General features: G+C 61.5%; 208 protein-coding genes, 5 tRNA genes, 3 pseudogenes and 1 other annotated feature (2 of these 217 running past the window's edge). Of the genes and pseudogenes, 106 read left to right on the top strand and 110 right to left on the bottom strand.

The window, feature by feature from the left end:
• A protein-coding gene (zipA, locus tag Aeroheme_RS05595) for a cell division protein ZipA (RefSeq protein WP_106886104.1) crosses the window boundary here: on the bottom strand, positions 1 to 499 show its 5' portion. 629 nt of this gene lie to the left of the window's left edge; only the first 499 of its 1128 coding nucleotides appear in the window; it begins with the start codon at positions 497 to 499; its stop codon lies off the left edge, out of view.
• 15 nt (positions 500 to 514) lie between these two features.
• A complete protein-coding gene (locus Aeroheme_RS05590; protein ID WP_411166840.1) occupies positions 515 to 3889 on the bottom strand; it encodes an AAA family ATPase in 3375 nt (1124 codons plus the stop codon).
• Positions 3890 to 3999: 110 nt separating this feature from the next.
• On the opposite strand from Aeroheme_RS05590, the gene cysZ reads away from it, so the two are divergent.
• Both cysZ and Aeroheme_RS05580 read left to right on the top strand, forming a co-directional pair.
• Entirely contained in the window at positions 4000 to 4764 is a 765-nt protein-coding gene (cysZ, locus tag Aeroheme_RS05585) for a sulfate transporter CysZ (protein ID WP_234676441.1), read from the top strand.
• Positions 4765 to 4898: 134 nt separating this feature from the next.
• Positions 4899 to 5513 (top strand): trimeric intracellular cation channel family protein, encoded by a 615-nt coding sequence (locus Aeroheme_RS05580; RefSeq protein ID WP_025327872.1) that lies wholly within the window; start codon positions 4899 to 4901, stop codon positions 5511 to 5513.
• A 93-nt stretch (positions 5514 to 5606) separates the two neighbouring features.
• Here Aeroheme_RS05580 and Aeroheme_RS05575 read toward each other — a convergent pair whose 3' ends face one another.
• From Aeroheme_RS05575 to Aeroheme_RS05560, 4 genes are all read right to left on the bottom strand, one after another.
• Positions 5607 to 5858 carry a DUF3862 domain-containing protein gene (locus Aeroheme_RS05575; protein WP_205641252.1) on the bottom strand — a complete coding sequence of 84 codons (252 nt, stop codon included), beginning with the start codon at positions 5856 to 5858 and terminating at the stop codon, positions 5607 to 5609.
• Positions 5859 to 5919: 61 nt separating this feature from the next.
• Complete coding sequence (locus Aeroheme_RS05570) at positions 5920 to 6465, bottom strand: YcbK family protein (protein ID WP_139746296.1); 546 nt, start codon at positions 6463 to 6465, stop codon at positions 5920 to 5922.
• A 148-nt stretch (positions 6466 to 6613) separates the two neighbouring features.
• Complete coding sequence (locus tag Aeroheme_RS05565) at positions 6614 to 8095, bottom strand: murein L,D-transpeptidase (protein WP_106886099.1); 1482 nt, start codon at positions 8093 to 8095, stop codon at positions 6614 to 6616.
• Between the two features lie 91 nt (positions 8096 to 8186).
• Positions 8187 to 8954 (bottom strand): substrate-binding periplasmic protein, encoded by a 768-nt coding sequence (locus tag Aeroheme_RS05560; RefSeq protein ID WP_408752559.1) that lies wholly within the window; start codon positions 8952 to 8954, stop codon positions 8187 to 8189.
• 310 nt (positions 8955 to 9264) lie between these two features.
• On the opposite strand from Aeroheme_RS05560, the gene Aeroheme_RS05555 reads away from it, so the two are divergent.
• The 5 genes from Aeroheme_RS05555 (at position 9265) to Aeroheme_RS05535 (ending at position 14761) form a co-directional block, all read left to right on the top strand.
• A complete protein-coding gene (locus tag Aeroheme_RS05555; protein WP_025327877.1) occupies positions 9265 to 9810 on the top strand; it encodes a hypothetical protein in 546 nt (181 codons plus the stop codon).
• Positions 9811 to 9863: 53 nt separating this feature from the next.
• Positions 9864 to 10901 carry a glycosyltransferase family 2 protein gene (locus Aeroheme_RS05550; RefSeq protein WP_411166839.1) on the top strand — a complete coding sequence of 346 codons (1038 nt, stop codon included), beginning with the start codon at positions 9864 to 9866 and terminating at the stop codon, positions 10899 to 10901.
• Positions 10898 to 11269 (top strand): GtrA family protein, encoded by a 372-nt coding sequence (locus Aeroheme_RS05545; protein ID WP_005324511.1) that lies wholly within the window; start codon positions 10898 to 10900, stop codon positions 11267 to 11269. The genes Aeroheme_RS05550 and Aeroheme_RS05545 overlap by 4 nt, the downstream gene beginning before the upstream one ends.
• On the top strand, positions 11269 to 12435 hold the full coding sequence (locus Aeroheme_RS05540; protein WP_025327879.1) for a membrane protein: 1167 nt from the start codon (positions 11269 to 11271) through the stop codon (positions 12433 to 12435). The genes Aeroheme_RS05545 and Aeroheme_RS05540 overlap by 1 nt, the downstream gene beginning before the upstream one ends.
• A gap of 202 nt (positions 12436 to 12637) precedes the next feature.
• Positions 12638 to 14761 (top strand): alpha-amylase, encoded by a 2124-nt coding sequence (locus tag Aeroheme_RS05535; RefSeq protein ID WP_411166838.1) that lies wholly within the window; start codon positions 12638 to 12640, stop codon positions 14759 to 14761.
• A 70-nt stretch (positions 14762 to 14831) separates the two neighbouring features.
• On the opposite strand, the gene Aeroheme_RS05530 is transcribed toward Aeroheme_RS05535, so the two are convergent.
• Positions 14832 to 15458 (bottom strand): glutathione S-transferase, encoded by a 627-nt coding sequence (locus Aeroheme_RS05530; protein ID WP_411166837.1) that lies wholly within the window; start codon positions 15456 to 15458, stop codon positions 14832 to 14834.
• A 159-nt stretch (positions 15459 to 15617) separates the two neighbouring features.
• Between Aeroheme_RS05530 and Aeroheme_RS05525 the strand changes: the two genes are divergently transcribed.
• The 4 genes from Aeroheme_RS05525 to Aeroheme_RS05510 all read left to right on the top strand — a co-directional run bounded on the left by Aeroheme_RS05525 (position 15618) and on the right by Aeroheme_RS05510 (position 19179).
• Complete coding sequence (locus Aeroheme_RS05525; RefSeq protein WP_411166836.1) at positions 15618 to 16262, top strand: response regulator; 645 nt, start codon at positions 15618 to 15620, stop codon at positions 16260 to 16262.
• Between the two features lie 138 nt (positions 16263 to 16400).
• The gene (locus Aeroheme_RS05520; protein WP_106886092.1) at positions 16401 to 16982 is read left to right on the top strand and encodes a TetR/AcrR family transcriptional regulator; all 582 of its coding nucleotides are present in this window, start codon (positions 16401 to 16403) and stop codon (positions 16980 to 16982) included.
• Positions 16983 to 17053: 71 nt separating this feature from the next.
• Positions 17054 to 17911 carry an alpha/beta hydrolase gene (locus tag Aeroheme_RS05515; protein WP_234570259.1) on the top strand — a complete coding sequence of 286 codons (858 nt, stop codon included), beginning with the start codon at positions 17054 to 17056 and terminating at the stop codon, positions 17909 to 17911.
• 122 nt (positions 17912 to 18033) lie between these two features.
• Positions 18034 to 19179: a patatin-like phospholipase family protein gene (locus Aeroheme_RS05510; protein ID WP_111909940.1), complete on the top strand. Its 1146-nt coding sequence runs from the start codon at positions 18034 to 18036 to the stop codon at positions 19177 to 19179.
• A gap of 66 nt (positions 19180 to 19245) precedes the next feature.
• Here the strand turns inward: Aeroheme_RS05510 and Aeroheme_RS05505 are convergent, their stop codons facing one another.
• Positions 19246 to 21198 (bottom strand): monovalent cation:proton antiporter family protein, encoded by a 1953-nt coding sequence (locus tag Aeroheme_RS05505; protein WP_290071677.1) that lies wholly within the window; start codon positions 21196 to 21198, stop codon positions 19246 to 19248.
• A 313-nt stretch (positions 21199 to 21511) separates the two neighbouring features.
• Here Aeroheme_RS05505 and Aeroheme_RS05500 point away from each other — a divergent pair, with 313 nt between their 5' ends.
• A complete protein-coding gene (locus tag Aeroheme_RS05500; protein WP_411167221.1) occupies positions 21512 to 22354 on the top strand; it encodes a GGDEF domain-containing protein in 843 nt (280 codons plus the stop codon).
• 30 nt (positions 22355 to 22384) lie between these two features.
• On the opposite strand, the gene tilS is transcribed toward Aeroheme_RS05500, so the two are convergent.
• Positions 22385 to 23722 carry a tRNA lysidine(34) synthetase TilS gene (tilS, locus tag Aeroheme_RS05495; RefSeq protein ID WP_411166835.1) on the bottom strand — a complete coding sequence of 446 codons (1338 nt, stop codon included), beginning with the start codon at positions 23720 to 23722 and terminating at the stop codon, positions 22385 to 22387.
• 127 nt (positions 23723 to 23849) lie between these two features.
• Between tilS and Aeroheme_RS05490 the strand changes: the two genes are divergently transcribed.
• The 4 genes from Aeroheme_RS05490 (at position 23850) to Aeroheme_RS05475 (ending at position 29153) form a co-directional block, all read left to right on the top strand.
• Entirely contained in the window at positions 23850 to 25880 is a 2031-nt protein-coding gene (locus Aeroheme_RS05490; RefSeq protein ID WP_411166834.1) for a M13 family metallopeptidase, read from the top strand.
• Between the two features lie 115 nt (positions 25881 to 25995).
• Complete coding sequence (locus tag Aeroheme_RS05485) at positions 25996 to 26433, top strand: PliI family lysozyme inhibitor of I-type lysozyme (RefSeq protein ID WP_289983765.1); 438 nt, start codon at positions 25996 to 25998, stop codon at positions 26431 to 26433.
• A gap of 366 nt (positions 26434 to 26799) precedes the next feature.
• Entirely contained in the window at positions 26800 to 28533 is a 1734-nt protein-coding gene (locus Aeroheme_RS05480; RefSeq protein WP_411166833.1) for an ABC-F family ATP-binding cassette domain-containing protein, read from the top strand.
• 83 nt (positions 28534 to 28616) lie between these two features.
• Complete coding sequence (locus Aeroheme_RS05475) at positions 28617 to 29153, top strand: GNAT family N-acetyltransferase (protein WP_411166832.1); 537 nt, start codon at positions 28617 to 28619, stop codon at positions 29151 to 29153.
• A 59-nt stretch (positions 29154 to 29212) separates the two neighbouring features.
• On the opposite strand, the gene yjeH is transcribed toward Aeroheme_RS05475, so the two are convergent.
• Together yjeH and Aeroheme_RS05465 are read right to left on the bottom strand one after the other, a co-directional pair.
• Entirely contained in the window at positions 29213 to 30493 is a 1281-nt protein-coding gene (gene yjeH, locus Aeroheme_RS05470) for an L-methionine/branched-chain amino acid transporter (protein WP_411166831.1), read from the bottom strand.
• A 136-nt stretch (positions 30494 to 30629) separates the two neighbouring features.
• Positions 30630 to 31922 (bottom strand): HAAAP family serine/threonine permease, encoded by a 1293-nt coding sequence (locus Aeroheme_RS05465; RefSeq protein WP_162520220.1) that lies wholly within the window; start codon positions 31920 to 31922, stop codon positions 30630 to 30632.
• A 496-nt stretch (positions 31923 to 32418) separates the two neighbouring features.
• On the opposite strand from Aeroheme_RS05465, the gene Aeroheme_RS05460 reads away from it, so the two are divergent.
• The 3 genes from Aeroheme_RS05460 (at position 32419) to Aeroheme_RS05450 (ending at position 43700) form a co-directional block, all read left to right on the top strand.
• Positions 32419 to 33327 (top strand): LysR family transcriptional regulator, encoded by a 909-nt coding sequence (locus Aeroheme_RS05460; protein WP_106887882.1) that lies wholly within the window; start codon positions 32419 to 32421, stop codon positions 33325 to 33327.
• 101 nt (positions 33328 to 33428) lie between these two features.
• Positions 33429 to 34859, top strand: coding sequence for an MATE family efflux transporter (locus Aeroheme_RS05455; RefSeq protein ID WP_411166830.1), 1431 nt, complete (start codon positions 33429 to 33431; stop codon positions 34857 to 34859).
• 333 nt (positions 34860 to 35192) lie between these two features.
• On the top strand, positions 35193 to 43700 hold the full coding sequence (locus Aeroheme_RS05450; protein WP_411166829.1) for a GH36-type glycosyl hydrolase domain-containing protein: 8508 nt from the start codon (positions 35193 to 35195) through the stop codon (positions 43698 to 43700).
• A 54-nt stretch (positions 43701 to 43754) separates the two neighbouring features.
• Here Aeroheme_RS05450 and Aeroheme_RS05445 read toward each other — a convergent pair whose 3' ends face one another.
• Entirely contained in the window at positions 43755 to 44480 is a 726-nt protein-coding gene (locus Aeroheme_RS05445; protein ID WP_106886082.1) for a Crp/Fnr family transcriptional regulator, read from the bottom strand.
• A gap of 377 nt (positions 44481 to 44857) precedes the next feature.
• Here Aeroheme_RS05445 and Aeroheme_RS05440 point away from each other — a divergent pair, with 377 nt between their 5' ends.
• Positions 44858 to 45190: a hypothetical protein gene (locus Aeroheme_RS05440; RefSeq protein ID WP_395949621.1), complete on the top strand. Its 333-nt coding sequence runs from the start codon at positions 44858 to 44860 to the stop codon at positions 45188 to 45190.
• A 168-nt stretch (positions 45191 to 45358) separates the two neighbouring features.
• Here the strand turns inward: Aeroheme_RS05440 and Aeroheme_RS05435 are convergent, their stop codons facing one another.
• The 18 genes from Aeroheme_RS05435 to rpsB form a co-directional block, all read right to left on the bottom strand.
• Positions 45359 to 45676: a BON domain-containing protein gene (locus Aeroheme_RS05435; RefSeq protein WP_139745759.1), complete on the bottom strand. Its 318-nt coding sequence runs from the start codon at positions 45674 to 45676 to the stop codon at positions 45359 to 45361.
• A gap of 384 nt (positions 45677 to 46060) precedes the next feature.
• Entirely contained in the window at positions 46061 to 47011 is a 951-nt protein-coding gene (gene accA / locus Aeroheme_RS05430) for an acetyl-CoA carboxylase carboxyl transferase subunit alpha (RefSeq protein ID WP_025327902.1), read from the bottom strand.
• A 16-nt stretch (positions 47012 to 47027) separates the two neighbouring features.
• Complete coding sequence (gene dnaE / locus Aeroheme_RS05425) at positions 47028 to 50507, bottom strand: DNA polymerase III subunit alpha (protein ID WP_139745758.1); 3480 nt, start codon at positions 50505 to 50507, stop codon at positions 47028 to 47030.
• Between the two features lie 2 nt (positions 50508 to 50509).
• Positions 50510 to 51100 (bottom strand): ribonuclease HII, encoded by a 591-nt coding sequence (gene rnhB / locus Aeroheme_RS05420; protein ID WP_111909931.1) that lies wholly within the window; start codon positions 51098 to 51100, stop codon positions 50510 to 50512.
• An 80-nt stretch (positions 51101 to 51180) separates the two neighbouring features.
• Complete coding sequence (gene lpxB, locus Aeroheme_RS05415; RefSeq protein ID WP_111909930.1) at positions 51181 to 52320, bottom strand: lipid-A-disaccharide synthase; 1140 nt, start codon at positions 52318 to 52320, stop codon at positions 51181 to 51183.
• Complete coding sequence (gene lpxA, locus Aeroheme_RS05410; protein WP_307764113.1) at positions 52313 to 53104, bottom strand: acyl-ACP--UDP-N-acetylglucosamine O-acyltransferase; 792 nt, start codon at positions 53102 to 53104, stop codon at positions 52313 to 52315. The genes lpxB and lpxA overlap by 8 nt, the downstream gene beginning before the upstream one ends.
• 2 nt (positions 53105 to 53106) lie before the next feature.
• On the bottom strand, positions 53107 to 53568 hold the full coding sequence (gene fabZ / locus Aeroheme_RS05405; RefSeq protein WP_010673414.1) for a 3-hydroxyacyl-ACP dehydratase FabZ: 462 nt from the start codon (positions 53566 to 53568) through the stop codon (positions 53107 to 53109).
• A gap of 24 nt (positions 53569 to 53592) precedes the next feature.
• A complete protein-coding gene (gene lpxD, locus Aeroheme_RS05400) occupies positions 53593 to 54612 on the bottom strand; it encodes a UDP-3-O-(3-hydroxymyristoyl)glucosamine N-acyltransferase (RefSeq protein ID WP_106887881.1) in 1020 nt (339 codons plus the stop codon).
• 3 nt (positions 54613 to 54615) lie between these two features.
• The gene (locus Aeroheme_RS05395) at positions 54616 to 55128 is read right to left on the bottom strand and encodes an OmpH family outer membrane protein (protein ID WP_025327908.1); all 513 of its coding nucleotides are present in this window, start codon (positions 55126 to 55128) and stop codon (positions 54616 to 54618) included.
• Positions 55129 to 55276: 148 nt separating this feature from the next.
• On the bottom strand, positions 55277 to 57700 hold the full coding sequence (bamA, locus tag Aeroheme_RS05390; protein ID WP_111909928.1) for an outer membrane protein assembly factor BamA: 2424 nt from the start codon (positions 57698 to 57700) through the stop codon (positions 55277 to 55279).
• A gap of 34 nt (positions 57701 to 57734) precedes the next feature.
• A complete protein-coding gene (gene rseP, locus Aeroheme_RS05385; RefSeq protein WP_411166828.1) occupies positions 57735 to 59087 on the bottom strand; it encodes a sigma E protease regulator RseP in 1353 nt (450 codons plus the stop codon).
• Between the two features lie 76 nt (positions 59088 to 59163).
• The gene (ispC, locus tag Aeroheme_RS05380; protein WP_111909926.1) at positions 59164 to 60360 is read right to left on the bottom strand and encodes a 1-deoxy-D-xylulose-5-phosphate reductoisomerase; all 1197 of its coding nucleotides are present in this window, start codon (positions 60358 to 60360) and stop codon (positions 59164 to 59166) included.
• Complete coding sequence (locus tag Aeroheme_RS05375) at positions 60360 to 61217, bottom strand: phosphatidate cytidylyltransferase (RefSeq protein WP_411166827.1); 858 nt, start codon at positions 61215 to 61217, stop codon at positions 60360 to 60362. Before Aeroheme_RS05375 ends, ispC begins: the two co-directional genes overlap by 1 nt.
• 27 nt (positions 61218 to 61244) lie before the next feature.
• The gene (gene uppS, locus Aeroheme_RS05370) at positions 61245 to 62021 is read right to left on the bottom strand and encodes a polyprenyl diphosphate synthase (protein WP_025327913.1); all 777 of its coding nucleotides are present in this window, start codon (positions 62019 to 62021) and stop codon (positions 61245 to 61247) included.
• Positions 62022 to 62093: 72 nt separating this feature from the next.
• Entirely contained in the window at positions 62094 to 62651 is a 558-nt protein-coding gene (gene frr / locus Aeroheme_RS05365) for a ribosome recycling factor (protein WP_106886072.1), read from the bottom strand.
• A 96-nt stretch (positions 62652 to 62747) separates the two neighbouring features.
• Positions 62748 to 63482: a UMP kinase gene (gene pyrH / locus Aeroheme_RS05360; RefSeq protein WP_025327915.1), complete on the bottom strand. Its 735-nt coding sequence runs from the start codon at positions 63480 to 63482 to the stop codon at positions 62748 to 62750.
• Between the two features lie 71 nt (positions 63483 to 63553).
• A complete protein-coding gene (gene tsf / locus Aeroheme_RS05355; protein WP_025327916.1) occupies positions 63554 to 64435 on the bottom strand; it encodes a translation elongation factor Ts in 882 nt (293 codons plus the stop codon).
• A 104-nt stretch (positions 64436 to 64539) separates the two neighbouring features.
• Positions 64540 to 65268, bottom strand: a complete 729-nt coding sequence (rpsB, locus tag Aeroheme_RS05350) for a 30S ribosomal protein S2 (protein WP_025327917.1) — start codon at positions 65266 to 65268, stop codon at positions 64540 to 64542.
• Positions 65269 to 65627: 359 nt separating this feature from the next.
• Here rpsB and map point away from each other — a divergent pair, with 359 nt between their 5' ends.
• The 4 genes from map to Aeroheme_RS05330 all read left to right on the top strand — a co-directional run bounded on the left by map (position 65628) and on the right by Aeroheme_RS05330 (position 70674).
• Positions 65628 to 66416 (top strand): type I methionyl aminopeptidase, encoded by a 789-nt coding sequence (gene map, locus Aeroheme_RS05345; protein ID WP_106886071.1) that lies wholly within the window; start codon positions 65628 to 65630, stop codon positions 66414 to 66416.
• Positions 66417 to 66501: 85 nt separating this feature from the next.
• Positions 66502 to 69159, top strand: coding sequence for a bifunctional uridylyltransferase/uridylyl-removing protein GlnD (gene glnD, locus Aeroheme_RS05340; protein ID WP_411166826.1), 2658 nt, complete (start codon positions 66502 to 66504; stop codon positions 69157 to 69159).
• A gap of 176 nt (positions 69160 to 69335) precedes the next feature.
• The gene (gene dapD / locus Aeroheme_RS05335; RefSeq protein ID WP_005330795.1) at positions 69336 to 70163 is read left to right on the top strand and encodes a 2,3,4,5-tetrahydropyridine-2,6-dicarboxylate N-succinyltransferase; all 828 of its coding nucleotides are present in this window, start codon (positions 69336 to 69338) and stop codon (positions 70161 to 70163) included.
• Positions 70164 to 70290: 127 nt separating this feature from the next.
• Positions 70291 to 70674, top strand: coding sequence for a DUF3461 family protein (locus tag Aeroheme_RS05330; protein WP_005330793.1), 384 nt, complete (start codon positions 70291 to 70293; stop codon positions 70672 to 70674).
• Between the two features lie 180 nt (positions 70675 to 70854).
• On the opposite strand, the gene ptsG is transcribed toward Aeroheme_RS05330, so the two are convergent.
• From ptsG to Aeroheme_RS05300, 6 genes are all read right to left on the bottom strand, one after another.
• Positions 70855 to 72285 carry a PTS glucose transporter subunit IIBC gene (gene ptsG / locus Aeroheme_RS05325; protein ID WP_411166825.1) on the bottom strand — a complete coding sequence of 477 codons (1431 nt, stop codon included), beginning with the start codon at positions 72283 to 72285 and terminating at the stop codon, positions 70855 to 70857.
• A gap of 429 nt (positions 72286 to 72714) precedes the next feature.
• Complete coding sequence (locus tag Aeroheme_RS05320; protein WP_234569129.1) at positions 72715 to 73698, bottom strand: MalM family protein; 984 nt, start codon at positions 73696 to 73698, stop codon at positions 72715 to 72717.
• A gap of 71 nt (positions 73699 to 73769) precedes the next feature.
• Positions 73770 to 75020: a maltoporin gene (locus Aeroheme_RS05315; RefSeq protein ID WP_234569131.1), complete on the bottom strand. Its 1251-nt coding sequence runs from the start codon at positions 75018 to 75020 to the stop codon at positions 73770 to 73772.
• 519 nt (positions 75021 to 75539) lie between these two features.
• Positions 75540 to 75980: a flavodoxin gene (locus Aeroheme_RS05310; RefSeq protein ID WP_411166824.1), complete on the bottom strand. Its 441-nt coding sequence runs from the start codon at positions 75978 to 75980 to the stop codon at positions 75540 to 75542.
• Positions 75981 to 76147: 167 nt separating this feature from the next.
• On the bottom strand, positions 76148 to 76894 hold the full coding sequence (truC, locus tag Aeroheme_RS05305) for a tRNA pseudouridine(65) synthase TruC (protein WP_139745750.1): 747 nt from the start codon (positions 76892 to 76894) through the stop codon (positions 76148 to 76150).
• A gap of 70 nt (positions 76895 to 76964) precedes the next feature.
• A complete protein-coding gene (locus tag Aeroheme_RS05300) occupies positions 76965 to 77300 on the bottom strand; it encodes a YqcC family protein (protein ID WP_411166823.1) in 336 nt (111 codons plus the stop codon).
• A gap of 212 nt (positions 77301 to 77512) precedes the next feature.
• On the opposite strand from Aeroheme_RS05300, the gene Aeroheme_RS05295 reads away from it, so the two are divergent.
• The 5 genes from Aeroheme_RS05295 (at position 77513) to Aeroheme_RS05275 (ending at position 80490) form a co-directional block, all read left to right on the top strand.
• Positions 77513 to 78541, top strand: a complete 1029-nt coding sequence (locus Aeroheme_RS05295) for a DUF3549 family protein (RefSeq protein ID WP_163147691.1) — start codon at positions 77513 to 77515, stop codon at positions 78539 to 78541.
• Between the two features lie 71 nt (positions 78542 to 78612).
• Positions 78613 to 78909: a DUF3301 domain-containing protein gene (locus tag Aeroheme_RS05290; protein WP_025327929.1), complete on the top strand. Its 297-nt coding sequence runs from the start codon at positions 78613 to 78615 to the stop codon at positions 78907 to 78909.
• Between the two features lie 65 nt (positions 78910 to 78974).
• Entirely contained in the window at positions 78975 to 79211 is a 237-nt protein-coding gene (locus Aeroheme_RS05285; protein ID WP_411166822.1) for a DUF2789 domain-containing protein, read from the top strand.
• Positions 79212 to 79404: 193 nt separating this feature from the next.
• Positions 79405 to 79695 carry a hypothetical protein gene (locus Aeroheme_RS05280; protein WP_411166821.1) on the top strand — a complete coding sequence of 97 codons (291 nt, stop codon included), beginning with the start codon at positions 79405 to 79407 and terminating at the stop codon, positions 79693 to 79695.
• A gap of 9 nt (positions 79696 to 79704) precedes the next feature.
• On the top strand, positions 79705 to 80490 hold the full coding sequence (locus Aeroheme_RS05275) for a Zn-ribbon-containing protein (RefSeq protein ID WP_111909919.1): 786 nt from the start codon (positions 79705 to 79707) through the stop codon (positions 80488 to 80490).
• 87 nt (positions 80491 to 80577) lie between these two features.
• Here the strand turns inward: Aeroheme_RS05275 and syd are convergent, their stop codons facing one another.
• Complete coding sequence (syd, locus tag Aeroheme_RS05270) at positions 80578 to 81126, bottom strand: SecY-interacting protein (RefSeq protein ID WP_411166820.1); 549 nt, start codon at positions 81124 to 81126, stop codon at positions 80578 to 80580.
• A gap of 105 nt (positions 81127 to 81231) precedes the next feature.
• Between syd and queF the strand changes: the two genes are divergently transcribed.
• The 7 genes from queF (at position 81232) to Aeroheme_RS05235 (ending at position 90315) form a co-directional block, all read left to right on the top strand.
• Entirely contained in the window at positions 81232 to 82080 is an 849-nt protein-coding gene (queF, locus tag Aeroheme_RS05265) for an NADPH-dependent 7-cyano-7-deazaguanine reductase QueF (RefSeq protein ID WP_411166819.1), read from the top strand.
• Positions 82081 to 82194: 114 nt separating this feature from the next.
• On the top strand, positions 82195 to 84465 hold the full coding sequence (locus tag Aeroheme_RS05260; protein ID WP_411166818.1) for a hypothetical protein: 2271 nt from the start codon (positions 82195 to 82197) through the stop codon (positions 84463 to 84465).
• An 85-nt stretch (positions 84466 to 84550) separates the two neighbouring features.
• Positions 84551 to 86146 carry a diguanylate cyclase gene (locus Aeroheme_RS05255; RefSeq protein WP_411166817.1) on the top strand — a complete coding sequence of 532 codons (1596 nt, stop codon included), beginning with the start codon at positions 84551 to 84553 and terminating at the stop codon, positions 86144 to 86146.
• 158 nt (positions 86147 to 86304) lie between these two features.
• Entirely contained in the window at positions 86305 to 87660 is a 1356-nt protein-coding gene (gene ppnN / locus Aeroheme_RS05250; protein WP_106886059.1) for a nucleotide 5'-monophosphate nucleosidase PpnN, read from the top strand.
• 132 nt (positions 87661 to 87792) lie between these two features.
• Entirely contained in the window at positions 87793 to 88602 is an 810-nt protein-coding gene (xni, locus tag Aeroheme_RS05245; RefSeq protein ID WP_411166816.1) for a flap endonuclease Xni, read from the top strand.
• 142 nt (positions 88603 to 88744) lie between these two features.
• Complete coding sequence (locus tag Aeroheme_RS05240) at positions 88745 to 89752, top strand: isocitrate dehydrogenase (RefSeq protein ID WP_025327939.1); 1008 nt, start codon at positions 88745 to 88747, stop codon at positions 89750 to 89752.
• 119 nt (positions 89753 to 89871) lie between these two features.
• Positions 89872 to 90315, top strand: coding sequence for a hypothetical protein (locus tag Aeroheme_RS05235; protein ID WP_005330733.1), 444 nt, complete (start codon positions 89872 to 89874; stop codon positions 90313 to 90315).
• An 82-nt stretch (positions 90316 to 90397) separates the two neighbouring features.
• Here Aeroheme_RS05235 and rlmM read toward each other — a convergent pair whose 3' ends face one another.
• Genes rlmM through Aeroheme_RS05215 form a run of 4 tightly spaced genes read right to left on the bottom strand, consistent with a single transcriptional unit; the run spans position 90398 to position 93469 of the window.
• On the bottom strand, positions 90398 to 91492 hold the full coding sequence (rlmM, locus tag Aeroheme_RS05230; protein WP_041206267.1) for a 23S rRNA (cytidine(2498)-2'-O)-methyltransferase RlmM: 1095 nt from the start codon (positions 91490 to 91492) through the stop codon (positions 90398 to 90400).
• Complete coding sequence (locus Aeroheme_RS05225) at positions 91485 to 91871, bottom strand: DUF423 domain-containing protein (RefSeq protein ID WP_043130931.1); 387 nt, start codon at positions 91869 to 91871, stop codon at positions 91485 to 91487. The genes rlmM and Aeroheme_RS05225 overlap by 8 nt, the downstream gene beginning before the upstream one ends.
• A gap of 34 nt (positions 91872 to 91905) precedes the next feature.
• The gene (locus Aeroheme_RS05220; protein ID WP_411166815.1) at positions 91906 to 92544 is read right to left on the bottom strand and encodes an alpha/beta family hydrolase; all 639 of its coding nucleotides are present in this window, start codon (positions 92542 to 92544) and stop codon (positions 91906 to 91908) included.
• A 4-nt stretch (positions 92545 to 92548) separates the two neighbouring features.
• The gene (locus Aeroheme_RS05215) at positions 92549 to 93469 is read right to left on the bottom strand and encodes a transcriptional regulator GcvA (RefSeq protein WP_025327944.1); all 921 of its coding nucleotides are present in this window, start codon (positions 93467 to 93469) and stop codon (positions 92549 to 92551) included.
• Positions 93470 to 93805: 336 nt separating this feature from the next.
• Here Aeroheme_RS05215 and Aeroheme_RS05210 point away from each other — a divergent pair.
• A protein-coding gene (locus tag Aeroheme_RS05210; RefSeq protein WP_411166122.1) for an IS3 family transposase occupies positions 93806 to 95025 on the top strand; the annotation gives its coding sequence in 2 pieces (ribosomal slippage) (positions 93806 to 94154 and positions 94154 to 95025; 1221 coding nt in all).
• 51 nt (positions 95026 to 95076) lie between these two features.
• Here Aeroheme_RS05210 and Aeroheme_RS05205 read toward each other — a convergent pair.
• Positions 95077 to 97212, bottom strand: coding sequence for a methyl-accepting chemotaxis protein (locus Aeroheme_RS05205; RefSeq protein WP_289983707.1), 2136 nt, complete (start codon positions 97210 to 97212; stop codon positions 95077 to 95079).
• Positions 97213 to 97279: 67 nt separating this feature from the next.
• Positions 97280 to 98332 carry a DNA polymerase IV gene (gene dinB / locus Aeroheme_RS05200; protein WP_106886056.1) on the bottom strand — a complete coding sequence of 351 codons (1053 nt, stop codon included), beginning with the start codon at positions 98330 to 98332 and terminating at the stop codon, positions 97280 to 97282.
• Positions 98333 to 98533: 201 nt separating this feature from the next.
• Here dinB and Aeroheme_RS05195 point away from each other — a divergent pair, with 201 nt between their 5' ends.
• Positions 98534 to 98746 (top strand): hypothetical protein, encoded by a 213-nt coding sequence (locus Aeroheme_RS05195; protein ID WP_005330720.1) that lies wholly within the window; start codon positions 98534 to 98536, stop codon positions 98744 to 98746.
• Positions 98747 to 98819: 73 nt separating this feature from the next.
• On the opposite strand, the gene nqrM is transcribed toward Aeroheme_RS05195, so the two are convergent.
• The 9 genes from nqrM to Aeroheme_RS05150 form a co-directional block, all read right to left on the bottom strand.
• Complete coding sequence (nqrM, locus tag Aeroheme_RS05190) at positions 98820 to 99044, bottom strand: (Na+)-NQR maturation NqrM (protein ID WP_005330718.1); 225 nt, start codon at positions 99042 to 99044, stop codon at positions 98820 to 98822.
• Positions 99045 to 99146: 102 nt separating this feature from the next.
• Positions 99147 to 100190, bottom strand: coding sequence for an FAD:protein FMN transferase (locus tag Aeroheme_RS05185; protein ID WP_106886055.1), 1044 nt, complete (start codon positions 100188 to 100190; stop codon positions 99147 to 99149).
• Positions 100191 to 100193: 3 nt separating this feature from the next.
• Positions 100194 to 101417, bottom strand: a complete 1224-nt coding sequence (nqrF, locus tag Aeroheme_RS05180) for an NADH:ubiquinone reductase (Na(+)-transporting) subunit F (protein ID WP_042654097.1) — start codon at positions 101415 to 101417, stop codon at positions 100194 to 100196.
• A 17-nt stretch (positions 101418 to 101434) separates the two neighbouring features.
• A complete protein-coding gene (gene nqrE, locus Aeroheme_RS05175) occupies positions 101435 to 102031 on the bottom strand; it encodes an NADH:ubiquinone reductase (Na(+)-transporting) subunit E (protein ID WP_005330713.1) in 597 nt (198 codons plus the stop codon).
• Between the two features lie 3 nt (positions 102032 to 102034).
• Entirely contained in the window at positions 102035 to 102667 is a 633-nt protein-coding gene (locus Aeroheme_RS05170) for an NADH:ubiquinone reductase (Na(+)-transporting) subunit D (protein WP_042654098.1), read from the bottom strand.
• On the bottom strand, positions 102660 to 103448 hold the full coding sequence (locus Aeroheme_RS05165; protein ID WP_106886054.1) for a Na(+)-translocating NADH-quinone reductase subunit C: 789 nt from the start codon (positions 103446 to 103448) through the stop codon (positions 102660 to 102662). Before Aeroheme_RS05165 ends, Aeroheme_RS05170 begins: the two co-directional genes overlap by 8 nt.
• Complete coding sequence (locus Aeroheme_RS05160; protein ID WP_042649549.1) at positions 103438 to 104667, bottom strand: NADH:ubiquinone reductase (Na(+)-transporting) subunit B; 1230 nt, start codon at positions 104665 to 104667, stop codon at positions 103438 to 103440. The genes Aeroheme_RS05165 and Aeroheme_RS05160 overlap by 11 nt, the downstream gene beginning before the upstream one ends.
• Positions 104668 to 104670: 3 nt before the next feature.
• Complete coding sequence (locus Aeroheme_RS05155; RefSeq protein WP_111909909.1) at positions 104671 to 106014, bottom strand: Na(+)-translocating NADH-quinone reductase subunit A; 1344 nt, start codon at positions 106012 to 106014, stop codon at positions 104671 to 104673.
• A 438-nt stretch (positions 106015 to 106452) separates the two neighbouring features.
• Positions 106453 to 106761 (bottom strand): BolA family protein, encoded by a 309-nt coding sequence (locus Aeroheme_RS05150; RefSeq protein ID WP_041204526.1) that lies wholly within the window; start codon positions 106759 to 106761, stop codon positions 106453 to 106455.
• 222 nt (positions 106762 to 106983) lie between these two features.
• Here Aeroheme_RS05150 and Aeroheme_RS05145 point away from each other — a divergent pair, with 222 nt between their 5' ends.
• The 6 genes from Aeroheme_RS05145 (at position 106984) to Aeroheme_RS05120 (ending at position 112177) form a co-directional block, all read left to right on the top strand.
• Complete coding sequence (locus Aeroheme_RS05145; protein ID WP_411166814.1) at positions 106984 to 108117, top strand: methyltransferase; 1134 nt, start codon at positions 106984 to 106986, stop codon at positions 108115 to 108117.
• Between the two features lie 24 nt (positions 108118 to 108141).
• Positions 108142 to 108714: a YajG family lipoprotein gene (locus Aeroheme_RS05140; RefSeq protein ID WP_411166813.1), complete on the top strand. Its 573-nt coding sequence runs from the start codon at positions 108142 to 108144 to the stop codon at positions 108712 to 108714.
• Positions 108715 to 108729: 15 nt separating this feature from the next.
• Positions 108730 to 109281, top strand: a complete 552-nt coding sequence (locus Aeroheme_RS05135) for a peptidylprolyl isomerase (RefSeq protein WP_106886050.1) — start codon at positions 108730 to 108732, stop codon at positions 109279 to 109281.
• 114 nt (positions 109282 to 109395) lie between these two features.
• Entirely contained in the window at positions 109396 to 109725 is a 330-nt protein-coding gene (locus Aeroheme_RS05130) for a hypothetical protein (RefSeq protein WP_163153598.1), read from the top strand.
• Positions 109726 to 109810: 85 nt separating this feature from the next.
• A complete protein-coding gene (locus Aeroheme_RS05125; protein WP_411166812.1) occupies positions 109811 to 111214 on the top strand; it encodes an AmpG family muropeptide MFS transporter in 1404 nt (467 codons plus the stop codon).
• Positions 111215 to 111370: 156 nt separating this feature from the next.
• Entirely contained in the window at positions 111371 to 112177 is an 807-nt protein-coding gene (locus Aeroheme_RS05120) for an outer membrane protein OmpK (RefSeq protein ID WP_025327958.1), read from the top strand.
• A gap of 101 nt (positions 112178 to 112278) precedes the next feature.
• Here the strand turns inward: Aeroheme_RS05120 and Aeroheme_RS05115 are convergent, their stop codons facing one another.
• The gene (locus Aeroheme_RS05115) at positions 112279 to 112761 is read right to left on the bottom strand and encodes a YajQ family cyclic di-GMP-binding protein (RefSeq protein WP_106886048.1); all 483 of its coding nucleotides are present in this window, start codon (positions 112759 to 112761) and stop codon (positions 112279 to 112281) included.
• Positions 112762 to 112975: 214 nt separating this feature from the next.
• Between Aeroheme_RS05115 and Aeroheme_RS05110 the strand changes: the two genes are divergently transcribed.
• The 4 genes from Aeroheme_RS05110 (at position 112976) to Aeroheme_RS05095 (ending at position 117228) form a co-directional block, all read left to right on the top strand.
• Positions 112976 to 113923: a ketopantoate reductase family protein gene (locus Aeroheme_RS05110; RefSeq protein WP_163136486.1), complete on the top strand. Its 948-nt coding sequence runs from the start codon at positions 112976 to 112978 to the stop codon at positions 113921 to 113923.
• 35 nt (positions 113924 to 113958) lie between these two features.
• A complete protein-coding gene (locus tag Aeroheme_RS05105) occupies positions 113959 to 114519 on the top strand; it encodes a DJ-1 family glyoxalase III (RefSeq protein ID WP_411166811.1) in 561 nt (186 codons plus the stop codon).
• A gap of 347 nt (positions 114520 to 114866) precedes the next feature.
• The gene (locus Aeroheme_RS05100) at positions 114867 to 116357 is read left to right on the top strand and encodes a SulP family inorganic anion transporter (RefSeq protein ID WP_411166810.1); all 1491 of its coding nucleotides are present in this window, start codon (positions 114867 to 114869) and stop codon (positions 116355 to 116357) included.
• 19 nt (positions 116358 to 116376) lie between these two features.
• Complete coding sequence (locus tag Aeroheme_RS05095; RefSeq protein WP_411166809.1) at positions 116377 to 117228, top strand: universal stress protein; 852 nt, start codon at positions 116377 to 116379, stop codon at positions 117226 to 117228.
• A gap of 54 nt (positions 117229 to 117282) precedes the next feature.
• Here Aeroheme_RS05095 and arsC read toward each other — a convergent pair whose 3' ends face one another.
• The 9 genes from arsC to Aeroheme_RS05050 all read right to left on the bottom strand — a co-directional run bounded on the left by arsC (position 117283) and on the right by Aeroheme_RS05050 (position 124738).
• A complete protein-coding gene (arsC, locus tag Aeroheme_RS05090; RefSeq protein WP_411166808.1) occupies positions 117283 to 117714 on the bottom strand; it encodes a glutaredoxin-dependent arsenate reductase in 432 nt (143 codons plus the stop codon).
• Positions 117711 to 118787: an ACR3 family arsenite efflux transporter gene (arsB, locus tag Aeroheme_RS05085; RefSeq protein WP_411166807.1), complete on the bottom strand. Its 1077-nt coding sequence runs from the start codon at positions 118785 to 118787 to the stop codon at positions 117711 to 117713. The genes arsC and arsB overlap by 4 nt, the downstream gene beginning before the upstream one ends.
• Positions 118787 to 120028, bottom strand: a complete 1242-nt coding sequence (gene arsJ, locus Aeroheme_RS05080; RefSeq protein ID WP_411166806.1) for an organoarsenical effux MFS transporter ArsJ — start codon at positions 120026 to 120028, stop codon at positions 118787 to 118789. Before arsJ ends, arsB begins: the two co-directional genes overlap by 1 nt.
• Before the next feature lie 7 nt (positions 120029 to 120035).
• Positions 120036 to 121052 (bottom strand): ArsJ-associated glyceraldehyde-3-phosphate dehydrogenase, encoded by a 1017-nt coding sequence (locus tag Aeroheme_RS05075; protein WP_411166805.1) that lies wholly within the window; start codon positions 121050 to 121052, stop codon positions 120036 to 120038.
• A 10-nt stretch (positions 121053 to 121062) separates the two neighbouring features.
• Positions 121063 to 121560 carry a protein phosphatase gene (locus Aeroheme_RS05070; RefSeq protein ID WP_411166804.1) on the bottom strand — a complete coding sequence of 166 codons (498 nt, stop codon included), beginning with the start codon at positions 121558 to 121560 and terminating at the stop codon, positions 121063 to 121065.
• A gap of 119 nt (positions 121561 to 121679) precedes the next feature.
• Positions 121680 to 123485 (bottom strand): arsenical pump-driving ATPase, encoded by a 1806-nt coding sequence (gene arsA / locus Aeroheme_RS05065; RefSeq protein ID WP_411166803.1) that lies wholly within the window; start codon positions 123483 to 123485, stop codon positions 121680 to 121682.
• A 68-nt stretch (positions 123486 to 123553) separates the two neighbouring features.
• On the bottom strand, positions 123554 to 123982 hold the full coding sequence (arsD, locus tag Aeroheme_RS05060) for an arsenite efflux transporter metallochaperone ArsD (protein ID WP_411166802.1): 429 nt from the start codon (positions 123980 to 123982) through the stop codon (positions 123554 to 123556).
• A gap of 3 nt (positions 123983 to 123985) precedes the next feature.
• Entirely contained in the window at positions 123986 to 124354 is a 369-nt protein-coding gene (locus Aeroheme_RS05055; RefSeq protein WP_408863846.1) for an ArsR/SmtB family transcription factor, read from the bottom strand.
• A gap of 87 nt (positions 124355 to 124441) precedes the next feature.
• Positions 124442 to 124738 (bottom strand): ArsR/SmtB family transcription factor, encoded by a 297-nt coding sequence (locus tag Aeroheme_RS05050; protein ID WP_025327982.1) that lies wholly within the window; start codon positions 124736 to 124738, stop codon positions 124442 to 124444.
• A gap of 107 nt (positions 124739 to 124845) precedes the next feature.
• On the opposite strand from Aeroheme_RS05050, the gene Aeroheme_RS05045 reads away from it, so the two are divergent.
• A complete protein-coding gene (locus tag Aeroheme_RS05045) occupies positions 124846 to 125928 on the top strand; it encodes a permease (protein WP_411166801.1) in 1083 nt (360 codons plus the stop codon).
• Positions 125929 to 126084: 156 nt separating this feature from the next.
• On the opposite strand, the gene Aeroheme_RS05040 is transcribed toward Aeroheme_RS05045, so the two are convergent.
• Both Aeroheme_RS05040 and Aeroheme_RS05035 read right to left on the bottom strand, forming a co-directional pair.
• Positions 126085 to 127206 (bottom strand): ATP-binding protein, encoded by a 1122-nt coding sequence (locus Aeroheme_RS05040; RefSeq protein WP_411166800.1) that lies wholly within the window; start codon positions 127204 to 127206, stop codon positions 126085 to 126087.
• A complete protein-coding gene (locus Aeroheme_RS05035; protein ID WP_411166799.1) occupies positions 127203 to 127931 on the bottom strand; it encodes a response regulator in 729 nt (242 codons plus the stop codon). Before Aeroheme_RS05035 ends, Aeroheme_RS05040 begins: the two co-directional genes overlap by 4 nt.
• 155 nt (positions 127932 to 128086) lie before the next feature.
• Between Aeroheme_RS05035 and Aeroheme_RS05030 the strand changes: the two genes are divergently transcribed.
• The 8 genes from Aeroheme_RS05030 to Aeroheme_RS04995 all read left to right on the top strand — a co-directional run bounded on the left by Aeroheme_RS05030 (position 128087) and on the right by Aeroheme_RS04995 (position 139900).
• Complete coding sequence (locus tag Aeroheme_RS05030) at positions 128087 to 129244, top strand: efflux RND transporter periplasmic adaptor subunit (protein WP_411166798.1); 1158 nt, start codon at positions 128087 to 128089, stop codon at positions 129242 to 129244.
• A 14-nt stretch (positions 129245 to 129258) separates the two neighbouring features.
• Positions 129259 to 132384, top strand: coding sequence for a multidrug efflux RND transporter permease subunit (locus Aeroheme_RS05025; protein ID WP_411166797.1), 3126 nt, complete (start codon positions 129259 to 129261; stop codon positions 132382 to 132384).
• 117 nt (positions 132385 to 132501) lie between these two features.
• Positions 132502 to 132960: an MFS transporter gene (locus Aeroheme_RS05020; RefSeq protein ID WP_204787269.1), complete on the top strand. Its 459-nt coding sequence runs from the start codon at positions 132502 to 132504 to the stop codon at positions 132958 to 132960.
• Between the two features lie 192 nt (positions 132961 to 133152).
• Positions 133153 to 134349, top strand: a complete 1197-nt coding sequence (locus Aeroheme_RS05015) for a tyrosine-type recombinase/integrase (RefSeq protein ID WP_125729693.1) — start codon at positions 133153 to 133155, stop codon at positions 134347 to 134349.
• A gap of 696 nt (positions 134350 to 135045) precedes the next feature.
• Positions 135046 to 136443, top strand: a complete 1398-nt coding sequence (locus Aeroheme_RS05010; RefSeq protein ID WP_404835958.1) for a putative glycoside hydrolase — start codon at positions 135046 to 135048, stop codon at positions 136441 to 136443.
• 60 nt (positions 136444 to 136503) lie between these two features.
• Positions 136504 to 137793, top strand: a complete 1290-nt coding sequence (locus Aeroheme_RS05005; protein WP_125729695.1) for a carbohydrate porin — start codon at positions 136504 to 136506, stop codon at positions 137791 to 137793.
• Between the two features lie 74 nt (positions 137794 to 137867).
• Complete coding sequence (locus Aeroheme_RS05000) at positions 137868 to 138737, top strand: MalM family protein (RefSeq protein ID WP_125729696.1); 870 nt, start codon at positions 137868 to 137870, stop codon at positions 138735 to 138737.
• A 140-nt stretch (positions 138738 to 138877) separates the two neighbouring features.
• A complete protein-coding gene (locus tag Aeroheme_RS04995; RefSeq protein ID WP_238156117.1) occupies positions 138878 to 139900 on the top strand; it encodes a LacI family DNA-binding transcriptional regulator in 1023 nt (340 codons plus the stop codon).
• Between the two features lie 368 nt (positions 139901 to 140268).
• Here the strand turns inward: Aeroheme_RS04995 and Aeroheme_RS04990 are convergent, their stop codons facing one another.
• The 3 genes from Aeroheme_RS04990 to Aeroheme_RS04980 form a co-directional block, all read right to left on the bottom strand.
• Entirely contained in the window at positions 140269 to 141600 is a 1332-nt protein-coding gene (locus Aeroheme_RS04990) for an ABC transporter substrate-binding protein (RefSeq protein ID WP_125729697.1), read from the bottom strand.
• Between the two features lie 10 nt (positions 141601 to 141610).
• The gene (locus Aeroheme_RS04985; RefSeq protein WP_125729698.1) at positions 141611 to 143584 is read right to left on the bottom strand and encodes a methyl-accepting chemotaxis protein; all 1974 of its coding nucleotides are present in this window, start codon (positions 143582 to 143584) and stop codon (positions 141611 to 141613) included.
• Between the two features lie 94 nt (positions 143585 to 143678).
• On the bottom strand, positions 143679 to 146399 hold the full coding sequence (locus tag Aeroheme_RS04980) for a glycoside hydrolase family 3 protein (protein WP_236091668.1): 2721 nt from the start codon (positions 146397 to 146399) through the stop codon (positions 143679 to 143681).
• A gap of 667 nt (positions 146400 to 147066) precedes the next feature.
• Here Aeroheme_RS04980 and Aeroheme_RS04975 point away from each other — a divergent pair.
• The 7 genes and pseudogenes from Aeroheme_RS04975 to Aeroheme_RS04945 form a co-directional block, all read left to right on the top strand.
• Entirely contained in the window at positions 147067 to 149418 is a 2352-nt protein-coding gene (locus tag Aeroheme_RS04975; protein ID WP_236091667.1) for a glycoside hydrolase family 9 protein, read from the top strand.
• A 1082-nt stretch (positions 149419 to 150500) separates the two neighbouring features.
• Positions 150501 to 150806 (top strand): PTS sugar transporter subunit IIB, encoded by a 306-nt coding sequence (locus tag Aeroheme_RS04970; protein WP_010673339.1) that lies wholly within the window; start codon positions 150501 to 150503, stop codon positions 150804 to 150806.
• A gap of 27 nt (positions 150807 to 150833) precedes the next feature.
• Positions 150834 to 152186, top strand: a complete 1353-nt coding sequence (locus Aeroheme_RS04965) for a PTS sugar transporter subunit IIC (protein WP_125729700.1) — start codon at positions 150834 to 150836, stop codon at positions 152184 to 152186.
• A gap of 58 nt (positions 152187 to 152244) precedes the next feature.
• Positions 152245 to 153624 (top strand): glycoside hydrolase family 1 protein, encoded by a 1380-nt coding sequence (locus Aeroheme_RS04960; protein ID WP_125729701.1) that lies wholly within the window; start codon positions 152245 to 152247, stop codon positions 153622 to 153624.
• A 10-nt stretch (positions 153625 to 153634) separates the two neighbouring features.
• Positions 153635 to 153946 (top strand): PTS lactose/cellobiose transporter subunit IIA, encoded by a 312-nt coding sequence (locus Aeroheme_RS04955; protein WP_201276436.1) that lies wholly within the window; start codon positions 153635 to 153637, stop codon positions 153944 to 153946.
• A 240-nt stretch (positions 153947 to 154186) separates the two neighbouring features.
• The gene (locus tag Aeroheme_RS04950) at positions 154187 to 154882 is read left to right on the top strand and encodes a family 16 glycosylhydrolase (protein ID WP_125729702.1); all 696 of its coding nucleotides are present in this window, start codon (positions 154187 to 154189) and stop codon (positions 154880 to 154882) included.
• Between the two features lie 834 nt (positions 154883 to 155716).
• A pseudogene (locus Aeroheme_RS04945) lies at positions 155717 to 155898 on the top strand (IS481 family transposase); the annotation flags it as partial.
• Positions 155899 to 156002: 104 nt separating this feature from the next.
• Here the strand turns inward: Aeroheme_RS04945 and Aeroheme_RS04940 are convergent.
• Entirely contained in the window at positions 156003 to 157067 is a 1065-nt protein-coding gene (locus Aeroheme_RS04940) for a hypothetical protein (protein WP_125729703.1), read from the bottom strand.
• A gap of 479 nt (positions 157068 to 157546) precedes the next feature.
• Here Aeroheme_RS04940 and Aeroheme_RS04935 point away from each other — a divergent pair, with 479 nt between their 5' ends.
• Both Aeroheme_RS04935 and Aeroheme_RS04930 read left to right on the top strand, forming a co-directional pair.
• The gene (locus tag Aeroheme_RS04935) at positions 157547 to 157759 is read left to right on the top strand and encodes a helix-turn-helix transcriptional regulator (protein WP_125729704.1); all 213 of its coding nucleotides are present in this window, start codon (positions 157547 to 157549) and stop codon (positions 157757 to 157759) included.
• Positions 157760 to 158017: 258 nt separating this feature from the next.
• The gene (locus Aeroheme_RS04930; protein WP_411166796.1) at positions 158018 to 158896 is read left to right on the top strand and encodes an inovirus-type Gp2 protein; all 879 of its coding nucleotides are present in this window, start codon (positions 158018 to 158020) and stop codon (positions 158894 to 158896) included.
• Between the two features lie 231 nt (positions 158897 to 159127).
• On the opposite strand, the gene Aeroheme_RS04925 is transcribed toward Aeroheme_RS04930, so the two are convergent.
• A protein-coding gene (locus Aeroheme_RS04925; protein WP_234678337.1) for an IS3 family transposase occupies positions 159128 to 160278 on the bottom strand; the annotation gives its coding sequence in 2 pieces (ribosomal slippage) (positions 159128 to 160041 and positions 160041 to 160278; 1152 coding nt in all).
• Between the two features lie 37 nt (positions 160279 to 160315).
• On the opposite strand from Aeroheme_RS04925, the gene Aeroheme_RS04920 reads away from it, so the two are divergent.
• The 9 genes from Aeroheme_RS04920 to Aeroheme_RS04880 all read left to right on the top strand — a co-directional run bounded on the left by Aeroheme_RS04920 (position 160316) and on the right by Aeroheme_RS04880 (position 164648).
• Positions 160316 to 160639 (top strand): hypothetical protein, encoded by a 324-nt coding sequence (locus tag Aeroheme_RS04920; RefSeq protein ID WP_411166795.1) that lies wholly within the window; start codon positions 160316 to 160318, stop codon positions 160637 to 160639.
• 110 nt (positions 160640 to 160749) lie between these two features.
• The gene (locus Aeroheme_RS04915; protein WP_125729719.1) at positions 160750 to 161175 is read left to right on the top strand and encodes a DUF2787 domain-containing protein; all 426 of its coding nucleotides are present in this window, start codon (positions 160750 to 160752) and stop codon (positions 161173 to 161175) included.
• A 10-nt stretch (positions 161176 to 161185) separates the two neighbouring features.
• The gene (locus Aeroheme_RS04910) at positions 161186 to 161596 is read left to right on the top strand and encodes a hypothetical protein (RefSeq protein WP_125729720.1); all 411 of its coding nucleotides are present in this window, start codon (positions 161186 to 161188) and stop codon (positions 161594 to 161596) included.
• Positions 161571 to 161873, top strand: coding sequence for a hypothetical protein (locus Aeroheme_RS04905; protein WP_125729721.1), 303 nt, complete (start codon positions 161571 to 161573; stop codon positions 161871 to 161873). Before Aeroheme_RS04910 ends, Aeroheme_RS04905 begins: the two co-directional genes overlap by 26 nt.
• 88 nt (positions 161874 to 161961) lie before the next feature.
• Entirely contained in the window at positions 161962 to 162459 is a 498-nt protein-coding gene (gene radC, locus Aeroheme_RS04900) for a RadC family protein (RefSeq protein WP_125729722.1), read from the top strand.
• Between the two features lie 2 nt (positions 162460 to 162461).
• The gene (locus Aeroheme_RS04895) at positions 162462 to 162800 is read left to right on the top strand and encodes a hypothetical protein (RefSeq protein WP_238156122.1); all 339 of its coding nucleotides are present in this window, start codon (positions 162462 to 162464) and stop codon (positions 162798 to 162800) included.
• A gap of 117 nt (positions 162801 to 162917) precedes the next feature.
• On the top strand, positions 162918 to 163412 hold the full coding sequence (locus Aeroheme_RS04890) for a hypothetical protein (protein ID WP_279983874.1): 495 nt from the start codon (positions 162918 to 162920) through the stop codon (positions 163410 to 163412).
• 227 nt (positions 163413 to 163639) lie between these two features.
• The gene (locus Aeroheme_RS04885) at positions 163640 to 164002 is read left to right on the top strand and encodes a hypothetical protein (RefSeq protein WP_125729724.1); all 363 of its coding nucleotides are present in this window, start codon (positions 163640 to 163642) and stop codon (positions 164000 to 164002) included.
• A 79-nt stretch (positions 164003 to 164081) separates the two neighbouring features.
• Positions 164082 to 164648 (top strand): hypothetical protein, encoded by a 567-nt coding sequence (locus Aeroheme_RS04880; RefSeq protein ID WP_125729725.1) that lies wholly within the window; start codon positions 164082 to 164084, stop codon positions 164646 to 164648.
• Positions 164649 to 165061: 413 nt separating this feature from the next.
• Here the strand turns inward: Aeroheme_RS04880 and Aeroheme_RS04875 are convergent, their stop codons facing one another.
• The 8 genes from Aeroheme_RS04875 to nosR form a co-directional block, all read right to left on the bottom strand.
• Positions 165062 to 165379 carry a c-type cytochrome gene (locus Aeroheme_RS04875; protein WP_041206196.1) on the bottom strand — a complete coding sequence of 106 codons (318 nt, stop codon included), beginning with the start codon at positions 165377 to 165379 and terminating at the stop codon, positions 165062 to 165064.
• Between the two features lie 136 nt (positions 165380 to 165515).
• On the bottom strand, positions 165516 to 165665 hold the full coding sequence (tatA, locus tag Aeroheme_RS04870; protein WP_041206197.1) for a twin-arginine translocase TatA/TatE family subunit: 150 nt from the start codon (positions 165663 to 165665) through the stop codon (positions 165516 to 165518).
• A 49-nt stretch (positions 165666 to 165714) separates the two neighbouring features.
• Positions 165715 to 166260 carry a nitrous oxide reductase accessory protein NosL gene (locus tag Aeroheme_RS04865; RefSeq protein WP_046400755.1) on the bottom strand — a complete coding sequence of 182 codons (546 nt, stop codon included), beginning with the start codon at positions 166258 to 166260 and terminating at the stop codon, positions 165715 to 165717.
• Positions 166261 to 166284: 24 nt separating this feature from the next.
• Positions 166285 to 167115, bottom strand: coding sequence for an ABC transporter permease (locus tag Aeroheme_RS04860; protein WP_005324386.1), 831 nt, complete (start codon positions 167113 to 167115; stop codon positions 166285 to 166287).
• Positions 167112 to 168038: an ABC transporter ATP-binding protein gene (locus Aeroheme_RS04855; protein ID WP_125729726.1), complete on the bottom strand. Its 927-nt coding sequence runs from the start codon at positions 168036 to 168038 to the stop codon at positions 167112 to 167114. Before Aeroheme_RS04855 ends, Aeroheme_RS04860 begins: the two co-directional genes overlap by 4 nt.
• Complete coding sequence (locus tag Aeroheme_RS04850) at positions 168035 to 169354, bottom strand: nitrous oxide reductase family maturation protein NosD (RefSeq protein WP_238156123.1); 1320 nt, start codon at positions 169352 to 169354, stop codon at positions 168035 to 168037. Before Aeroheme_RS04850 ends, Aeroheme_RS04855 begins: the two co-directional genes overlap by 4 nt.
• Positions 169355 to 169413: 59 nt before the next feature.
• The gene (gene nosZ, locus Aeroheme_RS04845; protein WP_125729727.1) at positions 169414 to 171321 is read right to left on the bottom strand and encodes a TAT-dependent nitrous-oxide reductase; all 1908 of its coding nucleotides are present in this window, start codon (positions 171319 to 171321) and stop codon (positions 169414 to 169416) included.
• A 64-nt stretch (positions 171322 to 171385) separates the two neighbouring features.
• Complete coding sequence (nosR, locus tag Aeroheme_RS04840; RefSeq protein ID WP_234925161.1) at positions 171386 to 173497, bottom strand: transcriptional regulator NosR; 2112 nt, start codon at positions 173495 to 173497, stop codon at positions 171386 to 171388.
• A gap of 327 nt (positions 173498 to 173824) precedes the next feature.
• On the opposite strand from nosR, the pseudogene Aeroheme_RS04835 reads away from it, so the two are divergent.
• Positions 173825 to 174033, top strand: a pseudogene (locus Aeroheme_RS04835) (transposase); the annotation flags it as partial.
• A 58-nt stretch (positions 174034 to 174091) separates the two neighbouring features.
• Positions 174092 to 174408, top strand: a pseudogene (locus Aeroheme_RS04830) (transposase); the annotation flags it as partial.
• Between the two features lie 220 nt (positions 174409 to 174628).
• On the opposite strand, the gene Aeroheme_RS04825 reads toward Aeroheme_RS04830, so the two are convergent.
• Positions 174629 to 174716 (bottom strand) — tRNA-Ser (locus Aeroheme_RS04825).
• A gap of 198 nt (positions 174717 to 174914) precedes the next feature.
• On the opposite strand from Aeroheme_RS04825, the gene Aeroheme_RS04820 reads away from it, so the two are divergent.
• Entirely contained in the window at positions 174915 to 175664 is a 750-nt protein-coding gene (locus Aeroheme_RS04820; RefSeq protein ID WP_106886032.1) for a DsbA family protein, read from the top strand.
• 180 nt (positions 175665 to 175844) lie between these two features.
• Here the strand turns inward: Aeroheme_RS04820 and galE are convergent, their stop codons facing one another.
• The 20 genes from galE to Aeroheme_RS04720 form a co-directional block, all read right to left on the bottom strand.
• Positions 175845 to 176870, bottom strand: coding sequence for a UDP-glucose 4-epimerase GalE (gene galE, locus Aeroheme_RS04815; RefSeq protein ID WP_411166794.1), 1026 nt, complete (start codon positions 176868 to 176870; stop codon positions 175845 to 175847).
• Between the two features lie 84 nt (positions 176871 to 176954).
• The gene (locus tag Aeroheme_RS04810; protein ID WP_411166793.1) at positions 176955 to 177986 is read right to left on the bottom strand and encodes an FAD-binding oxidoreductase; all 1032 of its coding nucleotides are present in this window, start codon (positions 177984 to 177986) and stop codon (positions 176955 to 176957) included.
• A 172-nt stretch (positions 177987 to 178158) separates the two neighbouring features.
• Positions 178159 to 179808, bottom strand: coding sequence for a hydroxylamine reductase (gene hcp, locus Aeroheme_RS04805; protein WP_411166792.1), 1650 nt, complete (start codon positions 179806 to 179808; stop codon positions 178159 to 178161).
• 244 nt (positions 179809 to 180052) lie between these two features.
• Entirely contained in the window at positions 180053 to 180520 is a 468-nt protein-coding gene (locus Aeroheme_RS04800) for a Dps family protein (protein WP_106886029.1), read from the bottom strand.
• 130 nt (positions 180521 to 180650) lie between these two features.
• Positions 180651 to 181193: a DUF3833 domain-containing protein gene (locus tag Aeroheme_RS04795; protein ID WP_368169520.1), complete on the bottom strand. Its 543-nt coding sequence runs from the start codon at positions 181191 to 181193 to the stop codon at positions 180651 to 180653.
• A 14-nt stretch (positions 181194 to 181207) separates the two neighbouring features.
• Complete coding sequence (locus Aeroheme_RS04790) at positions 181208 to 181750, bottom strand: chalcone isomerase family protein (protein WP_368169519.1); 543 nt, start codon at positions 181748 to 181750, stop codon at positions 181208 to 181210.
• On the bottom strand, positions 181707 to 181925 hold the full coding sequence (locus Aeroheme_RS04785) for a TIGR02450 family Trp-rich protein (RefSeq protein ID WP_025327995.1): 219 nt from the start codon (positions 181923 to 181925) through the stop codon (positions 181707 to 181709). The genes Aeroheme_RS04790 and Aeroheme_RS04785 overlap by 44 nt, the downstream gene beginning before the upstream one ends.
• Complete coding sequence (locus Aeroheme_RS04780) at positions 181922 to 182401, bottom strand: DUF2878 domain-containing protein (protein ID WP_411166791.1); 480 nt, start codon at positions 182399 to 182401, stop codon at positions 181922 to 181924. Before Aeroheme_RS04780 ends, Aeroheme_RS04785 begins: the two co-directional genes overlap by 4 nt.
• Before the next feature lie 2 nt (positions 182402 to 182403).
• Positions 182404 to 183660 carry a class I SAM-dependent methyltransferase gene (locus Aeroheme_RS04775; protein WP_411166790.1) on the bottom strand — a complete coding sequence of 419 codons (1257 nt, stop codon included), beginning with the start codon at positions 183658 to 183660 and terminating at the stop codon, positions 182404 to 182406.
• Positions 183660 to 184394 carry a DUF1365 domain-containing protein gene (locus tag Aeroheme_RS04770; protein ID WP_411167220.1) on the bottom strand — a complete coding sequence of 245 codons (735 nt, stop codon included), beginning with the start codon at positions 184392 to 184394 and terminating at the stop codon, positions 183660 to 183662. The genes Aeroheme_RS04775 and Aeroheme_RS04770 overlap by 1 nt, the downstream gene beginning before the upstream one ends.
• Before the next feature lie 17 nt (positions 184395 to 184411).
• Complete coding sequence (locus tag Aeroheme_RS04765) at positions 184412 to 185671, bottom strand: NAD(P)/FAD-dependent oxidoreductase (RefSeq protein WP_411166789.1); 1260 nt, start codon at positions 185669 to 185671, stop codon at positions 184412 to 184414.
• Positions 185668 to 186402, bottom strand: a complete 735-nt coding sequence (locus Aeroheme_RS04760; protein WP_411166788.1) for an SDR family NAD(P)-dependent oxidoreductase — start codon at positions 186400 to 186402, stop codon at positions 185668 to 185670. Before Aeroheme_RS04760 ends, Aeroheme_RS04765 begins: the two co-directional genes overlap by 4 nt.
• The gene (locus tag Aeroheme_RS04755) at positions 186399 to 186827 is read right to left on the bottom strand and encodes a nuclear transport factor 2 family protein (protein WP_111909883.1); all 429 of its coding nucleotides are present in this window, start codon (positions 186825 to 186827) and stop codon (positions 186399 to 186401) included. The genes Aeroheme_RS04760 and Aeroheme_RS04755 overlap by 4 nt, the downstream gene beginning before the upstream one ends.
• A gap of 1 nt (position 186828) precedes the next feature.
• Positions 186829 to 188265 (bottom strand): deoxyribodipyrimidine photo-lyase, encoded by a 1437-nt coding sequence (gene phrB, locus Aeroheme_RS04750; RefSeq protein WP_411166787.1) that lies wholly within the window; start codon positions 188263 to 188265, stop codon positions 186829 to 186831.
• Positions 188262 to 189149, bottom strand: coding sequence for a MerR family transcriptional regulator (locus Aeroheme_RS04745; RefSeq protein ID WP_411166786.1), 888 nt, complete (start codon positions 189147 to 189149; stop codon positions 188262 to 188264). The genes phrB and Aeroheme_RS04745 overlap by 4 nt, the downstream gene beginning before the upstream one ends.
• Before the next feature lie 133 nt (positions 189150 to 189282).
• Positions 189283 to 190227, bottom strand: coding sequence for a YbgA family protein (locus tag Aeroheme_RS04740; protein ID WP_411166785.1), 945 nt, complete (start codon positions 190225 to 190227; stop codon positions 189283 to 189285).
• A 173-nt stretch (positions 190228 to 190400) separates the two neighbouring features.
• Positions 190401 to 191030 (bottom strand): autotransporter, encoded by a 630-nt coding sequence (locus tag Aeroheme_RS04735; RefSeq protein ID WP_139745393.1) that lies wholly within the window; start codon positions 191028 to 191030, stop codon positions 190401 to 190403.
• A 182-nt stretch (positions 191031 to 191212) separates the two neighbouring features.
• Positions 191213 to 191767, bottom strand: coding sequence for a DUF3157 family protein (locus tag Aeroheme_RS04730; RefSeq protein WP_106886017.1), 555 nt, complete (start codon positions 191765 to 191767; stop codon positions 191213 to 191215).
• A 94-nt stretch (positions 191768 to 191861) separates the two neighbouring features.
• On the bottom strand, positions 191862 to 192692 hold the full coding sequence (locus Aeroheme_RS04725; protein WP_163137168.1) for a hypothetical protein: 831 nt from the start codon (positions 192690 to 192692) through the stop codon (positions 191862 to 191864).
• A 149-nt stretch (positions 192693 to 192841) separates the two neighbouring features.
• Complete coding sequence (locus Aeroheme_RS04720; protein ID WP_139745390.1) at positions 192842 to 193438, bottom strand: HAD family hydrolase; 597 nt, start codon at positions 193436 to 193438, stop codon at positions 192842 to 192844.
• Between the two features lie 164 nt (positions 193439 to 193602).
• Positions 193603 to 193725: a sequence feature (Phe leader region), on the top strand.
• Between the two features lie 38 nt (positions 193726 to 193763).
• Here Aeroheme_RS04720 and pheA point away from each other — a divergent pair.
• Positions 193764 to 194936 (top strand): prephenate dehydratase, encoded by a 1173-nt coding sequence (gene pheA / locus Aeroheme_RS04715; protein WP_111909878.1) that lies wholly within the window; start codon positions 193764 to 193766, stop codon positions 194934 to 194936.
• Between the two features lie 353 nt (positions 194937 to 195289).
• Here pheA and Aeroheme_RS04710 read toward each other — a convergent pair whose 3' ends face one another.
• Positions 195290 to 195715 (bottom strand): LPP20 family lipoprotein, encoded by a 426-nt coding sequence (locus Aeroheme_RS04710; RefSeq protein WP_411166784.1) that lies wholly within the window; start codon positions 195713 to 195715, stop codon positions 195290 to 195292.
• A gap of 20 nt (positions 195716 to 195735) precedes the next feature.
• A complete protein-coding gene (locus tag Aeroheme_RS04705; protein WP_106886012.1) occupies positions 195736 to 196356 on the bottom strand; it encodes a FlgO family outer membrane protein in 621 nt (206 codons plus the stop codon).
• A gap of 285 nt (positions 196357 to 196641) precedes the next feature.
• Here Aeroheme_RS04705 and Aeroheme_RS04700 point away from each other — a divergent pair, with 285 nt between their 5' ends.
• The 3 genes from Aeroheme_RS04700 to ppk2 all read left to right on the top strand — a co-directional run bounded on the left by Aeroheme_RS04700 (position 196642) and on the right by ppk2 (position 199020).
• Positions 196642 to 197796 (top strand): flagellar assembly protein FlgT, encoded by a 1155-nt coding sequence (locus tag Aeroheme_RS04700; protein WP_411166783.1) that lies wholly within the window; start codon positions 196642 to 196644, stop codon positions 197794 to 197796.
• 50 nt (positions 197797 to 197846) lie between these two features.
• Positions 197847 to 197923 (top strand) — tRNA-Arg (locus Aeroheme_RS04695).
• A gap of 272 nt (positions 197924 to 198195) precedes the next feature.
• A complete protein-coding gene (gene ppk2 / locus Aeroheme_RS04690; protein WP_106887873.1) occupies positions 198196 to 199020 on the top strand; it encodes a polyphosphate kinase 2 in 825 nt (274 codons plus the stop codon).
• Positions 199021 to 199155: 135 nt separating this feature from the next.
• On the opposite strand, the gene Aeroheme_RS04685 is transcribed toward ppk2, so the two are convergent.
• Positions 199156 to 200796, bottom strand: coding sequence for a SulP family inorganic anion transporter (locus Aeroheme_RS04685; protein WP_411166782.1), 1641 nt, complete (start codon positions 200794 to 200796; stop codon positions 199156 to 199158).
• A gap of 279 nt (positions 200797 to 201075) precedes the next feature.
• On the opposite strand from Aeroheme_RS04685, the gene Aeroheme_RS04680 reads away from it, so the two are divergent.
• Entirely contained in the window at positions 201076 to 202137 is a 1062-nt protein-coding gene (locus tag Aeroheme_RS04680; RefSeq protein ID WP_411166781.1) for a PQQ-dependent sugar dehydrogenase, read from the top strand.
• A gap of 42 nt (positions 202138 to 202179) precedes the next feature.
• The gene (locus Aeroheme_RS04675) at positions 202180 to 202335 is read left to right on the top strand and encodes an entericidin A/B family lipoprotein (protein ID WP_163148764.1); all 156 of its coding nucleotides are present in this window, start codon (positions 202180 to 202182) and stop codon (positions 202333 to 202335) included.
• A gap of 19 nt (positions 202336 to 202354) precedes the next feature.
• Here Aeroheme_RS04675 and Aeroheme_RS04670 read toward each other — a convergent pair whose 3' ends face one another.
• On the bottom strand, positions 202355 to 203143 hold the full coding sequence (locus Aeroheme_RS04670; protein WP_111909872.1) for a DeoR/GlpR family DNA-binding transcription regulator: 789 nt from the start codon (positions 203141 to 203143) through the stop codon (positions 202355 to 202357).
• A 255-nt stretch (positions 203144 to 203398) separates the two neighbouring features.
• Here Aeroheme_RS04670 and ltnD point away from each other — a divergent pair, with 255 nt between their 5' ends.
• From ltnD to Aeroheme_RS04620, 10 genes are all read left to right on the top strand, one after another.
• Positions 203399 to 204307, top strand: coding sequence for an L-threonate dehydrogenase (gene ltnD / locus Aeroheme_RS04665; RefSeq protein WP_411166780.1), 909 nt, complete (start codon positions 203399 to 203401; stop codon positions 204305 to 204307).
• A complete protein-coding gene (gene otnK, locus Aeroheme_RS04660; RefSeq protein WP_411166779.1) occupies positions 204304 to 205557 on the top strand; it encodes a 3-oxo-tetronate kinase in 1254 nt (417 codons plus the stop codon). Before ltnD ends, otnK begins: the two co-directional genes overlap by 4 nt.
• Complete coding sequence (locus Aeroheme_RS04655; protein ID WP_393936105.1) at positions 205550 to 206182, top strand: aldolase; 633 nt, start codon at positions 205550 to 205552, stop codon at positions 206180 to 206182. The genes otnK and Aeroheme_RS04655 overlap by 8 nt, the downstream gene beginning before the upstream one ends.
• Positions 206179 to 206952 (top strand): 2-oxo-tetronate isomerase, encoded by a 774-nt coding sequence (gene otnI, locus Aeroheme_RS04650; protein ID WP_411166778.1) that lies wholly within the window; start codon positions 206179 to 206181, stop codon positions 206950 to 206952. Before Aeroheme_RS04655 ends, otnI begins: the two co-directional genes overlap by 4 nt.
• A gap of 43 nt (positions 206953 to 206995) precedes the next feature.
• Positions 206996 to 207946, top strand: coding sequence for a D-erythronate dehydrogenase (denD, locus tag Aeroheme_RS04645; protein WP_411166777.1), 951 nt, complete (start codon positions 206996 to 206998; stop codon positions 207944 to 207946).
• The gene (locus tag Aeroheme_RS04640; protein WP_163156899.1) at positions 207943 to 209448 is read left to right on the top strand and encodes a GntP family permease; all 1506 of its coding nucleotides are present in this window, start codon (positions 207943 to 207945) and stop codon (positions 209446 to 209448) included. Before denD ends, Aeroheme_RS04640 begins: the two co-directional genes overlap by 4 nt.
• 83 nt (positions 209449 to 209531) lie before the next feature.
• Positions 209532 to 210422 (top strand): DMT family transporter, encoded by an 891-nt coding sequence (locus Aeroheme_RS04635; protein ID WP_111909866.1) that lies wholly within the window; start codon positions 209532 to 209534, stop codon positions 210420 to 210422.
• A 59-nt stretch (positions 210423 to 210481) separates the two neighbouring features.
• Positions 210482 to 212413: a methyl-accepting chemotaxis protein gene (locus Aeroheme_RS04630; protein WP_411166776.1), complete on the top strand. Its 1932-nt coding sequence runs from the start codon at positions 210482 to 210484 to the stop codon at positions 212411 to 212413.
• 624 nt (positions 212414 to 213037) lie between these two features.
• The gene (locus Aeroheme_RS04625; RefSeq protein WP_106885999.1) at positions 213038 to 214438 is read left to right on the top strand and encodes an OprD family outer membrane porin; all 1401 of its coding nucleotides are present in this window, start codon (positions 213038 to 213040) and stop codon (positions 214436 to 214438) included.
• A gap of 115 nt (positions 214439 to 214553) precedes the next feature.
• On the top strand, positions 214554 to 215384 hold the full coding sequence (locus Aeroheme_RS04620; protein WP_111909864.1) for an SDR family oxidoreductase: 831 nt from the start codon (positions 214554 to 214556) through the stop codon (positions 215382 to 215384).
• 123 nt (positions 215385 to 215507) lie between these two features.
• On the opposite strand, the gene Aeroheme_RS04615 is transcribed toward Aeroheme_RS04620, so the two are convergent.
• Complete coding sequence (locus Aeroheme_RS04615) at positions 215508 to 215840, bottom strand: DUF1904 family protein (RefSeq protein WP_411166775.1); 333 nt, start codon at positions 215838 to 215840, stop codon at positions 215508 to 215510.
• Between the two features lie 70 nt (positions 215841 to 215910).
• Between Aeroheme_RS04615 and Aeroheme_RS04610 the strand changes: the two genes are divergently transcribed.
• The 7 genes from Aeroheme_RS04610 to Aeroheme_RS04580 all read left to right on the top strand — a co-directional run bounded on the left by Aeroheme_RS04610 (position 215911) and on the right by Aeroheme_RS04580 (position 221791).
• Positions 215911 to 216792 (top strand): TraB/GumN family protein, encoded by an 882-nt coding sequence (locus Aeroheme_RS04610; protein WP_106885997.1) that lies wholly within the window; start codon positions 215911 to 215913, stop codon positions 216790 to 216792.
• Between the two features lie 167 nt (positions 216793 to 216959).
• Positions 216960 to 217109, top strand: coding sequence for a DUF3149 domain-containing protein (locus Aeroheme_RS04605; RefSeq protein ID WP_081805766.1), 150 nt, complete (start codon positions 216960 to 216962; stop codon positions 217107 to 217109).
• 109 nt (positions 217110 to 217218) lie between these two features.
• Positions 217219 to 217800: a DNA endonuclease SmrA gene (gene smrA / locus Aeroheme_RS04600; RefSeq protein ID WP_408818393.1), complete on the top strand. Its 582-nt coding sequence runs from the start codon at positions 217219 to 217221 to the stop codon at positions 217798 to 217800.
• Positions 217801 to 217906: 106 nt separating this feature from the next.
• Positions 217907 to 219385 (top strand): carboxypeptidase M32, encoded by a 1479-nt coding sequence (locus tag Aeroheme_RS04595; protein ID WP_411166774.1) that lies wholly within the window; start codon positions 217907 to 217909, stop codon positions 219383 to 219385.
• A 152-nt stretch (positions 219386 to 219537) separates the two neighbouring features.
• A complete protein-coding gene (locus tag Aeroheme_RS04590; RefSeq protein WP_411166773.1) occupies positions 219538 to 221058 on the top strand; it encodes a DNA-3-methyladenine glycosylase 2 family protein in 1521 nt (506 codons plus the stop codon).
• Positions 221055 to 221531 carry a methylated-DNA--[protein]-cysteine S-methyltransferase gene (locus Aeroheme_RS04585; RefSeq protein WP_408856671.1) on the top strand — a complete coding sequence of 159 codons (477 nt, stop codon included), beginning with the start codon at positions 221055 to 221057 and terminating at the stop codon, positions 221529 to 221531. Before Aeroheme_RS04590 ends, Aeroheme_RS04585 begins: the two co-directional genes overlap by 4 nt.
• A gap of 86 nt (positions 221532 to 221617) precedes the next feature.
• Entirely contained in the window at positions 221618 to 221791 is a 174-nt protein-coding gene (locus tag Aeroheme_RS04580) for a DUF2938 family protein (protein ID WP_411166772.1), read from the top strand.
• Between the two features lie 113 nt (positions 221792 to 221904).
• On the opposite strand, the gene Aeroheme_RS04575 is transcribed toward Aeroheme_RS04580, so the two are convergent.
• The 6 genes from Aeroheme_RS04575 to Aeroheme_RS04550 all read right to left on the bottom strand — a co-directional run bounded on the left by Aeroheme_RS04575 (position 221905) and on the right by Aeroheme_RS04550 (position 226780).
• Positions 221905 to 222162: a DUF1272 domain-containing protein gene (locus Aeroheme_RS04575; protein ID WP_408866544.1), complete on the bottom strand. Its 258-nt coding sequence runs from the start codon at positions 222160 to 222162 to the stop codon at positions 221905 to 221907.
• A gap of 44 nt (positions 222163 to 222206) precedes the next feature.
• Positions 222207 to 222536 carry a DHCW motif cupin fold protein gene (locus tag Aeroheme_RS04570; protein WP_411166771.1) on the bottom strand — a complete coding sequence of 110 codons (330 nt, stop codon included), beginning with the start codon at positions 222534 to 222536 and terminating at the stop codon, positions 222207 to 222209.
• Between the two features lie 124 nt (positions 222537 to 222660).
• On the bottom strand, positions 222661 to 224508 hold the full coding sequence (locus tag Aeroheme_RS04565; RefSeq protein ID WP_411166770.1) for a peptidase U32 family protein: 1848 nt from the start codon (positions 224506 to 224508) through the stop codon (positions 222661 to 222663).
• A gap of 247 nt (positions 224509 to 224755) precedes the next feature.
• Complete coding sequence (locus Aeroheme_RS04560) at positions 224756 to 224956, bottom strand: hypothetical protein (RefSeq protein ID WP_411166769.1); 201 nt, start codon at positions 224954 to 224956, stop codon at positions 224756 to 224758.
• 129 nt (positions 224957 to 225085) lie between these two features.
• Positions 225086 to 225697, bottom strand: coding sequence for a LysE family translocator (locus tag Aeroheme_RS04555; protein WP_303810087.1), 612 nt, complete (start codon positions 225695 to 225697; stop codon positions 225086 to 225088).
• A 123-nt stretch (positions 225698 to 225820) separates the two neighbouring features.
• A complete protein-coding gene (locus Aeroheme_RS04550) occupies positions 225821 to 226780 on the bottom strand; it encodes a LysR family transcriptional regulator (RefSeq protein WP_234678295.1) in 960 nt (319 codons plus the stop codon).
• Positions 226781 to 226982: 202 nt separating this feature from the next.
• On the opposite strand from Aeroheme_RS04550, the gene Aeroheme_RS04545 reads away from it, so the two are divergent.
• The 5 genes from Aeroheme_RS04545 (at position 226983) to Aeroheme_RS04525 (ending at position 229036) form a co-directional block, all read left to right on the top strand.
• Positions 226983 to 228071, top strand: a complete 1089-nt coding sequence (locus Aeroheme_RS04545; protein WP_411166768.1) for a ketoacyl-ACP synthase III — start codon at positions 226983 to 226985, stop codon at positions 228069 to 228071.
• A gap of 229 nt (positions 228072 to 228300) precedes the next feature.
• Positions 228301 to 228385, top strand: a tRNA-Tyr gene (locus Aeroheme_RS04540).
• A 32-nt stretch (positions 228386 to 228417) separates the two neighbouring features.
• Positions 228418 to 228502: transfer RNA gene (locus Aeroheme_RS04535), tRNA-Tyr, on the top strand.
• Between the two features lie 45 nt (positions 228503 to 228547).
• Positions 228548 to 228632: transfer RNA gene (locus Aeroheme_RS04530), tRNA-Tyr, on the top strand.
• Between the two features lie 137 nt (positions 228633 to 228769).
• Positions 228770 to 229036, top strand: coding sequence for a hypothetical protein (locus tag Aeroheme_RS04525; protein ID WP_262111469.1), 267 nt, complete (start codon positions 228770 to 228772; stop codon positions 229034 to 229036).
• A gap of 7 nt (positions 229037 to 229043) precedes the next feature.
• On the opposite strand, the gene Aeroheme_RS04520 is transcribed toward Aeroheme_RS04525, so the two are convergent.
• Positions 229044 to 230686, bottom strand: the 3' end of a protein-coding gene (locus Aeroheme_RS04520) for a transporter substrate-binding domain-containing protein (RefSeq protein ID WP_411166767.1). It continues 1807 nt past the right edge of the window; 1643 of the gene's 3450 nt are visible here — the last part of the coding sequence; the start codon falls outside the window, past its right edge; it ends in the stop codon at positions 229044 to 229046.

Genomic DNA, 230686 nt, shown 5'->3' with positions numbered 1-230686 from the left:
TCATGGGTTCGCGCTGGGGGCGGGAGCGGTGCACCGGGGTACGGCGGATCACCTGGGCAGGCTTGCGTACCGGCGCGGCAGGCACCTCTTCGACAGGCTCGGCGCTCGGCTCCTCATACTCGTCTTCTTCTTCATAGACGGGCGGCGGCGTCACCGGACGAGGGGCTGGCTTGCGAACCACGGGCGGCGGCAGCTCGTCATCCTCGTCGTCATCGAAGGCGGGCACTGTGGCGGCACGGCGGGGTTCCGGCTGATGGGCCTCGTCGCTGCGCAGCTTGGGCTCGGCACGACGGCCGCCGCTGACCACGCGCACCTGGCCAATGCCATCGCTGTCAAACGCATCGCTGTCACGATCCCGTGACTTGGATTCCATCCGACCCAGGGGTTTTTCCTTGATCGGTGCCTGACGGTTCTTTCTGTTGCTCCACAACCCGTGAATGAGCAATGCCGCAATGGCAATACCGCCCAGGGCAACCAAGATGTAACGCAATTCCTGCATTAGCTGCTTCTCTTTCTAGTTTTGCTCAGCCAAAGCGACGGCTTCACCGATGTCAACCGACACGATGCGAGAAACCCCGGGCTCTTGCATCGTGACGCCTATCAGCTGCTCGGCCATCTCCATGGAGACCTTATTATGACTGATGTAAACGAACTGTACTGTGCTCGACATCTCTTTGACAAGAGAACAGAAGCGACCCACGTTCACTTCATCGAGCGGTGCATCCACCTCATCCAGCAGACAGAAGGGTGCTGGATTGAGTCTGAAGATGGCAAAAACCAGCGCAAGGGCGGTTAGCGCCTTCTCCCCCCCGGAAAGCAGGGCAATGGTAGCATTCTTCTTGCCCGGAGGTCTTGCCATGATGCTCACTCCGGCTTCCAAAAGATCGTCCGAGGTCAGCTCAAGCCAGGCACTGCCCCCCCCGAACACTTTCGGGAACAGGGATTTTAAATCTTCGTTGACCTTATCGAAAGTGTCGCGGAAGCGTATTTGTGTTTCTTTATCAATTCTTTTAATGGCTTGGCTCAAGGTTTCCAGCGCCTGCTCCAGATCCTGGCACTGGTTTTCCAGGTAGCTTGCGCGGGTTTTCGCCTCTTCATACTCCTCCAGCGCCGCCAGGTTGATGGCGCCAAGTGCCTCCACCTGTGTCTCCAGGGTCTGGATCTCCTGGCGCAACTTGCCGCGATCGGCGGCGATCAGCACGGCCTGATCGAGATCCACCAGGCGCACTCCCAGCTCTTCGAACTGCTCGTGCAGCCCCTGTCGCCGAGTCAGGTTGCGCTCCCGCTCCAGTCTGAGCTGAGCCAGCTTCTCCTGCAGGGTCACCAGCTGCTTGTGGTCGGCGCTTCTGGCTTGCTCCAGCTCGGTCAGCTGACGCTCTAGCTCGGCGAGCCGCTGATGGCAGGCCAGCTGCTGCGCCTCCAGGTTGCGTTGCTCCGCCAGCAGGGGCGAGATGTCCTGCACCGCCTGGGCGTCCGGTCCCTTGAGCTCGGCCAGTTCCAGCCCGAGCCGGGCCAGCTCCTGCTCGCGCAGGGCGATGAACTGCGCCAGATTTTGCTGCGCCAGTTGCCAGCGCTGGCAGCTGGCCTGCTGCTGCTCCCGGCGCGCACGCGCCTCCTCCAGCGCCCGCTCGGCACCTGTGACCCCTTCCTGGGCCAGCAAGAGTGCCTCGGCAAGGGGCTCTCCTTGCTCCTGCAGCTCGGCAAGGTGCGCCTCTTCCAGCTCGAGCCGCTGCTGGGCCGCAGCCAGTCGCTCGGCCTCCTCGGCCTGCTCCTTGTCCAGCCGGATCAACTCTTCCCCAAGCTGGCCGAGGCGCAGCAGCCGCTCCTGACGCTGACCCTGCTGCAGGCTCCAGGCTTCCCGCAGTTGCTGCCATTGCTGCTCCTGCTCGCGCAGGGTGCGCTGGCTCGCCTCACAGGCGCTGTGCAAATGGGCACGATCGGCATCTGCTGCCTTCAACTGGGCATCCAGCCGAACCAGCGCCTGCTCCCCTGCGGTCAGTTCGGTGTGTAACCGCTCACGTTCACCGAGCAGCGCCAGGGTGCCGAGGGCGCCACCCTGGCCGAGATCGGCCCAGTTCGGGCCAAACCACTCCCCCGCCGGGGTCAGCACAGACTCACCGGCCAAGAGGGATGACTGGCGGGCCAAGGCAGCTTCCCTGTCATCGGCCAGCCAGATGACGTTGAGGAAGGCGGGGATGTGATCCCCCTCGAGCCGGGCCGCCAGGGTGCCGGGCACCGCAGGGTGTGCCGGGCCTATCCAGAGCCCGCCCTGCTCGAGGTTGCATTGGTCCCCCGGCTGGGCGGTGAGCCAGCGCCCGAGCACCTTGTCCAGCGCCTGGGCCCACTCGGGGGCGACCTGCAGCCGATCCGCCAGGGTGGCGCCCAGCATCTGCTCCCCCAGCATCTGATTAAGAGTGGTGAGGCGGGCGCCGAGCTCGCGCAGCAGGCCGCCCTGCCGATCCCGCTCTCCCTTGAGAGCCTCGTGGCTGGCCACGCTGGCCTGCCATTGCGCCTCCAGCTCCCCGTGGCGGGCCCGGGAGAGCGCCAGCTCGGCCGACAGGGCATCCAGCGCGGGTTGCAGACTCTCACCTTCCCCGCCGAGGGGGCCGGCCTGTTCATCCGCCAGCTTGAGTCGCGCCAGCCGGGTCTTGGCCTGCAGCTCCTGCAGGCCATTCACCTGGGTGCGGGTCTGGTTGAGCCTGCCCTGTGCCTGGCCGAGCTGCTGCTGCCACTGCTGCTGGCGTTGGCGGGCCAGCTCCAGCCGCTCGCCGGCCGCGAGGCGAACGGCCTGCTGATCGGCGAGTAACTGCTCACACTGCTCGAGGCGCGCCGACTCCACCTCTCCCTGGAGGACGCCCTCGGCCTGCTGCTCCTGCTGGCTGGCCAGCTGGGCCTTGATGCCGTCGATGCGCTCGCCGAGGGCCTGACGCCGCACCTGCCAGTCGCGACCGAGCTCGGTCTGGTGAAGCTGCTGTTGCTCGAGGCGGGCGATGGCCTGGCCGCCGAGGAAGATCTGCTGCTGGCGACTCGCCTGCTCGGCCTGGGCCTCCTGGCGGGCCACCGACAGGGTGACGTGGCGCCCCTCATCCTGGGTACGCTTGGCATCGAGCGCCGCCAGCGCCTGCTCGGCCTGGACCAGCTCGCTCTTGGCCTCGCCGAGGCGGGTCTCCAGCGCCCACAGCTCGGAGCCGATGAGTTCGGCCCTTGCGGCGCGCGAGCGGCCCTTGAGCTGCTTGTAGCGCTCGGCGGTTTCGGCCTGGGATTTGAGGTGCTCGAGGCGGGAGCCCAGCTCGCCACGAATGTCGCCGAGGCGCTCCAGGTTCTCCTGGGTGTGGCGGATGCGCTGCTCCGTCTCCCGGCGCCGCTCCTTGTAGCGGGAGACCCCCGCCGCCTCCTCCATGAAGAGCTTGAGGTCCGCCGGGCGCGACTCCACCAGCCGGCTGACGGTGCCCTGCTCTATGATGGCGTAGCTGCGCGGGCCCAGGCCGGTGCCGAGGAAGAGATCGGTCACGTCCTTGCGGCGGCACTTCTGGCCGTTGATCTGGTAGTGGTTGGAGCCGTCTCGCAACACCTCGCGGCGCACCGAGATCTCGGTATAACGGCCAAATTCACCGGGCATCCGGTTGTGGGGATTGTCGAACACCAGCTCCACCGAGGCACGGCCATGGGGACTGCGGTTGATGGAGCCGTTGAAGATGACGTCCGTCATGTTCTCGCCGCGCAGGTGGCGGGCCGAGCTCTCCCCCAGCACCCAGCGCACGGCGTCGATGACGTTGGATTTGCCACAGCCGTTGGGGCCCACCACGGCGGTCATGTCGGCCGACAGTTCGATGCGGGTCGGCTCGACGAACGACTTGAAGCCGGCGAGTTTGATCAGTTTCAGACGCATGGCGGCCTATGTGGGTAGCGAAATAAAGAGGAGGCGGGCAGGCGACTTTACCAAATTGGAGGCTTGTTTGTAATATGCTGGCACCCTACCCCTTCATTGATGGATCTCAGATGAGCCAATCTCCTCACATGGTCAAAGATTCGGTCAGCGGTGCAGACTACTTCCTGCGCGGCTTCTCCCTCATCCGCCAGCCGGGCATCCGCACCTTCGTGCTTATCCCCTTGCTGGTCAACTTCGTGCTGTTCGCCGGCGCCTTCTATGCCCTGTTGCTGCAACTCGACGGCCTGTTCGCCTGGCTGCACCAGCAGATCCCGGCCTGGCTCTCCTGGCTCGACTACCTGCTGTGGCCCATCGCCCTCATCACCATACTGGTGGTGTTCTCTTTCATCTTCAGCTCGGTGATCAACTGGATAGCGGCCCCCTTCAACGGCCTGCTGGCGGAGAAGGTGGAGCAGATCCTCACCGGCGAGGCGGTGAGCGACACCGGCATGCTGGATGTGGTCAAGGACGTGCCGCGCACCTTCAGCCGCGAATGGACCAAGCTGAAGTACTATCTGCCCAAGGCCATCGGCTGCCTGATCCTGTTCCTCATTCCGGTGGTGGGCCAGACCCTGGCTCCCGTGCTCTGGTTCCTGTTCAGCGCCTGGATGATGGCGATCCAGTATGTGGACTACCCGTTCGACAACCACAAGATCGACTTCATCACCATGCGCGATGCCTTGAAGCAGCGCCGCGGCAAGTGCCTGAGCTTCGGTGCCCTGGTCACCCTCTTCTCCGCCATTCCCGTGGTCAATCTGTTCGTGATGCCGGTGGCCATCTGTGGCGCCACCGCCATGTGGGTGGATCAGTATCGCAGCGAGCAGCTCCGCCGCTGAGCCACGCAGCCATAACCAAAAACGGGGGCACAGGCCCCCTTTTCATTACTTAATCTAATGCAAAGGTGAGAGTGCTTGTCGTGCCAGACCAGGCTTGTTAGGATGCGGGCCTTTCTCGCACCCTGGGATAACTCATGTTACATGCACTCTTCTTGCTCGGCCTGGTGGCCGAAGGGATGACTGGCGCGCTGGCGGCGGGCCGGCGGCGGATGGATCTGTTTGGTGTCGTCATCATCGCCTCGGCGACGGCCATAGGGGGAGGTACCATCCGGGATGTACTGCTGGGCCACTATCCCCTGCTCTGGGTGGAGCACCCCGAATACGTGGTGCTGGTAGCGGGGGCTGCCATGGTGGGGGTCATCTCTGCCCCGCTGATGCGCTATCTCGGCAAGCTGTTCCTGGCGCTCGATGCCCTGGGGTTGGTGGTCTTCTCCATCTTTGGCGCCGCCCGGGCGCTCGAGATGGGACACGGGGCCGGCATCGCCTGCATCATGGCGGTGGTGACAGGCGTCTTTGGCGGCGTGCTGCGGGATCTCCTGTGCCAGCGCATCCCGCTGGTGTTCAAGCGCGAGCTCTACGCCGCCGTCTCCCTGGTGACGGCCGCCCTCTACTGCTTCGCACTGGATCAGGGCCTGCCCAATGACTGGGCCGCCTTCGGGGCCATCGGCATCGGCTTCGTACTGCGGCTGCTGGCGGTGCGCTTCAAGTGGGGACTCCCCACCTTCAATTACCAGTACGCCACCCATTGAGCGCGCCAGTTTCTGGCCAGATTGGCTGGATTGCACGCAACAAAAAAGCGCCAGATGGCGCTTTTTTGTTGCTGATGACAGTGAAAAACTGACTCAGTTGATCCCTTCCGAACTGAAGAAGGTGGCCTTGTCGGCGATGAAACGGATCTTGATGTTCTTGCCGTCCCCGCCCCAGACACAACTGGTGGTGCCGAGCGCATCGTCGCAACGCTCCGCCTTGCCCAAGATGGCGCTCGCCTCGGCATAGCTGATCCCCATCTTCAGCTTGTCGTAGTTTTCCCGGTTCAGCTTGCTGCACCCGGTCAGCAGCAGGGCGATCAGCCCGCCAAGCAAAATATGCTTCATCTGTCTCTCCTCTGGATAGTGTCCAGAGCCTAGCAGCTCGGGGCCACCCTGTGCCAACCCGTTACCAGCTCCGTACCGGCCCGGTATCGAGGTGAACGAAGTTGTCGGAGGGGTAGTAACCCACGCCGCCGACCTTGAGGTTCAGGGCCGCCTTGCGCAGGTGCGCCAGCTGCACGCCGGGGATGCGCACATCCACCGCCTGCCCCAGGGTGTGGTAGCTGTGTTTGGCGACCCCACGGCTGCGCTGGCGCTTCTGGCGATTGGTGGCCGGGGAGCGATAGCCCGAGATGAGCTGAATTTCCCCCTTGCGGCCCAGCTTGTGCTGCAGCAGAAACAGTTGATCGAACAGCTTCCTGTCGATGTTGAACACTTCGTTGCGGCGATAGTCGCGGAAGATATGGTTGAGCTCCGCCAGGCCATCGTTCAGATAACGGCCATTCTCCCAATAGCTGGCGTTGACCCGCTCGCCGGTATTGAGGTTGAAGAAGCTGAGTTCACGCCCTGTCGTGCTGCGGCTAGCCGCGGCCGGGAACGACAGCAGGCTGGCCCCCATCAGGCAACCGGCCCCCAGCAGCAGACGGCGTCGGCTTATCTCTTGTTCCAGCATCCGTTGTCCGTCCATTCCAGAGTGAAGTAACAGTGGTGAATGAAAATGATACAGAGGCCGAAACTACCCGCCCGTAAAAGTCATGTCAAACCGCAAGCGCCCATGAAAAAGCCCGGCATGAGCCGGGCTCTTCACTCTGTGGCGGGGATCACAGCAAGCGGCTCTGGAAGCTCACTCGATCGAATCCGTAAATGTCATTGCGCAGTTGCTGGCGCCCCTCTTCGTCGATCCAGCTGCTCCAGTAGACGGTGAAGACAGGGATAGGGGTGGTCAACGGCAGCCACTTGGTCTGGGTCTCTTTCAATATGCTGGCGACCTTGTCCGGCTGATAGCGGGAGTCCGCGAGCAGCAGCTCGGCCAGATCGTCCGCGTGCTCGACCCGGATGCAGCCGGAGCTGAAGGCGCGCGCCCCCTGCTCGAACAGGGCCTTGCGCGGCGTCGAGTGCAGGTAGATGGCGTCGTTGTTCGGCAGATAGAACTTGTAGCGCCCCAGGGCATTGTGATCCCCCGGCTTTTGCCGCAACCGATAAGGGAAGCCGGACGCCAGCGCATGGTGCCAGCCATCCTCGCTGAACTGCACCGGGTTGCCCTCGCCGTCGATCACCTCGAACTGCTCGCGGTCCAGATAGGCGGGATCCCGACCCAGCTTGGGCAGAATGTCCTTGCTCAGGATGGAGCGCGGCACATGCCAGGCGGGGTTGAGCACTATGGAACGAATTTCGCTGGCGAGGATGGGGGTGGCCCGCTGCTCCTTGCCGACGATGACCCGACTGGTGAAGACCTCGCTGCCGGACTCCACCACGCTCAGGCGGTAATCCGGGATGTTGACCAGCACATAGCGACCGGCGAGGTGATCCACCAGATCCCGTCGCCACAGGTTGCGCAGCAGCAGGCTGGCACGCACTTGCGGCCCGGTATTGAGCCAGGAGCGGGTCTGGCGACCTATGATGCCGTCTGCGGTCAGGCCGTGGCGGCGCTGGAACTGCTTGATGGCCTGCTCGGTGTCCGCGTCGTAGAGGCTGTCCTGATGGGTGGGGGCACCATCCCCCAACTCGTTGAGGATGGAGCGGATCTGCCCCAGCTCGGTGGCGCTCTCCCCGGCTCGCAGGGTCGGCATGTCCAGGGTCGGCCAATGCTTGGCCATGGGCATGGCCAGCAGCTTGCGCACTTCGTCGCGCACGGCCTCGTATTCGGCGACCTGGGGCCTGAGCTGCTTGACCTGATCCAGCAGGTTGTCACCCAAGGGCTCGTGGGCCAGGGGCTTGGTCAGGTCCAGCTTGAGGGTCTGCATCTGCTCGCGGGCGACCAGGTCCATGGCGCGCCAGGCTTGCTGGAAACGCGCCAGCTTGCCGAAGGCTTCGTCATAGAGGGCACCACGCCTGTCGGCCGGGGTCTTCTGCAACTGCTGCCAGAGCCGGTAGAAATCCGGGTGCAGCTGGGCAAGCACCGCCTCCTGCAGCTGCAGTTCGAGCTCATGGCGCGCCTGCTCTGCGGTGCTGTTCTGATACCAGTCATGCTGGATGCTGGGACTGGCCACCACCATCTGTTCTGTGCTGGCGTGGACCATGCCCGCCGGCCAGCAGCCCAGCCAGATCAGGTTTGCCAATGCCAACCAATACTTCTTACCCATGCTTCTTACCACGCTTACCTCATATCGGTTCACTTCGGCCTGTCAGGCGCCACGGTCAGGTGCCCATGATGCGTGAATGCTGGCGACTTTGCTAGCGGGCGGGCAGGTAACGGCGCCAGATGAGCGCATGCTCCTCGCTCTTGCCAACGGCCTCGAGCGCCTGGTTGAAACGCCGCACAAACTCCCCCGACAAGGTCTTCTTGCTCAGCATGAAGAAGGTCGGCGTCTCATAGACCCCCATGATATGGGGGACGACCTCCTCTGCCAGCCCCTCTCTCTTCAGACCCCAGGGGGTGGCCAGAATATCCCCAAGAAATCCGTCTATCCGTCCCAGTTGCAGCTTGCGATAGTTTTGCACGTCATTGACCTCGCTCACCTGGGCGCGGTAGCGCTGCAGCAGACGGGCTATCTCGGGGCCATAGTTGTAGTCCCTGGTCACCCCCAGCCTGTTGCCCCTGGCCAGCCAGCTCGCCAGATCCTGCTCCCCCTTGTCACCGGACTTGCGCACCCAGAGTGCCGTGCGCCCCGGGTTGTAGGCGTTGGAGAACCAGGCATAGCGCGCCCTGTCTTCAACGAAATAGGCTTCCATGGCGATGTCCAGCCGGCCCTGCTCCAGATCGTGCAGCCCCCGCTTCCAGGGACGCTCCAGATAGACGAGACGACAGCCCAGCCTGGCCGAGACGGCGTTGAGATAGTCGACCGCGAAGCCGCGCAGCTCCCGGTGGCCGTTCTCCTGCTGGTAATAGTGATAAGGGGGCCAGTCGTCGAAACCGACGCGCAGGGGAGCAGTACAGAGCGGTTGGGCCAACAGCGAGTGGAGGGGCAAGCAGCAGAGCAGGCACAGAACGAGCAGTCTCATGAGTCATCCTTGACGGCGGGACGGCCCATCTTAATTCTGCCGAAGCGAAATGGCGACAGATCCTGCCACAGCAATGCGCAATATCAGCCATTTGCCTGATGAAGCCATGGGCAGGACAGGGCCCCAGGCCACGCTGCAAGCCCACCGCAAAGGCAGGATGCGCACGACCCCAAAGTCCCTTGGTCTGCAGGGGCATTGGGGGTTAATATGTGAGCAAATTTATTTTTGTGATCCACTATGCTTTTTTTGCAATTGGATTAGCATATGCGCGAATCCAGCCTACCTATCCGTCGGGCGTCGAGTGAGTAATATGACCTACAAAAAGTTCGGTTTTCTGGCTGCCATACTGGCATTGAGCGGTTTTTACCTTTACACCCTCTACCTGGCCGCTCACCCCAACGTGAGCCTGGCTTACAAGCTCTATTACCTGGAAGGCAAGACCCGCTTCTGGGAGCACAACTCCAGCATGACTTACCAGCCGGGCAACGAGCTCAACCTGACCAAACCGAGCCGCTTCCTCTCGAGCGAAGGCTGGGCCAAGAAGCCCAGTGCCGAAGGCACCCAGCTCAGTGGCAAGGGAGGCCTCTATTTCGTGCTGCCCAAGCAGCAGGCGCAACCTGAGCAGCTCACCATCCAGGCCAGGATCAACAGCCCGGAAGCAGGCACCCTGCTCAAGGTGGCCCTGGGTCATGATTTCACTACCACGGTCAAGCTGGCCAAGGCAGGCATCAACGAGATCCGGCTCAACCTGCCGGGCGACTCCCTGACGGCCGATCCCAAGCATCCCAACTTCCTGGCGCTCTCCGCTCCGACACCGCTCAACGTCCAGTCGGTACGTCTGACCGTCGCTCAGTGAAGCTGAAGATCCCAGCAGTCTTATAAAATAATTCTTTCAATAAGGAAGTTCCCATGTCCCGTGCCGATTTTCGACTCTCTCTGGTCGTGCCCGTTTACAACGAGGAAGAGAGCATAGACGCCTTCATCAGCGCGATAGATGCCGAACTGGCCCCCCTCAAAGACCGGCTTGAAATCGTGTTCGTCAACGACGGCAGCCGCGACCGTACCCGCGAAGTGGTCGAGCAGGCCATCGCCCGCGACCCGCGCGTGACCCTGGTCAACCTGGCCCGCAACTTCGGCAAGGAAGCGGCCATGACCGCAGGCCTGCATCAGGCCAAGGGCGATGCCATGGTCCCCATGGACGTGGATCTGCAAGATCCCCCCTCCCTCATCCTGGAGTTCGTCAAGCTGTGGCAGACAGGTGACTACGACACCGTCTACGGCATCCGGGTCGATCGCAGCGCCGACACCCCGATGAAGCGCCTCACCGCCGGCGGCTTCTACCGCTTCTTCAACGCCCTCTCCACCAGCACCAAGCTGCCGGAGAACGCCGGTGACTTCCGACTCATCGATCGCAAGGTGGTCGAGGCCCTCAAGCAACTGCCGGAGCGCAACCGCTTCATGAAGGGGCTCTTCGCCTGGGCCGGTTTCCGTGCTGTCGGTGTCCCCTACGAGCGTCCCGCCCGCCACGCTGGCGAGACCAAGTTCAACTACTGGAAGCTGTGGAACTTCGCCCTCGACGGCCTGATGAGCTTCTCCAGCTGGCCGCTGCGGGTCTGGAGCTACGTGGGGGTCGGTGTCTCCTTCATCGCCTTCCTCTATATCCTCAAGATCATCACCCAGGTGCTCTTCTTCGGCATCGACGTGCCGGGCTACGCCTCCCTGATGTCGGTGATGCTGTTCCTCGGCGGCATTCAGCTGCTGTCGCTGGGCATCATAGGCGAGTACATAGGTCGCATGTTCGTGGAAGTGAAGCAGCGCCCCGTCTACCTCATCGAGGGGATCTACGGCCAGTATGCCCAGCAGGACGCGGGCAAGCAGCCGGATGTGGCGGCAACCCAAAGTGAAGAGGCGCAGGATGCGGACAAGCAGGAGCCGGCGTCCCAATGATCTCCCGCGAGGAATTCTGGCGGCTGGTTCGCTTCGGTTTTGTCGGCGGGGGTGCCACCCTCGTCGATCTGGGCACCTCCATCGCCCTGTTCCACACCTGGCCCGCCATCTCGGAACATCTGGTCACGACCCTGGCCTTTGCCATCGCGTTCTGGTTCTCGTTTTTCGGCCATCGCTACATCACCTTCCAGAAGCAAGGTGCCGCCAGCAAGTTTCTGCTGGTCGCCCTCTTCTCCCTGGCGGTGCGTAACCTCATCCTGAGCGGCCTGCTGTTTGCGGGTCTCTCCGGACTGCTGCCGGTGGTGATTGCCACCCTGACCGTTACCGTACTCACCTACATACTCTCTCGCGTCTGGGTTTTTGCCTGATGAATGACATGACCAATACTCCTCCCCTCGCCGGGGATGCACTCCCCTATCGCCCGTCACTGCGCATCAGCAGCCGCGACTGGCTGATGATCATCGCCGCCTTCGTACTGAGCCGGGTGGCCCTGTACGGCATGGGCTATTTCGGTGTCCAGCTCTACGGCGCCCCCGACATTGGCCCTCTGCAAGCCTACTGCCAGTTCGACTGCGTCTGGTTCCAGCGCATCATAGAGAACGGCTACGACCTCTACCCGCGCTGGCTGAGCAAGGGCAACGCGGCGAACTGGGCCTTCATGCCGCTCTACCCCATGCTCGCCGGCGGGCTCTCCAGCCTGCTCAACATGGAGAGCCTGATCGGCCTGATGCTGGTGGCCAACATCGCCTTCTTCATCAGCCTGCCGCTGATGCTGCTGGTGCTGCGCCAGCTCAAGCTGGGGGATGAGACAGCCCGTTTCGGGGTCTGGCTGCTGGCCTTCTCCCCCTTCTCCGCCTACTTCGTCTCCGGCTACACGGAACCCATGTTCATGGCGCTGATGCTGGGCATGTTCCTGTTCGCCTACCGCGAGCAGTGGCTGATGGTCGCCTTCCTCGGCATCTTCATCTCCGGGACCCGCAACCTGGGGGTCATGATGGTGTTCCCCGTGCTGATCCTGGCGCTGCAGGCCTATGGCTGGCGCGAGTTCTTCCGCTTCACCGAGCGGGCCTTCAAGGTGGTGTTCACCCTCTGGCTCATCCCCCTCGGCCTCTTCTCCTACATGGTCTACCTCTATCACCTGACCGGGGATGCGCTCGCCTTCAAGCACATCCAGGTCGCCTGGGGCCGCTACATGGACAGCCCCCTGGACTGGTGGCTGAGCGGCTTCGAGCTGGGCGGTCGCAAGGCCTACCTCTCCATCATGGTGATCTTCGGCTGGTGCCTGAACGGCTACCTGTTCAGCCAGAAGCGCTGGGCCGAGGCGACCCTGATGTTCATCTGCTGCACCATACCGCTGATGACAGGGCTCAACGCCATGCCGCGCTACATGTTCGGCCTCTACCCGACCCTGCTGGCCATCATCTTGCTGGCCCATCGCTGGCCCGCCATCCGCCCTGCGGTGCTCTGCATCAGCGGCATGGTCGCCTCCTTCATCGCGGTGGCCTTCGTCAACTTCAAGTTCTTTACCGTCTGACGAACGAACAGCACCACCTGAACATGCCGGTCCATCGACCGGCATTTTTTATGGCCGCGACACCCGCTTCACACTTTTCCATTCTTGAAAACGTAACCATTTGAACTGACGTCACAAATCGGTGTTTTACCGGTCCAACCCCGGCCCTGCGCCCCCTAGAATGAGTGCCTCAACGGACCCCACTCAGCTCAAGGAATGGCCTATGCGTCCCTCGCCTCGTTTCGATCTCCGCCCCTCCTCCCTGTGGCTCGCCCTGCTGGCCACGCCACTGTTCGTCGGTCAGGCGCTGGCCGCCCCCGAGGTGCATCTCTATGTGGATGGCAAACCGGTGGCCGAGGCGCTGACGCTGGACAAGGGCACCATCACCCTGACCCACAAGCTGGACAAGGGCAGCCACCAGATCCGCATCGCCGATGCGGGCAACAGCTGCGGCACCAGCTTCGGTCCACCTGAGGCCAGGCCGCTCCCCTTCGGTACCGCCCAGCCCATGGACAAGTGCAGCAAGGGGGCCAGCTTCAACCTGAGGGTGATGCTGGCGGGGGACTACGAGTTCACCTTCAACCCGGATACCCCCAGCCTCAAGGTGCTGCGGGCGACCAAGAAGAGCGAGTTCAAACGCCAGCCCCCGACAGAGCCCTGTATCGCCTGGGATGGTGGCCCGGTGACGGTATCGCTGAAAGGAGTCTGGCCCGACGGCACCCGGCTTCGGGATGCCTACTCCAGGCAGGAGGCCGTGGTCACACAGGGCAAGCTGACCCTGACCCCGAGCAAGGAGAGTGGCGGCCTGCTGCTGCTCGAACCGGTCAAGGCGGCCAAGGCGGCTCCCTTCAGCTGGGATCAGGCGAGCGTCTATTTCCTGCTGACCGACCGCTTCCACAACGGCGATCCCGCCAACGATCACAGCTTCGGCCGCCAGAAGGATGGTCAGGACGAGGTCGCCACCTGGCACGGTGGCGACTTCAAGGGGCTGACCGAGAAGCTCGACTACATCAAGAGCCTCGGCATGAACGCCATCTGGATCACCCCCATGGTGGAGCAGGTGCACGGCTTCATCGGCGGTGGCGAGCAGGGCAACTTCCCCTTCTACGCCTACCACGGCTACTGGGCGCTGGACTTCACCAAAATTGATCCCAACTACGGCGACGAGGAGAGCCTGAGAACTCTGATGGACGAGGCCCACAAGCGCGGCATGCGGATCATCCTGGACGTGGTGATGAACCATGCAGGCTATGCCACCCTCGCCGACTTGCAGGATCTGGGGCTCACCGACCTCACCCAGAACAGCGGCAAGTTGCCGACCACCTGGAACCAGTGGCGCCCGAGCGGTGGCCTCAACTGGCATGGCTACAACCAGTTTATCGACTACCAATCGAGCGAGTGGAGCAAATGGTGGGGCCCTGACTGGGTGCGTGCCGGCCTGCCCGGCTACCCGCAACCCGGTACCGACGACGTCACCGGCTCGGTGGCGGGGCTGCCGGACTTCCTGACCGAGTCCACCAAGCCGGTGGGCCTGCCCCCTCTGCTCGCCGCCAAGCAGGATACCCGGGCCAAGGCGCTGCCCAACGCCACGGTGAGCGATTACCTCATCGCCTGGCACACCGACTGGGTGCGCCGCTTCGGCATCGACGGCTTCCGTGCCGACACCGTCAAGCACCTGGAGCCCGCGGTGTGGGCCCGCCTCAAGCAGGCGGGCACGGCCGCGCTCAAGGAGTGGAAGGCCGCCAACCCGGGCAAGGCCCTCGACGATCTGCCCTTCTACATGGTGGGCGAGGTGTGGGATCACGGGGTCGCCAAGGATTTCTGGTACCAGAACGGCTTCGATTCCCTGATCAACTTCGACTATCAGCGGGAGTTCGCCCTGCCCCAGGCCCAGTGCATGGCCGGCGCCGAGCCGACCTATGCCAGCTACGCCAGCCGCATCAACCAGGATCCCGAGTTCAATGTGCTGAGCTACATCAGCTCCCACGACACCAAGCTGTTCTTTGGCGACTATCAGGACGTGCCGCTGCAACGCAGAGTCGCCAACAGCTTCATGCTGCTGCCGGGGGGCATACAGCTCTACTACGGGGACGAGTCTGGCCGGGGGCTGGCCAAGGATGGCGGCGTGTTCGATCAGAGCGTGCGATCCGACATGAACTGGCAGGAGCTGGGGAGCGGCGAGAAGGCCGAGCTGGTCAAGCACTGGCAAAGGCTAGGCCAGTTCCGCGCCGCCCATCCGGCGGTGGCGGCAGGCAGCCACCAGAAACTCTCGGATGCCCCCTACAGCTTCGTGCGAGAGAAGGGGGAGGACAAGGTGGTGGTGGTGTTCGCCGGCCGGCAGCCATAACAGGTCCCGCACCAGACAAACGAGAGGGGAGCCAGTGGCTCCCCTCTCTCATTGCGCAGGCCCCTTCACCTCATGCCGGCTGCCGGGCCATGGCCGGCCACTGCAGCCGCGCCTTGACCAGGGTCTCCTGCCACAGGGGCCAGGCCAGCAAGGCTTGCTGATAGGCCCCCGCCTGACCGGGCAAGTCTATGCCGTAGCTCGCCAGCCGATAGGCCATCACGGCATAGAAGGCATCAAGGATCCCCGCCTCCTCAAAGTAGAAAGGCCCCCGAGCCTGGGACCAGAGCGTCTGCAACCGGGCCAGCTCCCCCAGGGTCTCTACCGGGGGCTCGCTCTGGGTCGGCGCACCGAGGAAGAAGGGCAAGCGACTGCGGATCTGGCCAAAGCCCGAGTGCAGCTCGGCGCAGAGGCTGCGGGCCAATGCCCGCTCGGCCCTATCCACCGGATAGAGGTGGCGCGCCGGGCACAGCTCGTGAAGATACTCGGCGATGGCGAGGGAGTCGTGGATCCGCAGCTCGCCGTCATCCAGCCAGGGCACCAGCCCGGCCGGCGCCGTGCGCTTGAGCCGCGCCAACGCCTTGGCATCCTCCAGATCGAACACCTGCTCCTGCCACTCCAGCCCGCTCATGGCGAGCACCAGCGACGCCCGCATCGCCCAGGTGGAACCTGTGCCTACCGTCAATACCAAGGATCCCATTTATTGCCTCCTGCGTTGGGGTTGTTCGTGACCCGGCATCGGCCCCGCGGGCACGACATCTCATGGTCGCCTCACATTTGCACACCTGCGAGTTTGACCCCCTTGGGGAGCAGTGCTAGTTTGATTTTTCAAAACAATCAGTTAGCAAAAATGTGAGCAATGGACAGCCAATTTACCATCGTCATCGCAGATGACCACCCCCTGTTTCGGGGCGCCCTCTATCAAGCGGTGCACATGGCCATCGACGAGGCCAGGCTGCTGGAGGCCGACTCCATCGACAGCCTGACCCACCTGCTCGCGGAGCACCCCGAAGTCGATCTGCTGCTGCTCGATCTCAAGATGCCGGGGGCCAACGGCTTCGAGGGGCTGGCCTATCTGCGCGGCCAGTACCCGGACCTGCCCATCGTAGTTGTCTCCGCCTCGGAAGATGCCGCCATCATCCAGCAGGTACTGCGCCTCGGGGCCCTGGGCTTCATTCCCAAGTCGGTTCCCATGAAGGAGCTGGTCAGCGCCCTCAATACGGTGATCGGGGGGGATAACTGGGTGCCGGAAGGGATCTCCCTTCACCCCGAGTCCGAGGATGGCCCCGGCTTTGCCAGCAAGCTGGCCAGCCTCACCCCCCAGCAATACAAGGTGCTGATCATGTTGCGGGACGGCAGTCTCAACAAGCAGATCGCCTGGGAGCTCAACGTCTCCGAGGCCACCATCAAGGCACATATCACCGCCATCTTCCGCAAACTCGGCGTCAAGAATCGCACCCAGGCGGTCATCGCCCTGCAGCAGATGGACATCAAGGACAACTGAGCCGTAGCCACAAACCCATCGCACGTTCGGCGCCGAGGGCAACTGAGTCAACCCCTTGTCTCCACCACAGCGACGGTTTGTTGCTCGACAATTAGCACGATCGTACTTTATGCTGCAGGACCCAGAGAGGAGAGTGCGATGAGCAAGGGCCGCCTGACCCGCGACAACATTTTGCAGACAGCGTTCGAGCAGGCGAGCCAGCAGGGGCTGGAGAGCCTGACCATAGGCTCGCTGGCCAGTGCGTGCGAGATGTCCAAGAGCGGCCTGTTCGCCCATTTCCAGTCTCGCGACAACCTGCAGATCGCCGTGCTTACCCATTCCGCCGAGGTATTCCGGGAGCGGGTGATCCAGCCGGTGCGCCAGCAGCAGCACGGCACCCAGCAGGAGAAACTGCTGGCCCTGCTGCGGGCCTGGCTGGCCTGGAACCAGAGCTTTGCCGGACGCTGCATGTTCCTCGACGCCTGGACCTCGGCCCAGGAAGGGGAGGTGCAGCAGGCGGCCCGCCAGCTGGTGCGCTTCTGGCTCGACTACCTGGCTCGCCAGGTGGTGCAGGGCCAGGAGAAGGGAGAGTGGCGCGGGGACCTGGATCCCTGGCGCGCCGTCTACCGGCTCTATGGCCTCTATCTGGGAGATCAGGTGTTCAACGCGCTGGACTTGTGTCAGGATCCGGGCCGCCACTTCTGGCCCGAAGTGGAAGATCTGCTGACCAGCTGGCGCTGAGGTTTTGGCTCTTCTTTTTAAAAACAGATAAAAAAGCACGACCGTTCGCACATAAAAACCACAGGATGACCATGAGCAGCAAGATCTATTTCAACACCCGCCGCGTCAGCCCGAGCAAGTTGCTGCTGGGGCTTGGCACCCGGTTGCACCACGCGCTGGCCCCGGCCCACGCCAAACGCACCGCCAGCAAGTTGCTGCTCACCCCGCAGCGCCCCACCCGTGAGGTCGCCGCCCCCGCCGGGCTGGTGCAGCAGGCCATCCACACCGGTGAGGGCACCCTGATGAGCTATCGCCTCGGCCAGGGACCGGTCTGGCTACTGATGCACGGCTGGTCCGGCAGTGCCAGCCAGTTCTATCCGCTGATGAGCCATATCGCCGCCCAGGGCTTCACGGCGCTGGCCTATGATCACCCCGCCCACGGCCAGAGCGAGGGCAGCACGGGTCACCTGCCCCGCTTCGTGCGTGCCTTCGACGAGATCCTCGCCCGCGTCGGCCCGGTTCAGGGGGTCATCACCCACAGCATGGGGGGCGCCGTCACCCTCAGCAGCCGCCACCCCGCCCTAGACGCGCTGCCGCTGCTGCTCATCTCCCCCGTGCTCGACTACGTGCCCCAGCTCTATGGCATGGTGGCCCGCTCCGGCTACTCCATCCGGCTGTTCGATGCAGTGGTCAAGGAGATCGAGCACGAATACCAGCATCCCTTGAGCACTGTGGATCCCCTCGGCCGGCTCGCCAATCGCGCCGGCCATGCCCTCATCGTCCACGACGAGGAGGACAGGTTTGCCCCCCATAAAGACTCGTTGCGGGCGGCAGAGGACGGCCGTACCCGGCTGGTGAGTACCCGGGGGCTCGGCCATGGCCGCATCCTGGCAAGCCCCCCCGTTTTCGCCGCCTTCGATCAGCTGACCCAGTCCCGGGGCACGGCCTGATCCCGCCGCACCGGTCGCCTCAAAAAATGATGAGGCGGCCCATTTTTATCCGGGATACAACGTCTTATAGTTAAATTGCGCGGTGGCAACCCGCCCTTGCAATCACAATAAGGCGCACCATCATGGCCAGACCCAATACAGCTCTTCTGCTCACCGGTGGTGGTGCTCGCGCCGCCTATCAGGTCGGCGTACTCAAGGCAGTGGCCGAGCTCTATCCCCGCAACCTCGGCATCCCCTTCCCCATTTTGTGCGGCACCTCGGCGGGGGCCCTCAACATCACGGCACTGGCGTGCTACGCCTCCTGTTTTCACCTGGGGGTGCGCAAGCTGGAGTGGGTCTGGCGCCGTTTCGAGACCCATCACATCTTCGACTTCCGCCCCTGCCAGCTGCTGTGGCGCACCCTGTATCAGGGCTCGGCCGGTCTCATCAGCCCCCAGAGCAACCGCGCCTTCCACCTGTTCGACAACGCCCCCCTGCGCCGCCTGCTGGATCAGCTCATCGACTATCACCGCATCGATGACAACATCCTCTACGGCAGTCTGGAGGCCATCGCCATCACCGCCTCCGACTATGACGACGGCCTCTCCACCACCTTCTTCCAGGGGCGGGCCGAGCATCTGCCCTGGGAGCGGGCCAGGCGGCGCGGCCTGCGCACCCTGCTTACCTCGGATCACCTGATGGCCTCGGCGGCCCTGCCCTTCGTCTTTCCGGCCACCCGCATCGGCGAACGCTTCTACGGTGACGGCTCCATCCACCAGCTGAGCCCCTTGAGCCCCGCCATTCACCTGGGGGCGGAGCGGATCCTGCTGGTGACCCTCGACTCCCCCCATCAGGGGAGCGCGGCCCCCCGTCAGGATCACCTGACCAGCTCCAACATCGCCAGCCACCTGCTCAACACCGTCTTCTCCGACACCCTCAATTCGGATCTGGAGCGGCTGGGGCGCATCAACCAGACCCTGTCGCTGATCCCGGCGCGGGAACGTAACCGCCTGAAGCTGCGTCAGGTGGAGACCTGCGTCATCAGGCCGAGCCAGGATCTGGATCTTATCGCCCTCGACTACCTGCCCAAGCTGCCGACCCAGTTGCGCCGCCTGCTCCGGGTGCTGGGGGTGAACGGCCAGGAGAGCAGCAGCCTGGCCAGCTTCCTGATGTTTCACCCGGGTTACTGTCAGCAGCTGATAAGGCTGGGGTATCAGGACGCGCTGGATCAGCGCCAGCGCATCGAGTCCTTCCTCGACATCGAAGAGCGGATCCGCGAGGAGGCCTGAACAGGCTTGCTTCCACCAGGGGAGCCGCCACCCGGCCAAGGCCCCTGAGCGTGTTGAGAGCACAGCCTAGTGCCCCTCCAGCAGGCGCTGCTCCGCCTGCTCCATCGCCACGGCCGTCCCAAAGAGTACCAGCCGATCCCCCGCCACCAGCCTCAGGTCGGCCTTAGGCTCCAGGCTGCGCTCCCCGCGATGCACCGCCTTGATGCGCACCTCCCCAAGGGGCAGTTCCCGCACCCGGCGCCCCACAGCCCAGGCCTGATCGTGCAGCAGCACGGGGTGCAGCCGCTCCAGCAACTGATCCGTCTCCAGGTTGCCCGCACTCTGATCCCCCCAGTAGAAGCCGTGGAGGAAGCGGTACTGACTGCTGCGCTCGTGCTCCATACGCCGGATCACCCGACCTATGGGGATGTCGCAGTTGACCAGCAGGTGGGAAACCAGCATCAGGGCCCCCTCCTGGGATTCGGGGATCACCTCGAATGCCCCGGCCTGCTTGTAGTGCTCGAGGAAGCTGTCGTCCCGGGTTCGCACCAGCACCTTGAGATCCCCCGCCAGTGCCCGGATCTGCATCAGCATGGCATCGACCCGCTTGCGATCGTCGAAGGTGATGATCACCAGGCGGGCCCGCATCAGACCGGCCGCCAGCAGGATGTCGCGCCGGCTGGCATCGCCGAACGCCACCTGCTCCCCCGCCAGCTTGGCCTCGCTCACCCGCTCGGGATCGAGATCCAGCGCGAGAAAGGGGATCTCCTCAAGCTTGAGAAAGCGGGCGCAGGTCTGCCCGGTGCGCCCGAAGCCGGCGATGATGACATGCTGGTGCTTGCTGAGCCCCGACTGGGCGACCCCGGCGCGGGACAGCAGGGTCGCATCGGTAAGGGAGTGGGCCAGCCCCAGGGCCCGCTGCACCAGCCAGGGGGTGAGAGAAATGGTGATGACGCCGACGCCGATGAGCAGGGAGACCATCTCGTGGCCGAGCAGGCCATGGTGGCTCGCCAGCGCCAGCAGCACGAAGCCGAACTCGCCGACCTGGCTCAGCATGATGCCGGCGGCCATGGCATCACGCTTGCGCTCCCCCATCAGCCGGCCCGCCAGCAACACCAGCAGCGACTTGCACAGGATGAGCCCGAGCACGCAGAGCAGCACCTGCCACCAGGCGTTCGCCACCAGCGCCCACTCCATGGTCATGCCTATGGTGATGAAGAAGAGCCCCAGCAGCACGTCCCGAAACGGCTTGATGTCCACCTCCAGCTGATGGCGGTAGTGGGACTCCCCCAGCATCATGCCGGCCAGGAAGGCCCCGAGTGCCATGGAGAGCCCCATCCACTGGGTCAGCGACGCCGCCAGCAGGGCCACCAGCAGGGTGCTGAGCACGAACAGCTCGTCGGATCGCGCCCGCGCCACCTCGTGAAACACCATGGGCAGCAGCCACTTTCCCACCGCGAGCAGGACGATCAGGGCGAACAGCCCCTTGAGGGAGGCCCAGGCCACCTCCGCCAGCAGGGCGCTGCCCTGCACCTCGGGACTGGCCAGTATGGGGATCATCACCAGCAGCGGCACCACCGCCAGATCCTGAAACAGCAAGACGCTCACCCCGAGCTGGGCACGCCGGGTATGGAGTTGCTGCAACTCCCCGAGCTGCTTGATCACCACGGCGGTGGAGGAGAGGGCCAGGGTGCCGGATACCACCAGCGCCTGGGGGAGACTCAGCCCCCACCACCAGCCGAGCCAGAAGAACAGCAATGAGGTGAGCAGCACCTGCAGGCCGCCGACCCCCAGCACCAGCTTGCGCATGGCGAGCAGGCGCGGCAGCGAAAATTCGAGACCGAGGGAGAACATCAGGAAGACGATGCCAAGCTCCCCTATGGTCTGCATCATGGCCTGCCCGGTGACGATGGCCGCCCCATGGGGGCCGAGCAGCATGCCGACGAACAGATAGGCGAGGATCACCGGCTGGCCCAGGCGTCGGAAGATGGCCACCAGCAGAACGGCGGAGAGCAGCAGGATCAACACATCGGCGTACACACATCCCTCCCTCTTATCTGTCCCCATGGCCCTAAGACGCTGCGCCTCAGGCTCCTGGCACTCTCCGACCCTCGTCGCTGCGGGGCAGGATACCGCCCTTGCCGCGGGCGTGCGGCCAGCGGCGCACGGGGTTGTTTGCCCTCCCATTTCATGTTGCTAAGCCTAGCCAGCCCCTTTGTTTTCCATCGAACATATTTTGGGCACGGGGATTGCAAGAACCAGCCCAATGAGTGGAGAGGTGTAAGGCTGCAACGTGGAAAACACATCGTCTTTGAACGGCTTCGGACATGGCATAGAGCAGTGGGTACAGCAGATGGAGCGGCTCACGCCGCTGACCGGGCAGGATACTTATCAGCAGCTTCAGGAGCTGCTGAGGCAACGGGATCTTGACGCCTTGCTGGCAATCTTTGCCGAGCGGGTGGCAAAGATTGTCCGGATCCACACGCTCCACCTCGACTGCGGTCAGCCCCATAGCCTCATCGCCCACGCCCCCCAGGCCAGGCAGGTGCTGCATAGCTATCGCTTCGAGCTGCGCGGCCAGCACGAGCAGTTGCTCGGACAGCTGCAATACGAGCTGGAGCAGCCCCTGAGCGACGGCCAGCGGCGGCAGCTGGGGCAATATCACCAGCTGTTCTGCCTGCCCCTGCCGCTCTATCTGCGGCTGAGCCGGCTGGAGCAGCAGGTGCGGCTCGATCACCTGACCGGGCTTGGCAACCGCTCCTACTTCGACGAGGCCATTGGCCGGGCGGTGGAGCAACACTGCCGGGAGCCCCACGGTCTGGTGCTGGTGCTGCTGGATCTCGACCGCTTCAAACAGGTCAATGATACCTGGGGCCATCCGGTGGGGGATCTGGTGCTGAGCCGCTTCGCCCAGCTGCTGCAGGGCTGCATTCGCGGCACGGATCAGGCATTTCGCCTCGGCGGCGACGAGTTCGCCCTGCTGCTGCAACCCGCCGATCCCGAGGCCTGGCGCCCGGTCTGGCTGCGGCTGCAACATGTGCTGCACAGCCACAAGGAGCTTAGCGCCTTCTCGGTGGGCTGCAGCCTGGGGGCCGCCAGCTGGCACTCGGGCATGGACGTGCAGCGCCTCTATGCCACGGCGGATGCCCACCTCTACGCCCGCAAGAAGGCCAGCGTGACAGGGCCGTCCGAATAGGGCGGCCTGGCAGTCCCTCGGCGGCGGCCTTCAGTCAAGAGCCGGGGTGACGGCTCGCCGCCAGTCTCCCTTGATGCCCCCCTCGGGCGCCAGAAATCCGTCGCAGACGAAGAGTCCGGCCACCAGTGCCACCTGCTCCCCGTAATAGAGGATGGGAATACGCCCCCGTTGCCAGGAGGGCACCCCGTACTCTTGCAGCAGCTTTTTCAGGCGCCGGCTGCCAACCCGTCCCACCGGCTTGAGCATGACGCCGGACGCCACCTGAAAACGCACCGACAGGGGCTCGTCCTCCCGTGGCGGGCGCAGCCCTTCCCCCCCATCCGATGACAGCAGCCTGAAGGCCCCCAGTCCGTCCGGCAGGCAGAGCGTCTCCCCCACCCGGATGGGCAACACCTCCTCACGGGGGGCAAGGCCGGGCGTCACCAGGTGGAGTCCTCCCTGAAAGCGGCGGCACTCCAGCCCCTGCAGGCTCAGCCTGGGGTTGGCATCCTCCCGCGCCAGCGCCACCTCCTGCCAGAGCAGCCCCAGCAGCTCCCTGGACGGCATATCTCCCCCCTGACGGCGGATCCAGTGGCGCAGCAGGTTGTTGCGCCGCACCGGGGAGAGCGGCTGCAGCGCCTCGATGCGCAGCGCCTCCCCCTCCCCGGCCCGTTGCCAGTCCGCCTCCGCCAGCTCGCTGATCAGGGCCTCCTGCTCGGCGCACAGGGCCATGCTGCGCGCCGCCGTCTGGGCCATGGCGGGCCAGCGCGCCTTGAGCTGGGGAATGAGCTGCTGGCGCAGGAAGTTGCGATCGTAGCTCACGTCCTGGTTGCTCTCATCCTCCACCCAGCCATAGGGCAGGGTCTTGGCCAGCGCCGCCAGCTCGGCCCGGCTCACCTCGAGCAGCGGGCGCAGCAAGCGGCCGCCGGCAAAGGGCTGGTTCGGTACCATGCCCGCCAGCCCCCGCAATCCGGCGCCTCGCTTGAGCGCCAGCAGCAGGGTCTCCAGCTGATCGTCCTGATGATGGGCGGTGAGCAGCCACTCCCCCTCCCCCAGGCAGGCGGCGAGACGCTGGTAGCGGGCCTCCCGCGCCTGGGCCTCCAGGCTATCGCCGTTGCCCCGTTGCAGTTGCACCCGCTGGATGATGAGGGGCACCGCCAGTTGCTGGCACACCCCTTCACAATGGGCCACCCAGTCGTCGGCATGAGGGCTCAGGCCGTGGTGGACGTGCAGGGCACGCAGGGCAAGGCCCTGCTCCTGGGCAAAACGCGCCGCCAGCACCAGCAGCACTGTGGAGTCGAGCCCGCCGCTGAAGGCTACCAGCAGGCCCCGGGAACCTTCCGGCGCGGGCAGAGTCTGACAAAAACGAGAATAAACACGAGAAATCATAGGCTTCCCCTATACGACCAGGCCGATCTTAGCAGAGTCGGGCTTATCAAGCGCTAACCCGACTGCTAGAGTGAGTCTCCTCCCGACCTGGGCCGGGACGCTGAGTAACCCGAATTGGAATAAGACAATGAACAATAAGAAAAGCATACTGGCCGCCCTCATCGGGCTGGCCTTGCTGGCCGGTTGCAGTCAGGGGCCGGACCAGGCAGACAAGCACTCCGGCCTCGCGCTGGCCAACATGGACACCAGGGTCAAGCCCGGTGACGACTTCTTCCGCTACGTGAACGGCCACTGGCTGGCCACCGCCAAGATCCCGGATGACAGGCCCGCCGACGGCGCCTTCTACCTGCTGCGGGACAAGTCTCTGGCAGACGTGCGGGTGCTGGTGGAGGGGCTGGACGGCAAGGCCGCCACCGGCACCCCGGCCCAGCAGATCCACGACCTCTACCAAAGCTATCTGGATCAGCAGACCCGCAACGCCAGGGGCACCACGCCCCTGCTGCCCCTGCTCGGCGACATCGATCAGATCCATGACAAGCAGGGTCTGGCCCAGGCCTTCGCCCGTGCCGGCAAGCTGGGGGGCAGCGCCCCCTTCGGCTTCTGGATAGATGCGGACGCCAAGGCGCCGGACAGCTATGCGGTCTACCTCTATCAATCCGGGCTCGGCCTGCCGGACAGGGACTACTACCTCAAGCAGGATGCCGCCAGCCAGTCGCTGCGGCAGAAATACGAGCAACATATCGCCGGCATGCTGAGCCGCTTTGGCGAGGCGGATGCGGGGGCCAAGGCCAAGCGCATCCTGGCCCTCGAGACCCGGCTCGCCCAGATCCAGTGGGACAACGTCACCCTGCGGGATCGGCAGAAGAACTACAACAAGGCCCCCATCGGCGAGCTCACGCGCCTCGCCCCCAGCATCGACTGGAACAGCTATCTGGATCAGGCCGGCTTGAGCGGCCAGCAGAGCCTCATCATAGGCCAGCCGAGCTACCTGACGGCCCTGGACGAGGTGATGAAGCAGACCCCCATGGGCGACTGGCAGGCCTACCTCAAGTGGCAGCTCATCACCGATTTCGCCCCCTACCTCGACAGCCAGACCGACGCCCAGAACTTCGCCTTCTTCGGCACCACCTTGAGCGGCACACCCAAGCAGCGCGCCCTCTGGGAGCGAGCCCTGGGGGTACTGGACAACAACCTGGGGGAGGCGGTGGGCAAGCTCTATGTGGAGCGCTACTTCCCGCCAGAGGCCAAGGCCCGCATGGAGCAGTTGGTGGAGAACCTGCGCACAGCCTACGGCCAGAGCATCCAGGAGCTGGACTGGATGTCGCCGGCCACCAAGACCCAGGCCCTGGCCAAACTCGCCAAGTTCAGGCCCAAGATAGGCTATCCGGACAAGTGGAAGGACTACAGCGCCATCGAGATCCGCGCCGATGACCTGGTGGGCAACCTGCAGCGCGCCCGCGCCTTCGAATATGCCGACAGCCTGGCCCGCCTCGGCAAGCCGGTGGACAGGGACGAGTGGCACATGTCGCCCCAGACGGTAAACGCCTACTACAACGCGAGCAACAACGAGATCGTCTTCCCGGCCGCCATACTGCAACCCCCCTTCTTCGACATGAGCGCGGACGACGCTGTGAACTACGGCGCCATCGGCGGGGTAATAGGCCACGAGATGGGCCATGGTTTCGACGATCAGGGGGCCAGATCCGACGGTGACGGCGTGATGCGCGACTGGTGGACGCCCCAGGATCTCAAGGAGTTCCGCTTCCGTACCAGCCGGCTGGTGGCCCAGTACAACCGCTTCGAGCCCATCAAGGGGCAGTACGTCAACGGCCAGTTCACCCTGGGGGAGAACATAGGCGATCTCGGCGGCCTCACCATAGCCCACAAGGCCTACCTGCTGTCGCTGGATGGCAAGGAAGCCCCTGTGCTGGACGGCTTCACCGGCGAGCAGCGCTTCTTCCTCGGCTGGGCCCAGGTATGGAAGGGCATGTATCGTCCCGAGCTGATGCAGATGCTGCTCGCTTCGGATCCCCACTCCCCCCCCGAGTACAGGGTCAACGGCGTGGTGCCGAACATCCCCGCCTTCTACGAGGCGTTCAACATACAGCCGGGTGACAAGCTCTATCTGGACCCGGCCAAACGGGTCAAGATATGGTAAACACGAGGTCGACAGGGGCTGGCCAAGCGCCAGCCCCCGGTCGGCCACAGACAAGGCGGGGGCCTGGCCCCTGCCCACTGACACCGCAACACAAGCAGCAACAAGGGTCACATCCATGAAAGCCTTACTCATTACTCTCGGCCTGCTCAGCCTGCCCCTGACCACCCAGGCGGCGGAGGGATTCTTCCAGCAGCTGACGCTGCCCACGGGCCAGGTGCTCACAGTCAGCGAGGGGCGCGGCGAGCCCGCCTCCACCGGCAGCTACGACGTGCGCCTCTACTCAGGCGCCAACCCCGAGTTTCCCCTGGATCAGTTCATCGACGGCAAGGTGATGCCCCGCGATGGCAGCATCAAGGCGCTCAAACTGCTGGATCTCAACGGTGACAAGCAGCCCGAGCTCATCGTCCTGGTCGAAAGCGCCGGCAGCGGCAGCTACCAGAGCGCCGACGCCTTCACCATCAATGCGCAGGAGGGGCTGGAGAGCTTCAACCACGTGGAGGGGCTGGCCCCCAATGACGATGTGATCCAGGCGCTCAAGACCCCCCGCGACTGATCCGCCGCCACCGCCATCACAACGCCCCGCCTCGCGGGGCGTTTTGCTGTTGCCGCCCCTCTTGGCCCCGCGCCCCCAGCTGCCCTCAGGCTGTCCCTCCGATAGACGACTGTTTTTTATGCGCTTATACTCGCCTCACCCAGCCATCACTGAACACAAGGAGGTAAAAAATGGTTATCCAAGCGTGTCCGATGTTCTCGGCTCGCCTGTTCGGCACATTCGCCTGCTCTTGCCTGCATACCATCGCGCTGCGATAGCGGGTTCGAGCAAAGCCGACTCCTTCCACACCGAGACCTTTCTCGACCGTTGTCGCCAGCGCTCCTGATGACAGGGATTTCCGATCCCGCCATTTAAGAGAGCAAGAGCATGACGACACTGATGAGTACCCACTCCCTGCAGATGACTGCGGGACACCTTCCCTTGTTTGACCACATCAATCTCGGCATCCAGAGCGGCGATCGCCTGGGCCTGATTGGCGCCAATGGCTGCGGCAAGAGCACACTGCTCGCCCTGCTGGCCGGTGAGCTGCAACCCCATGACGGACGGGTGCAGCAGGCCGCCCCCTGCCGCTGCGAATTCGTGGCCCAGCACCTGCCCCCAAGGCTGCAAGGGCTAAGCACCCGCGCCGTGCTGCAAGATGCCCTGGCGGGTGATCCCGGCGCCGACTGGCAGGTGGACAAGATGCTGACCGAGCTGCAGCTCGAAGAGCAGGCCGAGCTCCCCGTCAGCGCCCTGAGCGGCGGCCAGCACACCCGGTTGCAGCTAGGCCGCGCCCTGCTGCGCCAGCCCAACCTGTTGCTGCTCGATGAACCCAGCAACCACCTGGATCTGCCCGCCCTGCTCTGGCTGGAGCAGTTCCTCCTGGGCTGGCGGGGCGCCCTGGTGCTGGTCTCCCACGATGCCCGCCTGCTCGATCGGGTGACCAGCGAGACCCTGATCCTGCGGGATGGACGACTCCATCGCTTCGCCCTTCCCTGCAGTCAGGCCAGGGTGGCGCTGGCCGAGGAGGACGAGCAGGCCCGCCTGCGCCGGGCCGACGAGCAGAAGGAGATTGACCGCCTGAGCGCCAGCAGCAAGCGCCTCGCCACCTGGGGGCGGGAGCATGACAACGAGAAGCTGGTGCGCCAGGCCAAGTCCATGGAAAAACGCATCACCCGCCTGCAGGAGGAGCAGAGCCAGGTCGCGGCGCCAGCCCCCTGGCGCCTCGAGCTGCACGGGCAGGCACTGCCCGCCGATGCCCTGCTGCGGCTGGAAGCCCTGGAGGTGCGCCCCGCCCCCGGCTTGCCGCCCCTGCTGCGAGCCGAGGATCTCTGGTTGCGGGCCGGCGACAGGGTCGCCCTGCTCGGCGCCAACGGCACCGGCAAGTCCTCCCTGCTGCGCCAGTGCTGGGGCGAGGTGCGCGATCAAGGGCCGGGTGAGGGCTGGTATCGCCACCCCGGCGCCAGCATCGCCTACTACGATCAGTCCCTGCAGCAGCTGGACGGCGACGCCACCCTGAGCGACGCCCTCTATCCCCTGGCGCCCTTGCCGGAGGTGACACTGCGCCAGGCCCTGATCCGCGCGGGCTTCCCCTACTCCCGCCATGGCCAGCGGGTGCACGCCTTGAGCGGGGGGGAGCGGGCCAGGCTGCTGTTTCTCGCCCTCTCCCTGGCGAGCCACCATCTGCTCTGGCTCGATGAACCCACCAACCACCTGGATCTGGCGGGCAAGGAGGAGCTGGCCGAGGCCTTGAACGCCTTCCCCGGGGGCGTCTTGCTGGTCTCCCACGACCGGGATCTGATCGAGCGCAGCTGCAACCGCTTCTGGCTGATCAGAGATGGACGCATCCAGGAGGCCCACAGTGCCGAGCGGGCCTATGCCGAGCTGATCGACCACCAGCAGAGAGTGGTGGCTGAGGGGCCATCCGGGCATGACGCCCGCCAGGCTCCTGCCAGCACGGTGGATGACGAAGAGGCGCTGCTGGCCCGCTGGTATGAGCTCGATGCCCTGCTGGCCGCCGATCTCGCCCGCAAGCCCAGGCACCAGACCCCGCGGCTGCAGCAGGAGTGGCGCCATGAGCTGGCAAGGCTTGCCGGCTTGCTCGGGCTTGTCGAATCATGAGCACAGCAATGAACCGCCTTGGCCCTCCACCTCTTTTTGACTCAACACAAGCGGCCAGCCACGGCTGGCCGCAAGGAGCCCCCATGACGTCAACTACATCGCCAGAGATCAGGCTGGATCCCGTCATCTATGCCGACCTGCCCCACATCTATCGTGGCCTGTCGGATCCGCGAGTCATCGCCTACTACGGCATCAGCTACGACAGCTTGGCAGAATGTCAGGCCCAGATGGAGTGGTACGCCGAGCTGACCCGCACGGGCCGCGGTGCCTGGCACCTCATTCGCAATCCGCGCACCAAAGAGCCGCTGGGAGCCATCGGCTACCACGATGCCGACCCGCAGCACAAAGGGGCCGAGATCGGCTACTGGCTCTATCCCGAACACTGGGGCAAGGGGGTGATGATCGCGGCGCTGCGGTTGTGGCTCCCGCTGACTTACCACACCACTGAGCTGCACCGCTTGCTGGCGGTGGTAGAGGAACCCAACCACCCCTCCGCCAGCCTGCTGGAGCGAGCCGGCTTTCGCTACGAAGGCACGGCGCGGGAGTGCGAGTGGAAGGGAGATGGCTTCATCTCCCTTCGCCACTACGCCCTGCTGCGCAGCGACCTGCCAGACCTTTAAGCACCACCACATCTGATAGCCAGTCAAAAGCCCCGCACTGCGGGGCTTCTTTTGGGTGGCTACTTGATGGCGCAGACTCGCTCGCCTGATGCCGATCGACGGCGCCTGCGTCGCCACAGGGAGAAGCAGCCGTAGCCCGCGCTCAGCACCACCGCATAGAGCACCTGGGAGGCGAGCGCCACCAGCACCGCCGCGCAGAGCAAGACGCTCACCCCCGCCAGCCCCTTGCCCATGCCGCCGAGCAGGCGCCAGCCCGCCGCCATGCAGAGCAGATAGACCAGCACGAAGTTGCCGTTGGCGTAGCGGATGAGCTCATCGAGCGGCAGCTTGAGCCAGAGGATCAGTGTGATGGAGACCAGGCAGATGGCGAGCACCCAGCACAGGGCATTGAGGGGGGCACCATGGGCCGAGAGGCGGGAGAGGGAGGCCGGCAGCTTGCCCTCCCGCGCCATGCTCCAGATAAGGCGTGCAAACCCTTGCAGGTAGATGTTGATGCTGGCAAAGCAGGAGAGGTAGCCGAGCACCGCCACCAGCCACTTGGCGGTGGGGCCGAACAGCAGGGAGAGCAGGGCCGGGATGGCGGTGGCATTGGTCGCCTCGTCCCCATAGAGACCGTATTTGAGCACCACCAGGGAGTGCACCCAGTAGATGAGCCCCGCCAGCAAGACGCCGCCGAGCAGGGCCAGGGGATAGTCCCGCTCCGGTCGCTTGAACTCCTCCCCCATGTGGGCGAAAGCTTCCAGCCCCACGAAGCACCAGAACATCACCGCCAGCGCCGTGCCCATGGCGGGCCATTCGGCGGCCGTCGGCAGCGGCTGGGCCCCGTCACGCCAGCTGAGATCCCCCTTGAACCAGATGAGCAGGGTCAGCCCCAATATGGCCAGGGCAATCAGCAGTTGCAGGTTGCCGGAGGAACGCGCCCCCCGCAGGCCGAGCAGGAAGACCCCAAGCAGGGTCAGCAGCTGGATGGCCCACAGGGTCCACTCTCCCATGTCGAACAGGGCGTGCCAGAAACCGGCGGCTATGGTGAGGGCGGCGGGCAGCCCCACCGGCAGCACCGCCAGAAACAGGAAGGCGGAGAAGCGCTCGGCGCCGTTGCCAAAGGCGAGCCCGATGAGGTGCGGCGCCCCGCCCGCATGGGGGTAGCGGCGACCGAGGCGGGCGAAGGTGAAGGCGATGGGCAGTACCAGTACGATGAGCAGCACCCAGGCCCACAGCGACGCGCCCCCCGCCAGCGACGCTGCGGTGGCCGGCACCACGAAGATCCCGGTGCCGAGCAATGAGGTGGCGAGCAGCCCCATCCCCTGCCAGAGCCCGAGATCCTTTTTCAACCCAGACATATCCTTTTGTCCTGTCTAGAAAAAACATCCCGCCATGTTAGGCCGCCGCCACGGCTTTGTTAAGCACTCTGCGCCGCAAATAAAGAAGCCGCCTCTTGGGAGGCGGCTTCTTCATTCAACGGCGTAACCGGAATTATCAGGCAATCAGCTTGTAGATGATGCCGGACATGGCGATCAGGCCAATCAGGGTCACGAAGCCGTTGCTGAGGTTGCCAGCGTATTTGCGCATGGCCGGGATCTTGGCGATGGCGTACATCGGCATCAGGAACAGCAGCATGGCGATAATGGGGCCGCCCAGGTCTTCGATCATGCCGAGGATGCTCGGGTTGATGGTGGCGATGGCCCAGGTGGTCAGGATCATGAAGACAGCGGTCACCTTGTTCAGCTGCTTGATCTCGACCTTCTTGCCCTTCTCGCGCAGCGCCTTGGCCATCAGGCCGTTCATGCCTTCTTGCGCACCCAGGTAGTGACCCAGGAAGGACTTGCTGATGGCAACCAGGGCGATCAGCGGTGCCACGGTGGCGATCACCGGGTTGTCGAAGTGGTTGGCCAGGTAGGACAGGATGGAGATGTTCTGTTCCTTGGCAGCCGCCAGATCAGCCGGGGAGAGGCTCAGTACGCAGCTGAATACGAAGAACATCACAGTCATCACCATCATGACGTGGGCGCCCAGCAGTATGTTGCTGCACTTCTTCTCGGCACCTTCACCGTAACGACCTTTGTTGTCCACCGCGAAGGAGGAGATGATCGGGGAGTGGTTGAAGGAGAACACCATGACCGGGATAGCCAGCCACAGGGTCTTGATGAAGTCACCGTTGAAGGCCTCGGACAGCGCAGGCGCTTCGGTCACAATGGCACCGTTCCAGTGCGGGATCAGGTAGAGCGCCAGGCCCATCAGGGTGATCACGAAGGGGAATACCAGCACGCTCATCGCCTTGACGATCACCTGGCCGCCGAGGCGAACGATCGCCATCAGACCCAGGATCAGCACCAGCGACAGAATGGCACGGGGAGGTGCAGTCATGCCCAGCTGGTGAACCATCAGGCTCTCGACGGTGTTGGTGATGGCGACCGAGTACATCAGCAGGATGGGGTAGATGGCAAAGAAGTAGAGCAGGGTGATGAACTTGCCTGCGGTCTTGCCGAAGTGCTCTTCCACCACTTCGGTGATGTCGCCATCACGGGTGGAGCCGGACAGCACGAAGCGGGTCAGGCCGCGGTGTGCGAAGAAGGTCAGCGGCAGGGCCAGTACCAGCATGGCCACCAGCGGCCAGAGGCCACCGACGCCGGCATTGATCGGCAGGAAGAGGACACCGGCACCGATGGCGGTACCGTACAGGCCCAGCATCCAGACCAGGTCGGCCTTGTTGATGCCACGGGAGGAGGCTTTGCTCAAGCTGCCTTCAACTGCAATATTCATGTCAGACATAGGGATGTTCCTGTCATCAAGGAAGGTGGATTCTTACTAGTCAGTGGGCATGGGCCCGGTTCCTCTCCCTGGAACACCTGCTGTTCGTCCTTTTTTTATTCTCAGGCCCCGGCTATCCGGCCATCACTCCATGTGACAACCAAATTGCAACAAACGAAGGCATGAGATCGTGATGCTGAGGGTGCTGCTCGCGCCATTTAACAAACTGGCAACGGTCACCTCATCCGATGAGCTGACTCTAGTTAAAAGGCCCTATTAATCACAGCGTTTTTTTGAATTAATCAACCAAAGTTTGACTTCAGTCGCCTTTCAAACGAGCAAGATCACATTACAGGCCCCGTGTTGCGAAAATTTTTTAACAAATTAAAAATAGGTGGTGATTTTCAGCTCCCAGAGAAACGCAACAAAACGGTTACAACCCCCGCGACAGCGTGCCGATTGTCTCCCGTCCCCCCTTGGCGTACCCTTGGTTTTCCCCCACTGCCCCTTGCTGAACATGACCATCACCCGCACCGATCTTGCCGAACTGGCGGTATTTGCCGCCGTCGCCCGCCACCGCAGTTTCAGCAGGGCCGCCCTCGAGCTCGGGGTCTCGGCCTCGGCCCTGAGCCACTCCCTCAAGGGGCTGGAGAGTCGTCTGGGAGTCAGGCTGCTCAATCGCAGCACCAGAGCCGTGGTGCCGACCGATGCGGGGGAGCGATTGCTGACGCAGCTGCTGCCGACCCTGGGTCAGCTGGAGGAGGCGCTGGAGGAGTTGACGCGTCATGGGGATGAGCCGGTCGGAAGGCTGAAGATCTGTGCCCCCAGAGCCGCCATCCAGGAGGTGCTGGCCCCAGTGCTTATCGACTATCTGGTGCGCTATCCGCGCATGCAGGTGGAGGTGGTGGAGCAGGAGCTGATGCCCCGTCTCATCGAGGATGGCTATGACGCCGCCCTCTTCTACGGCGATCTGCTGCCCCAGGAGATGATAGCCGTGCCCCTGGGCCCGTTGCAGCGCTATCTGGTGGTGGGCTCCCCCGACTATCTGGCAAGGCGCGGCATCCCCCTGCACCCCTCCGAGCTCAGCCAGCACGACTGCATCGGCTATCGCCTCACCCCTCATCACCACTATCGCTGGGCCTTTGCCGCCGACGGCGAGCTGCTGGAGATAGAGGTGAGCGGGCCGCTGACCACCAGCACTCCCGCCCTCTATCTGGGGGCGGCCGAGGCGGGCCTGGGGCTGGCCTACTGCTATGAGGAAGAGGTGAGCGAGGCCCTGGCGGCGGGTCGGCTGGTGACTGTGCTGGCCGACTGGAGCCCCACCTTTGCCGGCTTCAATCTCTTCTACCCCAGCCGCCACCAGCTGGGCCACGGCCTGCGGGCCCTGATAGACATGTTGAAGGCCCACCATAGCCCGCGAGACTGATGAGCAATATTCATCAATCCATCAAATAAACACCTGATTATCAATGGAAAGCTAAGAATCTACACTGTGGCTTCGATCCCCGACCCGGCAGAAGCACAGATATGTCAGCCTATTTCATTCGCCGTCAGCGGGCCATGACCCGCCGTTTCTGGGGCTATGCCCTCCCCTCCATCATGGCCATGCTGGTCTCCGGCGCCTATTACCTGGTGGATGGCATCTTCGTCGGCCACTATGTGGGGGCCGCCGGTCTCGCCGGGATCAACCTGGTCTACCCGGTCATCATGGTGCTGATCGGCCTCGCCGCCATGGTCGCCATGGGGGCGGCGACCGCCATCTCCCTCCAGCAGGGGGCCAGAAACCTCGCCCTGGCCCGCCAGGCCCTGGTCAATGCATTCTGGCTGCTGGGGCTGCTGGGGGCCCTGGCCCCGCTGCTGCTGCACCATTGGCACATCGACATCCTGCTGGCCCTGGGCATAACACCGGATACCGAGACCTGGCAACAGGCCAGCGACTACCTCGGCTGGATAGGGGGCGGCACCCTGCTGCTGGCCAGCAACCTGGCGGTGCCCTATCTGCTGCGCAACGACGGTCGCCCCCGCCTCGCCATGGTGCTGGTGAGCTGCGGCGCCCTGCTCAACATACTGCTCAACTACATCATGGTCGGCCGCCTGGGGCTGGGGCTGGTGGGCACGGCCCAGGCCACCCTCATCTCGGAAGGTGTGGTCAGCCTGCTTGGCCTTGGCTATTTCTTTACCTCCCACGCCAGGCTGCGCCTTGGCTGGCGCCAGCTGGTGCCCAGCTTCCCGGCCATGCCCAAGCTGCTGTTCACCGGGCTGCCGAGCCTCATTGCCCAATTCAACCTGGGGCTGCTGCTGCTGCTGCACAACAGCCAGCTGATGGTGCACGGCTCGGTCAAGGATCTGGCGGGCTTCACTGTGGCGGGTTACACAGAGGCGGTGTTCATCGTGATCCTGCAGGGGCTGGCCTTCGGCATCCAGCCGCTGATCAGCCAGGCCACCGGAGCCGGGCGCCTGCGGGATCTCAGATTCCTGATGGCCATGGGACTAAAGATCACGCTGGTCTATGGCATGGGAGTCTGGCTGCTGATCCAGCTGCTGCCCCGCCAGGTTGCCATGCTCTACACCGGGGATCAGGATGCCGAGCTGCTGGCCGCCGCCGTCAGCAGCCTGACCCTCAACCTCGCCGCCATACCGCTGGAGGGGATCATCATGTTCGGCATAGTGCTGCTGCAATCCATGGCGCGCACCCGTCAGGCCCTGGTCATCTCGGCCGCCAAGACGGCGCTGCTGCTGCCCCTCATCTTCCTGCTGCCGCTCTGGTGGGGCCGCGACGGCGTGCTGCTGGCCCAGCCCGCGACCGTGCTGCTGCTGACCCCGCCGCTCTGCTGGCTGTTGTGGCGGGAGTGGCGTCGCCTCGCACAGGCCAAGGCCCGCCATCACCAGCACAGCCCCGCCCTGGCCAGCCGGGCGCTGGCCAGGGGGGAACGGTTCGCCTCGACCGATCTCGGCTGACGGCTGAGGCGGCGCGGTGAACTGCCCCTCCCCTTATGTACGTTAACGAACAGACAGCCCCCTTCCCCTCCCCCATAGTCTCAGTGTTGCCAGCCCCCTTCCCCTGCGTTTGTCAGGCCGGGGGCGCGGCGACCCATCGCGGTTGCCGGCCCGGGAGCCCATAGCCCAGGCACTGTGGCAGCCCCCCTTGCGCGTGACCAGGGCGGGGTTTTCACTTCATCCGGCATGCCGATGACAGCAGCCCCGTCACCCCTTGCCTGCGAGGATTGCCCATGTCCCAACGGCCATGCAGTGGCGGCTCTGCCCCCGCCCTGAACGAGCAGGAGACGGCCCATGAATGAGTGGTTAGCCGGATGGCTTGGCGTGCATAGCGCCACCGGCCCCTGGCAGAGCAAGGAGCCCATTCGTGAAGAGCTGTTCGGCATAGAGCGGCTGGAACTCCATGCCACTACCCTGGCCGAGGCGCAGCCGGTGACGGCGACCCCCATCTCTGTGCCCTCCCTGCATCTGCGGCTCAAGGCCAACGAGGCCGTGCTCTCTCGCGCCTACCGGAGCAGCGCCGCCGAGCTCGAGCTGGGTCATGATCTGACCCACGCGGCCGAGTGGTTCCTCGACAACTATCACCTGGTCGAGGCCCAGCTCTACGAGATCCGCAGCAGCCTGCCCGGCGGTTACTACCGTCAGTTGCCCAAGCTCGCCGCCGGCCCCTTCGCGGGCTACCCCAGGGTCTTTGGCATCGCCTGGGCCTTCATCGCCCACAACGACAGCCACTTCGACGCCGAGATCCTGAGCCGCTTCATCCTCGCCTATCAGCGCGTGCAGCCCCTGACCATAGGGGAGCTGTGGGCCGTGCCCATCACCCTCAGGATCGTGCTCATTGAAAACCTGCGCCGCCTGGTGGAGCAGATCACCCTGGCCCAGCAGATCAGAGCCGATGCCGATGCCCTCTGCACCCGGCTGCTCGTGGAGGGCTGCGCCGTCTCGGCACTCAACGAAGACATCGCCTCCCGGGCGAGCGGCCCGCTCTCCGAGCTGTTTGCCGCCCAGCTGGTCAAGCAGCTGCGGGATCAGGACCCCAACACCACACCGGCACTCGGCTGGCTGGAGGAGCGCCTCACCCGGCAAGGCCTGTCGGTAGAGGAGGTGGTGCAGCATGCCCAGCAGCGCCAGGGTGCCTCCAACGTCACCATTCGCAACGTCATCACCAGCATGCGCCTCATCTCCGGCATGGACTGGAGTGAACTCGTCGAGGGGATGAGCCTGGTGGATCATCAACTGCGCGCAGAGAGCCCCTTTGCCGAGATGGACTTCCCCACCCGCAACCTCTATCGCCAGGCCATAGAAGAGTTGGCCCGCTACTCCGACCACGACGAGCTGGCGGTCACGGCCAGGGTCCTGTCCGCGACCCGGCTCCCGCCGGAGGAGCAGCAGGACGAGATCCGGCGAAGAGCAGCGGAGCCCGGCTACCACCTGATCGCAGAGGGGCGACCCGCCCTCGAGGCCGAGCTCGGATTTCGCCCTCCCCTGCGCCTTCGCCTGCACCGCTTTTACGCCCGGCTCGGCATCCAGGGTTACATCGGCATCATCACCCTGGTGACCCTCTTTCTGCTGGCCCTGAGCCATCGCCTGCAGGTCTCCCCAGATGAACCCTGGTCACTCTGGATGGGGCTCTTCTTCCTGTTTGCACTCCTGCCGGCCCATGCCGTGGCCCTGGCCCTGGTCAATTACCTCATCAGCGCGCACCTGGTTCCCAGCCCCCTCCCCGCCATGGATCTCACCCACGGCATCACGCCCTCGCTGCGCACCCTGGTGGTCATGCCGACCCTGCTGGTGTCGCCATCCGAGCTGCTGGCACAGGTCGAGCAGCTGGAGGTGCATCATCTCTCCGGGGTCAGCGGCGATATCAGCTTTGCCCTGCTCAGCGACGGTGTGGATGCGCAGCAAGAGCGGCTGCCGGGGGATGAGGCCCTGCTGGTGGCGGCGCGCCAGGCCATTGCCCGGCTCAACGAAAAATATGGCCCTGGCCCTTCGGGGGATCGCTTCTGGCTGCTCCATCGCCACCGCAGGTTCAACCCGGGCGAGGGGTGCTGGATGGGGTGGGAGCGCAAGCGGGGCAAGCTCTACGAGCTGAACCGCTTGCTGCGCGGCGCGGCGGATACCAGCTTCATGGCGACGGACGGCCAGCCCCCCGCCATCCCCCAGGGGGTGCGCTATGTCATCACCCTGGACGCGGATACCCGCCTGCCAAGAGATGCCGCCAGCCGGCTGATTGGCAAGATGGCCCATCCTCTCAATCATCCCCACCTCGACGCCGGACGCCAGCGTGTCACCCATGGCTACGGCATACTGCAGCCCCGGGTCACCCCCTCGCTGCCGCTGGGTCAGGACGGCTCCTACTATCAGCGACTCTACTCCGGGCCCGGGGGCATGGATCCCTATGCCGCCACCGTCTCCGACCTCTATCAGGATCTGTTCGGGGAGGGCTCCTTCACCGGCAAGGGCATCTATGACGTGGATGCCTTCACCGCCGCCCTGGCGGGGCGCGTACCGGACAACAGCCACCTGAGCCATGATCTGTTCGAGGGGATCTTCGCCCGGGCGGGGCTCGCCTCGGATATCGAGGTCGTCGAGGAGTTTCCCTCCCGTTATGACGTCAGTGCCAAGCGCCAGCATCGCTGGACCCGAGGGGACTGGCAATTGCTCGCCTGGATCTGCCGGCGCAGCCGCGGACAGGACGCCCTGCCGCTCATCGGGCGCTGGAAGATGTTTGACAACCTCTGCCGCTCCCTGCTGGCACCCAGCACCTTGCTGGCGCTGCTGGCCGGCTGGCAGTTGCCGCTGGGCACAGCAACAATCGCCAGCCTGTTGCTGTTCGCTGCCCTGGCATTGCCCCTCTTCCTGCCGCTGCTCTTCACCCTGATCCCCCGCAAGCGGGATATCCTGTGGCGCCACTACCTGGGGATGGTCGGCCAGCGGCTGCAACGGGCCTTCATGCAGGCCCTGCTCAGCCTGGTGTTTCTGGCCGATCAGGCCTGGCGCATGACGGATGCCATAGTGCGCACCCTGTTTCGCCTCTTCCTCTCCCATCGCCACCTGCTGGAGTGGACCACCTCGGCCCAGAGTTCGGGTTCACCGCGCCTGGCCTGGACCGGGTTTTATCGGCTGATGACGGCCGGGGTGGTGCTGGCCATTGGGGTCGGCGGCCTCACCCTGCTGGGAACCCCCACCGCCTGGCCCCTGGTGCTGCCGGTCAGCCTGCTCTGGCTGCTGGCCCCGCTGGTGGCCTACTGGACCAGCCGCCCCCCCGACCTCGCCAGACAGATGAGCTGCACTCCCGCCCAGGCCGCCGAGCTGCGCCTGGTCGCCCGCCAGACCTGGCGCTATTTCGAGACCCTGGTCACCGATCTGGACAACCAGCTGCCGCCGGACAACGTGCAGGAGAGTCCGCAGGAGATCATCGCCCATCGCACCTCCCCCACCAACATGGGGCTCTATCTGCTCTCCGCCCTGGCGGCCAATGATTTTGGCTGGGCCGGGTGCTGCGCCACCCTCAAGCGGCTGGAAACCACCCTGGCCGTGATGCAGCGTCTGCCCCGTTTCAAGGGTCACTTCTTCAACTGGTACGATACCCGCAGCCTGCTCACCCTGGAGCCGGCCTACGTCTCTTCGGTGGACAGCGGCAACCTGGCCGGCCACCTGCTGGTGGTCGCCACCGGCTGCGAGCGATGGCAGCAACAGGCGGGGGACGGCGCCATTTGCAGCGGCATCCTGGATACCTGCCTGCTGGCGGAGCAGGCCCTGCAGGCCTACGCCATGAAGGAGAGCGGCCAGGTGCAGGCCCTCGGCGCCAGCCTCAAGGAAATCCGTGGCCAGCTCGCCCGCCCCCTGTCGGCAACCCACCAGCTCCCGGTGCTCGCCCGGCTGACGGTGCAAGCCAGCAACACGGCGCACCAGCTCGACCTGCAGGCCTGTCAACAGGAGGGGGAGGAGCTCCTCTTCTGGCTGGAGGCCCTCAAGCGGGTGGTGGCCGAACATCTGCAGGATCAGGCCGCCGACCCCGAGATGCGCCAGCGACGGCTGCACGCCCTGGCAGCCCAGGCCCGCGCCCTCGCCATGGGGATGGACTTCGGGTTCCTGCTCAATGAGGAGCGCCGCCTGCTCTCCATCGGCTACTCCCTCTCCGACAACCGGCTCGACGGCAGCTGTTACGATCTGCTTGCCTCGGAGGCGAGGCTGGCCAGCCTGTTTGCCATCGCCAAGGGGGATGTCGTCACCAGCCACTGGTTCAGGCTGGGACGGGCGGCCACCCCCCTGGGCACAGGGGCCGCCCTCATCTCCTGGTCCGGCTCCATGTTCGAGTACCTGATGCCCGCCCTGGTGATGCGGGCCCCGGTCGGCTCGCAGCTTGAGCAGACCAGCAGGCTGATCGTCGACGCCCAGATCCGCTACGGCCACGCCCTCGGCATCCCCTGGGGCATCTCGGAGTCCGCTTACAACGCCAGGGACATGGAGTTCACCTACCAGTACTCCAATTTCGGCATCCCCCAGCTCGCCCTCAAGCGCGGGCTGGCCGAGGACAGGGTGGTCGCCCCCTATGCCACCGGGCTGGCCGCCATGATCAACCCGGGGGCGGCCCTGGCAAACTTCCAGCGGTTGGCCGCCATGGGAGGCCGCGGCCGTTACGGCTTCTACGAGGCCCTCGACTTTACCCCCTCGCGCCTGCCCGACAGCCAGCAGGTTGCCATAGTGCAGAGCTTCATGGCCCACCACCAGGGGATGACCATAGTGGCCCTCGCCAACGCCCTTCACGGGGGGCAGATGCGCGCCCGTTTCCATGAAGACCCCATGGTGCAGGCCTGCGATCTGCTGCTGCAGGAGCGGATCCCCCAGGACATGGCCATCGTTCGGCCCCACGCCGCCGAGATCAAGGCCTCCCTCACCCAGAGCGGCTTCGAGGTGAGCTCGGTGCGCCGCCTCTCCTCGGCCAGCCTGGGAGCCCCTGTCACCCACCTGCTCTCCAATGGCCGCTACTGCGTCATGCTCACCGGGGCCGGGGCGGGTTACAGCCGCTGGCGCCACATCGCCATCACCCGCTGGCAGGAGGATGCCACCCGCGACCACTGGGGCTCCTTCCTCTTCCTCCATGATGTCCAGAGCGGTGAGACCTGGTCCCCCTGCGCTCATCCTCTTGGCAACTCGGATCCGAAGGGAGAGGTGGTTTTCTCCGAGGATCGCGCCCAGTTCGTTCATCATCACGATCGCCTGACCACCACCCTGGAAGTGCTGGTCTCCGGTGAGGCGGACGGGGAAGTGAGGCGCATCTCCCTGAGCAACCGCGGTCGCCGCCTTCGTCATATCGAGCTCACCTCCTATGCCGAGCTGGTGCTGACCACACCGGAGGCGGATCGCGCCCACCCGGCCTTCAGCAAGCTCTTTGTGGTCACCGAATACCTGGCAGAGCTGGGGGCCCTGATCGCCACCCGGCGGCCCAGATCCCCCGAGGAGGAGGAGGTGTGGGCCGCCCACTTCATCATCGTCGAGGACCATCTGGCCGGGACCCTGCAATATGAATCCGACCGTGCCCGCTTCATCGGCCAGGGGCGCACCCTGGCCACCGCCCACGCCTTGCAGCGCCATGTCCCCCTCTCCAACACCACGGGCACAGTGCTCGACCCCATCTTCGCCCTGCGCCAGCGGGTCCATGTCCTGCCTGGCAGCAGCACCCATGTCGCCTTCTGGACCCTGGTGGCCCCCTCGCGGCCGGCACTGCTCGATCTCATCGACCAGCACCACAACCGCCACGCCTTCCAGCGGGCCAAGACGCTGGCCTGGACCCAGGCCCAGGTGCAACTGCACCATCTCAACATCCAGCCCTCCGACGGGGCCAACTTCCAGCGGCTGGCCGCCCCCCTGCTCTATGGGGATGCCAGGTTCCGCGCCGCCTCGGCCACCATAGCCCGTGGCCTGACGCGGCAATCGGCCCTCTGGCAACAGTCCATCTCCGGGGATCTGCCCATCATGCTGCTGCGCATCGACGATGTGGAGGATCTGGCCCAGGTGCATGAGCTGCTGCTGGCCCACGAATACCTGCGGATGAAGCGGCTGGCCGTGGATCTGGTGATCATGAACGAGCATGTCTCCACCTATGTGCAGGATCTGCAAAACGGCATAGACACCGCAGTGCGCAGCAGCCAGTCCCGGCCGCGCTTCCATGCCGAGCTGGCCCAGGGCTCCGTCTACACTGTGCGCCGCGACCTGATGAGCGGCGAGCTGTGCGAGCTGCTGTACGCAGCAGCGCGGGTCGTGCTGATAGCGCGCCGCGGCCCCCTGCAAGAGCAGCTCGCCCGCCTCAAGGAGCCACCACCGCGGCCCTTCCCGGTCACCCCCGCCAAGGCCCACGGCCAGGCGCCCATCAAGCCCCCCCATCACCCCGAGCTGGCGTTTTTCAATGGCCTGGGGGGCTTTGCCAGGGAGGGGCGCGAATACGTCACCCTGCTCAGCGGCGAGCAGACCACGCCGGCCCCCTGGATCAATGTGATCGCCAACCCCGGCTTTGGCTTCCAGGCCTCCGCCCTCGGCAGTGGCTACACCTGGGCCGACAACAGCAAGGAGAACCAGCTGACCCCCTGGTCCAATGACCCTGTGACGGATCCCGCCGGCGAGGCCATCTACATTCGCGACGAGGACAGCCTGGCGCTGTGGAGCCCCACAGCCCAGCCCATCCGCGACGGGGGTCAGTATGTCGCCCGCCATGGCTTTGGTTACAGCCACTTCGAGCACCAGGCCCACGGCATCCACAGCGAGCTGCTGCAATACGTGCCGGTGGCGGACCCCGTCAAGATCTCTCGCCTGACGCTGCACAATTTGACCGGCAACGCCCGCCGGCTCTGCATCACCTGCTATGCGGAGTGGGTGCTGGGGGCCTCCCGCGCTGCCAGCGCCCCCTTCATCACCACCCGGATGGACGAGCAGACCGGGGCCATGCTGGCCCGCAATCCCTGGAACGCCGCCTTCCCCGAGCGGGTGGCCTTCCTCGACCTCGGTGGCAGACAGACCAGCTGGACCGGCGATCGCAGCGAGTTTCTCGGATACCAGGGCCAGCTCGCCGCCCCGGCGGCGCTACAGGGCGGCCGACCCCTGTCCGGCAGAACCGGGGCCGGCATAGACCCTTGCTCGGCGCTGCAGACTCACGTTGATCTGGCGCCGGGCCAACGGCTGGAGATCCTGGTGCTGCTCGGTCAGGGGGAGTCGGATGAGAAGGCCAGTGCCCTCATACTGCGCTATCGCCAGGATCTCGATGAGGTACTGGAACAGGTCGAAGCCCAATGGCAGGGGCTGCTTGGCGCCGTGCAGGTCAAGACGCCCGATCTGGCCATGGACTTCATGCTCAACGGCTGGCTGCTCTACCAGACCCTGGCCTGCCGGCTCTGGGCCCGCTCCGCCTTCTATCAGGCGGGAGGGGCCTATGGTTTTCGCGATCAGCTGCAAGACGGCATGGCCCTGGGGTTCGCCGCTCCCCTGGATACCCGGCAACACCTGCTGCGGGCGGCGGCTCGCCAGTTCGTGGAAGGGGACATGCAGCACTGGTGGCTGCCGCACTCCGGTCAGGGGGTGCGCACCCGGATCTCGGATGACAGGGTCTGGCTGGCACTCGCCACGGCCACCTATGTGCGCAGCAGCGCCGATGACGCTGTTCTCGAGGAGCAGATCCCCTTCCTGGAGGGCCCCTCCCTTGGGCCGGATCAGCAGGATGCCTTCTTCCTGCCCCAGGTCTGCGAGGAGGTCGCCTCCCTCTATGAGCACTGTGCTCGCGGCCTGGATCAGGCCATGGCGCTCACCGGCAGCCTGGGGCTGCCGCTCATGGGGTCGGGGGACTGGAACGATGGCATGAACCGGGTCGGCAGTGCCGGCAAGGGAGAGAGCGTCTGGCTGGGCTGGTTGCTGCTGCGCACCATCAGTCTGTTCGCCCCCCTGGCCCGGGCCCGTCACGACGGCCGTGCCGAACGCTGGCTGGCTCACGCCGAGCGGATCGGGGCAGCCCTGGAGCAGCATGCCTGGGATGGCGCCTGGTATCGTCGGGCCACCTTCGACGACGGCACCTGGCTGGGAGCGAGAAAGAGCCCCGAGTGCCAGATAGACGCCATCGCCCAATCCTGGGCCGTTCTCTCCGGCGCCGCCGATCCGGCCCGGGCCAGGATGGCCATGCACTCCCTGGAGCGCCATCTGGTGCGCTACGAGGAGGGCCTCTCCCTGCTGTTCAGCCCGCCCTTCGATACCCTGACCCAGGACCCCGGCTACATTCGCGGCTATCCCCCGGGGCTTCGCGAGAACGGCGGCCAATATACCCACGCCGCCGTCTGGGCCGTCCTGGCCTTTGCCCGTCTGGGGGAGACAGACAAGGCCTGCCGGCAATTTGCCCTGCTCAACCCCATCAACCACGCCCTGAATGGCTCGGCCATGGCGCGCTACAAGGTGGAGCCCTATGTCATGGCGGCGGATATCTACTCGGTCGCCCCCCATCAGGGCCGGGGTGGCTGGACCTGGTACACGGGGGCGGCAGGCTGGATGTATCAGGCAGGGCTCGACGGCATACTGGGCATCACACGTGAGGGGCAGGCTCTGCTCATCACCCCCAGGCTGCCCAGCGATTGGCCCGGGTTCAGCGTGGCGATAACCCTGGAGAACTGCCACTACAGGATAGAGGTGAGTGCCGAGCCCCCATCAGGGCAGCAAGGGGGAAGCGTTCGACTCGACGGCGTGCTCCTGGCGCCCGCCCCCCTGCCACTGCGCATCCCTCTTCAGGACGGGCAGCACAGGGTCGAGATCACGCTGGCGCGCTGACGGCCACCCCATGGCCGTCAGGGGAGGCTATCGGAGTTCGGGTATGGGGTGTATTCAGGGCTTGGGGACTATGGGCAGATAGGGCAGCAGCCGATCCGTCTCGGCCTTGACCACCGCATAGCATTCGCAGCTGAGCTGCTCCAGCTTGGGCCTGTCCAGCACTGTGATGTGACCACGGCGGTACTCTATCACCCCCAGCTTTTGCAACTTGCTCGCCGCATCCGTCACCCCCTCCCGCCTGACCCCCAGCATGTTGGCGATCAGCTCCTGGGTCATGGAGAGCTTGTCACCCGAGAGCCTGTCGAGGGAGAGCAGCAGCCAGCGGCAGAGTTGCTGATCGATGGAGTGGTGACGATTGCACACCGCCGTCTGCGCCATCTGGGTCAAGAGCGCCTGGGTGTAGCGCAGCACCAGGTGCAACATGTCGCCGTGCAGATTGAATTCGCTTTTGAGCAACTGCCCCTTCAGGCGGTAGGCATGGCCAGCACTCTGCACCAGGGCGCGGCTGGTGGTGCTTTCGCCCCCCATGAACAGGGCCACCCCGATCAGCCCCTCGTTGCCCACCACGGAGATCTCCGCCGAGGCGCCGTCTTTCATCACATAGAGCAGGGAGACGATGCAGTCGATGGGGAAATAGACATGGCGCAGGGCATCGCCCGATTCGTACAAGACCTTGCCCAGGGGTAAATCTATGTATTCGAGGTGCGGCAGCAGACGCGTGTAGACCTCGGGGGGCAGGGCCGCCAGCAAATGGTTCAACCGCGGATGATGCTCAGGCATGTCTCTCTCTCCAGGTGGCGACTCACACGACAATTCAATCAAGGCTAAAGATAGGGCAAACCCACGACCTGGGCTAACGTATCGGCGCCATCACCACTGAACCGCCCGCAATACCCGAGCGGCCATATGTCCGTCATTCACACACTCCCTGTTATGTGTCCTAACGTACCGACACAACAATACGGATGAGGCATATTGAGGTCGTTCTGACACCCACAGACGCAGTGGGCGGCATGCTTGTTCGGGTGCCACTGCATCGCACAGCCAAGCGCAGTCATTGCTCGACATCAGGGCGCAATGGGACTGCCACCCCATCCACCTAGAGATGCCAGAGGGAGCGCCCCTCCCCCGGCACACAGCGGATATGGAGAAATATCATGAGCCCAGCTGAAAAAAGCGCCTCAGTCACCAAAGAGGACACCAGCGTCATCCCTGCCGGGGAGAAGAGAGAGGCAGACCATGCCGCTCACAACATCAACTCCACGGTGAAGCAGATGACGGAGAACACCCACGAGGCGGTCGACAAAGTCGCCAAGGCGGTCAATTCAACCGCCAACGTCTTGAGCGAGAAAGGCAATGAGATAAAGGAGGCCAGAGCCTCCAACCTCAAGGACCTGCGCGGCAAGATCAAGAGCAACCCCATGGGCAGCATCGGCATAGCGATCGCCATCGGCTTTATCGCCAGCTGGCTGCTGGCCGCCATTTTCTAGCAAAAAGCCCCCGGGCCCATCTCCTGGGTCCGGGGGCCATGTCATTCAGCCTGTGGCGCAAGCAAAAGAGATCCCAGCATCAGCAAGGGGACCGCAGGTCTGGGGATCTATGTGGATCAGGGGCGGCTATACCCGCCCCTTGTATTTTTGGTGGCTGCGTTTACGGCATCACTTCAAACGCAGATCATTTTTCACCGAGGTGACTCCAGCGACCCCGCTGGCCACCCTGCTGGCCTTGTCGATGCTCGCCTTGGAGCTGACAAAGCCACTCAATTGCACCACCCCTTTGAAGGTTTCCACATTGATTTCTGCCGATTTGAGTTCAGGGTCGGAAAATATCGCAGAGATCACCTTGGTGGTGACCACGGAATCATCGATATATTCTCCCGTTCCTTCCTTGTTGGCCGTTGAGGCGCAGCCCATGGCGATGGCGGCCAGCAACAGGGCGGCAACGAAGGTATTGGTAACATGGTTAGGGTTTTTCATGACGATCTGACTCCCTCTCGAGTGAACATGACGCTGGCAACATCTGGAGAATGACCAGCCATGGCGCCCTGCCTCTCACACCACAGAGCTGTTACCGTTGCTGCACGCTGACTGGCGCATGGACGGCAACCTGTATACCTGACAGACAGGTTATTCCCCTTCCCCCTCCCCGTCTGTACGCTGGCGAACACAGCCGTCCAATACCCGCCCCACTTTTCCCACTCAGGCTTCGCCGAACGCAACCCATGCCATGGTGCGCACCATCAAGGGCGATAAGGCCCGCCCGTCAGCAAGGCCCCAAGGTTCAGCCCAAAAAGAAGGCCCCCGCATCAGCAGGGGCCTTCCGGCACTTTTCAGGCACTCTTCAGGGCACAAGGCCGGGCATCAGCAGTAGCCGTAGCCCAGCAGGCGCTGATAGCGCTGCTCCAGCAACTGGTCGCTGTCCAGCGGGCGCAAGGCAGCCAGGTCTTGCTTGATGCGATCCTTCAGGCGCTGGGCCATCAGCTCCACGTTGCGGTGGGCGCCGCCGAGGGGCTCTTCGACGATGCTGTCGATGAGTTTGAGCTCCTTCAGGCGCTGGGCCGTGATGCCCATGGCATCGGCGGCCACCGGTGCCTTGTCGGCGCTCTTCCACAGGATGGAGGCGCAACCTTCCGGCGAGATGACGGAGTAGGTGGAGTACTGCAGCATGTTGACCCGATCGCCCACACCGATGGCGAGGGCGCCGCCGGAGCCGCCTTCGCCTATCACGGTGCAGACCACGGGCACTGTCAGACCGGCCATGACTTTCAGGTTGCGGGCGATGGCCTCGGACTGACCACGCTCCTCGGCACCCACGCCGGGGTAGGCGCCCGGGGTGTCGATGAAGGTGATGATCGGCATCTTGAAGCGTTCGGCCATCTGCATCAGGCGCAGAGCCTTGCGGTACCCTTCCGGGCGCGGCATGCCGAAGTTGCGACGGATCTTCTCCTTGGTCTCGCGACCCTTCTGCTGACCAATCACCATCACAGGCTCGCCGTCCAGGCGGGCTATGCCGCCGACGATGGCCTTGTCATCGGCGTAGGCGCGATCACCGGCCAGCTCGTCGAAGTCGGTGAAGATCTGCTCGATGTAGTCGAGGGTGTAGGGGCGCTGGGGATGACGCGCCATCTGGGACACCTGCCAGGCACCCAGATCGCCGAAGATCTTCTTGGTCAGCTCTTCGTTTTTCTTCTCCAGCCGACGGATATCTTCGCTGAGATCCACGGCACTGTTGTGCTCGCTCACATGGCGAAGTTCATCGATCTGAGCCTGCAATTCGGCGATCGGCTGTTCAAAATCCAGAAAAAGACTCATAGGGACAATAGATCCTCTAATCAAAAACCAATTCAACCCGCTCTCGTCCAAGCAGGACTCGCAAGTCATCTATCAGTTGATCGGTGGGCGTCACCCGCCACTCGGTACCGAGCGTCAATCGCGCCCGGGAGCCGGGCCGACGATAGTTTACCTGAACCGGACAGACTCCGGCACGGGCGGGCTCCAAAATCTCGCACAAACGCGGGAAAAAGCGTTCGTCAATGCGTTGTTCATCGAGGGAAATGCGGATCGCCCTGGCGAAACGCTCCCTCGCATCGTTGATATCCAGCAATTCGCGGGCCGACATTTTAAGGCCACCGGAGAAGTCATCAAAGCTGACCTGTCCAGAAACCACTAAAATACGGTCTTTTTGCATCAATTCTTCGTATTTTTCCAGCGCTTCACTGAAGAGGGTCACATCCAGACGGCCGGATCTGTCGTCCAGGGTGAAGATCCCCATCTTGTTACCGCGCTTGGTCACCATGCTGCGGGCCGCAATCACCAGCCCGGCTGCCGTGGTCACCGTATCCCGGGAGGTGGGATGCAGATCACACAGACGGCCCGAGGTGTAGCGACGCAGCTCGCTGCTGTACTGGTTGATGGGGTGACCGGTGAGGTAGAGCCCGAGGGTCTCGCGCTCCCCCTCCAGCCACACCTTGTCGGGCCAGTGCGGTACATTGGCGAACGCCTTCTTGACGTCGTCTATCTCCTCGGTGAGCACGCCGAACATGTCGACCTGCCCCACCGCCTGCGCCTTGGCGTGCTGCTCGGCGGCGCGCATCGCCTCTTCCAGCGTCGCCATCAGGGCGGCGCGGTGCGGGCCCAGCCGGTCCATGGCACCGGAGAGGATGAGCTTCTCCATCACCCGCTTGTTGAGCTTCTTGATGTCGACTCTGTTGCAGAAGTCGAACAGGTCGCGGAAGGGACCGTCCTGATCCCGGGCGCTGAGAATGGCATCTATGGGGCCTTCGCCGACCCCTTTCACAGCACCTATGCCGTAGACGATATGGCCGTCCTCATTGACGCTGAACCGGTAGCGGCCGGTGTTCACGTCAGGGGGTATGACGGTGAGCCCCATGCGCTGGCACTCGTCCACTAGCGTCACTATCTTGTCGGTGTTGTCCATGTCGGCGGTCATCACCGCCGCCATGAACTCGGCCGGGAAGTGAGTCTTGAGCCAGAGGGTCTGGTAGGAGACCAGCGCATAGGCGGCGGAGTGGGACTTGTTGAAGCCATAGCCCGCAAACTTCTCTACCAGATCGAAGATCTTGATCGCCAGCTCGCCGTCGACCCCGTTCTTGACCGCCCCTTCCTCGAAGCCGGAACGCTGCTTGGCCATCTCGGCGGGGTTCTTCTTGCCCATGGCCCGGCGCAGCATGTCCGCGCCGCCCAGGGTGTAGCCCGCCAGCACCTGGGCTATCTGCATCACCTGCTCCTGGTAGAGGATGATGCCGTAGGTGGGCTCCAGTATGGGTTTGAGGCTCTCGTGCTGCCACTTCTCGTCCGGGTAGGAGATGGCCTCCTTGCCGTGCTTGCGCTCGATGAAGTTGTCCACCATGCCGGACTGCAGCGGGCCCGGACGGAACAGGGCCACCAGGGCGATCATGTCTTCGAAGCAGTCGGGCTGCAGCCGCTTGATCAGATCCTTCATGCCGCGGGATTCGAGCTGGAACACCGCAGTGGTCTCGAAGCGCTGCAAGAGCGCGAACGACTTCTTGTCGTCGATGGGGATGGCGGCGATGTCGACCGGCGGCTTGCCCTCCTTGGCCAGGCGCGGGTTGATCATGCCGAGCGCCCAGTCGATGATGGTGAGGGTCCTCAGACCCAGGAAGTCGAACTTCACCAGGCCCGCATACTCCACGTCGTTCTTGTCGAACTGGGTAACAGGGTGATGGCCGGAGTCGTCGCAGTAGAGCGGCGCGAAGTCGGTGATCTTGGTGGGGGCTATCACAACGCCACCGGCGTGTTTGCCGGCGTTGCGCACCACACCTTCCAGCCGGCGCGCCATGTCGATGAGGTCCTTGACCTCCTCGTCCTGCTCGTAGAGCTCCGGCAGCTTGGGCTCGGCCTCGAATGCCTTGGCGAGCGTCATGCCCGGATCCGGCGGAATGAGCTTGGAGATGCGATCCACAAACCCATAGGCGTGACCCAGCACCCGGCCCACGTCCCGCACCACCGCCTTGGCCGCCATGCTGCCGAAGGTGATGATCTGGGACACCGCCTCCCGGCCATACATCTCGGAGACGTGCTCGATCACCTCGTCCCGTCTGTCCATGCAGAAGTCGACGTCGAAGTCGGGCATGGAGACCCGCTCGGGGTTGAGGAAGCGTTCGAACAGCAGATCAAACTCGAGGGGATCCAGATCGGTGATCTTGAGGGCGTAGGCCACCAGGGAGCCCGCCCCCGAGCCCCGGCCCGGGCCAACCGGGATGCCGTTGTCCTTGGACCACTGGATAAACTCCATCACTATGAGGAAGTAACCCGGGAAGCCCATCTGGTTGATCACCTTGAGCTCTATGTCGAGGCGCTCGTCGTATTCGCCACGCTTGGCGGCGCGCACTTGCGGATCCGGGAACAGGAAGGCCAGACGGTCCTCCAGCCCCTCCTTGGACTTCATTACCAGGAAGTCTTCGGTGCTCATGTCGCCGGTCGGGAAGTTCGGCAGGAAGTATTCGCCCAGACGCACAGTCACGTTGCAGCGCTTGGCGATCTCCACCGTGTTTTCCAGCGCCTCGGGAATGTCGGCAAACAGCTCGCACATTTCTTCCTGGCTGCGCAGGTACTGCTGCGGGCTGTAGCGGCGCGGACGGCGCTTGTCCATCAGGGTGTAGCCGTCGTGGATGGCGACCCGGATCTCGTGGGCATCGAAGTCGTCGGCCCCGAGGAACACCACCTCGTTGGTGGCCACCACAGGCAGCTCGAACTCGGCGGCGATGGCCACCGCCATGTGCAGATAGACCTCTTCATCGGGACGGCCGGTACGCAGCAGCTCGAGGTAGTAGGCATCCGGGAAGTGAGTCCGGTAGAAGGCGAGGCTCTGCTCCACCATCTGACGGTTGCCCTTGAGCAGGAACTTGCCGAGATCCCCCTCGCGACCGCCTGAGAGCACTATCACCCCCTTGGCATGTTCGACCAGCCAGCCCTTGTCGATGACGGGGCGCCCCTGCACGTGACCGCGCTGGTAGCCGCGGGAGATGAGCAGGGTGATGTTCTGGTAGCCGTCGTTGTCCATGGCGAGCAGGGTGAGGCGGAACTGCTCGTCACCGAGCTCATCGCTCTGCACCCAGAAATCCGCCCCGACCAGAGGCTTGATCCCCTTGCCATGGGCTGAGCCATAGAAGCGCACCAGGCCGCACATGTTCATCTGGTCGGTCAGGGCCAGGGCCGGCATGTTGTTGGCCGCGGCGGCCGAGACGATGGGGCCAATCTTTTGCAGGCCATCGACCATGGAGAAGTCGGAGTGGACCCGCAGGTGGACGAAGCGAGGATCGGCCATGGTTATTCGATCCCCAGCGCCCGGCGCACCGGTTTGAAGCTCTGCCGATATTCGGGCAGGGGGCCGCGCTCGGCCAATATGGCGAGGTGTTCGGCGGTGGGATAACCCTTGTGACGGGCGAAGCCGTACTCTGGATGACGGCTGTCCAGCTCGGTCATCTCGGCGTCACGGGTCACCTTGGCGAGGATGGAGGCGGCACTGATGGCGGCCACCAGGCTGTCACCCTTGACCACGGCGCGCGCCTCCATGGGCAAGCTTGGGCAGCGGTTGCCGTCGATAAAGACCAGCTCGGGGGTCATGGAGAGGCCCGCCACGGCGCGCTGCATGGCCAGCATGGTGGCGTGCAGTATGTTGAGCTGGTCGATCTCATCCGGGGTGGCGCGGCCTATGGACCAGGCCAAGGCCTTTGCCTTGATCTCGCCATACAGGGCGAGGCGCTTCTTCTCGGAGAGCTTCTTGGAGTCGGCGAGGCCTTCAATGGGATTGGCGGGATCCAGGATCACCGCGGCGGTGACCACGTCACCCACCAGGGGGCCACGGCCCACCTCGTCAACCCCGGCAACCAGCTTGTCTTGTGGAATATCGATCGTCATATCACAGGCCTTGAATCAAAACCGGCCCCGCAGGGCCAGTATCAGCACAACATAACGCCAAAAGCGCGCCGCCAGCCACCCTAACTGTCGAGCAGCTCGGCCACCGCCTCGGCGGCCTGCACATCGGCGTTGCAGCGGATCTTCTGGTGCAACTTGGTGAAGGTGGCGATGAGCTCGCTGTTGTCGTGCTCCAGCAACTTGCTGACCTCTTCCACCAGATTGGCCGGGGTGCACTCATGCTGGATGAGCTCGGGCACCAGCATCCGGTCTGCCAGCAGATTCGGCAGGGAGACGTACTCCGTCTTCACCAGCCACTGGGCCAGCCAGTAGCTGAGCGGCTTGAGCTTGTAACCCACCACCATGGGCCGCTTCACCAGCATGGCTTCCAGCGCGGCCGTGCCGGAGGCCAGCATCACCACGTCGGCGGCTATCATGGCCTCACGGCCCTGACCGTCCAGCAGCACCATGTCGAGATCCGGCGCCACTTCGGCCTTGATGGCGAGGAACTGCTCGCGCCGCGTCTCGTTCACCAGCGGCACTATGAAGCCGAGATCCGGGCAGTGCACCGTCAGGTGCTTGCACGCCTCGAGGAAGACGGGGGACATGAAGCCGACCTCGGCGCTGCGGCTGCCCGGCAACACCGCCAGCCAGCGGCGGCCCGGCTCCAGGCCGAGTGCCTCACGCATCTCCTGCTGATCCGGCACCAGGGGAATGTCGTCCGCCATGGTGTGCCCGACAAAGCGGCAGGGGGCATCGAAACGGTCGTAGAAGGCTTTCTCGAACGGCAGGAAGGCGAGCACCATGTCGGTGGCGGCCTTGATCTTGTGAATACGGCCCTGACGCCAGGCCCAGACAGAGGGGCTGACATAGTGGACCGTCTTGATACCGGCGCGGCGCAGTTTCAGCTCCACCCCGATATTGAAATCAGGTGCATCCACCCCGACGAAGATGTCAGGAGGATTGGCAATAAAGTGGCGCAGCAGCTCGCGGCGCACTTGGAGGATCCGGGGCAGACGTCCCAGCACCTCGCTGATGCCCATGACGGAAAGCTCTTCCATCTCGAACAGGGCCTTGACGCCCAGGGCCTGCATCCGCGGCCCGGCGATCCCTTCGAACTGGGCATCGGGATAGCGAGCCAGCAGCTCGCGCACCAGACCGGCAGCCAGGATGTCGCCGGAGGTCTCTCCGGCGACTATGCCGATGCGGATAGGCTTAGGCACGGATGATCCCGCGCTCGTTGCCCTTGAGGAAATCCACATAGAGCTGGACGGCCGGCTCGGTAGCCGCCATCTCGCTCAGTACCGGCAGCACCTCTTCAATGGTCTTGCCGGAGCGGAAGATCTCCTTGTAGGCACGCTTGACGGCCGAAATGGCTTCCGCGCTGAAGCCACGACGACGCAGCCCTTCGGAGTTGACCCCGAATGGCTTGGCGTAGTTGCCGGCGGCCATCACGTAGGGCGGCACGTCCTTGTTCAGGGCGGCGCAGCCACCGACGAAGGCGTGGGAGCCTACGCGGCCGAACTGGTGAATGGCAGACAGACCGCCGAAGATCACGAAGTCACCGATGTGAACGTGGCCCGCCAGGGTCGCGTTGTTGGCGAAGATGCAGTTGTCACCGATCATGCAGTCGTGGGCCACGTGGACGTTGACCATGAAGAGGTTGCCGCTGCCCACCTTGGTCAGGCTCTGATCCTGGGTGGTGCCGCGGTGCACTGTGCAATTCTCACGAAACACGTTGTTGTCGCCGATCTCGAGGAAGGTGCGCTCACCGGCGTACTTCTTGTCCTGGCAATCCTCACCTATGGAGGTGTGCTGGAAGATCTTGTTGCCACGGCCGATCTTGGTCGGGCCCTTGATCACCACGTGGGAACCCACCCAGGTGTCGTCACCTATCTCCACCTCGGCACCAATGACGGTAAAGGGGCCGATTTCAACCCCTTTGCCGATCACGGCAGACTCATGGACGATGGCGGTATCGTGGATGATGGCAGTCTGGTCAATCACGGTTACACCTCGCGTTTGGCGCACATCAGTTCGGCGGTACAGACCACTTCACCGTCGACGGTGGCAACGCCGGTGAACTTGGCGATGCCGCGACGCTCCTTCAGGAACTCTACGTCGAGCACCAGCTGATCGCCAGGGCCGACCGGACGCTTGAAGCGGGCATTGTCGATGGAGGCGAAGTAATAGAGCTCATTGGGGGACGGCTTGCCCACCATGGTAAAGGCCAGGATACCGGTCGCCTGGGCCATGGCCTCCAGGATCAGCACACCGGGGAACACCGGCTTGGCCGGGAAGTGCCCCTGGAAGATCGGCTCGTTGAACGAGACGTTCTTGATGGCGCGCAGGGTCTTGCGCTCATCGCTGATCTCGTAATTTTCCACCTTGTCCACCATCAGGAACGGATAACGGTGGGGCAGCAGATCCATGATTTCCTGGATCCCCAGGCTTTTCTTTTCAGTAGTCAAAACAGTACCCTATACCAATCGTGATTATTCTTGATCCAGCTTTTTCTCAAGTCGGCTCAACCGCTTGTGCATCTCTTCGATACGCATCACCCGGGCGGCGGTCTTGCGCCACTCTTTATTGGTTTGCAGGGGGATGCCGGAAGAGTAGATGCCGGGCTCGGTAATGGGTCGCATCACCATGGCCATACCGGTGACGGTGGCCTGGTCGCAGATCTCCATGTGCCCGTTAAAGACGGAAGCGCCGCCAATGATACAGTATTTGCCGACCTTGAGACTACCGGCCATCACGGTCGAGCCCGCCACGGCGGTGCCGTAGCCAATCTCGACGTTGTGGGCGATCTGGCACTGGTTGTCGATGATGACGTTGTCCGCGATGCGGGTGTCTTCCAGGGCACCGCGGTCTATGGTGGTGCAGGCACCGATTTCCACCCGGTTGCCTATGGTCACGCCGCCGAGCTGGGGGATCTTGATCCACTCGCCACGCTCGTTGGCATAACCGAAACCGTCGGCCCCGATCACGGTGCCGGCTTGCACCAGACAGTCCGTGCCCAGGGTCACGTTATGATACAGGGTGACGTTGGCCCACAACCGGGAGCGTGCTCCCAGTCGGGTATTCTTGCCAACGAAACAGCCCGGACCTATGCGGACATCATCCCCCAGCACGACGCCGGATTCGATGACCGCATTGGCGCCGATGGCCACTCTCTCGCCCAGTTGCACATCCGCCGCTATGACGGCACTCGGATGTATATCCGTGGCCGGCTGCGGTGTAGTGTCCAGCAGTTGGGCTACCCGGGCAAACCCCACATAGGGGTCTTTGAGCACCAGGGCATTGGTGGGGCAAAACGGCAGGTCCGCCTCAGTGATGAGCACGGCAGTCGCCTTGCTCTGCTCCAGGAAATGCCGGTACTTCTTGTTGGACAGGAAGGCAATCTCCCCCTCCCCGGCTTTTTCCAGTGTCGCTACCTTGCGGATTTCCCGGGTCCCATCCCCATGGACCTCGGCCCCCAGTTGCTGGGCCAGCTGTGCGAGAGTGAATGCCATCAATTAGTTGCTCTTGCTTACCTGAGAGATAACCTGGCTGGAGATGTCCAGCTTGCTGGCGGCATAGGGAGCAGCATTGCGCTCCAGCACCAGATCATAGCCATTGCTCTTGGCGATGGAATCGATGGCAGCCTGTACCTTGGTCAGGATCTTGTTGCGCTCTTCAGCCTGACGACGACCGTTGTCCTGCTCGAACGCCTGACGCTTCTGATTGAACTCCATCTGCAGCTTGGCCAGCTTCTCCTGGTTCTGCTTCTTCTGCTCGTTGCTCATGAAGGCTTCGTCCTTCTTGAACTTCTCGACCAGAGCCTGACCGTCGGATTCCAGTTTCTGCAGCTCGCGCATGCGCGGCTCGAACTCACCCTTCAGCTTCTTGGCCACGGCTTCACGCTGGGGCAGCTTTTGGAAGACTTCGCCCATGTCTACCACGGCGATCTTGGTCTCAGCCCAGGCGGAGCCCATACCGGCAGCCATCAGTGCAAAACTCAAACCAGCTACTTTCAACGCTTTATTCACACTTACTCCTTGGTCCCTCGGTTGAGGGCTACCTGATTTACCTGATTGTGCAAGCGATCTCTGGGACCGGCTTGTTACCTGGTGAGGCACGCAAGCTGCGCGTCCCATCATTGAATACCCCCACCGAAGTGGGGGAGCGTCCGCGCCCTTAGAAGGTACGGCCGATGTTGAAGGAGAAGACTTCGGTATCGTCCCCTTCGTATTTCTTGAGCGGTTGTGCAATCACGAACACCAGGGGTCCCATGGGGGAGAGCCACTGCAGTGACAGACCCGCCGACATCCGGATATTGGTGGGGTCAGAATAGTCCATCAGATAGTTACAGCCACTGAAGCAACGGTTCTGGTACTGACCATATTCGAAGGTGGTGTCCCACACTGTACCGGCATCGATGAAGAAGCTGGTCCGCAGCTGGGGCTGGTAGCTTTCAGACGCGAACGGCGTCGGCACTATCATCTCGAGGGAGGCTACCGCCAGGGCATTGCCCCCCACAGAGCTGTCGGTGCCCTGGATCACGTCGTTACCGCCCAGGTTGTAGTAGTAGAGCGCCTTAGGACCGACAGTGTTGCTCTTGAAGCCGCGCAGGGTGTCGAAGCCACCGGCATAGTAGTTCTCGAAGAAGGGCAGCACGTGGTCGTAGTCACCGTTGCTGCCATAGCCATTGCCGTAAGAGGCGCGGGCCTTGGCCAGCATGACCCACTGGTGGTCGGCATCAAACGGGAAGTAATGGGAGTCTTCGGCGTTGAGCTTGAAGTACTGCAGATCCATGCCAGGCACAGTCACCTTGGCGTTCACCCGCTGACGGTCACCCGCGGTCGGGAACTGGCCCTTGTTGAGGGTGGAGCGAGTCCAGCCAGCGGTGACATCCACAGTGTTGAACACCATGCGGTTGTCGCCGTCCAGGTTGGCCTGGTACACCTTCCAGAACTCATCCACCTGCACATAGGGGTTGGGCTGGGACAGCTTGTTGTTCTCGTAGCCGAGGCTGAAGTCGAGACGGTTGTTCTCGTTGACCGGGAAACCACTGGAGAGGCGGAAGCCTATGGTGGTGTTTTCGTAGTCGACGATGTTGGCATCGGCCGCACTGAACTTGTTGTAGTAGAGGCGGCCGCCCAGGCTGACGCCATCGACGGTGAAGTAGGGATCGTTGTAGCTGAGATCGATGTTCTTCGAGTAGTCGTTGGTGCTGGCATTGATGCCGATCTTCTTGCCGGTCCCCATGAAGTTGTCTTGCTGCAGGCCCGCCTGCAGGCTCAGACCAGACTCGGTACCGTAGCCGATACCGGCGTTGATGGAACCTGCCGGTTGCTCCTTGACCTTGAAGTCCAGATCGACCTGATCGTCGCTGCCCGCCACCCGTTTGGTGTCCACTTCCGCGGTCTCGAAGAAGCCGAGGCGGTTGAGACGGGTCTTGGACTGCTCGACGTTGTCGGAGGAGAGCCAGGTGCCTTCCATCTGACGCATCTCGCGACGCAGCACTTCGTCCTTGGTGGTGACGTTGCCGCTGAAGTTGATGTTGCGCACATAGACCCGGGGGCCCGGCTCTATGTTGACGATCAGCTCCACTTCCTTGGTCTGGTCATTGACCTGGGGGAAGGTGACCACTTTGGGGTAGGCATAGCCATAACGGCCGAGGAACTTGGAGAGCACCTCTTCGGTGTGGGTCACCTGGCTGGCGGAGTAGACGCTGCCCGCCTCTATGGGGATGAGCCCCTTCATATCGCCGCCACGGTCGATGAGATCGCCCTTGAGCTGCACGCCGGAGACCTTGTACTGATCCCCTTCCTTGATGTTCAGGGTGACGTAGACACCCTTCTTGTCCGGGGTCATGGAGACCTGGGTGGACTCCTGGGCGAAACGTATGTAGCCGCGGTCCATGTAGTAGGAACGCAGCACTTCGATGTCACCGGCCAGCTTCTGCTTCTGATAGCGCTGATCGCCGGTGAAGTTCCACCAGGGCACGTCGTCCTTCAAGGAGAGCTGGGCCAGCAGTTTCTCTTCCGGGAACACCTGGTTGCCGACTATGTTGATCTGCTGGATCTTGGCCGCTTCCCCTTCCACGAAGGTGAACTTGAGGTCGACCCGGTTGCGAGGCAGCGGGGTGACGATGGCCTTGACCTTGGCGGAGTACTTGCCCACGCCGTAGTAGAAATCTTCCAGTCCCTTCTCGAGGGAGCTCAGCACGGTGCGATCCAGGGGATCACCGACGCGGATGCCGGAGGACTCCAGGCTCTGGGTCAGCTGCTCCTCCTTGATGTCCTTGTTGCCGGAAAACTCGATGCTGGAGATGGTCGGGCGTTCCTTCACCACGACTTGCAGCACCTGGCCGTCACGATAGACCTTGACGTCCTCGAAGTTGCCGGAGGCATAGAGCTTCTTGATGGCGTTGGCCAGGGCCACCGAGTCCACGGAGTCACCGACCCGGACCGGCAGATTCAACAGGGCGGCGCCCAGGGTCACCCGCTGCAGACCCTCGACCTGAATGTCTTGCACCACAAAAGAGGCAGGGGCCGCCTGAGCCAGGAAGCTGGCTCCCAGCAGGCAACTCAACACCAATGCTTTTTTAACAGCCATTTTGTTCTTATGTGTCCTTGTTGATGCTCTAGCCTCAGAGGCGAGCGAAATCATTAAACAGCGCAATGCCCATCAGTAACATCAGAATGGCGGCGCCTATCCTGAACCCAATTTCCTGAATTTTTTCTGGTACCGGCTTGCCGGTGACTGCCTCGATGAGGAAGTAGACCAAATGGCCCCCATCCAGCACCGGCAGGGGGAACAGATTGATGATCCCCAGGTTGACGCTGATGAGCGCCAGGAAACCGAGGAAATAGACCAACCCGTAATCTGCGCTGCTGCCAGCCCCCTTGGCGATGGAGATGGGGCCGCTCAGGTTGTCCAGGGAGACGATGCCACCGATCAGCTTGCCGATCATGTCGAAGGTCAGCGTGATCAGGCTCCAGGTCTTCTGGACCCCATGCCACAGGGCTTGCAAAGGCCCATACTGTAACAGAACTCGATACTCATCCGGTAATGGAACCAGTTGCGGCGACAAGCCGACGAAACCGACCAGCTGGCCCCGTACTTTTTTCACATCCGGGGTCAGGGTCAGGGTCAGATCGCTGCCCTTGCGCTCCACCGTCACCTGCAGTGGCTGCTCCGGTGATTGCTGCACTCGCTCGACAAACTCGGTCCATTCGGTGATCGCCTGATCACCCACGCCCTTGATGCGATCCCCCACCTGCAGACCCGCCTTCTCGCTGGCGCTCGAGGGCACTATGGCCTGCACCACCGGCAGCACCTTGCCGCCGAGAGGGACTATCCCCAGGCTGCCGATGGGGGACTCTTTGTCCGGATCGAAGGTCCAGCTATCCAGCATCAGCGTCTTGTCGACGGCGTAGCTGGCGCCTGGCGCCTTCAGCTTGAGCTGTACCGATTTGTCTCCCAGATGGCTGATGAGGGCATAGGTCACGCTCTCCCAGTCTCCGGTGGCCTCGTCGCCGACGCCGACGATCTCCATGCCAGGCGCTATGCCGGCCTGGGCCACTATGGACGCAGGGCGCACCTCGCCGACCACCGGCTTGACGCTGGGCACCCCTATCATGAACATCAGCCAGAAGGCGAACAGGGCGAACACGAAGTTCGCCATGGGGCCGGCCGCGACTATGGCCATCCGTGCCCAGACGCTCTTGTGGTTGAAGGCCTGTGCCTCCTCCCCCGGCTTGAGTTCATCGACCCGGCCGTCCAGCATCTTGACGTAGCCACCCAGCGGGATCAGGGCCAGCACATATTCGGTGCCATCCTTGCCGATGCGGCGCCAGATAGCCTTGCCAAAGCCGATGGAGAAACGCTCGACCTTGACGCCGCAGCGGCGGGCTACCCAGAAGTGGCCAAATTCATGCACCGCCACCAGCAGCCCCAGGGCCACGATGAAGGCACCAATATTCCATAACAAGGCGCCCATCAGCCGATCACCTCGGGGTCATGTCCAGTTCGGCGCTCGAGGGCGTAGAGAGCGGCACCAGGCCACCACAGTCCGTTCATACGGCAAGCTCCTCTATCAGTTGCTGGGCATGGGCACGGGCCCTGCCATCCAGCGCAATCAGATCCTCCAGCGAACCTGCGGCACTGGTGCCCAGTGTCGTCATGATGGATTCGTTGACTCTGGCAATATCCATAAATCCAATGCGCTCTGCAAGAAAAGCCGCGACGGCCTCTTCATTGGCGGCATTGAGAGAGGTGGTCGCCGCCTGTCCTTGCTGGCAGGCCGCCATGGCCAGTGCCAGGCAGGGATAACGGGCGTAGTCGGGGCGGATAAAGCTGAACTCTCCGACACTGAAGAAATCCAAAGGTTCCACACCGGACTCAATCCTGGCCGGGTAGGCCAGGGCGTGGGCTATGGGGGTACACATGTCCGGGTTGCCGAGCTGGGCCAGCACTGAACCGTCCTTGTACTGCACCATGGAGTGGATCACCGACTGGGGGTGGATCACCACCTGGATCTGCTCCGGGAGGGCGTTGAACAGCCAGCGCGCCTCTATGTATTCCAGCCCCTTGTTGATCATGGTGGCGGAGTCCACCGAGATCTTGGCCCCCATGGACCAGTTGGGGTGCGCCACCGCCTGGGCTGGCGTGACCCTGGCCAGCTCGTCGATGTCGGTATAGCGGAAGGGGCCGCCTGAGCCGGTCAGCAGTATCTTGCTGATGCCCGCCCCGGCCAGATCGCAGAAGCCAGGCTCGCGCTGAATAGCCTCGGGCAGGCACTGGAAGATCGCATTGTGTTCGCTGTCGATGGGCAGCAGCTCGGCGCCATGGTGGCGTACCGCCTCCATGAAGAAGGCGCCGGACATCACCAGGGCCTCCTTGTTGGCCAGCAGGATCCGCTTGCCGGCACGCACGGCGGCCATGGTGGGTGCCAGACCCGCCGCACCGACGATGGCCGCCATGACGCTGTGGGCGTCAGGGTGAGCGGCGACCTCGCACAGGGCAGCCTGACCGCAAAGCACCCGGGTGGCGCAGCCATGGGTCTTGAGGCGCCCGGCCAGATCGCTGGCGGCGCTCTCATCCACCATGACGGCGAAACGGGGGGAGAATTCGAGACAGTCCCGCACCATGGCATCCACGCTGCGAGCCGCGGTCAGCGCCAGCACCTGCCAGCGCCCCGGATTCTGCCGCAGCACCTTGAGGGTGCTCTGACCGATGGAGCCGGAAGCTCCCAGAATGACCAGATTGCGCATCAGAACTCCTGACCGAGTAGCAGATAGCTGAGCAGGAAGACGGGCAGCGCCGCCGTCAGGCTGTCGATGCGATCGAGGATGCCGCCGTGACCCGGCAGCAGGGTGCCGGAATCCTTGATGCCGGCCTCCCGCTTGAACATGCTCTCGGTCAAATCGCCGAGCACGGACGCCAGCACCGCCAGCAGGGAGCAGAGCAGTACCACCCCCATCTTGGCAGGCACGAAGCCCATGAACCAGGTCACGCCTATGGCCAGCACGCTGGCGGTAAAGAGGCCGCCCAGCATGCCCTCTATGGTTTTACCCGGGCTGACGGCCGGGGCCAGCTTGTGCTTGCCGAACGCCTTGCCGAAAAAATACGCGCCAGAATCTGCCGCCCAGACCAGGCCCATCACGAACAGCAGGATCCAGGCCCCCATCATGGGGTCGTGATAGAAGTTGTACCCACGGATGGCCACCAGAGACCAGAAGAAGGGCACCAGGGTCACCAGACCGAACAGGGACTTGAGCCAGACGGACTCTTTCCACAGCCTGGCGCTGCGGGGGTAGCGCAGCACCAGCAGCAGCCCGAGCAGCCACCAGCTGATGGCGGTCCAGAGCACGCCCAGCACCAGCGGATGCAGCTGGGGGATCCAGAGTTGCTCTACCGGCACCCAGAACAGGCTGGCACCGAGCAACAGGCAGAACACCAGCGGCAACCATTGTTGCGGCTGGGCAGAGACGAAGGCGCTCCACTCACGGCTGGCCAGCAGAAAGACCAGGGCAGCGAGCAGGGCAAAGAATTGCAATGGCAGGAAAAACAGTGCCCCCAACACCAGGGGTACTAACAGTAATGCGGTAATAATTCGTTGTTTTAGCAAAAGAAACCTCTCTCTTGGGAGCGGGGTTTAGCCGGTCTGTTGCGCGGCGATCAATTCCCGTATCTGTTCACCCGTACACCCGAAGCGACGCTCGCGAGCAACGAAGGAGGCAACTGCCCCGCTGAACTCGGCCTCGTCAAAGTCGGGCCACAAGACCGGGGTAAAATAGAGCTCGGCATAAGCAAGCTGCCATAACACAAAATTGCTGATGCGATGATCCCCGCCGGTGCGGATCAGCAGATCCACCGGAGGCAGATCGGCCATGCAGACCTGACGTGCCAGTGCCTCTTCATCGACCGCCTCTGCATCCAGCTCGCCCGCTGCCACGGCGCGAGCCAGCCTGCGGGCCGCCTGGGCTATGTCCCATTGACCGCCATAGTTGGCGGCGATGTTGAGGGTCAGTCCCTGGTTGCCGGCGGTCAGGGCCTCGGCCTTGGCGATCTTGGCCTGCAGCCGTTCACTGAAACGGGCGGTATCGCCGATTACCTTGAGCCGGATGCCATTGCTGTGCAACTTGTTCACCTCGCGGCCAAGCACCGTCATGAACAGCTCCATCAGGGCATTGACCTCCCCTTCCGGGCGGCGCCAGTTCTCACTGGAGAACGCAAACAGGGTCAGCGCCTCCATCTTGGCACGGGCGGCAAAGGCCACGGCCTCACGCACGGATTTCACGCCCGCCTTGTGGCCAGAGACCCGCATCTTGCCACGGTTCTGAGCCCAGCGACCATTGCCATCCATGATGATGGCGACGTGACGAGGCAAGGACGAGCTGGCGCTATCGCCTAGCGCTGCCAAAAGCGACATTCATTTCTCCCACAAAGACAAAAGCGCCGTGCAGGGGCACTACACGGCGCTCGTAATATACCTGTCGGAGGCTTAGATTTCCATTAGCTCCTTTTCCTTCGCGGCCAGGGCGTCATCCACCAGCTTGACGAAGGCGTCGGTCAGTTTCTGGATCTCTTCCTGGGCACGACGGTCGTCGTCCTCGGAGATCTCCTTGTCCTTCAGCAGCGCCTTCAGGTCGGCGTTGGCATCACGACGGATGTTGCGCACGGCAACCCGGGCACCTTCGGCTTCGGCACGGACGATCTTGGTCAGATCGCGGCGACGCTCTTCGGTCAGCGCAGGCAAGGGGACGCGCAGAGTCTGGCCATTGCTGGACGGGTTCAGGCCCAGATCTGAGGTCAGGATGGCTTTTTCCACCGCCTGGATCATGGAGCGATCGAAGATGGAGATGGACAGGGTGCGGGCATCTTCTGCCACTACGTTAGCCAACTGTTTCAGAGGAGTGGCGGCACCGTAATACTCCACCTGGATACCGTCGAGCAGGCTCGGATGAGCACGGCCGGTACGGATCTTGGACATCTGGGTCTTGAGCGATTCTACGCTCTTGGCCATGCGGTCCTTGGCGTCGTTTTTAATCTCGTTGATCACAGTGGTTTTCCTTTTGGCGAACGAGCCGGCATGCGGCCCGTATCTATCTTGTTTACTGGCGTAATGGACAAGCGCGCCAGGCGGCTCAGGCTTGTCTTACTTGCTGACGTGGTGGATCAGGGTACCTTCCGGCTCACCCATGATAACCCGACGCAATGCACCCGGTTTGTTCATGTTGAACACCCGGATCGGCAGATCGTGGTCGCGGGCCAGGGTAAAAGCAGCAAGATCCATCACTTTGAGTTCTTTTTCAAGAACTTCATCATAACTCAGTTCTTGATAGAGCACTGCATCCGGGTTCTTGACCGGATCATCGGTGAACACACCATCGACCTTGGTGGCCTTGAGCACCACGTCGGCTTCGATCTCGATGCCGCGCAGGCAGGCTGCGGAGTCGGTGGTGAAGAAGGGGTTACCGGTACCGGCGGAGAAGATCACCACCTTGCCGGCACGCAGCTGGCTGATGGCCTCGGCCCAGCTGTAGGAATCGCAGACACCCTGCAGGGAGATGGCAGACATCAGACGGGCATTCACATAAGCACGATGCAGGGCATCACGCATGGCCAGGCCGTTCATGACGGTCGCCAGCATGCCCATGTGGTCACCCACCACGCGGTTCATGCCCGCCTTGGCAAGACCGGCACCACGGAACAGGTTGCCGCCGCCAATGACCAGACCGACCTGAACACCCAGCTCAACCAGCTCTTTGATCTCTTGGGCCATCCGCTCCAGCACCGCTGGATCAATGCCAAAACCCTCGGATCCTTGCAGGGCTTCACCACTCAACTTCAGAAGAACACGTCTGTATGCAGGCTTGGGATTGGTACTCATGTCACTGATTCCTGGTCATATAAAGACCGCGACATAAGTCGCGGTCTGGGGAAACGGAAAAACCGGTTCGATTAAGCCTTCTGAGCGGCCGCGATCTGGGCTGCAACTTCAGCCGCGAAATCGGTCTCTTGCTTCTCGATGCCTTCGCCCACTTCGAAACGGGTGAAGGAAACAACGTCAGCGCCTTCTTTCTTCAGCAGCTCAGCCACAGTGATGGACGGGTCCTTCACGAAGGGTTGACCAGTCAGGGAAACCTCACCGGTGAACTTCTTCATGCGGCCTTCAACCATCTTCTCGGCGATGTCTTTCGGCTTGCCGGAGTTGATGGCGATGTCGATCTGAATTTCGCGCTCTTTGGCAACGACTTCAGCAGACACGTCTTCAGGCTTGACGAACTGCGGGCTGTTGGCAGCGACGTGCATGGCCAGATCTTTGGCCAGGTCGGCTGTACCGCCGGTCAGCTTGGTGATAACACCGATACGGGAACCGTGTACGTAGGTACCCAGGTTGTCACCTTCAACCAGCATCACGCGACGCAGGTTCATGTTCTCACCGATCTTGGCGATCAGGTTGGTGATGGTCAGCTCGACGGACTCACCGTTACCGAAATCGGCGGCCTTCAGGGCGTCGATGTCAGCAATTTTCTGGGTCGCGGCGATGTCGGCGATCTTCTGGCCCATGGCCATGAAGCTGGCGTCTTTGGCGACGAAGTCGGTTTCGCTGTTCAGCTCGATCATGGCGGCAATGTTGCCTTCGGTACGGGCGAAGATCACGCCTTCAGCGGCGATACGGCCGGCTTTCTTGGCGGCCTTGGCCTGACCGGATTTGCGCATGTTCTCGATTGCCAGCTCGATGTCACCAGCGGCTTCTTCCAGCGCTTTTTTGCAATCCATCATGCCAGCGGCAGTGCGCTCGCGCAGTTCTTTTACCAGGGCGGCAGTAACGTTAGCCATGTCCAGTATCCTCGGTCTTGAATTGACAAGAAACAGGGGCCACAAGGGCCCCTGCTAACCAATTACATCAGCTTGGTTAATAAGGGCTTTACAGTCCTTATCAATTACTCAGCTTCAACGAAGCCATCTTGTTCGGCTTGAACAACGATGTCCTGAGCGCGAGCTTCCAGTACGGTGTCAGCAGCAGCATTCAGGTACAGCTGTACGGCACGGATAGCGTCGTCGTTACCCGGGATGACATAGTCAACGCCGTCCGGGTTGGAGTTGGTATCAACGATGGAAACTACCGGGATACCCAGGTTATTGGCTTCTTTGATAGCGATGTGCTCGTGGTCGGCATCGACAACGAACAGAACGTCAGGCAGGCCGCCCATGTTCTTGATACCACCCAGGCTCTTCTCCAGCTTGTCCATTTCGCGAGTACGCATCAGCGCCTCTTTCTTGGTCAGCTTGTCGAAGGTACCGTCTTGGCTCTGGGTTTCCAGATCTTTCAGGCGCTTGATGGACTGACGAACGGTTTTCCAGTTGGTCAGCATGCCGCCCAGCCAGCGGTGGTTAACATAGAACTGGTCGCAACGCTCAGCGGCTTCTTTTACGGCTTCAGACGCGGCACGCTTGGTACCTACAAACAGGACCTTGCCCTTCTTGGCAGCTACGGAGCTGATGAAGTTCATGGCATCGTCAAACATCGGAACGGTTTTTTCCAAGTTGATGATGTGAACCTTGCTGCGGGCGCCGAAGATGTAGGACTTCATTTTCGGGTTCCAGTAACGAGTCTGGTGACCGAAGTGAACGCCGGCTTGCAGCATGTCGCGCATAGAAACTTTAGCCATTTTATACCTCTGTATTGGGGTTAGGCCTCCACACATCCCATGTAACCGACCCCAAAGGGGCACCCCGGTACAGGTGTCGATGTGTGTGTGTTATTGATTAAGGGTGATGGCATGAGGACACAAGTTCCCCATTCCGGCGCGCTTTATACCATAACTTTGGTCAGGACACCACCAGATGGACCGCTAAAAATGGATCCCGGCGAGGGCTGCGACCGCTGGATGACGTTGCGATGACGATCACACTGGAAGTAAACGGGGGTTGGGGATAAAATTTTGCCCTGATTGCAAACGCATCTATTTTTCATTACCTGATTGTTGGGCATCGGCAGGATGCGCAGTCGGGCCCCAAGAGAGATCCCATGTCCATTAAAATCAAGACACCGGAAGAGATTGAAAAGATGCGCATTGCCGGCCAGCTGGCCGCCGATGTGCTGGTCATGATCGCCCCCCATGTCAAGGCTGGCGTCACCACAGACGAGCTGAACACCCTGTGCCACAACCATATCGTCGAGGTACAGCAGGCCATTCCCGCGCCGCTCAACTATCACGGCTTCCCCAAGTCCATCTGCACCTCGGTCAATGATGTGATCTGCCACGGCATCCCCAATCACAAGAAGCTGCGGGAAGGGGACATCATCAACCTGGACATCACCGTCATCAAGGATGGCTACCACGGCGACACCTCCGCCATGTTCATCGTGGGCCAGACCACCCCCCTGCGTCGCCAGCTGTGCAAGGTGGCGCAAGAGAGCCTGTACGCCGCCATCAAGCAGGTGCGTCCCGGCATGTGCATCACAGAGATAGGCGCCGTGATCCAGCCCATCGTCGAGCAGGCCGGTTTCTCCGTGGTACGTGACTACTGCGGCCACGGCATCGGCAGCGAGTTCCACGAAGAGCCGCAGATCCTGCACTACCGCAACGGCGGCAAGCTGGAACTCAAACCGGGCATGTGCTTCACCATAGAGCCCATGGTCAACAGCAAGAAGTACCACTGCCGCATCAATCCCAAGGATGGCTGGACCGTCACCACCAAGGACGGCGGCGACTCCGCCCAGTGGGAACACACCCTGCTGGTCACCGAGGATGGCTGCGAGGTGCTCACCCTGCGCCCCGACGACACTATCGACCGCGTCATCAAACACAGCTAACATCGAACCCCGGCCCTGACCTCAAAGCGCCGGGGTTTTTACTGCCCGTTCCAGCCGTTTGCCTGCCACTTGTGTGTGAGATGCCATGGATGCCAGTCTGCTTTCCCCCCACCTGTTACCCGACGACCAGCTCACCCGTGACAACTGCAAGGAGTATCTGAGCCGCTTCCTTGTCTGGCTGCACGAGCGCTTCGATGCCGGCGACAACATCATCGAACTGGTGGCCACCCGCTCCGAATACATGGATGCGCTGCTGACAAGGCTCTGGCACAAGTTCGGCTTCGACAAGACCAGCCTGACCCTGATCGCGGTGGGCGGCTATGGCCGGGGCGAACTGCACCCCCACTCCGACATCGACCTGCTCATCCTCTATGAAGGGGACGAACTGGACGAGGTGCTGGGGCTGCGCATCGGCGAGTTCATCACCTTGCTGTGGGATCTCAAGCTGGAGGTCGGGCAATCGGTGCGCAACGTGAGCGAGTGCATCGAGCAGGGCCGCAGCGATATCACTGTCGCCACCAACCTCATCGAGGCGCGCTACATCACAGGGCACCTGGCGGGGTTCGAGCAGTTGCAGGCCGCCACCCAGCCCCAGCACTTCTGGCCGAGCGAGGCCTTCTTTCGTGCCAAGCGCGAGGAGCAGAGCCTGCGCCACCAGCAGTTTCTCGGCACCGCCTACAAGCTGGAACCCGATCTCAAGAGCAATCCCGGCGGCCTTCGGGACATCCAGACCCTGGCCTGGGTCGCCCGCCGCCACTTCGGCGCTACCACACTGTTCGAGATGACCAGCCACGGTTTTCTCAACCGGGCCGAGTACCGCGAACTGCTCGACTGCCAGAACTTCCTGTGGAAGGTGCGTTTCGCCCTGCACATGGCCATCAACAAGGGGGACAACCGCCTCTTGTTCGATCGCCAGCGCACCGTGGCCCAGATGCTGGGGTTCGAGGGGGAAGGCAACGGCCCGGTCGAGCAGATGATGAAGCGCTTCTATCAGACGGTCAGGCGGGTGGCCGAGCTCAACGAGATGCTGCTGCAGCTGTTTGACGAGGCCATCCTCGGCAACACCGCCATGGATGTACGCCGCATCAGCGACGAGTTCCAGCTTCGTGGCCGCCTCATCGATGCGGTGGACTCCGAGCTGTTTGGCCGCGACCCCGCCGCCATACTGCGACTCTTCTACCAGATAGCCCAGCACCCGGACATCGCCGGCATCCACTCCGCCACCTTGCGCCAGCTACGGGAGGCCAGACGCACACTCAGCTGCTGGCTGCAGGACTTGCCCGAATGCCGTCGTCTGTTCATGGCGCTGCTGCGCCACCCCAACGGCATCGGCCAGCCTCTCACTCTTATGCACAAATACGGGATCCTCGCGGCCTATCTGCCCCAGTGGAACCTCATCGTCGGCCAGATGCAGTTCGACATGTTCCACGCCTACACGGTCGATGAGCACACCCATCGCCTGCTCCAGAACATCCATCGCTTCCCCAATACGGCCAGCCGCCAGACCCACCCGCTCTGCCACGAGGTGTTCACCCAGCTGCGCAAGCCGGAGTTGCTCAGCATAGCCGCCCTGTTCCACGACATCGCCAAGGGGCGGCGGGGGGATCACTCCGAGCTCGGCGCCGTCGATGCGCTGGAGTTCTGCCAGTTGCACGGGCTGGATCGCTACGAGAGCCGCCTGGTGGCCTGGCTGGTACGCCATCACCTGCTGATGTCGGTCACCGCCCAGCGCCGCGACATCTACGATCCCGAGGTGGTCACCGACTTCGCCCACAAGGTGCGCGACGAACTGCACCTGGATCTGCTCTATTGCCTGACCGTGGCCGATATCTGCGCCACCAACGACACCCTGTGGAATGACTGGAAAGGCACCCTGCTGCGGGAGCTCTACTTCGCCACCCAGAAGGCGCTGCGCCAGGGGCTGGAAAACCCGCCGGACATGCGCCTCAAGATCCGCGAGAACCAGCGTCAGGCCAGGCAGATCCTGGCCCAGCGCGAGGTGCCGGAGGAGGCAGTCAGCGCCCTTTGGAATGATTTCAAGGCCGACTATTTCCTGCGCCACAGCCCGGAGCAGATCGCCTGGCACTGCCGCAAGATCATCGCGCACGGCGACAACCCAGCCCCCCTGGTGCTCATCGGCAAGCACCCCATCCGGGGCGGCAGCGAGGTGTTCATCTATTGCCGCGACACCCCGAATCTGTTCGCCACCGTGGCCTCGGCACTGGATCAGAAGAACCTCAACATCCACGACGCCCAGATCATGAATTCGCGCAACGACTATGTGCTGGACACCTTCATCGTGCTCGAACCCAATGGCGAACCCATCAGCCCCAACCGCACCGCCACCATCAAGAAGGCGCTGGAGAAGGCGCTGCAGGAGCCGGGCAAGCTGGTGCTGCGCAACAAGCCCCTGTCACGGCGCCACCGCCAGTTCAGCGTGCCGACCCGGGTGGTCTTCCTGCCCCGCACTTCACCCACGAAGGGGGAGAGCCGCCACACCCTGCTGGAGCTGACCGCCCTGGATACCCCGGGCCTGCTGGCTCGCATCGGTGCAGTCTTCCAGCAGTGCGGCATCGAATTACATGCCGCCAAGATCACCACCATAGGCGAGCGGGTAGAAGACTTCTTCAGCCTCACCACCCTCGAAGGCGAGCCGCTGAACCAGGCCGAACAGCAGGCGCTGGAGGAGCGACTGGTCAATCAGCTCAACCCGCAGGAGCAGGGGGACGAGGAGGGGCGATAAGGCCCGGGAAAGGCTTCACAAGACGCCGTTTATTGTTTTGATTTATCAATCAGAACAAGTGGTTGGGCCACTCAAGTACAATAAATCGGCTTTCTTTTGAAGAAATCGGCCAGAGCCCTTAAAAACGATTGGAAAAGTGTGATACAACAAACAGAATTTTTTAAAGGAAACCTGTCATGACCCAGTTGCAACAGACCATCGAAGCGGCCTTCGAGCGCCGTGATTCCATCACCCCCGGCTCCGTCGATGCCGCCACCAAGGCCGCCATCCTGGAGGCCATCGATCTGCTGGACTCCGGCAAGGCCCGGGTCGCCGAGAAGATTGCCGGTGAGTGGGTCGTCCACCAGTGGCTGAAGAAGGCCGTGCTGCTCTACTTCCGCATCAATGACAACGGCATCATCAAGGGTGACGACGCCCAGTACTACGACAAGGTTCCCCTCAAGTTCTCCGACTACACCGCCGAGCAGTTCAAGGCGGCGGGCGTGCGCGTGGTGCCGCCGGCCACAGCTCGCAAGGGCTCCTTCATCGCCCCCAATACTGTGCTGATGCCCTCCTATGTCAACATCGGCGCCTTCGTCGATGAAGGCACCATGGTCGATACCTGGGCCACAGTGGGCTCCTGCGCCCAGATCGGCAAGAACGTGCACCTCTCCGGCGGCGTCGGCATAGGTGGCGTACTGGAGCCGCTGCAGGCCAACCCGACCATCATCGAGGACAACTGCTTCATCGGTGCCCGTTCAGAAGTGGTTGAAGGGGTGATAGTCGAGGAAGGTTCCGTCATCTCCATGGGCGTCTTCATCGGTCAGTCCACCCGCATCTATGACCGCGAAACCGGCGAGATCCATTATGGTCGCGTGCCGGCCGGTTCAGTGGTGGTCTCCGGCTCCCTGCCCTCCAAGTGCGGCAAGTACAGCCTGTATGCCGCCGTCATCGTCAAGAAGGTGGATGCCAAGACCCGTGCCAAGGTCGGCATCAACGCCCTGCTGCGCTCCATCGACGAGTGATCGACCAGCCATCATGGTAAAAGGGGCCTTTTGGGCCCCTTTTGATTTTGGCGCTCCTGTCACAGGCAAGCCACTGTGACTCGGTTAAGATAGATGGGTCAGGATCGTTTCAAACCGAGGAAGCCCGATGTACGAGAATCTGAAGAGCCTGGGGATCCAGGAGCCCACCTCAGTGGACAGCTATACCCTGCGCCAGGAAGCCAACCACGACATCCTCAAGATCTATTTCAAGAAGCAGAAGGGAGAGTTCTTCGCCAAGAGCGTCAAATTCAAGTATCCCCGTCAGCGCAAGACCATGCTGATAGACTCTGGCACCCATGAGTACAAGGATGTCACCGAGATCAACGCCAACCTCAAGTACGTGGTGGATGAACTGGATAACCTGACCCAGGGCGTACACGTCGAGATCGATCAGGACATCAAGCAGAAAATCCTGCGCGACCTGCGCCACCTGGAAAAAGTGGTGCAGAACAAGATCAGCGAAATCGAGCGGGACCTGGAAAAACTCTAGGCAGTTTCCCCCCCAACACAAGGCGCCATCAGGCGCCTTTTTAAATGCCAATGCACAGGGAAGCTACCAACGCCTCTCCCCCCGGATCTGCTCGGCCCCGCCCAGCGGGCTGACAAGCGCCCAGCAAAAAGGGAGGCTTGCGCCTCCCTTTTCAAGAACTCTGATATTCAGGCAACAGGATTAGTTGCTCTTCATCCAGATGTCCATGTCGGTTTTCAGGTTGTCGGACTTGGTACCGAAGATGGCCTGTACACCGGAGCCAGCAACCACCACACCGGCGGCGCCCAGCTTCTTCAGACCAGCCTGGTCAACCTTGGCCACATCCTTCACGCCGACACGCAGACGGGTGATGCAGGCATCCAGGGAGGCGATGTTCTCTTTACCACCGAAGGCAGACACCAGGGCAGCAGACATCTCGTCTTTGCTTTGACCAACTGTCTCTTCGGCAGCTTCGTCTTCGCGACCCGGGGTTTTCAGGTTCATGGCACGGATCACCACGGTGAAGACCACGTAGTAGATGACGGCGTAGACCAGACCCAGACCGACCAGCAGCAGCATGTTGTCGGCACGGGGCGATTGCACCACGAAGTCGATGAAGCCGTTGGAGAAGGTGTGACCGTGTACGACACCCAGGGAGTTGGTCAGGACGTAAGCCAGACCGGCCAGCAAGGCATGAATCGCATACAGTACCGGTGCCACGAACAGGAAGGAGAATTCGATAGGCTCGGTGATACCGGTCAGGAAGGAGGTCAGGGCAGCGGAGGCCATGATACCAACAATCTTGGCGCGGTTTTCCGGCTTGGCAGCGTGAGCGATGGCAAACGCAGCAGCAGGCAGACCGAACATCTTGAACAGGTAACCACCGGCCAGTTGACCGAAGCCGTTACCGGCAGCGCGAGAAGCGTCATCAGCAGTCAGGAAGCAGGTCATGATGCCGTGTACGGTTTCGCCAGCGGCGTTGACACAGGTACCCGCCTGATAGAAGAAGGGGACGTTCCAGATGTGGTGCAGACCGAACGGGATCAGGGAGCGCTCGACCACGCCGTAGATACCGAAGGCCAGTACCGGGTTCTGGTTGGCAGCCCAGTCGGAGAAGGCACCGATGGCACCACCGATCGGCGGCCAGATGAAGGAGAGCACAACACCCAGGCCGATGGAGACGAAGCCGGTGATGATGGGCACGGCACGCTTACCGGCGAAGAAGCCAAGGTATTCGGGCAGCTGGATCTTGTAGAAGCGGTTGAACGCCCAGGCAGCGACACCACCGGCGAGGATACCCCCCAGCACACCGGTATCTATGCTCTCGACGCCCATCACAGGTGCCATGACCTTCAGGGTCGCGACCATGATGCCGTAGCCGACGATGGCAGACAGACCGGATACACCGTCGTTATTGGTAAAGCCAAGTGCCACGCCGACGGCGAACAGCAAGGCCATCTGACCAAACACTGAACCACCGGCCTGCTCCATCAGCTGGGAGATAATTTCCGGCAACCAGCTGAAGTGAGCAGCGCCCACCCCCAGCAGAATACCTGCAACGGGCAAGACCGATACGGGCAGCATCAGCGCCTTACCGACCTTTTGCAGATTAGAGAAAGCATTTTTTAACATGTGTGCGCTCCTGAATGGATTTTTTTCCGTCAACGACTCAGTGCAGCTATAGATGACGACCTTCTTCATCTGACGTTGTACTGGATGCGTTTCCCGGGTTGCTTATTTTGACCAACAGAATATAACCCAGCAGCTTTTAAAATGCCTGCACCGCACCCAAGGGAATAATAAATTTGGAGGAGAGATCACAAGATAATTAAATAAGGGGAAGGGAGGGAATCTTGAATATTATTTCGTATTGTTATAGTCACGCGGCAAAAAGAAAAGAATCACTTCAAAATAAATCACAGAGAAACGATATAATGCCAAAGGAAACTTATTGTAACTCAATGTAACGCATTGATGTTTTATATTATCCAGTCTACCGATTAAAAAGGCCTCCAACAAGGGAGGCCTGAAATAAATATTAGTCTACATATATTCAGTCATTCAGTTTTTTTGTGAACGCTTCACCGCATCAATAAAGACAGATTTCGCCTTGGTTGAACCGGCACGCTCGGCTTCACTCACGAGCTGCATCGCCTTGTCGATGTCCCCGGCCTGGATCGCCTTTTCAATCTGGCTGCGATAGAAGGCTTCAGTCTCTGCCATCATGGGGGCAGCAGTTGCTGTGCTAGTGACGCTCGATGCCACCATAGGAGCGACCATCAATTTGTTAGGGGTAGCCTCAACGGCAGGAGCTGGGGGGGGGATCGGCGCATCATAGGTCGGTTTGTAATAATTACTGTTAGTTTGCTTACCGCTCAGATCCTCTACTGAGAGCCGTACCACACCCCATGGAGAGTGGGGGACAACAGGATCTTTGGCACCATAGTCTACCACCGACATAGACTTGGCCATCAGCTTGGTCGGACTCATGACAGTTGTTGTCCCGTCCAGCTTGGACTCGTCGGTGTAGATCACCAAATAGCTTTCGTTATTGGGATTGCCGACTTGGGACCTATCCACGGTAAACACGGCCTCCATCCGGTCCCCGCTCATGAATCTCGCTGGCTCATACTTGAAGGTTTCTGGACCCAGTTTACGGGTCACCCGATGACGTGAGTCCAGCATCAGAGCGATGGGGTTGAACAACGTATGGTCGACGATCCCCTCAACCGTGATCCGCAGATCGCCGCTGTTCACAGGCAAGTGATAAGCAGCAAAGTAGCTCTTTCCCTCTTCAAACCGGTAAACAGGTGATGAGACATCAATAGGAACTACCTGCCCCGTGCTTACTGGGATCTCCTTGTACGGCAAGGCGGAGAGATCACGGCAACATTCTGAAGCACTCGACAAGGCAGAGACTGCAGCATCCCGATTGCTGACTACAGATTTATATTGTTGTGTCGGCGCAACTTGGGCCTCGAAGGAAGAGCAACCGCCCATCACGAGCCCGCCGACCACGGTCAAGAAAAAAAGTTTCTGTTTCATAGTGATGCAAATCCATTTAGAAAAAAATGCCCCCGACTAGCGGGGGCACAGTGTATCAGGTAAGACTCAGATTACCACCAAGCTTCGGCTTGAACACCCACGGTCCAAGTGTCATCTTGCGGAGTACCATTGCTGTCTGCACGGAAGGCTTCATCCTGCTGCAGATAGCTGGCAAACACACGGATCTCTGGGCGAGCCCACCAGCCCGGACCGGCAGACCAAGCCTGTGCCAGGGTGAACTTGGAACCATCGTTGGTCTCTTCAGAAGAGCCTTGCTTAGTCTGATGATCCTTGAAGTAACCAGCTTCCAGGTAGGTCTTCATGTAGTCGTTCCACTTATAAGCCGGGCGAACTACTACAGAGAAGGTGTCACGATCATCAAATTTAGTGAGGCCTTCGGAGAAGTCACTGGACTTGCCATAGACCAACTGGTGACCCATTTCAACTTTCTCGCCAAGTGAAATTACACCGTGGTTGATCAGGCGGAAGCCATCGCCACTGGAGGAATTTGCCTGCAGGCCACTACCGGAACCACTACCGTAGCTGGAAGCCTGGCCGGCCAGACCGTCGATAAAGTACTGAGCAACGGTTTTGTTGAAACCACCCATCACAGCCCAAGTCAACTCAGCTGTGAGCATGTGGCCATCATCGATGTTCGGGAACAGGGCATCCTGCTGATCTGTCGGATTGGCGTTGGCGAAATCATAACCCAGTTCGAGGCTGGCATCTTTCCACAGAGGGATACCGGCATAGCGCAGATCGAAGACGTTGGTGTCGAGGGTGGTGGTATTATCACCTGCATCATAGGCATCCCACGGGTCATTGCGTACAACGGCCACGGATAGTTTGCCAGGACCTGCCTGGATGTTTTCTACACCGGCACCGGCACCAGAGACATCCCAATAGTAGAAGTCGGACAGGTGGATATCATGACGCTGATAGAAACGCTTACCAGCCCAGAGGGTTTCGCCGCCACCGAACAGGTTCTTGGCCTGAACGTTGAACTGACGCAGTGCGAAGTCGGCATCGCTGTTGTCAGCTTCCCAGTCACGCTTCTGACCCGAGGTCATGGCAAACATGGAGTCTACATAGAAAGTCTTGTTGTCTTTGCTGAATACTTCTTGACCCAGCTGGACTTCGCCGTAGGTTTCATTTTCGTTACCCAGACGACCGACTCGTTGTTTGCTCAGAGTCTGCATGTCGCCATTGTCGGAAACACCGACACCTGAACGGAAGTAGCCGTGGAAATCAACGGCGAAGGCGGCTTGAGAAGCCAGGGCAGCGGTTACTGCTGCTGCAATCGGGAGCCACTTTGCTTTCATTTTCATTTTCCTTATTCCCGCTGGGAGTGTGATCCTGATATTCAAGTTCTTATCACTGAAAAACGTTTCAGCGATAACCGGGGTCGATTATATGTAGCCAATTTCACGACAAACATGAGCTGATTCACAAAACGGTGACAAATCGCGCGGCCTCACCCCAGAGGACGCATATCAAGGCAAAAAAAGCAAAAACAAGCAATAAAACACCAACAATCACCAGCGAAAAGAAAAATAACACCAAAGAAAGCGCTTTCGACTATTAATTTGCGATGAAGATTAAGTGATTAATCAGTCGCGCCGTGACGAAAACATGATTGAAATCGCTTTCAGTGCGGAACTTTTAATTTTCTGATGTGTCGCCGTTCTGATGAATATGGGTCTGAGGAATCCGATCTGGCAGGGGAAAATAACCGGATAAAGTGCGGGATATATTTCAAGGAAGGTTAAGTGAGTCCCAAAATAACACTCCCCCGTCAGCACGCTCACGGGGGAGAAATTTAAAATACGAAGGCAATCCGGCTAGAGCCTATTTTCCCAGCTTTTCAACCAGGCCAGCGCCGCGACCTCAGGCTCATCCTCCAGTGTCGCGTCTATCTCAAAGCGCGGTACCAGGGCGTCGGCGGCCAGCTCCTGCAGCAGCTCATCGAGCCTGCGTCCGGCCCCGCAGAAATGTTCATAGCTGCTGTCCCCCATGGCGATGAGGGCATAACGCCATCCCTTCATATAAGGAGCGCGATCGGCCAGGGCCGTGGCGAAGGGTTGCAGATTGGGAGGAATATCCCCCTGCCCCGTGGTGGCGCTGACGATCAGCAAGAAGCGGGATGGGTCTATGTCAGTCAGCTCGGCTTCGTCGAAGAGCTGGCAGACATGCCCCTGGGCTTGCAGGTGATCCCGCAGTGTCTCGGCCACCAGCATGGCCGAGCCGTAGACGGTGCCGACCAGAATATCGATGTCGGCCATCAGAGACTCCTCGAACGAAGGAGAGGGCCCGACTCTGGCACAGAGCTCTGAGTCTGGGCGCGCGGGGTTGCTGGCGGGGTATCTCGTTGAGTCATAAGTGGTTCCTCTGACGGGCGTGGCCTACAGCATGCCACAGCCCGGTCAGAGGCCACAAATCATGACGGGTATCAGGCGCCGTAGTCGCTCTCGCTGGCGGGCCATCCCAGCCTGGCGAACAAGCCCAGCACTTCCGGGCCGAGTGGCGCCTGGATCCGCATAGGCACCTTGAGCACAGGGTGCTCGAAGCTCAAGCGGTGGGCGACCAGCAGCAGCCGCTCGCAACCATAGTGCTCGCGAAAGAAGCGATTATGCCGACCATCACCATGGGTGGTGTCACCGACTATGGGATGGAACAGGTGATCCAGATGACGACGCAGCTGATGCTTGCGGCCCGTCTTGGGGAAGAGCCGAACCAGACTGTAGCGGCTGGTAGGATGCTTCTTGGAGACGGCGTGGGGCAGCTCGACCTGATGCAGACGACGGAACGTCGTCACCGCCTCCTGGGCGGGGCGATCTGGGCTGCTCATGGCATCGGCTATCTTGTCCAGCTGCTCCTTGAGGGGATAGTCGATCAGCCCCTGCTCGGGGGCCCAGCCCCGCACCAGCGCCAGGTACTCCTTGTGCACCCGACGGGCGGCAAACGCCTCGGTCAGGGTCCGGGCCACGGCGGGATCGAGGGCAAACAGCAACACCCCTGAGGTGGGCCTGTCAAGCCGGTGCACGGGGTAGACATGACGCCCCCCGATAAGATCCCGGGTCATCTGCATGGCGAAACGGGTCTCGGCCTTGTCGAGCCAGCTGCGATGCACCAGCAGGCCCGACGGCTTGTTGACCGCCACCAGCCACTCATCCTGATAGAGCAGGGTCAGTTTCATGCCGCCACCCGGGTATCGCCAATGAAGCACGCCGCGGCCAGGGCCCGTGGCTGGGCAGGCAGGGGATTGATCATTGCTCCACCACTTTTCCGGTCAGCAGCAGATCGAAACGACCGATGAGGCGCAGCAGCCCGGCCACCTCGGCCAGCTCGTCCTTGTAGGCTTCGCTCGCCATGGGATAGAGGGATACGTTGGTGGGCAGCGGCGCCTGCAGCAGCACCAGTTGCTCCATGCGCGGGATCAGCACGAACTGCAACCATTGATCGAAGCTCAGGGTATCGACGCAAAACGGCAGCTCGCTCGCCAGCGCCTCGGCCCCCGGATGCTCGCCTTGCCAGCGTTCGAGGCGTTGCAACTCGGCGGTGAGTTCACCCAGCAGACCGGCGACCAGCAAATATTGATTCATCTCGTCCTCTTCCTCGTCTCGACGGTCATCCCGCTGCCAGAGGGCAGGGATCCCGTCTTCTTCAAACACGCGTGCCAAAAAGGGGCGTTACTATACACCGCCCCCGGGGTGGCTGCCATGCTGCCATCACTTTCATGGCCCGCACCTGCACCACTGGCTATCTGATGCAGCCTCCTTATAATCGCCCGCATCACATTTAGCCGGATGCCTTCATGTCTGCCATCAATACCCTGACCGAATTCCTGACCCAGGCCGAGACCCAGTTCCAGCTGTTCGACATGGGCCGCCAGGTGCGCCCGCTGGCGAGCGATCTCTTCGTTCGCATCGAACAGCAGCAGGAGCCCTACCCCTGGCCACTGCAACAGCATGCCTGGCTCGGCGTGCACTTCTTCCAGCCAGCCGAATCCAGGCACTACCTCTGGTTCCTCAAGTTTGCCCTCGACGAGCATGGCCTGCTCATCGCCAGCGGCCCCAAGCACTTCATGGATCAGGTGGTCGAGACCCTGGGCTACAAGCTCACCGGCGATCTGGATGAGGAGAAGGCGCAGCGACTGGCCGACAATCCCTACACCTTCCGGCCGGCCGAGGCCAAGATGGCCAGCCTACATGCCAAGCTGGCCCGTCAGCTGGAGCAGGCGCCTTCCGCCTACTACGAGGCCCTCTGCCACTACCTGGCGGCACCAGGGGAAGAGGGGTGGCAGGCCCTGGGGCTGCAAGGCTTCGCCGATCTGGCGGAGCGGCTGCAGGATGAACGCAATCTGGCCCTGGTGTGCAAGGCGCTGCCAAGGCTGCCTCAGGAGCCGCTCTACGCCCTGTGCCAGAGCCTGGAAAACGCCCCCCTTCCCCCGGCGCTGCAAGGTGCCTTGCTCGAGCGCATCGGCAAGGAGCAGGAGTGCGCCGACCCCAGTGCCGAGACCCTGGCCTACCTGTGCCGGGCACTGGCCTCCTGCTCAGGCAATGCCTTGCGCAGCAACAAGCTGCTGACCCTGCTGCACACCCGGCCGAGCCCGGCCCTGCTGCTCGCCATCGCAGGCCGTCTCTGGCCCGATCTGAAAAACCCCGAGCTGCTCGGGCTGTTTCTGGAGCAGCTCGCCCTGCAGCCCACCCAGTTCTTCAATCAGGTCTTTGCCGAGCTGGTGACACTGCCCGCCCTGCGCAATGATATGCTGGCAAGACTGCGTGACCCCGAGCGCAGCGAGGCCCTCGGCCAGGCCATAGGTCGACTGTTCGCCTCGGTATAACCACTCTAGGTGGGGCTGTGCTTTCCCGGGGAAGCACGGCCCAGGCCATACATCACAGAAGGAACCCGCTGATGGGAGAAATGCTTGGAATCTTGCTGCTGGGAGCCATCGGCTGGGCCTTCTGGCAACAGCGCCGCCAGGCGGAGCTGGCCTGGCAATATATGCGGCGCTACTGCCAGCATCACGATCTGCAACTGCTGTCGCTGGCCCGCACCCATCGCGCCCTGGGGCACAAGCCCCTGCGCCTGCTGACCTATTACCAGTTCGAGTTTTCAAGCGACGGGGAGAGTCATTACCAGGGTCAGCTCTGCATGCAGGGCTTGCATGTCGCCGGGGTCGAGCTGCCGCCCCATCGCCTCCCCTCCTAGCCCATGGGGCAAGGCCGTGGCGGCTGGCTATAATTCTCGACAATCGCCCTTCAAGGAGACACGAGATGGAATTGCTGACCCATGACATGCCTGCCCTCTTCGCCCAGCTGGGCCTGGCCAATGACGAGATAAGCCTGCATCACTTCATCCGCGAGCACCATCTGGACAATCAGACCCTGTTGCCAGAGGCCAGCTTCTGGAGCCCCTCCCAGGCCGTATTCCTGCGCGACGCACTCTGGAACGACTCCGACTGGTCCGAAGCCATCGATCAACTGGACGTGATGCTGCGCCAGGCAAACTGAGCGGCCCGCGTCCCCCGCTTTCCCGAGGGCCGGGGTTTGAGCTTTGTGCCACTTATCAGATCTCAATCACCCTGGCTTCCCCCACCTCAACAAACTGAGCCTCCCCCCTTGGCGCCGCTTTCCTGATGGACAGGCTTTGATTAAGCTCTGTGCCACCATCCGCAAGCAGCAAGACAGCAGCGCAGGAGCCAAGATGTCAGCCCAAGAGATCATCCAGATAGCCAACGAACTGAGTGCCAGGGGGATCACCCCCTCCACCGCCATGGTCAAGGCCCGCCTCAGTCACCCCGTGCCCATGGCGGAGCTGCTCAAGGTGTTGAGCCAGTGGAAGCAACAGCCCCAATCGGCAGACCCTGCCCCGGCGCCCGCCGCTGCCGCCCCGGCACAGGCCATCGATTTGCAACAGCTGAGCGAGCAGCTCAACCGCCTCGAGCAGAAGGTCGATCGCCTGACCACCCTGCTGCTCAAACAGCAGCAGGATTGATGCCTCCCCATGTATATCCTCGAACTCAACTTTGAATGCTACCGTGACACGTCGCTTGGCGAGGCCGAGCCAGCCATAGTCAACTACCTCGACATGCTGCGCTACCAGGGGCAGATCCTGGGACGGGAGTTTCCCACCAGCATGCAGGATGGTTGCTTCGTCAGCCGGGTGGTCTGCCCGGAGCAGGACAGCCTGCACCCGGACAACCAGAGCGAACAGGTTGCGCTGGCCGAACAGGGCCTGCACCAGGCGGGGCTGCTGGCCCCCAAGCCCCATCTGCTCGGCATGGATCTGCTCTCCGACAGCACGGATCCTTGCGGCCAGGAGGGCGAGCGGCCGAGCTGGATGCTGCTCTACACCAGCTTTGTGCACACTTGCTCCCCCCTGCGCTGCGGCGATCATTTCGCCCCCATTCCGCTCTACCGTCTGCCTGCCATCGCCAACGGCGACCACAAGCAGATCATCAAGTGGCAGGAGGATTGGGAAGCCTGCGATCAGTTGCAGATGAACGGCTCCATCGCCGAGCACGCTGTGCTGCACGAAATCAGCGAGGTGGGCAGCCGCCTGCAGCGCCGGGGCAGTGATCTGGCCAGACGACTGGAGGGGCTCTGCGGGATCCCGACTTACTACTACCTCTATAGGGTCGGCGGCCTGAGCAAGGCGGCGGAGTTGGCACGCCCCTGCCCAGGCTGTGGCGGCGACTGGGCACTGGCAGCGCCACTGCACGAGATCTTCGACTTCAAGTGCGATCCCTGCCGGCTGGTCTCCAACCTCTCCTGGGACTTCAAGGACTAGCTCCTGCGCCGTCCCCCCATGAAAGAAGGGCCTTGCCGTCTGGCAAGGCCCTTCTCGTTCATACAGGGCGAGGGAAAACGGGCCCGCCTACTGCGGCAAGGTCTCCAGTCGCGCGAGAAAATCGGGCAGCGAGGGGGCCAGCGCCAGACGGCGACCGGAGTCCAGCCACTCCAGCCACACCTGGCCGCTCTCGTTATCGAGCGACACCAGCGTCATCTCGTTGCGGGTGGTGGCGATGAAGAGCGAAGGGGTGCGCTTCAACTTGCGCAGCATCAGCAGGTGGCCGATGAGGTTCTCCCTGAGCAGATCCAGATCCGCCTCGTTCCACGGCAGTATGAGTTCGATGCGCAGCCCCTTGTAGGAGCAGGGGAGCGGGCGGCTGAACCAGTGGCCAAACAGGGCAAGGGCGCTCGGGTGCAGGGTCAGCTCGAGAGCATCGGCCATGGCCGCAAAGTCGGCGGGCACAGGGCGCCGGTGCGGGCGCCAGGCCACCCGCCCCTCTCTGGGCTCATCCAGCTCGCAAGGGGAGCGCCAGTCGGCCTCCCACTCACACAGAGGCAGCCCTCGCCTCGCCTCTCCATCGCGCTGCCAGCGTAAAAAGAACTGCTCCAGGGCAGACAGGACTTGATCCGACATCGATATTCCCCACAATAGCGGCCTCTGATCGCCGCAAGAACCTGACCGAAAAATCCGGGCATTGCACCATCAAACCCTTTATCAGACAAGCGTGAGCAAACAAGCATGAGCAAACAAGAGAGATACGCAGGCGCCAGCGCGTTGCAGGGCCTGAGCCTGGGGCAGCAGTCTGCCTACATCAGCCAGTACACCCCGTCCCTGCTGCAACCCGTGCCACGCAGTCTGAACCGCGACGATCTCGGTCTTGGCGAAACACTGCCCTTCCAGGGCTGCGACGTCTGGACCCTGTACGAACTCTCCTGGCTCAACACCAAGGGCAAGCCCGTGGTCGCGCTCGGCGAAGTGGCCGTGCCCGCCACCAGCCCGAACCTCATCGAATCCAAGTCGTTCAAGCTCTACCTCAACTCCTTCAACCAGACCCGCTGCGACTCCCTGGCGGCGGTGCAGGCACTGCTGGCCAAAGACCTGAGCGCCTGTGCCGGGGCGGAGGTGAGCGTCACCCTCTTCCCCCTCGATCAGGCACCCCACCAGATAGCGCTGCTGCCGGGTGAATGCATCGACGAGCAGGACATCGAGATCGACGGCTACGAGTTTGACCAGACCCTGCTGCAAGGGGCCGCAGAGGCGGACATAGTGGAAGAGACACTGCACAGCCATCTGCTCAAGTCCAACTGCCTGGTCACCAGCCAGCCGGACTGGGGATCCCTGGTGATCCACTACCGCGGCCCGCGCCTCAATCGGGAGAAGCTGCTGCGCTATCTCATCTCCTTCCGCCAGCACAACGAGTTCCACGAGCAGTGCATAGAGCGCATCTTCATCGATCTCAAGCACTTCTGCGCCCCGCAGCAGCTGACCGTCTATGCCCGCTACACCCGCCGCGGGGGGCTGGACATCAACCCCTTCCGCAGCGACTGGGAGCCGGTGCCCGCCAACCTGCGCCTCATCCGCCAATAAACCCGGCGCCACAACCCGAGGGATCAGGCCCATCACCCATGTCATCAATGAACTCTGGACGGGCGGGGGTGGGCTTGGATAACATGCCTGCACCTCGGTGCCGTTCTTAATCCAATGAATCAACTGTTTTTTCTGGCAATGATGATGTCCTCCCTGTCGGCTCCGGATCTGGATCTGGCCAAGGAGCAGTTGTCTATCGATCTGCAGCAGGCACAGACCCTGGTGCTGACCGATCCCGCCAGATGTGTCCAGATTGCCACCTCCTTCCTCGAACGCACGGCCAATAACCCCAAGCAAATCATCAGCAACCGTCAGGAATACGGCTATCGGGAGCCGATCCTGAGCTATGGCACTGCGACCCAGACCACCGGTGCCTACCTGCTTCAGGGCGAGTGCCTGCAACAGCTGGGACAGAGCCAGCCGGCCCAGGACTCCTTCGACAAGGGCATCGCCATGGCCGAGAAGGAGCAGCAGTTCGAGCTGCAGGCCCATGGTCTCTACCTCAAGATCCGCAGCCGGGAGATGCAGGAGCATGCCCCTGGCGCCAGCACTATGGCGCTCGAACAGCTGGACAAGCTGCTGACCAACCCCGGCCTCAAAGAGAGTCAGCTGCAGGTCTACAGCCGCCTGCTGCACGTCAATGCCAGCATGGAGGGGCGCCAGTTCGATCTGGCCAAGCGCCAGCTGACCGAGGCGCGCCAATGGGCGGAACAGGCCAAGAACCCCCTGGCCAGGGCCTGGGTCAGCGCCGTGGGAGGGGATCTCTATCAGGCGCTCGGACAGCCCCAGCTCGCCCTCGGGGAGTATATCGACGCCCAGCAGCAGGCCAAGAATCTGCAGGATCCCCTCTTCCTCGGCCTGCTGTCGAACCAGATGATCAGCCTCTATCAGGCTGAGCAGGAGCCGCAAAAAGCGCTGCAGTATGCCAACGAGGCGGCCAACTACTTCCATGCCCTCGGCAACCCCTCACTGCTGAGCGACGCCCTGATAGTGCTCGCCCGGCTCAACCGGGATCAGGGGGAGATGAACATGGCGCTGGTCTACTTCTTCAATGCCCTGGATCTGCTGGGCGAAAGCAACAACCGCACCCGCATCGCCCACCTCAAGTTCGAGATAGGCAAGACCTATCTGCAGACCGGCAACCTGACCCTGGCCCGCAACTACCTCAATGCGGCGCGCCAGTCCCACGAGCTTGGGGACGACAAGGAGTCGCTGATCGACACTCTGTTGCTGCTGGGAGAGCTGCACCTCAAGCAGCAGGAGGCGGGCATCGCCATCCTGCAGCTGGAGAATGCCCTGACCCTGGCCAACCGGATTGGCGACATCCGCCGCCAGTTTGAAATCTTCCGGCTGCTCGCCATCGCCTACGAGCAGAAGGGCTACCTCCAGCAGGCCCTCGAGAGTTACAAGAATTATCACCAGCGCAGCGAGCTGGTCCGCCAGCAGCAGCTCGATCTGGAGCAGGAGGCGGTCCGCGACAACTACGCCCAGGTGGAGCGGGTCCAGCAGGTCAAGGAGCTGGAGCAGCGCCTCGACCAAAGCCAGCATCAGCAGGAGCGCTATCTCTGGACCAGCGTCAGCACTGGCCTGCTGCTGGTCCTGTTCATCTACCTCTTCTTCACCCTCTGGCTCAAGCTGCGGGTCGCCCGCCTCAATGCCAGACAGCTGGGCGAAGCCCTGCTCATCGAGCCGCGCAGCGGCCTGGCCAACTGGCAGCGACTGATGAGCCGCTGGCCTCGCGAGATGGCCAAGCGCCAGCAAAAATCCGATCGCTGGTACCTGAGCGAACGCCCCACCAGCGAGTTTGACGACAAGCTCCACTACCTGCTGTTCCGGGTGCCCTTCCTGGTCAACAGCCTGGAGCAGCATGGATATCAGGTCAGCCGCGAGATTGAGCAGGCCTTCGGCCGCTACGTCAATCAGCTGACCCCTCAGGATGGCCGCATCTACGACCTGCGCGAGGGACACCTGCTCTACGTGGTGCCCCAACGCCACGTGGCCCAGCTGCACCAGCTGGCGCAGGAGCTGCTGGAGACCCTGGCCGCCTTCCCCTGCGAATACCCGCTGGACAGGCACATCAGCCTCGGCATCGTCAGCCATCCCTTCCTGCCCAAGGCGGCCATGGCCCTCGATCATCACGGCCTGTTCGACCTCTGTTATCTGGCGCTCTCGGGGGCCATGCAACTCAGCGACAAATACCAGCAGAGCGTCTGGCTGGAGCTGGCGGCCATCGATTGCCAACAGGCCGCATTTTTTAATGGCGATGTGTGGCAATGCTGCTTGATGGCAATTGACAAGGGACTGGTAAAAGTAAATTCTTCTCATGAAAAGCAATGGGTTAATTGGCTTTTGCTTTCACGGACGAAAGTGCCGGATAACCCATAACAAAAAGGTACTCAACGGGGTCTTTCATTGGCTTACTGTTGCTGGACGACACAAAAACGATAATGACAACAGGGCGACCTGCACAATGAATGATATCGCTGCCGTAACAGGACAACTGGCAAGACTCAGGGAATCCCTTCAGCAAAAACAGCAGGAGCTCGATGGCATGGCCACGTTCTCCGATGCCGAACGCACCCGCAGCATCCAGTTTATCGGCAAGCTGATGCAGGCCTGCCGTGGTCACGATCGTGAACTGGACAGCCGGCTCGCCAAGCTCAAGCAGAAGCTCGATGGCAACCCTCCCCTCTCCTCGCTCGACGTCGATCTCGCCGTCATCGAGAAGCTGTTGCAGCAACATGGCCACGCCATGGAGGAGTCCATCAGTCTGACCCGGGCCGCCATCGATCTCGGCAGCAAGCAGCTCAAGTCATTGAAGGGCTTTCCGGAAGATACCCGTCGCTCCCTCAAGGAGTTTCTCGCGAGCCCCGAGGGCTATGGCATAGGCGATCACCAGAAGAAGGTGATCCGCTTACTGGAGTTCTACCAGCAGGCCATCAAGATCCAGCTGCTGCCACGCCAGCCGCTGCTCGCCCCCGAGATGGCCACCGAGCTCTCCAACCCGGCGCCCACCGATTCTTTCGATACCAAGGCCCACGCCCAGATCTCCGATGAGCTGCAGCGGCTCATCACAGAGCTCGACTTTGCCGGCGCCGTGGGAGAGAGCCTGGCGGACATACGCCGCCAGCTGCTGGGGGGCATCACCCCGCCCCTGCTGGCGGAGATCTGCCTGCAGATCATCGAGCTCATCATTGAGGGGACCCGGGAGGAGCGTAAATCCTCCCAGGCCTTCCTCAGCTCCCTCAACGAGAGCCTCTCCGCGGTACATTTCAACTTTACCGAGTCCCTGGACGAGGGGCGGGCGCTGCAAAATGCCACCCACCTCAGCGGCCAGGCGCTGGAGCGGGAACTCGCCGCCATCGATCACACCATGGCGACCCACAATTCCCCGCAGTCCCTCAAGGGGGCCATCTCCAGCCATCTGGACACCATACGCCGCCTGCAGCAGGAGCGGGAGGCCATGGCCAGCCGCGAGCGTCACCTGCTCACCCACCTCTCCAACATGGAAGCCAAGCTGCGACTGATGAAGGAGGAGACGGCCGAGTACAAGAAGCGGCTCACCATCCAGAAGCACAAGCTGTTTCTCGACAGCCTGACCCAGGTGCACAACAGGGCGGCCCTCGACGAGCGGCTCGAGCTCGAGTACAAGCGCTGGCTGCGCTACGGCACCCCGCTGTGCCTGGCCATCATCGACATAGACCACTTCAAGAACATCAATGACAACTACGGTCACATGGCCGGGGACAAGGCATTGAAGGTGGTCGCCAAGGCCTTGCAGAATGCCTTGCGTGACACCGACTTCATCGCCCGCTTCGGTGGGGAGGAGTTCGTGGTGCTGTTGCCGAACATCAATCCGGACAAATACCAGAAACCTCTGGAGAACCTGCGCCAGACGGTCAAGAGCATTCCGTTCCGGTTCAGAGACGCCAGGGTCGAGATCACCATCTCCATCGGCGCCACCCTGTTTCGCGAAGGGGACCACACCACGGACGCATTCGAGCGCGCCGACAAGGCACTCTACAGCTCCAAGAATCTGGGCCGGGATCAGGTCAATCTGGCCTGAACCCGGGTTGAACTGCGGCTAAAAAACAGGCAAACGCACCGCCCCCCTATTCCCCTGCCCCACCCCTTGCCTCTACTATCGAAATCGAGGGATGCCATGGCATCCCGTTTTCTCCCCAGGGAAAGCACAACGATAACAAGCGAGTGAAAGGGGAAATTATGATTACACACATCAATCCCGTGGGCAGCATGGACCTGCTGTCCCAACTTGAGGTGGATCGCCTCAAGCAGACCGCCTCCAGCGATATCTATCAACTGTTTCGCAACTGCTCGCTGGCGGTGCTCAACTCCGGCAGCCACACCGACAGCTCCAAAGAGATACTGGAGCGCTTCAAGTCCTTCGATATTCATGTGATCCGGCGCGAGCGCGGGGTCAAACTCGAGCTGTTCAATGCCCCCGAGCACGCCTTCGTCGATGGCGAGATCATCCGCGGCATCCAGGAGCACCTGTTCTCCGTGCTGCGCGACATCCTCTATGTCTCGACCCAGCTGGAGTCCAATCGCCTGGTCAACCTGACCAGCTCCACCCACATCTCCAATGTGGTGTTCGCCATACTGCGCAACGCCAAGGCGATCCTGCCCGGCGCCGATCCCAACCTGGTGGTCTGCTGGGGCGGTCACTCCATCAACGAGGTGGAGTACCAGTACACCCGCGCCGTGGGCAGCGAGCTGGGCCTGCGGGAGCTCAACATCTGCACCGGCTGCGGCCCGGGTGCCATGGAAGGCCCCATGAAGGGGGCCGCCGTCGGCCACGCCAAGCAGCGGGTGCGCAACGGCCGCTACATAGGCCTCACCGAGCCCTCCATCATCGCCGCCGAGCCTCCCAACCCCATAGTCAACGAGCTGGTGATACTGCCGGACATCGAGAAGCGGCTGGAGGCTTTCGTGCGCCTGGGCCACGGCATCATCATCTTCCCGGGCGGGGTCGGCACCGCCGAGGAGTTGCTCTATCTGCTCGGCATCATGATGCACCCGGCCAACGAGCGGCAGCCCATGCCCATCATACTGACCGGTCCGAAAGAGAGCGCCGACTACTTCCGCGCCATCGACGACTTCGTCAAGGCCACCCTGGGTGAGCCGGCCACCAGCCTCTACCGCATCATCGTCGGGGATGCCCCGGAAGTGGCGCGGGTGATGAAGGAGGCGATGCCGAAGATCCGCGAATACCGCAAGTCGGTGGGCGATGCCTACTCCTTCAACTGGTCCTTGCGCATAGAGCCGGAGTTCCAGCTGCCGTTCGAGCCGGATCACGCCAGCATGGCGAGCCTGGATCTGCACCGCAACCAGCCGCCCCAGCTGCTGGCGGCGAACCTGAGGCGCGCCTTCTCCGGCATAGTGGCTGGCAACGTCAAGGAAGGGGGCATTCGCGCCATCGAGAAGAAGGGCCCCTTCAAGCTGCACGGCGACAAGGAGCTGATGCACCTGATGGACAGGCTGCTGGAGAGCTTCGTCAGGCAGCAGCGGATGAAGCTGCCTGGCAGCCAGTACATTCCCTGCTACGAAATCGTGAAATAAGGGCGCAGTGCCCATGATGACAGAAGGGGCCCCAGGCCCCTCCTTCACTTCCCGGCCCTGGCGTCCGGGGTTAGCACGGCGCCCATCCCTTGTTACAATGGGCCGTCCCGACCGCCAAGAGTGCTCCCTGCCATGCAACACCCCAGGCCACACCTGCTCATCATCGATGCCCTCAACCTCATCCGCCGACTGCACGCGGTGCAGGCCCAGCAGGCGCTGACCCCGGCCCAGGCCCTGATCGCCACCCGCGCCAACCTCATCAACACCTGCAAGAAACTGCTGGCCGGCAGCGAACCGACCCACGCCATCGCCGTGTTTGACGGCGAGGTGCACAGCTGGCGCAAGGAGATCTATCCGGCCTACAAGGAGGGGCGCACTCCCATGCCACAGGAGCTGAGGGAGGGACTGACCGACTTGCAGGACGCCTTCTGGGAGTGCGGTGTGGATGCCCTGCTCTCCCAGACCGACGAGGCGGACGATCTTATCGCCACGTTAGCCAGTGGAATTGCCCAGCACGGCGCCAGGGCCACCATCATCTCCACCGACAAGGGCTTCTGCCAGCTCATCTGCCCGCAGATCCGGGTCCGCGACTACTTCAACAAGCGCTGGCTGGATGAGGCCTTCGTGCAGCAGCAATATGGTGTCGTCCCGGCGCAGCTGGTGGACTTCTGGGCCCTGACCGGCATCGGCGGCTCCCATATCAAGGGGGTGCCGGGCATAGGGCCAAAGACGGCGACCCAGCTGCTGCAGCAATATGGCGATCTGGCCGCCATGCTGGACGCCTGCCAGCAGGAAGACGCCGGCAAGCCTCTGCTCAAGCTGCGCCAGCACAAGGAGGAGGCCCTGCTGGCCCAGCGGCTGGTGCGGCTGCAGCAAGACATCCCCTTAGGCTTCAACCTGAGGGAGATCCGCTACCCGCCCGAGCCCGACTCGGAGGCGTGATCCCCGGCACACTATTCCCCGAAACAGGCCGTACCTGTTGACATAAATGGGAAAAATGTAAAGAAACATGGAGGAAGTGGTGCAAAAATGGTATAAAACCGCCGAATCCTCCCCCTCTGTTCCCTAGAAGTGGATACGTCTCATGTCAAAAAGAAAAATTACCGTCATTCCGGGCGACGGCATAGGCCCCAGCATCATCGAATCCGCCATCCAGATCCTGACCCACGCCGGCTGTGACTTTGACTATGACTATGCCGATGCCGGTCTGGTCGCGCTGGAGAAGCACGGCGAGCTGCTGCCCCAGTCCACCCTCGATTTGATTGAGAAGAACAAGGTCAGCCTGAAGGGCCCCCTCACTACCCCGGTCGGCGGCGGCTTCACCTCCATCAACGTCTCCCTGCGCAAGAAGTTCAACCTCTACGCCAACGTGCGCCCGGTGATCTCCTTCAAGGGCACCAGGAGCCGCTACGACAACATCGACATCATCACTGTGCGTGAAAACACCGAGGGCATGTACTCGGGCGCCGGCCAGAAGCGCAGCGATGACAACCAGAGCGCCGAGGCGATGAGCATCATCACCCGCGACGGCGCTGAACGCATCGTCACCTTCGCCTTCGAGCTGGCGCGCCAGGAAGGGCGCAAGAAGGTCACCATCATCCACAAGGCCAACATCCTCAAGTCCACCTCTGGCTTGTTCCTGGAAGTGGCGCGCGAGGTGGCCGCCCGCTATCCGGATATCCAGAACGAAGAGATGATAGTCGACGCCGCCTGCATGAATCTGGTGATGTACCCGGAGCGGTTCGATGTCATGGTCACCACCAACCTGTTCGGCGACATCCTCTCGGATCTCTGCGCCGGTCTGGTGGGGGGCTTAGGCATGGCCCCAGGTGCCAACATAGGTGAGGGCGCCGCCATCTTCGAAGCGGTGCACGGCTCGGCGCCGGACATCGCCGGCAAGAACATCGCCAACCCGACCTCGGTGATCCTCGCCTCCATCCAGATGCTGGAGTACCTGGGCATGCAGGACAAGGCCGAGCGCATCCGCGAGGCAGTACGGGCGACCATCGAGTCCGGCGATCGGGTGACCCGGGATCTGGGGGGCACGGCCTCCACCAGCGAATTCACCCAGGCCATCATAGACCGTCTATAAATTATATCTAACTGATTGATTTAAAAAGGGAGCTTCGGCTCCCTTCGTTTTATACCGGATCCCCCTATCTCCCTTGTCAGATGAATACTATGTTCATATGAGGGATAAGGAGATCCATCATGCGTGCTACTTTCATCGTGCTGATCTTCAGCAGCAGTACCATGGCATTAGACAGGCCCATCGACAACGCCTGGTTGACACCGCCCCCTCAGTACGAGCCGCCGGCCAAGCAGACCTGGCAGTCCAATATCGATACCAACGACCTGCTCAAGAGCCCCAAGCCGCTCTCCCTCGGCGTGGATATCATGACCGACAGCAATGGCACCCAGCGGGTCACCCCCTACCAGAAACTGAACCTGACGGCCGAGAAGAGCGTGAGCCTCTCCTTCGAGAAGCACAAACCCAGGATCAAGTTCAACGCCGGTGGCATCCATACCTCGGTCAAGCTCAGGGGGGACGGCGTCAAGATGCAGTTCAACCCCACCGACAAGACAATTCCGCTCCAGATCGAGCTCAAGATCACCGATGACGAGTCCATGATGCGCTTCGACTATCGCTTCTGATGGCGCCAGAAAGCAAAAAACCGGACGGGGCTACCCGTCCGGTTTTTATTTGGCGTCACACCAGGTGACGTGGGTGCCCTGCTCAGGACTTGGGTTCGAGCTTGGAGACCCAGAACTTGTTGTAGACGTGCACGGTGATCTCTTCGCGATCGTGGTAGAGCTGCTTGGCCTGGATCACGAACGCATTGTCGATCTCCTTGAGCATCTCCCGCAGCACCTCTATGTTGTGCACCGCCTCGGCATAGCGCTTCTTCATCGGCAGCTTGAGGTTGAACATGGCCTCCTGGCAGTCGTTCTCACGGAACCAGTCGGCAATCATGTGGACCACCCGCGCCGGCTTGTCCACCATGTCGCACACCAGCCAGTAGGTGTTCTTCTTGCCTGGCCGCCAGACGAAGCCGTCGTCGCGAATGTGCTTGACCTGGCCGGTATCCATCAGGGACTGGGCCATAGAGCCGTTGTCCACCGCTGTCACCATCATGCCACGGCGCACCAGCTGATAGGTCCAGCCGCCCGGGCAGGCGCCCAGATCGACGGCCTTCATGCCGGAGGTGAGGCGCAGTTCCCACTCTTCCCGCGGCACGAACACATAGAAGGCCTCTTCCAACTTGAGGCTGGAGCGACTCGGGGCGTCCGGCGGGCAGCGCAGGCGCGGAATGCCCATGTGGAATTCGGAGTTGTTGAAGGAGTAGGAGTACCCCAGCAGCAGGTGATCATTGGCCATGAAGAAGGCGTGGAACACCGGACGGTGCGGCGTCTCCTTCTTGGTCAGGATCTCGTTGCTGCGCAGCGCCTGACGCAGCGGCACCGTGAACTTGCGGCAGAAGGCAGAGAGCTCCTTCGCCTCGTTGGTGTCGGCCGTCTCCACCCGCAGATCGCCACAGATGGCATAGTCACGGGTCGCCTCTATGATGGGGGAAACCCGATCGGAGAGGTCCAGATCTTTCAGCTCATGGGTCACCACCAGCATCTGGCGGATGAAGATGAGCTCACGGAACGGCAGCTTGCGGGCCAGCAGATCGGCCTGCTCCTCGTCATACAGCTCGAAAATCACGTAACCGCTGTCGTCCTTGACCCGGGCGAAGCCGTAGCACTGCATGTTGCTGGCTCGTTCGGTGATCTCTGCCGCCGCCTCTTTCTCAAAACCCGGGCGGCAATAAAGCAGCAGATTATTCATTTTTTCCTCCAAGACGACAGCCGGCCCATATCAGAGCCGCCCATCCCAACATAAAACAGAGGCCACCGGCCGGGGTGATGAGCCCCAGCCCCTTGCTGCCAAGCAGCACCATGGCGTAAATACTGCCGGAGAATCCCAGGATCCCCAGCACAAAGGCGGTGCCAGCGAAGGTAATCACCTTGCTGCGCACGCCGCACCACCCCAGCACCAGCAGGGCCAGGGCGTGAAAAAACTGATACTGCACCGCTGTGTTGAACGCCGCCAGCAGTGAAGGGGCTATGCCGGTCGCCGCCAGCCCGTGAGCCCCATAGGCTCCCAGCATGGTGGCCGTCAGGCCGAAACAACCCGCCAGCACCAGCCAATGTCGATGGACTTGCATCCTCTCTCCTCGTTCTCTGCGCGCGGCCATTCCTTCAGGGACACCGGGACGGGGTCGCCGCGATAAACCCCTTGATCCGCTCCGCAGCCTGTCGCAGGTTCTCCTGCTCGCTCACGCCGCTGGCCTTCCTCGGCTTGAAGCCATGATCCCCATCGGTCAGCCAGTGGACCGATACGGCGGGGGAGAAGGGGAAATCGGCCAGCTCGGCGCGAGAGCCAAAGGTGTCGCGCTCCCCCTGCAGCAGCAGGGTCGGCGTCGTGATCTGCTTGAGCACGTCACCCCGCCAGCGGTCGGGGCTGGCCGGGGGGTGGAAAGGATACCCGAGAATGAGCAATCCTGCAGCATTCATCTCGTCGCCCCCTTCGTGATAGAGCTCGGCCGCCATCCGCCCCCCCATGGACTTGCCCGCCAGGAACAAGCGGGGATGGGCAAACGCACGCACCATCTCGCGCCAATGGGCGAGCAGCACGGGTTGCCGGTCCGGCGGCCTGCGCTTGCCATCCTGGGCCCGCTTGCTCATGTAGGGGAAGTTGAAGCGCACCACCTCGATATCCGGCCCCGCCAGCAGCCGAGACAGCTCGGCGAGAAACCCATGATCCATACCGGCACCCGCGCCGTGGGCCAGCAGAATGCGAACGGGGGCGTCGCTCGCCCCCTCTCTTGTCACATCCATCCCCTCAACCATCGGCGAGACGGGCCCGGCGACGGGCCTCCTCCTGCTCCACCAGCTCCAGCATCCAGTCGCGGAAGGCCACTATCTTGCCCTGATCGGACTGCTGCTCCTGGCACACCAGGTAGAAGGCGTTCTTGCTGACCAGCACCTGCTCGAACGGGCAGATGAGGCGACCCGCCTCAATCTCGGGCTGGGCCAGCACGCTGTGACCGAGCGCCACCCCCTGACCGTGGATCGCCGCCTGGATCACCATGGTGGAGTGGCTGAAGATGGGCCCCTGGTTGACGTTGGGGGCGTCGATGTCGAGCTGGCGGAACCAGGCCTTCCAGTCCCGTCGGGAGGTGTCGTGCAGCAGGGTGTGCCTGGTCAGATCCTCCGGGGTGCGCAGGGGCTTGGGGCCGGTCAGCAGCAGGGGGGAGCAGACCGGGATCAGGTACTCGGTGTGCAGCTTGTCCGAGCGCAGCCCGGGCCAGTTGCCACGGCCGTAGTAGATAGCCACGTCCACGTCGTCGGTCAGGGATCCCTCGTCCATGTCCACCGCCTTGATCCGCACATCGATGTCGGGGTGGCGCTCGCTGAACTTCACCAGCCTGGGCACCAGCCACTGGATGGCGAAACTCGGCTGCAGGGAGACGGTAAGCGCCCCCTTGGCGCTGCGGGCCAGCAGCTTGTCGGTAGCCTCGGAGATGGAGGCGAAGATGTCCTTGATGTCGAGGAAGTAGCTCTGCCCCTCCTCGGTCAGCAGCAGGGAGCGGTTCTTGCGACGGAACAGCTTGATGCCGAGGTACTCCTCCAGCGCCTTAATCTGGTGGCTGATGGCGGCCTGAGTCACAAACAACTCTTCTGCTGCGCGGGTAAAGCTTAAGTGGCGAGCCGCTGCTTCGAATGCTTTCAGGGCATTGAGCGGGGGTAAACGACGAGACATGACACCAGCCGACGATGAGTTTTTCTAATGGGGCGCATTATAAATTGTCGGTTGCGGGTCGACCAGTGAATAAACATAATTCGCCACGCAATCCGTTGCCATATGGCTCACACCTTCTCTTCCATGTTGGTTTACATGTGGTTTTTGTGAGTGGGCCGACAGCGATTGTGGTGTTGTGTTTCTTCCTCTGCGGGAAGAAGGGCTAAATCAATGCGATTTAACCCAGTCTGTCATCTGAATGTGTTTGGCGCCTCCGGTTGGATGGCGCCTTTTTTCTTATCTCTGTCCCGTCCTGAATATGGTTTACACCTTTCCCCCACATAAATGGAGAGCCCGATGGGACAAGGTGTGAAACGGACACAGCGCGATTACTCGCTGACTTTTAAACTGGCACTGGTCGAGCAGATTGAAAAAGGCGAGCTCACCTGCCAGCAGGCACAAGCCCGATACGGCATTCAGGGCCGCTCCACCGTTCTGGTATGGTTGCGTAAACATGGTCGGCAAGATTGGAGCCAGGGGGCTTCTGTGCGCGCCGGCAGGAGCATCACCATGCCTGACCCCGACAACCAGACACCCGAACAGCGCATCAAGGAGCTCGAACAGCAGCTGGCGCTGATGAGCCAGAAGGCCCAGTTCTTTGAGGCCGTCGTCGATGTCCTGAAGAACGACTACGGCGTCTCCATCGTAAAAAAGCGACCCGGCAAGTCCTCTCGCAGCGGCAAGTCGAGAGGCTGACCATCGTCAGGGCTTGCCTGTTTCTGGGGATAAGCCGTCAGGCTTACTACAAGCGCAATCGGGTTGCAGACGTGCGCCATGCACAGGGGTTGCAGGTGGTGCGCTTCGTGCGTCAGGTACGGTTACGCCAGCCACGGGTCGGCACCCGCAAGCTGCATTATCTGCTTCAAGGTCAGGATGATGGCGGGCTCAAGGTCGGGCGGGACAGGCTGTTTCAGATATTGGCCGAGCACCGCCTGCTGGTGCAGCCCAGGCGGGCGTATCACAAGACCACCCACAGTTTTCACCGTTTCTACCGTCATCCCAACTTGCTCAAGGCGGGGCCAGAGCAGGTCACGCCGGTGGCTCCGGAGCAGGTCTGGGTCGCCGACATCACCTATCTGCCAGCCAGGAGCGGGCCGCTGTACCTGAGCCTGGTGACGGATGCGTACTCACGCAAGATAGTGGGTCATCACGTGCACGAAGGGATGCACGCCGAGGCGGTGGCGATGGCATTCAAGAAAGCACTGAAGCAACGGCGTGGCGGCGGGGAGCTTATCCATCACTCGGACCGCGGCGTGCAGTATTGCTCTGGGCTGTATCAGTCATTACATGAACGGTACGGGGTGAAATGCTCGATGACGGATGGCTATGACTGTTACCAGAATGCGTTGGCGGAGCGGGTGAACGGGATATTGAAAGGGGAGTTGTTGTTGCAAAGCCCGCAGGACCTGGCGCAAGCGCGGGAGATGGTGCGTGAGGCAGTGGATATTTACAACCTGGAGCGACCGCATCATGCCTTGAAATACAGAACCCCCGATGCGGTGCATCGGGGGTTCTGAGTCACGTGAAGCTAGACGAAAATGTGTAAACCTATTTCAGGACTAGACACTCTATACCCTGAATTGCCCCACCAGTTGCTGCTGCTTGTCTGCCAGTTGCGACAACTCGCGTCCGTTGTCGGCCGAGGTGGCCGCCTCTGCCCTGATGGTATGGCTCACGTCGCGGATGTTGCTGACGTTCCGGTTGATCTCGTCCGCCACCCCGCTCTGCTCCTGCGCCGCCCTGGCTATCTGCTCGTTCATCTGATGGATGGTGGCCACCGCATGGATGATCTGCTCCAGCACGCTGACCGACAGCTCCACTTTGCCAAGGGTCAGACCCGCCTGACTGTGACCCGTCATGATCGCCTTGACCACAGCCTCTGTGCCCGACTGCAGCTCGGTGATCAGCGTCTGGATCTCGACGATGGCATTCTGGGTACGGCCGGCCAGGTTGCGCACCTCGTCGGCCACCACGGCGAAGCCGCGGCCCTGTTCACCGGCCCGCGCCGCCTCGATGGCGGCATTGAGCGCCAGCAGGTTGGTCTGCTCGGCTATCCCCTGGATCACGATGAGGATGTCGTTGATGTTGTCGCTGTTGGCGGCCAGCCGCTCCACCACGGGCTTGGCGTCGCTGATCACCGCCATCAGCCTGGACATGGCCTGCTGGGTATCGGCGACCACGGACTTGCCCTCCTGCGCCGCCATGTCCGCCTGGTTGGCCGCGCTCACCGCCGAGCTGGCATTGCCCGCGACCTGCAGGGCGGTGGCGCTCAGCTCCTCGAACGCCGTGGCCACCAGATCCACCTCCTGGTACTGGGACTGCATGCCGGCACTGGTGCGCTCGGCCCCCTGCGCCGCCAGCGACGCGCTGGCCCGGGTACCGGCCACCGTATCGATCACCTGGCTGATGGTGGATTGCAGCTTGTCCAGGAAGTTGTTGAACCACTTCGCCAATTCGCCGATCTCGTCATCACGGTGCAGGTCGATGCGCTGGGTCAGATCCCCCTCGCCGCTGGCGATGTCCTTGAGGCGGGCCACCACGGTGCGAATGGGGGCGACGATACGCTGAGCCATCAGCCAGATGCAGAGCAGGGCCAGGGCCGAGATGGCCCCGCCGATCAGCAGTTGGGTGGCGACGCTGCGCTGGGACTGGGTCTCGAGCTCATCCTGCAGTTGCAGGGCAGAGGCGAGCACCACGGCGCGGGGCAGTTCGATGTAGATGCCCCACTGGCGATCCGTCCCGCGCATGCTGACCGGCACGAAGGTCTGCAGCAGGGCGCCATCCGGGCTCCAGCGCGTGACCACCTCCCCCTTGGCGAGCCAACCGTTGAGATCCGTCGACAGCCCCTGCTGATCCAGGGTATCCCCAAGAGCGACCTTGAACCCTTCGACCCCGGCCACCCGGCCCTCGTGACTGAGCAGCAGCACCTTGCCCTGACCGTCATAGAGCGTCTTGTCCATCTCCTCCACCAGGCTTTGCAAGGTGGCCAGCGAGATGTCGACCCCGACCATGCCGAGCAGGGTCCCCTGATCCAGCAAAGGGGCCGTCACCGAGGTCATCAGCACCTGCCGGGTGCCCACCTCGTCCACATAGGGATCGAGCAAACAGAGGGCACGGCTGCGAATGCTGCAGCTGTACCAGTCATTCTCCAGGCCACCGTGCTCGGACGGCTTGTCGTTGGCCAGCAGCGCCTCGTCCATCACCTCCAGGGTCACCTTGCCGTCGACTCTGGCCCAGTAGCTGGAGAAGCGCCCCTTGTCGTTGGCCCCGAGCGCGGTCGAGCCCTGATAGTTGTCGTCTTCGCCGTCGAGCTGATTGGGTTCGAATACCGCATAGACCCCGAGCAGATTGGCCGATGATTCCGCCGCGTCCTGCAACTGCTGGTTCACGGCATTGCGCAGCGCCTCGGAGTGAACGAAGTTGTCGGCCGCGTTCTTGCGCTGGAACAAAATGCCCTCCGCCAGCAGGGTGGCTCTGAAATAGGCCTCGTCGAGGTAGCTGGTCACTCTGGCCGCCTGGGTGGACCCCATGGCCTTCATCCAGTTTTCTGCCGCGTGCTGCCCCTCCAGGGTGGTGGAGGTGAGCACCTGCTCCTGCATACGGGCCGCATTGAAGAGGGAAGAGGCGACCAGTGCGGCGGCACTAGCCAACAGGCAACAACCGGCAATCAGGGTGATCCGTCCCTGAACAGAAAGAGAACTCATGCCACGATTTCCTAACGTCTACAGATGTGAACACTGTATCGGTTTTGGACACAAAAACTTAACTAAATCAGCTGAGATCCAGGCTCAGTTGATTGATTTCCCCGGCCCCGGGCAGTCCTACCACCAGACCGAGCAGGCGAATGGGTTTTCCTTGAGCCCGCAGCAACCCCTCGTGCAGCAGATCGTGGAAGCGGGCGGCCTGATAACTGCCCTTGCGATAGACTGTGGTCTGCTGAAAATCGGCGAATTTCAGCTTGATCCCCTGCCCCATCAGCGCCTCCGCAGGGCAGGCCCTGGCAAAGCGCAGCTCCAGCTCGGGGATGAGCCGGCTGAGCACCTCCCAGCAGGCGGCTTCATCCAGCACGTCGCTGGCCAGGGTCGTCTCCACCCCTATGGTCTTGCGGGTCCGCTGGGCCTGCACCGGCTGCTCATCATGCCCCCAGATGCGACCGGCGAGCATCTCCCCCAGCTTGCCGAAGCGGCTCACCAGCTCCTCGTTGCCGAGCTGGCGCGCATCCTCGCAGGAGTAGAGCCCGAGGGACTCCAGCCGCTGGGCCGTCTTGCGGCCTATGCCGGGTAGTTTGCCGAGCGGCAGCTGGCGCACGAACTCGTCCACCTCCCGGGGCCTTATCACGAAGAGGCCGTCCGGCTTGCGCTGCTCGGAGGCGAGCTTGGCCAGAAACTTGTTCGGCGCCACCCCGGCCGAGGCGGTCAGCCCCAGCTCGAGGGCGATGGCGGCACGGATCTCGGCCGCCATCAGGGTGGCGCTGCCGCCGCAGTGGGGGCTGTCCGTGACATCGAGGTAGGCCTCATCGAGTGAGAGCGGCTCCACCCTGTCGGTGTAGCGCAGGAAGATGGCCTGCAACTGGCGGGAGGTCTCCTTGTAGACGGCCATCCGCCCCGGCAGCAGCACCAGCGGCGGGCAGAGCTTCCTGGCCAGGGCGCTCGGCATGGCTGAGCGCACCCCGAAGCGGCGCGCCACATAGTTGCAGGTGGAGATGACGCCGCGCCGGTCGGCCGAGCCGCCGATGGCCAGCGGCACCTCCCGCAGGGCCGGGTTGTCCCGCATCTCCACCGCGGCGAAGAAGCAGTCCATGTCGATGTGAATGATCTTGCGCATGCCAGAGTCTGTTGAGCCGTCGGCGCCTGCCGCGTGGTTGGGTGCACCCGCCGCTGTCGTGACGAGGCGGCAACACCACTGTATGAATAACCAGTCAAGTCCCCATGCTACCCCAGCCCTGTCATTTCTGCCAGCGCACGGGAGGAGACGGGCGGATAGACTCTCAAGGCACCATCCACATGAGACTCAAGGAGGAGAGAGATGAGAGCAATCTGGCCGGGACTCTGCCTGCTGCTGTTGCCGCTGACAGGCATGACCAAGGACCATCCGACCGCCGAGTGCAGTTGGCTGTTTGAGCGCATAGAGATACTGGAGAAGGCCATCAAGCAGGGGGACGAGCTGGGCACCAGGGAGGAGCTGGCGCAGAGGAAAGCGGAATTTAGCAAGAAATCCTGCCACAAATACGACTACTGAGTGCCATGAAAACGGGAGCCGACCCAGGGTCGGCTCCCGTGCATTCGATGCACCCGCACTCGGGTGCTCGCCCTCAGAGGATGCGGTTGTCCACCAGCATCTTGCGACGGGCCTCTTCCTTGGCCATCTTCTTCTTGCGGTTGTCGCAGGGCTCCGGGCAGTCACACTCCTTCTCGATCCCTATGGTGCCAAGGCCGCCACAGGAGCCGGAGATGGTCTTCTTCTGGAAGATGTAGCCGATGGCCATGGCCACCACCACCACCAGAAACACCCCGAAGGTGATCAGAAAGATCTGCATGGTATTACCCCTTTACTGTTTAACCAGATACGGCTCAACGGCATCCGGCGACAAGATTCTCAGGCAGCGCCACCCCGGTGAGTGATGGCGGTACCTGCACTGTTAACCGGGCTGCTTGGCCAGGTAGGGCTTGAAGGCATCCGAGTAAGCCTCCTCGAAACCCTGGTCCGTCTTGGTGATGACGAAGATGGCCAGACCCCGCTCCTTGGCATAGGCCAGGCTCTTCTGCGTTCCCATGACGGTCAGCGCCGTGGCCAGCCCGTCTGCCGTCATGCAGGAGGGGTGGATCACTGTGACCGACACCATGCGATGGGTGATGGGCTTGCCCGTCAGCGGATCTATGGTGTGGGAGAAGCGCTTGCCATCCAGCTCGTAGTAGTTGCGATAGTCCCCCGAGGTGGCGACACCGTTATCCCCTGGCACTATCACTTCCTGCACCGAGCCGGCATTGGCGGTCGGCTTCTCGATGGCGACGCGCCAGGGGTGACCCTTGCCGTTGACGCCATTGATCCGCAGCTCGCCGCCGATCTCCACCAGGTAGTTGCGCGCCCCCAGGGATTCCAGGTACTCGGCCACCTTGTCTACCCCGAAGCCCTTGGCGATGGCGGAGAGATCCACGTAGAGATCCGGGATGTCCTTTTGCAGGGTGTCGGCATCGACCGAGGTTACCACATGCAGATTGCCGAGGCCCGTCTTCTGCCGGGTCTGGGTGATCAGCTCGTCGGATGGCACCTTGGTCGGTTTGGCATCCGGCCCAAAGCCCCACAGATTGACCAGGGGGCCCACGGTGACGTCCAGCGCCCCGCGGCTCTCGCGGCCAATGTGAATGGCCTCGGTCACCACCCGGGCTGTGTCACGGGAGACCACCAGCGGGGTATTGCCCTTGTGCTGGTTGAAGCGCGACAACTCGGAATCCGGGCGGTAGGTGGACATCTGATCGTTGACCCGCTCCAGCAGGACATCCACCTCGGCCTGAAGCTTGGCGGCATCCGTGACGGCGGCATCCGCCACCTTGATGGAGTAGTAGGTGCCCATGGTGCTGCCGGTGATGTGGATCTCCGGCTTGGATTGGACCGATTCCTGACCGCACCCAGTCAAGAAAAAGGCTAGCCCTAAGGCTAGCCAGGTCTTTACAACACTGTGCATGGATTAACCACCAAAGTCATCCAGGAGGATGTTCTCGTCTTCAACGCCGAGGTTTTTCAGCATGTTGATGACGGCAGCGTTCATCACGGGAGGTCCACACATGTAGAACTCGCAATCTTCCGGAGCCTCGTGGTTCTTGAGGTAGTTCTCGAACAAGACGTTGTGGATGAAGCCGGTGTAGCCATCCCAGTTGTCTTCCGGTTGCGGATCCGACAGGGCGACGTGCCACTGGAAGTTGTCGTTCTCGGCGGCCAGCATGTCGAAGTCCTCGACATAGAACATCTCGCGCTTGGAACGGGCACCGTACCAGAAGCTCATCTTGCGCTTGGTCTTCAGGCGACGCAGCTGATCGAAGATGTGGGAGCGCATCGGCGCCATGCCGGCACCACCACCGACGAACACCATTTCGGCGTCGGTGTCCTTGGCGAAGAACTCGCCGAACGGACCCGAGATGGTCACCTTGTCCCCAGCCTTCAGGCTGAAGATGTAGGAGGACATCTGGCCGGGAGGCGCAGTCCAGTTGCTGGGCGGCGGAGTCGCGATCCGCACGTTCAGCATGATGATGCCGAACTCTTCCGGATAGTTCGCCATGGAGTAGGCACGAATGATCGGTTCGTTGACCTTGGACTCCAGCTCGAAGATCTTGAAGCGATCCCAGTCCCCGCGATACTCCTCGGGAATATCGAAGTTCTTGTACTGCACGTGGTGGGCAGGGGCTTCGATCTGGATATAACCACCGGCGCGGAACGGCACGCTCTCCCCATCGGGGATCTGCAGCTTGAGTTCCTTGATGAAGGTGGCCTTGTTGTCATTGGAGATGACGGTACAGTCCCACTTCTTCACGCCGAAGATCTCTTCCGGCAGCTCGATGTCCATGTCGGAACGAACGGTGACCTGACAGGCCAGACGCTCGCCATGACGGGCTTCACCCTTGCTGATGTGATCCAGCTCGGTCGGCAGTATGTCGCCGCCGCCGGCTTTCACCCGCACCTTGCACTGACCACAGGAGCCACCGCCGCCACAGGCGGAGGAGACGAAGATACCGCTGCCGGCCAACACGCCGAGCAGCTTGCCACCCGCCGGGCTGGTCACAGCCTTGGCCGGGTCGCCGTTGATGCTGATTGTCACGTCACCTGCGGTCACCAGCTTGGACTTGGCGAACAGAATGACTGCCACCAAGGCCAGCAGGATCACGGTGAACATGACCACACCCAGAATAATTTCCATCTATATTTCCTTTCCGATTACAGGGAAATACCAGAGAAGGACATGAAGCCCAGCGCCATCAGACCCGCGGTGATGAAGGTGATGCCGAGGCCGCGCAGGCCTTCCGGAACATCGGAGTACTTCATCTTCTCGCGGATCCCTGCCATCGCGACTATGGCCAGCATCCAGCCTGCACCCGACCCCACGCCATAGACCACAGACTCCACGAAGTTGTAGTCACGCTGCACCATGAAGGAGACGCCACCGAAGATGGCGCAGTTCACCGTGATGAGCGGCAGGAAGATGCCGAGGGCGTTGTAGAGCGCCGGGAAGTACTTGTCCAGCGCCATCTCCAGGATCTGCACCAGGGCCGCAATCACCCCGATGAAGGTGATGAAGCTCAGGAAGCTGAGATCCAGGCCGGAGACCAGGGCACCGTCTTTGAGCACGTAGTTGTAGATCAGGTTGTTGGCCGGAACGGCAACGGTCTGAACCACGATAACGGCAATCCCTAAGCCCATGGCTGTCTTGACCTTCTTGGACACCGCCAGGAAGGTACACATCCCCAGGAAGAAGGAGAGCGCCAGGTTTTCGATGAAGATCGAACGAATCAACAGACTCAGATAGTGTTCCATACCTTAATCCTTTGCCTCCACCTGCTTGGGATCCTTGGTGCGTACGCCCCAGATGATCAGACCAATGATGAAGAATGCACTCGGCGGCAGCAGCAGCAGGCCGTTAGGCACATACCAGCCACCATTGTTCACCAGCGGCAGCAGCTCGATGCCGAACCAGGTGCCTGACCCCAGGATCTCGCGCACTGTGGCCACGGCCAGCAGCACGGCGCCATAGCCCAGACCGTTGCCGATGCCGTCCAGGAAGGAGGGCAGCGGGGCGCTCTTCATGGCATAGGCTTCGGCACGACCCATCACGATACAGTTGGTGATGATGAGGCCGACGAACACCGACAGCTGCTTGGAGATGTCATAGGCATAGGCCTTGAGCACCTGGTCAACCACGATAACCAGCGAGGCAATCACCGCCATCTGGGCGATGATCCGCACGCTGTTCGGGATCTGGTTGCGGATCAGGGAGATGAACAGGTTGGAGAAGGCGGTGACCGCGGTAACGGCCAGCGTCATCACGAACGCCGTCTTCATCTGGCTGGTAACGGCCAGCGCGGAACAGACACCCAGCACCTGCAGTGCGATGGGGTTGTTGCCGAGCACAGGCGTCAACAGCAATTTTTTCATTTCGCTCTTGTCAGCCATTGTTGATTTCTCCTGCACGTACCTTGGCCAGGAAGGGACCGAAGCCCTTGGGGCCCATCCAGAAGTCGAAGGTGTGCTGTACGCCATTACCGGTCAGGGTTGCGCCAGACAGGCCGTCGATTTCATGCTCGGAACCAGCCGGAGCATGGCCCTTGATCACCCGCAGCGCAGGCTGACCGTCCTGATCGAACAGCTTCTTGCCGACGAACAGCTCGCGCCAGGCCGGGTTCTCGATCTCGCCGCCCAGACCCGGGGTTTCACCGTGGTCATAGTAGGTGATGCCCTTGATGGTCTGGCCATCGGCCGCGACCGCCACGAAGGCATACATGGTGGACCACAGACCCTGGCCGTAGATCGGCAGAATGATGTTGTCGACCTTGCCCTCGGCATCTTTCGCGAAGAACACCGGGATCAGCTTGGAGATCTGACGCAGGCCAGCCTTGTCGTCGGCAGGTGCCAGACGAACACTCTTGGCCGGATCTTTGGCTGCCAGCTTGGTGTCGAAGTTGTCGGCATCGCCGTCAACGAACTCACCGGTGGCCAGATCCACCAGACGCGCTTCAATCTTGTCGCCATACAGCTGGGCCAGGTCACGCTTGGCCACAGAGCTGACATCGACACCGGCAACGGACAGTATGTTGCTTTGCTTGTCCAGCGCCTTGTTTTCCAGCTGAGCCGGACGCAGACCCACGGCGGCCACGGAGACCACGATGGAGCAGACCAGACACAGACCGGTCACTACGGCGAGAGTGCCGATGGTAGAGTCTTTATTAAACGCCACGTGCGATCCTCCGCTTGATGTTCGCCTGCGCCACGAAATGGTCAAACAAGGGGGCAAACAGGTTGGCAAACAGAATGGCCAGCATCATGCCTTCCGGGAACGCGGGGTTCACGACACGGATCAGCACAACCATGACGCCGATGAGGGCGCCGTACCACCACTTGCCCTTGTTGGTAAAGGCGGCGGAGACAGGATCGGTCGCCATGAAGGCCATGCCAAAGGCGAAGCCGCCCAGCACCAGATGCCAGTGCCACGGCATGCTGAACATGGGGTTGGTATCTGAACCTATGACGTTGAACAGCAGGGAGGTCGCCACCATGCCGATCATGACGCCGGCGATGATGCGCCAGGAGGCGATCCGCATGTAGACGATCATGGCCGCACCGATGAGGATCATCAGGGTGGAGACTTCACCGATGGAACCCGGCAGGTTTCCGAGGAAGGCATCCATCCAGCTGATGGCTTCGCCGGTGGCACCGTTGATCAGCGCCATCTGGCCGCCCTGGGCCCACTGGCTCAGGGCTGTCGCGCCTGAATAGCCGTCAACGGCCACCCAGACGGCATCGCCGGAGATCTGGCCCGGGTAGGCAAAGAACAGGAACGCACGACCCGCCAGGGCCGGGTTCAGGAAGTTCTTGCCGGTACCGCCGAACACTTCCTTGGCCAGCACCACGCCGAAGGTGATGCCGAGCGCGGCTTGCCACAGGGGCAGCTCGGGCGGCACTATCAGGGCGAACAGGATGGAGGTCACGAAGAAGCCTTCGTTGATCTCGTGCTTGCGCACCATGGCGAACAGCACTTCCCAGAAGCCACCGACCAGGAACACGGTCAGGTAGATGGGCAGGAAGTGGGCCGCACCGATCAGCATCTTGCTGCCGATGCCGGCCACGGCCGGATCCAGCGAGGCACCCAGCAGGGTCGCTATGGTGTATTGCCAGGTATCGGCACCGGCCGCGCTGCCCAGATGGGCGATGGCGGCGATGGACTGGTTGCCGACGTTGTACATGCCCCAGAACATGGCCGGGAACACGGCCAGCCACACCATGATCATCATGCGCTTCAGATCGATCGCATCACGGACGTGGGCGGCATTGCGGGTCACGGACCCGGGGGTATAAAACAGGGTATACGCCGCCTCGAACAGGGCATAGTACTTGGCGTACTTGCCACCCGGCTCGAAGTGATGTTCCATATTTTCAAGAAGTTGCTTGAAACTCATCGCTTAACCTTCCAGTTCTATCTTGGTCAGGCACTCACGCAAGACTGGGCCGTACTCTGTCTTGCCTGGGCAGACGAAGGTACAGAGCGCCAGATCTTCCTCATCCAGCTCCAGGCAGCCGAGCGCTTGTGCGCTGTCGGTGTCGCCGGAGACCAGATCCCGCAGCAGCAGGGTCGGCAGGATGTCGAGCGGCATCACGCGCTCATAGTTGCCGATAGGCACCATGGAGCGATCACTACCGTTGGTGGTGGTAGTGAAGTTGATGAGTTTGCCCTTCATCAGATGAGAGAGGGTGGTACGGGTGATGGAGAACTTGTCGGCACTGGGTTTGACCCAGCCGAGGAACTCTTTCTCACGACCTTCACCCAGTACGCTCACCTGATTGTGGTAGCGACCCAGGTAGTCATGAACCCCTTCGGCCTTGGCACCGCTGAGCAGGGAACCGGAGATGATGCGATTCTCGTCCGCACGCAGCTCGTTGTTGGTCAGCTGGCTGATGCAGGCGCCCAGACGGGTGCGCAGCAGGCGCGGCTTGATCACGTTCGGGCCGGCCAGGGCGATCACCTTGTCGGTGAAGATCTGACCAGTGGTGAACAGCTTGCCGTAGGCGATCACATCCTGATAGTTGATGTGCCACTGCACTTTCTTGGCACCGACCGGGTCCAGGAAGTGGATGTGGGTACCGGGCAGGCCGGCAGGGTGCGGGCCGACAAACACGGCTTCCTTGACCTGGGCCAGGGAGGCGTGCGGCAGGCTGGCTTCGCCCTTGCAGACGTGGACTGTGCCATCGGTCAGGCGGCTCAGCACGGCCAGACCGTCGAGGAAGGCCTGGGCCTGTTCCTTGATGATGATCTCGGCGTTGGCGGCCAGCGGGTTGGTGTCCATGGCGGTGACGAAGATGGCACGCGGGGCAGAGCCCACTGCCGGCACCTTGCTGAATGGACGGGTACGCAATGCGGTCCATTGGCCTGATGCGACCAGGATCTCCTGCACCTTGCTGCGCTCGAGCTGTGCCAGCTCGGCAGACGCAAAGTGTTCAAAGGTCACCTGTTCGTCAGAACCATCGATGTCGATGACAACGGATTGCAGAACACGCTTGGCACCACGGTTGATCTCAGAAACCACACCGGTGGCAGGGGCCGTGAATTTAACGCCGGGATTCTTCTTATCTTCGAAGAGCTCCTGACCTTTAATGACGCGATCACCTACTTTGACGAACATAGTAGGACGCATCCCCACGAACTCTTCGCCGAGTGTAGCAACACGGGTGATGGCCGGGCCATCGTAGATTACTTGCTCCGGAGCACCCAGCACGGGGATGTCCAGTCCTCTTTTAATTGTAATCATACTCACTTGCACTACCGTTAAGGGAAGACAGGTTGGTTAGCGCCGAGAAATACATCACGACGAGTTGTTGAATGAGCCCGTCAACATCGCGGTAAAATGTCGATAAAACAAACAAATCAGCAACATACAGGATCATTCAAAAGCGACTGAGTTTACCACCTTAGACAAGTCGGTCGCCACGCCAAATGGGGAAAATCCCCGTCCTATCACAAAATTAACCTCCAATGAATATTTCCCTTCCATCCCTGCAACCCGTGGTTTTAAAGGATTCTTTGTTTCACTACCCATATGGAGGTAATTTTACTTGCCCCAAAGGTTGATTAGAAAAAGTAATCATTACCCCGATCCCATGCGCTCGGGGCCGACGGCTGGCGCCCCGGCCCCGTCGTGATAATTTTGTTAATTAATCGACAATTGGGTAATGAAAAGGTCAATGGCTCAGGCAAAGGGGGACTTGCTGACACAGCCCGGAGTCTTGGGGGCCTGCTCCCGGGCCTGCCACTCCGCCTCGGTATAGGTATGCAGCGCCAGCGCATGGATGGCCCCTGCCAGCTCCTCTGCCAACACGCCGTTGACCTGACGATGGCGCCCCAGCAGGCGCTGCCCCTCGAAGGCCTGGCTCACCACTATGACCTTGAAGTGGCTCTCGGATCCCGGTTCCACCCTGTGCATGTAGCTCTCGTTGATCACTTCCAGATGACTGGGGGACAAGGCGGCGGCCAGTTTGGCCTCTATCTGTTGTTGCATGCTCACGGGCAAGACTCCCTCGTTGAATATCCGGCCATTGTAGCCAGGGTTGCATGCCGGATGCATCAGGCCCGCTTCAATATAGAGGATGGCCGGGCGCCTCCTCGCTGCGGGCTGGTGAAATTCTCCGTCGCCGCTAGAATAGCGCCACTTTCCCTGCCTGCCGGGCAACACGGTGCGGGCAGGCGTCATCTATCAGCAACACGTTGGACTCTCTTACTTATGCAAACCCTGCTCGACACTGCCCATTGTCGTCTGATCCTGTATCGCTACCCACGGCAGAGCCAGGATCCCCTGCAGGCCTGGGATGCGGCGGACGAGTACCTGATCAACACCCTGGCCGAGGATCCGCTCGAGCAGGATGGCCCCGTCATCATCATGAACGACGGCTTCGGCGCCCTGGCCGCCTATCTGCACGGCCATGGCCCGGTCTGCGTGAGCGACTCCTACATCAGCGAGCAAGCCACCCTGGCCAATCTGGCGGAGAACGGGCTGGAGGCGAGCGGGATCACCCTGCAGGATGCCCTGGCCCCGCTGCCTTCAGCTCCTGCGCTGGTGGTGATCAAGGTCTCCAAGTATCAGGCGCTGCTGGAGCAGCAACTGCTGGCATTGCGTGCGGTGGTCACCCCGGCCACCCGCATCCTGGCCGCCGGCAAGGCGAAAGACATCCACAGCTCCACCCTCAAGCTGTTCGAGAAATACCTGGGGGAGACTCGCACCTCGCTGGCCTGGAAGAAGGCGCGCCTCATTCACTGCGAGCCGCAGGCCGATCGCCCTGCCCTGACCAACCCCTTCCCGACCGTCTGGCCGCTGGAGGGCAGCGACATGCTCATCCACAACCACGCCAACGTCTTCTCGCGCACCAGTCTGGATATAGGCGCCCGCTTCATGCTGGACAATTTGCCGATCCACAGCGCACGCAAGGTGATAGACCTTGGCTGCGGCAACGGGGTGCTGGGTCTCTCACTGCTGGCAAAAGACAGCGAGGTGGAGGTGACCTTCATCGACGAATCCCACATGGCGGTCGCCTCGGCGCGGCTGAACGTCGAGCACAACCTGCCGGACGCCCTGCCGCGGGCCCACTTCATGGTCAACAACTGTCTCGACGGCGTAGCGGTCGGGGCAGCGGATCGGATCCTCTGCAATCCCCCCTTCCATCAGTTGCAGGCGATCACCGATCACATCGCCTGGCAGATGTTCACCGACGCACACCGGGTGTTGCCTCAGGGGGGTGAACTCTGGATAGTAGGCAACCGTCATCTGGACTATCACAACAAACTCAAGCGCTTGTTTGCCAACGCACAAGTCGTTGCGTCGAACAGCAAATTCGTTATTTTGAAAGCCATCAAACGCTAAAGATAAAGCTAAAGGAAACCCATGATGAAAAAGTCACTCTTGCTGCTGGCCGCCCTGATACTGGGTGGTTGTGCCACCCACTGGCCGGAGACGGCGTTGCTCAATCCGCAAGTCATCCCCTCCAACCAGCAGTACTACTCTGGCAACCGCATCACCATGGAAGGGGTGGACAAGCGCGAGGCCGCCTATGTCTTCTCCATCAAGAAGAAAGAGAAGGCTCCCGTGCTGGTCAACAGCAGCCAGCCCCTCAACAACCTGCTGGCGGAAAAACTGGCGGAAGGGTTGCGCAGCCAAGGGCTGGAAGTAGGCAACAGCGGCACCACCAACCTGACCCTGGCCATCTCCACCGCCGCGGTCACGGTCGAAGAGAAGACCTTCACCTATGTCACCAAGTCCAAGGTCAGCCTACAGGTGCTCGCCGACTTCCAGGGCAACAAGCTGACCAAGCAGTTCAACATGTCATCCAGCAAGGAAGAGCCGGGTGAGCCGACCATGGCCGATCTGGAGTCCACCCTGAACCAGCAACTGGGCAGCGTGCTGCAACAGATCATGGCCGACGAAGCACTGCGCGGTTATCTCAAAGGCCAGCCTAGCTGAGCAAGGAGCATATAAATGAAGAAACTCTGGTTACTGGCCACCCTGATCGCCCCCCTGGCGTTCGCCGGACAAAAAGTCCAGATGGAAACCAACCACGGCAACATAGTGGTGGAGCTGGCCCCCAAGCAGGCGCCGCAGACGGTGAAGAACTTCCTGCGCTACGTGGCGGATGGCAGCTATGACGGCAGCCTGTTCCACCGGGTGATCCAGAACTTCGTGGTGCAGGGCGGGGGCTACAATCAGCAATTCCAGCCGCTGCCGACCTTCGATCCCGTGGTCAACGAGTCCAGGGGCGGCCTGCCCAACAAGCGTGGCAGCATCGCCATGGCCCGCACCCAGGCAGTCGACAGCGCCACCCGCCAGTTCTACTTCAACCTGGTGGACAACGACAACCTCAACGCCAATGCCGGCGCCGGTTACACCGTGTTCGGCCAGGTGGTGCAGGGCATGGAGGTGCTGGACAAGCTGGCTCAGGTCCAGACCGGCTACAGCTCCATACTGCGCGCCAATGACGTGCCGACCAGCCCCATCATCCTGAAAAAAGTGGTGCTGCTGGCGGACAAATAACGCGGGACGGATCACATTCCACCACAGCGTTGCCCGGGTCACCGGCGCCCCTTTCTATACTCTGGCCTTGTCCGATGTGCGCGGGACATGGCCAGGCAGAGAGAGGAGGTTCCGGTGACTTGTCACGATTACATTGCCCAACACGCCATTGAGCTGGCTCAGGCGGTTCGTCACTTTCTGGCACGAGAAATGCCCTATCGGCAGCTCGAGGATCTGAGCTGGCAACTCCTCTCCCGCTGGCAGGCGCTGTCCACTATCCCCATTGACAAAGCACCCGCCACCGAGCAGGAGGGGGTGTTCTGGCACCTGCTCCACAGCCTGCACCTGTGGGACGAGCATCAGCTCATCACAGACACCTTGCTGCGTCAGCAACTGATGGCCTGCGCCAGCTTCCTCGTGGCCGAAGGGCCCTGTCCGCGTCACTGCATCGGCTCACGACCCTGAATCCCGGGCCGCCCCGTTCGGCTTGCCTTGGCTATCCCCCTCGAACCTGACAAAATGACCCCCTTTTCTCTGAGGAGTCAGGCAGTTGAACAATCTCCGCCCGCCCAGCCAAACCCCGGACCGCGCCACAAGCTGGCGAGACGCCCTCGCAGTCTATCTGGAAGCGCGGGTACTCACTCTGTTTGCCATGGGCTTCTCCTCCGGCCTGCCCTTGCTGCTGGTCTTCGGCACCCTCTCGTTCTGGCTGCGCGAAGCCGATGTCAGCCTGACCGACATCGGCTACATGAGCTGGGTGGCGCTGGCCTATGGCTTCAAGTGGCTGTGGTCCCCCCTGGTGGATCGACTGCCGCTGCCGCTGCTCTCCCGGCTGCTGGGACGACGACGCAGCTGGATGCTGCTCTCCCAGGTGCTGATCGCCCTCTCCCTGGTGGGCATGGCCTATTGCGATCCCAAGACCCAGCTCGCCCAGCTCGCCCTGTTCGCCCTGCTGGTGGCGTTTTGCTCCGCGACCCAGGATATCGTCATCGATGCCTACCGCATCGAGTCGGCACCTGAGCGGCTGCAGGCGGCCATGGCGGCCTCCTACATGACGGGTTACCGGCTCGCCATGATAATGGCAGGGGCGGGCGCGCTGGCACTGGCGGCCTGGCTTGGCAGCAACGACAGCTACGACTACCGCGGCTGGCAGCTCACCTACCTGCTGATGGCGGGACTCATGTCCCTCGGCGTCATCACCACACTGCTCAGCCACGAGCCGGATATCGACCTCCATCGCCAGAACGAGCAACAGATGGAGCGCAAGGCGCTGCTGCTCGAGCGGGGCTGGCCCAAGACCCTGGCCGGGCTGGGCGCCTGGACCTATGAAGCCATCTGGTGCCCCTTTGCCGATTTCTTCCGCCGCTACGGCGGCTCGGCCCTGCTGATCCTGGGGCTCATCGCCTGTTATCGCATCTCGGATGTAGTGATGGGGGTGATGTCCAACAGCTTCTATGTGGATCTGCAGTTCAGCAAGACGGAGGTGGCCACCATCACCAAGGTGTATGGCGTCATCATGACGCTGGTGGGGGCAGCCCTGGGGGGCGTATTAGTGATGCGCTTCGGCACCCTGCGCATCCTGTTTCTCGGCGCCGTGCTCACCGCCAGCACCAATCTGCTGTTCGCCCTGCTCAACGAAGTGGGTCACGATCTGGAGCTGCTGACCCTGATCATCTCCCTGGACAACCTCAGCGCCGGCATTGCGACGGCGGCCTTCGTGACCTATCTGTCGAGCCTGACCAACGTCGCCTTCTCGGCGACCCAGTACGCCATGTTCAGCTCCATCATGTTGCTGATGCCCAAGCTGCTGGCGGGTTTTTCCGGTCAGGTGGTCGAGCAGATCGGCTACAGCAGCTTCTTCGTCGGCACCAGTCTGCTCGGCATCCCTGTCATGATACTGATCATCATGGTTGCCAAACGAGGCGATGCTTTGTTACCACAAGCGGACAAATAGCAAGCGTTTGCGCCATTTTGGGGGTGATTAGATTCACAAAACCGGACAAAGTTCCCTGGCTCTTGTTTATCCGATGAATTTATTTGGCTAGAATCCCTTCCGCTCCTTGTGGGCAGGCTACGGAAAACCTCAACTAACGCACAAGAGACCAATAAAATGGCCAAATTTACCAAGACTCTGATCGCTGCCGGTCTGCTGGCTGCATCCGCCACTCCGGCCCTTGCTGCCGATTACAGCGGCGACATCCACAAGAACGACTACAAGTGGTTCCAGTTCAACGTGATGCACACCATCGATCAGCTGCCCTACAGCGAATCTGAAGGTGGTTACAACGATACCTACTTCGAAATGGAGTTTGGTGGCCGCTCTGGTATCTTCGATCTGTACGGTTACGTCGACGTCTTCGACATCTTCCAGAACCGTCACGACGACAAGCACAACCAAGACAACCTGTTCATCAAGTTCGCACCGCGTATCTCCATCGATGCCATGACCGGCAAAGATCTCTCCTTCGGCCCGGTGCAGGAAGTCTACATCGCCAACCTGATCAACGTGGGTGGTCCGGATGGTCTGTTTGAAGCCATGACCGGTCTGGGTGCAGACGTACAAGTGCCCTGGTTCGGCAAGGTTGGCATGAACCTGTATGCCCGTCACGTCAACGAAGGCGGCGGCGAGCAGGGCTGGAACGGCTATCAGTTCTCCATGAACTGGTTCAAGCCTTTCTACACCTTCTCCAACGGCAGCTTCGTAGCCTATCAAGGTTACCTGGATCACCTGTTTGATGCCAAGGACACTTCCACCGACGGTACCGCCATGTTCAACGGCCTGTACTGGCACTCCGACCGCTACGCCGTCGGTTACGGTCTGAAGTACTTCAACGACATCTATGGCATCCAGAACGGTTCCTACGGTCTGAAGACCACTGGTTTCGGCCACTACTTCTCCGTGACCTACAAGTTCTAATCGAACTCGTCACACGGACACAAAAAACCGGAGCATCTGCTCCGGTTTTTTTATGGCGCTTCCTCGATGAGGGGAGTGGCCAGGGCCCTCCCCCTTCATCATCAATCGCGGAAGTTCTGGAACTGCATCGGCTGACCCAGCTCGGCGCCACGCACCAGTGCCATGGTCTCCTGCAGATCGTCACGCTTCTTGCCGGTGACGCGCACTTCGTCACCCTGGATGGCGACCTGCACCTTGATCTTGGAATCCTTGATCAGCTTCACCAGCTTCTTGGCGATCTCTTTCTCGATCCCCTGCTTGAACTTGACGTTCAGGTGGAAACGCTTGCCGGAGTGAACGCTGTCGCCCACGTCCATTGAGCTGTTCTCGATGTTGCGCTTGAGCAGGGCTGCGCGCAGGATCTCGACCATCTGCTTGAGCTGGAAATCGGCGTCGGCTTCCAGCTTGACCTCTTCCTTGTTCAATTCGAAGCTGGCTTCCACACCACGAAAATCGAAACGGGTCGCCAGTTCACGATTGGCGTTATCGACGGCGTTCAACACCTCGTTCATTTTGACTTCAGAGACAATATCGAATGACGGCATAGCCGGGCTCCTCATGCTGTACTTCAGGTTGTGCTGACAAAGGGGCAAATCTACCAGAAAACCGGCAAATTTGCTGATTTCAATGGGATTGCTCTGCTAGAATCCCCTGCGCACAGGAATGGCGAGACCCGTTAGTGTCCGCCGAGCGACATCTTCACTTATCCCCGGTAGCGAGTTGCTCGGAACGCAGCCACTACCCTGATTGAGCCTCTCCATGCCAAGCGGATTACGCGACAACAACCTGAAAAACAGCCGACACCCCTCCTCCCCTCACTGGTCATTGCTGGGCTGCGGTGCCCTGGGCGGCGTCTTCGCCTCCTTGCTGACCCAAAGTGGCCAGCCGACCCGTGTCCTGCTGAGCGAGCGGCACCGCGCCACCCTGCACCCCGGCATCGATTTCACTTCCCTCGAGGGCCACACCCAGTTGCTCGCCATCGAGCGGGGTTTCATCGACAAGCCCGGCACCATCCAGCGACTGCTGGTGATGACCAAGGCGGGTCAGGTGGTGTCGGCCCTGACGCCCCTGGTGGGCAAGCTGGCGGCAGGGGTTCCCATAGTGCTGTTGCACAATGGCATGGGCATAGCCGAACAGGTGGTACAGCTGTTTCCGCATAACCCCGTCATTGCCGGTGTCACCAGCCACGGCGCCATGCAAAATGGCCACTTCGTGTTCCGCCATACCGGCAAGGGCGAAACCTGGCTCGGCCCGATCAATGAGGCCGCCAAGGCCCATTCCGCCCTGGCAGACCAGCTCGCCACCGCTCTCGGTCAAGCCGGCTGGGATGAGCAGATCCTGACCCGCCAGTGGCAGAAGCTCGCCATCAACTGCGCCATCAATCCGCTCACTGCGCTTTACAAGCTCAAGAATGGCGAGCTGGCCGGCCCGCGCTTCGCCGATGTGCTGCAACAGATCTGCGTGGAAGTGGCTGACGTGATGCAGGCCGAAGGCCAGCCGACCGGCAGCGACGAGCTGCTGCGCCGCGTCATGACTGTGGTGGAACTCACCGCCGACAATTACTCTTCCATGTATCAGGACATGGAGCAGGGGCGTGAGACCGAGATCGAGGCCATCACCGGCTTCCTGCTCGGCAAGGCCGCCGCCCACGGCATAGCGGTGCCGGTCAATCAGGGCCTCTATCAGGCCGTCAAAGAGAAGCGCTGAGCAGAGCGGCACTGCGGGCGACGAAGGAGTGCAGGATGACAGTACTGGTATTGGTAGCCCCGGGGTCGGAAGAGATAGAGACGGTCGCCATCGTCGACACCCTGGTGCGCGGCGGCATAGAGGTGGTGCTGGCCTCCTGCTGCCCCACGGGAGCGCGCCAGATCCGCGCCTCCCGCGGGGTACAGCTGGTGGCGGATTGCCATCTCGACGAGCTGACCAGCCGTGACTTCGATGCCATGGTCGTGCCGGGCGGCCTGCCCGGCAGCGAAGTGATCCGCGACACTCCCCTCGCCATCGACCTGCTGATAGAACAGGCGGCCCTCGGCCGCTGGCGCGCGGCCATCTGCGCCGCCCCCGCCGTGGTACTGCACCATCACGGCTTGCTGGGGGATGCCCGCGCCACCTGTCACCCGGGCTTTCAGGCCCGCCTGCCCGCCGCGCAACTGAGTACGGCCCGGGTGGTGCGGGATGATGCCCATCGTCTCATCACCAGCCAGGGCCCCGGCACCGCCATCGAGTTTGCCCTCGAGATAGTGCGGGTGCTGTGTGGCGATGAAGCCGCCCGCGCGGTGGCCGAGCCCATGGTGCTGCCATAACCTACGCTGGATAATCAAGAATGCCCCATGCGTTGCAAGGGGCATTCTTGTTTTCAGGTATGTAGCTCCTCCCCATACACACTGAAGAAAGGTCCGGGCTTTCCTGCCGCCGCCTTGACTGCTAACATGCGCCCCCTATGCCTGTTTTGCGCACTGGCGTGACCGTCACGCCGCCCTAACCCCGTCCTTTGCGGCACCTGCCGCCTGACTCTGGTTGTCACAACCGGAGCGTGTTTGTTCATCTGTCATATACCAATTCAACAATGTGATCCTGCCAGAATGCCACCTGACCCCGGGTCTGTGGCGACTTGCGACCATGGATCCTCAACAAGCGAGAAAATCCCCCCATGCTGGAACGTGCAAGACAAGAGTGGTTCTCCAACATACGTGGCGACCTGCTGGCCGGTATCGTGGTCGCCCTGGCGCTGATCCCGGAAGCCATCGCCTTCTCCATCATCGCCGGAGTCGACCCCAAGGTCGGCCTCTATGCCTCCTTCTGTATCGCCGTGGTTATCGCCTTTGTCGGCGGTCGCCCAGGAATGATCTCCGCCGCCACCGGCGCCATGGCGCTGCTGATGGTGACCCTGGTCAAAGAGCATGGCCTGCAGTATCTGTTGGCGGCGACCCTGCTCACCGGCCTCTTCCAGATAGCGGCCGGCTACCTGAAGCTCGGCAGCCTGATGCGGTTTGTCTCCCGCTCCGTTGTCACCGGCTTCGTCAATGCGCTGGCCATCCTCATCTTCATGGCCCAGCTGCCCGAGCTCACCAACGTCACCTGGCAGGTCTACGCCATGACGGCGGCTGGCCTTGGCATCATCTATCTGTTCCCGCTCATCCCCGTGGTGGGCAAGCTGGTGCCCTCCCCGCTGCTCTGCATCGTCATACTGACGGCAGTGGCCATCACCATGGGCATCGATATCCGCACCGTAGGCGATATGGGCGAGCTGCCCGATACCCTGCCCATCTTCCTGTGGCCCGAGGTGCCGCTCAATCTCGAGACCCTGGTCATCATCTTCCCCTACTCTGCGGGTCTGGCCGTGGTGGGTCTGCTCGAATCCATGATGACGGCGGCCATCGTCGATGACCTGACCGATACCCCAAGCGATCGCAATCGCGAGTGCAAGGGCCAGGGGATCGCCAACCTAGGTGCCGGCCTGATGGGGGGCATGGCGGGGTGCGCCATGATTGGCCAGTCCATCATCAACATCAAATCCGGTGGCCGTGGTCGCCTCTCCACCTTTGTGGCGGGCACCTTGCTGATCCTGATGGTGGTATTCATGGATGAGTGGATCCGCCAGATCCCCATGGCGGCCCTGGTGGCCGTGATGATCATGGTCTCTATCGGGACATTTTCCTGGGAGTCGGTGCGCAACCTCAAAAAGCACCCCCTCTCCACCAGCATCGTGATGCTGGCCACAGTCGCCGTGGTAGTGGCTACCCATAACCTGGCGCTCGGAGTATTTGTCGGGGTACTGCTCGCCTCCCTGTTCTTCGCCAGCAAGGTCGCCCGCTTCATGCTGGTCAAGAGCGACAGCGAGCGAAAAGGAGAAGTACGCACCTATCTGGTACGGGGCCAGGTGTTCTTCGCCAGCGCCGAGCAGTTCTTCGCCGGCTTCGACTTCAAGGAGGTGGTGGAGAAGGTGGTGATCGACCTCACCCATGCCCACTTCTGGGACATCACCGCCGTCACTGCGCTGGACAAGGTGGTAATCAAGTTCCGCCGCGAAGGCGCAGAGGTGGAACTCATCGGTTTGAACGAGGCCAGTGCCACCATAGTCGACCGCTTCGGGGTACACGACAAACCGGAAGAAGTGGAAAAGCTGCTGGCTGGCCACTGATCACAACAAGGAGTCGATCATGACCCATATTTTTGCCTGTATCGACGGATCCCCTGCCCAGGCGGCGGTGTGCGACGCCGCCGCCTGGGCCTCGACCGGCACAGGGCTGCCGGTCACCCTGCTGCACGTACTGGAAAAAAACGAGTATGAGGGGGAGAGCGATCTCTCCGGCGCCATCGGTCTGGGCAGCCGCGAGCAGCTGCTCGAGGAGCTGGCCGAGCTGGATCATCGCCGCAGCCGCCTGGCCCAGGAGCAGGGTCGCCTGCTGCTCGAGAGCGCCCAAGGCTACTTGACTGGTTTGGGGGTGACCCAGGTCGAAACCCTGCAACGCCACTGCCAGCTGGTGGAGGCGGTGCAGACGCTCTCACCCGGGATGCGCATGATGATCATGGGCAAGCGGGGCACTGCCCACGCCGGAGACCACGCGCTCATCGGCAGCCATATCGAGAACGTCATCCGCACCCTGGCCAACCCCATCATGGTGGTGCAGCCGGGCTTTGAGGCGCCTCGCCGCTTCCTGTTTGCCTATGACGCCAGCCAGGCCGCGAAGAAGGTGCTGGAGTTGGTCGCCGGCAGCCCGCTGCTCAAGGGGCTGGCGTGCGAGCTGGTGATGGTCGGCGAGCCCAGTGACGAGCACGAGCGCCAGCTGGCGCAAGCCAGGCAGGTGTTGAAGAGTGCGGGGGTCGAGGTCGATGCCCGTCTGCTTCAGGGAGAGGTCACCCCGCGCATTTGCCAGCATGCCGCCGAGGCGGGCTGCGACCTCATCGTCATGGGGGCTTACGGTCACTCGCGGATCAGGCAATTTATCGTGGGCAGCACCACCAGCAGCCTGCTCAAGGCCACCGGCGCAGCCGTGCTCCTGCTGAGATAAGGAAGAAGGGGTGGCCATGGCCACCCCTTCTTCCTTACTCAGGGCTCGCGCCCCTCACTCGATGCGCCGCCCGTTTTCATCCACCACCCGTTCACCATCCTCCTTGCTGAAGGCCCCTTGCTGGGGGGTCGGCAAGATATCCAGCACCACTTCTGACGGACGGCACAGCCGGGTGCCCAGCGGGGTGACCACTATGGGACGATTGATCAGTATGGGATGCGCCAGCATGGCGTCGATCAGCTGGTCGTCGCTGAATCTCTCCCCGGCCAGCCCCAGCGCCTCGTAGGGGGGCACATTCTGGCGCAGCAGCCCGCGCGCCGGTATCCCCATGGCAGCAATCAGTGCGACCAGGGTCTCGCGGCTCGGCGGTGTCTCCAGATAGTGGATGACGGTCGGCTCAACCCCTGAGTTGCGGATAAGTGCCAGCGTATTGCGTGAGGTGCCACAGGCCGGGTTGTGGTAGATGGTGATAGCGGTGTCACTCATGCTTGCGCCTCCGCTTTGCCATAGTTTCGCTTCATGCGCAGGGCCACGTTGACCAGGGCGATCAGCACGGGCACCTCTACCAAGGGGCCGATTACACCGGCGAAGGCCTGATCCGAGCTCAAGCCAAACACGGCGATAGAGACCGCAATGGCCAGCTCGAAGTTGTTGCCGGTGGCGGTAAAGGCGATGGAGGCATTCTTGTCATAGGGAATGCCCAGCTTCTTGCCCACCAGGAAGCTGGTGAAGAACATCAGCACGAAGTAGATCACCAGGGGCAACGCCACCCGCAGCACATCCATGGGCAGCTCGACTATCATCTCGCCCTTGAGGCTGAACATCAGCACTATGGTGGCCAGCAGGGCGATCAGCGTGATGGGTGAAATAGCCGGGATGAAGCGCTCGCTGTACCACTTCTCCCCCTTGGCCTTGACCAGGTAATGGCGGCTCAGGAAGCCTGCCAGGAAGGGGATGCCGAGATAGATGAGCACGCTCTCGGCGATATCCAGCATGGTGATGTCCACCGCGAAGCCTTGCAGACCGAACAGGGGCGGCAGCACTGTAATGAACAGCCAGGCCATGAAGCTGTAGGTAAGGATCTGGAAACCGCTGTTGAGGGCCACCAGACCCGCACCGTACTCCTTGCTGCCGCCGCCGAGATCGTTCCACACCAGCACCATGGCGATGCAGCGCGCCAGGCCTATCAGGATGAGGCCCACCATGTAGCCCGGCTGATCATGCAAAAACACCAGGGCGATGACGAACATCAATATAGGGCCCACCAGCCAGTTCATCACAAGCGACAAGGTGATGGCGCGGCGATCCCGGGTCATGGCGCCCATGGTGCCGTAATTCACCTTGGCGAGCGGCGGGTACATCATCAGGATGAGGCCTATGGCCAGCGGCACGTTGGTGGTGCCGACCGACATCGCCTCGTTCCACTGGGCCACCTGGGGGAACAGATAACCAATCCCCACCCCAATCGCCATGGCGACGAAGATCCAGAGGGTGAGATTGCGGTCGAGAAAACTCATTTTTTTGCTGACGGGCAGATCGCCGCAGGCTGTTGTACTCATCACGAGACTCCATGAGGATTGGATGAAACGGGCGGCTGATGGCGGGGCAAACCGATTGAAATCAACGCCGCCAACAGGATAAAGAGGGTGGAGATCCAGAGGCAGGCCTCGAGACCATAGAGCTGGAACACCAGCCCGGAGAGCAGGGTGCCGAGCAGACGCCCCAGGGCATTGGCCATGTAGTAGAAGCCCACATCCAACGATACCCCGTCAGAGCCGGCGTAGCTGACGATGAGGTAGCTGTGCAGGGAGGAGTTGATGGCAAACAGGGCGCCAAACACCATAAGCCCTCCCACCAGACTGATGGCAGGGTGCAGATCGTAATGAAGCGCCAGGGCAATCAGGGCCGGGGTCAGGGCCAGCACCAGCGCCCAGCGCATTGCAGCCTTGCCATCGGGTACCCGCCCCTCTCGCTTGCCGGTAAAGCGGGGCGCCTGGGTCTGAACCACGCCATAAGCAATAATCCAGAGCGCCAGGAAGCCCCCCACATACCAGTGATCCCAGCCAAAGCTGGATGCGAGGTAGACAGGCAGCGCCACCACAAACCAGACATCCCGGGCACCGAACAGGAAGAGGCGGGCCGCCGACAGATAGTTGATGGCGCGGCTCTTGGAGAAGATTTCGCTGAACTTGGGCTTGTTCTTGGCTTTGCCGAGATCCCGTTTCAGGGTCAGCATGCTGACGCACCACACCAGCGCCAACGCCAGTGCCATGACCAGCACGGCCCCCTGAAACCCGAGCAGGGTCAGCAGGGCGCCGCCGAGGAAGAAGCCCATCCCTTTCAAGGCATTCTTCGAACCCGTCAAGAGTGCTACCCACTGGTAGAGCTGACCCTGGGCCTCCCCCGGCACCAGCAACTTGATGGAGCTTTTGGCGCTCATCTTGTTGAGGTCTTTGGCTATCCCCGAAAGCGCCTGCGCCCCCATCACCCAGGGCACCGTCAGCCAGAGCGGCGGCACCAGCAACATGCCCAATGCCAGCACCTGGAGGGCGAGACCTATGTTCATGGTGCGGTTAAGCCCAAGGCGAGCGCCGAGCCATCCCCCCACCAGATTGGTCACCACCCCGAAGATCTCGTAGAAGAGAAACAGGGAGGCGATGGCCAGGGGGCTGTAACCGAGCCCATGGAAGTAGAGCACCACCAACATGCGCAACGCGCCATCGGTCAGGGTAAAGGCCCAGTAGTTACCGGTCACCAGCAGATACTGGCGAGCCTCGGGGGAGAGGCGGGTCAGTGCCATGGCGGGGTTATCCTTGCGCCTTGTCCATTTGACCGACCATGCGCATCAGCTCGGCGGTACGGTTGGCATAGCCCCACTCGTTGTCATACCAGGCGTAGATCTTCACCTGGGTGCCGTTGATCACCATGGTGGATAGTGCATCTATGGTGCAGGAGCGCGGATCCGTCTTGTAATCCACCGACACCAGGGGGCGCTCCTCATAGCCCATGATCCCCTTGAGCTCACTCATGGCGGCGGCCTTGAGCAGGCCGTTGACCTCGGCCTCAGTGGTGGGGCGGCTCACCTCGAACACGCAATCGGTGAGGGAGGCGTTGGCGAGCGGCACCCGCACCGCATGACCGTTCAGCTTGCCCTTGAGCTCGGGGAAGATGTGGGTGATGGCGGTGGCAGAACCCGTGGTGGTGGGGATCAGGCTCAGACCGCAGGCGCGGGCACGGCGCAGGTCGGCGTGGGGGGCATCCAGAATGGTCTGGGTGTTGGTGATGTCATGAATGGTGGTCATGGAGCCGTGCTTGATGCCGAGCTGCTCGTGGATCACCTTCACCACGGGCGCCAGGCAGTTGGTGGTGCAGGAGGCCGCCGTTACTATGGGGTGCTGCGCCTTGTCGTAGAGGTGGTGGTTGACCCCCATGACGACGTTGAGCACCCCCTCTTCCTTGACCGGCGCAGTCACCACAACACGCTTCACCCCCTGCGCCAGATAGGCATTGAGCAGGGCCTTGGTCTTCATCTTGCCGGAAGCCTCGATCACCACATCACAACCAGACCAGTCAGTCTGACCGATCTCTTTGTTGCGGGTGCAGAGGATACGATGGTTGCCTATCACCATCTGGTCACCATCGACGCTGGCTTCATGATGCCAGCGGCCATGGACGGAATCGAAGGTGATGAGGTGTGCCAGAGAGGCGGCATCGCCAGCCGGGTCATTGATGCGCACAAACTCCACATCCGCCCAGTCGAAGGCGGCGCGAAATGAGAGACGGCCCATGCGGCCAAAACCGTTGATACCAACTTTGATAGTCATGCTGTTTTCCTTAACCGGCGAATGAGTAGTGGCTATTGAGGTAGTCAACGTGTGGTGTCAGGGTTAGCGCCTTGGGGCGCAGCCCTTGCACCAGCGACTTGACCTGTGTGGGGGCGTAGCCCGATTCCAGCAGCAAGATGGCTGCCATCAGCCCGGTACGACCCGAGCCGCCACGGCAATGAATGGCCAGGGTCTGACCAGAGGCCAGTCGCGCCAGCAAGTCGGCCTTGTGGCTCGTAAACGCTGCGGTGAATGGCGCCTCGGGGGCGCAATCGTCCTCCACTGGCAGCTGGAACCAGGCCAGCCCCAGCGCGGCGCACTCGGCGGGCAAGGTATCGGCCTTGAATTCGCTAAGCTCGGCATCGGGCATCATGGTGACTACCGCATCGGCCCCGGCGGCTTGCAGGGTCTTGAGGGAGGCTTGCAGGGAAGCCTCCTTGGTGCCAGGGCAGGGAGTGAAGATAAGGCGGGCGCCATTATCCAGGTTCAGGATGTCAAAGGGGTGCATGATAAGCAGCGGCTCCATGTCTCATTGAGAACATCAGATTGGTTGGTGAAAACAGGTTGTTGATACCCAGTGCTGGTGGCCGCAACCGCGACCACGCAAGCATCATAGGGCGCTCTGCCTCACCCCTCCTTGTGGGCAGGGTGACATAAGTCTTGCAGGGCCTTGACGCCGACCGGCTCGACCGCCAGCAGGGGCACCACGGCATAACGCTTTCCATGCTCACCCTTGATCGCCTCGATATGGGGCTGCTGGCGATAGGCTCGCTGGGCAAGCAGGGGGGAAGTGACGCTGGCCGGGGACAGCATGTGATTGACTACCCAGGCCCAGGGCTCGATACCGGCGCGGCGCAGGTCGGCTTGCAAGTTGGCCGCCTCCTGTACCGGGGTGGGCTCGGGCAGGGTGACTATCATCACCTTGGTCTGTTTCGGGTCTTGCAGTTGCATCATGGGGGTGGTGAAGTGCATCCCCTTGCCCCCCATCTGGCGGGCAATTTCCCTGTGATAGGCACCGGTCGCATCGAGCAGCAACAGGGTGTGGCCGGTCGGCGCCGTATCCATCACCACGAAGCGCTTGCCCGCCTCGCGAATGATCCGCGAGAAGGCCTGAAACACGGCGATCTCTTCGGTACAGGGGGAACGCAAATCTTCTTCCAGCAGGGCGCGGCCCTGTGCATCCAGACTCGCCCCCTTGGTGGCCAGCACCTGGGCACGGTAACGCTCGGTCTCGGCGTGGGGATCGATACGACTGACCTCCAGGTTCGGCAGTGCCCCTGCCAGTGTCTCTCCCAGATGGGCTGCGGGATCTGAGGTGGTCAGGTGAACCGGCAACCCCCGACTGGCGAGCTCCACCGCCACTGCTGCCGCCAGAGTGGTTTTACCCACACCGCCCTTGCCCATCAGCATGATGAGCCCGTGGCCATCGCTGGCCAGCTCATCGACCAGTTGCGTCAAGCCGGGATGTTGCTGGTCCTGTGACTCGGCGGCCGGGCGTTCGACCTCGAGGTTCCCGTTGACAGGCGCTGCGCCGAGTAACTGGCGCAGGCTGTCCACCCCAACCAGATTGGTCGCCAACAGCGGCACTCTGTCTTGTGGCAGACTGGCCAGCAGCGCTGGCATTTGAGCCATCGCCAGCTGCTCTCGTTGCCACAGGGCGGTCGCCAAGGGGTCATCAACCAGCTCGCTTTGCGGGAAGATGCCATTGATAACCAGTTGCTGATTGGCAAGGCCTATGCCTATGGTCGCCAGCTCGTCGTGGGTACGCGCCACTTCCCGCAAGGTAGATGCTTGCGCCCGGGCGACCAGAATCAGCCGGGTTTTCTCTGCATCGGACAAGGCAGCAACGGCCTCGGCGTATTGGCTGCGCTGTTTTTCCAGTCCAGCCAAGGGCCCCAGACAGGAAGCATCCCCCTTGCCTTGCTCCAGAAACTCGCTCCACGCACCCGGCAACTGCAACAGACGTATGGTGTGGCCGGTCGGGGCCGTATCGAAAACGATATGGTCGTATTCCCCCACCAGGCTGCTGTCGGTCAACAGGGCGGTGAACTCGTCAAAGGCGGCGATCTCTGTGGTGCAGGCACCGGAGAGTTGCTCCTCGATGCTGCGCACCACGCTCTCGGGCAGCTTGCCGCGCACCGGGCCCACGATCCGCTCCCGATAGGCTTGTGCAGCGGCTTGCGGGTCAATCTCCAGTGCTGACAACCCACTGACTGCCGCTATGGCGGTAATCTTGTTGCCTATCCGGGTATCGAACACCTGGCCTACGTTTGAGGCAGGATCCGTGCTGACCAGCAGTACCCGTTTGCCACTGTCACACAAGGCAACCGCACTGGCACAGGCCAGCGAGGTCTTGCCCACCCCGCCCTTGCCGGTGAAGAAGAGAAACGGCGGCGCATCATGGAGAAACGAGTAGTTCAGAAACGAGGACATGAGAGACTCCTATCAGGAAGAACGAGGCAAATGACCGAACAGAGAACTTGCCAGCCAGGTGATGACGCTTAGCAGCAACCACTGCTACCGGAGCAGCAGCCACTCTTGACGATCCCCTTGATGACGCCCGCTTTGCTTGGCTCGACATCTGACGGTTCGACTTCTGTGCCATCGCTTCCCGGGGCTTTCGGCAACGCCAATCCGGCATAGCGCACCAGTTCAGCGCGGCTGGGGTAACGACCTGTGAGCACCACCTGACCATCCACCAGGGTCACAGGCAGTCCTTCTTCCCCGGTCAGTTCCAGGAAGGAGGCCACTGCCGGGGTCTCGGCGAAGACCAGGGGCTGTTGTGCCAGATTGAATCGATATAGAGAGCCACCCTGCTGCTTGAGCCATTCGGCGTCACCGGCAAAGATCACCAGATTTTGGTCAACCTCTGCGCCACATACCCCGCTGGAACAGCACAGGGCCGGGTCGAATACTTGTATCAGTCTCATGATCTACTCCTCATTGCAGCAAGGCTGCGCAGGCAACACATGGGGCGAGCAACCGGAATCGGCCCTCATCACCCCGCAGGCTTCCGGATGACCGGCGCAGCACTCCTCGGTGAGATAGCCGATAAGACTCAGCATCAGGGGAATGTTGGCGCGATAGCGCAAAAAGCGCCCCTCCTGCTCCACCGAGAGCAGACCCGCGTGCAGCATGGCTTTCAGGTGAAACGAGAGGGTGTTGGGGGCTATGTCGAGCTCGCTGGCCAGCTGGCCGGCAACCTGACCTTCCAACCCGGCCTTGACCAGCAGACGCCACACATCGAGGCGAATGCCGGATGCGAGGGACTCGAATACCTTGGTGGCGATCTCTTTGTTCATGGAACTTCCCCTTCATTCACTTCATTATTTCAACTATACAAGAATTATTGAAATGATCAACATGACCAGAGCCTATCGTCAATCTCCTCACTCCCTCTTGTCGTTCACACAGCACTCCTCGCGGAAAAACGCGATGATCTCTTCCAGCACCTCGTATTGAGAGACGCACAGCAGGGTGCGGCTCTCCCGGTTCTGCTTGACCAGCCCGACCGAAACCAGGGCCGCAATATGATGGCTCAGGGTCGAGGCGGGAATGGCGAGCTGCTTTTGCAAGTCTCCCACGGGCAGGCCTTGCTCCCCGGCCTTGACCAGGTGCTTGAAAATAAACAAGCGAGTCGGGTGACCCAACTCTTTCAATGCCTTGGCGACCGCTTCCAACTCCATGCTCCAACCCTCTTCATAGATGACATTTCGATACTACCAGAAATATCTTGACCACCCATATACTTCGATTATTTTAGAAATATAGTCAAATCCAAGAGGATATGAAGATGAATGACTGGTTAACCATGTTGACGGATGCATCTCGGATGTTTGTGTTCCTGGCCGTCGAACTCTCGGTGCTGTTCCTGGTGATCAGTGCCGCCGTCAGCCTGATCCGCCAGAAGATCCCCGATGCCAAGATCCAGGCCATGCTGGGGGCTAGAAAAGGCAGAGGTTATTTGATTTCGGCTCTACTGGGGGCCCTGACCCCCTTTTGCAGTTGCTCGACCATCCCCATGCTGCGCGGACTCCTGTCCGCCAAAGCCGGTTTCGGGCCAACCCTGACTTTCCTGTTTGTCTCGCCGCTGCTCAACCCGATCATCGTCGGCCTGATGTGGGTCACCTTCGGCTGGAAACTGACGGTCCTGTATGCCGTTATCGCCGCCGGCGTCTCTGTACTGGCGAGCATGCTGCTGGACATGCTGGGATTCGAGCGTCATGTGATTGACCCCAAAGAGGCCAAGCAAAGCAGCTGTGGCACAGGTTGTGGCACCACGACGAGTGAAGATGCCATCGTGAGCGCAACAGCTTGCTGCTCAAACAAGGCTATCAAGTCAGTCACACCGCTAAAGGCTCAGGCATCTTGCCGGCCCTCACAACCCGAGGCCACGCCAGCCATCTCTTGCTGCGCAGACGGCACTGCGGCCCTGACTCAGGCCCCAGTCATTCCCACGGCCTTCGCCAAGGCGCGGGCGGATGCCTGGCAACAATTCAGGGAGGTGTTGCCCTACCTGCTGCTGGGAGTTCTAGTCGGGTCATTTATCTACGGCTTTATTCCGGCAGAGTGGATAGCCGCCCACGCCGGGGCTGACAACCCGCTGGCCATTCCATTCAGCGCCGTTGTGGGCATTCCGCTCTATATCCGGGCAGAAGCCGTGATCCCTCTGGCATCTGTGCTGCTGGGCAAAGGGATGGGCATGGGGGCTGTGATGGCACTCATCATTGGCAGTGCGGGGGCCAGCCTGACCGAGGTGATCCTGCTCAAGTCGATGTTCAGAACCCCCATGATGGTGGCATTCCTCACCGTGATCCTGGGAATGGCCATCCTGATGGGTTATCTGGCACAAGGACTGTCTGCGGCCCTGGCCTGAGATCGGCCGCACCGACGCGGTGAGATGGAGGAAGAACATGGCTTGGGCGAAGGGACGGGAGCTGAAAACTCACAGACCAGAAAAAGCCATCCCAATCAATCGGATGAACTTGGATATGTGGAGAAGGGCATAACCTCGGTCATCCATCGCCGCGGATCAGGCTTCCCGCACCACACCCGCAACAGATAAAGGAGGCGGCTGGTAGGGGTTATGGCCTTTCGTCAGCGGCCAGGAAAGCAGGAATGTGGTGCCGCCCCGCCCGTTGGGCTGGCAGAGGGCACTGCCGCCGTGGGCCTCGGCAATGGCCTTGACCACGGCGAGCCCGAGCCCGCTCCCACCGCTCTTGCGCGAGCGCGACGGATCCCCCCGGCGAAACGCATCGAAGATATAGGCAGCAACCTCCTCGCCGATCCCTGGCCCCTCGTCTTCCACGCTCAGAGTGCACAGGGCACCCGAGCGTTGCAGGCGCACTGTCAGCATGCCCGGCACGGCGTGCTTCTGGGCATTTTCCAGCAGGGCCATCAGGGCCTGGCGGATGCGAAGTGCATCGCAGCAGACAGGGAGTTCGGCATCGAGCTCCCGCTTCAGCATGAAACCGCTCGCGGCCAGGGGGCTGGCAAAGGCGTCAAGCACCACGGCAAGCTCGTCTGCCAGCCTGACCTCTGAGCGTTGCAATTCCAGGTGGCCGCTGTCGTTGAGACTGAGTACCCGCAAGTCTTCGATCAGGTGGGTGAGGCCCTCCACCTGACGCAGCAAGCTTTCGAAGAGTTCGCGATCTGGCAAAAATACCCCTTCGGCCAGCCCCTGCAAGCGGCCGCGCAAAATGGTCACCGGGGTGCGCAATTCGTGGGCGATGGCGGCATTCCAGAACTCCCGCTCGCGGGTCATGCTCTGCAGCCGCTCGGCCATGGTGTTGAAGTCGCGCACCAGTTGCGCCGTCTCCCCGATAGCCTGTTCATCTATCGGCACGCGGGCGTCGAGCCTGCCCTCTGCCACCTCGCGCAGACTGTTTGCCACCGAGTTGAGGGGGGTCAGGATGCGGCGAGAGAGGCGCACGGCCACGTACAGCGCCATCCCCAATGCGATGAGAATGGTAGAGCCGACCCAGATCATCTCCACCCTCGAGGGTATCCAGCTCTCGGAGATGCTGCCGGGCAGGTAGGTCACGGCGATGGCATAGAACACATAGGTGCCGATCACCGCGAGGGAGATGATGCCAAGCGCCATCAGGCCCAGGGCGTGGATGATCTGCCTGCGCAGGCCAGGTGCCGGTTTCATGCGTCGCCACCGAAGCGATAACCGACCCCCCAGACACTGGCAGGTACTCCCAGGATGCCGTGGGCCTCGAATTTCTTGCGCAGCTTGCTGATGTGGCTGTCCACTGTGCGTTCCTGGGTATCCCCCTCGGGCAGGCAGTGGGTCAGCAGTTCGGCGCGGCTGAACACCCGCTTCGGCGCCCGCATCAGGGAGGCGAGCAACTTGAACTCGGTCAGGGTCAGATCCAGCCGCTGTTGCCCGTCATCGCGGAAAATGCTGGCTTCGTGACTCTCCAGATCGATCTGGAAGGGGCCGACCCGCAGCACCCGGGCAGTGGCGGGGGTTGCGGCCTTGGTGCGTCTGAGCACGGCCTGAACCCGGGCCACCACTTCGGCCGGGTTGAAGGGTTTGACCACATAGTCATCCGCCCCCATGCGAAGCCCCATCAGCTTGTCGAGGTCCTGATCCAGGGCGGTCAGCATGATCACAGGCGTGTCGCCACGGGCCCGGATCTCGCTGAGCACCTGCCAGCCATCGAGCTGCGGCATCTGCACATCCAGCAGCAAGAGATCGGGCTTGAATGTCTGGTGCATGGCCAGGGCTTCGCGGCCATCGGCGGCATGCAGGGTGCGCAATCCGTGACGTTGCAGGTAGGCGGCGAGGATCTCGGCGATCTCGGCTTCATCCTCTGCAATCAGTACCAGTGACTGGGCCGCCGGGCTGGCGGAAGCAGGAAGATACGACATGGTCGGACTCGAAAATGGTGGGCTTGAACTTTATCACCGCCTCCATGGATTCTCCACAAAGCCTCGAATCATTCGCAATAGCCCCTCTCCATAATACCCGCTCGATGTGCTCTCGCGGCAACAGCACGCCGGGGAGACGGTTTAACGAGGTGAGTATGATGTTTGTCAGACAGCGGTATGCGGGCACTCTGCTTGCAGTCATTGCCGCATTCGGGTTGGCGGGTTGTGATGGGGCGCCGCAAGCGCAAGATGCGCCGGCCCCCCTTCAGGTGTCGGTGATGACGCTGGCAGGAGAAGATCTTGTCATCAGCGAGGATCTGCCCGCCCGGGTGGCGGCACTGCGCAGCGCCGACATTCGTGCCCAGATCAGCGGCATAGTGCAGCGCCGCCTGTTCGAGCAGGGCGCCGAGATCAACGCGGGTACAGTGCTGTTCCAGATAAACCCGGCCCCCTTCAAGACAGACGTCGACAGCGCCGCCGCGGCATTGCAGCGGGCCGAGGCCGTGCTGGCGCGCGCCCGCATCCAGGTTGACCGCCTGGTGCCGCTGCTGCGCACCGAGGCCATCAGTCGCCAGACCTATGACGACGCCCTCTCCCAGCGGGATCAGGCGGCTGCCGACGTGGCCCAGGCCAGGGCAACCCTGGCCCGGCACCAGCTGAACCTGCAATTTGCCAGCGTAGAGGCCCCCATCGCCGGGCGCATCGATCAGGCGCTGGTGAGCGAAGGGGCCCTGGTATCGCCGACCGATGCCACCCCCATGGCCAGGATCCAGCAGATCGATCAGGTCTATGTCGATGTCCGCCAACCGGCCTCTGTGCTGGAAACCCTGCGCCAGCAGGCAGGCTCAACGGCACCTGAACTGGCGGTGGAGATCCTCGGCAGCGATGGCAAGCCGCTCGGCATGCAGGGGCACATCCTCTTCTCCGGCATCGAGGTGGATGCCGGGACCGGCGACGTGTTGCTGCGAGTGCTGGTGGATAACCCGGAGCGGCGGCTCTTGCCCGGCCTCTACGTGCAGGCCCGCATTCCCCGGGCTCACTACGCCAGCGCCCTGACCGTGCCCCAGCAGGCCCTGGTGCGCACATCGGGTCAAACCAGCGTGTGGGTGGTGGATGGCCAGGGGCAGGCACAGCAGGTGCCGGTCAACACCGCTGAACTGGTGGATCGCCAGTACCGCATCGCGTCCGGGCTCAGCGCCGGGCAACGGGTGGTGATCGAAGGGATCGACCGCCTGACCCCGGGGGCGCAGGTCATTGCCCATCCCTGGCAACCACCCGCCGTCAGCCAGCAGGCTGACGCAGACATCCGCTGAATCGGAGACATTCCATGCCGCAGTTTTTTATTCATCGCCCGGTATTTGCCTGGGTGATCGCCCTCTTCATCGTGCTGGCGGGGGTCATCGCCATCCCCAAGCTGCCCATCTCCCGCTACCCCTCGGTGGCGCCGGTGTCGGTGACCCTCTATGCCACCTATGCGGGCGCCACGCCGCAGACCCTGAACGATGCTGTGGTGAGCCTGATCGAGCGCGAGCTGTCGGGGGTGAAGAACCTGCTCTACTTCGAGTCATCGGTGGATGCCTCGGGCAGCGCGCAGATCACCGCCACCTTCAAGCCGGGCACAGACCCGGAGCTGGCCCAGATGGACGTGCAAAACCGCATCAAGGCGGTCGAGCCTCGCCTGCCGCAAGCGGTGCGGCAGAACGGCCTGCAGGTGGAGTCCGCCTCGTCGGGTTTTCTGATGATGGTCGGCATGACCTCACCGGATGGCCATTTCGATGAAGTAGCCCTCAACGATTACATGGCGCGCAATATCGTTCAGGAGCTGCGCCGCATCGACGGCGTGGGACGGGTGCAGCTGTTTGGCGCCGAGCAGGCCATGCGCATCTGGGTGGATCCGGGCAAGCTCTCCGCCTACGGGCTGACCATAGGCGAGGTGGCGCAGGCCATAGAGCAGCAGAACGTCCAGATAGCACCGGGGCGCATCGGTGACGAACCCGCCCTGCCGGGACAGCGCCTGACGGTTCCTCTCAGGGTACAGGGGCAGCTGACGGCCCCAGAGGCGTTCGCCGCCATCGTGCTGCGGGCCGGCGCCGATGGCGCCAAGCTGGTGCTGGGTGATGTGGCCAGGGTCGAGCTGGGGGCGCAATCCTACACCTTTTCCAACCGGGAGAACGGGGTGGCCGCCACCAGCGCCGCCATCCAGCTCTCCCCTGGTGCCAACGCCGTGCGTACCGCCGATGCGGTGCGCACCCGCCTCGCCCAGCTAGCCCCGACCCTGCCGGCGGGCATGGTCTACTCGATCCCGTTCGACTCGGCCCCCTTCGTCAAGGTCTCCATCGACAAGGTGATCCACACCCTGCTGGAAGCCATGGTGCTGGTGTTCCTGGTGATGTTCCTCTTCCTGCAGAACCTGCGCTACACCCTGATCCCGGCCATAGTCGCCCCCATAGCCCTGCTCGGCACCTTCGCGGTGATGCTGCTTGCCGGCTTTTCGATCAACTCCCTGACCATGTTCGGCATGGTGCTGGCCATCGGCATCATAGTCGACGACGCCATTGTTGTGGTGGAGAACGTCGAGCGCCTGATGGCCACCCGGGGACTGTCGCCCCGAGAGGCGACCTCGCAGGCCATGAAGGAGATCACCGGGGCGGTGATCGGCATCACTCTGGTGCTCACGGCGGTGTTCATCCCCATGGCGTTCGGCAGCGGCTCCGTGGGGGTCATCTACCAGCAGTTCACCCTGTCGATGGCGGTGTCTATCCTCATTTCGGCCTTCCTCGCCCTGACCCTGACGCCAGCACTGTGCGCCACCCTGTTGCGTCCGGTCAGCCCGGATCACCATGAGAAGCGCGGCTTCTTCGGTGCCTTCAACCGGGGGTTCGAGCGGCTCACCGCGGGTTACGGCGCCCGGGTAACCCGGCTGGTCGGGCGCAGCGGACGCATGATGGCGGCCTTCGTCGCCCTCTGCGCCGTGCTGGCCATCGCCGCGGCCCAGTTGCCCTCCTCTTTCCTGCCAGACGAGGATCAGGGCTACTTCATGACCTCCATCCAGCTGCCGACCGGCGCCACCAGTGAGCGCACCCTGGCGGTGATCAAGGAGTTCGAGGCCCACGTCGCCTCTCGAGAGGCGCTGGACACCAACCTGGTGGTGCAGGGTTTCAGCTTCTCCGGCGCAGGCCCCAATGCGGCCATGGCCTTCACCATGCTCAAAGACTGGGATCAGCGCCATGGCGCCACAGCCGCCGAAGAGGCGGAGCTGGCACAGGCGGCCATGGCCAACAGCAGGGAGGGCACGGTGATGAGTCTGTTGCCGCCCGCCATCGACGAACTGGGCACCTCTTCGGGTTTCACTCTCTTCCTGCAGGACAGGGCCAATCGGGGGGAAGCCGCGCTGCTGGCCGCCCAGGCGCAGTTGCTGACGCTGGCCGCCAATAGCGAGGTGGTGAGCGATGTCTACCCGGACAGCCTGCCCCCCGGCGAGAGCATTCACCTCGAGATCAACCGGCAGAAGGCCGAGGCCATGGGGCTCTCGTTTACCAGTGTGAGCAGCACACTGTCGACCGCGATGGGGTCGCTCTACGTCAACGACTTCCCCAACGGCGGGCACATGCAGCAGGTCATACTGCAGGCCGACGCCCCGGCCCGCATGCAGCTCGACGACGTGCTCGGCCTGCGGGTGCGCAATGCCAGCGGTGGCATGGTGCCCCTGCGGGAGGTGGTGACACCGGTATGGAGCGAATCCCCGCAGCAGATGATGCGCTTCGAGGGCTTCCCCGCCGTGCGTCTTTCCGGGAGTGCCGCCCCGGGGATATCCAGCGGCGCCGCAATGGCACAGATGGAGCGCCTGGTGGCGCAATTGCCGCAAGGCTTCGCCCTGGCCTGGACGGGGCAGTCGTTGCAGGAGCGTCAGTCGGCGGCCCAGGCCCCCATGCTGATGCTGCTGTCGGCACTGGTGGTCTTCCTGGTGCTGGCGGCGCTCTACGAGAGCTGGTCCATCCCGCTCTCGGTGATGCTGGTGGTGCCGCTGGGGTTACTCGGCACCGTCGCCGCCGTGATGCTGCGCGGCATGCCCAACGACGTCTTCTTCAAGGTGGGCATGATCACCATCATCGGTCTGTCGGCTAAAAACGCCATCCTCATCGTCGAGTTTGCACGCCAGTTGCACGCCGAGGGACGCACGCTGATAGACGCGGCTGTGACCGCCGCACGCCTGCGTCTTCGCCCCATCCTGATGACCTCGCTGGCCTTCACCCTGGGCGTGATGCCGCTGATGCTCGCCAGCGGCGCCAGCGCGGAGACCCAGCATGCCATCGGCACCGGCGTGTTCGGCGGCATGATCAGCGGCACCCTGCTGGCCATCTTCTTCGTGCCGGTCTTCTTTGTCTTCGTCATCGGCACCCAGGAGCGCTTTCAGCTCTGGCGGGCCCGGCGAGTGCACAGGGGGGAGCAATGATGCCAGTGTTGCAGCCCCTCTTCCTGCCCTGCGGCCTGAACGAGGGCAGCCAGACAGCGGGGGTTGAGGTCAGCGCAGCCAGCCCCCGTTCATTCATCATTGCGGAGAAGTCAATTCATGTTCTCTGACATCCAACGCCGCTGGCTGGTGCTGCTGGCTGTCATGCTGGCCTTCCTGCCGGTGGTCATCGACATGACCATATTGCACATAGCCGTGCCTTCCCTGACCCAGGCCCTGGGCGCATCCGCGACCGAGGTACTGTGGATCATCGACATCTACCCGCTGCTGATGGCGGGGCTGCTGGTGCCCATGGGCACACTGGCGGACCACATCGGCAACCGGCGTCTGCTGCTCACCGGGCTGGTCATCTTCGGGGTCTCTTCCCTGCTGGCAGCCTTTGCGCCGACGCCCGCCATGCTCATAGGCGCACGGGTGCTGCTGGCCCTGGGAGGCGCGATGATCATGCCCTGCGTACTTGGCACCATACGTCGCACCTTCGAAGACCAGGATGAGCGCGCCATGGCGCTGGGTCTGTGGCACGCGAATACGAAAAAGCCCATCTCAATCAATGATTGAGATGGGCCGTATAAATGGCGGAGGAGGTGCCCGCCGTTATTAAGTCCAACCAACTCCACACTAATACAGCAAGCCTTTTATTATCAGCAGATTAGAAACAAACATTGTCCAATCCATCCCAATCACATATTACCACTGCACATGCACGGTGGCATACTGAGTGGCATATCCACTTCTCAAGGAGGTTACCTAATGGCAATCCTCACCGATACCAAAGCCCGCAACATCAAGCCTGAAGATAAGCCCCTTGCTCATGGTGGCGTCACCGGGTTGACGCTACATCCTTCCCCCATCAAGGGCAGAGGAAAGTGGGTGTTCCGCTATGTCAGTCCACTGACGAAGAAACGACGTAATGCCGGCCTCGGGAGTTACCCCGAGATCTCCATCGCTGATGCTGCTCGAGACGCCCAGGTAATGCGGGAACAGCTGGCGAATAATTCGGACCCGCTAGAGATCCGGCTACAGGAGCAGAACAAGCCTAAGAACCCGACTTTGGAGGCATCTGCCCGACTGGTCTACGAAAGCTTGCTACCAGGCTGGAAGAACCCTAAACATGGCAAGCAATGGATCACCACATTGGAGCAGTATGCCTTTCCTATCATTGGCGCTAACTCCATTGATGCGATTACCCCTGCTCATATTGCTTCAGTTCTGCAGCCGATCTGGCTGACGATCCCAGAAACTGCTAGTCGTGTTAAACAACGACTACATGCCGTTATGTCTTGGGCATGGGCTCATGGCTATACCTCTGCAAACCCTGTGGATGTGGTAAGTCACTTACTCCCGGCTCAACCAAGCAAGTCCATACGAATAGAACACCAACCCGCTATGCCTTGGCGTGATATCCCTGCATTTGTACAAAAGCATCTAAGAACGACCCAGCGTTTTGATGTGACACGCTCCATGCTGGAGTTCTTGATCCTGACTGCATGCCGCTCAGGTGAAGTCCGAGCAATGAAATGGTCTGAAGTCGATCTGGAAGCAAGGGTCTGGACCCTACCTGCCGAGCGTATGAAGGCCAAGCAACAACATCGTGTTCCGTTATCTCTTCGTGCCGTCGAAATACTGATGGGGTTAAGGGGATTGCATGACGAGTTGGTATTCCCATCCCCTAGAGATCAGGTACCGCTCTCAGACACAGTGCTGACGATGTTTCTGAGAAGAGCCAAAGCTGAGAGCTGTACTCCTGGCCGAATGGCAACTGCTCATGGCTTTCGTTCCAGCTTTCGAGACTGGTGTAGTGAGCAAGGCTATGCGCGGGATCTTGCTGAACGAGCGTTAGCTCATACGGTGCAAAACAAGGTAGAAGCTGCGTACCACCGTACGGACTTGCTGGACCAACGTCGGCCCATGATGGATGCATGGGCAAGCTTTGTGGATGGTTATTAGCTGACAGAACAAGAAGGAAGCAGCCATCTGGCCGCTTCCTTCTATATTTTTTAACTCTTTCAGCACCGTTTGATGTCATCTTGCCAAAACAGTGCTTCAACAACTTCTTAGCCTGTCTACGCCCCGGCATTTTATTCTCCGCTCAGATAAAAAGCTCATCCAATTGACCGTTTTTCCCGAACTACTCAGAGGTGTCTCTCCACTTCCCTGAACTGTCTCTCCATGAGTGCGCATTCCCCGATTTTGACTGCGTTGACTCGTGTTTTGGGGAGGCTGAGGCGCTCCATAAGGCAGATAACTCACACATGAAATCGAAACCAAAAATAGGCTAATCCACACAAGTAGGAACAACGTACCAATCCATAACCCCCCCTAATCGTTTGGACAGTTTCACTGTTTCCTCAGTACACAGCAAAAGCCTCCCCTGTTGTAAAAACAGAAACAAACACACCAAATCAATAAATTACCCTCTTGCCTCGTAATCAAAAATGCATAATAAGCCATAAATCAATAATGGTTGTTTTGTGATTCACAACACAAACTTCGAATATCACAAGGGATAAACATTGCATTGGAAATCGATTTCAAGAAAATGAGCACAGCATGATTTTGCCTTGGCATCGATTGCATGGCAGCTGTTTGAGTCTCGACAGTTCATCGCGATGGACATTTTTCCCATTGATTGGAGTGGTCAGTATGAATGCAACCAAAAAAGGACTTTTAGCATCGTTGATCGCCGCAGCTTTGCTCAGCGGATGCGGTGGTGACGAGAACATTTCTTCTAGCAACGGCAGTGAAACCCCTCCGGGTGAAACGCCACCTGGTGAAACACCGCCTGGCGGTGGAGATGGTGCATTATTGCTGTTTGGTGTTGGGGCGAACGCAAGTGTCACTCCCAATATCCAGTCCGAGAAGGATAACTGGAACCTTCAGCCAGTCACCGCCACTCCCGTCGCCATGACTAGCATCAGCGCGGTGCTCATCAACAATGCTGGTACCGACGACACTGCCGACGTGCAGGTACCCGGCGATGGTGATGGCACCTTCATGCTCAAATCCGACACCCCGCTGAATCTGAGCAAGTATGCTTCCGGTTTCATCGAGTTTCAGTTGCGGACCAAGAGCACGGTCCCTGAAGTCCTGAATGTCTCCATCGACAACGAATACCCCAATCGCAGTAGCCTGCCCATTGCAAGTGCTCTGGCCAACACCGGCGACTGGGAGACCCTGACCCTGCCCATCAACTGCATGAAGCCCTTCCCTGGTGCCACGGCGATCAACCTCGCCACCGTGGGCACACCATTCCATCTGGCTACGAAGGATGCCTTCAGCTACGAAATCACCAATATCAAGTACTTGCTTACCACAACGGCAAAACCGGTTGTCGATCCCATCACCTGTGAAGCGCCAGGCACCGATCCAGGTACTAACCCCGGCACCGATCCTGGTACTGGCCCCGGCACCGATCCTGGTACTGACCCCGACACCGATCCTGGTACTGACCCCGACACCGATCCTGGTACTGACCCCGGTACAGGCTCTGGCGTCAACAACGCCCCTGCACTGGTCACCACCGACACCGCGCTCTATTACTCAGGGGATAAGAGTCAGGCAGTCGATCGTAGCGCCGACTATCCCGCTGCAGGGTTTGGCGGCACCCTGACCGATGAGAACCAAGTTGTCACCATCGATCTACCGGGAAATGGTGGCGTCTTTTTGGGCTCCGACAGTGCAAGTGCCGACCTCTCTGTCTACCAGGCTGGCACCCTACAAATCGACCTGAAAGTCTCTAGCTATGGTGACTCCCCCAACATCCAGATCAGGATGGATGGCACCGCAGGCCCGGATTACGGCACCTTCTTTACCATGGACAGCAACATCGTTCCCGATGACGACAGCTGGTACCGCTGCACCTTGCCGGTCGCAGCTCTGATCCCGGGCGCCAACACCAGTTCAGTACAAAAAGCGATCTACATGAGCGGGGCATGGGATTCGATGGCTGGTCTGAGGTTCGCGTTCACCAACGTAGCCCTAAAAACGGCTATCCCAGCAGACTTTGACATCAATCAGCCCTGTCAGAAGATTGATTTATAAGAAGTTTAATTTTTAAACAAATAACTTTTTGAAGACTTTTCTACGGATTGGAGCAATAACATGAAATTGAAGTCTGTTGCCTTATTTGTCGGAGCATGTTGCGGGCTTGCATTACCCGCCATATCGAATGCTACCGAGAGTTTTGGCTTCCATGGTTATATTCGTGCAGGCTCGATGTTTGACGCCAAAGACGACTTCGCCAAGGCGGGGTACGAATATGAAATGGACAAAACCATGGGGCGCCTGGGTTCCGAACTGGACAATAGCTGGGAAGGCGGCCTGAATAAACTATGGGAGCTTGGTGGTAACAAGTCTGTCAACATCCACTTCAAGGTGGAATCAGATGCAGATGGCTTGCAAACCCGTGCTGCTCCACGGGAGAGCGGCGTATCAGAGACCTTTGTGGAGCTTGGCGGCATTACGCCAACTGGTACCATGTGGGGCGGGCTGCGCTATTACGATCGTGAAAATTACATCTGGACCACCGATTATTTTTACACTGATTACTCAGGCACCGGAGTCGGCGTAAAAGGCATGGAAATAGCGGGCGGCAAATGGGATTTTGCTTATATTAACAGCAATGATACCGACCACTCCGATCGTGCCAATGGTACCGATGCCACCATGCACACCCTACATTCCAGTGCCTTGTATGGTGCCTGGGATATGGAAGTTGCCCTGAAGCAGATGCCGAGCAACGAATTCACCGGTGACACTAAAAAATATGCGACCAAAGGGGTAGAAGGCACCCTTATCTACTCGCGCGATGATTTCTTCTTTATGCCTGGTGGTTTCTCCAAGTTCATTGTCCAGGCGGGCCGTGGATTGGGTTCCGGCGATTTGCTGGGGGCCAACCTGACCAACACCGCCATGTATCGCAAGGGCTCCCTGTACCAAAAGACCCTGCAGGACCAGGCAGATGGTTACAAACCCTATCAATCCAAGGTAATGGAGGGCGATCAATCCTACCGCGCCTTCCTCTGGGGCGGCTGGTATGGCGCCAATGTGCATCTGCTACCAACCCTGTCATATCAGTACAACGACTATGAAATGGGTGGTCATGATTCCTGGTATGCCGCATCCCTGCGCCCCGTGTTCCCAATCAATGAATTTTTCTCCATCCAGACTGAAGTCGGATATGTGAAAAACAATCTGATCATCGACAACGTCGAGCGTGGTGGCACCTCCCACAAGGTCAGCATAGTACCAACCTTTACCGTCAATACCGGCATGGGTCCCTCACCAGAGATCCGTATTCTGACGACCTATGTCGATCACAATAACGAGACGCCTTGGCAGGAAGATCGGGAAGATCTCCTCGTCGGTGTGCAAGCGGACATGTGGTGGTAAGTTAGGCCTGCATACTTATCAGCACTATAATCTCGGGTCCCTTGGGGGACCCGCATTGCATACGAGGAAACACGATGAAGGGAACGAAGCAGTACCTGCCTTTCCTGGTCAGTCTGCTGGTTGCAGGATGCGCCAACGGAGGCCCGGAACATCCGCCAAGATCAGCAGCCTCCGCCCTGCAACAGCAGGTTCAACATGATCGGGAACAGTTGTCGAACAAAGTGGTAGTCGAAGCATTCAAGGATCTTCGCTTCCAGCCCCTTGGGCAGGAGAGCCGATGGGTCGATGTGAGCGCCGACAGCCAGGTCTATGCATTCGATTCGGGTAAAAGCTATGTGATGGCCTTCTCATTGCCCGCCCTCACTGCGGCTACCCACGTCAAAATAACCATTCCGGTTGATTATACCGTCTTCCTGCCCAGCATCCTGTTGCTGGACGAGAATCACAACGCAGTTCAAACCATTCCCAGCTCCACGTTCAGTTACGACGGCCGTTCATTAATTTCAGGGCAGAACATCCAGGGGGAATTTACCATTCCGACCCCCATCGGCAGCGTACGGGCCGCCTATATGGTGATCTATTCCACGGCGCAGGACATGCAAGGTAGCACTCGGCTCAACCCCGACGATCTCCAGCGCGCCATGCAATATGATCGCACCACGGATGTTGCCCGTCTCATCAATGTGGAAGTGCCCCACTCGGCTACCGGACGCCTATATCTGACGCTTGACGCAGAGGCTGCTGAAAATGCGACACCAATAGCAAAAACCATATCACCCGTGATGGTCACACCAGATAAACCGCTGAATGAACTGGATTATTATCAGCATATTCGCACAGCGGTTGAGAGCAAGAACTATGAACAGGCCCTCGCTTGGGTCAAGGCCGCCGAACAGGCCGGATTTACCAAGGCAAGAGAGGTCTTTTTTGCAGCACAGCAGTAGTGTTTCCTCCCCCTGAAGAGGTGCATCATTGCTTGTCACCATCAGGGGAAACAGGTATCCTAACTTGCTGATTTATTAAGAAGATATTCATATAATCCTGGCCATGACCAGGGGTTTTCACAGTAGAGTACGGAGGGGGGATGTCGAAGTCAGCTCAGGAGAAAAAAGCCACTGTCTATGATATCGCCCGCCGAGCAGGTGTCTCGGCAAGCACTGTATCCCGGATATTGAACGGCTCGGCAAAAGTGGCCGCAGATAAACGCCAGGCAGTGGAAGATGCGATTCAGGAATTGAATTTTCGTCCCAACCTGATGGCGCAATATTTGAAAACGGGTCAGTCCATGACCCTGGGGGTATTGACTCAACATGTCGAGAGTCCATTCTCCAACGAAATGTTGCGTGGTGTTGAACATACCCTGCAAGGCATGGAGTATGTGCCGCTGATTGTCAGTGGCCACTGGAATGCGGAAGAAGAGGTCGAACGGCTGCGACTGCTGGTAGCACGTCGGGTAGATGGCCTTATTATTTTGACCGGCCACGTCAATCAGCAAACGCTGCTTGAGTTTTCACAGCAAATACCGATTGTTGCCACCGGTCACAATATCATGACCGAGCGTGTGCACTCCTTCAGCATCAATAATCGGCTGGGTGGCTATATGGCGACTCGTTATTTATTGGATCTGGGTCATCGTGACATAGCCCATATTGTCGGCTTACCGGATCAAAACGATGCCATCGAACGTCATCATGGTTATCGCCAGGCCCTGGTCAGCGCGGGCATCGAATATGATCCATCCCTGGTCATCCAGGGGGATTTCGCCGAGGCCGGCGGCCTCAATGCCGTGAAGAAACTGGTGGAGAGTGGTCGAAAATTCTCCGCCATCTTCTGCGCCAACGATCAGACCTGCTACGGGGCCATTCTGGGGCTCAAGCAGTGCGGCTTGCGTGTGCCTGAGGATGTCTCCCTCATTGGTTTTGACGATCTGCCCTTCTCCACCTATTCCAACCCGCCATTGACCACTGTGCGCCAGCCCATCTACGAGATGGGCGTCAAGATGGTCAAGACCCTGTTGGGATTGATCGAGAATACGGAGCTAAACTCGGACGAATTGCCCGAGTTGAGCATAGTGGTGCGCGATACCACACTGCCGTACAAGGGATGAACGCCGACGGGGCTGTGCTCCGCCCGACATGAGATAAAAGCGGCCTGCGGGCCGCTTTTCTTTTTCCCCTCCCTGATGTCACGTCAATACAGCCCTGCCCAGCAAGGGACGGCGTGCTTTTCATATCGTCCCTTCCACCTAGTCTGTCTTGGGTTCGCACAGGTACATAACGCGGCCAACACCGCCCCCAATCTGGATTGACCAGGACCGGGGAAACCACATTGCATCCACCCCCCTGGGTGAAATGACAAGCCTTCGGCTCCTTCTCATCGGCCATAAGCCTTGATGAAAAAAGGCGCCCTGAGGGCGCCTTGGGAAATATGAAGCTCACCATCGGACAATGCCTTTCCCGGTGGGCACGGCCACCGTCAAGGGGTAGCGAAGGGGGTCTCCGCCCCGGTGGAAGCGCTGGCCGCCGCCGTGGGGAGGGGCTCGTCCGCTTCGCACAGACGGGCTCTTCTTGCCGCCGCCTTTTGGGGGGGATACCAACTTGCCAGCCCCTGCTGTATGCGCGCGGCGGCCGCTTCCGGCGTCATGGTGCCCAGCACCACGGATTGCGATACCTCCGCGAGCTCGATGGTGAGCGAGGGCTCCCCCCGGGTGAGGAACTGCGCCCCCAGACGCAGGGTGGAATCACAGGTATCGCGCCAGCCCATCATGGTGCTAGCCACCGGATCCTTGAGCTCGAAGAAGTGGTTGGAGAGGGAGAAGAAGCCCGGCACCGAGTTGGAGAAGCGCTCGGCGAAGTCGGCGCTCGCCATCCACTCCACCAGCTTCAGGGCCGCCTCCTTGTTGGGGCTGGCAGCATTGATGCCGATCCCCATGTCAGTGTGATCGGTGAAGTAGCAGGTGTCTCCCTCCCGCGCGACGGGAGGTGGGAAGGCGCCGAAATTGACTTTGCCGGTAAACTGGGCCAAGGACCAAGAGCCTGCCACTATCATGGCCGCCTTGCCGGCTGCAAAGGCATCCACCGCCTGGGCTTCGGTGGCATCGGTCGGGTGTTCGCCTATGTAGGGTCGCCAGCTCGCCAGCTCGCGAAACGCCGCCATATAAGGGGCATCGGTGGCCCTTGCCTGACCATTGATCAGCGCCAGGCGGCCATCTTCCCCATGCCAGTAGTTGGGGCCGATATTCTGGTAGCCAAGCTCGGAGACCACCCAGCTGTCGTGGGCCGCCAGCGCCAGCGGCAGGTAGCGGCCATCCTGCTTCACCTTCTCCAGCACGGCAAAGAAGTCAGCACGGGTTCGGGGCGGCGTCAGCCCCAGGGTGTTGAAGATGTCGACATTGAAGTAAAAACCCTGGATCACGGAAGCGATGGGCAGGCAGAAGGTCTGGGCCCCGGAGTCGGTCTGCCAGGCCGCCTTGGCAAAGCTCGGGAAGTTCTCCATGCCGGGCAGGTCCGTCAGATCCAGCAGATACCCCTGCTGGAACAGCCGTAAGGACTGATCATAAGGACGGCAAGTGATGAGATCCCCCGCCTTTCCCGCCGCCAGCCGCTCGGCGAGTCCCTGATCGTAATCGGCCGAACGCTGCGGTTGCAGCTTAAGGGTGATCTCGGGATGGCGCGCCTGAAAACGGGGCAGAAACTGCTCCTTCCACAGCGGCTCGTCATCTACGCGCCAGGTTTCCAGCACCAGCTCCTGGGACACCGCCGCAGTACTCAGCCCACAGACCAACAGGGCACTCACTGATTTCCACATTGCCTCTCTCCTACACCTTGAAACGGGCCACCAGACTCTGTTGCTGGCTGGCCAGCCCCGACAACACCTCGCCACTGCTCGCCGAAACCCTGGAGGCCTGCTCGGTCTCGTGAGCCACGTCGGCGATTTCCGCCACGTGCTGGGCCACTCCCTGACTCACCGAAATCTGCTCCGCAGCGGCATAAGCCATGTGATCCGCAATCTCCTTGATGGCCTCCATACGCGAGGCGATCCCCGCCAGGGCTCTCTCAACATCCCGGGTCTGCTGCACACTCTGCTGGGTCTGCTCATGGCTCTGGGCCATCACGCTCGCCATATCGCGAGCGCATCCCTGCAGGTTGTCGATCATCACCTGGATCTCCTGGGTCGCCCCTTGTGAACGGGTAGCCAGCGCCCGCACCTCCTCGGCCACCACGGCAAAGCCCCGCCCGGCTTCCCCGGCACGGGCCGCTTCGATGGCCGCATTGAGGGCCAACAGGTTGGTCTGTTCAGCCATGCCACGGATCACCTCCAGAATGTTGCCGATGTTGCTGCTGTAGCCTTCCAGCTTGTGGGTGATCGCCATGGCCCCGGCGATGTCGGTTGCCAGCTGTTCGATGCCACCCCGGTTTGCCTGCATCAGATGGCGTCCACGCTGGCTCTCGTCATTGGCTTCACCGACCTCCCGACGCACATGATCGCTGGAGCGCGCCACCTCGGTGGCACTGGTCTCCAGCTCGAAGATGGCGGCCGCCACCTGATCGGTCTGAGCTTTCTGCTCCTGTACCCGCGACATCACCTGCTCGCCGATCTCCGCGGTCTTGCGCGTCTCGCTCACCAGGTGCTCAGACCCGGTCTGGACCTCCATCAAGAGCGCCTTGGTGTGGTGGGCCAGCTGGTCAATGGAGTTCGCCACCTCGCCGAGCTCGTTTCTAGCCGGGTAGCACACCCGCAGCGTCATGTCCCCTTGCGCCATTAGGGAGAGGACGCGGTTGATCCGTACCAGAGGCACCTGGATGCTGCGGGCCGTACTCCAAGCGACAATGAGTGCGATGAGCACGGAACACAGGGCCACTAACACTATCCAAGTGCGGGCGCTTTCAACTGCGATGTCGGCACTCTGCCTGTCCTCCTGCATGCTTCTGTTGCTAATGGCGATGAGCCTGTCAAGCGCCTCTCCCAGTTGCTGGCTCTCGGCCTCCTGTTGCTCACGCAGATTGTGCAGTTGTTGATTGATCTGCTGGTGGCGCACCAGGGTGGCGATAAGCCCCTTGTCGCCGAACACCAGCTGGGGAATGCGCGTCACATGGTGGGTAAACCTGGCCTTGACGTCGTCGGGCACAACAATCCGCACCAGACGCTGGTTAGCAATGTCGATGTCTTTGGCCAGCACCGCCTGCAGTGCCACGAGATCCGTATTGCCGTCAGCGCGCAGGATCAGCTTGAGATCCCGAGCGATGCCGCTGGTGATGAGTTCTGCCTTGTTCTGCAATGAGCGCCGCCCCGCCGCATAGCGCACCAGCAGCTCCGCCGCCGATCGGTAGTTGTCATCCAGGCGCAGCAGATCGCCACGCATCCGGGAGAGTCCCCGATCTAGCTCGACCGACTCTTCGTGCAGGCTCATCAACTGCTCCGAGATGGTGAACAGCTGGGGGGCCTGGTTGGTGACCTGGACGAGTTGCCGTTCACTCTCGGCATCGAGCGTCAGGGCCTTGAACTCCTTGATGTGCTGCTCATAACGGGCCTTGTCATTCACAAAACGTTGGCGGGACTGGGGAAACGCCGAGCCCTCCCAGATGGCGAGATGCGCCAGGCTGTCTCTGTCCACCATCAGCAAGGCGGCGCGCAACCGGCTGGCGGTCAAGGCTAGGGGCGTTGCCTCCTCGGTCACCTGCTGGAAACGGCCGTGAATGGAGGCCGTCTTCAGGTAGCTGATGGCCCCGAGCAGCAGCAGCAGCACCAACAGCAGCGTAAAACCCAATCTGATCCGCTGTACGATCGACATCCTTCTCTCCCACCTCTCCCTCCGCACATGGGCGGAGCCGGTTATCAAAGCACCAGGGCCCCGACAGGGATCCTGGTGCATCTGGCTGACGGAATTATCGGGTCAGCTGTCCCTGGCAATCGAGCCGAGCCGCCTCCCCTGCAGCTCCCAACAGGGAGGCCGGCACCCAGCGCACGGTCGCCACGTCGATGCGTGCCTTGCCGCTGGTGCCCAAGATGAAGGGCGTGTTGACCTTCGCGAAATCCATGCCCTCTTCGAGGCAGCGCAGAGGCAGGCTCAGGGTCACCCATTTCTGCGGGGGTAACTGGCGCAAAGCCGGTGCGATCTCGATGGACTTGCCACAGGGCCAGCCACACTGCAGACCTAGCGTCATGTTGCCCGCTGGTGCCTGCTGCACCCGCAGCGTCACCTGCAGCTCGCTCTCACCCTTCAGGTAGGTGCGACGATCCGCCCCCTTGACCTGGGTGGTCTGCAACTGGATCGTGGCCCCAGAGTCGACACCCGGCTTGTCCGTCCCAAGGAAGGTGACCGCGCGCGCATCCTGCTGGCGCAGGTAGTCGATGGGCTGCACCTTGATGAAGGTCATCTCGGTCACGCTGTTGCCGGAGACTTCGGTCCCCGTCCAGTTGCTGGCATCTCCCATGCGCAGACGGTGCTCTTCACCCGCCTTGGGCCCGAACAGCTCAAGCACCTTGTCGGCGGCGCTCAGCTTGGCGGGGTCGCTCTCGTTGCAGCCGAAGGTACGATTATCCAGGGTCAGGGTATTGAGGTTGCTGACCCGGGCCGCCACAGGGGAAGGCTTGCCGTAGCTGAGCCCGTAACCATAGGGGAAGAGCGGTGCATTCTCCCCTTCAAGGGATTGCTCGAAGGTGGGACGCTGCCAGCCCGGGATCTGGGTGGGTGTGCGATTGATGGTGGTGGCGCACTTGCCAAATGGCCAAGAGAAGGAGAGTCGCCCTTGGAAGTCATGGGCCACCTTGCCCTTCGCATCCTTGAACAGGAGATCGGTGATCCCCTCCCCCTCGGTGCCCGGCAACCAGGCGGCGACAAAGGCGGAAGAGAGGTTGATCTCCTCGTTGACGTAGAGCGGGCGCCCGGAAAAGAGCACGGTCACCACGGGGATATCGGCCGCCTTCAGACGCTTGAGGGTCAGCAGATCCTCGTGATAGCTGTTCTTGAGATCCCCATAGGAGAGGGTCTTGTTGTCTGGAATATCACCGAACCATTCGGCATAGGGATCCTCCCCCATGACCAGGATGGCGACATCGGGTTTGGCCTCCTCCAGCTCCCTAGGCCCTGTACCCACCTGCACATGATCCGCTCCGACGGTGGACGTGACCGCATCCAGTACGCTCTGGGCACCTGGGAAATCACCACGCCCGTTTTCGCTGCCTTGCCAGGTCAGGCTCCAGCCCCCCACCTGCTTGCCCAGATCATTGGCGGCGCTGCCCGCCACCAGCACCCGGCTCTGCCGGCTCAAGGGCAGGATCTTGCCCTCGTTCTTGAGCAGCACCAGCGACTTGCGCACCGCCTCCCGGGCCAGCGCCTTGTGCTGTGCGGCGCCAAGCTCGCCCTGCTTGCCCGCCAGCTCTCGTGCCGACGGCATGGGTTTCTCCCACAGCCCGGCCCGCATCTTGACCCGCAGGATGCGCGCCACGGCATCGTCGATCCGGCTCATCGGGATCTGCCGGTTCGCCACGCCATCGAGTAGGTTCTGGCGAAACTCCATCCAGTCCTTGCGCGCCGTGACCATGAAGATGTCGACCCCGGCCAGCACGGCGGGTAAGCAACTCCCCATGGTGCAACCGGCGATCTCGCTGTGGCCGTTCCAGTCCGATACCACCAGGCCATCAAACCCCATCTTGCCCTTGAGTACGTCGGTCAGCAGATAGCGGCTACCGTGCAGCTTGCCGTTGTATTCAACCCCGTCCTCTGGCAACACATCGAGGTTGAGCTCGTTGTGCCAGCTGTTGAACGAGGCCATGACCACCTGGGCGCCAGCATCCAGCCCCGAGAAGTAGCCCACCGCGTGCAGGTTGCGCAGGTCTTCTTCCGAATAGAAACTTTGGCCCCGATCGACCCCGTCCTGAGTGCCGCCATCCCCCACGAAATGTTTCACGTTCGAGATGACGTGGCGTTGGCCGCGCAGATCCGCCGCCGACCCTTGTAGGCCGCGCACCATCTCGCCGGAATAGTGATAGACGATGGCGGGATCTTCGGAATAGCCTTCATAGGTCCGGCCCCAGCGATCGTCCCGGGGAACCGCCACCGTCGGAGCGAAGGTCCAGTCCAGCCCGGTGGCGGCCACTTCCCGCGCCGTCACCTGGCCGATACGGTAGATGAGCCCCGGATCCCGCGCCGCCCCAAGGCCGATGTTGTGCGGGAACAGGGTCGCCGCGAAGACGTTGTTGTGGCCGTGCACCGCATCGGTCGCCCACATGAAGGGAATGCGATAGCCCCTGCCCTCAAAGCCCGCTTCCGCCGCTTGCCAGTAAGTGTCGGCCTGGCGTGCCCAGTCCGCCGCTGAGGCGTGTTTGTTGTTGCCTGGCCAACCGCCGCCCCCGTTGAGGACGGAACCAATCTTGTAGCGAGTGACCTCCTCTGGGGTCACTTCACGAAAGTCGGGCTGGATCATCTGCCCGACCTTCTCCTCCAGGGTCATCCGGGAGAGCAGGGACTGGATCTGGCGCTCCATCCCCTCGTCCTTGGCAATGGCGCTGTGGATCTGCGGCCAAGTGGCAAAATAGGGCATGGTCGACAGCTCATCCGCCATCCCGGCACTCCAGATGCCGCACCCCACGAATAGGCAGATCATAGACCTGGTGAGACCTGTAGTTTTACGCATTTTCCTTATGACTCTCCGGATATTCTCATTCATCGCCTGACGCATCGATCATGGGGATCCGTCTTGAAAAACAGCTCAAATATGAAATCGATTGCAAGAATATTTAATGGTAAACAGAAATCTCTTCACCATTCCAGCAGTATCTTTGCCCTGCAACGGTAAAAATCCCACCGAGAGAGTAAATAGTGATGTAGCTCACAAAGATCAGACTGTTTCGCGCCAGCAAAATATCCAGGAGGGGGTGGAGCACACGGAAAAGCACTCGGAGAGAAAAAACAATAAAATCATAAATATAAAATAAACTCATCATCTCATACCACTGCATATTTTACCGAGAACGGCACCCGTTTGGTTAAACTGGCGGGAAATGAAGAGAGGATGATAAGGATTCAATAGAATTCAAATCACGTAGATCTACATGTCAATAAACGAAAATTTGTAGCCCACATCACAGTTCATAAAGGCAAACTTGATTTGCCACAAACTTTACTATTACCTAATTTATGAAATCGATTTCCACTCAAGAATTGTATGTAAGTCTTGACAGTGAAATGCGGGTAGCAGGATGACTCGGTCATTTTCAGCGCGAGTGCGAAAATCGACGCCATTATTTCCGTCTGTGATCAAAGGGGTAACAATGAAAATATCTCGGCTTAGTGCCCTGACGCTTGCCATGTCTTGCGTCATTGGCTTGCATGGCTGCTCCCTGCCCAGCGCAGGGGCATCCGGCTCCGGTGCCTCCTCGGCATCTGCCGGACCTGTGGATGAATTGCTGACCAACGGGGGCTTCCAGGGAACCGATGGCTGGTGGACGGCTGGGGGCACCCTGAACGCCGAGAACCAGATGGGCTGCATCACCTTCACCGAGTCGGGATCCAATCCCTGGGATGTCATCCTGGGCCAGTCCAACCTCGGCCTGGTTCAGGGGCAAACCTACAAGCTCCATTTCACTGCCATGGCCAAGAGCGACATCAACGTCAAGGCCCTGATCCAGCATGATGGCGCCCCCTACACCAACCACATGGTGCAGGACCTCGCCCTCAGCAGCACACCCAAACCTTTCGACATCCAGTTCACGCCCTCCTCCACGGACGAGAAGACCCAGTTTCAACTCCAGATGGGCACCCAGACACCGACCACCGTCTGCATCGGTGAAGCAACGCTCTCGGGTCCATCCCTGGTCAAGAAATCTGATCTGGCCAGCGTGCGCGTCAACCAAGTCGGCTACCTGAGCAAGGCATTGAAACGTGCGACCATCGCCACCGACAGTAAGGACTCGCTCCCCTGGACCCTGCGCAATGCCCAGGGTGAGGCCATCGCCGAAGGCAAGACCACACCCTTTGGCCTGAATGCCCCATCCGGGGAAAACGTGCAGATCGCCGACTTCAGCCAGGTCACCGCCCCGGCCACCGGCCTGGTGCTGGAGGTCGCCGGCCAGAAGAGCCACCCGTTCAGCATCGGTGATGACATCTATCACACCATGAAATTCGATGCCCTCTCCTTCTTCTATCAGCAGCGTAGCGGCATCGACATCGAGGCCAAATATGTCCAGCGCCCCGATCTCGCTCGCCCGGCAGGACACAAGCCCGAGAAAGTGACCTGCTTCAACAAACAGGATGCCAAGGGCAACCAGTGGCCAGGTTGTGACTTCACGCTGGATGTGACCGGCGGCTGGTACGACGCTGGCGATCAGGGCAAGTACGTGGTCAATGGCGGCATCTCGGTATGGACCTTGATGAACCTTTATGAACGAGAGCAACTGGCGAAAGAGGGTGACAAGAGCGCCTTTGCCGACGGCAAGGCTAAAATCCCGGAACAGCACAACGGCCACAACGATCTGCTGGACGAATCCCGCTGGATGATGGAGTTCTTCCTCGCCATGCAGGTACCCGAAGGCAAGAAGGCCTGGGTACCGGTAGGAGATCAGTCCAAGCAGCTCGACAGCCTGAAACTGACCGAGATCGATGCCTCAGGCATGGTCTTCCACAAGGTCGCTGATGAAGCCTGGACCGGGATGCCGCTCCCGCCCCACAAGGATCCACAGCCCCGTTTCCTGAGCCACCCCAGCACGGCTGCGACCCTGAATCTGGCTGCCACCGCCGCCCAGTCTGCCCGCGTATGGAAAGATCTGGATCCGGCCTTCGCACAGCGCAGCCTGCAGGCAGCCGAGCGAGCCTGGAAGGCGGCCAACCATCATCCGGACGTCTATGCCTATGACAACTTTGTGGGATCCGGTCCCTACGATGACACCAACCTGAAGGACGAATTCTACTGGGCTGCCGCCGAGCTGTTCGCCACCACCGGCAAGGCCGAGTACAAGCAGGCCGTCCAGCAGTCCCCTCTCTATCTGGCCGCCCCCAAGGGTGATCGCAGCGCAAGCGGTGATCTCTACTGGCAGGATCTCAGCAGCGCAGGAACCATCACCCTGGCCATGGTGCCCAACAAGCTGGGCAAGCAGGACGTGGAGAAGGCGCGTGCCGCCATCATCGCCGCCGCCGACGGCTACCAGAAGAGCGTGGCGACAGAGGGTTACCTTATCCCCTATCAGGCCACCGAATACCCCTGGGGCTCCAACTCCAACCTGATGAATCGCAGCATCTTCCTCGGGCTGGCGCATGACTTCACGGGGGAGCGCAAATACCTGCAGGCCATGTCTGACGCCATGGACTACGTGCTGGGCCGCAACCCGCTCGACCAGTCCTATGTGTCGGGCTACGGCAGTCGTCCGCTGAAGAATCCGCACCACAGGTTCTGGGCACACCCAGCTGATCCCGCGTCCCCCCTGGTTCCGCCAGGAGTAATGTCTGGGGGCCCCAACTCCATCAACTTCAGCGATCCCGTTGCATCCACTATGAAAGGGAAGTGCACCGGCCAGACCTGCTGGAAAGACGAGATAGGAGCCTGGACACTGAACGAAGTTACCATCAACTGGAATGCTCCCTTCTTCTGGGCTGTCAGCGTGCTGGATGAAGGCGGATTAACCCGCTAAGTGCCCTCTCGATGCTCCGTCCCCTGACGGAGCATTTTTCCCCTCCCCCCCCCCGACTTTGCCTCAAGGCCGATTCCGGGCCGGTGTCCGTCCTTTGTTTCCCGTTTCCCGTTTCCCGTTTCCCGTTTCCCGTTTCCCGTTTCCCGTTTCCCGTTTCCCGTTTCCCGTTTCCCGTTTCCCGTTTCCCGTTTCCCGTTTCCCGTTTCCCGTTTCCCGTTTCCCGCCATCATGCAACTGCTACCGGGTGGACAGACAAGGGCCTCCTAGAACTATTGCTTCTTTCCCCTCTCCACAGCCTCCACGACCAAATCATACTTTCTGATTGCCTCTCATCCACCTTTGTGCACTTCTGATTTTCTGCCGTTATGCCGTGCCATTAGGCTTGCTGACGTAATATGACCGCCGCTCATCTCCAGCCTATCCTGCGGTGCAACGCTGCTCTACCGGAAAGCAGGGAAGCCGTGGCTGGCATCTGAAGTCGGTACGGTCATCATCCCTTCGGGCTGTACGGCAAGCACCAGGTCAACGTCTCCACCGGCACAGGACTTTGCCTCCGGGCAAGCGAGCCTCTGCGATGAAATCTTGCAACCATCCTACTTCTGGCAGGTCGCACCTCGCCATGGCCCAGAAGAGGCCGCGTCAACGGATTTGGCCGGGAACGGGGCCTTGCCATCAAGGGGGGGCGGCAAACGGCAGAGAGCAGTGAAGCGCAGGACATCGCAGCGGCGGGTATCTGTTGTCCAGCCTTGCGGCCTTTGTCCTCCACACGTCAGCGCATCGCCGGGAGAGTGCTCTGTGCACCATGTGGGGAACCTGCCCGGCAGGGACGCAGCAACAGCATGAAAACCACGACAAATTTGAAATCGATATTTCATAGAGTCAAGCCTGATACCCATTCGATACAACCAATCAACAACAAATAAATAAAGTGTTTTTATTCAATGCAATACGTTTAAGTTTGTTTACGTAGGTCGCCCCCCAAGTGATCGAGATCACAATTGCAAACCTCATAACGTGAAATCGATTTCCTATTTTTTTTCATCGTTCTATAGTGAGCTCAATTTAATAACTGAGGAATAATCATGAAAAAAATCATGTTGTGCTGCTCTGCCGGAATGTCCACCAGCCTACTGGTGAAAAAAATGCTGGTAGAAGCCGAGAAGCGGGGTCTGGCTGCCGAGATCAAGGCCTTTGGCGCATCGGAGTTCGATGACCAGATGCCCCATTACCAGGTGGTCTTGCTGGGACCGCAGATCAAGTACATGCAACCGGAGTTGCAAGCCAAGGCGGCGGCTCACGGGATCAAGGTACAACCTATCGACATGATGGATTACGGCATGCAGCGCGGCGACAAGGTGCTGGACTACGCCCTGTCCCTGATCGGTTAAGCGTGCTCACAAGGAAGGACACACACTATGAGTTCACTCTATGGGATGCTGGTCAAGTTGATCGAACAACGGATCGGCCCATTGGCAGGAAAACTGGGCCAGCAACGCTATGTTCTGGCCATCCGTGACGGCTTCATTGCCGCGCTGCCGTTCATGATTGTCGGCAGTTTCATGCTGGTCTTCATCTTCCCCCCCATCTCCAGCGAAACCACCTGGGGCTTTGCCAGAGCCTGGCTCGATTTTTCCAACACCTATCGTGCCGAGCTCATGTTGCCCTTCAACATGAGCATGGGGCTGATGACGGTCTTCATCTCGGTGGGCGTCGCATCCAGCCTGGCCAAGCAATACTCCCTGGACCCCATCACCACGGGCCTGCTGTCGCTGATGTCGTTCATGCTGGTGGCGGCGCAATATAAAGATGGCACCATCTCCACCCAGTATTTCTCCGGACAGGGCATCTTCACCGCCCTCATCTGCGCCATCTATTCGACTGAAGTGTATGCCTGGCTCAAGCGCAACAACATCACCATACGTCTGCCCGAGCAGGTGCCGATGGGGGTTGCGCGCTCTTTCGAGGTGTTGATACCGGTACTGGCGATCATCCTGACCCTGCACCCCCTCAATATGCTGTTGCAGGAAACCACAGGCATGATCCTGCCCGAGGCGATCATGGCCATGCTCAAACCCCTGGTGGCGGCCTCTGACAGTCTGCCTGCCGTCCTGCTGGCGGTGTTGCTGTGCCAGATCCTCTGGTTTGCCGGCATCCACGGCACCATGATCGTCACAGGCATAATGAACCCATTCTGGATGGCAAACCTAGCCAGCAATCAGGCTGCACTGGCCGCCGGCCAAGCCATTCCTCACACCTTCTTGCCCGGTTTCTGGGATCACTTCCTGTTTATCGGCGGTGTGGGCTCTACCCTACCCCTGGCATTCCTTCTGATGCGCAGCCGAGCCGTACACCTGCGCACCATAGGGCGGATGGGCGTAGTCCCCGGTTTCTTCAACATCAATGAGCCGGTCCTGTTTGGTGCCCCCATCATCATGAACCCAGTCTTCTTTCTGCCATTCACCCTGGTGCCTGTGATCAACGCCATCCTGGCTTGGTTCGCCGTGGATCTGGGTCTGGTGGAGAAGGTTGTGATGCTGACCGCCTGGACCACTCCGGCGCCCATCGGTGCCTCCTGGGCCACCAACTGGGCATTCAGTCCGGTCATCTTGTGCTTCATCTGCATGGGGATCTCCGCCCTGATGTATTACCCCTTCGTTCGGGCCTATGAGCGCACCCTTCTCAAACAAGAGGCCGATGAGGCAGAAGCAGAAGCAGAAGCAGAAGCAGAAAAATCAACAATGATCACACCGGTTCAGAGTCAAGCATAAGCACCACAGGCTGCGGATGCAGTGATGTCCGCAGCCCAGTTATCAAGAGGAAACTGCAATGCAATACACATTCCCCGAAGGCTTCTGGTGGGGTAGTGCCTCGTCGGCCGCACAATCGGAAGGAGCTGCAAACGTGGGCGGCAAGGCACCGACCATTTGGGATCACTGGTTTGAGACGGAGCCGCACCGTTTTCACGGCCAAGTAGGCCCAACCAACACTTCGACCTTCTATGATCGCTATAGTGAAGACATCGCGTTAATGGAGCAGATTGGCCACAACAGCTTCCGCACCTCTATTTCCTGGGCCCGTCTGCTGCCGGATGGCCGTACTGTCAACCAGGAGGCCGTCGACTTCTACAACAAGGTGATCGACGAACTGCTGGCCAAGGGAATCAAGCCCTTCATCGGTCTGTTCCACTTCGACATGCCGATGTACTGGCAAGAGCAGGGTGGCTGGGAGAACCGCGAGACGGTGGCGGCCTTTGCCGAGTACGCCGACATCTGCTTCAAACTGTTTGGCGATCGCGTCGCCTGCTGGATGACTTTCAACGAACCCGTGGTGGTGGTGGAAGGAGGTTATCTGTATGACTTCCACTACCCGAACCTGATGGACTTCAAGCGGGCAGCCCAGGTGGCCTATCACATGATGCTGGCCCACAGCCTGGCGGTGAAGCGCTATCGCGCACTCTCCCTGCCGGGCCAGATCGGAATCGTCTTGAACCTGACCCCCTCCTATCCGCGCTCTTCAAACCCGGCGGATTTGAAGGCCTCGTTCATTGCCGACTTGTTCTTCAACCGCGCCTTCCTCGACCCGGCAGTGAAGGGGGTCTATCCCCAGGAGCTGATCGACATCCTGCGCGAACACGATCAGATGCCCGTGGTGCAAAGCGGCGACTGCGAGCTGCTGGCCGCCGGCAAGATCGATCTGCTCGGCATCAACTACTACCAGCCGCGGCGAGTGAAGGCGCGCATGACGGCCATCAACCCGGGCGCCCCTTTCCTGCCGGACTGGTTCTTCGAGAATTACGAAATGCCGGGCCGAAAAATGAACCCCTATCGTGGCTGGGAAATATATGAGCGCGGTATCTATGACATATTGATCAACCTGCGCGACAACTATGAAAATATTCCAAGCTATATCTCCGAGAATGGCATGGGTGTCGAAGGGGAACACAGATTCATTGGTGAAGACGGCCAGGTAAAAGACGATTATCGTATCGACTTCATTCGTGGCCACCTCCAGTGGATTCATACCGCCATTGCCGAAGGAAGTAATTGCCGTGGTTATCACCTGTGGACCTTTATTGACAACTGGTCCTGGATGAATGCCTACAAAAACCGTTATGGATTCATCAGCCTTGATTTGGAAAGCCAGCAGCGCACCGTCAAGAAGAGTGGTGAATGGTTCGCCGACGTCTCTCGTAATAATGGATTTTAAGGAGTCATAAATGATGGATCTTGAAGAAGCAGTCATGGGCATCATCGTCAATGCTGGCCAATCTCGCAGTCTCTGTTTCGAAGCCCTGCGTCAGGCCCGCGCCGGCCAGTTCAGCGAAGCGGATGCCTTGCTGCTCCAGGCCACCGAAGCAGGTAAGGCAGCCCATGCCGTACAAACCAAACTGATTGAAGCCGATGAGGGTGAGGGCAAGACCAAGATGACGCTGGTCATGGTGCATGCCCAAGATCATTTGATGACCTCCATTCTGTGCCGTGAGCTGGCCACCGAACTGGTCGAGATCTATCGCCGCCAAGCCAGCTGATATTCATCTCATCGGATCGGGAGTCCGTGCTTTTGCCACCGTAATATTACGGTGGCTTTTTTATTCTGGCTTTACCTTCCTCCATCATATCTTTCATACTTTTCGCAAGTAGTTTCAAAAATATGAAACTGTCATGACGCGATATCAGTATTAGTTTAGAGAATAATTTATGGTTATTCTGATACTGCTTGTAGTTATCAATATAAACACTAATTAAAAACACATAGGATTGTCGAGAATATGCGTAATTTTGGACTAATTTCAGTGTTGCTGATGGCGGGTGAATTATATTCACCCCAGGCTTCTGCATGGTGGTGGAGCAATCAAGATTGGCAGGTCTCTGACGGCTGGCGCAATGATGGGTCGGAATTCGACTGCACCTGGCGCGCGGCCAATGTATGGATGGAGTCCGGCATGGCGATCCTCCATGCAAAATCGGACCGGGGCAGCAAGAGTTGCGCTGAGCTACGAACCTACAACTACACCCGCAAGGGACGTTATGAGGTGCAGATGCAGGCAGGATCGGTGCCCGGCACCATCAGCTCATTCTTCACCTATACCGGTGATGCGGGCACCAGCTCTCACTATGAAGTCGACATCGAGCTGATGGGCGGCACCAACCTGCTCCATACCAACATCTGGATCCAGGGGCGCCAGTATCCCCAAGACATCGATCTAGGCAAGTACGGCATGTCCATCTGGAACATGGAGCGCTACGCCTTCAACATTGATGAAGCTGGCGTCACCTGGCAGGTATTTAGTCGAGTCCAGAATAGATGGGTAGGCGTGCGCCGCGAAAGTCGTCCTGTCACGAGCAGGATGCAGACATTTGTGAACAACTGGATCAGTGCCAATCCGAGCTTCCCGCCAAGCTCCTTCAATGGCAATCCCGTCTACGCCAAATACAAGTACGCCAAGGTTACCCCCTGGGACTGATGGTTAACTAAGTGAAAACAAAATGAAGACAAGTATTGCTAGGTGTTCAGTCCCAGATAGTCATGGTGCATTATTGGACTCTTATCAGGAGGATGCACTTTGGCAGCAGGTCTTCATGGATCAGCCCGCACAACACCGAGAATTCGAGCCGAGCTCCAAACGTCGAAGGAGTGGGCGCGCAAACTTGCCGCTCGATACGGATTGAACGTCAAAACCGTCGCTAAATAGCGCTCTCGAACAACCACCATTGACCAGCCGATGGGGCCTACCAGTCCCAAATGTGCTCATCTGTCAAAGGAGGAAGAGGAAATGGTCGTGGAGTTCAGGCGACGAACCCTTCTGCCTCTGGACAACTTGTTGGGGCATTTGCGCGAAGCCCTTTTGCAGTGCCCTTCATCGATGTCATATACGGCATGGCATTAGCAAGCGACCTCATCAGCAACAGAATAAAAACCAACGTGGGCAGTTTGAACCGACAGAAATGGGTTACCCGCATATCGATAGTTGCAAGCTACGTCTGGAGGAAGGCAAGCAACACATGTTTTTGGCCATTGATCGTGTCACCAAATTTACCCGCGTGGCGTTCTTTGATGTACCGACCAAGCAAAATGGAGCTGCATTTCTTGAAGAAGTTGTGGCGGTCTACCCATACAACCGTCCTCACAGGCAACGGTATCGCCTTCACAGAACAGGCAAGATACAGGAATGGCCCAACCAACCGTTTTGTTGGGCACTTCTTTGATCGGGTCTGCCGACAACATGGCATAAAGCACAAACTGGCTAAGCCATATCATCTGGACCAATGGCAGGTCGAACAAATGAACCGAACGGTGACATCGACCCCTATTGGATGAACACTTTCGTATCAAAGGGCGGACAACCTAGGCAGCTACCTGGATCACTACAACACCCAGCGGCCAAATCAGGGCTAGATGATGGAGGGACTGCCCCCTACAGCATGTTTCAAAAAGGGTCTGAAATTGATACCGAAGGAAGTGTGCTCTAACGTAGTGTAAGCAAGACACCGGTTTGAGGCCGGTGTCAGGTGATAACTAGATCTGTACAAAGATAGTATAAATAATATTGGAGTTATGCATAATCATAACCTCTATTGAAAGGGCTACTTATTATTACCATACAATTGTAAATACCTTTCGTTGATTAACATTTCAACTATGGTATTCATTTTTTGATTTTCTCTATCTGCTAATTTTTTTAATTTATCTTTAGTCGAAACACTCATGGATATTTGAACCATCTTCCGTGATGCATCTTCCCCTTGTAGCTTCATCCTGTATTTTTGCTGAGCGCCTGATTTTTTTAATTCAGCGATAACTAACAGTTGATGCTCTAATCTCAGAAGATCATAAAAGGTTATTAAAGCCATTTTTTTACTTTTTTCTATTTCAGAGCTTTCGGTTGCATTTAACTCTAGCCATATCGGTGCTTTGCTGTTTAAATACCGTGAAAAAGAGTAGTCCCATGCCCACCCCCATAATTCTTCATTCTTGGATAACCAATTTATAATTTTAGAGCTGTTTTTTATTTCGCTCCAACGGGATTTAAAAAAACTCATCAGACTTGTTTTTTCCATTAATTCAAAGCGACACAAGTCGAAAAACAAGGTTATATTTGAAATCTTATCCCGATTAGATGTTGGGTGTTCATCTAAACATAGACAAGAATATAATGAATCAGCAAGCGCGTCTACAAATGAACTTCGTGGCTCAGGCTTATCTATTGATATAGACTGAAATACACCATCGCGAAATTGATCTTCATCATTAATTAATAAAATTGATGCCCAGATGAAATTTACGAGCCTATCATCAGAATTAGAGATCCAAGCAAAGTCCTTATCCCCAAGGCATGACTGATAAAAAACCTCTAGCATTAATTCTTTTACCTTAATCGGGTCATTGAGCTCATCTATATTGAAGTTAATTTCAACAAACCTCAGTGCATCTTTAAGGTCTTTTCTCTCGCCTTTCCCATCTACAACAAAACCAATAAAGTCAGTTAACCTACTTATTCTTTTTTGGGATGAAGCAGAAGTAGTCTCCCTAAACGTAAGCCTTGGCGAACGACCATTATAAAACCCAGCATTCTCAATAAATCTATTGTAGAGAAACAACATCGCTCTGTGATCTTTCTTTTCAAACCACAAGTTATTTTGAGTTCCCATACCAACCTCCATCATCCATCAAAAAACTTCAAACAATAAAGTCACAAGCCTCGCACATACAACCTCCTTCCAATAGATCTCAATTGAGTCTCAAAAGCCCTTTTGGGTCTTTGTTGTCGTGTTATTTGTGTGTAGATATTATGATTTTTTTTAGTATATCTCAATGTCATTTGCACAACATCTAAAGAAAGAAATGTGTCCATACAATGATGATTTAATGTATCTCTATGCGTGCTAAGTGAAGACGCGAATACTCTTGAATCCCGTGCAAAACGCCTCTTTTCTCTCTAGTCTACGTCCTGCTTAAGTCATCGACGATCAGCCTTCGCCACCATCAATGCAACCACCTCATATGCTGACCCTAGATCGCGGGTCATCATCATTGGCCTTCCTGATCCCCCCGTACCGAGGCTGATTACTGTTTTTTTCAACCCCCAATCCCTTCTGATGAACGAAACCCATACCATCAGGAGTACACCATGAACACGTCCCCCAAAGTACTGCGCATCAAAGACGTTATCCAAAAGACCGGCCTTGCCCGCTCAACTATCTATGACCGTATCAGCAAGAAATCCCCTCGCTATGACCCAAATTTCCCAAAGCCACTTAAGTTGGGCTTGTCAGCTGTCGGCTGGTTTGAACATGAAATTGATGCTTGGTTTCAAGTACAAGCATCAATGAGGGGGTTTTAATTTAAGCGATAAAGGCTCCATAAGTTAACCTGCTGATTGTTTGTTCCCAACTAACAGCCATAACGACAAACACACATCATTAAATGTCTTTATCTTCGCAAGCATGCCTACGGAGAGATACGCATTAATTAACGCAGGTTAAGGTGTTTATATTATTTAATGTCAATCAACATTATACCCATCTACTAACTACTTAACCTCAGTTAACCATACACTCCCTTTAGAATATTAAACCTACTCTTTATTGAGGGATTACCCATGTCTGTCCATATCCTACAGTTTATTAAAAGCTTAGAATCTAAGTATCCAACTATAAACATCCATGCTTTACAAAAAGCAATGGATGCTGTTACCAAACATTACTATCACTACAGAGAGGCTAAGTCTGCTCATCCCTCGGTTGAGCTGTTCTTGAGATACTTTTACCCTTATCGAGAGATATATGTAGATAGGCAATTATCTCCCGAACTAGAAGACGTTATAGAGGAGTTCTTGGAGGAGCTTGATACATCTCTGCATCAGAAGCGTTTACGCAATCTGAAACGCTCTGAGGCACGTAATAGCACTAGTGTCCACGACTATATCAACAAACTATTTAGGTTGCATTCTAAGCTGCTGGTGATCAGGGTGGATGTTCACTATGGTGATGAAATTAAAGATACCATAACCATCGAGGAAGCGATAGATGATAGAGACGCGTACCTGAGAGCGGTAAAACGTCGTTATCGTATTCTTTTAGGGTATGTATGGAAGTTAGAGTATGGAGTGGCCAGGGGCTATCACTACCATATGGCATTTATATTCAATGGCAATAAAGTTCAGGGGGATATCAGTCTTGGGCGTAAATTGGGTGAGTTCTGGAAATCACTGAGTCGTGAACCCAGAACATATTACAACTGCAATGCAGACAGGGATAAATATGAGGAGTGGGGAGCATACGGTATTGGGATGGTGCATCACGATGACTTAGAAAAGCGTCATCTGCTATTGCATAATGCGCTGAGTTATTTGCTCAAGTTTGATGAAGCACTACTGGCTGAGATGCATGAGCGCTTCAGGAGCGTGGGTAAAATGGAGGTGCCTCGCAGAAGAGGGCCCGGTGGGAGACCCAGGGTTCTCAGGGTCTCTCTGGAGTAGTATCTTATTGACTCCCACATCATCCAATCGGGTGATACGGTTAGGTAGACGACTGGTGTAATACAGGATGTTGATTACGACGCATCTTCCTGCGGAACTACGTGTGATGCTTTATGCAGTCATTGAGCTGCCTTTTTACTGGCTTTCATGACACATCGCGACGACACCCTAGGAAGAATAATTCCAACTAAGCGGGGGTGGCAAGACTCATTGTGAATCGCCCCGGGTTTTCTAGACACTCTGTTGTTGAACATTGAACTGCCTTTCAAACTCTACCGGCGACAGCCCATCATTGGAACCATGGCGCCTGATGGGGTTGTAAAACATCTCGATATAATCAAACACATCGCTGCGGGCTTCGTCTCTTGTCGCGTAAATCCTGCGCTTGATCCGCTCCCGTTTGAGCAACTGAAAGAAGCTCTCGGCAACAGCGTTGTCGTGACAGTTGCCACGTCGGCTCATGCTGCAACTCAGGTTGTGGGCCTTCAGAAAGTCCTGCCATTCACCACCGGTAAACTGGCTGCCCTGATCCGAATGCACCAGTACCGGCTGCTTTGGCTTGCGCCGCCAGACGGCCATCAATAACGCATCAACCGCCAAGTCTGCCGTCATGCGTGGCTTCATTGCCCAGCCGACGATCTGGCGAGAAAACAGATCGAGCACCACCGCCAGATACAGCCACCCTTCTTGAGTGCGGATGTAGGTAATGTCGGTCACCCAGGAGATGTTGGGGGCTGGGACCTTAAACTGGCGTGCCAGCGTGTTCGGAGCAGCCTGCGGGCTCTTGCCTCCATAATGCCCCTTACGGCGTTGATAGCCCGTTTGCGAACGCAGTCCTTCCCGTCTCATTAATTTGGCCACACGGTGCTTGCCGCAGGCTTCCCCCAAGTCACGAAGGTCGCGATGGATCTTGCGATAACCGTATACAGCGCCACTTTCCAGCCAGGATTGCTTGACCAGCCCCGTTAGTCGTTCGTCCTCCTGCTGTCGTGGCGATGTAGGCTGTTTCAGCCACGCGTAGAAGCCACTTCGGTGAACCCCCAGGGTCTGGCACAGGGTAACGACACTGTACCGGTCGAGTCGGGAGGTTATGAACGCGTACCTTTCCTTGACTCGCTGGCAAAGTACGCGGCGGCCTCCTTTAGGATATTGCGCTCCTCGGTGACTTGGCGCAGTTCGGTTTTCAGACGGCGGATCTCGGCTTGCAAGGCAGACTCTTCTATCTGCTGGTCAGCAGGCTTACCGTACTGCTTGAGCCATGCATACAGGCTGTGGCTGGATACCCCGATGGCACGAGCAACGTCAGCCACCGGCCGCCCACGCTCGGTGATTTGTTTAACGGCTTCGATTTTGAATGTTTCTGGATAACGCTGACGGGTCATAACACCTCCAATAGTTGCCTCATTTTAAGGCTGTGAGGTGTCTAGGGAACTGGGGGCGATTCACATACCGCTCACCATCATCTGCCGAGATGATGCGCCGCTCACCATGTTGGCGACGGTGAACGGTCGTGATTATGGCAGCGATAGCAGACGTCAGTTTGCCTTGCTGGTGGACGGACAACGCTATGACGCCCCTTACCGGCAAGGGGACTTCTCCACGTTCTGGGAGGCACTTCGCAACGCAACATCGGTGGCGCTATTGCCGCCGTCAAATCCCCCCATCGATTTGCCCACCAGCCACCTTGCAGAGGTACTGCCAGCCATTGGCTCGCCAGATAACAACTGTATTTCGCCTGGGTAATCAACGGACTTTGGCACACCGTGACGATGGCTTACACCCACCATTACAACCACACCCAGAGGGAGGCTAACGCCTCCCTCATTTTATTGGATATATGACAAGGAACGCTTATGACTATTCCCTTTTTCCGGGATGGCTTTGCCCTGCCCGTTGCCCAAGCGCTGCTCGCGTTACTCAATCAGGAGGTCGCCAATATCGGCCTCAACCTCGAGCGCCTGACCCAACTCACCTTCAACTTTCGCAGCCCCACCTACAGCCCCGAGCAGGGAGGGGCTCACCCCGTCGAGATACGTCTGATACGCGGCCTTGATGGTTGGCTTTTCGATTACGTCACCGACTTCAGTTACCAGGGACTGGGCCAGGATGCCGAGCTCTGCAAGGAGCTCGATTTCAACTTCCTGGATGACGAACACTATCTGCAAGGATGGGGGCCTATCCAGCGCTCAGAGGCCCATGAGTTATTCACCCTGTGGCAGACCAACTTTGTTGCCTACTGCCGGATGGCCTACTTCACCGTCACGGTCAGAGGGGATTAGGGGGTGTGTGATGACTAACGAACTGCCGCTCTCCCACACCTCACGCCAGTGGCTGGGACTGGTACAGCCAACTCGCCAAGGCGAGCACTGGTTGCTGCACCTGACCCCTGATAGCCCACATGTCCGCTCCGTTACCCTGCATCTGCGCTGGTCTGGGGTGCAGTGGCAACTGCTCTCCCTCAGCAATGCCGAGGACTGGCGCACCATGAGCCAGCCCGTGGATGAAATCTGCGTGGACCCCAAGCATCGGTGTTTCTGGCGCTGCCAAACAGGCCCCGTCCCGCTCTCTGAGCAGCCTCGTGTACTGGGCAGCTTTCTGGCCGACCTGCAGCGTACCTGCATTCATCACGGCTATCGCGTGGAGAGTGACGCCTTACCTCAAGAGGAGGCGAAAGGTGCCAAAACAACCGATCGCCGTTGAGCTTGAAGCGATTAATCGAGATGGCGAGACGCAGGTGGTGCGCGACAGCGGCCTGACCGTGCAGGGCTACAGCGTCTACCTGCGGGCGGTAGAGACCAGTGGCCTTGCCCTAGCTACCTGGGTAGCTGACTACGACACTATCGGCCCCGCTTACGAACTGGCAGAGCGATTAAGTCTGGCACTGGCCATCCCGCTAGACGTGTTGGTGCCCGAACCGCTGATACCGGTACAGAGTGGTCCCGCAGCCACGACAGGAGCCATCATGACGGCCAACTGAACTATTCTCACAGTGAACCAACAACCTCTCTGCATTTAGCCCCGGTATGCCTCGCGCAGCCGGGGTCTTTCTTTTTCAGGAGACCACCATGCGTTACCACAAACTCAAAGCTGGGGAATGCCCCGGCACTTATGTCGTCACCGAACCGGTGACCGAGCAAGATCTGCTGCGCATCGCCAACCAGATTGCCCGCAAGCGGCTGGCCAAGGGCGCCGTGATCACCTCGACCAAAGAGGCCGCCGAGCGGCTGCAAACCTTGCTGCAAGGCCGGGAGCACGAAGTATTTGGCGCACTGTTCCTTGACTCCCAACACCGTGTACTGGTCTTTGAGGAGCTGTTTCGTGGCACCCTGGACAGTGCCAACGTCTACCCACGGGAAGTGGTCAAGCGGGCACTGGCGCTGAACTGCGCTGCCATCATCGTGGTTCACAATCATCCCAGTGGTAACCCGGAGCCGAGCTCGACGGACATTGCACTGACCAAATCGTTACGTGAGGCGCTGACGCTGGTGGATATCCGTCTGCTTGACCATCTGGTGGTCGGCACCGAAGGGGTGGTGTCACTGGCCGAACGGGGGATGATGTGACGATGCGATTACCCAACCCCTATTCTCTGGAAGAAACGCTGGGCAAGCTGCGCCATAGCCTCACCACCGCCAGCAACGAAGGGGCGCTGGTGTTGTTAGAGAAGGCCGTCACCAAGGCGCGTGCTGACGCGGTGTATGCCAAGCAGTTTGACGCGGCGTTGCTGCAGGGCTCCACCGTCGAGATACGCGAATGCCTCAGTTGCTTTGGCGACTACTTCGAGCGCTCCCGAGACGCGCCGCCCTATTACCCACACCACGACGCCGTCAACGGCATTGACTCCACGCTCTACGCCATCCTGTTCGATGCGGTTCTCCCCGGCAAAGAACAGGCGTATGAATAACGCCAGCCCCCCCAAACCCGGATCATCAGCACCAACACCATGATCCGGATATCCCGACATCACCCAGCAAGGCCACCTCACTGCAGGTGGCCTTTTGCATTTCAAGGAACTATGCCCATGTCTGCCTTCATGATCGATCGCCAGGACTACCTGACCTTTGCCGTGCAGTTGCACCGCTTTTGCAATGCCCCCATGCCACCGCACTACACCCTTGAGTTGCTGCGCACCCTCTGGTGGAGCTCACCAATGGATGTCACCAGTACCTGGACGTGGCGGGTAGACCGGCTGGTGCGGCTGATGATGATCGCCAACCGGCGGGCAGTCTGGCATCGCTATCAGCTGGGGCGCAATGAACCACGCCAGCACCGCTCGACCAAGCTGGGGCCGCTTAAACCTGCCCATCGCTACCACAAGGCACCACTTACTGATGCCGAACTGGTGGCGCTCTACAAATTCACCAGCTGTGCCCTGTACCAATCGAGCGAATGGAGCGGGAGCCCCGAGCTGGCTCCCCGGCTAGTGAAGGTTATACAGCAGTTGCAGCAAGTGCTGGCGCAAGACGTGCTGGCCCGGTTGTCACTGTGGGAGCAAGCACCTTGGGGAGAGATGTGATGGATCTCTCCATCACCCTGACGGTGACAAGCTCACCACCGAGTTCAACGGCCCACCGAGTTCAACGGCCCACCTAGCCCAACGTATCGCCGATGACATGGCACTCCTGCATCACCATCAGGGGGATGGGGTCAGCGATGAACTAGGCATCAGCATCAGTTACCTGATTGAACAGTTTGCGCTGCTGGCAGCGGCTTACCGTTCACCAGCGGAAATGGAGATACACCATGATTGAGTTCAATGACAGCTTTAGCCAGGCCGCCGTAGCGGAGGCCATGTGTGCTCATCCCGCGCTTGCCAAGCTCATCAGCCAGCAGTTGATGCTACCGGGTTTTGCCTATGCCCACGATGTGGAGGGGCGGCGTATTGGCGGCCCGCTGGTTGCACCCAACCCGGTACTGCACAAAACCACGCTCTTTGTCAGCCCCAGCTATATGCGTGAACACCTGCCGCGTGAGATTAACTTCGCCCGCTTTCGCTGCACCTGTAATGCCGCAGGTCAACCCGTCGGCGAGTGGCAACGGGTGATTGTCGGAGCCTACGTCAACCACGGCAGTAATGATGCGCCGGATTGGAGTAGCCATACCTGAGTCACGGCCATCAGCACAAACAAGACCTCTAACCGCCCCTCACACCGAGGGGCGGCTTGCATTTAAAGGAATGCCCACCATGCACGACCTACGTGATTACAAGACCCTGTCCGCTCGGCAGATAACCACTGCCATCGGTCAGCTCAACCACAACACCGCGCCGAAGATAATGGCCCACCTGGCGTTGCGGGCTAGGCAGCCCCAACCACTCGGTAATGGCCGCAGCAGAGCCAAGGCCCTCAAGCTGCTGCGTCGGGTCAAGAAAGCCCACAAGGCGGGGCGTATCCCGCTTGAGCTCACCGTGACCGGCTGCCGCATCGACCGGGGCAGCCATCATGCAGATCGCTACTACTACGACCGGACGCTGCTGGCCCAAGGCTGGCAGCAATACGACACCGAGGAAGATGCATGGTACTTCGGTATCTGGATTAACACCGAGACGCTGGAGACCTTTACCTACGCCGAGGGGGATACCCACCATGTGATTGCGCCTAACGTCGAAGCGTTTCGTGCCGAACTGGCGCGACTCTACCAGTACCACCCGCAAGCCCCGGCGTTTATCAGCATCGACCTAGAGACTGGCGTTGTGACCCGCCACTATGAAGCCAAGCCCGTTCCCAGTGAAACAGCTGATGCCGCTTATTAAAACAGCCACAAGACCAATCTCACCCTGCCACACACAGCACAAAGGCGTAACCGTCAATGGCTCGTCTTATCAGCAAGCTAGAGGTGTATGGCTATGCCCCCCGAGCTCAAAAAACTGCACCTGCGCAGTCGGGAGGCCTTACCTGCTCCCAACATCACCACCATCAAGCAGAATAACCTTCGGCTGTTTGGCCTCTAGCAGCCAGGGCATCAGGTGACCATCACCGTCAGCCCTCCCGACTACATTAATCAATCCCGGCTCTATCGGGGTCGGCAAGCGAACCCGACCGGCCTCCCGGAACAGCTGGCCAAACTACACCGGCACCACAACGTGCCCGATACCACCATCAGCATTCAACTGAGGTATCGCTAATCACGCCAGAATTCACACCAAGCTTGAGTGCAAGCGACTTGTTATTTTTTATGGCTGAGCACCCATTCGGCCAAGGTCTTGGCCTCCTCTTCCGTGACGGCGTTGGCCGGCATGGGCACTGCCCCCCAGGTGCCCTGGGTACCGTTCTTGATGCGGCCTGCCAACAGGGTGGCCGCGTCTGCCTGCCCGTCATACTTGGCCGCGACCTCCTTGAATGAGGGGCCGACCAGCTTGGCATCCACCATGTGGCAACCCACGCAAGGCTTGCTCTTGAATAACGTCTCGCCGTCAGTTGCCATGGCCGGTTGCAGACAAACAGCAGCTCCCAGGACAAGCAGTGAAAACACGTTTCTTTTCATATTGGTATTTCCTTATGTTGTTGGAGGCAGCAATGCCCCGCTTGGTATCCGGCCACTCGCATCCCGCACTCCGTCATGCTGGCGGCCCGACGCGACCAAAGGCTGCAGAGATTGGGTGTAACCGAATGGTGTTTTCTTACTGGCTCTCTTTTTCGCCCAGCATGTTACGAAATCCCCGCACGGCCTTGCCCAGATCAGAACCGATGCCACTCAGGCGTCCAGTACCAAACAACACGATGACAATGGCGAGAATAATCAAGAGCTTCCAAACGCTGATCCCCATCATGGGAGCATCCTCCTGCGATGTAATGAGTGATAAGGGATGAAAAAGCCTATCAATGGGCCGCCGGGCTACCGTGCGGCTTAGCCTGATGGGACTGGGGATCAGGTTGCAGCAAGGCAAGATCTATCTGCTCGAACCGCACCAGCCTGCCGCCCTGGCTGGTTGCAAACCTTTCGGCATCCTCCTCGCGGGCGAACGAAGCCAGTGCAGCCCCCATGGCCCCCTTCAGGTTGGCACCGACGACATAAAAGGCCTGTCGGGCATCGATGAGGGCATCATCATCCGGTTTTTCCCAGGTCGAGCGTGCCATGTCATGCACATACAGGGTGACATCTTGTTCCCGGTTCTCCGGTTGCAGCCACCAGCCAAACATCTCGGCCGTAGAGCAAAATTTCATCGCACCCTGTTTAGCCACCGCCTCACCCTTGGGGCCGGGAAAGCCGGTGATCGCCATGCCGCAGATGTGACACTCGTCGCCGGAGTGAAAGGCGACGGGATCATAAACGTGCGGGTTCGAGTCGACATCGTTGCAACCGGCCAGCGCCAACAGCAGGGCCATCAGGCTACCTTTAAGATAAAAATTATTTGAATTCAGCATATTACTATCCTTGTTATACCCGGCTCAGACCGAGCGACGACGAAACACGGCATAAGCCAGCCACAGCGACACGCCGACCCACAACAACAGGCAGAACCCAAGCATGTCGGTAGAAAAGGGCAATTCGCTCCCGAGGGAGAGCACCCCCAAGCCGCCACTCTCCCCTTCGAAGCCGGAGAGGTTGATCAGCCGATAGATATCGGCCGGATTGAGCAATAGCAGCCAGGGCAAGAGGGTGGCGCTGAAATGGCCCTCGCTCAGCACCAGCAGTGCCAACAACAGCAGATCAAACACCAGCACGAACAGGAACCAGACGCCCAGCGCCAACCCGGCGGCACGGGACTTCTCGCTGACCTTGCTGCTCAGTACATAGGCCATGGCGAGAAAGACCCAGCCCAGCAGGGTGGATGACACCATGAAACGGCCGAACGCCCAGACCAGGGTGGAGAGGGAGATATCCTCCACCAGCACGGCAATGGCCAGGGCGGCGCAGCCAAAACCGAGCAGGGTCGCCAGTGCCAGGATCAGGCCGTGACCGACAAACTTGCCCATCAGGATCTGGCCGTGGCCGAGGGGATAGGTCAGCAGCAGCATCAGAGTGCCGCTCTCCTCCTCGCCAACAATGGCGTCATAGGCCAGCAGCAAGGCGATGAGGGGCATCAGGAAGGTCGCAAGGCTCGCCAGACTGGCGATGGTGGCGGGAATGGAGGTAAATCCCAGCTGGCCGGAGGCGGCAGCACCGAGCCAGGCAATGCCGACCGCCAGCACCGCAAACAGCAGGCTGATGGCCAGTAGCCAGCGGTTGCGCAGACCATCGCTGAACTCCTTGCGGGCAATGTTCCAGACCTGATTCATGGCCGTACCTCCTTCCGGTTCGCCTGATCGGCTCGCGCCATGTAGTGGCAATAGAGATCTTCCAGCGAAGGTTGATGCACCTCTATGTCACCGGGCTCGCATTCCCCCAGTAACTCGCGCAGCAACGCCAGCTTGTGGCCGTTGTGCACCACCACTTCCACACTCTGTTCATCGAGCAAGCGAGCCTGGTGGCCCGCCTCCCGCCAGCGGCCAATCCAATGGTTGCCATCCTCCAATCCGTGGATGCGCATCCGCACCGGCAAACCAGTGTCGGCGCGCAACTGGGCGAGATCACCCACGGCTTGCAAGCGGCCACCGGCCAGAATGGCGACGCGATTGAGGTGGGCCTCCACCCCGGCAAGCGCGTGGGAGCAGAGGATGATGCTGGTGCCCCCCTGGCGCAGGCGATCGATCAGCTGATAGAGCTCTTGGGTGGCGATGGGATCCAGCCCCACCGTGGGTTCATCGAGCAACAGCAGACGCGGCTCGCCAAGCAGTGCCTGGGCCAGACCGAGCCGCTGGCGCATCCCCTTGGAGTAAGTTTTCACCCGACGCGCCGCCGCATGGCTGAGCCCAACCTGGTCCAGCAACTCCACCACCTGCTGGGAGGCCGCACCCCGCAGACGGGCAAAATGGGCGAGGGTCTCCCACCCCGTGAGTTGTGGATAAAAGGTTACGTTTTCCGGCAGATAACCGAGCTGACGGCGCACGTTGAGATCCTGTGGCTGACCGCCGAGTACCTGCACCCGCCCTTCACTCGGGCTCAACAGGCCGAGGATCAGCTTCATGCTGGTAGTCTTGCCCGCACCGTTATGGCCGAACAGCCCCAGCACCTCACCTTCCTGCAGGCTCAGGTTCACGTCCTGCAATATGGTCATGCCACCGATGCGCTGGTGTACGCCCTGAATGTCGACCGCGTTCATGAGGGGTTCTCCTGTGGATGAGGGGCGATGGCGGGAGGCTGCATCAGCGGGTAGCTATCCTGCACGCCGGGAGATTTGATGATGGGGAAGGCCCGCTGGGCCCAGCGCAGCACCTCGATGCCGGGGCTGTTCATTAGCAGTCGGACCTGCGGATAGCTCCAGAGCAGCCTGTCCACGTTGTCGTTCGGTTCGTAGGCCACCTCTCCCAGCCCGTCGTTGTTACGGTCCCAGCCCAGATAATCGCTCCAGTAGTTGCCGCGGCCCGCCACCGACCACTCCTGCCGCCGGGAGGCGACATATTTGACCTGTTGCCGATTGTTAATAAAGGCGTTGTCGCTGATGAGGTTGTCTTCCGATCCCGCAGTGAGATGGATTCCCAGCGCGCTGCGCTCGAAACGGTTGTGCTCGATGCGGTTGAAGAGCGAGTTGTAGATAAACAACGCCTTGCCCTCGGAACCGGAGATCATGCCTTCGCCCGCGCCCCCGTCACGAACCTCCGTGACCAGATTGTCCCTGAGGGTGGAATAGGTGATGTAGTTCATCAGGATCCCGTAGTTCTGATCCTGCTCGGAACGATTGCCGATCACGGTCAACTTGCGACTCTGCATGAGTGCATAACCGGTGCGGGTGCGGCGGGTCAGGTTGCCGATCACCCGGTTGTCATTGGAAAACATGTAATGAATGCCGTAGCGCAGATCTTCCAGCTGATTGCCTTCGAGGCTGTTGCCGTTGGAGGTGTCGATATAGATGCCATCACGGGCGTGGCGTACCCGATTACCGATGACCCGCGCCCCGTGCACGGCATAGAGATGAATGCCATTGCCACGATCCTGCGAACGCAGTCGCAGCTCTCCCTCGATCACGTTATCCAGCAGGCTGACGTTGCTCGTGCCATCCACCCAGATCCCGCTGGCCGGTCCTTGCATCCGATTGGCCTGCACCTTGGCGTGACTGGCTTCCCGCTGGATGAAGACAGCGGCATTGAGCTTGGTGAGGTTGCTACCCCAGTTGGTCAGAGTACAGCCCTGCACCGTCACGTTCGGTGCCGCGATAGTGAGGGCATTGCCCTCCCCTTCAGCATTGATCACCGCCCCCGCCTCGCAACGGAGCATCAGGGATTCTTCAATACGAAACTGCCCCCGGTACTCTCCGGCAGGCAGACGCCAACGCGCCTCTCCATCGGATTGCAGGGGCAGGGAACGAATGGATTGAGGTGCCGCAAAGGCCGCACCAATGCAGGAACATCCCAGCACCAACAGCGCAACAGTGCTCCGGACCTGCCTTAGCAAGGTCGGTAATACCGATAGAGGGTTCATGTCCTGGATCCTGGATATTCGGGTGGTGTCGATGCCATCGGCACCACCCGACACTATGGTTAGGCTGGCTCGACTAGCATGCGACCAACCATTTCCATGTGGAGTGCATGACAGAACCAACTGCAATAGTACCAATGCAGGCCCGGCTTATCGGCGGTGAAGGTAATGGAGGACGTCTGCTGCGGGCTGATCTCCATGCTGGCGCCATGGTTGACCATGACGAAGCCGTGGCTGACATCCTCGATCTGATCGATGTTGGTAATCACCACCGTGACTTCATCCCCCTGCTTGACCTTGAACTCGGTGATCCCATAGGCCGGGGCCATCGAGGTCATGTAGACCCGCACCTTGTTGCCATCGCGGATCACCTTGTTATCGGTCTCCAGCTTGACGCCATCTTTTGCCGCCATCTCTACGGTGGGTGCGAAGAAAGGATCCTTGCGATCCCACAGCTTGCGGGTCTTGATCTGATCCCGGCGGGCCAGGATGCAGTCGTGGGGCTCGGCGAAAGTGGGACCATCATGCACCAGCTTCATCTCCTCACCGGAGATGTCGATCAGCTGATCGTTTTCCGGGTGGAGCGGGCCGGTAGGCAGGAAACGGTCCTTGGAGAACTTGCACAGCGCCACCAACCATTTGCCATCGGCTTCGCTGGTTTCCGTCAGGGATGCATGCAAGTGGCCGGGTTGATACTGCACATCGAGTTTCTGTCTGATGTAGTCGACCTTCTCGCCCTGATAGGCACGCACCGCGTCGGCCATGTTCCACTTCACCACCTGGCTGTCGATGAACAGCGTGGTATAGGCATTGCCGCGACCATCGAAGGTAGTGTGCAACGGACCCAGACCCAGCTCAGGCTCGGCTGCGATCACCTCGCGCGGGTCCTTGAGCTTGCCCGCGAACAGATCGTCGAGCTTGGCGATCTCGATCATGCTCACGGTCGGTGACAACTTGCCGTTGGCGATGAAGTACTTGCCGTCGGACGAGGTGTTGCAACCGTGGGGATTTTTTGGCACCGGGATATAGCGAGTCAGTTCGGAGCCTTCCCGCCCGTCAACCACCGGCACCTTGGAGTCACCCAGCGTCACGAACTTGCCGGCCTTGATGGCTGCCTCGATACGCGGGATGTTGAATACCACCACCCAGTCACGCTCGTTGCGCATCATGCCGCCCAGATCGTAGGCCTTCTCCGAGTTGTAGCAGGTAGACGCCGCATAGGTGCCGGTGTAGTCCGCATCGGTGTTATCCAGGTTGCCATCGACAATCACCTGGAAGGCCATCTCCATCTTCTCCGCGTCGATGACGTTGAACAGGGTGTAGCTGTTTTTATCCTGCAGATCGAAGGTGGTGCCGTCGTTGGGATGGGGAATGACGAACTCGGCGTTGGCAAACACGTACTTGGTGTGCGGCACCTTCTGCAGGCGCAGGCCGTGAATGGCCTGGACGTTGGGCACCGTCAGCATCTTGTCGCACTTCATGATGTCCAACCGGATGCGGGCCACCCGGCTATTGGCCTTGTCGTTGATGAACAGGTACTTGCCGTCGTATTTGCCGTCGGTCATGGAGATGTGGGGGTGGTGACAATCACCGTTCAGGAACTTGACGCTTTCGCCCATGATGTGGCGGCTTTCATTGGTCAGCCCCCAGCCGGTGGCGGAATCGACGTTGAACACAGGAATACGCATCAATTCACGCATGGAGGGGATGCCCAGGACCCGCACCTCACCCTGATGACCACCACTCCAGAAGCCGTAGTAGTCATCGAGATCCCCTGGCGCGACATGAATGTTCTGCTTGGCCTCGGAAACGGCCGCGGCCCAGCTCTCCCGGCTCATCACCGCGCCACCAAAGGCCGTGGTGGCCAGCGCGGCCCCCGTCAGGGCACCTGCCCCCTTGAAGAAGCTGCGACGGCTGAGGCCGCCTTGACTCAACTCCTGCTCGGCATTCTCAGGATACTTATCACTCATAAACCGACTCCTTTATCGTTTTTGACGGGGCGAACGGACTCGCCTCACGAGGGTTATTGATTGTTCAGGTTTCAATTGAGGTGACAGGTATCCGTTCAATACCAACCTGTCCTTGGCCGCCACGTTTGGCCTGCTTGTTTTTCATCACTAACGGCAAGCACTTGCGCTCATTGTGATAGGTCATCTGACAATCGAGGCAATAGTGGCATTCGTTGGCGTTGATCCGCCCATCCGGGTGGATGGCCTGGATCTCGCATTCCTTGGCACAGAGCTGGCAGGGGCTGCCGCACTCCTTGCGCCGCTTGAGCCAGTCGAACTGGCGCAGCTTGGTGGGGATCGCCAGCGCAGCCCCCAGCGGGCAGATGTAACGACAGTAGACCTTGCGGGTGAAGAGGTTGATCACCAGCAGGAGCCCGGCGTACAACACGAACCACCATTGACGATCGAACCCGAGGATGATGGCCGTCTTGAAGGGTTCCACTTCAGCGGCCTGTTCGGCCATCTGCATCGACTCCAGCGAGATGCCGAAAAGTACCAGCAGGATGATGTACTTGATGGCCCAAAGCCGTTCGTGCACCGCAAAGGGAAGCTCGAACTGGCGGACCTTCAGTTTTCGCGCCGCCTCATTGATCAGCTCCTGCAACGCGCCAAACGGGCAGAGCCAGCCACAGAACACGCCACGGCCCCAGAGCAGAATGGTGGCGGCGGTGAAGGTCCAGAGGATGAAGAGGGCGGGATCGGTGAGGAACAGCTCCCAGCGAAAATCTTGGAACAGCGCATGGACAAAGGTCAGCACATTGACCACCGAGAGCTGTCCCAGCGCATACCAGCCGATGTAGGTCACGGTGAACAACAGGTATCCACGGCGCAGCCAGTGCAGAAAATGGGGTCGCCGGGTGAATCTGTCCTGGAAGAACAGGATGGTGGTGAGCAGCAGCAGCGCAAGCCCGATGATGCCGATCTGCACGCTCTTCTGGTACCAGATCTTCACCCACAGCGGTCGCGCAGCCTCTTCGGCCGCGGCCAGCTCCTCGGCACTCGGCAAGGGGCGTGTCAGATAGGATTCGGGCAACTGGTAAGCAAGCTCAAAACTGCTGAAGACCCCTTTGACCGGCCCGGTCTGGCGGCGCACCAGCAATTCCAGGCTCCAGGGCGAGCCGGGATCAAATGCCGCATGGGCACGGATGGTAAAGATCGCCATCTCGTCAAACTCAGGTATTCCCTCTGCATAGACATCGTCGAGACGCTGGAAATCCGAGTCACGGAAACTGATGGTGTCGCCAAACTGGCGCAGTTGCACCCGGTCGAAGATGCCGCCACGCACATAACCCGACCCCTTGAAGGAGTATTCCCCCCTGCCCAGCACGGCGACGGCCTGCTCGCCGGGTTGGAGCGTCTGCATCAGCATCTGGAACTGTTTGTCCCCCAGCAGATTGCGACCTATGGAGGGGGGATTCAGGTGCGCAACGTAGAGATCGATGAAGGTATCATCAACCTGTTCGGCCGTGGCAGTGCCGACGTCTTGCGCCTCGGTCCCTTTGAACACCGCATCGACCTGGCCACGGGTCAGATGCAACCGGCGGATGGCACCGTTGCCGGTGAGCGTCGCCCAGTTTCCGGGCTCATAACGATCGGTGCGCACCATGGCAGGCTTGGGTTTCGCACCGCTCTTCTCTTCGACCAGACTCAGTGACAGCGCCACCTTGTGCGCAGCGTGCATGACGATTTCGTTGACCACCATGGCGGTGACTGTCGCCCCGGTGATGGCGTCAATCGTGACCGCATCCGGATCGCTAGAGTGGCCGACCACCACTCGTTGATTCACTCCAACGCCTGCATATCTGGCATTAAAACCATGCAGCTTCGCTTCCGGAATACCAATCAGCAGGATGGGCTCATGGTGCTCGAGCACATAGGCATCGACAATCACCCCCTTGGGGTCGAGCAATATCTGCATGTTGATGGGCTTGCCCGAGTAGGCGGGAATATTCACGACATCGATGGTCTGGAAGGCATAGCCTATCGGCCTGCCCTCTTTGCTCAGGGTGCGAACCTGATAGGGACCGGTGGCCTTGGAAATAACGACGCCCGGAAAAAACTGCTCGATGCGAGTCTGCTCAACGGGATAGGTTTTCGCTAGCAGGCCCGTGCTGAAGAAGCTCAGCAGCAAGACCATCGACAGCAATCCCCAGAATCGGTGTGACAAGAGCAATGGATAAGGTTCTGACCGCATCATCGACTTCATATGCCTGCTTCCCGCAATAATATGAGTGGAACACCACCTGGCATGGCATCCCTAATCGCTCCGCTGAGTGCAGGTTGACAGCCAATGGTGACCATTTAAATCTCATGGTCAGTGCAGGTCAACCTAAATAGTCAAATGAATTACCCATTTTAAATGGCCATCACACTTACGTCTGATCCATCCCAATATCGGCAACTGAATAGCCCCTACTTTCCTCGCCCCCCAAGAACTTCAAACTGAGGTTCTTCAGGAGGTGTTATGAGCAAGAAGCCACCTTACACGGAAGAATTCAAACTGGTCGCCGTCAAACAAGTGACTGAGCGCCATTACCCAGTGACGGAGGTCGCCAAGCGGCTAGGTGTTTTCAGCCACACTATTTACGCTTGGATCAAACGCTACAGCATGACTCCAGCCAGCAAGCCGAAATCCGACACCTTAACACTGAACTACGCCGCGTCACCGATGAGTGAGATCACTACTGTCAACGGTCATAATTGGACGTCGATTGAGCCCCATCAGCCTGGTGCAATCCCAACGTTACAAGGCAAAAGGGAGCGGCCACGATGCCGGCAAAACAAGCTACACGTAGACAAGGGATATGACTTTCGACGTTGCCGTGATTATCTGTGGCGATGTGGAATCAAAGTGCACATTGCCCGGCGAGGGATCGATTGCAATGAACGATTGGTTTGTCATCGCTGGGTCGTAGAGCGAACTCATGGGTGGCTGGCAGGCTTTGGCAAGCTACGTATTCCTTTCGAACGACGGCTAGATACTCATATGCCTTGTTGACGCTAGCTTGTGCCGTTCTACGCCTGCGCTTTGTTGAGCTGTTTTGTTAGCGGCTCTTAGTTGACTGTTACAAACCCAGAAAACAAATAGTAAGAGAGGGCCAACGGCCCTCTCTTACTTTGAATAAATTGAAGGGAGAATAACGATAACCTGTCCAAAGAAGCACTATCGAGGAGGATCGCAGCCAACACCGAATGGCATACTCACTGGCATACCAAAAATCGCAGATACAAAAAAACCCAACTGAAACAATCAGTTGGGCTATATATATGGCGGAGGAGGTGGGATTTGAACCCACGGATGGTCGCCCATCGCCGGTTTTCAAGACCGGTGCATTCAGCCGCTCTGCCACCCCTCCGCAGCAGTGCGACGCATATTACCCATGACGATCCCCCTTGTAAATCCCCGCTCTGTTCGTTTGCCGATTTATTGGGCTAAATGGCCAACAAAACCCGCAGACTCGCCCCAAACCGTGCTTTTTCAACCGGATGGCTTGACTTGAAAACAGACTCACCCACTATAGTGGCCTCCACGATATTCCCAGCAAGATGGACATATGAGAATCAAACATGCCCTGTTCGCCGCCCTGACCGGCGCAACCCTGCTTGCGGCGCCGGTGCAGGCGAGCGAGCTGACCAAGAGCGATGTCGAGCAGATCGTGCGCGACTATCTGGTCAAGAATCCGGAAATACTGGTCGAGATGTCCAATGCCCTGCGCGCCAAGCAGGAGAGCCAGCAGGCCGAGAATGACAAGACGCTGATCGAGGCCCATGCCAAGCAGCTCTTCGCCAACCAGGATCCCGAGACCGGCAACCCCAAGGGCAGCCTGACCGTGGTCGAGTTCTTCGACTACAACTGCGGCTACTGCAAGCGGGCCCACCCCCTCATCCAGCAACTGCTCGCTGAAGACAAGGACATCCGCTACATCTACAAGCAGTTCCCCATCCTGAGCGAGACCTCCTACTATGCCGCCCGCGCGGCGCTGGCGGTGAAGCTCGGCCAGCCCGATAAGTACCAGGCCTTCCACGACAAGCTCTATGCCCATCAGGGCCCGCTCTCCGACGAAGCCCAGGTGAAGCAGCTTGCGGAGGCGGCTGGCGTCAACTGGAGCAAGGTCGAGGCGAAGATCAAGGACGGCAGCATAGATCAGAACCTGGGTACCAACCGTGCCCTGGCCGAGGCCATGAGCATCTCCGGCACCCCGGCCTTCATCATCGGCGATCAGATCCTGCGCGGCGCACCCCGCGATCTGGCGAGCCTGAAAGGCTTCATCAAGGACGTGCGAGCCGGCAAGAGCATTCAGTAACCCGCTCTTCGCTCGTAAAAAAACGCCCCGGCATCTCGATGCCGGGGCGTTTTGTCATTCAGGCTACAGTCCCTCAGGACTGATGGGCCGTCGCGAGAAGCTGTCCGCAAGGCGAGGAGCTGCGCAGGGACCGGAGTTTATATGAATAAATGAGGCTCCCGAGCAGCGCATGATCCTTGATCACGGCTTCGTAGCAGGACCATAGCCGTTCGGGTTCTGGCTTTGCCAGCGCCAGGTGTCCACCATCATCTGCTCGAGCCCGCGCTCCGCCTGCCAGCCCAGCTCGTCCCGGGCCAGAGTAGGCTCGGCCCAGCATTCGGCGATGTCGCCGGGGCGACGGGGCTTGATCTGGTAGGGAATGGGGCGACCACTTGCGGTTTCGAACGCCTTGACCATCTCCAGCACGGAGTAACCCTGACCTGTGCCCAGGTTGTAGGTGAAGACCCCGGTGTCGCTCCCGATGCGGGCCAGCGCCTTGAGGTGACCTATGGCGAGATCCACCACGTGGATGTAGTCGCGCACCCCGGTGCCGTCCGGCGTCGGGTAGTCGTTGCCAAAGACCCCCAGCTCCTTGAGCTTGCCGACACCGACCTGGCTGATATAGGGCAGCAGGTTGTTGGGAATGCCGTTGGGATCTTCGCCGATGAGGCCGCTCTCGTGGGCACCGACCGGGTTGAAGTAGCGCAGCAGCACTATGGCCCAGCGGGGATCGGATTTGGAGAGATCCCGCAGTATCTCCTCCACCATCAGCTTGGAGCGGCCGTAAGGGTTGGTGGCGCTGGTGGGGAAATCCTCCCGCAGGGGCACAGAGGCGGGATCGCCATAGACGGTGGCCGAGGAGCTGAACACCAGGCGGAACACGCCGGCCTTGGCCATCTCTTCGCACAGCACCAGGGTGCCGGTCACGTTGTTCTGGTAGTAGGTGAGCGGGATCTGGCTGGACTCCCCCACCGCCTTGAGGCCGGCGAAGTGGATCACAGACTCAATCTTGTGGGCGGCGAACAGCCGCTGCAGGCAGGCACGGTCGAGAATATCGCCCTCGACGAAGGTGACCGCCTTGCCGGTGATCCGCTCGACCCGCTTGAGGGATTCGGGGGAGGAGTTGGAGAGATTGTCCAGTACCACCACCTGCTGGCCGGCGCCCAGCAGCTCAACCAAGGTGTGGGAGCCGATATAACCGGCACCACCCGTGACCAGAATTGTCATTTTTTATCCCGTGCTTTGCTGAAACTGGAGCTGAGTCTACCCGCCCTGCCCGCGCGGGAAAAGCCCGGGATACCTATGACGCCCTCAGTAGTCGAGGCCGACATCCCCCCTGGCGGTGCAGGAGCAGGCGAGCGCTACCCCGCTCTCCAGATCCTGCGGGCTGAGAGTCATCACGCTCTGGCGTTCTATCTCCCCCGTGGTGGTGCAGCGACAGGCCCCGCACACCCCGGCGCGGCAGGCGGCCGCCATGGTCTCCCCCGCCCCCTCGAGCGCGGCCAGCAGGGTCTGGCCCGGCAGTATCTTCACCTTCTTGCCGCTCTTTTTCAGGGTCAGCCAGAAATGGTCACCCCCGGCGGCAACTGGCGCTGCGTCCGATGTAACAACAGGCAGGCCGAAGGACTCCTGATGCAGTTGAGTGGCCGGCAGCCCCAGCTCTGCCAGCATGGTGCTCACCGCCGCCATATAGGGCGCGGGCCCGCACAGGTAGACGTGGCGGCCGAGCAAGTCCGGCGCCAGTTCCTTCAGCATGGAGGGTGTGAGACGCCCCACCCAAGGGTGAGCCGCCGGGGCCTCTTCCAGCACTCTCTCCGGCACTCTCTCCAGTACTAGGGCATGGCGCAGCCCGGCATGAGCCTCGGCCAGCGCGGCCAATTCATCCGCGAAGATCACATCCTCTGGGGAGCGGGCGCTGTGAATGAAGCGAATATCCGCATCAGGCCGTCTGGCGAGCTCGTCTCGCAGCATGGCCCACATGGGGGTGATGCCGGAGCCCGCGCTCAGCAGCAGCGGCCGCTCGCAGGGCAGCGCCGTCAGATTAAAGTCGCCGAAGGGGCCGTCGGCCCGGATCTCGTCCCCCACCTGCAGACTCTGGTGCAGATGATGGGACACCAGCCCCACGTCCTTGATGGTGACCTGCCAGAAAGGATCTTGCGGGCTGGAGGAGAGAGTGTAGGCGCGGCACAGGGGCTGGCCGTCTATCTCTGTGTGCAGGGTCACGCACTGGCCAGCCAGCACAGGGGGCAGCGTGCCCTCCGCGGCGACAAACTGCCAGCTTGTCACGTCGTGGGTGTCGGCGCGACGGCCAATGCAGCGCAGGGAAAGAGAGGTGGAGGTCATCGCAAGGCTCCTCTTTTATAAAAGACATCTCAGTGAAAAAAGGCGAGCCGGGGGCTCGCCAAAGGCTTACAACATGGTGGGCCGCGCCCGGATCAGGCCGCCAGTATCTCGGCCAAGTCCGCCTCGGCCGTGGTGGTTCCCTTGAGACCGGACTATGTCTCCAGCACCTTGATCAGGCAGCCAGTATCTCGGCCAGATCTGCTTCGGCCGTGGTGGTACCCTTGAGGCCGAATTGCTCCTCCAGCACCTTGAGCAGGGCCGGGGTGAGGAAGGCCGGGGCGGTCGGGCCGGTGCGGATGTCCTTCACACCGAGCGCCAGCAGGGTGAGCAAAATGACAATGGCTTTTTGCTCGAACCAGGAGAGCACCAGGGTCAGCGGCAGATCGTTGACGCCGCACTCGAACGCCTCGGAAAGCGCCAGTGCCAGCTGGATGGCGGAGTAGGCGTCGTTGCACTGGCCCACATCCAGCAGACGGGGAATGCCGCCAATGTTGCCGAAGTCGAGCTTGTTGAACTTGTACTTGCCGCAGCCCAGGGTGAGCAACAGGCTGTCTTGGGGGGCGGCCTTGGCAAACTCGGTAAAGTAGGCGCGCTCGGCCTTGTCGCCGTCACAACCGCCCACCAGGAAGAAGTGGCTGATCTCGCCGGCCTTGACCTTGTCGATCACCGCAGGGGCGGCTTGCATCAAGGCGTTTCGGGCAAAGCCTATGGTGATGAAGTGCTCGAGCTCGGTGTGCTTGAAGCCCTCCAGCGCCTGCGCCTTCGCCACCACGGCGGAGAAGTCATCTCCTTCCAGGTGTGTCACCCCCGGCCAGCCGACGATGGAGCGGGTGAAGATGCGATCGCTATAGTCGCCCACGTTGGGATCTATGATGCAGTTGGAGGTCATCACCACGGCGCCCGGGAAGTTGGCAAACTCTTTTTGCTGGTTCTGCCAGGCGGAGCCGTAGTTGCCCACCAGATGGGGGTACTGCTTGAAGAAGGGATAGGCCAGCGCCGGCAGCATCTCGCCGTGGGTGTAGACATGGATGCCGGTACCAGCGGTCTGCTCCAGGATGAGCTTGAGATCCATCATGTCGTGGCCTGAGACCAGGATGCACTTGCCCGGTACCGGAGTGACCCTTGCTTGAGTCGGTTCCGGGTGGCCAAACGCCGTGGTTTCGCCGAGATCCAGCATCTCCATGATGCGGAAGTTGAGCAGGCCTATCTCCATGGCGCACTTGAACAGGGGATCCAGATCGCTCGGATCCGTGCTGAGCCAGCTCATGATGCGGTGGAATTCGGCCGCCACGGCGCTGTCTTGCTGACCCAGCACCCGGGCGTGCTCCATGTAGGCAGCGGCGCCTTTGAGGCCGTAGAGGCAGAGCAGACGCAGCCCCATGATGTCTTCATTGACCTCGCTCTTGCCGCGATTGACCGCGGTCTGGGGCGCATGGGCCAGCTGTTCCAGCAGTTCGGCACCCGGCTCGAAGCGGGCGGCGGCGGGCACCTCGCTGACCTGCACCGCCAGGGCGGTCAGACGGTCGGCCAGCTGCTGACGATGAGCCAGCGCCTGGTTCACATAGCCAACGATGCGGGCGGAGTCGAAGTTGACGTTGGTGAGGGTGGCGAAGAAGGCCTTGGGCACGAAGGCATCGATCTCGTTGTCGATGACGCCGTGCTCGCGAGCGGCCAGCGCCCAGGCGCTGAGGCCCTGCAGGGCATAGATCAGCACATCCTGCAGATCCGAGGTTTCGGCCGTCTTGCCGCACATGCCCTGTGCATAAGCGCAGCCGTTGCCTGCGGGGGTACGAATTGTCTGTTCACATTGCACACAAAACATCATGCCTCTCCTAATTGGACATTTCAGTTGTTTGTTTTGTGGCGATTCTATGCCCCTCGCGAAAAACTTAATAGGCATTCAATTTACCAATTAAGTTTTCATTGATGCAGATCAAAAACAAAAAAGCCGCCCAGACAGGGCGGCAAGCGGGTGGATAACATCAAAGACAATTCAGGATTGCAGCAACAAGGGATAAGGGAGCGGTCGGGCCGGCGCCACTCGTGGCATCCGGCCCTGCATGTCATCAGTCCAGATAGGCCCGCAGCATCCAGACCAGCTTTTCCTGCTGCTGCACATAGTCGGAAAGGATGGAGGCGGTGCCCTCGTCACCGGCTTCGGCAGCCTGCGCCAGGATGCGGCGCTGGGCTACCAGCAATTCGCGGAAGCTCTCAAGCAAGGATTCGACACAGGCGCGGCCGTCGTGCAACCCCTTCTGCTCGGGGATGGCGGAGACCTTGATGTAGTCGCTGAAGCTGTGCAGGGGTACCCCATCCAGGGTGAGGATGCGCTCGGCCAGGGCATCGACTTTCAGCAGCAGATCGTTGTAGATCTCTTCGAATTTCAGGTGCAGCTCGAAGAACTGGTTGCCGCGGATGTTCCAGTGGAAACCACGGACGTTCATGTAGAGGATCTGGTAGCTGGCCAGCAAGTTGTTCAGCTCGGCGGCCAGGGCTTGTGATTGAACGGTATCAAGACCAATGGGGCTCTTCATCATTCACCTCCAGGTGGTAAACATTATTGGGAACTGAGTCAGCATATCCCCGCACAGACTCAAAGGACAATTGCTTATACCTTGCCCATTGATAGCGACTGGCTATCGTCAGCGGGGAAAATACCAGCTTTTATCGCTCAAGCCGCTCGATATAGAGGATCACCTCCCCCAGATGAATGCCGAACTTGCTGATCTCGGCGCGATTGATCAGGCGATCTTGATCCAGCAGATACATCCAGTCATCGAAGCTCACCCGCACCACCTCTCCGTCCGGCAGGGCCAGATCGAGTTGATAGCGCCAGTTCAGGGCAAAGCCTGCCGTCTTGCCCACCGCTTCCCCCACCACGTCCGAGGCTGTGCCGCGCCAGTGGCCATCAACCCCCTTGCTCAGAAACCAGGTGCGTGTCTGCTTTCGACCATCATCGAAATAGAACTGCTCGAACAGCTCCCCTTTGCCCTCTCGCCAGCGCCCCTGCATCTCGACCCGAAAGCGACTGGTCACTTCGCCGCTACGGTCCGTCACCAGGCCATGGGCCACCAGCTTGCCATTGAAGAAACGGGCGAGATCCCAGTTCGGGCCCTGCCCTCTGTAGTCATCTAGGCTGGTGCCACAACCAGCCAGCAGCAGCAGTGGCCACAGCAGCAACATGCGCCATGTGCGGTAGAGAGGCATGAGGGACTCCAGTGTCAGGGTTGGCCGCGCAGGCGGCGGGTAAGGGCGGGATCGCGACTGTTGTCGGCGAGCCAGATGGCCAGAAAGGCGGCAGAAAACTGCGGATCGGCGAGGGAACCCAGGGGCTTGTCCTGCCACCAGAAGTGACCTGCTCCCGCGCTGTCCACATAGAAGGTGAGTCTGTCCCCCGCCCCGACGTCGGGCCAGAGGGCGGCGAGCCGGCCGAGCCAGCGCTGGCGATCCGTCTCGCTGCCGAGCCCGAGCCGCTGCCATTCGGCGGCGGTGGCGCTCAGCAGATCTTCCCGTTCTATGGCCCTGGCATAGGTCAGGGTGAGCGCCTGCGGATAGCGACCGGGCTCGTAGCGGCCGCTCTCGCTGTAGAGGGTGGCGTCATAGAGCTTGAACCAGAGCCAGCTCATCTCCCCCTGCCCGACCGGGCGCAGCTGTTGCCAGGGAGCGGCAGAGGCCTGCACGGCAGTGGCCACAAGCAGCGTCAGCGCCGCCAGCAAGGTGCTAATTCCACCCCATGTGCCAATGGGCGGGATCTTCCAGTTCATGCCAGTCCATCTCCTGTTCCTGCAGGGTATTGATATCCTGCATCACCACGCTCGCCAGTTGACCTCGCGCATCCCGCTGGCACGCCACCACCAGGTAGAAGCGGTCGGCCAGCTCGTACTGGCTCTCCTTGGTCCATTTGGAAAACAACAAGGCGTCGGTCGAAAAGGTGTTCATCTCGGCTCACCCTCCAGCGTCACCGTTACCCACAGCAGTACGGGTAACCACCACATCCAGATCACCGCCAGCAGCGCCGTGCTGATCCAGATGCCCCAGGGTAAGTGTACGGCCCCCATGGCAGCCCCCGCCACATAGGAGCTCGCGCCCCCCACCATGCCAAAGAGCGCCTGCTGCCAGCGGGGCAAGGGCCGAAGCCAGCGCAGACCGTGGGAGAGGGTCAGGGCAAAACCGCACCAGAGCAGCAACAGCCAGAGGGGGAAGCCGGACGGAAACTGGAACAGACCGAGCAGCCAGAGCAGGATGTCGAGCAGACAACCTGCCAGTGCAACGGGAATGAGCCGCCAGTCTTGCCGGCGACGAGGAGAGAAGAGGAAATGAAGCAACAGCATCAGCAGCAGCGGGCCTGGTTGCTGCCATTTCACCGCCAGCAACCAGTAGAGGTTGAATCCCAGCAGATGGGCCCACTGCCGCATGGTCAGTGACTGCTCACTGGCAGATCGCCGGACCAGCCGAGCGGGCCCGGCTTGGCCGCCTCCAGCTGCACCAGGCTGATGGCCCGCTCCCAGAAGCCCCCCTCGCAGTAGGCGAAATAGAAGTGCCACAACCGGATGAAGTCCTGGCTGTAGCCGAGCCTTGGCAACTCCGGGGCCAGCGCCAGGAAGCGTTCACACCAGTGGGCCAGGGTGCGGGCATAGTGGTGGCCGTGATCGTGCAGCCGCACCAACTGCATGTCGGTCTCCCGGGCGAGCAGCCCCGCCATCTGGGAGACGCTCGGCAGACAGCCGCCGGGGAAGATGTAGCGCTGGATGAAGTCGACACCGCGCAGATACTGGGCGTGGCGCTGATCGGCTATGGTGATGGCCTGAATGAGCAGGCGGCCGCCGGGTCTGAGCAGGCGCGACAGCTGGCGGAAGTAGTCCGGCAGGAAGGCGTGCCCCACCGCCTCTATCATCTCGATGGAGACCAGCTTGTCGAAGCTCCCCTCCAGCTTGCGGTAATCCTCCAGCAGCAGGGTGATGCGATCCCCCAGCCCCTCACGGGCAATCCACTCTTTTGCGTAATCATGCTGGGCCTGGGAGATGGTGGTGGTGGTCACGCGGCAGCCGTAATGGCGGGCGGCATAGACAGCCAGGCCGCCCCAGCCGGTGCCTATCTCCAGCAGGTGATCCTCCGGCCCCAGCTCGAGCCGCTCGCAGATGGTGCGCAGCTTGGCCTGCTGCCCCTGCTCCAGGCTGGCCTCGGCGCTCGGGTAGATGGCGCTCGAATACTGCATGTGGCTGTCGAGGAAACCCTGATAGAGGGTATTGCCGAGATCATAGTGAGCGGCGATGTTGGATCGCGACCCGGTCAGGGTATTGCGATTGAGCCAGTGGCGCACCTTGTTGAAGGGGAAGCTGAGCCAGCCGAGGCGCCGCTCCAGGGTGTCGAGCAGCGTCAGGTTGCGGGCCAGCAGCCGCACCAGAGCCACAGGATCCGGGCTGGTCCAGAGTCCCTCCACCCAGGTCTCACCGGCGGCTATGCTGCCCCCCAGCAGCAGGCGGCGATAGAAGGCAGGATCCTGCACTATCACCTCGGCATGGAGATCTGTGCCCGCCACCCCGAAGCTGTGGCGCTCGCTGCCGTCCCGCAGCATCAGTTGCCCCTGTTCGAGGCGTCCCAGCAGAGTGAGCAGCAGTTGCCTTGCCCCCTTGTCGATGAAAGAGGCTGAACTTGTTGATTGCACCAGTTCCATTAGCGAGTCTCCGGATGGCTGAAGATAGGTGTTCGTTTGATAAAAAGACGCAGGGCCTGCCAGTAGATACCGAGCAGCACCTTGAGGGTCATCCAGGGCCAGCGGGCGAGCAGGGCCACCAGCCCCTTGCGCGACAGCGGCTCGCGGCGCAGCGCCAAGGTGGCGTCGAACAGCTTGGCCTCGCCGGACGTCGGATGGCTCTCGATATGGATCAGCGTCTCCTGCGCCGGCGCCCGGATGCGCCAGTGGTAGCGCATGGCCAGCCCCATGAAGGGGGAGACGTGAAAATCCTTGTCATGGGGCGCCAGGGCCGCCAGATCCAGCAGATAGTAGTGGCGCTCGTTCCAGGGGGTGTTCGACACTTCCGCCAGCAGATAGCGCGCCTCCCCCTCCCGGTAGCAGAAGTAGAAGTTGACCGGGCTGAAGTAGAAGCCCAGGCATCGCACGTTGCCAAGCAGCAGCACCCGACCGTCCGGCTCGGCACTGCCGCCAAGGGCGGTCACCTTGTCCCACACCGCCTGCTTGAGGGGCCCTTCGCTGCCACTCAGATAGTCGCTTCGGCGAAAGGAGAGCAGCCCCGCCCGCTCCACGCCAAACCAGCGCCCCTGGCTGAGCCCCGGCAGTTCGTCCAGATCCAGCCCCAGCATGAAGAGGCCGTAAGAGAAGGCGTGGCTGCGCGGCGCGAAGCGACGGTGGCGCACCGAGCCCTGCCAGATGGCGCTGATGGTGTCCATGGTGTCGCCGGCGGCCTTCACAGGTTGGCTCCGAAGCGACTGGCCACGTCCAGGGCGCTGCGCACCCCGTCCTCGTGGAAGCCGTTGTACCAGTAGGCGCCGCAGAAATGGGTGTGCTGCCGGCCGCAGATCTCGGCCCGCCGCTGCTGGGCGGCGATGGAAGCCTGATTGAACACCGGATGGTGATAGACGAAGCGGCGCAGCACCTTGCTCTCGTCCACCCGGCCCTGGGGGTTGAGGCTGACGCAGAAGGGTTGCGGCGAGCTTATCCCCTGCAAGATGTTCATGTTGTAGCTCACCAGGGGGCGCGCCTCGTCGTCATCCCCAAGCTGATAGTTCCAGCTGGCCCAGGCCTTTTGCCGCGCAGGCAGGCAGCTCACATCGGTGTGAAGCCAGACGTCGTTGGCCTGATAGGCCATGTCCCCGAGAATGGCCTGCTCCCCTTCGCTCGCATCCGTCAGCAGGGCCAGCGCCTGATCGCTGTGACAGGCGAGGATCACCTCGTCAAACTGCTCCTCCCCGTAGCCGCTTAGGACCAACACTCCCTCGGCCGTGCGCCTTATCCCCTGCACCGGGCAGGCCAGCCGGATCCGCGGCAGCCAGCCTGCGGTGAGCGGGCCTATGTATTCCCGCGAGCCGCCCGGAATGACGTACCACTGGGGGCGGTTGGCCACATCGAGCAGGCCGTGGTTGGCAAAGAAACGCAGGAAGAAGCCCAGCGGAAAGGCGCGCATGTCCGCCAGGGTGGAGGACCAGATGGCCGCCCCCATGGGCAGTATGTAGTGACGGGCGAAGTAGTCGCTGAACTCCCCCAGTTGCAGGAAATCCCCCAGGGTAGGTTCGCTGCCACCGCCGTGGCGCCCAAGCTCCGCCAGCCAGGCGCGGGCCTCCCGGTTGAAGCGCAGTATCTCCGCGACGAAGCGGTAGAAGCGCGGGCTCAGCAGGTTGCTGCGCTGGGCAAAGAGGGTATCCAGGTTGTGGCCGTTGTACTCCAGCCCCTGGGGGCTCTTGACCGAGAAGCTCATTTCGGTGGGCTGGCGCGCCACCCCGATCCGCTCCAGCAGTTTCAGGAAATTCGGGTAGGTGCGATCGTTGAAGACGATAAAGCCGGTGTCGATGGCATAGCTGCGACCGGCCAGGCTGATATCCACTGTGGCGGTATGGCCGCCGAGCAGGGGGGCCGCCTCGAACAGGGTGATGTCGTGCAGCTTGTGGAGCAGAAAACCGGCGCTGAGACCCGAGATCCCGGAACCTATGATGGCGATCTTTTTCTTCATGAAGGGGATCCTTTCGAGATGAGAGTGCGCCCCAGCCGCAGCCAGAGCCCGGTCGGCAGTGCACCCAGCAGGCGCAGCAGCCAGATGAAGCGACGGGGAAAGTGGATCTGGTGGCGACCGGCAGCCAGCCCGCCCATGATGGCGCGGGAAGCCTCCTCCACCGTCACCAGACAGGGCATGGGAAAATCATTCTTCGCGGTGAGTGGCGTTTGCACGAAGCCCGGGCGGATCAGGGTCACCCCTATGCCCAGAGCCGCGAGATCCAGACGCAGGGTGGCGGCCAGATAGTCGAGGGCGGCCTTGGAGGCGCCATAGGCCTCGGCCCTTGGCAGGGGTAGCCAGCTGACAGAGGAACTGACGATGGCGAGCCGTGACCCGGACGCCAACCGCGGCAGGAAGGCGGCCAGGGTGTGACCGGTGGCGACGAGGTTGGTCTCTATCACCCGGGCAAACAGCGCGCTATCAAATCCCTCCGCTACATCCATGTACTCGCAGTTGCCGGCGTTGAGGATCAGCAGATCCAGCGTGGGCAGGCCGGCGGCAACCTCTGCCATGGCGGCGCTGTCCCGTGCATCGAACTGCAGGGGGGTGATCCCCTCATGAGCCAATGCCTGCAGCCGCTCGCCGTCGCGGCCACAGCCCCACACCTGCCAGCCAGCGCGTCGGTAGTCAAGCGCCAGCTGGCGACCTATGCCGGAGGTGGCGCCGGTGATCAGCACACGTCCGCTCATGTCCCCAGCCTCCCCTTGATGGCACGCACCACTGGCCCGAGCAGCGGCAACTGCTCGTAGAGCATGGCGCCGAGATCGAAATAGTCCCGATGCAGGCAGACTTTGCCCCAGGCATCGAACTGCAGCCGGGTAGCCCCCTCCACCCGCACGGGTCGCCCGCCGGCGATCCTGGGATGGGCGAAGATCATGACCCAGCTGAGCCAGGCCTCATTGCCCTGCTGCTGCCGGCTGGTGATCTCGAAACGGCACTCCTTGAGGCGCCCGTAGAGGGAGGAGAAATAGCGGGTGAGCGCGGCCAGCCCCTCGATGCGGTGGGCCGGATCGATGAACACCACCTGATCGGCATAGATCTCCGGCAGGCGGTGCAACTGATGCTTGTCCAGTTGCAGATAGAGGACGATGAAATGGGCCAGCGCGTCGTTCATGTTATTTCTTCTCCAGGTCACGGAACATCTCGATGGCCTTCACCCGTGCAACGGCATGATCCACCATGGGCGCCGGGTAACACTGCCGCCCCTTGAGCCGCAACCAGTCGTGGGGCTGGTGCACATAGGTGGCAGGCAGATCGGCAAGCTCAGATACCCAGGTACGGATAAAGTCCCCTTGTGGATCAAATCGTTGCCCCTGAGTCGTCGGGTTGAACACCCGAAAATAGGGGGCCGCATCGGCGCCTGTGCCCGCCGCCCACTGCCAGCCGCCATTGTTGGCCGCCAGATCCCCGTCAATCAGCCGGCTCATGAAGTAATCCTCCCCGAGCCGCCAGTGGATATGCAGATCCTTGGTGAGGAAGCTCGCCACTATCATCCGCAGCCGGTTGTGCATCCAGCCGGTGGCGTTGAGGCAGCGCATGGCGGCGTCGACTATGGGGTAACCGGTACGCCCCTCGCACCAGGCGGCGAAGGCATCCGGATCCCAGCTCCAGGGCAGGGCCGCCGTCTCGGGCTTGAAGGGCCGGTTCATGGAGAGGCTTGGCACCAGCACCAGCAGGTGGCGATAGAACTCGCGCCAGATGAGCTCGTTGAGCCAGACGAAACCGGGCTGCGCCTTGGACTGGGGCCGGCCGCCGAGCCGCTGCTGCAAGGCTGCCACGCACTGACGGGGGCTTATGATGCCCGCCGCCAGATAGGGAGAGAGAACGGAAGTGCCCGCCATAGCCGGAAAATCCCGGGTCTCGCCGTAGTCCAGCACCCCCTGATCCAGGAAGGCGTGCAGTCGCCGCAGGGCCTCGGCCTCCCCCACGGGCCAGCGGGGATCCGGGGTCGTCTCCCCAAGCACCGCATCGACAAAGGCCCGCTCGGCGAGCGGCTGCCAGGGCAGGGAGTCGCCCCGCGGCGCCGGGGCTCTGTGGATGACGAAGCCATCCTCATCAAGGGCCTTGAGCCAGGCGCGACTGAAGGGGGTGAAGACCTTGAACATCTCCCTGGAACCGGTCAGCACCCGCCCCGGCGGCAGCACACAGCAGCCGTTGAGCCAGTGGCAACTCACCTCCTGCTCTGCCAGCGCTGCGGTGACGGCACCATCCCGGCGCTGTTCGTCAAGCTCGATGGCCTGATTGGCGTAGAGCCGGGTGACGCCGAGCTCGCGGCAGAGGCTCGCAAGCGCCGCCGGTGTCTCGGCAAAGGTCTCGACCCGCAGCAGATGAAGCTCTATGCCGAGGGCCGCCAGTTCAAGGCCCAGCGCATCGACCTGGGCCAGGATGAAGCGCTGACGTATGGGGGCCATCTTGTGCTGCCGCCACTGGGTCGGCGAGATGACGAAGAGGGCAGCTACCGGCTCCTCATCGGCGCCGGCATTGCCGCAGCAAGAGCGCAGCGCCGGGTTGTCGGCCAGGCGCAAGTCATTGCGAAACCAGACCAGCCTCATGATTTCTTGCTCCCGCGCCCGCCCAAGCCGCGCGCGGCAGGCTTGTCTGCCATCACCTCGGCCAGGGTCGCCCGCCAGCCGTGGGCGGCCAGCCACTCAGCGTCATAGAGTCGCCCCAGCTCGCCAAAGAGCCGGGTACCGGCAGGCCAGTCGGCGGCCAGCGCTGGCTTGCCAAGCCCGGCCCCCAGCAGCACCCGCCAGGGGGTGGCGGCCCGCCCCTCCAGCAGGGCGACGTGGCGCGGCTCCACCGCCCCCAGCAGTTGCACCTCATAGCCCTGACCTATCAGCTCGTAGGCCGCCCAGACCAGATCGAGCGGGCCTACCTGGCCCCAGCTTGCCAGGGTGACCGGCAAGCCCTTCTCCTGCTCGATGAGGTGGCGGGCGAAGCGGGTGTGAAGCCAGCCCAGCCACACCTGTTGCAGCAGTTCGCCATCCGGTCGCTCGCGCCACAGGCCCAGCAGCCGCTCCACCAGCGGTTGCAGCACCCGGCTGCGCACCAGCTCGAAGGGATAGCTCGCCAGCAGGTCGTTAAGCTCGGCCTCCGCCTTGCGCTGGTTGAAGGCGAGCAACGCCTGGCTGAACTGCTCCAGGGTCTGCTGCCAGTGATCGCTCACCGGCTGGGCGTGGGGCTCGCTCAAGAGCCCCTTGACCTGGCCTATGCTCACCCCCCGCTCAAGCCAGCTCAGGATCTCGCCTATCTGGCGGATATCCTGCTCGCTGTAGAGGCGGTGCCCCTTGTCGGTGCGGGCGGGCTGCACCAGACCGTAGCGGCGCTGCCAGGCACGCAGGGTGACGGCATTGACCCCAGTGAGGCGGGAGACCTCGCGGATGGGGTAGATCCCCTCCTCAGGCAGAGGAGCAACTTCTTGCGGTAAATCAGACATGACAACGTCCATCAAACAGAGGTGTGAAGCTCCCCGACGCAGGGCCAGCGTCGGGGCAACAAGCGAATTCAGAGGCCGTAACGCAGCTTGAGCGTATCGGGATGGGGTCTGGGTAGACCTGATCTGGCCATTCTCATAGCCCGTAACGCAGCTTAAGCGTATCGGGATGGGGATTGAGATAGACCTGCTCCGCGAGATAGGTATTGGGGTATTCCCGCAGGTAGTGGCGGATCAGGGTGAGCGGCACCAGCAGCGGGAAAATGCCGGTGCGGTACTTGTCTATGGTGTCGGCAAGCTCCTGCTTCTGGGCCGGGGTCAGCACCCGCTTGAAATAGCCCTGCAGGTGCATCAGCACATTGGTGTGGCTGCGGCGGTTTGCCCGCAGGGTCAGCGCCGCCATCAAGCCCTTGATGTAGCTGTCGGCCACCTCCTGCAGGTTGGCCTTGCCGAGGTTGCCGAGCAGCTTGCCGAGGGTGCGGTAGTGGGTGGTGGCGTGGGAGAGCACCAGATACTTGTAGCGCGAATGAAAGCGAATGAGGGCGGCGGCGGTGATCCCGCTGGCGCAGAGCTGCTGCCAGTCGTTATAGGCAAAGACCCGCAGCACGAAGTTCTCCCGCAGTATGGGGTCGCACAGGCGGCCATCCTCCTCCACCGGCAGCAATGGGTTGGCCTCCATCAAGGCCTTGGCAAAGAGACCAATTCCCTCCTTGGCGCTCCCCTCATTGTTGGCGCCATAGATGCGCACCCGCTCCATGCCGCAGCTGGGTGACTTGGCGCAGAGGATGTAGCCGGAGAGGAAGTCGAGCTGGCGGGCTTTTTGCTCGCTGAAGGCGATCAGCTTGTCGGTGACGTCGAAGCTGCCGTTGCTCGCCTCGGCCCGCACCTCCCCATGGCGCTTGACCAGGCGGATGGCGGCGCGGGGGGCGCCGAGGCCGATGGCCATCTCGGGGCAGACGGGGTGATACTCGAAGTGAGCGCCAAGATCCCGTTCGCAGAAACTGGAGCGCTTGTGGCCCCCGTCGAACCGCACTTCCTGCCCCAGCAGACAGGCACTGATACCGACCTTGATCTTGTACATGATGACGCCCCTTGTATAAGCATTGAACCAGTTATAGCAGTTATACAAAGAAATGAAAGTTGTATAACTATTGCGGACCGATACGACACAAGGGGGGAAACAGGATCACCGGAAAATAAAAAAGCCCATGACCGGGGTCATGGGCAAGATGGAGGTCACGACAGACAGGGAAATCAGAAGCTGTATTTCACACCCAAACTGGTGATGGATCCTTTCTGCAGATCCCAGTTGCGATAGGTGTAATCGGCGGTGAGGGCCAGGTTCTGGCTCACCTTGTAGGCGGCACCCGCCTTGAAGTCATGCATGTCGTCGGTCATGTTGGCGTAGCGATAGCCGGTGGATAGCTCGACGGCGCCGATGTCGTAGCGCAGGCCCACTTCGCCGTAGAGGCTGCCGCTGCTCTTGCGGGTGATGTTGTCCCAGCCGCTGTCGTTCACGTTGGAGGCGAGCTCGCGCTCCATGCTGTAGCCCATCAGACCCGCTTCACCGTACAGGTTCAGGCCGGTGCTGAGGGGAGTGAAGACCCCCATACCCAGATTGGAGATGGCCATGCTGTCATTGCCGCTGTTGCGGGAGCTGTATTCGGAACCGAAACGGCCGTAGAAGTTGGAGTCGAAGCTCTTGGAGAGATCCAGGCTCAAACCACCGAAATCGCGGTTGTTGCTGTCCTTGCCACCGACGTAGTCGGACTTGGTGTGTGCCCAGGTGGCAGCACCCTTGGCGTAGCTGAACGCATCTTGCGCCAGGACAGAGGTGGAAGAGAGGCCGGCCAGAACCAGAACAGACAGTGCGAGCTTTTGCATTTTGTTGACTCCGATTGTTGAGTTAGGCGGAACCTAACTGGAATGGAGTCATTGTGACGGGCAAGGGGGGGGGGTGCCGAGCGGCAAGCTGTTGCCAAACCATGTCAGATGTAAGCAGATATTGCTGGCGGTTACCGGAGCAACACTCCATGGGGACGGGCCTGCCCGTCCCCGCCGCGATTCTAGCGGAATTCCACTTCGTCGATCTGCACCCGCACCAGCGGCTTGCCGGTCAGATTGGCCGGACGGGCCAGCTCGATGGCCCGCGACGGACGCTGCTCGCCCTTGCGCAGATAGGATTCCGGCAGACGGTTCTCCCCGACCCAGAAGCGCACCGGCTGGGTCGAGAGCTGCACGCCCTCGGCGCTGAACAGGGTCAGGCTGCCGTTGACCCGCACCACGTTGCGGCTGCCGGTGTTGCTCACCATGAATTGCAGGCGCAGCGGATCCTCGCCCTCCACCTGGTTCAGGGTCACAGTGATGCCGTCCCGGGTCGCCTGGGCGAGCAGGTCGGGATTGGCCAGAGCCTGCTCGGTCAGCACCGGCGCCGCCACGCTGGCCGTCACCGTCTTGCCTGGGCTCGCCTCGGCGGGCTTGACCAGCAGGTATTCCCAGGTGAAATCATCGTTGAGCTGCACCTGACGGCCATCGGCCAGGGTGACCTGGGTCAGGGGCGCGGCCTGGGCCAGCATGGGGGAGAGGCAGAGGGCAAGCAGCAGTCTGGACAAGGGTTTCATGGGCAGATGACTCGATAGGGATGCAGAGGGAGCAGTATAAAGAGTCGGGCTGCCCTTGCCTATGACCCGACTCACGTTACGGGCCAGGCCGGGATCAGATGACCAGCAGCTGGGGATCTTCCCCCGATACCATGTCCAGGGTCACCAGATCGAACTGGGCGCTCTGCAGCGCCTTCTGGATGCTCGGCTGCATGTCGAACACCAGGGCCCGCATGCGCTGAGGCACCCTGACCCTGGCCAGGGTGGTGACCCTGTCCGCCAGGGTATGGAAGAAGACCTGGGCTCCGTCCAGTCCCATGTCGAACAGCATCTGCTCGGCCATGTCGACCATGCGCAGATGACGCCGGTCCAGGGATTCGATATCGGAGAAGCGCTGGCTCAGGCAAGCCTCTCCCCCCGCTCCCCACAGGGCCAGCTGGCGCTTGTGGAAGCCATAGCGAAAGTCCCGGTTGGTCATGCCCTGCTCGGCAAAGATCCAGAGGGTATTGGCCGGCACGCTGTCAAAACGCCGCAGATACTCCCGCATCTCCTCCGCCGAGGCCGACATCAGGATAGGGGGGCCGTCATCGTGTTCGAGCTGCTGACAGAGGTAGCGCACCGGATCCGTCACCTCGGCGAGGTGGCCGAGGTGCACGCTGAAGATCATCTCGTCGGTCTTGATCACCTGATGGTCGATGCCGTAGTGCTTGCAATAGCGCTTGGCCCGGGCCACCGCCTTGCGGCTGAGGGTCGGGTTGTCCAGGGTGATGGCCCGAAAGCGGACCCCGCTGGCCCGGCACAGATCCATGCTGTAGCAGGACTCCAGTCGGCCGGAGAAGGAGACAAGCAGTTCGCCGTAACCGGCCAGGGTATTGATGAGCCTCTGTTCCCTGGCCTGAAAAAGCTGATCGTATCCCCGATTCAGCGCGACTACATTGGCATCCATAACAACGGCTCCGGATGATGAATAGGATGTTATTTTGCGATGACAAAGCTGAATAGACACTTAAAGAATGGGGACAAAGTTGTTCTTTATTCGCTCAAGATGCAAATCAGATCCCTTTTATCCGGGCCCGGCGAAGGGCCCTATCCCCCTCAGGCGGGCAAGTATCCTTGCTCGACCAGCTGCCGACGGCATCCGGGGGCGTCGGTGAACACCATGCCCTGCAGGCCGAGCGCCCGGGCCGCCGCCACATTGGCCGGGCTGTCGTCGATGAAGAAGCACTCCCCAGCCTTGAGGTCGAACGACACCAGCAGATAGCGGTAGATGTCGGGCTCGGGCTTGAGCATCCGCACCCGGGCCGACACCACCTTGCCGCTGAAGAAGCGCCAGAACTCCTGCTGCTCCAGCCAGTCTATGCTGGCATGGCCCATGTTGGAGAGGGCGTAGAGCCGGTGACCGGCACTGTGCAGCGCCTCGATAAGCGCCACCATGGCGGGATCCGGCAATAGAGAAGCGGGCACCGCCTGCAAGATGGCGAGGTTCTGTGCCATAGGCAAGCCGGTGCGCTCCTCTGCCTGGCGGGCCATGGCGTGCAGGGAGAGGGTGCCCCTGTCCACCTCCAGCCAGTCGGGGTGGTTGAACAGCAGCTCCGCCAGGGCCTCGGCGCCATCCGGTCCCCGCACCGAGCGCACTATGCCAACCGGGTCCCAGCTCACCACCACCCGTCCCAGATCGAAGATAATCGCCATCCTCTCGTCTCCCCTCTCATTGACCAGAAAAACGGGACCGGTGTGGCACTCATTCGGCCATGGATCCCGACCACCTACCCTGCCCCGTTCAACGCCCCCGGGCAAGTTTTACTTGCATCGGCGTGCCAAATCCCTTAATGGTTATGACGTTACCTTCAGGACAACATCATGCACACAACATTCTTCTTTGCTTTCTCGTTTATCCGGCCCTCATAAGGGAAGGCCCTGTCGTCGCATCAACAGAAAGCAAAGACGAATCGAGCCTCCCCCAGCGGAGGCTTTTTTTTGCAGCAACCACCACAGAAGATTTGGATAGGGAACCACAATGGCTACGCTCGACGAGATCAGACAAGACATCACCCAGTTGGATCAGGAGCTGCTCGCCCTGCTGGCCAAGCGCAAGACCCTCAGCATCGAGGTTGCCCGTGCCAAGCAGGCCAATCCCCGTCCCATCCGCGACACCCAACGGGAGCAGGACCTGCTGGTTGCCCTGATCCAGAAGGGGCGTGCCCTCGGGCTGGATGCCCAGTACATCACCCGCATCTACCACACCATCATCGAAGACTCGGTGCTCTCCCAGCAGGCCTATCTGCAGAGCCTGCTCAACCCCCAGCAGCAGGAGCCCATGACCAGCGTCGCCTACCTGGGCCCGCGCGGCTCTTACTCCAGCCTGGCCGCCCGCAAGTACCTGGCGCGCTACAAGGATCAGGTGATAGAGGTGAACTGCCAGAACTTCCGCGAGGTGCTGGACACCGTGGAGTCGGGGCGCGCCGCCTTCGGGGTGCTGCCCATAGAGAACACCAGCTCGGGCTCCATCAACGAGGTGTATGACGTGATGCAGCACACCACCCTCTCCATCGTCGGTGAGCTGACCTACCCCATAGAGCACTGCATCCTCACCGCCGTGCCGACCGAGCTTGGCCGCATCAAGACCTTCTACGCCCACCCCCAGGTGTTCCAGCAGTGCTCCCACTATCTGAGCAAGCTGGAAGGGGCGCGCCACGAGATCTGCGACTCCTCCTCCAGCGCCATGATGAAGGTCAAGGAGCTGGGGAGCCCGGATGCGGCCGCCATCGGCAGCGCCGCCGGCGGCGAACTCTACGGGCTGGACGTGCTGGCCGAGCAGCTCGCCAACCAGAAGGAGAACTACAGCCGCTTCATCGTAGTGGCGCGCAAGCCCATCGACGTGGCGCCGCAGATCCCGGCCAAGACCACCCTCATCATGTCCACCTCCCAGAAGCCGGGTTCTCTGGTGGAGGCGCTGCTGGTGCTGCGCAGCCACGAGATCAACATGACCAAGCTGGAATCCCGCCCGGTGCAGGGCAATCCCTGGGAAGAGATGTTCTATCTGGATGTCTCCGCCAACCTGCAGACCCCGGCCATGCAGGCCGCCCTGCTGGAGCTGACCAAGATCACCCGCTACGTCAAGGTGCTGGGCTGCTACCCGAGCGAAGACGTCAAGCCGACCGCAGTGCCGCCGGTACTGATGGGCAGCTAAGCCACCCCGAACGGCAAGAGGCGAGCATCAGGCTCGCCTCTCTCTTTTCTGCCTCCCAACTCCTGCAGGAGGCGCCACAGCCACATTTACCGCCATCGGCCACCCAGCCCCTCCGACTAATCGTTTGATAAAACTGAACGACAAGCCTCACGCATTCACTCCAGGTATACGGCTCAGGCCGCCAACCGGGCCCCAGAGTCAAGCTGACGGATTGCCAACCCCGGTCTTGCCCCCAGCCGACCCGGCCCCCGGACAACAACAAGGCGAGCCCATGGCTCGCCTTGTTGTTACCCCTGTCGGCTGGTTCATAACTTGCCACCAGGGTGATAGAGGATGGAGTCCCGCTTCCGGCGCTAGAACTGGCCGGCCATCAGCTGGTTCAGGTGATAGAGGTTGCGGGTATCGAGCTCCAGCTCGGTGGCATAGGTGTTGCCGCGGGGATAAGTCGCCACCACACGGGCACCGCGCACCATGCCGGCCACAGACACATCCAGGGAGTTGGAGGTCTGGGTCAAGTCCTTGTAGCTGCTCTGGCCGCGCACCTGCTGGCCGTTGAGCTGCTCCGCCAGCTCCCGGTAGGCATCCATCTTGGACGCCCGGATCGCCTGCAGCATCTTCTCCGACTGGGAGGGGCCGGGCTGGATGTCTATCACCGCGTAGCCCACCGCCTTGAGTACAGGGAAGTCATCTGGCTTCTCGGTCACATCATAGTTCACCACCCGGTTGCCGCTGCATGCCGTCAGCAAAAGGGCCATCATCAGGCCAAACAGGATTCTCATGGCTGTCTACTCCTCAGAAATCAAGGGGTCAGGTTGACCAGATGGCCGGACGCGCTCTGGCCGCCCCGCATCAGGTAACCCCGGTTGACCGATGCCCGGCCAAACGAGTTGCTGGCGCCGGACAGATATTGTTGCGGGATCAGGCTCTGGGCCGTGGTCTCCACCATCTTGGTACGCAGATCGATGATACGGGCATTGACCAGGATCCCCTGCTGATTGCGGCTGAAGGTGCCGGTCAGGATCCGGGAGATGGGCAGACGGGCGGAGAGATCCCGGTAGTTGCGGCTCATCACGAAGTCGCCACTGGGGGTCACTTGAATGCTGCCCGTGGTCTTGAAGTCCACCACCACTTCCCCGCGCCGGTTCAGCTCGTAGATGAAGCTCTCCTCTATCTGCAGACCCATCCAGTTGGTGTCTTTCAGGGTGTCGAGATCGACGAAGGAGGCGACGGCGATGGGCTCGCTCAGGGTGGTGAGAGACTTGCGCTCCATCAGCTGATCCGTCATGCGGGCCACCAGCCAGTTGAGCTCCATCCCCTTGGCCGCCTGCCGGGGATCCCCTTGATCCCGGTTGATGGGGTCGGCCGAGCCGCAGCCGGCCAGCGCCAGCGCAACCGCCAGCGCCGTGATAATTCTGTTCATGGATACCTGTTCCTGTATCTACACCTGACTTGTTATCGGTCGCAGCGGCCAACACTTGAGACGGGAATGCGCGAAGGATCACCCGATGATCCGCCAGAGGGCCTTGGGCGGCGCCAATAAAGGGGCTGGGACCGGGAAATGCGGCAAGCCGCGCACTCTTTCGCCGGAACAAGGCATGGATCTTGCTTTTATTTGCGCACCCGGTGCAAACCAGGCCAGTGTCCATGAAGCCGCTCACCCGTCCCCTGGGGCGCAAGAGGGGTTCATCTATTCAAGGTGTACGTTATGAAAGTTGTGCTGCTGTCAACCCTGTTGCTGGCCAGTCTGTCGGCCCGCGCCGAGCTCATAGAGGCCCAGGGCAGTGCCGCCATTCTGGGAGGTGACGAGGTCTATGCCCGCGAGCAGGCGACCCGGGATGCGCTGCGTCAGGCCCTGCTGGCCAGCGGCGCGTCCGTCTCCAGCATCCAGCGCCTGGAAAACGGCAGCCTGCGCTCGGAGCAGATCCAGATCCGCTCCGGCGGCGACATTCGCCAGTACCGCCTCAAGCGCGAGGAGGTGCGCAACGGCCGCATGTACATCACGCTAGTGGCCGACATCCAGGCTGAGCGCCAGATCTGCCAGACCCAGCACTACGCCAAGGATTTGACGCTGGTGCGCCTGCGCATGCGCTACCCGGATCAGGCGAGCACCGGTGCCCTCGACGACATGCCGGCGGATCTCTCCCGCCGCCTGTTCGAGACCCTGGCGGCGGCGCCCCAGGGGGTGGTCGCCCGCCAGTGGCTGGACGAGAACCTGCGTATAGACCCGCTCCACCTGCAGCAGGGAGATCGCAGCGCCCTCGAGGAGATCAAGGCCCTGAGCCTGCGCACCGACAGCCAGTATCTGGTGCTCGGCAGCATCGACGATCTCTCCCTCGAGCCCCAGGGCAACCAGCTGACCAGCTGGTATAAGGACCCGATCCGCAACTTCCGCATGCAGCTCTACCTGTTCGACGGCATCAACGGCAGCCTGCTCGGGCGCAAGGAGTATCAGGGCCGCGCCAACTGGACCTTCTCCAAGCGGGATCTGGTGGGCAGCAACAGCGGCCAGTTCTGGCAGTCCAGCTACGGCCAGGAGGTGAGCTACCAGCTGAAGGAGGCGGCCCAGGACATCATCGCCGAGCTCGCCTGCGCCCCCGTCACCGCCCGCATCGTCGCCCAGCACGAACGGGGCCCCCACATCAGCCTGGGCCGTCGCAACGGGGTCAAGCTCGGGGATCAGTTCCGGGTCCAGCACAGCGCCGACTTCATCGATCCCTACGGCAAGTCCAGGGTGATGCGCAACCCCGCCGACGGCCTGTTCGAGGTGGTGCAGGTGTTCGAGGATGGCGCCATCATCAGCAGTCAGAACAAATATTCGCCGTTTAATGTCCAAATCGGCGATCTGGCCGTATTGGAATAGGAATCAAGGGTTTAAAAGCACAATGCTTCTTGTATAATGCCCGCCACAAGGTTCCCGTAGCTCAGCAGGATAGAGCGGTCCCCTCCTAAGGGACAGGCCACTGGTTCGACTCCAGTCGGGAACGCCATACAAAACAAGGGGTTGGTATCGCAAGATGCCAACCCCTTGATCCTTTCTGGCCTTCTCCCGGCCTTCGCCACCTGCATCCATGGCGGCTGCGTCCCGCTCCCTCTTCAATATTTCCCTGCCACCAACAATCACATTGAGCCCCATCAACCATGATCCCGATCATCCCAGGTGCTTGCCGTGTCCGGTAGCGGCGCGCCGTCATCTACGCTTGAAGTGCGCCGTTCAGGATGACGGCCACTCCTCATCCGTTTGAGAAACAAGAAGGACATCATGGCTAGCAAAAAAAAATCCAAAGCTGAACAGCCGGTACCAGTCGCCGAGCCCAAGCCCCTTGGCAACAAGGCATACGAGAAGGAGCTGCGTCGCCTGCACGTGGAGCTGGTGAAGCTGCAGCAATGGGTGGTGCACAAGGGGCTCAAGGTCTGCATCGTCTTCGAGGGGCGCGACGGCGCCGGCAAGGGGGGCACCATCAAGGCGATCACCGAGCGGGTCAGCCCCCGGGTATTCAGGGTCATAGCGCTGCCGGCCCCCACAGAGCGGGAGAAGAGCCAGCTCTATTTCCAGCGCTATATCCCCCACCTGCCGGCGGCGGGCGAGATCATCATCTTCGATCGCAGCTGGTACAACAGGGCCGGGGTGGAGCGCGTCATGGGCTTTTGCAGCCAGGAGGCGAGCGACAAATTCCTGGCAGGGGCCCCCATGGTGGAACAGGCCATGGTCGACTCTGGCATCATATTGCTGAAGTACTGGCTGGAGGTGACGCCGGAGGAGCAGGAGCGACGGCTGCGGGATCGCATCGACGATGGGCGCAAGATCTGGAAGCTATCCCCCATGGACATCAAGTCCTTCGATCGCTGGGATGACTACACCCGGGCGCGGGATGCCATGTTCACCGCCACCGATACCGCCTGGGCCCCCTGGTTCCTGGCCCGCTCCGAGGACAAGAAGCGGGTGCGGCTCAACATCATCTCCCACCTGCTGAGCCACATCCCCTACGAGGAGCTGCCGGCCGAGCCGGTCAAGCTGCCCAAGCGCAAGATTGGCAAGGTCAAGGCCTCGGAGCACCCGTTCAGGGTGATCCCGGAACTCTTCTGATCACCATCAAGGGGGGGGGGGCCTCTGGCTCGCCCCCTGCTCTCTCACCCCCTGCTCTGCTGATATTGGCGGATGGCCGCCCTGACATTGAACAGGACATTGGGGAACCTCTGGCTCACCCCTTGCCCTGCTCCCTCACTCTCTGCTCTGCTGATACTGGCGGATCGCCGCCCTGGCATTGAACAGCATGCGGCTCTCTCCCAGCTGGTCGGCCAGCCCGCTGCGGCGCACATTCTCGAGCACCCCGGGATTGAGCCCGGCCAGCCAGAGGGTGACGCCCCTGGCGCGCGCCTGCTGCTCCCCCTCCATCAGCATCATCAGCGCCGAGTACTCCACGTCCTGTACCCGACTCATGTCCACCACCACCACCTCGGGCTGGTGAGTCTCGATCAGTTCGCGGATCCGGGCCGCCACATGCTGCACATTGATGAAGAAGAGGCGCCCCTCAGGCCGCAGAATAAGCAGGCCAGGGATCGTCTCGTCATCGGGATGGCGTGCGGCCAGCGGCCTCAGCACATCCTCTCCGGGTTTTCGGCCAATCACATAGACGGGCGGCTGCGCCGTCTGGCTGGCGAGCCCCAGCAGGGAGGCCAGGATGGCGACCACTATCCCCTCCAGGGTGCCAAACAGCAGCACCCCCAGGCAGGCGATGGCGGCCCAGCGAAACTCCATCATGCGAATTTGCCCTATCTTGCGAAACTCCCCCGGCTGGATGAGCCCCACCGAATAGACGATGACCACCACCGCCAGGGTGGCGCTCGGCAGCCAGGAGAGCAGCGGGGCGAGGAAGATCATGGTGGCCAGCGCCATAGCGGCGGTGACGGCGGAGGCCCACTGGCTAAGTCCCCCGACGGAGCGCACCACGGCGGTCTGGGAGGTGCCGCCCCCCGCCGGCATGCTGCCGCAGAAGGCGCCCCCCAGGTTGGCCAGCCCGGTGGCCACCAGCTCGCGGTTCGGGTTGATTTCGGGTTCTTCCTTGCCCACGAAGGCCCGCCCTGCGGCTATGGTCTCGGTGAAGCTCATCAGCGCTATGCCCGCCGCCCCCGGCAGCAGCTGCAACACCAGGGTTAGGTCCGGCATCGTCAGGGCGGGCAAGCCGGTGGGGATGCTGCCGACGATGGCGACACCCGCCTCGTTCAGGCCAAATCCCCACACCAGGGCGATGCCTATGCCCACCCCCAGCAAGGGGGCGGGGGAATGGGGGAAGCGCCACTCCATGAACACCAGCACCACCAGGGTGACGAGGGCAACCACCAGGGTCAGCCAGGAGCTCTGGGGCAGGGCCTGACCCAGGTGGTAGAGATCCAGGAAGAAGTTCTCCTTCTGGATGTGCACCCCGAACAGCTTGGGCAGCTGATCGAGGATGATCACCAACCCTATGCCGCTCTTGAATCCCACCAGCACCGGCAGGGAGATGAAGTTGGCCACGAAGCCGAGCCGCAGCACCGCCGCCAGCATCAGCATGGCCCCCACCAGCAGGGTCAGGGTGGCGGTCACGGTGAGCAGCCGACCGGGATCCCCATCCGGCACCACCAGCCCGAGCTGGGTTGCGGTCAGGATCGCCAGCGTGCTGGTGGAGCTGACGCTGAGCACCCGGGAGGAGCCCAGCAGGGCGTAGAGCAACATGGGCACCAAGGCGGTGTAGAGACCGACGGCCACCGGTAAACCGGCCACGCTGGCATAGGCCATGGCCTTGGGCAGCACGACGGCCGCCGCCGTGACACCGGCCAGCAGATCAGACAGGGAGCGCCTTGGCGCCGACGCGGGTGATGACATCTTATCCTCCATGAACACAGGCCCCATGGGCCCTGATGCTGCACCGGCGCTCAAGAGACCGCTGCCAACCTATGACCATGGCCGCTCGCCCAAGCGTGCGGACCATGTCTCATCACACCATCAAGTGTACGCGCACCGCCTTGCGTCGGGCTGAATGCCTTGAGCGTCGCGACAGGGAAGGCCCGCAGACAGGGCCATCTCTCTTGGCCTGTTGGCAACCCCCTATACTTCAGCGACGTTGCGCCGCCGGCCTTCCCCATTTCCAAGAGGAGATCCCCCTTGTTGCGACTGCTTGTACTGCTGCTGATCTGCCTGGTGAGCCCGCTCCGGGCGCTGACACTGACCCCACTGGTGGAGGGGCTCAACCATCCCTGGGGGCTGGCTCTGCTACCGGAAGGTGGCTATCTGATTGGCGAGCGCCCGGGCCGCCTGCTTCGCATCGACGCCGGGGGCGAGCGCCATGTCATTTCGGGTCTGCCCCCCATCGCCAATCAGGGTCAGGGGGGCCTGCTCGATCTCGCCCTGGACGACGAGAGCTGGGTGTATCTCAGCTACAGCGAACCCGGCGACGGCGGGGCCAGCACTGCCGTGGCCCGGGCCCGGTTGCAAAAGGACGCCCTCGTCGACTGGCAACTGCTGTTTCGCCAGCAGCCCAAGGTGGTCGGCGGCGCCCACTTCGGCTCCCGTCTGGTGCTGACCGACGACGGCTACCTCTTCATCACCCTGGGGGATCGTTACAGCGAGCGGGCGCGGGCCCAGACGCTGGACAACCACCTCGGCAAGACGGTGCGCCTGCACAAGGATGGCCGGGTGCCCGCCGACAACCCCTTCGTCAAGACGGCGGGGGCCCTGCCGGAGATCTGGAGCCTGGGCCATCGCAACATGCAGGGCGCCGCCCTGCGCCCGGTTAGCCAGCAATTCTGGGCCCACGAGCACGGCCCCCAGGGCGGGGACGAGGTCAACCTCATACTGCCGGGCCACAACTACGGCTGGCCGGTCGTGACCTTCGGCGAGGAGTACGGGGGCGGCAAGATAGGCTCTGGCACCCAGGCCCCCGGCATGACGCCGCCGATCTGGGTCTGGGTGCCCTCCATAGCCCCCTCGGGCATGCACTTCTACCAAGGGGAGCTGTTCAAGGAGTGGCAGGGAGATCTGCTGGTCGGTGCCCTGCGCGGTCAAGCCTTGCTGCGTCTTCGCCTCGCGGGGGACAAGATCATCTCGGAGGAGCGGCTGCTGACCGATCTGGGGGAGCGGATCCGTACCATACGGGAAGGCGCGGACGGCGCCCTCTATCTGCTGACGGATTCAGGCAAGGGGCGCCTGCTCAAACTGACCCCATGACATGGAGGCCGGCCCCGGACCAGGCGCCGGCGAGGAGGAAGCATGAACATGAATCGAACCCTGCTGGTGCTCTGTGCCAGCCTCTGGTTGCTGGGCTGCAACACCATTCACGGGGTGGGACGGGACATAGAGAAGGCGGGCGAGGTGATCCAGGGTTCCGCCAACCTGACGAGCGAGTCTCAGGCCGGCAAAGAGTGACAACCGCAGGCTGGCAACGTCACTCGACGCCGGACGCCAAGCTGGCCAGCGGTGCCATGGTCACCCTGACCCCGTGCTGGGCCAGCGCCTCCCGGGCGCTCTGTGGCAACTGCTCGTCGGTGATCACCTGATCGATCGCATCCCAGCCCACCACGTTGAAGGTGCCGACCTTGCCATATTTGGACGAGTCGCAGATGAGGATGCGGCTCGCCGCCGACTCCACCACGGCCCGCTTCACCGGCACCTTCTGCTCGCTCGGGGTCGAGATCCCCTGCCCGTCCCAGGAGGAGGCGGACAGGAAGGCGATGTCCAGGTGCAGGTTGCGCAGGAAGTGGGCAGTGGCCTCCCCGGCGCAGGACTGGTTCTCGCGGATCACCTGGCCACCGGTGTGATAGAGGCGGCAGCGGCCGTGCTCGATGAGGTAGGCACAGACCATGAAGTCGTTGGTCACTATCATCAGATCTTCCCGCAGCGCCAGCTCGCGGGCCAGCTCCAGGGAGGTGGTGCCGGCGTCCAGGTAGACTGTGCTGCCCTCGGCCACCTGGTCGGCGGCCAGCCGGGCTATGGCCAGCTTGGCCCCCTGCATCAGGCTGCGCTTGGTGGCGTGGGAGGGCTCGCTCTTGATCCGCTGGGAGAGACTGACTCCGCCCGAGACGGATAGCACCCGCCCCTGCTCCTCCAGTTTCTGGATGTCGCGTCTGATGGTCATGTGGGAGACCTGCAACCACTCGGTCAGCTCCACTATGCTGACCACGCCGCGCTCTGCCAGCAGTTGCAGGATACGTTGCTGTCGCTCTACGGGAATCATCTTGGCTCGCCCCTCGGGGAAAAGAGGCGCCATTCTACCCCAGTGATCTGGTAAAAAATGATAAATAACCTCGAAGGGGCTCACAAATCACATTTATTCACACAATAAGTATCAAAACTTGATTCAAAAGAATCTTAATCTGCTTAAATAACAAAAATTAACACACCTTAAGTTATTTTTTGTGACACCTGCCTGATATTTCACCGCCACAAGCCTCTACTATCGGCTCATCAGTCGTTATCGAGGAATCACGAGATGAGCACTTCCTATCATGTCGCCGTCATCGGCCTTGGCGCCATGGGCATGGGCGCCGCCCGCTCCTGCCTGCGGGCCGGACTCACCACCTACGGCATAGATCTCAGCGAGCAGGCCCGCAGCCAGCTGCAACAGGCCGGTGCCGCCGCCGTCATGGCCGATGCCCGCCCCCTGGCCGAGACCCTGGACGCCGTGCTGCTGCTGGTAGTCAACGCTACTCAGGTGCGCCGCATACTGCTCGGCGAAGAGGGGTTGGCCCGCCACCTCAAACCGGGCACCGCCATCATGGTCTCCTCCACCATAGCGGCCGAGGAGGCGAGTTCCCTGGCCGCCGAGCTGGCACAGCTCGGGCTACCGATGCTGGATGCCCCTGTCTCCGGTGGCGCCATCAAGGCCGACGCGGGGGAGATGACGGTGATGGCCGCAGGCTCAGACGCCGCCTTCGACAAGTTGGCCCCTGTGCTGGATGCGGTGGCCGGCAAGCTGTATCGGGTCGGCAGCGAGCCGGGCCAGGGCAGCACGGTCAAGATCATCCACCAGCTGCTGGCCGGGGTGCATATAGCTGTCGCGGCCGAGGCCATGGCGCTCGCCAGCCGGGCTGGCGTGCCGCTGGATCTCATGTATGACGTGGTCACCCATGCCGCCGGCAACTCCTGGATGTTTGAAAACCGCATGCCCCGGGTACTGACCGGCGACTACCAGGCCCGCTCCGCGGTGGACATCTTCGTCAAGGATCTCACCCTGGTGGCGGACACCGCCAAGGCGCTGCGCTTCCCGCTGCCGCTCGCGAGCACCGCCCTCAACATGTTCCTCAGCGCCAGCAACGCGGGGCACGGCCTGGAAGATGACAGCGCCGTCATCAAGACGTTCTCCGGCATCACCCTACCGGGTCAGGAGGAGCGGCCATGAAACTCGGTGTCATCGCAGACGACTTCACCGGCGCCACCGATATCGCCGGCTTCCTGGTGGAGAACGGCCTCTCCACCCTGCAACTCTCCGGCGTGCCGCAGCACGACGGCGATCTGCCCCGGGTCGACGCCGTGGTGATCAGCCTCAAGAGTCGATCCTGCCCGGCGGGCGAAGCGGTGCGCGACTCCCTGGCGGCCCTGGCCTGGTTCCAGGCGCGCGGCTGCCCGCGCATCTACCAGAAGTACTGCTCCACCTTCGACAGCACGGCGGCGGGCAACATAGGGCCGGTGACCGACGCCCTGCTGGCGGCGCTTGGCCAGGACTTCACCCTGATCTGCCCGGCCCTGCCGGTGAACGGTCGCACCGTCTATCAGGGCAACCTCTTCGTGGGGGCCCTGCCGCTCGCCGAGTCCGGCATGCGACACCACCCCATCACCCCCATGCAGGACAGCAACTTGCTCAGGCTGATGGAGGGGCAGGCCCAAGGCCGCGCCGGTCTGGTGCCGTTTGCCACCATAGACAAGGGGGCCGCCGCCATTGCAGGGGCCTTTGAGCAGCTGGCAGAGGATGGCGTGCGCTACGCCGTGGTCGACACCCTGACCGAGCAGCACCTGCTTGACATCGCCACCGCCGCCCTCGACATGCCCCTGGTGACTGGCGGCTCCGGCCTCGCCATCGGTCTGGCCCGCCAGCTTGGGAGCGGTGATCTGCAGGGTGCCCGCGAGGCGGGTTGGCCCAGAGGCTCGCGCGCCGTGGTGCTGTCGGGCTCCTGCTCCGAGATGACCAACCGCCAGGTGGCCCGCTATCGCCAGCATGCCCCTGCGCTGGCGCTGGACGTGGCACGCTGCCTCGAGGATGCCGACTACCCGGCCGAGCTGGCCCAGTGGGTGCTGGCCCAGCCCCTCACCCCGGCGCCGCTGGTGTACGCCACTACCAGCCCGGGGGAGCTGGCCCGCATTCAGGAGAGCCACGGCCAGCAAGCGGCCAGCGACGCCGTGGAGCACTGCTTTGCCCGCCTCGCCCAGCGGCTGCAGGGCACAGGGGTGGACGGCTTCATCATCGCCGGCGGCGAGACCTCCAGCCGGATCACCCAGGCCCTCGGCGTCAAGGCGTTCCACATAGGCCCGCAAATCGCCCCCGGAGTGCCCTGGGTGCGGGCCATAGACGCCCCCCTCTCCCTGGCGCTCAAGTCGGGGAACTTCGGGGATGAGGATTTCTTCGACAAGGCTCAGGAGTACTTCCATGACTGAACAGGCATTGCGCGACACCATGGTGATGCTGGGGGCCTCCCTCTTCCAGCGTGGCTATGCCACCGGGGGCGCCGGCAACCTCTCCGCCCTGCTGCCGGACGGCACCCTGATCGCCACCCCCACCGGCTCCTGCCTGGGGCGTCTGAGCGCCGACAGGCTCTCTCACGTCAACCTGCAGGGGGAGCACCTGGGGGGTGATCGTCCCTCCAAGGAGGTGGCCTTCCACCTCGCCATCTACCACAACAATCCAAACTGCCGGGCCGTGGTGCACCTGCACTGCACCCACCTGACCGCCCTCTCCTGCCTGGAAGGGCTGGATCCGGCCAACGTCATCCGCCCCTTCACCCCCTACTACGTGATGCGGGTCGGCCAGTTGCCGCTCATCCCCTACTACAAGCCGGGGGATGCCCGCATCGCCGAGGAGCTGGGGCGCCGCGCCCCCGAAGGCAACGCCTTCCTGCTGGCCAACCACGGCCCCGTGGTGACGGGCAAGGATCTGGTGGATGCGGTCAACAACATGGAGGAGCTGGAGGAGACGGCGCGCCTGGCGCTGATGCTCCATGGCCAGTCCATCCGCTACCTGAGCGAACCCGAGATCACCGAATTGAGGAGCCTGAAACCATGAGCAAGTTTGCCGCCAATCTCACCATGCTATTTAACGAGCTGCCATTCCTGGAGCGCTTCGCCGCCGCCCGCGAGGCAGGCTTCGCCGCGGTGGAGTTTCTCTTCCCCTACGAGTGGCCTGCCGCCGAGCTGGGCCGCCGCTTGCGCGAGCACGGCCTCTCCCAGGCCCTGTTCAACATGCCGCCGGGCAACTGGGGGGCGGGGGAGCGCGGCATGGCCGCCATCCCGGGGCGGGAAGCGGAGTTTCGCGCCCACCTGCCAACCGTGCGTGACTACGCCTTGGCGCTCGGCTGCACCAAGGTGCACGCCATGAGCGGCATAGTGGACCCCGCTCATAGCCTCTCGGCCCACCGCCAGACCCTGGTCGACAACATCCGCTTCGCCGCCGATTTCCTGGCAGCGGACGGCATCCGGGTGCTGCTCGAGCCTCTCAACGATAGGGATGTGCCCGGCTATTTTCTGGCCCATCAGCTCGACGCCCTGGCCCTGGTGCAGGAGATAGACAGGCCCAACGTGGGGGTGCAGCTCGACCTCTACCACGCCCAGATCATGGACGGGGATCTCACCCGCCTCATCGGCAAGCTGGGCCAGGCCATAGGCCACGTCCAGATAGCCTCGGTGCCGGATCGCCACGAGCCGGACGAGGGGGAGCTTGCCTATCCCCACCTGTTCAAGGTGCTGGCGCAGGCGGGCTACCACGACTGGATAGGCTGCGAATACAACCCCAGAGCCGGCACCCGGGAAGGGCTGGGCTGGCTCACACAACAATAACAACGACGACACCCTACACATGAACGAGTCTGAGGATAACGAGATGCAGATCATCATCACCGGCGGCGGTGGCTTCCTGGGCCAGAAACTGGCCCGGGCCCTGCTGCAGAGCACACAACCCTTCACCGAGCTGCTGCTGGTGGACATACAGCAGCCGCAGGCCCCCATGGCGGACCCCAGGGTGCGTTGCCTCCAGGCCGACCTCACCGAGCCCGGGGTCGCCGAGTCCCTGATCACCGAGCGGACCGCCGTGGTCTACCACCTGGCGGCCATCGTCAGCAGCCATGCGGAGCAGGACTTCGATCTCGGCTGGAAGGTCAACCTGGACACCACCCGCACCCTGCTGGAGGCCTGCCGCCACACCAGACCCGGCATCCGTTTCATCTTCACCAGCTCGCTGGCGGTCTACGGCGGCTCACTGCCCGCCCTGGTGGACGACGGCACTGCGCTGACCCCGACCTCCTCCTATGGCGCCCAGAAGGCCATGGGGGAGCTCTTGGTCAACGACTACAGCCGCAAGGGCTATGTGGATGGCCTAGTGCTGCGCCTGCCCACCATCTGCGTGCGGCCGGGCAAACCGAACCGGGCGGCCTCGTCGTTCGTCAGCAGCATCATCCGCGAGCCGCTGCAGGGTGAGAACGCCATCTGCCCGGTGAGCCCGGATCTGCGCCTCTGGCTCTCGAGCCCCGCCACCGTAGTCGCGAACTTCCTGCTGGCGGCCAGACTCCCCACCACCGGCGACTGGCGCAGCGTAAACCTGCCCGGCATCAGCGTGACCGTCGGCGAGATGCTGGAGACCCTCGCCAAGGCCGGTGGTCAGGGGGCCCGGGATAGGGTGCAGTTTGCCGCCGACCCGGCCGTCGAGCGCATAGTCGCAAGCTGGCCGGGGCGCATCGACAACCAGCGCGCCAGCGCCCTCGGCTTCGTGGCAGACAGGACCTTTGCCGACATCATCGACAGTTTCATCACCCATGACATGCAGGAGGCATCATGAGCGACATCCCTACCCCCATCATCGGCCTGGTCATCGCCGTCTTCGTACTGGTATTCCTGGTGGTCCGCACCCGGGTGCACGCCCTGATCGCCATGCTGGCGGCGGCCTGCATCGCAGGCATCACTGGCGGCATGACCATAGACAAGACCCTCACCGTCATCACCCAGGGCTTTGGCTCCACCCTCGGCAGCATCGGCATCGTCATCGGCCTCGGGGTCATGATGGGCCGCCTGCTGGAGGTGTCGGGGGCCGCAGAGCAGATCGCCTACAGCTTCATCAAGTGGCTCGGCAAGCGCCGTGAAGAGTGGGCCCTGGCCATCACCGGCTACATCGTCAGCATCCCCATCTTCGTGGATTCCGCCTTCGTCATCCTCTATCCGGTGGCCAAGGCGCTGGCAAAAAGCGGCAAGCGCTCCATCCTGACCCTGGGGGTCGCCCTGGCGGGAGGCCTGGTGGTGACCCACCATACGGTGCCGCCGACCCCGGGGCCGCTCGGCGTCGCCGGTCTGTTCGGCGTGGACATAGGCGCCATGCTGCTGATGGGCATGGCCCTGGCCATCCCCTGCGTGCTCGGCATCGTCTTCTACGCCCAGTGGCTCGACAAGAAGTACCCCGAGTTCGGCGCCAAGGCCGCCCAGACCCCGGATGAGCTGCAGTCCACCTACGAGCAGTACATCAAGGAGAAGGAGGGCAAGAGTCTGCCGAGCCTGACCCTGTCGCTGCTGCCGATCCTGGTGCCCATAGTGCTGATCTTCGTCAAGGCCATCTTCACCACTCTCGCCACCCTGGAGGGCATGGGCGGCCTGATGGAGAACCCCCTGGTGCAGGGCGTCAACTTCATCGGCACCCCCATCATAGCGCTCGCCATCAGCGTGCTGCTGGCGGTCTATACGCTAGTGCCGCACATGGACAGACACGCCACCGCCGCCCGGCTGGAAGAGGGGCTGCAATCGGCCGGCATCATACTGCTGGTGACAGGGGCAGGGGGCGCTCTGGGTGCCGTGCTCCGTGACAGCGGCGCGGGCCAGCAGCTCGCCGAGCAGATAGCCCAGCTGCCCATCTCCCCCATACTGATCCCCTTCATAGTGGCGACCCTGGTGCGCCTCATCCAGGGATCCGGCACTGTGGCCATGGTGACGGCGGCCTCCATCTCGGCCCCCATACTGGCGCAGATCCCCGGGGTCAACATGCTGCTGGCCGCCCAGGCTGCCACCATGGGGTCGCTCTTCTTCGGCTACTTCAACGACAGCCTGTTCTGGGTGGTCAACCGCATGATGGGGATCTCGGACGTCAAGCAGCAGATGATCGTCTGGTCCATCCCCACCACCATAGCCTGGGCCATAGGCGGCACCGGCGTCGCCCTGCTGAACCTGGTGTTCGGCTCCGGCGGCACCTGGTTCGACCCCGTGCTGCCGCTGCTGGTGCTGGCGCTCATCGTCTGGTACGTCAGGGGCCAGTCCCTGACCCCGGCGGCCAGCGTAGTGCCGAGCAGGGAGTCATAACGGCGGCACGGCAACGCTGTGTGACCAGGGCCAGTCTGCTAGACTGGCCCTCTTTTTTTATTCATCTTGCAAAGGAGTGTTGGATGTCTGCTTCTTCCTGGTGGGACAAGTCCACCGGTTTTGCGCTGCTCACCATCTTGCTGTGGGCCTCGCTCGCGGCCCTCACCTCCCGGATCACCAGCGTCTCGCCCCTGGTGCTGGTAGGGCTGGTGCTCTTCTTCTGCGGCGCGGGCACACTGCCGTTCTGGCGCCAGTGGCGGGCGAGGCCCGTCACCTGGCTGGTGACCATCACAGCCCTCTTGCTCTATCACCTGCTGCTGTTCATGAGCTTTCGCCATGCCCCCGTGCTGGAGGCGAACCTCATCAACTACCTCTGGCCCCTGTGCATCATCTTGTTCACCCCATTGCTGCTGCCGGGCCACCCCTTGCGCCTGCACCATCTGCTGGCCGGGGCCCTGGGCCTCGCCGGTTCGGTGCTGGTGATGGTGGACGGCAAGCTACAACTGCAGCAGGCCCATCTGCCGGGCTACCTGCTGGCGCTCGGCGCCGCCATCGTCTGGGGCGCCTATTCAGTGCTCTCCCGCCGCCTGCCCCCCGCCCCCGCCGTGGTCACGGCGGCCGCCTGCCTGCCCGCGGGGCTCCTGGCCCTGCTGCTCGCCTGGGGGCTGGAGGGGCCGCTGCCCCTCGCCCATATCCCCCAGGGGGACTGGCTGCTCATCGCCGGGCTGGCCCTCGGTCCCATGGGGGCCGCCTTCGTCACCTGGTATCTGGCGCTGCGGGACGGGGATCCGCGCCGCATCGGGGCCCTGGCCTACCTCACCCCCTTGCTGAGCACCCTGCTGCTGGTCTGGCTCAACGGTGAGCAGCTCACCCCGCGCCACCTGCTGGCGGGAGCACTCATCATGGGCGGTGCCCTGCTCGGTTTGCTGGTGAAGACGCCCGGGAGCCGCAAAGCGGCGCAACCGCTGTCATAAAAACGCCATCTCCCCTGCTTAAGCTCACGCCCATTGCGTGCTTCAAGCAGGACTCAGATGTGAAAATTGCCCATTATGCCTCCCTCTCCTCCCTGGTACTGCTGCTGGTGGCCGGCGTTCAGGCCGCCGCCCTGTTTCACGGCTGGCAGCAGTTCAATCGAGCCGAACAGGCCCAGCGCCAGCAGGAGCGCCTGCAACAACAACTGAGCGGCCCCCTGCAGGGGGCCCTTCGCGACTACCTTGGCAGCGGCGATCCCCTGCGCCTGGCCGAGGCCCAGGGTGTGCGTCAGCAGGCGCTCGCGCTGCTGGCGCAGCTGGACGGGCAGCAAGCCGGTCCGCTGCACGCCCGGCTCGAGCAGATGGGAGCGCGCATCGAGGGGGACTACCTGGCGGCGGGCAAGCTCTCCGGCAACAGCCAGTGGCTGCTGCAAAACGCCGAGAACGAGCTGACCACCCAGGCCCGGGCGCTGCTGCGTTACGGCCAGCAGGGGGCAGATCAGGTTCCGGCCAGCGCCGAGGCCTATCGCCAGGGGGCCGCCGACATACTGGCGACCCTGCCTGCCCTCGCCCACCAGCGCCAGAACTACATGGAGCAGGCCAGCGCCAAGCGCCTCGAAGGATTGCAGTTCGAACTCTCTGCCCTGCAAAAACAGGCGGACGCGCTGGCGGCCCTGCCGAGCCTGAATCTCTTCGAGGAGGCCGCCGCCGATGAGTTCACCCTGGGAGAGCCGGTGCGCAAGGAGCTGGGGGAACAACCCAAAGCCGAGCTGGTCTCACTGCTCAAACGCTATCCCCAGGAGCTGGAGAGCAGCCGCAAGGCGCTGCAACAGCAGCAGCTGGCGCGCCAGATGGTGCAGCAGGACATCACGCAGCTGCTGCAGGCCGGTGAGCAGCTGGGGGAGCGGCTCGCCGCCGCCCGCCAGACCATGAACCGGGAGCTCGCCACCATACTCGGCTCCCTGGCGCTCTGCCTGGTGGTGGTCGCCCTGCTGTTTGCCCTGGTGCAGCGCCGCTGGCTGGTCAGGCCCCTGCTGCGACTGCGGGCGGCCTTCCTGCAGCTCGATGCCACAGGTCAGGCCCAGTTGCTGGCAACGGGGCGCGAGCGCAACGAGCTGGCCGACATAGTCGCGAGCTACAACCGCCTGATCCAGCGCCTGCAGCAGGATCAGCAGCAGAAGGCGGGCCAGCTCTCCAGCATCTCCTCCAGCCTGCAGGAGATGGTGGCGCAGGTGCAGGAGATCCATCACAGCACCCGCACCACAGAGCAGGCGGTGGATGAGAGCGACACCATGATGCAGGAGCTCAATCAGCTCGCCAGCGAGGTACACCAGGTCGCCGCCGAGATAGCGGAGCACGCCCAGCACAACGAGCACTCCATGAGCCAGAGCGAGCTGCTGGTGGGGGGCATGCTGGCAGCCACCGCCCAGACCGGCCTCGCCATCGACGAGAGCAGCGGCGCCCTGGCCCAGCTGACCCGCTCGGTGGAGGATGTGACCGCCATCGTCGATGTCATCGGCCACATCTCCCAGCAGACCAACCTGCTGGCGCTCAACGCCGCCATCGAGGCGGCCCGCGCCGGCGAGCAGGGACGCGGCTTCGCGGTCGTAGCCGACGAGGTGCGCCACCTCTCCGCCGACACCCAGCGCTCCCTCGGCCAGATCACCGAGATCCTGGCCAGCCTCACCCAGGCGGGGGATCAGCTCGCCACTGTACTGACCCGCATCACGACAGAAGCCGCCGGGCAGCGCCAGCAGGCCGAACAGCTGCGCCAGACCACCCAGACGGTGCGGGAGATGGCGCGCAGCACAGCCGTCATCGCCCTGCAGGGGGCCGACAACGCCAGGAGCCAGGAGCACAGGCTGGCCAGCTTCGCCGCCCTCATCGGCCGCATCAGCCAGCACGCCCGCCAGGGCAGCCGCCTCTCGGTGCAAGTGTCGGAGCACATCCACCACCAGGCCCAGCAGATCCCCCGGATCCTGAGCCAGGCCTGAGTCACCCGCCCCTCATCAGGCCCGGCGCCTCTGTTTGCGCCGGGCCAACCCCTTCATATGCCCTCATTCAAGTCCGCCCCCGCGCTGCCCTGCCGGATGCGGTGACCCCCTGCCATGGAGTCGGCTCGACGCCGCCCGGCCAGAGGGCGCCGCCCCGGCAGGTGCGGATATCTTTTTTTGTGACACAAAATTATATGTTGCCGTCGGGTTAACAAAGAAAGTTCTGCTTCCGCGCCAAGATCCCCCCAGCTAAACGGAAAAAACCACCTGAAAACGCTCTCATTACCGACATGAGCGGGCTGAGAGTGCCCACACCAAGAATCATGATTCTTTGCACTCGGTCATATTTTTGAAACTTGGCGGGAACTTCCGGTTGATATTTCGCACCGCGAACGTACTCTTGGTGGTGTCAGATCGCCAAGGATCGAGACCTAAAAAATAATGACTGTAAAGATGCAGATTGCCCTTCAGTGATGCGCCAAGGCGTCCGGGCAGACGGGCACAACACAGAACAGTTTCTTTTTGCCCTGCGGGGTGTTGATTGCAATGCCAATACCGAGCGGCGGGCCTCTGCCTGACTGCCGGAAAAAAAAGCTAAGTCCATAAAATCAGGAGCAATAACAAATGGAAAAAGTGATCTTCAAGCGCGCCTCTTTGAGTGCCGCCGTGGTTGCGGCGCTGCTCGCCCCCGGCATGGCATCCGCGGCTCAAGACATGATGAGCCCGGAATATGGCAAGTCCTATGAAGCCTTCATCGACGAAGGCAAGCTGACAGGCGGCCTGTTCTACTTCCAGCGTGAGCGTGATCGCGTCCAGGCCGGTCCGGGTCAGGATGGCAAATACCACTCCAACCTGAGCCATGCCACCACCCAGGCGGCCCTGAACTACAACTCCGGTTATGCCTGGGGCATGGTCGGGCTGGATGTCGGCGGCTTTGGCGCCTATGACCTGGCCGTTGACGAGAGCAATGGCGTCAACGAAGAGAACGAATTCTCCTTCTGGGGCGACCAGTGGGGTTCAGGTGGTGACGGTGTTCCCGAGAATGGCTTCAGCCTCTCCACCGCCGCCCTGAAGCTCAAGTTCGGTGACTCTGTCACCGCCAAGGGTGGTTACACCCAGCTGTATGTACCCGGCATCATAGGCGTCAACTGGTCCTATCAACCCGGTACCTACCGTGGTGGCCAGATCGAGGGCAACTTCGGTGGCCTCTACCTGACCTACGCCATCGCCGACGAGTACAAGGCGCCCTGGTTCAAGAACACAGCCGGCTTCTCCAAGAGCAGCCCCTATGCCAGCGATCCCTTCACCGATGCGAACAAGATCGACTACATCCACGGTCTGGCCGCCCGTTACACCTTCGAAGACGGCACCGCCATCACAGGTGGCTTCGGTCAAGCCGAAGGCTACATGGACAGCTACCACTTCAAGCTGGCTCACAAGTTTGACGTGCTGGGTGGCCTGAACACCAGCTACCAGTTCTACGGTTCCGACACCGAGAACGAAGACTATGACGGTCTGGCATGGCAACAAGCCCTGACCGCAAGCTGGGCAGCCGGTCCCTACTCCTTCCGCCTGGAAGGTATGTACACCAAGGCCGAAGGGGATCTGGGCAACTACCTGCCCCGTCTGACCCGCGGCTACGGCAACTCCCAGGGTGCGAACGAGATCTGGTGGGATTCCCGCTCAGACTGGAACCACAACGAAGAGAAGGCCGTCTTCTTCGGTACCACTCGTACCCTGGATGATCTGGTCGGTGCTCCGGGCTGGGCCGCTGGTGTCTCCGGTGCCTACGGTTGGGATGCCAACAATGGCGACGGCACCCTGGAGCCGGGCAAAGAGTGGGCCGTCAACTTCGACGTCATGTACACGGTGCAGGATGGCAAGCTGAAGGGCACTCTGTTCAAGCTGCACTACACCGATTACAACAACGAGCAGGACGACAAGGGCAGCTGGTACTACCCGAACATGTTCAGCTCCGAGCATGACGTCAAGTTCCACATCATCATGCCGTTCACCATCATGTAATCAGGCATCTGTTCTGACCGAAAACCGGGCCACGTGGCCCGGTTTTGTTTTTGGTGGCGCTCGGGCTACCATGCCTACTTCGGCCCTGTGCTAGCCGCCAATCAGGATGATCTTCATGCCCCACCCCTTCGTGCTTATCACCGGCTGCTCCAGCGGCATCGGCCTCGCCGCCGCCAAGGCGCTCGGCGCCCACGGTTTCACCGTGATCGCCTCCGCCCGCAAGGTCGAGGATGTCGCCCAGTTGCAACAGCAGGGTCTCTTGGCTGTGCAGCTGGATCTGGCGGACACCGCCAGCATAGAGCGGGGGGCGGCAGAGGCGCTGGCGCTGGCCGGGGGACGCCTGTTCGGGCTCTTCAACAACGGCGCCTACGGCCAACCCGGCGCGCTGGAAGACTTGCCGACGGAGGCGCTCAAGGCGCAATTCAACACCAATCTGTTTGGCTGGCACCATCTCATTCGTCAGGTGCTGCCGGCCATGCTGGCCGTGGGTGAGGGGCGGATAGTGCAGAACAGCTCTGTGCTTGGCCTGGTGGCCATGAAGTATCGCGGCGCCTACAACGCCAGCAAGTTCGCACTGGAAGGCTACACCGACACCCTGCGCCTCGAGCTCGAGGGCAGCGGCGTGCACATCAGCCTGATAGAGCCAGGCCCCATCGACACCCGGTTTCGCGCCAATGCCCGTGACGCCTTCGTGCGCCACATAGATCCGGCCCAGAGCCGCCATCAGGGGGCCTATCGCCAGACCCTGACCCGGCTGGAGAAAGAGGGGTCCACCAGCGGCTTCACCCTGCCGAGCGAGGCCTGCATACCGCCGCTGCTGCACGCGCTGCAGAGCAAGCGTCCCAAGCACCGCTACCCAGTCACCCTGCCCACCAGGCTGTTCAGCATATTGCGCCGCCTGTTGCCGAGCCGCTGGCTTGACCGGATCCTCGGCAAGTCGGTGTGATCCACGGCGGGAACGGATCCCCGCCCGAACGCCAGCATCTGATCAATAGTGCTGGCCCTTGCTGTCGTACCTGGATTTGACCATCTGGACAGCAACTGTTTCAGCAAGGCTCTCCACTCACGCTCAATAATGCTGGCCGTTGCTGTAGTAGGCGCTCTTGACGATGGGCAGCACCTGCACCACCACATAGGTCTGCTCCCCCAGCACCGCCTTGAGGTGGCGGGTGATGAGGGCGGCGGCGGCATCCTGCAGCTCTTGCGGGCGCTCGAACCAGACCAGCTCCACGAAGGGGAAACCGGCCTCTCGCTCGCCATTTCTCACCTGGATGCTGTCGACACACTCCAGGGTGACGAACTCCGGCTTGCCGCCAGTCAGGGCGCAGAGATCCGCCAGCAGGGGCCTGCTTATCTGCTGCAGGGTGTCGACAGAAACTGCCCGAAAGCGAAGGTGGGGCATGGGAAACCTCTTGGCTGTGACAAATGAGGACTTATCATAGAGCACTCATCCCGCTCACATAAGGTGCCTCATGAGATTCCATCGCACGCTGCTTTCCTTACTGCTTTGGCTGCTGCTGCCGCTGAACGCCTTTGCCGATCCGGCCTTCTATCGCATCAGCAAGGGCAATGAGCAGCACTGGTTGCTGGGTTCCATCCACGCGGGCAAGCCCTCCCTCTATCCCCTGCCGGATCCCGTCGAGCGCGCCTGGCAGCAGAGTCGCGCCCTGGTGATGGAGGTCGACATGACCCACATCAGCCAGGCGCAGTGGCAGGAGATGGGAGCCATCACCCGGCTGGTGGATGGCAAGACCCTCAAGGATCACCTGCCCATGGATCTCTACCGGCGCACCCTGATCGCCGCCGGCCAGAACGGCCTGACCGAGGCCATGCTGGCACCGCTGCGCCCCTGGTTTGCCGCCATCACCCTGACCCAGGCTGCGCTGGAGCGCACCGGCTATCGCGGTGAATTCGGGGTGGATCAGCACTTCGCCAAGCGGGCAAACGACGGCGGCAAACCCATAGTCGGGCTGGAGACCCTGCTGGAGCAGCTCGGCTATCTGGCGAGCGTCGGTGACAACCAGACCCTGATGCTGGAGAGCACCCTGGATGAGCTGCCGGAGCTTGAGAAGGGGTTCACCGAGGTCATGGCGGCCTGGCAGAACGGGGATCAGGCCACCCTGATCAACCTGCTCAAAGAGGAGATGGCGCCGCCCAAGCTGCAAGCCTGGCTGGAGCAGACCCTGCTGGCGGAGCGCAACCGCAACTGGGTCAAGAAGTGGCCCGGCCTGCCAAACGAGAGCTTTATCGTGGTAGGGGCTTTGCACCTTTACGGCGAGCAGGGGCTGCTCGCGCTGCTGGAGCAGCAGGGCTGGCGCATCACGCCGCTCACCGAGCCCGCAGCGGCAGACTAAGTCCGCCAGACCGGCGCCCTGCCGCCGTGCGGGGCGCCGGGTGCGAGGCCGCTCACAGAATGGGTTGCCGATTAAATAACCACGAAGGGACTTGATCGAGATCATCTCCTCCCACCCAAAGAGGTATCTATCATGCCTGTCATCGCGCAATGACAGGAGTGGACGAGATGGAATTCTGGATGAACCTGATGTTCGGCAACAGCGTGGGGCTGATGTCCATGCTGGTGATTATCGGCACCTTCCTGCTGATCAGCGCCTATGCGGTCTATTTCATCTACAAGGTGATGCACGCCGAGCCGCCGAAAGAGGGTCAATAACCCGACGGCGACACCAGGTGCGGGCCCCTGAGCCCGCCGCGCCCCCGCCATTCTAAGCACAGGCCAGGCCCGCTATAATGCCCCCTCATTCTCATGCGGGGAGCCTGCCGTGTCTCATAACGACGAACTCTCACTGTTCCTGCAGGAAGTGGCCGACGTGCGGCCGCTGCGCAGCGACCACATAGCCCCCGGCGCGGGCAACAGCCTGCCGACCGAGGCGCAACTTGCGCGCCGGGAGGCCGCCACCGCCGAACGGCTCACCCTGGATCACCTCAGCATGGAGGCTGTCCCCATGCTGGATCCCCACGACATCGTCGGCTTCAAGCGCGACGGCGTGCAGGAGGGGGTCTACAAGAAGCTGCGGCTCGGCAAGTACGAGCTGCAAGGCTCCCTCGACCTGCACCACAAGACCATCAAGGAGGCACGAACCGCCCTGGTGCAGTTCATTGGGGAGTGCGAGGTGCGGGATATCCGCTGCCTGCTGATCCTGCACGGCAAGGGGGAGCGCAGCACCCCGCGCGCCCTGCTCAAGAGCCATGTCAGTGCCTGGTTGCCGCAACTGCCTGCGGTGATGGCCATCCACAGTGCCGAGCGTCGCCACGGCGGCAGCGGCGCGCTCTATGTGCTGCTGCGAAAGAGCGAGCGCAAGAAGGCCGAGAACCGCGAACGGCACCAGAAGCGCCTCGGCTGACCGCCTGAGGGTGGCCCTCGCCCGCGGCACAGTGCTAGCATCGGGCTGCCCCGATCATGCCAGGTACGGGGTGCATACCATCAGGGACGATAACAAGGACAATCCCATGTCATACCAGAAACTCGAACAACATCAGCAACAACTGCACCGCCTCTCCCACCTGTCCGCCATCTGCGGCTGGGATCAGGCCGCCATGATGCCGGAGGGGGGCAACGAGGCCCGCGCCGAGGCGATGGCGGAGCTCGGCGTGCTGATCCACGGCAAGCGCACCGCCCCCGAGCTGGGCGACTGGATTGCCAAGGCCGAGAGCGAACCGCTGGACGCGATCCAGCGCGCCAACCTCGCGGAGATCAAGCGCCACTGGCAGGATGCGAGCCTGCTGCCAAGCGAGCTGGTGGAGGCGCTCTCCTTGGCCGGCAGCAAGTGCGAGCACGCCTGGCGCCGCCAGCGCAAGGAGAACGACTGGGCGGGCTTTGCCCCTAATCTCGAGGAGGTGGTACGCCTGTCGCGGGAGGTGGCTCGCTTGCGCGCCGAGGCGCTCGGGGTGCGCCCCTATGACGCCATGCTGGCGCTGTACGAGCCCGGCATGACGAGCAAGAGACTGGATCAGATCTTCGGCGATCTGACGAGCTGGCTGCCGGATCTCATCCAGCAGGTGAGCGAGCAGCAAAAACGCGACACCATTTTGATCCCGCAGGGCCCTTTCCCGGTCGCGACCCAGCAGGCGCTCGGCCAGGAGGTGATGGGGCTGCTCGGCTTTGATTTTGCCCACGGCCGGCTCGATGTGAGCAGCCACCCGTTCTGCGGCGGCGTGCCGACGGACGTGCGCATCACCACGCGCTACAACGAGGACGAATTCGTCTCCAGCCTGATGGGCATAGTCCACGAGACGGGCCACGCACGCTACGAGCAGGGGCTGCCGCGCCATCTGCTCGGTCAGCCGGTCGCCGAGGCGCGATCCATGGGCATTCACGAGAGCCAGAGCCTGTTCTGCGAGATGCAGCTCGGCCATGCGCCCGCGTTCCTTTCGCTGCTAGCGCCACGCATCCGCGCGCACTTCGGCGAGCAGGCCGCACTCGCACCGGCGAACCTCGAGAAGCTGTACAACAGGGTCGAGCCCGGTTTCATCCGCGTCGATGCGGACGAGGTGACCTACCCGGCGCACGTCATACTGCGCTACGAGCTGGAGCGCGATCTCATCGAGAGGCGCATCGAGGTCGCGGACATACCGGCGCTGTGGGACGGCAAGATGCAGCAGTGGCTCGGACTGTCCACCCAGGGCAACTACCAGAATGGCTGCATGCAGGACATTCACTGGACGGACGGCTCATTCGGCTACTTCCCGAGTTACACGCTCGGCGCCATGTACGCGGCGCAGCTGCGCTTCGCGCTCGAGCGAGAGCTCGGCGACATGGGCCAGCTCATCGAAGCGGGCCGCCTGCCGGAGATCTTTGGCTGGCTCGGCCGCCACATCTGGTCCCAGGGCAGCCTGCACGGCACGGACGAGCTCATTCGCCGCGCGACCGGCGAGGCGCTCAATCCGCAGTGGCTGCGCAAGCACCTGGAACAGCGCTACCTGAAATAGGCGCCTTCCCCGGGGCGCGGCCCAGCGCTGCGCCCTCTCATCCCCTCCCCGAGCGCCCGACTTTTTTTGCTATCCCTGTCCGTTTTTGGCTAGTCACTCCCCTTGCACCCGCTTAGTCTCTGGGACATGCACCCCCTCAGCCGAGTCATGTAATGAACACAGCGCCCCCCGTCTCATCGCCCCAGGACGAGATCATCCCAGGCCTCACCCGCGAGCAGTGCCATGCCGCGCGGCTCGCACGAGACGCACGTTTCGACGGCCGCTTCTTCACCGGGGTGCTGTCCACCGGCATCTATTGCCGCCCCATCTGCCCTGCGCGGGCGCCTCACGAGCACAATGTGCAATATTTTCGCTTCGCGGCGGCGGCGGAGCAGCACGGGCTGCGCCCCTGCCTGCGCTGTCGCCCCGAGCTGGCACCGTCCCAGAGCGGGGATCTGCCGCCCCTGGTCGCCCAGGTGCTGGCGCGCATAGAGCGCGGTGAACTCGGGGAAAGCAGCCTGGGCGCGCTCGCGGCGCAGGCCGGGATCACTGAGCGCACGCTGCGGCGCCAGTTCGAGCAACACCTCGGCGCCTCGCCAAAACAGGTGGAGCAGACGCGCCGCCTGCTGCTCGCGAAGCGGCTGCTGACGGAGACACATCTGCCCATCACGGACGTCGCGTTCGCGTCTGGCTTCGCGAGCATTCGCCGCTTCAACGACGCCTGGCAACAGGCCTACGGGCTGACGCCGGGCGCCTTGCGCAAACGGGAGGGTGGTGCGCCAGCCGAGACGCCGCAGACGAGCCTGCAACTGCACCTGCAATATCGCCCGCCATTCGATGCCCGGGCCATGCTCGCGTTCTACCGGCTGCGCGCCATTCCGGGGCTGGAGCGGGTGGATGAGCACGGTTACGAGCGCCGCCACAGGGTCGGCGAGCTGGAGGGGCTAGTTCGCATCGAGCCCCTCGAGGGGGAGAGGCTCAGGCTGACGGTGCAGGATCTGCCGCCGAGTGCGCTGCCGGACATACTGTATCGCGTGCGCCGCATGTGGGATCTGGACGCGGACATGGGGCGCATCGGCGAACTGCTGGGGCAGGATCCGCTGCTGGCGCGGATACAGGGGCGCTGGCCCGGGGTGCGGCTGCCTGGGGGCTGGGACGAATACGAGGTGATGCTGCGCGCCATCGTCGGCCAGCAGGTGTCGGTCAAGGGCGCCATCACCATCATGGGGCGCCTGGTGTCGCGCACCCTGGCGCAGTTCGGGGTGGCACAACTGCCCACGTCTGCCCAGCTGTGCGAGCTGGATCTGGACGGCATCGGCATGCCGGGCAGCCGCATCCGCACGCTGCAGGGGCTGGCCTCGGCGCTCGCGTGCGGCGCCCTCACCCTGGGCAGCGCGAGTGACGAGCAACTGCTCGCGCTGCCGGGCATAGGCCCCTGGACTGTCGCTTACTGGCGGCTGCGCTGCGGGCTGGACACGGACGCCTTCCCCGCCTCGGATCTCGTACTGCAAAAGGCGCTCGGCGGCGGCACCAAGCTGCCCGTAAAAGAGGTGGAGGCGCGAAGTGCCTCCTGGCAGCCGTGGCGCGCCTACGCCGCGAGCTGGCTGTGGCACGCCATGAGCGAGCAGCCCGCGCTGCTGACAGACCCGGTCCGGGAGCACCCAGACAACGAACCCAAGGAGACAACCCCATGATCCGCTACGATATTATGCCCACCCGCTGCGGCGATCTGCTGGTCGCCATCGATGAGCGCGGTCTGGTGCACGTGGACTTTGTGGCAGGGCTGCGGCCACTGCCCGACATGAGCGACTGGCAGCAGGACGGCGAGGCGCTCGCCCCCTTCCTTGCCGAGTTTCGAGACTACTTCGCGGGGCGGTTGCAACGCTTCACGCTGCCGCTCGCGGCGCGGGGCACGGCGTTTCAGCAAGCGGTGTGGCAGGCGCTGTGCGACATCCCCTATGGCGAGACCCGCAGCTACGGCGACATAGCCCGCGCCATCGGCAAGCCGAGTGCGAGCCGCGCCGTCGGGGCTGCGAACGGTCGCAACCCGCTGTCGATCATAGTGCCCTGCCATCGGGTGATAGGCCAAAGCGGCAGCCTGACCGGCTATGCGGGGGGCCTGCCCATCAAGCAGGCATTGCTGAAACTCGAAGGGATCGAGTGCTGAACACGGGCCTATAGACCTCCCGAGCAGGGCTCAGCGGCGGGGGCCCCTGGTTTGCGCTGCTTCTGCCTGTGCCCCCGCATGACGCCATGGGAATCGGCACAGTAGTGGCTCCCTTCCTGCTCATGCAGCCCTGCATGGGGGCCGGTATCGCCGCCTCCCGCACACCGTATCCCGCCTCGGCCCGACTCCACAGCCTCAACACCCATGGGGTGCTCGGCCTGGGGCTGTATCTCTTTGGCTGGGCGCTGCAAGGCCTTTGAGCCAAGGTTCTGGATAAATCCGGCGCTAACGCCGCTGCGCCATCAGCCGGGAGAAGGTCAAGGGCCTGAGGAGACGCGGTTGGCAGACATGGCCCCAGAGGGGGCTGGCAGCCCTAGCGCCCCTTGCTCAGGGTCGCTTTCAGGGCCGGATTGAAGACCCGCTTGATGGAACCGGGATTGGCCGCCAGCTTGGCCGCCGGGCGGCGCGGGCGCCTGACCAGCTCGCCGCCGCAGTTGGGGCAGATCAGATGCAGATACTGATCGTTGCACTGGGCGCAGAAGGTGCACTCGAAGGAGCAGATATAGGCGACCGCCGTGTCGGCGGGCAGATCCTGGTCACAACATTCACAGTTGGGTCTGAGCTCAAGCATGGGCAAGATCCTGGAAGATAAGGGGAAATAGGAAAGGGCGTGGCTCAGTCGACGATAAAGAGCCGGGCGCCCTGTTCTGTGTAGGATCTATGGGGCTCGGCGTTGTCCGCCACCTGATAGCTCATACCCGCGGTCAGGGTGAAGACGCGGCCATCCTGCAGCTCGGTGTGCAGCTCCCCTTCGATGCAGAACAGGACGTGGCCCTTGCTGCACCAGTGATCCGCCAGATAGCCGGGGGAATACTCCACCATCCGCACCCGCAGATCCCCGAACTGCTGGGTGTGCCAGCGGGCGACGCCGCGTTCCCCCTGGTGTTCGGTCGGCGGGATGTCGGCCCAGCGGGTCGTGCAAAACGGTAACTCATTGATGTTCATGACAGCTCCTTTGTCAGCAGAGGAAGGCTTGGGAAGGCTGCTCACCAGAAGATATCCGTGACAAGGCAGCGCCCCTCATACTGCCATCAAATCCGCTGTCGCCCTATGCCCACACGGGCAGCCATCACCCCTTGAGGCTACCCATCACCTGCATCTCGCAGCGATGGCAGTCAAAGCGCAGACGGAAACTGTCTTTACCCATCTTCAATTCCAGCGGCTCGGCCTTGAGGCCGGGCACCTCTTTCGGGCAGAGATGCTGGCTGTAGCGGATGCAGTGCTTGGTGATCATCAGCACCACTTCTCCCTGCTCCTTGTTTGCCTCATAGGCGGGGGCGATGCGCCCCACCCCGTGTTCGCGGAAGAACTGCTCGGCCGCACTGTTCAGCACGTTGCCGAGGTAGGAGAGCCGGTGCTGGGGATAGGTGGCGTCGCGCAGAGGGATGCGCCGCTCGGGTCGCCGGTAGGCGGCCGCTCGGGCCGCCTCCAGGGCGGCTATGCCGTCCCGGCGAAGGCCGTTGAGCATGGATGCGGCAATGAACAGGGGAGAAGTGAATGCCAACTCAATCTGGCGTGCCACAAACAGGGTGTTACCCAGTTTGCCAAGCTGGTCGCGCGCCTGTTGCAGCGCCCGCGCCGGGTTGTCGGCCGGCTGCCTGTCGCAGGGGAGCGTGACGGCAGCGCCGATGCCCTGCTCGTCGACCAGTTCGAGTCGCAATCCCTCGTCGCACTCAGAGAGCCGCATATCGACCCGGATCCGGCGATCCGCGCTCGGCTTCTCCAGCAACTTGCTGAATGCCTGATCGTGGTTGCGGAAGATCTCGGTGCCCACCTTGAGGCCCGGCATGCGCTCCGACAGCAGTAACTGCTTACCGTCCACCTTGTTCAGGCGCATCCCCACCAGCTCGCCCCCCGGCTTGAAGAAGCCAAGGCCGTCGCCGTTGTTAAGGGCCACGGGTTTGCCGTCGATCTCGATGCCATCGCGGGTCACCCTGCTGACGCGGCCCAGGGGTTCACCGACATATTTCGGGCTCCTGGTGGCGTCTATCCCCGGCTGGCGGCCATGGAGGAAGTAGTCGGTACTGCCCCGGTTGAAGCTCTTTTTGGGATCCGGTGTGAAGCCGTAGGAGCAGCGACCGGCCGAGGAGGCTACCAGATCGGGGCGGCGCTCGAGAATGGCGTCCAGCTTCTGGCGATACCAGGCGGTGACGTTCTTGACGTAGTCCAGCCCCTTGAGGCGCCCCTCAATCTTGAAGGAGCGGATGCCCGCGGCGATCAGCGCCTCCAGGTTCGCGCTCTGATCCATGTCCTTGAGGGACAACAGGTGGCTGTTCTCCACCAGCACCTCCCCCTTTGGGGTTTGCAGGGAGCAGGGCAGCCGGCAGAGCTGGGCGCACTCGCCGCGGTTCGCGCTGCGCCCGGTGCGGGCGTGGCTGATATTGCACTGACCGCTGTAGGAGACGCACAGGGCCCCGTGGATAAAGAACTCCAGCTGCACCTGGGTCTGGGCGCTGATGGCACGGATCTGCTCGAGGGAGAGTTCGCGCGCCAGCACCACCTGGGAGAAGCCCACATCCTGCAGAAACTTCACCTTCTCCGGCGTGCGGTTGTCGGTTTGGGTGCTGGCGTGCAGCGCTATGGGGGGCAGATCCAGGGCCAGCAGGCCCATGTCCTGCACTATGAGTGCATCGGCCCCGGCCTCGTAGATCTGGTGGGTCAGGCGCCGGGCCTGCTCCAGCTCGTGGTCGTGCAGCAGGGTGTTGAAGGCGACGAACACCTGGGCGCCGAAGCGGTGGGCGTGGCGCGCCAGCGCTTCGATATCTTCGAGGGAGTTGCCCGCCGCGCTGCGGGCACCGAAGGCGGGGCCGCCCATGTAGACGGCATCGGCACCGTGGTTGATGGCTTCGATGCCGTAGGCGAGGTTCCTGGCCGGAGCCAGCAGCTCGAGGCGGTTAGTCTGGGTATGATCCTGCATGGGTCTGGTCTGAAGGCGGACGAGAAATGCCCGTCACTCTAGCGAGCCCCGGCGTCCCCCGCCTTGATCCCGCTTAAGATCACCGCAGAATGCAGGATTGGATCAGGCCGACATTCCTAAGCAGGAGATGCGGCTCTCGCCGGGCCGAGACAAGCCTATGTGGTCGCCCCTCATCCCCAACCCTTCTCCCGCAAGGGGAGAAGGGAGCAGAGAGATTGCGCTGGCGACACTGGCACTAGACGCTGGTCTAGATCACCACCTTGAGCGCCAATCCCAGCAGCACCAGGCCGCTTATCTTGTCGACCACGAAGGACTTGGCCTTGAGCCAGGCGAGCCATGAACAGACCGCGGGAGGGCTCAGATCACCACCTTGAGCGCCAATCCCAGCAGCACCAGGCCGCTTATCTTGTCGACCACGAAGGACTTGGCCTTGAGCCAGGCGAGCCATGAACAGACCGCGGGAGGGCTCAGATCACCACCTTGAGCGCCAATCCCAGCAGCACCAGGCCGCTTATCTTGTCGATCACGAAGGACTTGGCCTTGAGCCAGGCGAGCCATGGACAGACCGCGGGAGAGCTCAGATCACCACCTTGAGCGCCAATCCCAGCAACACCAGGCCGCTTATCTTGTCGATCACGAAGGACTTGGCCTTGAGCCAGGTCAGCACAGGCCCCCGGGAGAGCACCAGGGCCACCAGCACGTACCAGAGCGCGTCTATGCCGCCAGCGGTCAGCATCATGATGCTCCCCTCGCGCCAGCCGGTATCGGCGTGCACGAACTGGCTGAACAGGGCGATGAAGAAGATGGCGAGCTGGGGGTTCAAGAAGGCGACCATAAAGCCTTCGAACGCCCCCTGACGGCCACGGGCACCGTGCACCGTCTCGTCGGCAGAGTCGCCACTGGCGGGCTTGGCCAGCAGCGCCTTGATCCCGAGCCAGGCGAGGAAGGCGGCGCCGCCGTAGCGGATCAGATCAAACAGCAGCGGGGTCTGGGTGATCAGCACAGAGAGACCCAGCGCCGTGATGAGGGCGTAGATCCCCACCCCCAGGCCGTGGCCGAGCGCCGTGGCCACCCCGTGGCCCTGTCCCCCCTGCACCGTATTGCGGATGATCAGCGCCAGGCTGGGCCCCGGGCTGATGGCCCCCATCACGCAAATGGCGGCGAGCGCCAGCCAACTCGTCATTTCCATACCCTTTCCTTCTCTCAAGTTGAATGTATCTAACTGTGATCAGGGTAGGAGGCGGCCAGCTATGCCAGAAGTGAAAGTTATGAATAGATCCCATAGCCAACGGCTATAGGCTGGCATAACCGACTACCCCTGGCTGAGGTGGTCTGCCTTCAGATCCAGCTGTTTGCGGCTCTCCCCCAGGGTGCGCTGCAGGTGATCCCGCAGGAAGGGGTAGGCCAGCTCGCGAAACCAGCGGTGGGCCGGATCCAGGTGGTGTCGCTGGTGCCACAGCAGATGATACTGCTGCACCCGGGTGGCGAAGGGCAGATCGCAAAAACTCAGGGCGTGCTCCCGGGACAGCTGCCAGGCGATGTGGGCCGGGGTGGTCATCAGGCAGTCGGTGCGCAGCAACACCTCAACCGCCGCCTGGAAGAAGGGCACCCGGGCAAACCAGCGGCGGGAGAGCCCCAGGGGCGCCAGCACCTGCTCCACCGGGCTGTCCTTGTCGCCGCCGCCGCTCACCTGCAGATGGGGCCAGGCGAGGTAGTCATCCAGGCTGGGCGCCGTGCCCGAGAGCGGGTGGTGACGCCCCATCAGCATCACCAGCCTGTCCTCCCCCTGGTGCAGCCCCCGGATCTGATCCGGCACCAGATCCGTGATGGTGGAGACCAGATCCAGCTCGGACTGCCACAGCTGCGGCAGCTGGCGCTTGTCCCACAGGCTGTATTCCAGCGCCGCCAGAGGGGCGGCTCTGGCCAGGGCCGCACAGATGTCGGGCAAGATGTGTTGGGCCACGTAGTCGGAGGAGGCGAGCCGGAACACCCGCTCGCAGCTCTCTGGCGCGAACTCGGGCGCCGCATAGAGCCGCTCCAGGGCACCGAGGGAATCGGCAAGCGCCGTCGCCAGGCTCTCGGCCCGCGGGGTCAGCAGCCAGCGCTGCCCCTCCCGCACCAGCAACTCGTCACCAAACTCGCTGCGAAGCTGGCCGAGCTGCTTGCTGATGGAGGGCTGGCTCAGGTGCAGCAGCTCCGCCGCCCGGCTGATGTTGCGGGTCTCCAGCAACACCTTGAGAGTGGGCAAGAGGTTGAGATTCGCTTTGTGCACTGACAACACCTCGGGGAGGGAGAGCCTGGGTCGGGCTCTCATCTTAAGACATGGAGAAGCGGGAATTTAAGCAAAATCACCACCTTGTTCTCCCTGCGCCCCCTTGCGCTCCCCTCCCCGCGGGATGACACTGGAAAGCCTGTACGACATAATTGCGCACTTTTCCGCCCGCGGGCGATCTACAACAAGAAGCGATAACAAGATGAAATACGCCAATATCACCGGCTGGGGCAAATGCCTGCCCCCCGCAGTGCTGACCAACGATGACCTCAGCACCATCATGGATACCTCGGATGAGTGGATCTATCCGCGTACCGGCATCAAGGCCCGTCGGGTCTCCCACGTCAGCACCCAGGCGCTCGCCACCCTGGCCGCCCGCCGCGCCCTGGCCTGCGCCGGTCTGGAGGCCGGTGAACTCGATGGCATCATACTGGCCACCGCCACCCCGGGCACGCTAGTTCCCAATGGAGCCTCTGCCGTGCAGCAGGCCCTGGGCGCCCACAAGGCGGCGGTGTTCGACCTCAATGCCGCCTGTACCGGTTTCGTCTATGCGCTCTCGGTCGCCACCTCCCTGGTGCAGACCGGCATGATGCAGAAGGTGCTGGTGATAGGCGCCGAGCGTCTCATCCAGCTGCTGGACTGGGCCAAACGCGACACCGCAGTGCTGTTTGGCGACGGCGCGGGCGCCGTGGTGATAGAGGCGAGCGAGCAGAAGAGCGGCCTGATTGCCAGCAAGCTCGGCTGTGACAGCGAGGCACGGGAGATACTGCACGTGCCGAACTTCGGGACGGATCGGGTGCGTTTCGCCGACATCGACGGCCTCTTCACCTTCAACTTCGAGGGGCAGGAGATCTTCAAGCGCGCCGTGCGCGGCATGGGCGAGGCCACAGGTGCCGTGCTGGCCCAGGCCGGCATAACCCCCGAACAAGTCGACCTCATAGTGCCGCACCAGGCCAATGTGCGCATCATAGAGACCCTGGCCAAGCGGATGAACGCCCCCATGGAGAAGGTGATGGTCAACATAGAGCAGTACGGCAACACCTCGGCTGCGACTGTGCCCATCGCCCTGTGCGAGGCGCTGGAGCAGGGTCGGGTCAAGCCAGGCAGCCATCTGCTCACCGCCGCCTTCGGGGCCGGTCTGACCTGGGGTGCCGCCCTCATCAAATGGGGCGAGCGCGTCACCCCCCTGACGCGCTGCGACGACGAACTCCCCCCCTGCGAGCAGAACGCCCTCGAACTCATCGCCCACGCGGTTCAGGGCTGCCAGCAGGCGCGCACCGTAGAAGCCTGATCCTCGCCACGGCCACCCTTTCCCGCATAAAAAAGAGGAGCCCATCGTGGCTCCTCTGTCCATGCCCTCCCTGCCGGCCCCCCAGGACATCGACATAAAAGTCATTGAAAAGCGTGAATTTTGAGCGAAACATATCAAAAAATAACCAGTTGACACTTTTTTGTCGTCAGAATGCGGCCAAGGGGTTCACAACCTTGCCGGATCTGGTAGTATGCGGCCTCGCACTTGGGGAGGGGTTCCCGAGCGGCCAAAGGGATCAGACTGTAAATCTGACGGCTCTGCCTTCGAAGGTTCGAATCCTTCTCCCTCCACCATTCAAGTGCGAACAATCAGGAAAATACCCCGTGGAGGGGTTCCCGAGCGGCCAAAGGGATCAGACTGTAAATCTGACGGCTCTGCCTTCGAAGGTTCGAATCCTTCTCCCTCCACCATCTTCCTGCATTGCGTGAAAGGCCTGTAAAAAGTAGTACCCCTGTGGAGGGGTTCCCGAGCGGCCAAAGGGATCAGACTGTAAATCTGACGGCTCTGCCTTCGAAGGTTCGAATCCTTCTCCCTCCACCATCCTTCAGAAAACCCGGCCTGGCGCCGGGTTTTCGCATTTATGGCCAGTGGTCATTTGACACTGTCAGATCTGACAATTGCCCTGCCCCCGCTTTTTCGAAACAGTGAATGCCTCGAATCGCAAGGAACGCCCTCACATGTTTGAAATCTGGGATGAAAAGGGCCGGGAGCAAGGGTTGACGCTGCCCGAGCTGCAACAACGGCTGCGCCATTATCAGGGTGACGTCATGGTGCGCTATCTCAACCGCCTCGGCCTGCCGAGCACCCTGTTCCTGACCGTTGCACAGGGTCAGGCCTACCAGCGCTTCAAGGCAGGATCCCCCAAACTCGATTGGGAGTGGCTGGCCCAGGCCATGCACGCGGTTCCAAGCCAGCACACCCAGCAGGCCATGGCGGCCCGCTGAGGCCGCCTCAGGCACGAGGGAGATGCCCCCTCAGCTCCTCGACTATACGTCCAAGCAGTGCCCTGAATTCCCTCAATTCGGCTTCGCACGCCCTCGCCCCCTGCTGGCGGATCTTCTCCTCCAGATGCCAGGCCTGCTGCGCCAGATCCTCGACCATCATCATGGAGATGGTGCCCGCCTGGCGATGCACCCAGTCTGCCAACCCCTTGTCGTCCTCCTGCACCTGTGCCAGGGATTGCGCCAGCTCCTCGCAAAACTGGCGCAGCATCTGCGCTAAGGGCTCACCCGTCCCGAACAGGCGCTGCAACGCGGCCACATCCAGCAAACCGGGGGACGGCAGCAGGTGCCATTTCATCAGCATGCCACGCAGCCCCTCCAGCAGCACCGGCTTGCCCAGCACATCGTTCATCCCGGCGGCCAGACAACGCTGCGCCTGCTCCGGCATCACATTGGCGGTCATGGCGATGATGGGAAGGGAGGCCAGGTCCCGGGTGGCGCGCACCCTGCGGGTAAAGTCGTAGCCGTCCATCACCGGCATCTGGCAGTCGCACAGTATGAGCTCATATGGCTGCTGCTCCAGCATGAGGAGTGCCTGCCCGCCATGTTCAGCCAGATCGCACCCCAGATCCAGCTGCCTGAGCTGACGCCGGATCAGGGTCTGGTTGAGGGGATTGTCTTCCACCACCAGCACGCGAGCGGGCAGCGGCAGGGAGGCCTCTGTCAGGGGCGAAGCCGCAGGAAAAGGCGCCACCTCACCCAGGGCGAGATGACGATGACAGACCTCCCGCACCGCCTGCCAGGTCAGGGGATTGCTGTTGAGCCAGTAGACTCCGTCTCGCCGCTGATAGCCCAGCACATTGCCAAGGGGGGCGATGCAGATGCCGTTGTCCGGCAGATCACCCGCCTCGCCGAAGATGAGATCGGCCCCTCCCGGTTCCTCCCACACCTGCACCCCCAGTGACAACAGGTGCTGGCGCAGGGTATGACGCAACCTTTCATCGTCCACGGCCAGGAAGGCCCGCAATCCGGCCAGAAGAGGATCACACTCCTTCTGCCGCTCGAGCACCAGGGTGACCGAGAGGCCGATGAAGGTCCCCACCCCGGGGGCACTCTCCAGCCTGAGCGTCCCCCCCATCAACTCCGCCAGGGTATGGCTGATGCTGAGCCCAAGCCCGGTGCCGCCATGATTGCGGGTGGTGGCACCGTCGGCCTGTTCAAACGCATTGAAGATGCGGGCCTGCACCTCGGCACTCATGCCGATGCCGGTGTCCTGCACCCCGAACAGCAGCCGCTGTTGACCGGCACTCTGCCACTCCTGGCTTATCGACAGCTCGATAAAACCACGCTCGGTGAACTTGACCGCATTGCTCACCAGATTGAACAAGATTTGCTTGAGCCTGAGTACATCCCCGTTGAAGCGCGCCCCCACCTCATCATCCACCCGCAGATAGATCTGCAGCCCCTTGCGCTCCACCTCGCTGCTGATCATGGTGAGCACATTGTCGGCCAGCTCCCGCAACAGGAAGGAGGTGGGCGCCAGCTGCATCTTGCCCGCATCCAGTTTGGCGTAATCCAGCACATTGCCGATGAGCTGCAGCAACCCCTCAGCCCCCTGGTTGATGATGGCGACCATCTGGCGCTGCTCGAGAT

The sequence above is a fragment of the Aeromonas sp. DSM 116730 genome (assembly GCF_046581335.1).
GTDB classification, from domain to species: domain Bacteria; phylum Pseudomonadota; class Gammaproteobacteria; order Enterobacterales; family Aeromonadaceae; genus Aeromonas; species Aeromonas rivipollensis.
This window is presented reverse-complemented; position numbering and strand designations above follow the sequence as displayed.

Coding starts and splice junctions, on each gene's coding strand:
- Aeroheme_RS04975 (WP_236091667.1), top strand. CDS start 147,067: ATGAAAATATCTCGGCTTAGTGCCCTGACGCTTGCCATGTCTTGCGTC.
- dinB (WP_106886056.1), bottom strand. CDS start 98,332: ATGCGCAAGATCATTCACATCGACATGGACTGCTTCTTCGCCGCGGTG.
- Aeroheme_RS05310 (WP_411166824.1), bottom strand. CDS start 75,980: ATGGCCGACATCGATATTCTGGTCGGCACCGTCTACGGCTCGGCCATG.
- nosZ (WP_125729727.1), bottom strand. CDS start 171,321: ATGAGTGATAAGTATCCTGAGAATGCCGAGCAGGAGTTGAGTCAAGGC.
- Aeroheme_RS04610 (WP_106885997.1), top strand. CDS start 215,911: ATGAGATTCCATCGCACGCTGCTTTCCTTACTGCTTTGGCTGCTGCTG.
- arsJ (WP_411166806.1), bottom strand. CDS start 120,028: ATGGCACTGACCCGCCTCTCCCCCGAGGCTCGCCAGTATCTGCTGGTG.
- tatA (WP_041206197.1), bottom strand. CDS start 165,665: ATGATGGGGATCAGCGTTTGGAAGCTCTTGATTATTCTCGCCATTGTC.
- Aeroheme_RS05050 (WP_025327982.1), bottom strand. CDS start 124,738: ATGGAGTTGGAAGCGGTCGCCAAGGCATTGAAAGAGTTGGGTCACCCG.
- Aeroheme_RS04745 (WP_411166786.1), bottom strand. CDS start 189,149: ATGTCTGATTTACCGCAAGAAGTTGCTCCTCTGCCTGAGGAGGGGATC.
- Aeroheme_RS04860 (WP_005324386.1), bottom strand. CDS start 167,115: ATGAATCAGGTCTGGAACATTGCCCGCAAGGAGTTCAGCGATGGTCTG.
- dapD (WP_005330795.1), top strand. CDS start 69,336: ATGACCCAGTTGCAACAGACCATCGAAGCGGCCTTCGAGCGCCGTGAT.
- Aeroheme_RS04735 (WP_139745393.1), bottom strand. CDS start 191,030: ATGCAAAAGCTCGCACTGTCTGTTCTGGTTCTGGCCGGCCTCTCTTCC.
- Aeroheme_RS04880 (WP_125729725.1), top strand. CDS start 164,082: ATGCACGACCTACGTGATTACAAGACCCTGTCCGCTCGGCAGATAACC.
- Aeroheme_RS05590 (WP_411166840.1), bottom strand. CDS start 3,889: ATGCGTCTGAAACTGATCAAACTCGCCGGCTTCAAGTCGTTCGTCGAG.
- Aeroheme_RS04910 (WP_125729720.1), top strand. CDS start 161,186: ATGACTAACGAACTGCCGCTCTCCCACACCTCACGCCAGTGGCTGGGA.
- Aeroheme_RS04980 (WP_236091668.1), bottom strand. CDS start 146,399: ATGATCTGCCTATTCGTGGGGTGCGGCATCTGGAGTGCCGGGATGGCG.
- Aeroheme_RS04725 (WP_163137168.1), bottom strand. CDS start 192,692: ATGGATGCCAATGTAGTCGCGCTGAATCGGGGATACGATCAGCTTTTT.
- Aeroheme_RS05110 (WP_163136486.1), top strand. CDS start 112,976: ATGCCAAGCGGATTACGCGACAACAACCTGAAAAACAGCCGACACCCC.
- Aeroheme_RS04730 (WP_106886017.1), bottom strand. CDS start 191,767: ATGAAACCCTTGTCCAGACTGCTGCTTGCCCTCTGCCTCTCCCCCATG.
- arsA (WP_411166803.1), bottom strand. CDS start 123,485: ATGTCCTCGTTTCTGAACTACTCGTTTCTCCATGATGCGCCGCCGTTT.
- Aeroheme_RS05555 (WP_025327877.1), top strand. CDS start 9,265: ATGACCTACAAAAAGTTCGGTTTTCTGGCTGCCATACTGGCATTGAGC.
- Aeroheme_RS05155 (WP_111909909.1), bottom strand. CDS start 106,014: ATGATTACAATTAAAAGAGGACTGGACATCCCCGTGCTGGGTGCTCCG.
- Aeroheme_RS05520 (WP_106886092.1), top strand. CDS start 16,401: ATGAGCAAGGGCCGCCTGACCCGCGACAACATTTTGCAGACAGCGTTC.
- Aeroheme_RS05285 (WP_411166822.1), top strand. CDS start 78,975: ATGGAATTGCTGACCCATGACATGCCTGCCCTCTTCGCCCAGCTGGGC.
- ppk2 (WP_106887873.1), top strand. CDS start 198,196: ATGGCTAGCAAAAAAAAATCCAAAGCTGAACAGCCGGTACCAGTCGCC.
- phrB (WP_411166787.1), bottom strand. CDS start 188,265: ATGAGGCTGGTCTGGTTTCGCAATGACTTGCGCCTGGCCGACAACCCG.
- Aeroheme_RS04570 (WP_411166771.1), bottom strand. CDS start 222,536: ATGAACATCAATGAGTTACCGTTTTGCACGACCCGCTGGGCCGACATC.
- Aeroheme_RS05055 (WP_408863846.1), bottom strand. CDS start 124,354: ATGAACAAAGAGATCGCCACCAAGGTATTCGAGTCCCTCGCATCCGGC.
- Aeroheme_RS05515 (WP_234570259.1), top strand. CDS start 17,054: ATGAGCAGCAAGATCTATTTCAACACCCGCCGCGTCAGCCCGAGCAAG.
- arsB (WP_411166807.1), bottom strand. CDS start 118,787: ATGAGTACAACAGCCTGCGGCGATCTGCCCGTCAGCAAAAAAATGAGT.
- rpsB (WP_025327917.1), bottom strand. CDS start 65,268: ATGGCTAAAGTTTCTATGCGCGACATGCTGCAAGCCGGCGTTCACTTC.
- Aeroheme_RS04635 (WP_111909866.1), top strand. CDS start 209,532: ATGTCTGCTTCTTCCTGGTGGGACAAGTCCACCGGTTTTGCGCTGCTC.
- queF (WP_411166819.1), top strand. CDS start 81,232: ATGAGCAAACAAGAGAGATACGCAGGCGCCAGCGCGTTGCAGGGCCTG.
- Aeroheme_RS05095 (WP_411166809.1), top strand. CDS start 116,377: ATGACCCATATTTTTGCCTGTATCGACGGATCCCCTGCCCAGGCGGCG.
- Aeroheme_RS04930 (WP_411166796.1), top strand. CDS start 158,018: ATGTCTGTCCATATCCTACAGTTTATTAAAAGCTTAGAATCTAAGTAT.
- dnaE (WP_139745758.1), bottom strand. CDS start 50,507: ATGGCCGATCCTCGCTTCGTCCACCTGCGGGTCCACTCCGACTTCTCC.
- cysZ (WP_234676441.1), top strand. CDS start 4,000: ATGAGCCAATCTCCTCACATGGTCAAAGATTCGGTCAGCGGTGCAGAC.
- Aeroheme_RS05540 (WP_025327879.1), top strand. CDS start 11,269: ATGAATGACATGACCAATACTCCTCCCCTCGCCGGGGATGCACTCCCC.
- Aeroheme_RS05460 (WP_106887882.1), top strand. CDS start 32,419: ATGACCATCACCCGCACCGATCTTGCCGAACTGGCGGTATTTGCCGCC.
- glnD (WP_411166826.1), top strand. CDS start 66,502: ATGGATGCCAGTCTGCTTTCCCCCCACCTGTTACCCGACGACCAGCTC.
- Aeroheme_RS05105 (WP_411166811.1), top strand. CDS start 113,959: ATGACAGTACTGGTATTGGTAGCCCCGGGGTCGGAAGAGATAGAGACG.
- nosR (WP_234925161.1), bottom strand. CDS start 173,497: ATGGTCTTGCTGCTGAGCTTCTTCAGCACGGGCCTGCTAGCGAAAACC.
- tilS (WP_411166835.1), bottom strand. CDS start 23,722: ATGATTTCTCGTGTTTATTCTCGTTTTTGTCAGACTCTGCCCGCGCCG.
- Aeroheme_RS04935 (WP_125729704.1), top strand. CDS start 157,547: ATGAACACGTCCCCCAAAGTACTGCGCATCAAAGACGTTATCCAAAAG.
- Aeroheme_RS05255 (WP_411166817.1), top strand. CDS start 84,551: ATGAATGATATCGCTGCCGTAACAGGACAACTGGCAAGACTCAGGGAA.
- Aeroheme_RS05280 (WP_411166821.1), top strand. CDS start 79,405: ATGTCAGCCCAAGAGATCATCCAGATAGCCAACGAACTGAGTGCCAGG.
- Aeroheme_RS04700 (WP_411166783.1), top strand. CDS start 196,642: ATGAAAGTTGTGCTGCTGTCAACCCTGTTGCTGGCCAGTCTGTCGGCC.
- Aeroheme_RS04955 (WP_201276436.1), top strand. CDS start 153,635: ATGATGGATCTTGAAGAAGCAGTCATGGGCATCATCGTCAATGCTGGC.
- Aeroheme_RS04775 (WP_411166790.1), bottom strand. CDS start 183,660: ATGGAACTGGTGCAATCAACAAGTTCAGCCTCTTTCATCGACAAGGGG.
- Aeroheme_RS05440 (WP_395949621.1), top strand. CDS start 44,858: ATGAGCCCAGCTGAAAAAAGCGCCTCAGTCACCAAAGAGGACACCAGC.
- Aeroheme_RS05010 (WP_404835958.1), top strand. CDS start 135,046: ATGAATGCAACCAAAAAAGGACTTTTAGCATCGTTGATCGCCGCAGCT.
- Aeroheme_RS05150 (WP_041204526.1), bottom strand. CDS start 106,761: ATGCAACAACAGATAGAGGCCAAACTGGCCGCCGCCTTGTCCCCCAGT.
- Aeroheme_RS04555 (WP_303810087.1), bottom strand. CDS start 225,697: ATGGAAATGACGAGTTGGCTGGCGCTCGCCGCCATTTGCGTGATGGGG.
- Aeroheme_RS05545 (WP_005324511.1), top strand. CDS start 10,898: ATGATCTCCCGCGAGGAATTCTGGCGGCTGGTTCGCTTCGGTTTTGTC.
- Aeroheme_RS05575 (WP_205641252.1), bottom strand. CDS start 5,858: ATGAAGCATATTTTGCTTGGCGGGCTGATCGCCCTGCTGCTGACCGGG.
- Aeroheme_RS04995 (WP_238156117.1), top strand. CDS start 138,878: ATGTCGAAGTCAGCTCAGGAGAAAAAAGCCACTGTCTATGATATCGCC.
- Aeroheme_RS04580 (WP_411166772.1), top strand. CDS start 221,618: ATGGGAATCGGCACAGTAGTGGCTCCCTTCCTGCTCATGCAGCCCTGC.
- Aeroheme_RS04585 (WP_408856671.1), top strand. CDS start 221,055: ATGATCCGCTACGATATTATGCCCACCCGCTGCGGCGATCTGCTGGTC.
- Aeroheme_RS04795 (WP_368169520.1), bottom strand. CDS start 181,193: ATGCCTCTCTACCGCACATGGCGCATGTTGCTGCTGTGGCCACTGCTG.
- Aeroheme_RS05025 (WP_411166797.1), top strand. CDS start 129,259: ATGCCGCAGTTTTTTATTCATCGCCCGGTATTTGCCTGGGTGATCGCC.
- Aeroheme_RS05035 (WP_411166799.1), bottom strand. CDS start 127,931: ATGTCGTATCTTCCTGCTTCCGCCAGCCCGGCGGCCCAGTCACTGGTA.
- Aeroheme_RS05020 (WP_204787269.1), top strand. CDS start 132,502: ATGTTCTCTGACATCCAACGCCGCTGGCTGGTGCTGCTGGCTGTCATG.
- Aeroheme_RS05455 (WP_411166830.1), top strand. CDS start 33,429: ATGTCAGCCTATTTCATTCGCCGTCAGCGGGCCATGACCCGCCGTTTC.
- Aeroheme_RS04565 (WP_411166770.1), bottom strand. CDS start 224,508: ATGCAGGATCATACCCAGACTAACCGCCTCGAGCTGCTGGCTCCGGCC.
- Aeroheme_RS05465 (WP_162520220.1), bottom strand. CDS start 31,922: ATGTCTGACATGAATATTGCAGTTGAAGGCAGCTTGAGCAAAGCCTCC.
- Aeroheme_RS04760 (WP_411166788.1), bottom strand. CDS start 186,402: ATGAGCGGACGTGTGCTGATCACCGGCGCCACCTCCGGCATAGGTCGC.
- Aeroheme_RS05215 (WP_025327944.1), bottom strand. CDS start 93,469: ATGTCTCGTCGTTTACCCCCGCTCAATGCCCTGAAAGCATTCGAAGCA.
- Aeroheme_RS04850 (WP_238156123.1), bottom strand. CDS start 169,354: ATGAACCCTCTATCGGTATTACCGACCTTGCTAAGGCAGGTCCGGAGC.
- Aeroheme_RS04670 (WP_111909872.1), bottom strand. CDS start 203,143: ATGATTCCCGTAGAGCGACAGCAACGTATCCTGCAACTGCTGGCAGAG.
- Aeroheme_RS04990 (WP_125729697.1), bottom strand. CDS start 141,600: ATGTGGAAATCAGTGAGTGCCCTGTTGGTCTGTGGGCTGAGTACTGCG.
- Aeroheme_RS04675 (WP_163148764.1), top strand. CDS start 202,180: ATGAACATGAATCGAACCCTGCTGGTGCTCTGTGCCAGCCTCTGGTTG.
- Aeroheme_RS04895 (WP_238156122.1), top strand. CDS start 162,462: ATGCGATTACCCAACCCCTATTCTCTGGAAGAAACGCTGGGCAAGCTG.
- Aeroheme_RS05205 (WP_289983707.1), bottom strand. CDS start 97,212: ATGAGTTCTCTTTCTGTTCAGGGACGGATCACCCTGATTGCCGGTTGT.
- Aeroheme_RS04620 (WP_111909864.1), top strand. CDS start 214,554: ATGCCCCACCCCTTCGTGCTTATCACCGGCTGCTCCAGCGGCATCGGC.
- denD (WP_411166777.1), top strand. CDS start 206,996: ATGCAGATCATCATCACCGGCGGCGGTGGCTTCCTGGGCCAGAAACTG.
- Aeroheme_RS04915 (WP_125729719.1), top strand. CDS start 160,750: ATGACTATTCCCTTTTTCCGGGATGGCTTTGCCCTGCCCGTTGCCCAA.
- pyrH (WP_025327915.1), bottom strand. CDS start 63,482: ATGAGTACCAATCCCAAGCCTGCATACAGACGTGTTCTTCTGAAGTTG.
- Aeroheme_RS04615 (WP_411166775.1), bottom strand. CDS start 215,840: ATGCCCCACCTTCGCTTTCGGGCAGTTTCTGTCGACACCCTGCAGCAG.
- ltnD (WP_411166780.1), top strand. CDS start 203,399: ATGAGCACTTCCTATCATGTCGCCGTCATCGGCCTTGGCGCCATGGGC.
- Aeroheme_RS04950 (WP_125729702.1), top strand. CDS start 154,187: ATGCGTAATTTTGGACTAATTTCAGTGTTGCTGATGGCGGGTGAATTA.
- Aeroheme_RS05490 (WP_411166834.1), top strand. CDS start 23,850: ATGAACAATAAGAAAAGCATACTGGCCGCCCTCATCGGGCTGGCCTTG.
- Aeroheme_RS05015 (WP_125729693.1), top strand. CDS start 133,153: ATGGCAATCCTCACCGATACCAAAGCCCGCAACATCAAGCCTGAAGAT.
- rnhB (WP_111909931.1), bottom strand. CDS start 51,100: ATGACGATCGATATTCCACAAGACAAGCTGGTTGCCGGGGTTGACGAG.
- Aeroheme_RS04970 (WP_010673339.1), top strand. CDS start 150,501: ATGAAAAAAATCATGTTGTGCTGCTCTGCCGGAATGTCCACCAGCCTA.
- Aeroheme_RS05075 (WP_411166805.1), bottom strand. CDS start 121,052: ATGACTATCAAAGTTGGTATCAACGGTTTTGGCCGCATGGGCCGTCTC.
- Aeroheme_RS04785 (WP_025327995.1), bottom strand. CDS start 181,925: ATGAACACCTTTTCGACCGACGCCTTGTTGTTTTCCAAATGGACCAAG.
- Aeroheme_RS05140 (WP_411166813.1), top strand. CDS start 108,142: ATGAAAAAGTCACTCTTGCTGCTGGCCGCCCTGATACTGGGTGGTTGT.
- ptsG (WP_411166825.1), bottom strand. CDS start 72,285: ATGTTAAAAAATGCTTTCTCTAATCTGCAAAAGGTCGGTAAGGCGCTG.
- Aeroheme_RS05510 (WP_111909940.1), top strand. CDS start 18,034: ATGGCCAGACCCAATACAGCTCTTCTGCTCACCGGTGGTGGTGCTCGC.
- yjeH (WP_411166831.1), bottom strand. CDS start 30,493: ATGTCTGGGTTGAAAAAGGATCTCGGGCTCTGGCAGGGGATGGGGCTG.
- syd (WP_411166820.1), bottom strand. CDS start 81,126: ATGTCGGATCAAGTCCTGTCTGCCCTGGAGCAGTTCTTTTTACGCTGG.
- Aeroheme_RS05535 (WP_411166838.1), top strand. CDS start 12,638: ATGCGTCCCTCGCCTCGTTTCGATCTCCGCCCCTCCTCCCTGTGGCTC.
- Aeroheme_RS04865 (WP_046400755.1), bottom strand. CDS start 166,260: ATGCTGAATTCAAATAATTTTTATCTTAAAGGTAGCCTGATGGCCCTG.
- Aeroheme_RS04525 (WP_262111469.1), top strand. CDS start 228,770: ATGTTTGAAATCTGGGATGAAAAGGGCCGGGAGCAAGGGTTGACGCTG.
- Aeroheme_RS05445 (WP_106886082.1), bottom strand. CDS start 44,480: ATGCCTGAGCATCATCCGCGGTTGAACCATTTGCTGGCGGCCCTGCCC.
- tsf (WP_025327916.1), bottom strand. CDS start 64,435: ATGGCTAACGTTACTGCCGCCCTGGTAAAAGAACTGCGCGAGCGCACT.
- Aeroheme_RS05030 (WP_411166798.1), top strand. CDS start 128,087: ATGATGTTTGTCAGACAGCGGTATGCGGGCACTCTGCTTGCAGTCATT.
- Aeroheme_RS04960 (WP_125729701.1), top strand. CDS start 152,245: ATGCAATACACATTCCCCGAAGGCTTCTGGTGGGGTAGTGCCTCGTCG.
- Aeroheme_RS05550 (WP_411166839.1), top strand. CDS start 9,864: ATGTCCCGTGCCGATTTTCGACTCTCTCTGGTCGTGCCCGTTTACAAC.
- Aeroheme_RS04810 (WP_411166793.1), bottom strand. CDS start 177,986: ATGACCTCCACCTCTCTTTCCCTGCGCTGCATTGGCCGTCGCGCCGAC.
- ispC (WP_111909926.1), bottom strand. CDS start 60,360: ATGCGCAATCTGGTCATTCTGGGAGCTTCCGGCTCCATCGGTCAGAGC.
- Aeroheme_RS05240 (WP_025327939.1), top strand. CDS start 88,745: ATGTCAAAAAGAAAAATTACCGTCATTCCGGGCGACGGCATAGGCCCC.
- Aeroheme_RS04940 (WP_125729703.1), bottom strand. CDS start 157,067: ATGGGAACTCAAAATAACTTGTGGTTTGAAAAGAAAGATCACAGAGCG.
- Aeroheme_RS04605 (WP_081805766.1), top strand. CDS start 216,960: ATGGAATTCTGGATGAACCTGATGTTCGGCAACAGCGTGGGGCTGATG.
- Aeroheme_RS04705 (WP_106886012.1), bottom strand. CDS start 196,356: ATGAACAGAATTATCACGGCGCTGGCGGTTGCGCTGGCGCTGGCCGGC.
- Aeroheme_RS05295 (WP_163147691.1), top strand. CDS start 77,513: ATGTCTGCCATCAATACCCTGACCGAATTCCTGACCCAGGCCGAGACC.
- Aeroheme_RS05260 (WP_411166818.1), top strand. CDS start 82,195: ATGAATCAACTGTTTTTTCTGGCAATGATGATGTCCTCCCTGTCGGCT.
- otnK (WP_411166779.1), top strand. CDS start 204,304: ATGAAACTCGGTGTCATCGCAGACGACTTCACCGGCGCCACCGATATC.
- galE (WP_411166794.1), bottom strand. CDS start 176,870: ATGACAATTCTGGTCACGGGTGGTGCCGGTTATATCGGCTCCCACACC.
- Aeroheme_RS05070 (WP_411166804.1), bottom strand. CDS start 121,560: ATGCACCCCTTTGACATCCTGAACCTGGATAATGGCGCCCGCCTTATC.
- Aeroheme_RS04800 (WP_106886029.1), bottom strand. CDS start 180,520: ATGAAGAGCCCCATTGGTCTTGATACCGTTCAATCACAAGCCCTGGCC.
- Aeroheme_RS05320 (WP_234569129.1), bottom strand. CDS start 73,698: ATGAAACAGAAACTTTTTTTCTTGACCGTGGTCGGCGGGCTCGTGATG.
- uppS (WP_025327913.1), bottom strand. CDS start 62,021: ATGTCGCTTTTGGCAGCGCTAGGCGATAGCGCCAGCTCGTCCTTGCCT.
- Aeroheme_RS05275 (WP_111909919.1), top strand. CDS start 79,705: ATGTATATCCTCGAACTCAACTTTGAATGCTACCGTGACACGTCGCTT.
- Aeroheme_RS04710 (WP_411166784.1), bottom strand. CDS start 195,715: ATGAGAATCCTGTTTGGCCTGATGATGGCCCTTTTGCTGACGGCATGC.
- Aeroheme_RS05100 (WP_411166810.1), top strand. CDS start 114,867: ATGCTGGAACGTGCAAGACAAGAGTGGTTCTCCAACATACGTGGCGAC.
- Aeroheme_RS05525 (WP_411166836.1), top strand. CDS start 15,618: ATGGACAGCCAATTTACCATCGTCATCGCAGATGACCACCCCCTGTTT.
- Aeroheme_RS04625 (WP_106885999.1), top strand. CDS start 213,038: ATGGAAAAAGTGATCTTCAAGCGCGCCTCTTTGAGTGCCGCCGTGGTT.
- otnI (WP_411166778.1), top strand. CDS start 206,179: ATGAGCAAGTTTGCCGCCAATCTCACCATGCTATTTAACGAGCTGCCA.
- Aeroheme_RS05235 (WP_005330733.1), top strand. CDS start 89,872: ATGCGTGCTACTTTCATCGTGCTGATCTTCAGCAGCAGTACCATGGCA.
- Aeroheme_RS05040 (WP_411166800.1), bottom strand. CDS start 127,206: ATGAAACCGGCACCTGGCCTGCGCAGGCAGATCATCCACGCCCTGGGC.
- map (WP_106886071.1), top strand. CDS start 65,628: ATGTCCATTAAAATCAAGACACCGGAAGAGATTGAAAAGATGCGCATT.
- Aeroheme_RS05330 (WP_005330793.1), top strand. CDS start 70,291: ATGTACGAGAATCTGAAGAGCCTGGGGATCCAGGAGCCCACCTCAGTG.
- Aeroheme_RS05195 (WP_005330720.1), top strand. CDS start 98,534: ATGAGAGCAATCTGGCCGGGACTCTGCCTGCTGCTGTTGCCGCTGACA.
- Aeroheme_RS05480 (WP_411166833.1), top strand. CDS start 26,800: ATGACGACACTGATGAGTACCCACTCCCTGCAGATGACTGCGGGACAC.
- Aeroheme_RS04855 (WP_125729726.1), bottom strand. CDS start 168,038: ATGAACGCGGTCGACATTCAGGGCGTACACCAGCGCATCGGTGGCATG.
- nqrE (WP_005330713.1), bottom strand. CDS start 102,031: ATGGAACACTATCTGAGTCTGTTGATTCGTTCGATCTTCATCGAAAAC.
- Aeroheme_RS05000 (WP_125729696.1), top strand. CDS start 137,868: ATGAAGGGAACGAAGCAGTACCTGCCTTTCCTGGTCAGTCTGCTGGTT.
- pheA (WP_111909878.1), top strand. CDS start 193,764: ATGGCTACGCTCGACGAGATCAGACAAGACATCACCCAGTTGGATCAG.
- Aeroheme_RS04560 (WP_411166769.1), bottom strand. CDS start 224,956: ATGGCTCGCCTGGCTCAAGGCCAAGTCCTTCGTGGTCGACAAGATAAG.
- Aeroheme_RS04755 (WP_111909883.1), bottom strand. CDS start 186,827: ATGAACGACGCGCTGGCCCATTTCATCGTCCTCTATCTGCAACTGGAC.
- Aeroheme_RS04780 (WP_411166791.1), bottom strand. CDS start 182,401: ATGCGGCAGTGGGCCCATCTGCTGGGATTCAACCTCTACTGGTTGCTG.
- Aeroheme_RS04740 (WP_411166785.1), bottom strand. CDS start 190,227: ATGTACAAGATCAAGGTCGGTATCAGTGCCTGTCTGCTGGGGCAGGAA.
- Aeroheme_RS05565 (WP_106886099.1), bottom strand. CDS start 8,095: ATGGGTAAGAAGTATTGGTTGGCATTGGCAAACCTGATCTGGCTGGGC.
- hcp (WP_411166792.1), bottom strand. CDS start 179,808: ATGTTTTGTGTGCAATGTGAACAGACAATTCGTACCCCCGCAGGCAAC.
- Aeroheme_RS05170 (WP_042654098.1), bottom strand. CDS start 102,667: ATGGCTGACAAGAGCGAAATGAAAAAATTGCTGTTGACGCCTGTGCTC.
- Aeroheme_RS05500 (WP_411167221.1), top strand. CDS start 21,512: ATGGAGCGGCTCACGCCGCTGACCGGGCAGGATACTTATCAGCAGCTT.
- Aeroheme_RS05160 (WP_042649549.1), bottom strand. CDS start 104,667: ATGAGTTTCAAGCAACTTCTTGAAAATATGGAACATCACTTCGAGCCG.
- Aeroheme_RS04765 (WP_411166789.1), bottom strand. CDS start 185,671: ATGAAGAAAAAGATCGCCATCATAGGTTCCGGGATCTCGGGTCTCAGC.
- Aeroheme_RS04590 (WP_411166773.1), top strand. CDS start 219,538: ATGAACACAGCGCCCCCCGTCTCATCGCCCCAGGACGAGATCATCCCA.
- Aeroheme_RS05450 (WP_411166829.1), top strand. CDS start 35,193: ATGAATGAGTGGTTAGCCGGATGGCTTGGCGTGCATAGCGCCACCGGC.
- arsC (WP_411166808.1), bottom strand. CDS start 117,714: ATGAGTGACACCGCTATCACCATCTACCACAACCCGGCCTGTGGCACC.
- rlmM (WP_041206267.1), bottom strand. CDS start 91,492: ATGAATAATCTGCTGCTTTATTGCCGCCCGGGTTTTGAGAAAGAGGCG.
- truC (WP_139745750.1), bottom strand. CDS start 76,894: ATGAAACTGACCCTGCTCTATCAGGATGAGTGGCTGGTGGCGGTCAAC.
- Aeroheme_RS05005 (WP_125729695.1), top strand. CDS start 136,504: ATGAAATTGAAGTCTGTTGCCTTATTTGTCGGAGCATGTTGCGGGCTT.
- lpxD (WP_106887881.1), bottom strand. CDS start 54,612: ATGGCATTCACTCTCGCACAGCTGGCCCAGCAACTGGGGGCCGAGGTC.
- nqrM (WP_005330718.1), bottom strand. CDS start 99,044: ATGCAGATCTTTCTGATCACCTTCGGGGTGTTTCTGGTGGTGGTGGTG.
- Aeroheme_RS05435 (WP_139745759.1), bottom strand. CDS start 45,676: ATGAAAAACCCTAACCATGTTACCAATACCTTCGTTGCCGCCCTGTTG.
- Aeroheme_RS04790 (WP_368169519.1), bottom strand. CDS start 181,750: ATGAACTGGAAGATCCCGCCCATTGGCACATGGGGTGGAATTAGCACC.
- Aeroheme_RS05560 (WP_408752559.1), bottom strand. CDS start 8,954: ATGAGACTGCTCGTTCTGTGCCTGCTCTGCTGCTTGCCCCTCCACTCG.
- Aeroheme_RS04720 (WP_139745390.1), bottom strand. CDS start 193,438: ATGGCGATTATCTTCGATCTGGGACGGGTGGTGGTGAGCTGGGACCCG.
- Aeroheme_RS05475 (WP_411166832.1), top strand. CDS start 28,617: ATGACGTCAACTACATCGCCAGAGATCAGGCTGGATCCCGTCATCTAT.
- Aeroheme_RS04770 (WP_411167220.1), bottom strand. CDS start 184,394: ATGGACACCATCAGCGCCATCTGGCAGGGCTCGGTGCGCCACCGTCGC.
- Aeroheme_RS05485 (WP_289983765.1), top strand. CDS start 25,996: ATGAAAGCCTTACTCATTACTCTCGGCCTGCTCAGCCTGCCCCTGACC.
- Aeroheme_RS04595 (WP_411166774.1), top strand. CDS start 217,907: ATGTCATACCAGAAACTCGAACAACATCAGCAACAACTGCACCGCCTC.
- Aeroheme_RS04985 (WP_125729698.1), bottom strand. CDS start 143,584: ATGTCGATCGTACAGCGGATCAGATTGGGTTTTACGCTGCTGTTGGTG.
- Aeroheme_RS05045 (WP_411166801.1), top strand. CDS start 124,846: ATGAATGACTGGTTAACCATGTTGACGGATGCATCTCGGATGTTTGTG.
- Aeroheme_RS04875 (WP_041206196.1), bottom strand. CDS start 165,379: ATGAAAAGAAACGTGTTTTCACTGCTTGTCCTGGGAGCTGCTGTTTGT.
- ppnN (WP_106886059.1), top strand. CDS start 86,305: ATGATTACACACATCAATCCCGTGGGCAGCATGGACCTGCTGTCCCAA.
- Aeroheme_RS05220 (WP_411166815.1), bottom strand. CDS start 92,544: ATGGATGTGACAAGAGAGGGGGCGAGCGACGCCCCCGTTCGCATTCTG.
- Aeroheme_RS05580 (WP_025327872.1), top strand. CDS start 4,899: ATGTTACATGCACTCTTCTTGCTCGGCCTGGTGGCCGAAGGGATGACT.
- Aeroheme_RS05185 (WP_106886055.1), bottom strand. CDS start 100,190: ATGCACAGTGTTGTAAAGACCTGGCTAGCCTTAGGGCTAGCCTTTTTC.
- Aeroheme_RS04885 (WP_125729724.1), top strand. CDS start 163,640: ATGATTGAGTTCAATGACAGCTTTAGCCAGGCCGCCGTAGCGGAGGCC.
- Aeroheme_RS04655 (WP_393936105.1), top strand. CDS start 205,550: ATGACTGAACAGGCATTGCGCGACACCATGGTGATGCTGGGGGCCTCC.
- Aeroheme_RS04545 (WP_411166768.1), top strand. CDS start 226,983: ATGAAATACGCCAATATCACCGGCTGGGGCAAATGCCTGCCCCCCGCA.
- arsD (WP_411166802.1), bottom strand. CDS start 123,982: ATGAGACTGATACAAGTATTCGACCCGGCCCTGTGCTGTTCCAGCGGG.
- Aeroheme_RS04965 (WP_125729700.1), top strand. CDS start 150,834: ATGAGTTCACTCTATGGGATGCTGGTCAAGTTGATCGAACAACGGATC.
- Aeroheme_RS04820 (WP_106886032.1), top strand. CDS start 174,915: ATGAGAATCAAACATGCCCTGTTCGCCGCCCTGACCGGCGCAACCCTG.
- Aeroheme_RS04640 (WP_163156899.1), top strand. CDS start 207,943: ATGAGCGACATCCCTACCCCCATCATCGGCCTGGTCATCGCCGTCTTC.
- radC (WP_125729722.1), top strand. CDS start 161,962: ATGCGTTACCACAAACTCAAAGCTGGGGAATGCCCCGGCACTTATGTC.
- Aeroheme_RS05570 (WP_139746296.1), bottom strand. CDS start 6,465: ATGCTGGAACAAGAGATAAGCCGACGCCGTCTGCTGCTGGGGGCCGGT.
- xni (WP_411166816.1), top strand. CDS start 87,793: ATGCAACACCCCAGGCCACACCTGCTCATCATCGATGCCCTCAACCTC.
- Aeroheme_RS05135 (WP_106886050.1), top strand. CDS start 108,730: ATGAAGAAACTCTGGTTACTGGCCACCCTGATCGCCCCCCTGGCGTTC.
- Aeroheme_RS04685 (WP_411166782.1), bottom strand. CDS start 200,796: ATGTCATCACCCGCGTCGGCGCCAAGGCGCTCCCTGTCTGATCTGCTG.
- rseP (WP_411166828.1), bottom strand. CDS start 59,087: ATGGGCGCCTTGTTATGGAATATTGGTGCCTTCATCGTGGCCCTGGGG.
- Aeroheme_RS05300 (WP_411166823.1), bottom strand. CDS start 77,300: ATGAATCAATATTTGCTGGTCGCCGGTCTGCTGGGTGAACTCACCGCC.
- Aeroheme_RS05315 (WP_234569131.1), bottom strand. CDS start 75,020: ATGAAAGCAAAGTGGCTCCCGATTGCAGCAGCAGTAACCGCTGCCCTG.
- Aeroheme_RS05115 (WP_106886048.1), bottom strand. CDS start 112,761: ATGCCGTCATTCGATATTGTCTCTGAAGTCAAAATGAACGAGGTGTTG.
- Aeroheme_RS05225 (WP_043130931.1), bottom strand. CDS start 91,871: ATGCAAGTCCATCGACATTGGCTGGTGCTGGCGGGTTGTTTCGGCCTG.
- Aeroheme_RS05145 (WP_411166814.1), top strand. CDS start 106,984: ATGCAAACCCTGCTCGACACTGCCCATTGTCGTCTGATCCTGTATCGC.
- bamA (WP_111909928.1), bottom strand. CDS start 57,700: ATGGCTGTTAAAAAAGCATTGGTGTTGAGTTGCCTGCTGGGAGCCAGC.
- Aeroheme_RS05290 (WP_025327929.1), top strand. CDS start 78,613: ATGGGAGAAATGCTTGGAATCTTGCTGCTGGGAGCCATCGGCTGGGCC.
- Aeroheme_RS04575 (WP_408866544.1), bottom strand. CDS start 222,162: ATGCTTGAGCTCAGACCCAACTGTGAATGTTGTGACCAGGATCTGCCC.
- Aeroheme_RS05530 (WP_411166837.1), bottom strand. CDS start 15,458: ATGGGATCCTTGGTATTGACGGTAGGCACAGGTTCCACCTGGGCGATG.
- nqrF (WP_042654097.1), bottom strand. CDS start 101,417: ATGGAAATTATTCTGGGTGTGGTCATGTTCACCGTGATCCTGCTGGCC.
- accA (WP_025327902.1), bottom strand. CDS start 47,011: ATGAGTCTTTTTCTGGATTTTGAACAGCCGATCGCCGAATTGCAGGCT.
- Aeroheme_RS05120 (WP_025327958.1), top strand. CDS start 111,371: ATGGCCAAATTTACCAAGACTCTGATCGCTGCCGGTCTGCTGGCTGCA.
- Aeroheme_RS04890 (WP_279983874.1), top strand. CDS start 162,918: ATGTCTGCCTTCATGATCGATCGCCAGGACTACCTGACCTTTGCCGTG.